Source organism: Streptomyces sp. NPDC091209 (assembly GCF_044757755.1).
Classification (GTDB): Bacteria; Actinomycetota; Actinomycetes; order Streptomycetales; family Streptomycetaceae; genus Streptomyces.
Window position 1 is genome coordinate 229,043 of sequence record NZ_JBIVVR010000002.1, and the last position, 225,772, is coordinate 454,814.

201 protein-coding genes, 5 tRNA genes and 6 pseudogenes (2 of these 212 cut by a window edge) are annotated in these 225,772 nt (G+C 71.1%); 91 read left to right on the plus strand and 121 right to left on the minus strand.

The window, feature by feature from the left end:
* The 5 genes and pseudogenes from ACIQRL_RS07975 to ACIQRL_RS07995 all read right to left on the minus strand — a co-directional run.
* Positions 1-339, minus strand: the 5' portion of a protein-coding gene (locus ACIQRL_RS07975) for a hypothetical protein (protein ID WP_401328605.1). Its footprint begins 234 nt before the window's first position; the window shows 339 of its 573 coding nt (coding positions 1-339); it begins with the start codon at positions 337-339; its stop codon lies off the left edge, out of view.
* A gap of 189 nt (positions 340-528) precedes the next feature.
* Positions 529-1,113, minus strand: coding sequence for a DUF2690 domain-containing protein (locus ACIQRL_RS07980; RefSeq protein ID WP_401329540.1), 585 nt, complete (start codon positions 1,111-1,113; stop codon positions 529-531).
* 55 nt (positions 1,114-1,168) lie between these two features.
* Positions 1,169-1,381: a hypothetical protein gene (locus ACIQRL_RS07985; RefSeq protein WP_401329597.1), complete on the minus strand. Its 213-nt coding sequence runs from the start codon at positions 1,379-1,381 to the stop codon at positions 1,169-1,171.
* Between the two features lie 29 nt (positions 1,382-1,410).
* Positions 1,411-1,602 (minus strand): annotated as a pseudogene (locus ACIQRL_RS07990) (helix-turn-helix domain-containing protein); the annotation flags it as partial.
* Positions 1,599-2,441: a peptidoglycan-binding protein gene (locus tag ACIQRL_RS07995; protein ID WP_401328607.1), complete on the minus strand. Its 843-nt coding sequence runs from the start codon at positions 2,439-2,441 to the stop codon at positions 1,599-1,601. The pseudogene ACIQRL_RS07990 and the gene ACIQRL_RS07995, both read right to left, overlap by 4 nt.
* A gap of 241 nt (positions 2,442-2,682) precedes the next feature.
* Here ACIQRL_RS07995 and ACIQRL_RS08000 point away from each other — a divergent pair, with 241 nt between their 5' ends.
* The 3 genes from ACIQRL_RS08000 (at position 2,683) to ACIQRL_RS08010 (ending at position 6,390) form a co-directional block, all read left to right on the plus strand.
* On the plus strand, positions 2,683-3,126 hold the full coding sequence (locus ACIQRL_RS08000) for a peptidoglycan-binding protein (protein WP_401328609.1): 444 nt from the start codon (positions 2,683-2,685) through the stop codon (positions 3,124-3,126).
* A 317-nt stretch (positions 3,127-3,443) separates the two neighbouring features.
* On the plus strand, positions 3,444-4,658 hold the full coding sequence (locus ACIQRL_RS08005; RefSeq protein ID WP_401328611.1) for a pyridoxal phosphate-dependent aminotransferase: 1,215 nt from the start codon (positions 3,444-3,446) through the stop codon (positions 4,656-4,658).
* Positions 4,659-5,190: 532 nt separating this feature from the next.
* A complete protein-coding gene (locus tag ACIQRL_RS08010) occupies positions 5,191-6,390 on the plus strand; it encodes a hypothetical protein (protein ID WP_401328613.1) in 1,200 nt (399 codons plus the stop codon).
* Positions 6,391-6,451: 61 nt separating this feature from the next.
* Here ACIQRL_RS08010 and ACIQRL_RS08015 read toward each other — a convergent pair whose 3' ends face one another.
* Both ACIQRL_RS08015 and clpB read right to left on the minus strand, forming a co-directional pair.
* The gene (locus ACIQRL_RS08015) at positions 6,452-6,997 is read right to left on the minus strand and encodes a YbjN domain-containing protein (RefSeq protein ID WP_401328614.1); all 546 of its coding nucleotides are present in this window, start codon (positions 6,995-6,997) and stop codon (positions 6,452-6,454) included.
* 316 nt (positions 6,998-7,313) lie between these two features.
* Positions 7,314-9,926: an ATP-dependent chaperone ClpB gene (gene clpB / locus ACIQRL_RS08020; protein ID WP_401329543.1), complete on the minus strand. Its 2,613-nt coding sequence runs from the start codon at positions 9,924-9,926 to the stop codon at positions 7,314-7,316.
* Positions 9,927-10,057: 131 nt separating this feature from the next.
* Here clpB and ACIQRL_RS08025 point away from each other — a divergent pair, with 131 nt between their 5' ends.
* Positions 10,058-10,471 (plus strand): pyridoxamine 5'-phosphate oxidase family protein, encoded by a 414-nt coding sequence (locus ACIQRL_RS08025; RefSeq protein ID WP_401328616.1) that lies wholly within the window; start codon positions 10,058-10,060, stop codon positions 10,469-10,471.
* A 161-nt stretch (positions 10,472-10,632) separates the two neighbouring features.
* Here ACIQRL_RS08025 and ACIQRL_RS08030 read toward each other — a convergent pair whose 3' ends face one another.
* Both ACIQRL_RS08030 and ACIQRL_RS08035 read right to left on the minus strand, forming a co-directional pair.
* On the minus strand, positions 10,633-10,968 hold the full coding sequence (locus ACIQRL_RS08030) for a hypothetical protein (protein WP_355982012.1): 336 nt from the start codon (positions 10,966-10,968) through the stop codon (positions 10,633-10,635).
* Positions 10,965-11,180 (minus strand): hypothetical protein, encoded by a 216-nt coding sequence (locus tag ACIQRL_RS08035; RefSeq protein ID WP_401328619.1) that lies wholly within the window; start codon positions 11,178-11,180, stop codon positions 10,965-10,967. The genes ACIQRL_RS08030 and ACIQRL_RS08035 overlap by 4 nt, the downstream gene beginning before the upstream one ends.
* A gap of 266 nt (positions 11,181-11,446) precedes the next feature.
* Between ACIQRL_RS08035 and ACIQRL_RS08040 the strand changes: the two genes are divergently transcribed.
* Entirely contained in the window at positions 11,447-12,439 is a 993-nt protein-coding gene (locus ACIQRL_RS08040; RefSeq protein WP_401328622.1) for a helix-turn-helix transcriptional regulator, read from the plus strand.
* Between the two features lie 71 nt (positions 12,440-12,510).
* On the opposite strand, the gene ACIQRL_RS08045 is transcribed toward ACIQRL_RS08040, so the two are convergent.
* The 3 genes from ACIQRL_RS08045 to ACIQRL_RS08055 form a co-directional block, all read right to left on the minus strand.
* Positions 12,511-13,575 carry a LuxR C-terminal-related transcriptional regulator gene (locus tag ACIQRL_RS08045; RefSeq protein ID WP_401328625.1) on the minus strand — a complete coding sequence of 355 codons (1,065 nt, stop codon included), beginning with the start codon at positions 13,573-13,575 and terminating at the stop codon, positions 12,511-12,513.
* 355 nt (positions 13,576-13,930) lie between these two features.
* On the minus strand, positions 13,931-14,605 hold the full coding sequence (locus tag ACIQRL_RS08050) for a M15 family metallopeptidase (protein WP_401328628.1): 675 nt from the start codon (positions 14,603-14,605) through the stop codon (positions 13,931-13,933).
* Positions 14,606-14,972: 367 nt separating this feature from the next.
* Complete coding sequence (locus tag ACIQRL_RS08055; protein WP_401328630.1) at positions 14,973-16,097, minus strand: sugar ABC transporter substrate-binding protein; 1,125 nt, start codon at positions 16,095-16,097, stop codon at positions 14,973-14,975.
* A gap of 282 nt (positions 16,098-16,379) precedes the next feature.
* Between ACIQRL_RS08055 and ACIQRL_RS08060 the strand changes: the two genes are divergently transcribed.
* Positions 16,380-18,803, plus strand: a complete 2,424-nt coding sequence (locus tag ACIQRL_RS08060) for a PA14 domain-containing protein (protein WP_401328632.1) — start codon at positions 16,380-16,382, stop codon at positions 18,801-18,803.
* A 75-nt stretch (positions 18,804-18,878) separates the two neighbouring features.
* Here the strand turns inward: ACIQRL_RS08060 and ACIQRL_RS08065 are convergent, their stop codons facing one another.
* From ACIQRL_RS08065 to ACIQRL_RS08085, 5 genes are all read right to left on the minus strand, one after another.
* Positions 18,879-19,331, minus strand: a complete 453-nt coding sequence (locus ACIQRL_RS08065; RefSeq protein WP_401328634.1) for a heat shock protein transcriptional repressor HspR — start codon at positions 19,329-19,331, stop codon at positions 18,879-18,881.
* 7 nt (positions 19,332-19,338) lie between these two features.
* Entirely contained in the window at positions 19,339-20,526 is a 1,188-nt protein-coding gene (dnaJ, locus tag ACIQRL_RS08070) for a molecular chaperone DnaJ (protein ID WP_401328637.1), read from the minus strand.
* Positions 20,527-20,559: 33 nt separating this feature from the next.
* Positions 20,560-21,219 (minus strand): nucleotide exchange factor GrpE, encoded by a 660-nt coding sequence (gene grpE, locus ACIQRL_RS08075; protein ID WP_401328640.1) that lies wholly within the window; start codon positions 21,217-21,219, stop codon positions 20,560-20,562.
* Positions 21,216-23,060, minus strand: coding sequence for a molecular chaperone DnaK (gene dnaK / locus ACIQRL_RS08080; RefSeq protein WP_401328643.1), 1,845 nt, complete (start codon positions 23,058-23,060; stop codon positions 21,216-21,218). Before dnaK ends, grpE begins: the two co-directional genes overlap by 4 nt.
* Positions 23,061-23,207: 147 nt before the next feature.
* Positions 23,208-24,323 carry an MraY family glycosyltransferase gene (locus tag ACIQRL_RS08085; protein WP_401328645.1) on the minus strand — a complete coding sequence of 372 codons (1,116 nt, stop codon included), beginning with the start codon at positions 24,321-24,323 and terminating at the stop codon, positions 23,208-23,210.
* 265 nt (positions 24,324-24,588) lie between these two features.
* On the opposite strand from ACIQRL_RS08085, the gene ACIQRL_RS08090 reads away from it, so the two are divergent.
* On the plus strand, positions 24,589-26,865 hold the full coding sequence (locus tag ACIQRL_RS08090; protein WP_401328648.1) for a (Fe-S)-binding protein: 2,277 nt from the start codon (positions 24,589-24,591) through the stop codon (positions 26,863-26,865).
* Positions 26,866-27,206: 341 nt separating this feature from the next.
* Complete coding sequence (locus tag ACIQRL_RS08095) at positions 27,207-28,256, plus strand: Yip1 family protein (protein WP_401328651.1); 1,050 nt, start codon at positions 27,207-27,209, stop codon at positions 28,254-28,256.
* Between the two features lie 350 nt (positions 28,257-28,606).
* On the opposite strand, the gene ACIQRL_RS08100 is transcribed toward ACIQRL_RS08095, so the two are convergent.
* Positions 28,607-28,888 (minus strand): hypothetical protein, encoded by a 282-nt coding sequence (locus ACIQRL_RS08100; RefSeq protein WP_401328654.1) that lies wholly within the window; start codon positions 28,886-28,888, stop codon positions 28,607-28,609.
* Between the two features lie 127 nt (positions 28,889-29,015).
* Positions 29,016-29,106 (minus strand) — tRNA-Ser (locus ACIQRL_RS08105).
* A 546-nt stretch (positions 29,107-29,652) separates the two neighbouring features.
* On the opposite strand from ACIQRL_RS08105, the gene ACIQRL_RS08110 reads away from it, so the two are divergent.
* On the plus strand, positions 29,653-30,078 hold the full coding sequence (locus ACIQRL_RS08110) for a GNAT family N-acetyltransferase (RefSeq protein WP_401328657.1): 426 nt from the start codon (positions 29,653-29,655) through the stop codon (positions 30,076-30,078).
* A gap of 84 nt (positions 30,079-30,162) precedes the next feature.
* Here ACIQRL_RS08110 and ACIQRL_RS08115 read toward each other — a convergent pair whose 3' ends face one another.
* Complete coding sequence (locus ACIQRL_RS08115; RefSeq protein WP_401329546.1) at positions 30,163-30,672, minus strand: phosphoribosyltransferase; 510 nt, start codon at positions 30,670-30,672, stop codon at positions 30,163-30,165.
* Between the two features lie 10 nt (positions 30,673-30,682).
* Positions 30,683-31,258, minus strand: coding sequence for a dCTP deaminase (dcd, locus tag ACIQRL_RS08120; RefSeq protein WP_328554396.1), 576 nt, complete (start codon positions 31,256-31,258; stop codon positions 30,683-30,685).
* Between the two features lie 552 nt (positions 31,259-31,810).
* Here dcd and ACIQRL_RS08125 point away from each other — a divergent pair.
* Positions 31,811-31,884 (plus strand) — tRNA-Gly (locus ACIQRL_RS08125).
* A gap of 301 nt (positions 31,885-32,185) precedes the next feature.
* On the opposite strand, the gene ACIQRL_RS08130 is transcribed toward ACIQRL_RS08125, so the two are convergent.
* The 4 genes and pseudogenes from ACIQRL_RS08130 to ACIQRL_RS08145 form a co-directional block, all read right to left on the minus strand.
* A tRNA-OTHER gene (locus ACIQRL_RS08130) sits at positions 32,186-32,259 on the minus strand.
* 460 nt (positions 32,260-32,719) lie between these two features.
* Positions 32,720-32,803, minus strand: a pseudogene (locus tag ACIQRL_RS08135) (IS5/IS1182 family transposase); the annotation flags it as partial.
* A 199-nt stretch (positions 32,804-33,002) separates the two neighbouring features.
* On the minus strand, positions 33,003-33,257 hold the full coding sequence (locus tag ACIQRL_RS08140) for a hypothetical protein (protein WP_401328660.1): 255 nt from the start codon (positions 33,255-33,257) through the stop codon (positions 33,003-33,005).
* Between the two features lie 301 nt (positions 33,258-33,558).
* The gene (locus tag ACIQRL_RS08145; RefSeq protein ID WP_401328663.1) at positions 33,559-33,873 is read right to left on the minus strand and encodes a hypothetical protein; all 315 of its coding nucleotides are present in this window, start codon (positions 33,871-33,873) and stop codon (positions 33,559-33,561) included.
* 51 nt (positions 33,874-33,924) lie between these two features.
* On the opposite strand from ACIQRL_RS08145, the gene ACIQRL_RS08150 reads away from it, so the two are divergent.
* The gene (locus ACIQRL_RS08150) at positions 33,925-34,113 is read left to right on the plus strand and encodes a hypothetical protein (protein ID WP_401328665.1); all 189 of its coding nucleotides are present in this window, start codon (positions 33,925-33,927) and stop codon (positions 34,111-34,113) included.
* A 310-nt stretch (positions 34,114-34,423) separates the two neighbouring features.
* Here ACIQRL_RS08150 and ACIQRL_RS08155 read toward each other — a convergent pair whose 3' ends face one another.
* The 13 genes from ACIQRL_RS08155 to ACIQRL_RS08215 all read right to left on the minus strand — a co-directional run bounded on the left by ACIQRL_RS08155 (position 34,424) and on the right by ACIQRL_RS08215 (position 48,254).
* Positions 34,424-34,957, minus strand: a complete 534-nt coding sequence (locus ACIQRL_RS08155) for an NADase-type glycan-binding domain-containing protein (protein ID WP_401328668.1) — start codon at positions 34,955-34,957, stop codon at positions 34,424-34,426.
* 1,075 nt (positions 34,958-36,032) lie between these two features.
* On the minus strand, positions 36,033-36,596 hold the full coding sequence (locus tag ACIQRL_RS08160; protein ID WP_401328671.1) for a phage tail protein: 564 nt from the start codon (positions 36,594-36,596) through the stop codon (positions 36,033-36,035).
* Positions 36,593-38,566 carry a putative baseplate assembly protein gene (locus ACIQRL_RS08165; RefSeq protein WP_401328674.1) on the minus strand — a complete coding sequence of 658 codons (1,974 nt, stop codon included), beginning with the start codon at positions 38,564-38,566 and terminating at the stop codon, positions 36,593-36,595. The genes ACIQRL_RS08160 and ACIQRL_RS08165 overlap by 4 nt, the downstream gene beginning before the upstream one ends.
* Positions 38,566-38,988: a GPW/gp25 family protein gene (locus ACIQRL_RS08170; protein WP_401328676.1), complete on the minus strand. Its 423-nt coding sequence runs from the start codon at positions 38,986-38,988 to the stop codon at positions 38,566-38,568. Before ACIQRL_RS08170 ends, ACIQRL_RS08165 begins: the two co-directional genes overlap by 1 nt.
* A 139-nt stretch (positions 38,989-39,127) precedes the next feature.
* Positions 39,128-39,445 carry a PAAR domain-containing protein gene (locus ACIQRL_RS08175; protein WP_328450225.1) on the minus strand — a complete coding sequence of 106 codons (318 nt, stop codon included), beginning with the start codon at positions 39,443-39,445 and terminating at the stop codon, positions 39,128-39,130.
* 60 nt (positions 39,446-39,505) lie between these two features.
* Positions 39,506-41,329, minus strand: a complete 1,824-nt coding sequence (locus ACIQRL_RS08180; RefSeq protein ID WP_401328679.1) for a VgrG-related protein — start codon at positions 41,327-41,329, stop codon at positions 39,506-39,508.
* Positions 41,326-42,045 carry a LysM peptidoglycan-binding domain-containing protein gene (locus ACIQRL_RS08185; RefSeq protein WP_401328682.1) on the minus strand — a complete coding sequence of 240 codons (720 nt, stop codon included), beginning with the start codon at positions 42,043-42,045 and terminating at the stop codon, positions 41,326-41,328. Before ACIQRL_RS08185 ends, ACIQRL_RS08180 begins: the two co-directional genes overlap by 4 nt.
* 58 nt (positions 42,046-42,103) lie before the next feature.
* A complete protein-coding gene (locus ACIQRL_RS08190) occupies positions 42,104-42,529 on the minus strand; it encodes a phage tail protein (protein WP_261704786.1) in 426 nt (141 codons plus the stop codon).
* A gap of 23 nt (positions 42,530-42,552) precedes the next feature.
* Positions 42,553-45,549, minus strand: a complete 2,997-nt coding sequence (locus tag ACIQRL_RS08195) for a hypothetical protein (RefSeq protein ID WP_401328685.1) — start codon at positions 45,547-45,549, stop codon at positions 42,553-42,555.
* Positions 45,550-45,553: 4 nt separating this feature from the next.
* Positions 45,554-45,712 (minus strand): DUF6760 family protein, encoded by a 159-nt coding sequence (locus tag ACIQRL_RS08200; RefSeq protein ID WP_328670483.1) that lies wholly within the window; start codon positions 45,710-45,712, stop codon positions 45,554-45,556.
* A complete protein-coding gene (locus ACIQRL_RS08205) occupies positions 45,709-46,203 on the minus strand; it encodes a hypothetical protein (protein ID WP_328670482.1) in 495 nt (164 codons plus the stop codon). The genes ACIQRL_RS08200 and ACIQRL_RS08205 overlap by 4 nt, the downstream gene beginning before the upstream one ends.
* On the minus strand, positions 46,200-46,640 hold the full coding sequence (locus tag ACIQRL_RS08210) for a phage tail protein (RefSeq protein WP_189151609.1): 441 nt from the start codon (positions 46,638-46,640) through the stop codon (positions 46,200-46,202). Before ACIQRL_RS08210 ends, ACIQRL_RS08205 begins: the two co-directional genes overlap by 4 nt.
* A 57-nt stretch (positions 46,641-46,697) precedes the next feature.
* Entirely contained in the window at positions 46,698-48,254 is a 1,557-nt protein-coding gene (locus tag ACIQRL_RS08215) for a phage tail sheath family protein (RefSeq protein WP_401328689.1), read from the minus strand.
* Between the two features lie 248 nt (positions 48,255-48,502).
* On the opposite strand from ACIQRL_RS08215, the gene ACIQRL_RS08220 reads away from it, so the two are divergent.
* Positions 48,503-50,536 (plus strand): DUF4157 domain-containing protein, encoded by a 2,034-nt coding sequence (locus tag ACIQRL_RS08220; protein WP_401328691.1) that lies wholly within the window; start codon positions 48,503-48,505, stop codon positions 50,534-50,536.
* Between the two features lie 24 nt (positions 50,537-50,560).
* Here the strand turns inward: ACIQRL_RS08220 and ACIQRL_RS08225 are convergent, their stop codons facing one another.
* From ACIQRL_RS08225 to ACIQRL_RS08240, 4 genes are all read right to left on the minus strand, one after another.
* Positions 50,561-52,672 (minus strand): AAA family ATPase, encoded by a 2,112-nt coding sequence (locus tag ACIQRL_RS08225; protein ID WP_401328694.1) that lies wholly within the window; start codon positions 52,670-52,672, stop codon positions 50,561-50,563.
* Positions 52,669-53,376: a DUF4255 domain-containing protein gene (locus tag ACIQRL_RS08230; protein WP_401328696.1), complete on the minus strand. Its 708-nt coding sequence runs from the start codon at positions 53,374-53,376 to the stop codon at positions 52,669-52,671. The genes ACIQRL_RS08225 and ACIQRL_RS08230 overlap by 4 nt, the downstream gene beginning before the upstream one ends.
* Positions 53,373-56,573: a hypothetical protein gene (locus ACIQRL_RS08235; RefSeq protein WP_401328699.1), complete on the minus strand. Its 3,201-nt coding sequence runs from the start codon at positions 56,571-56,573 to the stop codon at positions 53,373-53,375. Before ACIQRL_RS08235 ends, ACIQRL_RS08230 begins: the two co-directional genes overlap by 4 nt.
* A 192-nt stretch (positions 56,574-56,765) precedes the next feature.
* Entirely contained in the window at positions 56,766-57,488 is a 723-nt protein-coding gene (locus ACIQRL_RS08240; protein ID WP_401328701.1) for a LuxR C-terminal-related transcriptional regulator, read from the minus strand.
* A gap of 220 nt (positions 57,489-57,708) precedes the next feature.
* On the opposite strand from ACIQRL_RS08240, the gene ACIQRL_RS08245 reads away from it, so the two are divergent.
* The 3 genes from ACIQRL_RS08245 (at position 57,709) to ACIQRL_RS08255 (ending at position 61,353) form a co-directional block, all read left to right on the plus strand.
* Complete coding sequence (locus ACIQRL_RS08245) at positions 57,709-59,046, plus strand: hydrolytic protein (RefSeq protein WP_401328703.1); 1,338 nt, start codon at positions 57,709-57,711, stop codon at positions 59,044-59,046.
* Positions 59,047-59,521: 475 nt separating this feature from the next.
* Positions 59,522-59,761: a DUF2283 domain-containing protein gene (locus tag ACIQRL_RS08250; RefSeq protein WP_401328705.1), complete on the plus strand. Its 240-nt coding sequence runs from the start codon at positions 59,522-59,524 to the stop codon at positions 59,759-59,761.
* A gap of 647 nt (positions 59,762-60,408) precedes the next feature.
* A complete protein-coding gene (locus ACIQRL_RS08255; protein WP_401328708.1) occupies positions 60,409-61,353 on the plus strand; it encodes a hypothetical protein in 945 nt (314 codons plus the stop codon).
* Between the two features lie 201 nt (positions 61,354-61,554).
* On the opposite strand, the gene ACIQRL_RS08260 is transcribed toward ACIQRL_RS08255, so the two are convergent.
* Together ACIQRL_RS08260 and ACIQRL_RS08265 are read right to left on the minus strand one after the other, a co-directional pair.
* The gene (locus tag ACIQRL_RS08260) at positions 61,555-62,838 is read right to left on the minus strand and encodes a helix-turn-helix domain-containing protein (protein ID WP_401328711.1); all 1,284 of its coding nucleotides are present in this window, start codon (positions 62,836-62,838) and stop codon (positions 61,555-61,557) included.
* A 317-nt stretch (positions 62,839-63,155) separates the two neighbouring features.
* On the minus strand, positions 63,156-65,660 hold the full coding sequence (locus tag ACIQRL_RS08265) for a hypothetical protein (RefSeq protein WP_401328714.1): 2,505 nt from the start codon (positions 65,658-65,660) through the stop codon (positions 63,156-63,158).
* Positions 65,661-66,035: 375 nt separating this feature from the next.
* Here ACIQRL_RS08265 and ACIQRL_RS08270 point away from each other — a divergent pair, with 375 nt between their 5' ends.
* The 3 genes from ACIQRL_RS08270 to ACIQRL_RS08280 all read left to right on the plus strand — a co-directional run bounded on the left by ACIQRL_RS08270 (position 66,036) and on the right by ACIQRL_RS08280 (position 68,420).
* Positions 66,036-66,527 (plus strand): hypothetical protein, encoded by a 492-nt coding sequence (locus tag ACIQRL_RS08270; protein ID WP_401328716.1) that lies wholly within the window; start codon positions 66,036-66,038, stop codon positions 66,525-66,527.
* A 231-nt stretch (positions 66,528-66,758) separates the two neighbouring features.
* Positions 66,759-67,118, plus strand: coding sequence for a hypothetical protein (locus ACIQRL_RS08275; protein ID WP_401328717.1), 360 nt, complete (start codon positions 66,759-66,761; stop codon positions 67,116-67,118).
* Between the two features lie 447 nt (positions 67,119-67,565).
* Complete coding sequence (locus tag ACIQRL_RS08280) at positions 67,566-68,420, plus strand: hypothetical protein (RefSeq protein WP_401328720.1); 855 nt, start codon at positions 67,566-67,568, stop codon at positions 68,418-68,420.
* A 54-nt stretch (positions 68,421-68,474) separates the two neighbouring features.
* Here the strand turns inward: ACIQRL_RS08280 and ACIQRL_RS08285 are convergent, their stop codons facing one another.
* The 3 genes from ACIQRL_RS08285 to ctaD all read right to left on the minus strand — a co-directional run bounded on the left by ACIQRL_RS08285 (position 68,475) and on the right by ctaD (position 73,441).
* Positions 68,475-70,787 (minus strand): hypothetical protein, encoded by a 2,313-nt coding sequence (locus ACIQRL_RS08285; RefSeq protein WP_401328722.1) that lies wholly within the window; start codon positions 70,785-70,787, stop codon positions 68,475-68,477.
* Positions 70,788-71,023: 236 nt separating this feature from the next.
* Complete coding sequence (locus tag ACIQRL_RS08290; protein ID WP_401328724.1) at positions 71,024-71,665, minus strand: hypothetical protein; 642 nt, start codon at positions 71,663-71,665, stop codon at positions 71,024-71,026.
* A 3-nt stretch (positions 71,666-71,668) separates the two neighbouring features.
* Positions 71,669-73,441 carry a cytochrome c oxidase subunit I gene (gene ctaD, locus ACIQRL_RS08295; RefSeq protein ID WP_401328727.1) on the minus strand — a complete coding sequence of 591 codons (1,773 nt, stop codon included), beginning with the start codon at positions 73,439-73,441 and terminating at the stop codon, positions 71,669-71,671.
* 603 nt (positions 73,442-74,044) lie between these two features.
* Here ctaD and ACIQRL_RS08300 point away from each other — a divergent pair.
* Entirely contained in the window at positions 74,045-74,701 is a 657-nt protein-coding gene (locus ACIQRL_RS08300) for a DUF4142 domain-containing protein (RefSeq protein WP_401328730.1), read from the plus strand.
* Between the two features lie 313 nt (positions 74,702-75,014).
* Here the strand turns inward: ACIQRL_RS08300 and ACIQRL_RS08305 are convergent, their stop codons facing one another.
* Positions 75,015-75,623: a hypothetical protein gene (locus tag ACIQRL_RS08305; protein WP_401328733.1), complete on the minus strand. Its 609-nt coding sequence runs from the start codon at positions 75,621-75,623 to the stop codon at positions 75,015-75,017.
* A 643-nt stretch (positions 75,624-76,266) separates the two neighbouring features.
* Here ACIQRL_RS08305 and ACIQRL_RS08310 point away from each other — a divergent pair.
* From ACIQRL_RS08310 to ACIQRL_RS08325, 4 genes are all read left to right on the plus strand, one after another.
* The gene (locus tag ACIQRL_RS08310; protein WP_030224351.1) at positions 76,267-76,470 is read left to right on the plus strand and encodes a cold-shock protein; all 204 of its coding nucleotides are present in this window, start codon (positions 76,267-76,269) and stop codon (positions 76,468-76,470) included.
* Positions 76,471-77,184: 714 nt separating this feature from the next.
* Complete coding sequence (locus ACIQRL_RS08315; RefSeq protein ID WP_401328736.1) at positions 77,185-78,684, plus strand: DEAD/DEAH box helicase; 1,500 nt, start codon at positions 77,185-77,187, stop codon at positions 78,682-78,684.
* Between the two features lie 593 nt (positions 78,685-79,277).
* Entirely contained in the window at positions 79,278-79,628 is a 351-nt protein-coding gene (locus tag ACIQRL_RS08320) for a CBS domain-containing protein (protein WP_401328739.1), read from the plus strand.
* Positions 79,629-79,704: 76 nt separating this feature from the next.
* Entirely contained in the window at positions 79,705-80,019 is a 315-nt protein-coding gene (locus tag ACIQRL_RS08325) for an SCO5918 family protein (protein WP_401328742.1), read from the plus strand.
* A gap of 71 nt (positions 80,020-80,090) precedes the next feature.
* On the opposite strand, the gene ACIQRL_RS08330 is transcribed toward ACIQRL_RS08325, so the two are convergent.
* Positions 80,091-80,465: a hypothetical protein gene (locus ACIQRL_RS08330; RefSeq protein WP_401328744.1), complete on the minus strand. Its 375-nt coding sequence runs from the start codon at positions 80,463-80,465 to the stop codon at positions 80,091-80,093.
* 452 nt (positions 80,466-80,917) lie between these two features.
* Between ACIQRL_RS08330 and ACIQRL_RS08335 the strand changes: the two genes are divergently transcribed.
* From ACIQRL_RS08335 to ACIQRL_RS08345, 3 genes are all read left to right on the plus strand, one after another.
* Positions 80,918-81,262: a MerR family transcriptional regulator gene (locus ACIQRL_RS08335; protein WP_401328747.1), complete on the plus strand. Its 345-nt coding sequence runs from the start codon at positions 80,918-80,920 to the stop codon at positions 81,260-81,262.
* Between the two features lie 438 nt (positions 81,263-81,700).
* Entirely contained in the window at positions 81,701-82,045 is a 345-nt protein-coding gene (locus ACIQRL_RS08340; protein WP_401329548.1) for a hypothetical protein, read from the plus strand.
* 148 nt (positions 82,046-82,193) lie between these two features.
* Positions 82,194-83,189 (plus strand): NAD-dependent epimerase/dehydratase family protein, encoded by a 996-nt coding sequence (locus ACIQRL_RS08345; RefSeq protein ID WP_401328749.1) that lies wholly within the window; start codon positions 82,194-82,196, stop codon positions 83,187-83,189.
* Between the two features lie 249 nt (positions 83,190-83,438).
* On the opposite strand, the gene ACIQRL_RS08350 is transcribed toward ACIQRL_RS08345, so the two are convergent.
* Together ACIQRL_RS08350 and ACIQRL_RS08355 are read right to left on the minus strand one after the other, a co-directional pair.
* On the minus strand, positions 83,439-84,533 hold the full coding sequence (locus ACIQRL_RS08350) for a sensor histidine kinase (protein WP_401329551.1): 1,095 nt from the start codon (positions 84,531-84,533) through the stop codon (positions 83,439-83,441).
* A gap of 14 nt (positions 84,534-84,547) precedes the next feature.
* Complete coding sequence (locus ACIQRL_RS08355) at positions 84,548-85,339, minus strand: response regulator transcription factor (protein ID WP_401328752.1); 792 nt, start codon at positions 85,337-85,339, stop codon at positions 84,548-84,550.
* Positions 85,340-85,679: 340 nt separating this feature from the next.
* Between ACIQRL_RS08355 and ACIQRL_RS08360 the strand changes: the two genes are divergently transcribed.
* The 3 genes and pseudogenes from ACIQRL_RS08360 (at position 85,680) to ACIQRL_RS08370 (ending at position 88,887) form a co-directional block, all read left to right on the plus strand.
* Positions 85,680-86,522 (plus strand): glycosyltransferase family 2 protein, encoded by an 843-nt coding sequence (locus ACIQRL_RS08360; protein WP_401328754.1) that lies wholly within the window; start codon positions 85,680-85,682, stop codon positions 86,520-86,522.
* Positions 86,519-87,130: pseudogene (locus ACIQRL_RS08365) on the plus strand (DUF2064 domain-containing protein); the annotation flags it as partial. The gene ACIQRL_RS08360 and the pseudogene ACIQRL_RS08365, both read left to right, overlap by 4 nt.
* Positions 87,131-87,840: 710 nt before the next feature.
* On the plus strand, positions 87,841-88,887 hold the full coding sequence (locus tag ACIQRL_RS08370; protein WP_401328757.1) for a class I SAM-dependent methyltransferase: 1,047 nt from the start codon (positions 87,841-87,843) through the stop codon (positions 88,885-88,887).
* Positions 88,888-89,302: 415 nt separating this feature from the next.
* Here the strand turns inward: ACIQRL_RS08370 and ACIQRL_RS08375 are convergent, their stop codons facing one another.
* Positions 89,303-90,646, minus strand: coding sequence for a molybdopterin-dependent oxidoreductase (locus tag ACIQRL_RS08375; RefSeq protein WP_401328760.1), 1,344 nt, complete (start codon positions 90,644-90,646; stop codon positions 89,303-89,305).
* A 329-nt stretch (positions 90,647-90,975) separates the two neighbouring features.
* Between ACIQRL_RS08375 and ACIQRL_RS08380 the strand changes: the two are divergent.
* Positions 90,976-92,091, plus strand: a pseudogene (locus ACIQRL_RS08380) (hypothetical protein); the annotation flags it as partial.
* Between the two features lie 721 nt (positions 92,092-92,812).
* On the opposite strand, the gene ACIQRL_RS08385 reads toward ACIQRL_RS08380, so the two are convergent.
* The gene (locus ACIQRL_RS08385) at positions 92,813-93,601 is read right to left on the minus strand and encodes a hypothetical protein (RefSeq protein ID WP_401328763.1); all 789 of its coding nucleotides are present in this window, start codon (positions 93,599-93,601) and stop codon (positions 92,813-92,815) included.
* Between the two features lie 363 nt (positions 93,602-93,964).
* Between ACIQRL_RS08385 and ACIQRL_RS08390 the strand changes: the two genes are divergently transcribed.
* The 3 genes from ACIQRL_RS08390 to ACIQRL_RS08400 are packed head-to-tail and all read left to right on the plus strand — an operon-like array spanning position 93,965 to position 97,229.
* Positions 93,965-95,434, plus strand: a complete 1,470-nt coding sequence (locus tag ACIQRL_RS08390) for an APC family permease (protein ID WP_401328765.1) — start codon at positions 93,965-93,967, stop codon at positions 95,432-95,434.
* Positions 95,431-95,868 carry a hypothetical protein gene (locus ACIQRL_RS08395; protein WP_401328768.1) on the plus strand — a complete coding sequence of 146 codons (438 nt, stop codon included), beginning with the start codon at positions 95,431-95,433 and terminating at the stop codon, positions 95,866-95,868. The genes ACIQRL_RS08390 and ACIQRL_RS08395 overlap by 4 nt, the downstream gene beginning before the upstream one ends.
* Positions 95,865-97,229 carry a dipeptidase gene (locus tag ACIQRL_RS08400; protein WP_401328771.1) on the plus strand — a complete coding sequence of 455 codons (1,365 nt, stop codon included), beginning with the start codon at positions 95,865-95,867 and terminating at the stop codon, positions 97,227-97,229. Before ACIQRL_RS08395 ends, ACIQRL_RS08400 begins: the two co-directional genes overlap by 4 nt.
* A gap of 81 nt (positions 97,230-97,310) precedes the next feature.
* Here the strand turns inward: ACIQRL_RS08400 and ACIQRL_RS08405 are convergent, their stop codons facing one another.
* On the minus strand, positions 97,311-97,769 hold the full coding sequence (locus ACIQRL_RS08405; RefSeq protein ID WP_401328773.1) for a (2Fe-2S)-binding protein: 459 nt from the start codon (positions 97,767-97,769) through the stop codon (positions 97,311-97,313).
* Positions 97,770-97,894: 125 nt separating this feature from the next.
* Complete coding sequence (locus tag ACIQRL_RS08410) at positions 97,895-100,009, minus strand: molybdopterin cofactor-binding domain-containing protein (protein WP_401328776.1); 2,115 nt, start codon at positions 100,007-100,009, stop codon at positions 97,895-97,897.
* Positions 100,010-100,141: 132 nt separating this feature from the next.
* Between ACIQRL_RS08410 and ACIQRL_RS08415 the strand changes: the two genes are divergently transcribed.
* Entirely contained in the window at positions 100,142-100,750 is a 609-nt protein-coding gene (locus ACIQRL_RS08415) for a hypothetical protein (RefSeq protein WP_401328779.1), read from the plus strand.
* 149 nt (positions 100,751-100,899) lie between these two features.
* Complete coding sequence (locus tag ACIQRL_RS08420; RefSeq protein ID WP_401328782.1) at positions 100,900-101,295, plus strand: molybdopterin-binding protein; 396 nt, start codon at positions 100,900-100,902, stop codon at positions 101,293-101,295.
* A 56-nt stretch (positions 101,296-101,351) separates the two neighbouring features.
* On the opposite strand, the gene ACIQRL_RS08425 is transcribed toward ACIQRL_RS08420, so the two are convergent.
* From ACIQRL_RS08425 to ACIQRL_RS08435, 3 genes are all read right to left on the minus strand, one after another.
* The gene (locus ACIQRL_RS08425) at positions 101,352-102,515 is read right to left on the minus strand and encodes an NAD-dependent formate dehydrogenase (protein ID WP_401328784.1); all 1,164 of its coding nucleotides are present in this window, start codon (positions 102,513-102,515) and stop codon (positions 101,352-101,354) included.
* 103 nt (positions 102,516-102,618) lie between these two features.
* Positions 102,619-103,554: a LysR substrate-binding domain-containing protein gene (locus ACIQRL_RS08430; RefSeq protein ID WP_401328785.1), complete on the minus strand. Its 936-nt coding sequence runs from the start codon at positions 103,552-103,554 to the stop codon at positions 102,619-102,621.
* Between the two features lie 311 nt (positions 103,555-103,865).
* Positions 103,866-104,363, minus strand: coding sequence for a molybdopterin-dependent oxidoreductase (locus tag ACIQRL_RS08435; RefSeq protein ID WP_401328788.1), 498 nt, complete (start codon positions 104,361-104,363; stop codon positions 103,866-103,868).
* 220 nt (positions 104,364-104,583) lie between these two features.
* On the opposite strand from ACIQRL_RS08435, the gene modA reads away from it, so the two are divergent.
* From modA to ACIQRL_RS08450, 3 genes are all read left to right on the plus strand, one after another.
* Positions 104,584-105,432, plus strand: a complete 849-nt coding sequence (modA, locus tag ACIQRL_RS08440; RefSeq protein WP_401328791.1) for a molybdate ABC transporter substrate-binding protein — start codon at positions 104,584-104,586, stop codon at positions 105,430-105,432.
* Between the two features lie 62 nt (positions 105,433-105,494).
* Complete coding sequence (gene modB, locus ACIQRL_RS08445) at positions 105,495-106,379, plus strand: molybdate ABC transporter permease subunit (RefSeq protein WP_401328793.1); 885 nt, start codon at positions 105,495-105,497, stop codon at positions 106,377-106,379.
* Positions 106,376-107,455 (plus strand): ABC transporter ATP-binding protein, encoded by a 1,080-nt coding sequence (locus ACIQRL_RS08450; protein ID WP_401328796.1) that lies wholly within the window; start codon positions 106,376-106,378, stop codon positions 107,453-107,455. The genes modB and ACIQRL_RS08450 overlap by 4 nt, the downstream gene beginning before the upstream one ends.
* 58 nt (positions 107,456-107,513) lie before the next feature.
* On the opposite strand, the gene ACIQRL_RS08455 is transcribed toward ACIQRL_RS08450, so the two are convergent.
* Positions 107,514-108,446 carry an FkbM family methyltransferase gene (locus ACIQRL_RS08455; RefSeq protein WP_401328799.1) on the minus strand — a complete coding sequence of 311 codons (933 nt, stop codon included), beginning with the start codon at positions 108,444-108,446 and terminating at the stop codon, positions 107,514-107,516.
* An 81-nt stretch (positions 108,447-108,527) separates the two neighbouring features.
* Between ACIQRL_RS08455 and ACIQRL_RS08460 the strand changes: the two genes are divergently transcribed.
* Both ACIQRL_RS08460 and ACIQRL_RS08465 read left to right on the plus strand, forming a co-directional pair.
* Positions 108,528-108,986, plus strand: coding sequence for a cupin domain-containing protein (locus tag ACIQRL_RS08460; protein ID WP_401328802.1), 459 nt, complete (start codon positions 108,528-108,530; stop codon positions 108,984-108,986).
* A 204-nt stretch (positions 108,987-109,190) separates the two neighbouring features.
* Entirely contained in the window at positions 109,191-109,610 is a 420-nt protein-coding gene (locus tag ACIQRL_RS08465) for an ATP-binding protein (RefSeq protein WP_401328805.1), read from the plus strand.
* Positions 109,611-109,798: 188 nt separating this feature from the next.
* Here ACIQRL_RS08465 and ACIQRL_RS08470 read toward each other — a convergent pair whose 3' ends face one another.
* Together ACIQRL_RS08470 and ACIQRL_RS08475 are read right to left on the minus strand one after the other, a co-directional pair.
* Positions 109,799-110,002: a cold-shock protein gene (locus tag ACIQRL_RS08470; RefSeq protein ID WP_020871138.1), complete on the minus strand. Its 204-nt coding sequence runs from the start codon at positions 110,000-110,002 to the stop codon at positions 109,799-109,801.
* Between the two features lie 280 nt (positions 110,003-110,282).
* Complete coding sequence (locus tag ACIQRL_RS08475; protein ID WP_389072283.1) at positions 110,283-110,621, minus strand: MerR family transcriptional regulator; 339 nt, start codon at positions 110,619-110,621, stop codon at positions 110,283-110,285.
* Between the two features lie 176 nt (positions 110,622-110,797).
* On the opposite strand from ACIQRL_RS08475, the gene ACIQRL_RS08480 reads away from it, so the two are divergent.
* Positions 110,798-111,652, plus strand: a complete 855-nt coding sequence (locus ACIQRL_RS08480; RefSeq protein ID WP_401328810.1) for a hypothetical protein — start codon at positions 110,798-110,800, stop codon at positions 111,650-111,652.
* A gap of 370 nt (positions 111,653-112,022) precedes the next feature.
* Here the strand turns inward: ACIQRL_RS08480 and ACIQRL_RS08485 are convergent, their stop codons facing one another.
* From ACIQRL_RS08485 to ACIQRL_RS08515, 7 genes are all read right to left on the minus strand, one after another.
* Entirely contained in the window at positions 112,023-112,244 is a 222-nt protein-coding gene (locus ACIQRL_RS08485) for a hypothetical protein (protein WP_329300745.1), read from the minus strand.
* 353 nt (positions 112,245-112,597) lie between these two features.
* Positions 112,598-113,674 (minus strand): tyrosine-protein phosphatase, encoded by a 1,077-nt coding sequence (locus ACIQRL_RS08490; protein WP_401328813.1) that lies wholly within the window; start codon positions 113,672-113,674, stop codon positions 112,598-112,600.
* A gap of 56 nt (positions 113,675-113,730) precedes the next feature.
* Positions 113,731-115,434 carry a transglycosylase domain-containing protein gene (locus tag ACIQRL_RS08495; RefSeq protein WP_401328816.1) on the minus strand — a complete coding sequence of 568 codons (1,704 nt, stop codon included), beginning with the start codon at positions 115,432-115,434 and terminating at the stop codon, positions 113,731-113,733.
* A 248-nt stretch (positions 115,435-115,682) separates the two neighbouring features.
* The gene (locus ACIQRL_RS08500; RefSeq protein WP_401328819.1) at positions 115,683-116,420 is read right to left on the minus strand and encodes a hypothetical protein; all 738 of its coding nucleotides are present in this window, start codon (positions 116,418-116,420) and stop codon (positions 115,683-115,685) included.
* Positions 116,417-116,968 (minus strand): SigE family RNA polymerase sigma factor, encoded by a 552-nt coding sequence (locus ACIQRL_RS08505; RefSeq protein WP_401328822.1) that lies wholly within the window; start codon positions 116,966-116,968, stop codon positions 116,417-116,419. Before ACIQRL_RS08505 ends, ACIQRL_RS08500 begins: the two co-directional genes overlap by 4 nt.
* A gap of 91 nt (positions 116,969-117,059) precedes the next feature.
* Positions 117,060-117,662: a hypothetical protein gene (locus ACIQRL_RS08510; RefSeq protein WP_401328824.1), complete on the minus strand. Its 603-nt coding sequence runs from the start codon at positions 117,660-117,662 to the stop codon at positions 117,060-117,062.
* A 152-nt stretch (positions 117,663-117,814) separates the two neighbouring features.
* A complete protein-coding gene (locus ACIQRL_RS08515; RefSeq protein WP_401328827.1) occupies positions 117,815-118,771 on the minus strand; it encodes a L,D-transpeptidase in 957 nt (318 codons plus the stop codon).
* 111 nt (positions 118,772-118,882) lie between these two features.
* Here ACIQRL_RS08515 and ACIQRL_RS08520 point away from each other — a divergent pair, with 111 nt between their 5' ends.
* Together ACIQRL_RS08520 and ACIQRL_RS08525 are read left to right on the plus strand one after the other, a co-directional pair.
* Entirely contained in the window at positions 118,883-119,440 is a 558-nt protein-coding gene (locus tag ACIQRL_RS08520) for a SigE family RNA polymerase sigma factor (protein WP_401328828.1), read from the plus strand.
* Positions 119,430-120,161 (plus strand): L,D-transpeptidase family protein, encoded by a 732-nt coding sequence (locus tag ACIQRL_RS08525; protein WP_401328831.1) that lies wholly within the window; start codon positions 119,430-119,432, stop codon positions 120,159-120,161. The genes ACIQRL_RS08520 and ACIQRL_RS08525 overlap by 11 nt, the downstream gene beginning before the upstream one ends.
* Here ACIQRL_RS08525 and ACIQRL_RS08530 read toward each other — a convergent pair.
* Positions 120,158-120,988: an alpha/beta fold hydrolase gene (locus ACIQRL_RS08530; RefSeq protein ID WP_401328832.1), complete on the minus strand. Its 831-nt coding sequence runs from the start codon at positions 120,986-120,988 to the stop codon at positions 120,158-120,160. The genes ACIQRL_RS08525 and ACIQRL_RS08530 overlap by 4 nt on opposite strands.
* Positions 120,989-121,051: 63 nt before the next feature.
* Between ACIQRL_RS08530 and ACIQRL_RS08535 the strand changes: the two genes are divergently transcribed.
* Together ACIQRL_RS08535 and ACIQRL_RS08540 are read left to right on the plus strand one after the other, a co-directional pair.
* Positions 121,052-121,534 carry a MarR family winged helix-turn-helix transcriptional regulator gene (locus ACIQRL_RS08535; RefSeq protein WP_401328833.1) on the plus strand — a complete coding sequence of 161 codons (483 nt, stop codon included), beginning with the start codon at positions 121,052-121,054 and terminating at the stop codon, positions 121,532-121,534.
* A gap of 11 nt (positions 121,535-121,545) precedes the next feature.
* Positions 121,546-121,824 (plus strand): ribosomal protein L7/L12, encoded by a 279-nt coding sequence (locus ACIQRL_RS08540; protein ID WP_401328836.1) that lies wholly within the window; start codon positions 121,546-121,548, stop codon positions 121,822-121,824.
* Between the two features lie 376 nt (positions 121,825-122,200).
* Here ACIQRL_RS08540 and ACIQRL_RS08545 read toward each other — a convergent pair whose 3' ends face one another.
* Positions 122,201-123,544 carry a helix-turn-helix domain-containing protein gene (locus ACIQRL_RS08545; protein WP_401328839.1) on the minus strand — a complete coding sequence of 448 codons (1,344 nt, stop codon included), beginning with the start codon at positions 123,542-123,544 and terminating at the stop codon, positions 122,201-122,203.
* 152 nt (positions 123,545-123,696) lie between these two features.
* On the opposite strand from ACIQRL_RS08545, the gene ACIQRL_RS08550 reads away from it, so the two are divergent.
* On the plus strand, positions 123,697-123,846 hold the full coding sequence (locus ACIQRL_RS08550; RefSeq protein WP_401328841.1) for a hypothetical protein: 150 nt from the start codon (positions 123,697-123,699) through the stop codon (positions 123,844-123,846).
* A gap of 53 nt (positions 123,847-123,899) precedes the next feature.
* On the opposite strand, the gene ACIQRL_RS08555 is transcribed toward ACIQRL_RS08550, so the two are convergent.
* Genes ACIQRL_RS08555 through ACIQRL_RS08565 form a run of 3 tightly spaced genes read right to left on the minus strand, consistent with a single transcriptional unit; the run spans position 123,900 to position 125,133 of the window.
* The gene (locus ACIQRL_RS08555) at positions 123,900-124,103 is read right to left on the minus strand and encodes a DUF397 domain-containing protein (RefSeq protein WP_401328843.1); all 204 of its coding nucleotides are present in this window, start codon (positions 124,101-124,103) and stop codon (positions 123,900-123,902) included.
* A 12-nt stretch (positions 124,104-124,115) separates the two neighbouring features.
* A complete protein-coding gene (locus ACIQRL_RS08560; RefSeq protein WP_401328846.1) occupies positions 124,116-124,325 on the minus strand; it encodes a DUF397 domain-containing protein in 210 nt (69 codons plus the stop codon).
* Entirely contained in the window at positions 124,285-125,133 is an 849-nt protein-coding gene (locus tag ACIQRL_RS08565) for a Scr1 family TA system antitoxin-like transcriptional regulator (protein WP_401328848.1), read from the minus strand. Before ACIQRL_RS08565 ends, ACIQRL_RS08560 begins: the two co-directional genes overlap by 41 nt.
* Before the next feature lie 85 nt (positions 125,134-125,218).
* On the opposite strand from ACIQRL_RS08565, the gene ACIQRL_RS08570 reads away from it, so the two are divergent.
* Together ACIQRL_RS08570 and ACIQRL_RS08575 are read left to right on the plus strand one after the other, a co-directional pair.
* Entirely contained in the window at positions 125,219-125,668 is a 450-nt protein-coding gene (locus ACIQRL_RS08570) for an ATP-binding protein (protein WP_401328850.1), read from the plus strand.
* A gap of 133 nt (positions 125,669-125,801) precedes the next feature.
* Positions 125,802-127,049: an amidohydrolase gene (locus ACIQRL_RS08575; RefSeq protein ID WP_401328853.1), complete on the plus strand. Its 1,248-nt coding sequence runs from the start codon at positions 125,802-125,804 to the stop codon at positions 127,047-127,049.
* Between the two features lie 22 nt (positions 127,050-127,071).
* Here the strand turns inward: ACIQRL_RS08575 and ACIQRL_RS08580 are convergent, their stop codons facing one another.
* The 3 genes from ACIQRL_RS08580 to ACIQRL_RS08590 all read right to left on the minus strand — a co-directional run bounded on the left by ACIQRL_RS08580 (position 127,072) and on the right by ACIQRL_RS08590 (position 130,297).
* The gene (locus ACIQRL_RS08580; protein WP_401328855.1) at positions 127,072-128,316 is read right to left on the minus strand and encodes a hypothetical protein; all 1,245 of its coding nucleotides are present in this window, start codon (positions 128,314-128,316) and stop codon (positions 127,072-127,074) included.
* Positions 128,317-128,450: 134 nt separating this feature from the next.
* Entirely contained in the window at positions 128,451-129,629 is a 1,179-nt protein-coding gene (locus ACIQRL_RS08585) for a PP2C family protein-serine/threonine phosphatase (protein ID WP_401328857.1), read from the minus strand.
* Positions 129,630-129,658: 29 nt separating this feature from the next.
* Positions 129,659-130,297 carry an NAD(P)-dependent oxidoreductase gene (locus ACIQRL_RS08590; protein ID WP_401328860.1) on the minus strand — a complete coding sequence of 213 codons (639 nt, stop codon included), beginning with the start codon at positions 130,295-130,297 and terminating at the stop codon, positions 129,659-129,661.
* A gap of 156 nt (positions 130,298-130,453) precedes the next feature.
* Here ACIQRL_RS08590 and ACIQRL_RS08595 point away from each other — a divergent pair, with 156 nt between their 5' ends.
* Positions 130,454-130,888: a hypothetical protein gene (locus ACIQRL_RS08595; protein WP_401328862.1), complete on the plus strand. Its 435-nt coding sequence runs from the start codon at positions 130,454-130,456 to the stop codon at positions 130,886-130,888.
* 111 nt (positions 130,889-130,999) lie between these two features.
* Here the strand turns inward: ACIQRL_RS08595 and ACIQRL_RS08600 are convergent, their stop codons facing one another.
* Positions 131,000-131,560, minus strand: coding sequence for an SH3 domain-containing protein (locus tag ACIQRL_RS08600; RefSeq protein ID WP_401328865.1), 561 nt, complete (start codon positions 131,558-131,560; stop codon positions 131,000-131,002).
* A gap of 237 nt (positions 131,561-131,797) precedes the next feature.
* On the opposite strand from ACIQRL_RS08600, the gene ACIQRL_RS08605 reads away from it, so the two are divergent.
* From ACIQRL_RS08605 to ACIQRL_RS08625, 5 genes are all read left to right on the plus strand, one after another.
* Positions 131,798-132,694 (plus strand): hypothetical protein, encoded by an 897-nt coding sequence (locus tag ACIQRL_RS08605; protein ID WP_401328867.1) that lies wholly within the window; start codon positions 131,798-131,800, stop codon positions 132,692-132,694.
* A gap of 320 nt (positions 132,695-133,014) precedes the next feature.
* Positions 133,015-134,967, plus strand: coding sequence for an FUSC family protein (locus ACIQRL_RS08610; protein ID WP_401328869.1), 1,953 nt, complete (start codon positions 133,015-133,017; stop codon positions 134,965-134,967).
* A gap of 268 nt (positions 134,968-135,235) precedes the next feature.
* Positions 135,236-137,203 carry a VWA domain-containing protein gene (locus tag ACIQRL_RS08615; protein ID WP_401328871.1) on the plus strand — a complete coding sequence of 656 codons (1,968 nt, stop codon included), beginning with the start codon at positions 135,236-135,238 and terminating at the stop codon, positions 137,201-137,203.
* Between the two features lie 163 nt (positions 137,204-137,366).
* On the plus strand, positions 137,367-139,091 hold the full coding sequence (metG, locus tag ACIQRL_RS08620) for a methionine--tRNA ligase (protein WP_401328873.1): 1,725 nt from the start codon (positions 137,367-137,369) through the stop codon (positions 139,089-139,091).
* A gap of 349 nt (positions 139,092-139,440) precedes the next feature.
* On the plus strand, positions 139,441-139,917 hold the full coding sequence (locus tag ACIQRL_RS08625; protein WP_401328875.1) for a hypothetical protein: 477 nt from the start codon (positions 139,441-139,443) through the stop codon (positions 139,915-139,917).
* A 93-nt stretch (positions 139,918-140,010) separates the two neighbouring features.
* Here the strand turns inward: ACIQRL_RS08625 and ACIQRL_RS08630 are convergent, their stop codons facing one another.
* Positions 140,011-140,193, minus strand: a complete 183-nt coding sequence (locus ACIQRL_RS08630) for a DUF397 domain-containing protein (protein WP_401328878.1) — start codon at positions 140,191-140,193, stop codon at positions 140,011-140,013.
* Positions 140,194-140,196: 3 nt separating this feature from the next.
* Positions 140,197-140,418: pseudogene (locus ACIQRL_RS08635) on the minus strand (Scr1 family TA system antitoxin-like transcriptional regulator); the annotation flags it as partial.
* Positions 140,419-140,427: 9 nt separating this feature from the next.
* Between ACIQRL_RS08635 and ACIQRL_RS08640 the strand changes: the two are divergent.
* Entirely contained in the window at positions 140,428-141,330 is a 903-nt protein-coding gene (locus ACIQRL_RS08640) for a hypothetical protein (RefSeq protein WP_401329553.1), read from the plus strand.
* A gap of 112 nt (positions 141,331-141,442) precedes the next feature.
* Here ACIQRL_RS08640 and ACIQRL_RS08645 read toward each other — a convergent pair whose 3' ends face one another.
* The 3 genes from ACIQRL_RS08645 to aspS all read right to left on the minus strand — a co-directional run bounded on the left by ACIQRL_RS08645 (position 141,443) and on the right by aspS (position 145,704).
* On the minus strand, positions 141,443-142,432 hold the full coding sequence (locus ACIQRL_RS08645) for an intradiol ring-cleavage dioxygenase (RefSeq protein WP_401328880.1): 990 nt from the start codon (positions 142,430-142,432) through the stop codon (positions 141,443-141,445).
* A 366-nt stretch (positions 142,433-142,798) separates the two neighbouring features.
* On the minus strand, positions 142,799-143,761 hold the full coding sequence (locus ACIQRL_RS08650; RefSeq protein WP_401328883.1) for an intradiol ring-cleavage dioxygenase: 963 nt from the start codon (positions 143,759-143,761) through the stop codon (positions 142,799-142,801).
* Between the two features lie 179 nt (positions 143,762-143,940).
* Positions 143,941-145,704, minus strand: coding sequence for an aspartate--tRNA ligase (gene aspS, locus ACIQRL_RS08655; RefSeq protein ID WP_401328886.1), 1,764 nt, complete (start codon positions 145,702-145,704; stop codon positions 143,941-143,943).
* A gap of 167 nt (positions 145,705-145,871) precedes the next feature.
* On the opposite strand from aspS, the gene ACIQRL_RS08660 reads away from it, so the two are divergent.
* Positions 145,872-148,298 carry a SpoIIE family protein phosphatase gene (locus ACIQRL_RS08660; RefSeq protein WP_401328888.1) on the plus strand — a complete coding sequence of 809 codons (2,427 nt, stop codon included), beginning with the start codon at positions 145,872-145,874 and terminating at the stop codon, positions 148,296-148,298.
* Here the strand turns inward: ACIQRL_RS08660 and ACIQRL_RS08665 are convergent.
* From ACIQRL_RS08665 to ACIQRL_RS08675, 3 genes are all read right to left on the minus strand, one after another.
* Entirely contained in the window at positions 148,211-149,314 is a 1,104-nt protein-coding gene (locus ACIQRL_RS08665; RefSeq protein WP_401328891.1) for an AI-2E family transporter, read from the minus strand. The two genes, ACIQRL_RS08660 and ACIQRL_RS08665, sit on opposite strands and share 88 nt — an antisense overlap.
* Positions 149,315-149,486: 172 nt before the next feature.
* The gene (locus ACIQRL_RS08670; protein WP_401328893.1) at positions 149,487-150,458 is read right to left on the minus strand and encodes a pirin family protein; all 972 of its coding nucleotides are present in this window, start codon (positions 150,456-150,458) and stop codon (positions 149,487-149,489) included.
* Positions 150,459-150,662: 204 nt separating this feature from the next.
* Positions 150,663-151,154 (minus strand): SseB family protein, encoded by a 492-nt coding sequence (locus tag ACIQRL_RS08675; RefSeq protein ID WP_266760725.1) that lies wholly within the window; start codon positions 151,152-151,154, stop codon positions 150,663-150,665.
* Between the two features lie 143 nt (positions 151,155-151,297).
* On the opposite strand from ACIQRL_RS08675, the gene ACIQRL_RS08680 reads away from it, so the two are divergent.
* From ACIQRL_RS08680 to ACIQRL_RS08700, 5 genes are all read left to right on the plus strand, one after another.
* On the plus strand, positions 151,298-153,124 hold the full coding sequence (locus ACIQRL_RS08680; RefSeq protein ID WP_401328895.1) for an acyl-CoA dehydrogenase: 1,827 nt from the start codon (positions 151,298-151,300) through the stop codon (positions 153,122-153,124).
* Between the two features lie 154 nt (positions 153,125-153,278).
* Positions 153,279-154,571 carry a M18 family aminopeptidase gene (locus ACIQRL_RS08685; RefSeq protein ID WP_401328898.1) on the plus strand — a complete coding sequence of 431 codons (1,293 nt, stop codon included), beginning with the start codon at positions 153,279-153,281 and terminating at the stop codon, positions 154,569-154,571.
* A 150-nt stretch (positions 154,572-154,721) separates the two neighbouring features.
* Positions 154,722-154,967 (plus strand): DUF6458 family protein, encoded by a 246-nt coding sequence (locus ACIQRL_RS08690; protein ID WP_401328900.1) that lies wholly within the window; start codon positions 154,722-154,724, stop codon positions 154,965-154,967.
* Between the two features lie 216 nt (positions 154,968-155,183).
* Complete coding sequence (locus tag ACIQRL_RS08695; RefSeq protein WP_401329556.1) at positions 155,184-156,281, plus strand: glycosyltransferase; 1,098 nt, start codon at positions 155,184-155,186, stop codon at positions 156,279-156,281.
* A gap of 64 nt (positions 156,282-156,345) precedes the next feature.
* Positions 156,346-156,498 carry a hypothetical protein gene (locus tag ACIQRL_RS08700; protein WP_401328903.1) on the plus strand — a complete coding sequence of 51 codons (153 nt, stop codon included), beginning with the start codon at positions 156,346-156,348 and terminating at the stop codon, positions 156,496-156,498.
* A 78-nt stretch (positions 156,499-156,576) separates the two neighbouring features.
* On the opposite strand, the gene ACIQRL_RS08705 is transcribed toward ACIQRL_RS08700, so the two are convergent.
* Positions 156,577-158,439 carry a thioredoxin-like domain-containing protein gene (locus ACIQRL_RS08705; RefSeq protein ID WP_401328904.1) on the minus strand — a complete coding sequence of 621 codons (1,863 nt, stop codon included), beginning with the start codon at positions 158,437-158,439 and terminating at the stop codon, positions 156,577-156,579.
* Positions 158,440-158,512: 73 nt separating this feature from the next.
* Positions 158,513-158,923: a cupin domain-containing protein gene (locus ACIQRL_RS08710; RefSeq protein ID WP_401328906.1), complete on the minus strand. Its 411-nt coding sequence runs from the start codon at positions 158,921-158,923 to the stop codon at positions 158,513-158,515.
* A gap of 51 nt (positions 158,924-158,974) precedes the next feature.
* Between ACIQRL_RS08710 and ACIQRL_RS08715 the strand changes: the two genes are divergently transcribed.
* Positions 158,975-160,030: a helix-turn-helix domain-containing protein gene (locus ACIQRL_RS08715; protein WP_401328908.1), complete on the plus strand. Its 1,056-nt coding sequence runs from the start codon at positions 158,975-158,977 to the stop codon at positions 160,028-160,030.
* Positions 160,027-160,521 (plus strand): LURP-one-related/scramblase family protein, encoded by a 495-nt coding sequence (locus ACIQRL_RS08720; RefSeq protein ID WP_401328910.1) that lies wholly within the window; start codon positions 160,027-160,029, stop codon positions 160,519-160,521. The genes ACIQRL_RS08715 and ACIQRL_RS08720 overlap by 4 nt, the downstream gene beginning before the upstream one ends.
* A 118-nt stretch (positions 160,522-160,639) precedes the next feature.
* Here the strand turns inward: ACIQRL_RS08720 and ACIQRL_RS08725 are convergent, their stop codons facing one another.
* Positions 160,640-161,455 carry a carbon-nitrogen family hydrolase gene (locus ACIQRL_RS08725; protein ID WP_401328913.1) on the minus strand — a complete coding sequence of 272 codons (816 nt, stop codon included), beginning with the start codon at positions 161,453-161,455 and terminating at the stop codon, positions 160,640-160,642.
* 154 nt (positions 161,456-161,609) lie between these two features.
* Between ACIQRL_RS08725 and ACIQRL_RS08730 the strand changes: the two genes are divergently transcribed.
* Positions 161,610-162,434, plus strand: a complete 825-nt coding sequence (locus ACIQRL_RS08730; protein ID WP_401328915.1) for a maleylpyruvate isomerase family mycothiol-dependent enzyme — start codon at positions 161,610-161,612, stop codon at positions 162,432-162,434.
* A gap of 691 nt (positions 162,435-163,125) precedes the next feature.
* On the opposite strand, the gene ACIQRL_RS08735 is transcribed toward ACIQRL_RS08730, so the two are convergent.
* Both ACIQRL_RS08735 and ACIQRL_RS08740 read right to left on the minus strand, forming a co-directional pair.
* Positions 163,126-164,424: a nitrate/nitrite transporter gene (locus ACIQRL_RS08735; RefSeq protein ID WP_401328918.1), complete on the minus strand. Its 1,299-nt coding sequence runs from the start codon at positions 164,422-164,424 to the stop codon at positions 163,126-163,128.
* Entirely contained in the window at positions 164,421-165,095 is a 675-nt protein-coding gene (locus tag ACIQRL_RS08740; protein WP_401328921.1) for a GntR family transcriptional regulator, read from the minus strand. Before ACIQRL_RS08740 ends, ACIQRL_RS08735 begins: the two co-directional genes overlap by 4 nt.
* A gap of 202 nt (positions 165,096-165,297) precedes the next feature.
* Here ACIQRL_RS08740 and ACIQRL_RS08745 point away from each other — a divergent pair, with 202 nt between their 5' ends.
* Positions 165,298-166,194: a D-alanyl-D-alanine carboxypeptidase family protein gene (locus tag ACIQRL_RS08745; protein WP_401328924.1), complete on the plus strand. Its 897-nt coding sequence runs from the start codon at positions 165,298-165,300 to the stop codon at positions 166,192-166,194.
* A gap of 211 nt (positions 166,195-166,405) precedes the next feature.
* Here ACIQRL_RS08745 and ACIQRL_RS08750 read toward each other — a convergent pair whose 3' ends face one another.
* Genes ACIQRL_RS08750 through pdhA (ACIQRL_RS08760) form a run of 3 tightly spaced genes read right to left on the minus strand, consistent with a single transcriptional unit; the run spans position 166,406 to position 170,107 of the window.
* Positions 166,406-167,884: a dihydrolipoamide acetyltransferase family protein gene (locus ACIQRL_RS08750; protein WP_401328927.1), complete on the minus strand. Its 1,479-nt coding sequence runs from the start codon at positions 167,882-167,884 to the stop codon at positions 166,406-166,408.
* Positions 167,885-167,894: 10 nt separating this feature from the next.
* Positions 167,895-168,875 carry an alpha-ketoacid dehydrogenase subunit beta gene (locus ACIQRL_RS08755; protein WP_401328930.1) on the minus strand — a complete coding sequence of 327 codons (981 nt, stop codon included), beginning with the start codon at positions 168,873-168,875 and terminating at the stop codon, positions 167,895-167,897.
* 2 nt (positions 168,876-168,877) lie between these two features.
* A complete protein-coding gene (pdhA, locus tag ACIQRL_RS08760) occupies positions 168,878-170,107 on the minus strand; it encodes a pyruvate dehydrogenase (acetyl-transferring) E1 component subunit alpha (protein ID WP_401328933.1) in 1,230 nt (409 codons plus the stop codon).
* Positions 170,108-170,520: 413 nt separating this feature from the next.
* Here pdhA (ACIQRL_RS08760) and ACIQRL_RS08765 point away from each other — a divergent pair, with 413 nt between their 5' ends.
* Positions 170,521-171,186 (plus strand): response regulator, encoded by a 666-nt coding sequence (locus tag ACIQRL_RS08765; protein WP_401328935.1) that lies wholly within the window; start codon positions 170,521-170,523, stop codon positions 171,184-171,186.
* Between the two features lie 129 nt (positions 171,187-171,315).
* Here the strand turns inward: ACIQRL_RS08765 and ACIQRL_RS08770 are convergent, their stop codons facing one another.
* Complete coding sequence (locus ACIQRL_RS08770; RefSeq protein ID WP_401328938.1) at positions 171,316-172,881, minus strand: protein kinase; 1,566 nt, start codon at positions 172,879-172,881, stop codon at positions 171,316-171,318.
* A 303-nt stretch (positions 172,882-173,184) separates the two neighbouring features.
* Between ACIQRL_RS08770 and ACIQRL_RS08775 the strand changes: the two genes are divergently transcribed.
* Positions 173,185-174,798, plus strand: coding sequence for a protein kinase (locus ACIQRL_RS08775; protein ID WP_401328941.1), 1,614 nt, complete (start codon positions 173,185-173,187; stop codon positions 174,796-174,798).
* 276 nt (positions 174,799-175,074) lie between these two features.
* Here ACIQRL_RS08775 and ACIQRL_RS08780 read toward each other — a convergent pair whose 3' ends face one another.
* On the minus strand, positions 175,075-175,617 hold the full coding sequence (locus tag ACIQRL_RS08780) for a bacterial proteasome activator family protein (protein WP_037614800.1): 543 nt from the start codon (positions 175,615-175,617) through the stop codon (positions 175,075-175,077).
* A gap of 228 nt (positions 175,618-175,845) precedes the next feature.
* Here ACIQRL_RS08780 and ACIQRL_RS08785 point away from each other — a divergent pair, with 228 nt between their 5' ends.
* Complete coding sequence (locus ACIQRL_RS08785) at positions 175,846-176,481, plus strand: hypothetical protein (protein ID WP_401328944.1); 636 nt, start codon at positions 175,846-175,848, stop codon at positions 176,479-176,481.
* Between the two features lie 55 nt (positions 176,482-176,536).
* Here ACIQRL_RS08785 and ACIQRL_RS08790 read toward each other — a convergent pair whose 3' ends face one another.
* Positions 176,537-177,517, minus strand: coding sequence for an NAD(P)H-quinone oxidoreductase (locus ACIQRL_RS08790; protein WP_401328947.1), 981 nt, complete (start codon positions 177,515-177,517; stop codon positions 176,537-176,539).
* 30 nt (positions 177,518-177,547) lie between these two features.
* A pseudogene (locus ACIQRL_RS08795) lies at positions 177,548-178,243 on the minus strand (potassium channel family protein); the annotation flags it as partial.
* 199 nt (positions 178,244-178,442) lie between these two features.
* Here ACIQRL_RS08795 and ACIQRL_RS08800 point away from each other — a divergent pair.
* Positions 178,443-179,003, plus strand: coding sequence for a YceI family protein (locus tag ACIQRL_RS08800; RefSeq protein ID WP_401328949.1), 561 nt, complete (start codon positions 178,443-178,445; stop codon positions 179,001-179,003).
* A gap of 141 nt (positions 179,004-179,144) precedes the next feature.
* A complete protein-coding gene (locus tag ACIQRL_RS08805; RefSeq protein ID WP_401329559.1) occupies positions 179,145-180,254 on the plus strand; it encodes a potassium channel family protein in 1,110 nt (369 codons plus the stop codon).
* A 74-nt stretch (positions 180,255-180,328) separates the two neighbouring features.
* On the opposite strand, the gene ACIQRL_RS08810 is transcribed toward ACIQRL_RS08805, so the two are convergent.
* The 5 genes from ACIQRL_RS08810 to pdhA (ACIQRL_RS08830) all read right to left on the minus strand — a co-directional run bounded on the left by ACIQRL_RS08810 (position 180,329) and on the right by pdhA (ACIQRL_RS08830) (position 186,738).
* Complete coding sequence (locus ACIQRL_RS08810; RefSeq protein ID WP_401328952.1) at positions 180,329-181,795, minus strand: molybdopterin molybdotransferase MoeA; 1,467 nt, start codon at positions 181,793-181,795, stop codon at positions 180,329-180,331.
* Entirely contained in the window at positions 181,792-182,856 is a 1,065-nt protein-coding gene (locus ACIQRL_RS08815; RefSeq protein WP_401328955.1) for a DUF6457 domain-containing protein, read from the minus strand. The genes ACIQRL_RS08810 and ACIQRL_RS08815 overlap by 4 nt, the downstream gene beginning before the upstream one ends.
* 80 nt (positions 182,857-182,936) lie before the next feature.
* Entirely contained in the window at positions 182,937-184,568 is a 1,632-nt protein-coding gene (locus ACIQRL_RS08820; RefSeq protein ID WP_401329562.1) for a dihydrolipoamide acetyltransferase family protein, read from the minus strand.
* The gene (locus tag ACIQRL_RS08825; RefSeq protein ID WP_401328958.1) at positions 184,568-185,572 is read right to left on the minus strand and encodes an alpha-ketoacid dehydrogenase subunit beta; all 1,005 of its coding nucleotides are present in this window, start codon (positions 185,570-185,572) and stop codon (positions 184,568-184,570) included. The genes ACIQRL_RS08820 and ACIQRL_RS08825 overlap by 1 nt, the downstream gene beginning before the upstream one ends.
* Positions 185,569-186,738 carry a pyruvate dehydrogenase (acetyl-transferring) E1 component subunit alpha gene (pdhA, locus tag ACIQRL_RS08830; RefSeq protein WP_401328960.1) on the minus strand — a complete coding sequence of 390 codons (1,170 nt, stop codon included), beginning with the start codon at positions 186,736-186,738 and terminating at the stop codon, positions 185,569-185,571. Before pdhA (ACIQRL_RS08830) ends, ACIQRL_RS08825 begins: the two co-directional genes overlap by 4 nt.
* A gap of 174 nt (positions 186,739-186,912) precedes the next feature.
* On the opposite strand from pdhA (ACIQRL_RS08830), the gene ACIQRL_RS08835 reads away from it, so the two are divergent.
* A complete protein-coding gene (locus tag ACIQRL_RS08835; RefSeq protein ID WP_401328962.1) occupies positions 186,913-187,413 on the plus strand; it encodes an Lrp/AsnC family transcriptional regulator in 501 nt (166 codons plus the stop codon).
* A 152-nt stretch (positions 187,414-187,565) separates the two neighbouring features.
* Here ACIQRL_RS08835 and ACIQRL_RS08840 read toward each other — a convergent pair whose 3' ends face one another.
* Together ACIQRL_RS08840 and ACIQRL_RS08845 are read right to left on the minus strand one after the other, a co-directional pair.
* Positions 187,566-188,156 (minus strand): TetR/AcrR family transcriptional regulator, encoded by a 591-nt coding sequence (locus ACIQRL_RS08840; RefSeq protein WP_401328965.1) that lies wholly within the window; start codon positions 188,154-188,156, stop codon positions 187,566-187,568.
* Positions 188,153-189,667 (minus strand): 3-hydroxyacyl-CoA dehydrogenase, encoded by a 1,515-nt coding sequence (locus ACIQRL_RS08845; protein WP_401328968.1) that lies wholly within the window; start codon positions 189,665-189,667, stop codon positions 188,153-188,155. Before ACIQRL_RS08845 ends, ACIQRL_RS08840 begins: the two co-directional genes overlap by 4 nt.
* Before the next feature lie 148 nt (positions 189,668-189,815).
* Between ACIQRL_RS08845 and paaN the strand changes: the two genes are divergently transcribed.
* The gene (gene paaN / locus ACIQRL_RS08850; protein WP_401328971.1) at positions 189,816-191,531 is read left to right on the plus strand and encodes a phenylacetic acid degradation protein PaaN; all 1,716 of its coding nucleotides are present in this window, start codon (positions 189,816-189,818) and stop codon (positions 191,529-191,531) included.
* 4 nt (positions 191,532-191,535) lie between these two features.
* Here paaN and ACIQRL_RS08855 read toward each other — a convergent pair whose 3' ends face one another.
* Genes ACIQRL_RS08855 through ACIQRL_RS08865 form a run of 3 tightly spaced genes read right to left on the minus strand, consistent with a single transcriptional unit; the run spans position 191,536 to position 194,458 of the window.
* The gene (locus ACIQRL_RS08855; RefSeq protein ID WP_401328973.1) at positions 191,536-192,285 is read right to left on the minus strand and encodes a TrmH family RNA methyltransferase; all 750 of its coding nucleotides are present in this window, start codon (positions 192,283-192,285) and stop codon (positions 191,536-191,538) included.
* The gene (locus tag ACIQRL_RS08860; RefSeq protein ID WP_401328976.1) at positions 192,282-193,514 is read right to left on the minus strand and encodes an HTTM domain-containing protein; all 1,233 of its coding nucleotides are present in this window, start codon (positions 193,512-193,514) and stop codon (positions 192,282-192,284) included. The genes ACIQRL_RS08855 and ACIQRL_RS08860 overlap by 4 nt, the downstream gene beginning before the upstream one ends.
* Positions 193,511-194,458 carry a DUF5819 family protein gene (locus ACIQRL_RS08865; RefSeq protein WP_401328978.1) on the minus strand — a complete coding sequence of 316 codons (948 nt, stop codon included), beginning with the start codon at positions 194,456-194,458 and terminating at the stop codon, positions 193,511-193,513. The genes ACIQRL_RS08860 and ACIQRL_RS08865 overlap by 4 nt, the downstream gene beginning before the upstream one ends.
* 261 nt (positions 194,459-194,719) lie before the next feature.
* Between ACIQRL_RS08865 and paaA the strand changes: the two genes are divergently transcribed.
* The 6 genes from paaA to ACIQRL_RS08895 all read left to right on the plus strand — a co-directional run bounded on the left by paaA (position 194,720) and on the right by ACIQRL_RS08895 (position 199,636).
* On the plus strand, positions 194,720-195,760 hold the full coding sequence (gene paaA, locus ACIQRL_RS08870) for a 1,2-phenylacetyl-CoA epoxidase subunit PaaA (RefSeq protein WP_401328981.1): 1,041 nt from the start codon (positions 194,720-194,722) through the stop codon (positions 195,758-195,760).
* Complete coding sequence (gene paaB, locus ACIQRL_RS08875) at positions 195,757-196,044, plus strand: 1,2-phenylacetyl-CoA epoxidase subunit PaaB (RefSeq protein ID WP_103554257.1); 288 nt, start codon at positions 195,757-195,759, stop codon at positions 196,042-196,044. The genes paaA and paaB overlap by 4 nt, the downstream gene beginning before the upstream one ends.
* The gene (gene paaC / locus ACIQRL_RS08880; RefSeq protein ID WP_401328985.1) at positions 196,041-196,760 is read left to right on the plus strand and encodes a 1,2-phenylacetyl-CoA epoxidase subunit PaaC; all 720 of its coding nucleotides are present in this window, start codon (positions 196,041-196,043) and stop codon (positions 196,758-196,760) included. The genes paaB and paaC overlap by 4 nt, the downstream gene beginning before the upstream one ends.
* Positions 196,754-197,287 carry a 1,2-phenylacetyl-CoA epoxidase subunit PaaD gene (gene paaD / locus ACIQRL_RS08885; protein ID WP_401328987.1) on the plus strand — a complete coding sequence of 178 codons (534 nt, stop codon included), beginning with the start codon at positions 196,754-196,756 and terminating at the stop codon, positions 197,285-197,287. Before paaC ends, paaD begins: the two co-directional genes overlap by 7 nt.
* A complete protein-coding gene (gene paaE / locus ACIQRL_RS08890; protein ID WP_401328990.1) occupies positions 197,287-198,351 on the plus strand; it encodes a 1,2-phenylacetyl-CoA epoxidase subunit PaaE in 1,065 nt (354 codons plus the stop codon). The genes paaD and paaE overlap by 1 nt, the downstream gene beginning before the upstream one ends.
* Positions 198,352-198,502: 151 nt before the next feature.
* Positions 198,503-199,636, plus strand: coding sequence for an acyl-CoA dehydrogenase family protein (locus ACIQRL_RS08895; RefSeq protein WP_401328993.1), 1,134 nt, complete (start codon positions 198,503-198,505; stop codon positions 199,634-199,636).
* A gap of 34 nt (positions 199,637-199,670) precedes the next feature.
* Here ACIQRL_RS08895 and ACIQRL_RS08900 read toward each other — a convergent pair whose 3' ends face one another.
* From ACIQRL_RS08900 to ACIQRL_RS08915, 4 genes are all read right to left on the minus strand, one after another.
* Positions 199,671-200,018, minus strand: a complete 348-nt coding sequence (locus ACIQRL_RS08900) for a rhodanese-like domain-containing protein (protein WP_401328996.1) — start codon at positions 200,016-200,018, stop codon at positions 199,671-199,673.
* A gap of 42 nt (positions 200,019-200,060) precedes the next feature.
* A complete protein-coding gene (locus tag ACIQRL_RS08905; RefSeq protein WP_401329564.1) occupies positions 200,061-201,041 on the minus strand; it encodes a hypothetical protein in 981 nt (326 codons plus the stop codon).
* Between the two features lie 407 nt (positions 201,042-201,448).
* Positions 201,449-203,005, minus strand: a complete 1,557-nt coding sequence (locus ACIQRL_RS08910; protein WP_401328998.1) for a DUF2252 domain-containing protein — start codon at positions 203,003-203,005, stop codon at positions 201,449-201,451.
* Positions 203,006-203,213: 208 nt separating this feature from the next.
* Positions 203,214-203,582, minus strand: a complete 369-nt coding sequence (locus tag ACIQRL_RS08915; RefSeq protein WP_401329000.1) for a winged helix-turn-helix transcriptional regulator — start codon at positions 203,580-203,582, stop codon at positions 203,214-203,216.
* Between the two features lie 225 nt (positions 203,583-203,807).
* Between ACIQRL_RS08915 and ACIQRL_RS08920 the strand changes: the two genes are divergently transcribed.
* Positions 203,808-204,461, plus strand: a complete 654-nt coding sequence (locus ACIQRL_RS08920) for an FMN-dependent NADH-azoreductase (RefSeq protein ID WP_401329003.1) — start codon at positions 203,808-203,810, stop codon at positions 204,459-204,461.
* Positions 204,462-204,959: 498 nt separating this feature from the next.
* On the opposite strand, the gene ACIQRL_RS08925 is transcribed toward ACIQRL_RS08920, so the two are convergent.
* A tRNA-Leu gene (locus tag ACIQRL_RS08925) sits at positions 204,960-205,046 on the minus strand.
* Between the two features lie 579 nt (positions 205,047-205,625).
* Between ACIQRL_RS08925 and ACIQRL_RS08930 the strand changes: the two genes are divergently transcribed.
* The 8 genes from ACIQRL_RS08930 (at position 205,626) to ACIQRL_RS08965 (ending at position 215,025) form a co-directional block, all read left to right on the plus strand.
* A complete protein-coding gene (locus ACIQRL_RS08930) occupies positions 205,626-206,468 on the plus strand; it encodes an FhaA domain-containing protein (RefSeq protein ID WP_401329005.1) in 843 nt (280 codons plus the stop codon).
* Positions 206,469-206,478: 10 nt separating this feature from the next.
* Positions 206,479-207,003, plus strand: a complete 525-nt coding sequence (locus ACIQRL_RS08935) for an FHA domain-containing protein (RefSeq protein ID WP_401329008.1) — start codon at positions 206,479-206,481, stop codon at positions 207,001-207,003.
* Between the two features lie 120 nt (positions 207,004-207,123).
* Complete coding sequence (locus tag ACIQRL_RS08940) at positions 207,124-208,665, plus strand: Stp1/IreP family PP2C-type Ser/Thr phosphatase (protein WP_401329010.1); 1,542 nt, start codon at positions 207,124-207,126, stop codon at positions 208,663-208,665.
* 26 nt (positions 208,666-208,691) lie between these two features.
* The gene (locus ACIQRL_RS08945) at positions 208,692-210,128 is read left to right on the plus strand and encodes an FtsW/RodA/SpoVE family cell cycle protein (protein WP_401329012.1); all 1,437 of its coding nucleotides are present in this window, start codon (positions 208,692-208,694) and stop codon (positions 210,126-210,128) included.
* On the plus strand, positions 210,125-211,606 hold the full coding sequence (locus ACIQRL_RS08950) for a penicillin-binding transpeptidase domain-containing protein (RefSeq protein WP_401329015.1): 1,482 nt from the start codon (positions 210,125-210,127) through the stop codon (positions 211,604-211,606). Before ACIQRL_RS08945 ends, ACIQRL_RS08950 begins: the two co-directional genes overlap by 4 nt.
* Positions 211,607-211,776: 170 nt before the next feature.
* Positions 211,777-213,771, plus strand: coding sequence for a Stk1 family PASTA domain-containing Ser/Thr kinase (gene pknB, locus ACIQRL_RS08955; protein ID WP_401329018.1), 1,995 nt, complete (start codon positions 211,777-211,779; stop codon positions 213,769-213,771).
* Positions 213,772-213,991: 220 nt separating this feature from the next.
* Complete coding sequence (locus tag ACIQRL_RS08960) at positions 213,992-214,663, plus strand: restriction endonuclease (protein WP_401329021.1); 672 nt, start codon at positions 213,992-213,994, stop codon at positions 214,661-214,663.
* Positions 214,642-215,025 carry a restriction endonuclease gene (locus tag ACIQRL_RS08965; protein WP_401329024.1) on the plus strand — a complete coding sequence of 128 codons (384 nt, stop codon included), beginning with the start codon at positions 214,642-214,644 and terminating at the stop codon, positions 215,023-215,025. The genes ACIQRL_RS08960 and ACIQRL_RS08965 overlap by 22 nt, the downstream gene beginning before the upstream one ends.
* Before the next feature lie 120 nt (positions 215,026-215,145).
* On the opposite strand, the gene ACIQRL_RS08970 is transcribed toward ACIQRL_RS08965, so the two are convergent.
* The 6 genes from ACIQRL_RS08970 to ACIQRL_RS08995 all read right to left on the minus strand — a co-directional run bounded on the left by ACIQRL_RS08970 (position 215,146) and on the right by ACIQRL_RS08995 (position 219,882).
* On the minus strand, positions 215,146-215,907 hold the full coding sequence (locus ACIQRL_RS08970; RefSeq protein WP_401329027.1) for a class E sortase: 762 nt from the start codon (positions 215,905-215,907) through the stop codon (positions 215,146-215,148).
* 95 nt (positions 215,908-216,002) lie between these two features.
* Complete coding sequence (locus ACIQRL_RS08975) at positions 216,003-217,439, minus strand: class E sortase (RefSeq protein WP_401329030.1); 1,437 nt, start codon at positions 217,437-217,439, stop codon at positions 216,003-216,005.
* Positions 217,436-218,074 (minus strand): aminodeoxychorismate/anthranilate synthase component II, encoded by a 639-nt coding sequence (locus ACIQRL_RS08980; protein ID WP_261703708.1) that lies wholly within the window; start codon positions 218,072-218,074, stop codon positions 217,436-217,438. Before ACIQRL_RS08980 ends, ACIQRL_RS08975 begins: the two co-directional genes overlap by 4 nt.
* A complete protein-coding gene (locus ACIQRL_RS08985) occupies positions 218,071-218,232 on the minus strand; it encodes a hypothetical protein (protein ID WP_328554516.1) in 162 nt (53 codons plus the stop codon). The genes ACIQRL_RS08980 and ACIQRL_RS08985 overlap by 4 nt, the downstream gene beginning before the upstream one ends.
* Before the next feature lie 31 nt (positions 218,233-218,263).
* Entirely contained in the window at positions 218,264-219,034 is a 771-nt protein-coding gene (locus tag ACIQRL_RS08990; protein WP_401329034.1) for a class E sortase, read from the minus strand.
* Positions 219,035-219,102: 68 nt separating this feature from the next.
* Entirely contained in the window at positions 219,103-219,882 is a 780-nt protein-coding gene (locus tag ACIQRL_RS08995) for a DUF881 domain-containing protein (protein WP_401329037.1), read from the minus strand.
* Between the two features lie 142 nt (positions 219,883-220,024).
* Between ACIQRL_RS08995 and crgA the strand changes: the two genes are divergently transcribed.
* On the plus strand, positions 220,025-220,279 hold the full coding sequence (crgA, locus tag ACIQRL_RS09000; RefSeq protein ID WP_355851582.1) for a cell division protein CrgA: 255 nt from the start codon (positions 220,025-220,027) through the stop codon (positions 220,277-220,279).
* Between the two features lie 290 nt (positions 220,280-220,569).
* Here crgA and ACIQRL_RS09005 read toward each other — a convergent pair whose 3' ends face one another.
* Both ACIQRL_RS09005 and ACIQRL_RS09010 read right to left on the minus strand, forming a co-directional pair.
* A complete protein-coding gene (locus ACIQRL_RS09005; protein ID WP_401329039.1) occupies positions 220,570-221,475 on the minus strand; it encodes a rhomboid family intramembrane serine protease in 906 nt (301 codons plus the stop codon).
* Positions 221,476-221,626: 151 nt separating this feature from the next.
* The gene (locus ACIQRL_RS09010; RefSeq protein ID WP_401329042.1) at positions 221,627-222,160 is read right to left on the minus strand and encodes a peptidylprolyl isomerase; all 534 of its coding nucleotides are present in this window, start codon (positions 222,158-222,160) and stop codon (positions 221,627-221,629) included.
* Positions 222,161-222,553: 393 nt separating this feature from the next.
* Here ACIQRL_RS09010 and ACIQRL_RS09015 point away from each other — a divergent pair, with 393 nt between their 5' ends.
* On the plus strand, positions 222,554-223,255 hold the full coding sequence (locus ACIQRL_RS09015) for a DUF5324 family protein (RefSeq protein WP_401329044.1): 702 nt from the start codon (positions 222,554-222,556) through the stop codon (positions 223,253-223,255).
* 487 nt (positions 223,256-223,742) lie between these two features.
* On the opposite strand, the gene ACIQRL_RS09020 is transcribed toward ACIQRL_RS09015, so the two are convergent.
* Positions 223,743-223,815: transfer RNA gene (locus tag ACIQRL_RS09020), tRNA-Ala, on the minus strand.
* Between the two features lie 181 nt (positions 223,816-223,996).
* On the opposite strand from ACIQRL_RS09020, the gene ACIQRL_RS09025 reads away from it, so the two are divergent.
* Together ACIQRL_RS09025 and ACIQRL_RS09030 are read left to right on the plus strand one after the other, a co-directional pair.
* Positions 223,997-224,545 carry a transcriptional regulator gene (locus tag ACIQRL_RS09025; protein ID WP_037614940.1) on the plus strand — a complete coding sequence of 183 codons (549 nt, stop codon included), beginning with the start codon at positions 223,997-223,999 and terminating at the stop codon, positions 224,543-224,545.
* A gap of 126 nt (positions 224,546-224,671) precedes the next feature.
* Positions 224,672-225,772 carry the 5' portion of a protein kinase gene (locus tag ACIQRL_RS09030; protein ID WP_401329047.1) on the plus strand. The gene runs 843 nt beyond the window's last position, so 1,101 of the gene's 1,944 nt are visible here — the first part of the coding sequence; it begins with the start codon at positions 224,672-224,674; its stop codon lies beyond the right edge, outside the window.

A 225,772-nucleotide genomic window follows, 5' to 3' on the forward strand; every position in this document is an offset into this window, starting at 1 on the left:
GTACAGCGCTATGACCCAGCCGCCCGTGACCCGCTCGACGCAGACGTTCTGTACGGACGCCCACGGGATGGTGCGGCGGCGGAGGCGGTGCACCCGGGCGGCCGACGGGGTCAACGTGATCCCGACAGGGGAAACCACCGCCACCACCACCACGATCCACAGGGCAAGGAACCGTATATCGAACAACATCGGCCGCCCGACAGAGGTGACCGCCCACAGGAAGGTGTCCAACCCCAGGACCACGGCCGAGAAGAGCACGGCCGCCACACGCTGCCGGACGGCGAGCCGGAAGCGGATCTCCTCCGGGACCGGGGCCCCGCTCACCTGGGATTCCGCCATGTCCGTCCCGCCTCCCCCGGCCGTACGCGGCCGGTCCGCGCGTGATTGCCCGCGCAGCATGGCAGACGGTCGCGGCACGGCCGGAGGCACCCCGCCGTCCACCGGCCCTGTGGGCGGCTGAAGCCCTTGGCCGAAGGTGAGTTGAGGAGCTCCTGAGCATCTGTACGTGGGGATGGCCCCGACCTGTGCTCAGCGGACGAGGAGCGTGGCCAGGAGGGGCGTCCCTGAAGCGGAGAGCCCCAGGGAACGGCCGCTCGGGTCGGTCGTGGGTGTGGGCAGCGGCCGGAGAGGAGTCGCCATGCCGGTGACGGCGGGGGCAGGAACTGACGGCGGACGCCCGTCCACCGCGCTCTCGAAGCATTCCCTCCCGCCGCCCGTCGCGGGCAGGAAGCATGCCTGGACCACGGTTCCCGGGCGGGTCGCCGTCATGGGGGTGTGGACGTAGGTGTCCGCCTCGGCACGGTTGTTCACCCGGGCGACGCGGCCCCTCAGTTCGACCCCGTCGCCGATCCGCGTGCCCCACATCCGTGCCCAACTGGTCCCGCACACCCTGCTGTACCGCAGTTGCACCGAGGCGCCCGTGGAGGTGAGGTGCTCGGTCAGGGTCTCGGGCGCGTCGCCGCACTTCGTGACCGCCGGATCCCTGCCCTCGCAGTCGGTGTCCCGGCAGCTCGGGCCGGTGGCGGACGGGAACGCCGACGGCCGTGCCGGCTCGCTCCGGTGGGGGACGAGGAGAAGGCTGAGCAGAACCGCCCCGAACACCAGGGCGGACACCGACGCGAGGGCCGCCGCGGCCGTCGCCCCCCGTTGGCCGGAGGACGGGGATGCTTCAGGCGAAGGCGAAGGCGAAGGTGAAGGCGCACGCGTAAGCGTGAGCGTGGGCGTGGACGCAGGCATGGCCGTGGGCGTGGACGCAGGCATGGCCGTGGGCGTGGCCATGGGCGTGGGCGCAGGCGTGGGACCAGGAGTCGGGGCCGGGGCGGTGGGCCGCGGCCGTGCCGGCTCCTTCGGCCCGATGCTCTCCGACCTCGCGATCTCCCACAGCGCCAGACACCGGCCGTCCGGTTCCCCGGCGAGGCGGCACAGCTCCTGTATCGCCGGGCGCGGTGGCAGCGTCCTGCCGTTGAGGTAACGCTCCCAGGACGACTTGCTGAACGTGGTCTTCGCCGCGAGCCCCGCCATGCTCAGGCCGGTGCGGTCCTTCAACTCCCTGAGTCCGGCGGCCAGTCTGGCGCTCTCCGGTGAGGGCTCGGGCCTGGTCATCCGCGCAGGGCCTGCCAGGTGCGTGGTCCGACCATGCCGTCCGCGTCCAGACCGGCGCGCTTCTGCATGGCCTTGACCGCTCGCTGTGTCAGGGGACCGAACATCCCGTCGATGCCGCCGGGTGAGATGCCCGCCCGGCGCAGCAGGCACTGCGCCTCGGCCACGCCGGAACCGGCGCTGCCGTAGCCGAGTTCGGCGTCCCGGGTGCGGCTGATGCCCGCGTACCAGAGACCGTCGATCTGCTGGAGCCTGCACGTGTACACGCGCGGTGCGGACGCCGAGGCGGCCGGAACCGGGGAAGTCACCGTCGCTCCGTTCTCGCGGGCGTCGAGACGCAGGACGAGCAGGACGGTCGAGGTGACGGCCAGCACCAGGGCGACCGCTCCCGCCACGAGCGTGATGCGCAGCGAACGACCGAGGGAAGGCCTGGGTCCGGCTCCCGTCGCCACCGTGTCCGACACCACCGGAAGCCCGGGTTGCACCGGCTCCTCCGGCGAAGGCGAAGGCGAAGGCACTGGAGTCGGCGCTGGAGTCGGCGTGGGTGCACGGCCGCCGTTCCAGGTGTCGGCGGCGACCTCGTGGAGCGCGAGCAGCCGGACCGGATCGACGCCACCGACCCGGGCGAGCGCCTCCACGGCTTCCCGGGGCGGGAGCGACCTGCCGCCCAGATACCGCTCCCACGACTTCTGGCTGTACCCCGTCTTCACCGCCAGTTGGGACATGCTCAGCTCGCTCTGATCCTTCAGCAGACGTAACTGCGTCACCAACTGCCGCACACGCGAGTCCAGTTCGGCGGGCAGCGCTTTGCGGCGCGGCATGTTCCCCCCAGGTGTGGTCATGACCATGATCAGCGGCCCCCCGCTGCGTCGCATTCTGCATGAGCGGCACGGCGTCTGCCACGGCCGTCCCGCCGAACCGTCCCCCTGGACGGCGTTCACGCAGGTCAGCGGGTGCCGCGTCCCACGTCGCCGTCACTTGGGCAGAGGCTGTGGCGGCCGTCGCCGACCGCCCCGCACCATCGAGTCGCCACCTGCTCCTGCGACGGGCCAGGTGCTCACCCACGATCCGAAAGAGGAACGCATGCGATCGCACGTCCTGGCCAGGACCATCGTCAGCCTCACCGCCATCGCCGGCATCGCGGCCGGGAGCCTGGCCGCCGCGGGCACCAGCTACGCGGCTCCCGCGTCGGCCGCCAAGACGTCGGTGGCCGCCCCCGCCTCCGCGCTCGCGACGGAGAACTTCGGCCTGACCACCGCCGAGGCCAAGAACGTCCAGACGTTCCTGGCGGGCGACTGGGCCTACACCGGCAAGATCGACGGACAGCTGGGCACCGAGAGCTGGAAGGCGTTCCAGCGCTGCCTCAAGAAGTACTGGGGCTACACCGGCGCCATCGACGGCGACCCCGGCAGCAACACGATCATGGCGCTCCAGCGGCTCCTCGCGGACTCCTACGGCTACACCGGCGACATCGACGGCATCGCCGGGTCCGGGACCCGGGCGGCGTTCAAGCGGTTCGCCGCCTGACCTACGCCGACCCGGCCGCGGCCCGCTCTCCCCGGAAGCCGGGAGGAGAGCGGGCCGCGGCACGTCGATCGGCGCCGCGCCACCTCCCGCTGGTCCGCTCAGAGCTTTCCGGGGTCCGGATGCCCAGCGGGGCCATGCCCCGGTGGTGAGTGCGGGCGGTGAGGTCCACCAGGAACAGGCCGTCCGAGGGTCGTCGGCGTCGGCCGATGACGACGGTCGGCGGCGGAGTCGCTCCCGCACATGGGCGGCGCACGGTTCACTGGCGCAGGTGCCCTTCGGCGAAGGCGAGTTGAGGAAGACCACGGCGTGGGCGCAGGATGACCGGTATGACCTCCAGCGCGCGCCCCTTTCTGAATCGCCGGCTCGCCGAGTTCGGGACGACGATCTTCGCCGAGATGTCCGCCCTCGCGATGAGCACCGGCTCGATCAACCTCGGACAGGGCTTCCCGGACACGGACGGTCCCGAGGAGATCCGGGAGGCGGCCGTACGCGCGCTGCGGGACGGACGCGGCAACCAGTACCCGCCGGGACCCGGCGTCCCCGAGCTGCGTACCGCGATCGCCGCGCATCAGAAGCGCCACTACGGCCTGTCGTACGACCCCGACACCGAGGTCCTGGTGACGGCGGGCGCCACCGAGGCCATCGCCGCCGCCCTGCTCGCGCTCCTGGAGCCCGGCGACGAGGTGATCGCCCTGGAGCCGTACTACGACTCCTACGCGGCCTCCATCGCCATGGCGGGCGGGACGCGCGTGCCCGTGACACTGCGCCCGGACGAGAGCACCCACGACGGGGTCACCGACCGGCGCTTCCGGCTCGACCTCGACGAACTGCGCGACGCGGTCACCGAGCGGACCCGGCTGCTGCTGATCAACACCCCGCACAATCCGACCGGCACCGTCCTCACCCGCGCCGAGCTGACGGAGATCGCGCGGATCGCCGTCGAGCGGGATCTGCTCGTGGTGACGGACGAGGTGTACGAGCACCTGGTCTTCGACGACGCCGAGCACGTACCGCTGGCCGGCCTGCCGGGGATGCGCGAGCGGACGGTCACCATCGGCAGCGCGGGCAAGACGTTCTCGTTCACCGGCTGGAAGGTGGGCTGGGTGACCGCGCCGCCGGCCCTGGTCAGCGCCGTACGGTCGGCGAAGCAGTTCCTGACGTACGTGGCGTCGGGGCCCTTCCAGTACGCCGTCGCCGAGGCGCTCGCGCTGCCGGACGCGTACTTCGAGACCTTCCGCGCGGACATGCTGCGCAAGCGGGACCTGCTGGCGGCGGGACTCACGGAGGCGGGCTTCGCGGTCTTCCGGCCGCAGGGCACGTACTTCATCACCACCGACATCCGCCCGCTCGGCGAGACGGACGGCTTCGCCTTCTGCCGCGCCCTGCCCGAACGCGCCGGGGTCGTGGCCATCCCGAACGCCGTCTTCTACGACCATCGCGAGCAGGGCGCGCCTTTCGTTCGGTTCGCCTTCTGCAAGCAAACGCGTGTTCTGGAAGACGCGGTCTCCCGGCTCAGGACACTGGTCGAATGACACCCACCACGCGTGACGACCAGGGAACGGCCTCTCGGCCTCGGGCCCTCCCAGCCGCCACGCATCCGCACCGCTGCACCGGCGGAGTCGCGTAAGCACCACCACGAGGAGCGGCCCCGCCCGATGGTGGTGAAGAGCGCGGGCCAGGAGGGCCCAGGCGGGATTTCCGGAGCCCTCGGGGGCCGTCCCAACGGCCGAAGGCGGCCTGACAGGCTCGCGGCCTGACGGACTCGGCGGGCTCGGCGGGCTCGGCGGGCTCGGCGGGCTCGGCGGGCTCGGCGGGCTCGGCGGGCTCGGCGGGCTGACCATCGGGGGGGCCGGGCGGTCTTCGGCGAGCCGACGGCCGGGCCGGACGCGCCGGGCCGGGGCAGGACCCGTCGGGCGGCCGGAAGAGTGAGAGGAACCCGCCGTGCGGGGCCGTTTAGCACCGGTCGCGCCCCGCGTGCGGGCGGCGCGCCGGGGCCCCCGGAACGGAACCCGCACGGACGATCAAAGCTCGCAAATACCCCGCGGGGAACGCACAGTTCGGGGTGTGACCCACCCGAGTACCCTCGCTCGCCCCGCTCTCACGGAGCCCGGCGACCGTGCCGTCCGACCGTCCCGCGCCGCGCGCAGCCTGCCGTACGGCGCGATCACGGCGCTCGGACTGTTCGCCGCCGCGCGCCTGGCCGGCCTCCTCGTGCTCGCCGGGACCGCCTGGGCCACCGGCGGACACCCGGTCGCCCTGCTCGCGCGGTCCTGGGACTCGGCCTGGTACCTGGGGATCGCCGCGCACGGTTACGGGCGGACGCTCCACTTCCACCCCACGGTCGTCCACAGCGACCTCGCGTTCTTCCCGCTCTACCCGGCCCTCGTCCGGGCGGTCACCACGCTGACCCCGCTGACCGGGGGCTCGGCGGGCCTGCTGGTCGCCTGGACCGCGGCGGCGGCCGCCGTGTGCGGGGTGTACGCGATCGGGGCACGGCTGCACGGCCGGGCGGTCGGCACCGCGCTGGTGCTGCTGTGGGGTCTGCTGCCGCACTCGGTGGTGCTGACGATGGCGTACACCGAGCCCGTGCTGACCGCGTTCGCCGCCTGGTCGCTGTACGCGGTGCTCGACCGGCGCTGGCTGTGGGCCGGCTCGCTGGCCGCGCTGGCTGGACTGGCCAGGCCGAACGGCTTCACGGTGGCCGCGGCGGTCCTCGTGGCGGCGGCGCACGAGGTCTGGCGGCGCCGCGGAAAAGTTACCCACAGGCTGTGGACGGGCGCCGCGCTCGCGCCGCTGGGCTGGGGCGGTTATGTCCTGTGGGTGGGGCACCGCGAGGGCGACTGGCTCGGCGGCTACTTCCAGGTGCAGCGGCTGTGGGGCTCGCGCTTCGACCTCGGCGCGGGGTCGCTCCACTTCGTCAAGCACCTGCTGCTGCGCGGGGACCGGTTCGTGTTCCCCATGACGATGGTGATCGTCGCCGCGGCCGTACTGCTGTACGCGCTGCTGATCGCGGACCGGGCGCCCCTGCCGCTGCTGGTCTACAGCGGAGTCCTGCTGCTGATCGCGCTGGGCGGCTCGGGGTTCTTCGAGTCCAAGCCACGGTTCCTGCTGCCGGCCTTCCCGCTGCTGCTGCCACTGGCCCGCGCGCTGGTGCGAACGGCGAGAGCCCGCCCCTGGCACGCGACCCTGGTGGTCGGTGCCCTGGCCGGGCTCTCGTTCGCCTACGGCGCGTATCTGGTCGTGATCGCGCACACCCCGCTCTAGGACCTGTCCCAGGTCCCGGGGGCCGGTGCGCGCGGTACGGATCGCCGCCGCGAGGACGGGCCTACTCGTCTTCGGCTTCGGTGCCGTCGTCCTCGGGCTTCTCCGCCTCGTTGATCTCCTGCTCCAGGCCGAGCTGCTCGACGAGCCACTTGTCGAACTCGATGGCTGCCCGCACCCAGCTCACCGTGGAGGACACGAAGTGCTCCAGGCTGACGCCGGTGCCGATCAGCATCTGCGCCTCACCGATCAGACGGACGGTGCCGTCGTCGTGGGTGTGGCTGTAGACCTTGGGCCACAGGGTGCGGCGGTTCCAGTCGTCGATCGACTCGAGGAGCGCGTGCTTCTCGTCGAGCTGGTGGGGCCGGTCGTAGAACGTCCGCACCGAGAAGACCTGCTGGTCACCCTCGCCGCGGAACATGAAGTACGTACGGAACTCCTCCCACGGCGCCGCGAGGTCACCCTCGTCGTCGACGACGTACTTCAGCTCCATCTGGTCAAGGAGCTGCTTAACGAGGTCCTGATCCGGGACCACGGGGCCCGCGGGGCCGCCGGACTGCGGCTCGGGCTGGCCCCCGAAGTTCGGAATCGAGGACGGGTCGATGCTCACCGTGTATTTCCCTTCGTACGGATGCTGCCATCCTCCCTCATGCGGCACCTGGAGTGGCAACCCCTGGCAGTGCCTGTCCGCCGGCGGCTGACAAGATCCGGTCACCCACGGGCATCGGGCCGGGCGGGAAGTGTCCGCGGGAGCACGCCGGGAGTCGCCCGTACAGCGTCGGCGTGAACATGCGAAGAACCCGCGGCTGGTGTGCCACGGGTCCTTCGCCCGCCTGGTTCCGGCGCATCCAGTACCGGTACGGGGTTCCGGTTACGAGTACGGGTTCCGGCGCCGGTACGGGCCACGGCCGGAGCCGGAGCCGGAGCTACAGCGTCTTGCCCGTCGCCGGGCCCACGATCAGGCCGTCGCCGAAGGCGTCCACGCGGACCGTGTCGCCGTCCTTGACCTCGCCCGCCAGGATCTCCTTGGCCAGCCGGTCGCCGATGGCGGTCTGGACGAGGCGCCGCAGCGGGCGCGCTCCGTACGCCGGATCGTTGCCCTCCTCGGCCAGCCAGGCCAGTGCCGCGTCGGTGACCTCCAGGGTGAGCCGGCGCTCGGCGAGCCGCTTCGCCAGGCGGTCGATCTGGAGCCGGGCGATGCGCTCCAGCTCCGACCGGTCGAGCGCGGAGAAGACGACGAGGTCGTCCAGCCGGTTCAGGAACTCCGGCTTGAAGGAGGCGCGGACGACGTCCAGAACCTGTCGCTTCCTGTCCTCCTCGGAGGACAGCGGATCGGCGAGGCTCTGCCCGCCGAGGAACTGGCTGCCCAGGTTCGAGGTGAGGATCAGGATGGTGTTGCGGAAGTCGACCGTCCGGCCCTGACCGTCCGTCAGCCGCCCGTCGTCCAGCACCTGGAGCAGGATGTCGAAGACCTCGGGGTGCGCCTTCTCGACCTCGTCGAGCAGGATCACGCTGTACGGGCGACGGCGTACGGCCTCGGTGAGCTGGCCGCCCTCCTCGTAGCCGATGTACCCGGGCGGCGCGCCGACCAGCCGGGCCACGCTGTGCTTCTCGCCGTACTCCGACATGTCGATGCGGATCATCGCCCGCTCGTCGTCGAAGAGGAAGTCGGCGAGCGCCTTGGCCAGTTCGGTCTTGCCGACGCCCGTCGGGCCGAGGAAGAGGAAGGAGCCGGTGGGCCGGTCCGGGTCGGCGATACCGGCCCGGGTGCGCCGCACGGCGTCGGACACCGCCCCCACGGCCTCGGTCTGGCCGATCAGACGACGGCCCAACTCCGCCTCCATGCGCAGCAGTTTCTGCGTCTCGCCCTCCAGGAGGCGGCCCGCGGGGATGCCGGTCCAGGCGCCGACGACGTCCGCGATGTCGTCCGGTCCGACCTCCTCCTTGACCATGGTGTCCTTGCCGGCCTCCTCCTCGGCCTGCGAGGCTTCCTCCAAGTCCCTTTCCAGGGTGGGGATCTCGCCGTAGAGCAGCTTGGAGGCGGTGTCGAAGTCGCCGTCGCGCTGCGCGCGTTCGGCCTGGCCGCGCAGCTCGTCGAGCTTCTCCTTCAGCTCACCGACGCGGTTGAGGGACTGCTTCTCCTTCTCCCAGCGGGCGGTGAGACCGCGCAGCTCCTCCTCCTTGTCGGCGAGGTCGCGGCGCAGCTTGTCCAGGCGCTCCCGGCTGGCGGCGTCGGTCTCCTTGCCGATCGCCAGCTCCTCCATCTTCAGCCGGTCGACGACCCGCTGGAGTTCGTCGATCTCGACCGGGGAGGAGTCGATCTCCATGCGCAGCCGTGAGGCCGCCTCGTCGACGAGGTCGATGGCCTTGTCGGGAAGGAAGCGGGAGGTGATGTAGCGGTCGGACAGGGTCGCGGCGGCCACCAGGGCCCTGTCGGCGATCTGGACCTTGTGGTGGGCCTCGTAGCGGCCCTTGAGCCCGCGCAGGATGGCGATGGTGTCCTCGACGGTCGGCTCGGCGACCAGCACCTGCTGGAAGCGCCGCTCCAGCGCCGGGTCCTTCTCGATCCGCTCGCGGTACTCGTCGAGGGTGGTCGCGCCGACCATGCGCAGCTCACCGCGGGCGAGCATGGGCTTGAGCATGTTGCCGGCGTCCATGGCGGAGTCGCCGCCCGCGCCGGCGCCCACGACGGTGTGCAGCTCGTCGATGAAGGTGATGACCTGCCCGTCGGAGTCCTTGATCTCCGCGAGCACGGTCTTCAGGCGCTCCTCGAACTCGCCCCGGTACTTCGCCCCGGCGACCATCGCGCCGAGGTCGAGCGAGACGAGCCGCTTGTTCTTGAGCGACTCGGGCACGTCGCCCTTCACGATCCGCTGGGCGAGCCCCTCGACGACGGCGGTCTTGCCGACGCCGGGCTCGCCGATGAGGACGGGGTTGTTCTTCGTGCGGCGGGACAGGACCTGCACCACCCGGCGGATCTCGTGGTCCCGGCCGATGACGGGGTCGAGCTTGCCCTCACGCGCCGCGGCGGTGAAGTCCGTGCCGAACTTTTCGAGCGCCTTGTACTGGCCCTCGGGATCCGGGGTCGTCACCCGGCGCCCTCCCCTGGTCTTCTGGAACGCCTCGAGAAGCTTTTTCGCACTGGCGCCCTGCTGGGAGAGTACGTCGGCGATCGCACCGCCCTTCGCGGCGATCCCGATGAGCAGGTGCTCGGTGGAGATGAACTCGTCGCCGAGCTCCTTGGCGCGCTCGGCGGCGTCGGCGATGACGGCGAGCACCTCGCGGTTGGGCTGCGGGGGCGCGACGGTCGAGCCGGTCACGCTGGGCAGTGCGGCGAGCACGCGTTCGGCGCCGGCCCGCACGGAGGCCTGATCGGCGTCCACGGCCGCCAGCAGATCGATGATGTTCTCGTTGTCCTGCCCCTCCAGCAGAGCGAGCAGCAGGTGGGCGGGGGTGAGGTCCGGGTGCCCCTCCTTCACGGCGCGGTTGCTGGCCGCGTTGATCGCGTCCCGGCTCCTGTTGGTCAGCTCGGCGTCCACGTTCGCGTTCTCCTCCTCCTGGCATTCCTGACCGTTTCCTGACCCGGTCAACGTACACAAAGTTGAGTCTATTCCACTCAAGGCTGGAAGGGGAGGGAAATGGACGCCCGTCAGGCGTAGATTCGGGCCTCATGGCTTCCTATCCGGTGGATCCGCGGCAGCCCGACGCCGCCTACCTGAGCTTCTGGCGCGAGCGCCATCTGTGCACCCTGACCACCCTGCGGGCCGACGGCGGCCCGCACGTGGTGCCCGTCGGCGTTACATACGACCCCGAGGCCGGTCTCGCTCGGGTCATCACCAACAAGTCCAGCGCGAAGGTGGGCCACGTGCTCGCGGCGGGCCCGGACGGGGCACGCGTGGCGGTCTGCCAGGTGGACGGCCCGCGCTGGGCGACGCTGGAGGGGCGGGCGCGGGTCTCCACGGACCCGGAGCGCGTCGCGGAGGCGGTACGGCGCTACGCGGAGCGGTACGAGCGCACGCCGTCGCCGAACCCGGCCCGGGTGGTGATCGAGATCGAGCTCACGGCGGCGATGGGCCGCGGATGAGACCGCCACCCGGCGTCCTACGGCCGGTTCCAGCCCTTGCCGGGATCGGTCGAAACCCGGAGGTTTCCCCGGAAACTGCAGCGGCGTCACCGTGTTCAGGTCACGGTGACGCCGCTGCGGGGGGAAGTACCTGCGCGATCTACTACGACGGGGGAATCGCGTCAGGCACTGCGGGGGGTGGCTGCGATGGTCTCGACGTCCGGGACGTCAGGTCCGGTGAGCTGGTGGTCGCGCTGGTCGAGGTTCACGAAGATCATGCCGTACCGGATGGCGCACCGGACGGGCTGCGGCGCCCCCCGAGGCCGCCGCAGACACCGGTAGGCCCGTACGTCCTCGTCGTCGTCGCGGGTGACGACGACGGGCTCCCCGAAGACGGTCACCATCAGCGAGTCGCCGCTGTAGGGGATGGCGGTGACCAGGTCGATGAAGTGCCAGCCGGACCGGTAGGCGGTGGCCATTTCCCGGCGGAAGGAGCGGTCGTCGGGGGGAATGGTCATGCTTCTGCGCTCGCGGAGATGACGGTCCAGCCACTGTCCCCGGGGAGGGCCGCGGCCTCGACGTCGGTCCAGCCGCTGTCCGCGGGGACCGCCACGACGCGGGTCCAGCCACTGTCACCCAGGGCGGACGCCTCGACAGCGGTCCAGCCACTGTCACCCAGGGTCGACGCCTCGACAGCGGTCCAGCCGCTGTCCGCCGCGGTCGCCTTCACGCTGGTCCAACCGCTGTCCGGGCCGGCCCACGTCCGGGCACCCCCGGCATCAAGACCCGAGCCCCCCGAGGCGCCGAATGCCACAGCGACAGAGAAGACTGCGGCAAGCACTGAACCAAGCAATCTCGCTCGCATAGTCGGCTTCGTCCTCACTTGATGGAATCTTCTCCCCCGTCGTCACAAGACGATGGCTCATTCAGGCACGTCAATGCCACAGGAGCGATGCATCATGTTCCTGCACGTTCAGGACCCTGGGGGGTGGAGATTTGACCACAAAGAACTCACAACCGACACATCCCCACGCTGTCACCACGTTGTGTGACGAAGGAGCACGCCTTTACGCCAGCGCGCTGCACTCCGGCCGCATCACTCGGGTCGAAGTGGAAACAGCCCCTTGCCTCTTGGAGTTCGCACTGCTTCATCCCGATCCCGACGACGAGAAGTGGCTGCGCCCCGTTCCGCCGTCCGTCGCGCTCGCCCAGCGTCTGCAGCCCCTGGAACGGGAGATCCAGGAACGCCGGCGGCTGGCGATCGAACTGACCGATTCCTTCGATCCGTTCATCGCGATCAGCACGCAGAGCGCGGCGAGCATCCACGCGATCACCGTCCTGGAGGGATTCGACCGGATCAACGCGGCGCTCAATTCGGCCACCGCCGAGTGTCACACGGAGATGCTGACGATCCAGCCGGGCGGCGGCCGCCCCGCCGACGCCCTCATGCAGGCGCTGGAGCGCGACAGGCCGCTCACCGACCGCGGGGTGCGCATCCGCACGCTGTACCAGCACACCGCCCGGCACAGCCAGGGGACGCTCGCCTACGTGGAGCGCATATCCGGCGGCCGGATCCAGGTCCGCACCCTGGAGGAACTCATCGAGCGGCTGATCGTCTTCGACCGGACCGTCGCGTTCATCCCGGCCAGCGACGACCGGCGGGTCGCCCTCGAACTCCGGCACCCCGGCCTGGTGCTGTACCTGAGCAAGGTCTTCGAGCAGCTCTGGCAGCGCGCGGTCCCGCTCACCGAGGACGTCCCGAACGACGTCGGCCCCAACGGCATCACCGGCGTGCAGCGTTCCATCGCCAAACTGCTCATCGAGGGCCACGTGGACGAGGCCATCGCGCGCCGCCTGGGCATGAACGTCCGCACCTGCCGGGCGCACATCGCCAAGCTGGCCTCCGCCCTCGGCAGCGGAAGCCGGGCTCAACTCGGCTTCCTGATAGCGCAGTCGGGGCTCCTGGACCAGCCCGAGGGAGGGGAGTGACCCCGGCCGCCGCCGCCCGGTCGCCCGACCCGCCCGCCCGGGCGGCACACGGCGGGCCCGGCCCGCCCCGCTCAGCGGCCGGTCGGGGATCCGCGGTCGGGGACGGCGGGGGCTCCCGAGACCGCCTCCGCGACGGTGATCGCGTCGAGTCCGGGGGAACGCTGCGGCCCGTCGAGACCCGCCTGAGCGATCCGCACGCCCAACTGCGTCCGGCTCGCCGCGCCCAGCGTCTCCGACAGCCGGGCGATGTGCGCCCGGCACGTCCGCACGCTGATGCCCAGGCGTTCCGCGACGACCGCGTCCTGGTGGCCCTCGGCCAGCAGCGCCGCGATGGACCGCTCCCGGTGGGTGATGCCCTCGATGCCCGTCGAGGGCATCGGCGAGGTCAGCGGGATTCCCAGCCGCCACAGCCGCTCGAAGACCGTCACCAAGTAGTCGACCAGAGCCGGGTGACGCAGCTCCAGCGCGATCGTGCGGTCCGCGTTCGCGGGGATGAAGGCGACCGTGCGGTCGAAGAGGATGAGCCGTTCGACGACCTCGTCGAGGGTACGGGCCTCCGCCGCGTCGCCCATCAACTCCATGTAGTTCAGGAGGCCTTGGCCGTGCCGGGCCACGTGGGTGTACAGGTCGCGCATGCGCACCCCGCGCCGCCGCATCTCCATTGCCCGGTGCAGACCCTCGACGAGTTCGTCCTCGCGCCGGATACCGCCCGGCTGCACCGTCAGGACCTCGCGGGTGCACTCCTCGGTCGCCTTGTCCATGGCGGCGTGGATCCGCGGCAGCCCGTCGAGGACACGGATCGCCACTCCTTCGGCCGGTGCCCGCACCCGGCCGCCGAGGCCCGCGTACCACTCGAAGGCCGACACCGCGTCGCCCACCCGCGCCTGGCTCGCGCTGACTTCCTCGTACACGCCCCGCAGGAGCCGGGTCATGACCTCCTGGGGCGAGGTCGGCACCAGCCAGCCCATGTCGTCCGGATCGGGGTGCAGCAGCGCGAGTTCCAGCAGGCAGGGCACCGCCTCGGCGTCCTTGCGGGGCACCCGGCCACGCCGCACGGCCCGGGAGTACACCCGGTCGCCCGCATCGCACAGTCGGTCAGCGCCGTGCGGATGCCTGTCCGTCCCGTGCCCGGCCATCTCCCACCCCTGGCTCCAGCTCCAACCCCTGGCGTGAGCCCCCGCGTCAGGGCGTCCTCCGCAGCGCAACTATGCGCGGACGCGTCCGGCATCGCAACAAGGCTGTGTCGCCCAGCGGCGTCCGTTCGCCCGGCCTCATCCGCATAAAGCATGACCTTCACCGCACGCGGTGCAACAAGCTGAAGGGGGTGCCACCCGGACGTCCGGCCCCTCGCGGAACGGCCCCGGCGAGCACCCCGGCCCACGGCCCGGCCCCGGCGCCGAAGACACAACTACCGTAGCTTTCACGGAACTTGGGACGGCAGGGACGGCGTCCCGGGAGACGAGGGCCACGCCCCGGACGGGGAAGCGGAGGCTACGAGGGACCGTCGGCCGTGACGGAAAGTTCACGGGGACCGTAGATCGCGTGAGCGGCGCCCGTGGCGAGCGCCCAGTAACGGTCGCCGTAGGACCAGTGCCACCACTCGGTCGGGTAGTTGACGAGGCCCGCGGCGCTCAGCGCGTCGGCCAGGAGCCGGCGGTGGGCGCGCGCGGTCCCGGCGATGCCGTCCGCGGCGGTGTAACAGGCGCCGTCGCTGTCCTCGGGGCTCGCGTTCACGCGCGTGCCCATGTCCAGTTCCCGGCCGTCGCCGTCCACGAGGGTCAGGTCGACGGCGGCACCCGCGCTGTGCGGGGCGATCTCCGGCGGGGACACATAGCGGCTCGCCGCCTCGCGCAGGCGCCCGGCGTCCCACCCGGGGTGGTCCGCGCGCAGTCCGGCGGCGTACCGGTCGAAGTAGAGCCGCTGCAACGAGGGCGGGCGGTAGCCCTCGACGAACAGCAGCCGCACACCGTCCGGCAGCAGGTCCCCCGCCGCCACGAGCCGGTTCAGCACCCCTTCGCGCAGATGCGCGTACGCCCCGGTGTCATCGCTTCTGCGGGCGTCGACGGGGAACGGGTCCCCCGTCCGTACGTCGATGAGCGGCTCGCCGCAGTCCACGACGGGGATCGCGGCGATCTTCGGGTCGGACATCAGCACGATCGAAGGCATGGGGCGATCATGCCGGACCGGCGCGTACGGCCCCAGGGGGCGCCGGTGAGGCGCTGTGCGCGCCGGGCCGGGGCGCACGGGTGCCGTGCGGTCAGACGGCCGCACAGCTCCTCTGAGGGGCCCACGGGCGCTTACCGCCCGTCCGGACGCCGGGCCCGTCCCGGTCGCGGGGGGCGCGCGGGGCGGGTCCGTCGCGCGGGGTGCCGGTCGGGGTGCCGGCCGAGACGCCCGCGGAGGTGGCGGCCGGGGCGGACACGGAGCGGCCCCGGGTGCGGGTGCGCGCTCAGGGCGTGCACCCGCAGCCGGGGCCGGAAACCGTGCCGGTCCGTGCCCGCCGCCTCGGTCACGAGACAGCCGGCCGGACGTCCTACTTGATACCGAGCGTGTTGCAGGCCACCCTGTAGGGCTCCGTGCAGATCTCCTTGACGGTGTAGATGCCGTCCTGGATGACCGTCTTCCGGATGTTGTCCGTGGTGAGGTCCACCACGGGCACGAGCTGGGACGGGATGTCCTTGTTGCTGGGGCTGCTGACCTTGTCGCGGGTGAGCGCGTCGAACTCGATCGAGCGGCCCTGGACCCGGGCGACCGCCATCTCGGCGGCGGCGCTGGCCTCCTGCGGGTACGACTTGTACACGCTCATGAACTGGTCGCCCTTGATGATCCGCTGCACGGCGACGAGCTCGGAGTCCTGGCCGGTGACCGGCGGCACCTTGCTGACGCCCGCGTTCTTGAAGACGTCGATGACCGCGCCCGCGATGCCGTCGTTGGCGGCGTAGACACCGGCGATGTTGCTCAGGCCGACGTTCTGGATGGCCTTCTCCATGTTGACCTTGGCGTTCTCCGGCTTCCAGTCCTTGGTGTCGTACGAGCTGGCGATGATCACCTTGTCCTGGAGCTCGGACTGGGCGCCGGCCTTGAACTGCGCCGCGTTCGGGTCGGTGGGCGAGCCGTTCATCATGATGATCTTCTTCGAGGCCGAGTTGGTACCCAGCGCGCCGACCAGGGCCTTGCCCTGGACCTCGCCGACCAGCTCGTTGTCGAAGGAGATGTACGCGTCGATCGGACCCTGCGCCAGGCGGTCGTAGGCGATGACCGGGATACCGGCCTCCTTGGCCTTGCGCACGCCCTTCGCGATGGACACCGAGTCCACCGCGTCGACCAGGATGACGTCGACCTTGTCGTCGACCATCTGCTGGAGCTGGCGAAGCTGCTTGGCGGCGTCCGCCTCGGCGTTCTCGTAGACGACGGTGCCCTTTTTGTCCGTCAGCTTCTGGACCTGATCCCGGATGATCGGGTAGTCGAACTTGTCGTAACGAGAGTTCTCCTTCTCCGGAAGGAGCAGGCCCACCTTGATGTCGTCGCCCTTCGTGGGGCTTGCCGAGGTGCCGCTCCCACCAATGCCCATGCCGCACCCGGCGAGGGTGACGGCCATGACGGACGACGCCAGGGTGGGTACGACGGTACGGCGGAGGCCGGTGTTACGAGTGTTCACATCAGGTGCCTTCCGGGCGAGGTTGCAGCATTGCGACCCAGGTGGCTGAAAGCCAACGCGGCGATCACCTCAGCGTCAAGGAGTAATCACTTAACGAGATGGCAACGGCGTTTCGTGTTCCACAAGTGAACACGACGGGAAAAGACTACGCCCTTCCTTCCACCAATCCCCTCAGCTTCACCTTCTGTCATTCACCGGTACAACCAACTCCCCTGTACGGGAGTCGTGATCATCAACGGATTTTTAACCACCGTTGACGATCGGGCAGACCAGAAGGAACGCATGAACAGAGCCACCGGCACGAAGGGCGCCCTCTCCGCGGCCCTCGTGCTCGCCACCGCGGGCGGACTGCTCACCGCAGCCGGCACGGCCGCCTCCGCAGTGACCAACTGCACATCGCCCCTGTATAAGCGGCAGTTCTACGCGAACACCACATTCTCGGGCACACCGAAAAAGACGGACTGCGACTCCGCGATCGACCAGAACTGGGGCTCCGGCGCGCCCGCGTCGGGCCTGCCCGCCGACAACTTCGGCGTCCGCTGGACGGTGACCCGCGATTTCGGCTCGGGCGGCCCCTTCACGCTCCCCCTCTCGTTCCAGGACGGAATTCGGGTCTATCTGGACGGAACGCGCAAAGTAGACGCCTGGAAGAACATTTCGGCCACTCAGTCAAAAACGGTCAACCTCACCATTCCGTCCGGCCGGCACACGCTGCGCGTCGATTTCGCCAACTGGACAGGAAAGGCAAACGTCGCTTTCGTCTACAAACCCACCACTTCTCCCGGTGCCGACAAGACCAGGCCCCTGGTGCCCACGGGTTCCTCGGCGACGTACGACACCGCCACCGGCCGGGCCAAGGTCTCCTGGTCCAGGAACCGGGAGATGGACCTCGCGGGATACCGCGTCTTCCGCCGCCTCAAGGGCAGCACGACCTGGACGTCGCGGACCACGACGACCACCACCTCGTACACCGACACGTCCCTCCCGCTGACCGGCGACACCTACTACTACGAGGTCCGCGCCTACGACAGAGCGGGCAACCAGTCGGCGGGGACGGCCGCCCGAGGCGTCACCACCGTCGACAGGACCCCGCCCGCCGCACCGTTCGTCGAGATGGACAGCTGCCCCGGCGACCAGCCCTACGCGGCACCGGAGCTCGTCACCACCGCGGCGAACGCGGCCGACATCGCGCTGTACTCGATGCAGCGGCTGAACCCGACGACCGGCGCGTGGATCACCGTGTACACCGGTGCCAAGGGCGCGATCTGCGACACCGGGTACCGGGCCGACGGCAGCAAGGTCACCTACCGGGGCAGAGCCCGCGACGCCGCCGGGAACTGGTCCGCCTACTCGGCCGCCGGCACGTTCACCACCTCCGACCTGACGCCTCCGGCACCCGTCTCCGGCCTCGGCGTCACGTACCGGTCGGGCGTTCCTCATCTGGTGTGGCCCCCGGTCACCGGCGCCTCCTCATATCAGGTCCTCCAGTACGACCCGTCGAACGGCGGCTGGTCCGACGCCCTGTCCGGCGGCGGCACCACCACGCGGACCGACGTCGTGCCGCGCCAGTTGGCCACGGTCGCCGACAGCTACCGGTACGCGGTGCGCTCGGTGGACACCAGGGGCAACGCCGCCGCCCCGGCGGAGATCACCCTGGCGATGGCCGACCGGCCCGAGGCCGTCCCCGCGTACGAGACCACCGCGCACCGGTTCGACGAGGGGGTGATGATCGAGTGGACGAGTGCCGACCCGTGGACCTTCGACGAGGGCCCGCTCCTCACGTACAGGATCGTCCGTACCGACCCGGCGACCGGGCAGAGCACCACCGTGGAGCTCTGCAAGCCGAACATCCTGTTCGACGACACGCTGCGGCCCCCGTCGACGTCCTGGACATGGGCCGATGACCGCACCCCGTCCTACGCGGGCCGCAAGGTGGTCCACGGCACCTGCTGGGACATCTCCGGTGCCTCGGAGACGACGTACGAGTACCGGATCGTCACCATCGACCCCTACGGGCACGAGTCGCAGCCCGGCGCGGCCGCCACGGCCACCACGCCGGACACCGAGCGCCCGGCCCCCGTCGGGAACCTGACGGCGCAGCAGCTCCCGCTCGGCGTCCGCCTGACGTGGACACCGCCCGCCGACGACGACGTCACCGGATACAAGGTCTGGCAGGGGGTCACCGACCCGGAGACCGGCGAGACGCGGTGGAAGGGCAACTGCTGGAGGGCGTCCTCGCTCGCCCCCACCGAGATCCTCTGCCCGACCGTCCCCGACGGCGCCACGCACATCTACAAGGTGGCCGCCTCGGACGGGTCCGGCCTGGTGGACGACGACGCCGGCCCGGAGGCCTACCACCCCGCCGAGGTCTCCGTCACCCTGCCGGACACCCGCCCGCCCGGCTGGACCGGAACCGACGTCCGCGAGAGCCAGTACCCGAGCCTCTTTGTCCGCTGCGGCCAGACCATCTACGACATGCCGTGCGGTGACTACACGGACTACCGCTGGGAGAAGTGGGACGCGGCCGCCGGCGCCTGGACCACGTTCGCCACGGGCAAGGTGACCGCCCCGAAGTCCCACATGGACACCACCGTGCACGAGGACCGGCTGGGGCTGTACTACTACCGCGCCGTCTACGTCGACCCGTCGGGCAAGGAAGAGGTGGTCGAGCAGCAGGCCTACGGCATCTGGGACGACTGGCTCTGACCCCCGCCCGACACGAAGGGGCCCACCGGTTCGGACGAACCGGTGGGCCCCTTCGGACGAGAACCAGGACCTGTCCTAGTCGGCCGCCCGCTTGGGACGCCACACCACCAGCGCGCTGGTCTGCTGGACCTCCTGGTACGGGACCAGGTCCCGGCGGTAGGAGGCGTGCACGGCGGCCTCGCGCTGCCGCATGGTGGCCGCGGCGCCGTCGAGTGCCGACTCCAGCTCCGCGACCCGGGACTGGAGCGCGGCCACCTGGTTCTCCAGCTCGATGATGCGCTTGATGCCGGCCAGGTTGATGCCCTCGTCCTGCGACAACTGCTGGACGGTGCGCAGCAGTTCGATGTCGCGGGCCGAGTAACGGCGGCCACGGCCCGCCGTGCGGTCGGGAGAGACCAGACCGAGCCGGTCGTACTGACGCAGTGTCTGCGGGTGCAGTCCGGAGAGCTGGGCCGCCACCGAGATGACGTAGACCGGAGTCTCCTCGGTCAGTTCGTACGGGTTGCGTCGACGACCGGTCGTGTCCATGGCTCCGTCATGCTCCCTTCGCGGCCTGGAACAGCTCCGCCCGCGGATCCTCACCCGCGGTCGCCTCGCGATACGCCTCCAGAGCGTCACGAGCCTTGCCGGACAGCTCCTGGGGGACCGCCACTTCGACGGTGACCAGGAGGTCGCCCCGCGTGCCGTCCTTGCGGACCGCGCCCCTGCCCCGGGCGCGCATGGTGCGTCCGTTGGGGGTGCCCGGCGGCAGCTTCAGGGTCACCGGGGGGCCGCCCAGGGTCGGCACCTTCACCTCGCCGCCGAGTGCCGCCTCCGCGAAGGTGACGGGCACGGTGACGGTGAGGTTGTCGTCCTTGCGGCCGAAGACCGGGTGGGCGTCGACATGGACGGTGACGTACAGGTCGCCGGCCGGTCCTCCCCGCTCGCCGGGGGCGCCCTTGCCGCGCAGCCGGATCCGCTGGTTGTCGCTGACACCCGCCGGGATCCGGACCTGCATCGTGCGGGACGACTTGGCCCGGCCGCTGCCCGAGCACTCCATGCAGGGGTGCTCGGCGATCAGACCGCGGCCCTTGCAGTCAGGGCAGGGGTCCGTCAGCGAGAAACCGCCGCCCGAGCCCCGCGCCACCTGGCCGGTGCCGACACAGGTCGGGCACACGCGCGGTGTGCCGTTCTTGTCGCCGGTGCCCGAACAGGCCTTGCAGGGCGCCTGCGAGGTCATCCGCAGCGGAACGGTCGCGCCGTCCACCGCCTCCGTGAAGGAGAGCGTGACCTCGGTGTCGATGTCCTGGCCGCGCCGGGGCTGCGTCCGCGTGCCCGTGGTGGCGCCGCCGCGGTTGAACAGGCCCCCGAAGACGTCACCTATACCGCCGCCGAAGCCGCCGGCTCCTCCCGCTCCCTGACCCTGGGGGCCGCCTCCGAAGAGGTCGCCCAGGTCGAAGTTGAAGTTGCCGCCGCCCGCGCCGGGACCCGGCCGGAAGCCGCCGTTGCCGAAGAGGGCGCGTGCCTCGTCGTACTCCTTGCGCTTCTTGGGGTCGCCGAGCACGTCGTTCGCCTCGGAGATCTCCTTGAAGCGCTCCTCGGCCTTGGCGTTGCCCTTGTTGGCGTCCGGGTGGAACTCGCGGGCGAGCTTCCGGTACGCCTTCTTGATCTCGGCCTCGGTGGCGTCCTTGGGGACGCCGAGGACCTTGTAGAAGTCCTTCTCGATGAAGTCCTTGGTGCTCATCCCCGACGTCCCTCCTTCCTCGTCCGCTCAAGCTCAGCCCTCGTCCGGGCCACCGCTCTCCTTGTCATCGGCCGCCTCGGCCGAGTCCTCGGCCTTGACCGTCTGCGCCCCGGGCTGCGGCTCGGCGACGGCCACCCGCGCGGGGCGGATGGTTCGCTCGCCGAAGCGATACCCCGGCTGCAGAATCGCCACGCACGTCGTCTCGGTGACGTCCGGCGCGTACGAGTGCATCAAGGCTTCGTGGATCGTCGGGTCGAAGGGCTCGCCCTCCTTGCCGAACTGCTGGAGCCCCATCTTCGCCGCGACGGTCTCCAGCGATTCGGCGACGGACTTGAATCCGCCGACGAGCTCGCCGTGATCCCGCGCGCGGCCGATGTCGTCGAGTACGGGAAGGAGCTCGGTCAGGAGGCTCGCGACGGCGACCTCCCTGACCGCGATCCGGTCGCGCTCGACACGGCGGCGGTAGTTCTGGAACTCGGCCTGGAGCCGCTGGAGGTCCGCGGTGCGCTCGGTGAGCGCCATGCGGGCCTGGTCCAGCTGGGCCGTCAGACCGACCAACTGTGCTGCTGCGTCCCCGTCCGGGGCCGCCGCCCCCTCCGCAGAGGGGGTGGCGGACTGCGGCTCGGCGTCGTCAGAGGTGGCGCCGGAAGGGACGTCGGGCTGCTCTTCGTAGCCCGGGGTCTCCTCCGTCACGCGGCACCGTCCCGGCGGTCCTCGTCGACGATCTCGGCGTCGACGACATCGTCGTCGGCCTTCGGGGCCTCGGCACCGTGGGCGTCGCCGCCCGCGGCCTGCGCGGCCTGGGCGTCGGCGTACATGGCCTGGCCGAGCTTCTGCGAGACCGCGGCGACCTTCTCGGTGGCGGTGCGGATCTCGGCGGTGTCCTCGCCCTTGAGCGCGGCCTTCAGCTCCTCGACGGACGCCTCGACCTCGGTCTTGATCTCGCCGGGGACCTTGTCCTCGTTGTCCTTGAGGAACTTCTCCGTCTGGTAGACGAGCTGCTCGCCCTGGTTGCGGGTCTCGGCGGCCTCGCGGCGGGCGTGGTCCTCGTCCGCGTACTTCTCGGCCTCCTGGCGCATGCGGTCGACCTCGTCCCGCGGCAGCGAGGAGCCGCCGGTGACGGTCATCTTCTGCTCCTTGCCCGTGCCGAGGTCCTTCGCGGTCACGTGCATGATGCCGTTGGCGTCGATGTCGAAGGCGACCTCGATCTGCGGGACACCACGCGGGGCCGGCGGCAGACCGGTCAGCTCGAACATCCCGAGCTTCTTGTTGTACGCCGCGATCTCGCGCTCGCCCTGGTAGACCTGGATCTGCACGGACGGCTGGTTGTCCTCGGCCGTCGTGAAGATCTCCGAGCGCTTGGTCGGGATCGTGGTGTTGCGCTCGATGAGCTTGGTCATGATCCCTCCCTTGGTCTCGATACCGAGGGACAGCGGGGTCACGTCGAGGAGCAGGACGTCCTTGACCTCACCCTTGAGGACACCGGCCTGGAGGGCCGCGCCGATGGCGACGACCTCGTCCGGGTTCACGCCCTTGTTGGCCTCGTTGCCACCGGTCAGCTCCTTGACGAGCTCGGCGACGGCGGGCATACGGGTGGAGCCACCGACGAGAACGACGTGGTCGATCTCGGAGAGCTGGATGCCGGCGTCCTTGATGACGTTGTGGAACGGCGTCTTGCAGCGCTCCAGAAGGTCGGCCGTCAGCTGCTGGAACTGGGCGCGCGTGAGCTTCTCGTCCAGGTGCAGCGGGCCCTCGGCGGAGGCCGTGATGTAGGGCAGGTTGATCGAGGTCTCGGTGGACGAGGACAGCTCGATCTTGGCCTTCTCGGCGGCCTCGCGCAGACGCTGGAGCGCCATCTTGTCCTTGGCGAGGTCCACGCCGTGACCGGAGCGGAACTGCTGCACCAGGTAGTCGACGACGCGCTGGTCCCAGTCGTCACCACCGAGGTGGTTGTCACCGTTGGTGGCCTTCACCTCGACGACGCCGTCACCGATCTCCAGGAGGGACACGTCGAAGGTGCCGCCACCGAGGTCGAAGACGAGGATCGTCTGGTCGTCCTTGTCGAGGCCGTACGCGAGCGCGGCCGCGGTCGGCTCGTTGACGATACGAAGGACGTTGAGACCGGCGATCTCACCGGCTTCCTTCGTCGCCTGACGCTCGGAGTCGTTGAAGTACGCCGGGACGGTGATGACCGCGTCGGCCACCTTCTCGCCCAGGTACGCCTCCGCGTCGCGCTTCAGCTTCTGCAGGATGAAGGCGCTCATCTGCTGCGGGTTGAAGCTCTTGCCGTCGAGCTCGATCTTCCAGTCCGTGCCCATGTGACGCTTCACCGAACGGATGGTCCGGTCCACGTTCGTGACCGCCTGGCGCTTGGCGACCTCGCCGACGAGCACCTCACCGTTCTTCGCGAAGGCGACGACGGACGGCGTGGTCCTGGCGCCCTCGGCGTTGGTGATGACGGTGGGCTCGCCGCCCTCCAGAACGCTGACGACCGAGTTCGTCGTGCCCAGGTCGATGCCGACCGCACGTGCCATTTCAATTCCTCCAACAATGACTTGAGTGGAACGGACTCAAGTGTGCACGACGTCCGCCTCTCGGTCAACAGACCTGAGTCGCAGGGGCTCAACTCTTATCCGCTCCTTACACGCATGAAGGCCCTGACCTGCGGCTTTCTCGTAGAGTCAGTGCACCTTTACCGCACCCGGAGCCGCCGGACGAGGCCGTCCCGGCCGGTCCAGCGATCGCGGGACGGGTCCCCCGGGCGCGGGGATCGCATGCGGAGGAGACCGGCGCGGGCGGGGTCCCGGACGTACGGCCCCCGCGACCGCGACCACCGCCACGGCGCCGGCCGGCCACCAGGCCGCCCCCGCCCCCAGCCACCCGAGATCGATGAGCAGCCCCACCGACGCACCCGCGAACGCGGCCAGCCCCGTCACGACCATGACCCCCTGCCGGGTGAGCCCGGCCCGCCGCAGCCGGTGCACCAGATGGTCCGGCGCAGGGCGCAGCAGCGGCCGCCCCGCCCGCCGCCGGGACACCAGGACGAGGACGGCGTCGGCACTGGCCACGGCCGTCAGCGCGAACCCGGCGCCGAACCCGGGTCCGGCGGGCCGCTCCGCGTGCACCTGCACGACCGCCGCGGCCAGCACGAACCCGGCGAACAGCGAGCCGCACCGCCCCGGCGCGATCCGGGCCGGCGGCCAGCCGTGCATCAGGAAGCCGGTGAGGGCGGCGGCGAGCACGCTGAGCAGCGCCGCGAGCCCGTCCATGACCTCGGCGGCCGCGCACCCGCTGAGCGCGAAGGCGGTGATGACGGCGACCGTCCCCATCACCCCGTCGGCGTGGTCGAGCGAGCGGAAGGCCTGCGTGACGAAGACGATCCAGGCCACGGCCAGCGCTCCGGCGGGCACGCCGAGTTCGTCGTAGGGGACGGTCAGCGCGGCGGCGGCGACGACGCCGGCCACACACACCACCGGGGGCACCGGCAGCAGGTCGGCGGCCAGGCCGAGCAGGGCGACCACGATCGCGGCGACCAGCAGCCGTCCGGCCTCCGGCCCGAGCGGGGCGGCGCCGGTCCAGTCCCCGGCCCAGCCGACGAGCGCCGTCCCGCCCACCACGGCCACCCCGCCGAGCAGCGGAACCGGCCGCGCTCTCCCGGGTGCCCGCGGTTTCGCCCGGCGCGCGGGAAACCCCGTCCCGTCGACCACGCCGAAGCGCAGGGAGAACGACCGCAGCAGCGCGGCGAGCGCGGCGGTCAGGAGCAGAGCGGCGGTGGCGGCCGTGATTCCGTACAGCACCTCGCCAATTTAGGGGTAATTGTCACAGTATTGGGTGAATAACACGATCGGGTTTACGTGTCCTGCCGTCACGGGCGAACCGGACCTCCTGCCCGGCCCCCGCACGGCCACTCAGGCTTCCCTCAGCGACGCAGATCACCGCACCTCTGGCTACAGTGCGGCGGAGGAAGTGGGTAGTCTCAGACGGACTGCATAAGTTACCGCTTAGTAATCACCTTCGAGGTCACGCTCGAAGCAACACCTCGCAGGCCCGAGGAGCCCCCGAATGCAACTCGCCGCGATCATTGTGTCGCTGGTCCTGACCGTGGTCGGCGTAGCGCTGATCGCGCGGGCCGTCGCGCAGATCTACCGGTTCATCAAGCTCGGCCAGGCCGTACCCGCCGGCAGCCGCACCGACGACTGGAAGGCCCGCAGCGTCACGCTGGCCAAGGAATTCGTCGGCCACACCCGTATGAACCGGTGGGGGATCATCGGCGTCGCGCACTGGTTCGTGGCCGTCGGCTTCCTGACCCTGGGCCTGACGATCGTCACGGCCTACGGCCAGCTCTTCAAGGCCGACTGGACGCTGCCGGTGCTCGGCGGCTGGCTGCCGTACGAGCTGTACACCGAGTTCATCGCGCTGTTCACGACGCTCGGCATCATCGTGCTGATCGCGGTCCGGCAGCTCAACCGGCCGTCCAAGCCGGGCCGCAAGTCGCGCTTCGCCGGCTCCAAGACGGGCCAGGCGTACTTCGTCGAGGCCGTGATCCTCGTCATCGGCTTCGCCATCATGACCCTGCGCGGCCTGGAGGGCGCGATCCACGGTGTCGACCACTACGAGGCCGCGTACTGGGCCTCGTACCCCCTGGTCGCCGCCTTCAAGGGCCTGAGCTACGGAACGCTGCAGAACCTGGTCTACCTGACCGCCATGATCAAGCTCGGCGTCACCATGGGCTGGGCGATCACGGTCGGCCTGAACACCAACATGGGTGTCGCCTGGCACCGCTTCCTCGCCTTCCCCAACATCTGGTTCAAGCGCGACGCCAAGGGCGCGACCGCCCTCGGCGAGCTGCTCCCGATGACCAGCGGCGGCAAGGCCATCGACTTCACCGACCCCGGTGAGGACGACGTCTTCGGCGTCTCCCAGGTCGAGCAGTTCTCCTGGAAGGGCCTGCTCGACTTCTCCACCTGCACCGAGTGCGGCCGCTGCCAGTCGCAGTGCCCCGCCTGGAACACCGGCAAGCCGCTCTCCCCCAAGCTCCTCATCATGTCGCTGCGCGACCACGCGCACGCCAAGGCCCCGTACCTGCTGGCCGGCGGCGGCAAGAACATGGAGGGCGAGGAGAAGGCGTCCGAGGAGCAGCTCAAGGACGTTCCCGCGGCGGCCCTCGCCGAGGCCGAGCGCCCCCTCATCGGCACCGCCGAGGAGAACGGCGTCATCGACCCGGACGTCCTGTGGTCCTGCACCACCTGCGGCGCCTGCGTCGAGCAGTGCCCGGTCGACATCGAGCACATCGACCACATCGTCGACATGCGCCGCTACCAGGTGATGATCGAGAGCGCGTTCCCGTCCGAGGCGGGCACGATGCTCAAGAACCTGGAGAAGAAGGGCAACCCCTGGGGGCTGGCCAAGAAGCAGCGCCTGGAGTGGACCAAGGAGGTCGACTTCGAGATCCCCGTCGTCGGCCGCGACATCGAGGACCTCAGCGAGATCGAGTACCTCTACTGGGTCGGCTGCGCCGGCGCCCTGGAGGACCGGGCGAAGAAGACCACGAAGGCCTTCGCCGAACTGCTGCACATGGCGGGCGTCAAGTTCGCGATCATGGGCGGCGACGAGAAGTGCACCGGTGACTCCGCCCGCCGCCTCGGCAACGAGCCCCTGTTCCAGGAGCTCGGCATGGAGAACGTCGCGGCGCTGAACATGGCGTTCGGCGAGGACGACGAGGACGAGTCGACCAAGAAGCCGAAGTCGGCGAAGAAGATCGTCGCCACCTGCCCGCACTGCCTCAACACGATCGGCAACGAGTACCCGCAGCTCGGCGGCGACTACGAGGTCATCCACCACACCCAGCTGCTCCAGCACCTCATCGACGAGGGCAAGCTGCTCCCGGTGACCCCGGTCGAGGGCCTCATCACCTACCACGACCCGTGCTACCTGGGCCGCCACAACAAGATCTACACGCCCCCGCGCGAGATCATGTCCGCCGTCCCGGGCCTGCGCCAGCAGGAGATGCACCGCCACAAGGAACGCGGCTTCTGCTGCGGCGCCGGTGGCGCGCGGATGTGGATGGAGGAGCGGATCGGCAAGCGCATCAACAACGAGCGTGTCGACGAGGCTCTGTCGCTGAACCCCGACATCGTCTCCACCGCCTGCCCGTTCTGCCTCGTCATGCTGACCGACTCGGTCAACGGCAAGAAGAACGACGGCCAGGCCAAGGAGTCCGTCCAGGTCGTCGACGTCGCCCAGCTCCTCCTCGACTCCGTCAGGACCCCGGTCGAGGAAGAGCCCCCGGCGGGCGCGGCCGAGTCCGAGAGCGAGCCGGAGCCCGAGCCGGTGAAGTAGCCGGCCCCGGCCGGCCCGGCAGACCCAGCCGCCCGACCCAGCCGTCCGACCGGCCTGACCCGATCGGTACGACCGACACCCCCGCGCTCTCCGGAGCGCGGGGGTGTCGCCGTATCCCGGAACGCGTGCGTCCTGCCCGGCCGTGGCTCGGTGGCATCGACGGGGGATGTGCGCCCGGGCATCCCCGCATGCCGCAGGGGAATCCCACATGCAGATGCGTCACCCTCGCCACGTGCGACTCGCCCCGGCGTGCCCCCTCCCCTGCTGGTCCGGGTCCCGTCGCCCCTCGTTCGGTCGTACATTCGCTCCCCGTAGGGGCCGCCCGGAGTGCCCCTTAGGGGATGTCACAGCTCGGACCCAATGCCCGGCCCGTTGCCCCGGGCCCGGCACGTCACTCTTCGGGACCAGGTACGTTCGATAACGTGGCTGGATTCAGGATCGGACGCGGCGGCCGGGACAACCGTGCCCCGCAAGCGCGACCGCAACAACAACCGCCGTACGGGCAGGCACCCCAGGGACGCGGACAGCGGTCCCCCCAGGGAGGCGGGCAACAGCCGTACGGCTATCCGCCCGCGCCGCCGCAGCCGCAGTACGGGGGACAGCCGCCGTACGGCGGCCAGCAGGGCGGTCAGCCCTACCGCGGCGGACAGCAGGGCGGCTGGCCCCAGGGCGGCGGACACGGCGGCGGACACGGCGAGCCGGAGTACTTCGGCGACGGTCACCCGCAGCAGGGCCCGGACCCGTACGCCGCGAACAGCCCTGGTCACACCCAGGCCTTCTCGATCGGCGAGGACCCGTACAACCAGGGCGAGACCTACCGGGCGGGCCAGGCGGCCGCGCCGCCGGTCGGTCCGCGGCTGCACTGGAAGGACCTGCTCAAGGGCATCGTGACGGCCCCCAACCGGACCTTCCTCCAGATGCGCGACTACACGATGTGGGCCCCGGCTCTGATCGTGACGTTCCTCTACGGCCTGCTGGCGGTCTTCGGCTTCGACGGCGCCCGCCAGGACGCCATCAGCGCGACGCTCTCCAACGCCGTCCCGATCGTCCTGACGACCGCCGTCGCCCTCGTCCTCAGCACGTTCGTCCTGGGCGTGGTCACCCACACCCTGGCCCGCCAGCTCGGCGGCGACGGCGCCTGGCAGCCCACGGTCGGCCTCTCCATGCTGATCATGTCCATCACGGACACCCCGCGGCTGCTCGTCGCCATGTTCTTCGGCGGCGACGCGTCCTTCGTCAGGCTCCTGGGCTGGCTCACCTGGGTCGCCGCGGGCGCCCTGCTGACCCTGATGGTCGGCAAGTCCCACGACCTCCCGTGGCCCAAGGCACTCGCCGCGTCATCCATTCAGCTGATCGCCATCCTGTCGATCATCAAACTGGGCACGTTCTAACGCCCTCGGCGCCTCCCGTACACAGGGGCCCGCACACACGGGCCCGCACACAGGCGCCCGCACACAGGCGCCCGCACACAAAAGAGGGGCTTCTCGGCACTGAGCCGGGAAGCCCCTCTCACGTTCTCCCGACCGGTCAGGATCGGTCAGGTCGAGGGGAGGTGATCAGCGAATCAGGTGGCGGTCAGCGCCGTACGGGTTCGATCAAGCCCCGGCTGCGCTCCGCTCCGCCGGGCGGAGAGGGTTGGCCGGCGGCATGAGGTCAGAACACGTCGTGGCTGGGGCGGTCGGCTCCACCGGTACAGATGGACGACCCACCCGGCGGAGAGGGAGAAGACCGGTGGCCTAGCTCAGGGCACCAGGAAGCCTCCGAGCCGCTCCACCGTGTTGATGAGGGCACCGTTCGACGGGTCGACGATGTTGTTGGCGACAGAGTTGCCGTTGCCGCTGCTGTGGTGGCTGAAAAACCCATCGTTTCCGCTGTCGGCACCTTCGTTGCCGCTGGCAGTCTGGCTGATTCTGATGTCGTCCCCGCTGGGGTTGGGGTCGGCCGACGCGGGTGCGGCAGCGGCAAGGGCGAAGGCGCCGACGACGGCCGCGACTCCGAGGGTTCGACTGAAGATCTTGGTCATGCCCAGGGAACGACTGTTGCGCGCGGATGGACACGGGACCGCGGGACGGATCAGGCGGTCGTAACCTGCTTGGCTCCGTACAAACTGGGACTGTGCCCGTGCCCCTCCTGTGCCCGTTCGGTCGGGAAGCAGCAGTGGGATTTGAACCCACAGTGACACCGCTGCCACGACGGTTTTCAAGACCGTGCCCCACATGGTGAGGTAGACGAGACATCTGCGCGGCACTGCGTCGTAGGCTGCGCGCAAGGAGACGAGAGGGAAACGCGTGCCCCGCTGGCTGTTCAGAGTCGCCGGCGTCGTTGCTGGGATCAACATGCTGGTTCAAGCCGCGACTGCCTCCAACGTATTCGTGCGAGTCACCGCGATCTTTCTCCTCATCGTCGCAGGATTCTTTGCAGGCACCTTGTTCCACCTCATGAGGAAACGCCGGGAGCCCAGCGCCGCAGCCCCCGAGGCCTAGCCCACCCCCGTGCTGGACGATGCGGTCGCCATCCTGTCGTAGCCCCATCCGGCAGTTGACATCGGCGACTGACACCAAAAGCGGCGGACGGGCACGAAATCGTGGATGACCATGCGTCATCGGGTGTGACGCGGTCGCGACAACGGTCCGGCATAAAATGCCTGATCACCTGGGGTGTGCGAGTGTTATCGTCGCCCGCGTGCCTGAACTGGTCCCACCCACCGGTCGACTTCAGCCCTCATGGCTCGCGGCGCGTGACGAGTGGTCTCCAGGCGCTCACCAAGCCGGTACGGGCTTGGGCCTCATGCCCGAGGCTGACCTCGACGACCCCGCCGTCTTCTCGGCGTGGGTAGAGCGACTGCGGCAGCAGTCGGACAGGTCGGTTGCCCTGAGGGACGGGTGGATCCACGCCACCCACTGGTGGATCGTCGAGGGCGACAGCTATCTGGGAGCCATCGATCTGCGGCACCGCCTGAATGCCTTTCTGCTCCATAGCGGCGGGCACATCGGATATAGCATCCGGCCCTCCGCCCGAAGGCGCGGCCTGGCCACGTGGGCTCTCGGGGCTGTTCTCCCCGAAGCCCGTGCGCTCGGTCTGGACCGCGTCCTCATCACATGCGACGACGACAATGTCGCATCGGCGCGCACCATCGAGCGCAATGGCGGCGTTCTGGAGGACGTCCGCACCACCGACGAGGGCATCAAGCGCCGCTACTGGATCACACTGTAGGCAGCCGTAACGCAACAGGACCCCCGGCTCACACCGAGGGCCCTGATCTTCGTCAGCGAGACGCTGCTGCACCATGTCCGCAGCTCAGAGGGCTTCCGTGTTCTCCTTTGCCGCCTCGCCGGACTTATGTACCGGAGGCAAAACACTCCAGGGGAAGTTGATCCACTCGTCGGTCCGCTTCCAGACGTACTCGCACTTCACGAGCGACTGGGTCTTCTCGTAGATCACGGCGCTGCGGACCTCGGCGACGGCGTCGACGCAGAAGTCGTGCACGAGCTTGAGCGTCTTGCCCGTGTCGGCGACGTCGTCGGTGATCAGGACCTTCTTGTCGGAGAAGTCGATCGCGTTGGGGACGGGGGCGAGCATGACCGGCATCTCCAGCGTCGTCCCCACCCCCGTGTAGAACTCGACGTTCACCAGATGGATGTTCTTGCAGTCGAGGGCGTAGGCGAGCCCGCCCGCGACGAAGACGCCGCCCCGGGCGATGGAGAGCACGATGTCGGGCTCGTACCCGTCGTCGGCGATGGTCTGAGCGAGTTCGCGTACGGCGACGCCGAACCCTTCGTAGCTGAGGTTCTCGCGCGCGGGAGACATGCTCATCGCCTCAGACCTGGGTGCGGTGGAAGTTCAGGAAGGACCGCGAGGCGGTCGGCCCGCGCTGGCCCTGGTACCGGGAGCCGTAGCGGTCGCTGCCGTACGGGAACTCGGCGGGCGAGCTGAGCCGGAACATGCAGAGCTGCCCGATCTTCATCCCCGGCCACAGCTTGATCGGCAGGGTCGCGAGGTTGGACAGCTCAAGGGTGACGTGCCCGGAGAACCCGGGGTCGATGAACCCCGCCGTGGAGTGGGTGACCAGCCCCAGCCGTCCCAGGGAACTCTTGCCCTCGAGCCGCGACGCGAGGTCGTCGGGCAGCGAGATGACCTCGTACGTACTGGCGAGGACGAACTCTCCGGGGTGCAGGATGAACGGCTCGTCCCCCTCGGGCTCGACGAGCCGCGTGAGATCCGACTGCTCGACCGCGGGGTCGATGTGGGGGTAGCGGTGGTTCTCGAACACCCGGAAGTAGCGGTCGAGGCGCACGTCGATGCTCGACGGCTGCACCATGGATTCGTCGTAGGGATCGATCCGGACCCGCCCGGCGTCGATCTCGGCCCGGATGTCCTTGTCTGAGAGAAGCACGCCCTGAGGATACGCAAGGCGCGCGGAGCCACCACAATCGTGACGACACCGCGCGCCCGTACCGCTCCGCCGCTACGACGCCTTTTACCTCCGCGCCCGTTGCCGCGGCGCCACTACTGCTCCGTCACTGCCTTCTCCAAGGCCACCGGCACCACACTGCGGAGCCGGGCACACCGTGGACACCGGAGCAGCCGACCGGGGCCGAGCCGCTCGGCCTGCTGCATCGGGAACGAAGCGGTGCTGAACACGTGCCCCTCGGCACAACGGACGACGGTGCGCTCCATCAAGTCCCAGAGTCCCTTCCCCAAGAGCTGCGTCAGGCTGATGCCCTGACCGCGAAAGCCACATTACGGGATGAAAGGGATGGCTCTCCAGGCGGCACTCCGACCCCGCCCGGACCCACTTCAACGCCCCCACCGTACGCCCCAACTCCGGCCCCCCGCAGCCGCGTCCACCCTCCGAAACGCGAGCGGGCTCCGCGGCTTCGACGTCGGAAGCCGGGCATGAGGTAGAGTGAGCGAGCATTCGACACCGGCCCAACCGGCGTCTTACGCGGGTGTAGTTTAGTGGTAGAACATCAGCTTCCCAAGCTGAGAGTGCGAGTTCGATTCTCGTCACCCGCTCCATGTGAAACCCCCGGTCGACAACCCGGGGGTTCTTTGTTGTCCAAACCAATGAGCAGTGCGCGCACCACAACCGAGCTTGTGACCCTCGATTCACCCAGTCAGCTCGTGATCCACTCCCGGAAGACCATGTGGACAGCGGTCAGAGCTGCGGCACCGGGATCCTGAGGAGCGCGTGGGAGTGACCTGCTCGTGCCCCTTCCATGCCCGTTCGGTCGGGAAACAGCGGGGAGCCACAGTCGCCGGCGGACAACGCTCACGAGAACAGCCCCTGACCGATGCACCTGGTCAGGGGCCGTCCATCTGCGGTGGGTGTGGGATTTGAACCCACGGTGACTCGCGCAACGACGGTTTTCAAGACCGCGTACCAGACACCGCCTGGCGACGTAGTCCCCACGCCCGGAACCGGCCGCTCACGAAGACGCCGACGCCGAGGGCCAGTGCGATCAGCCAACCCGAAGCCCCGCCTTCCAGGACTACGTGGCGGCCCCGGGCTACCGATGACGTCAGAAAGGCGATCACAGCGAAAGTCGCGGCTGCCACGGCAAGGCCGATCGCCATTTCAGCCCACCACATCGCCTGTGTCGGTCGAGTCGTCATGGCGTTGTTGTACATCGCGCACCTGACTGCCGTACAGCCGCGAGGTACAGCAACCATCGCGACCGGAGCAAACCGTCAGCGGTCCTGACTGACCGTCTGACCAGGCGGGGCAGACCTCAGTGACCGTCGCCCGCCCGTAGTTCGCATCGAGGGGCAGGGAGCCGTAAGGACTTTGAGCGGTGGCGGCTTGAGACGGACGGGGCGCGGTTCGCGAGTGCCGGCCAGAGCGTGGGTGGAACAGCGAGGCAAGGCACAGTCCGGCCTGGTAGCGGTCCGCGAGCTTGTCGAACCGGGTCGCTACCGCGCGGAACCGCTTGAGACGTTGGAGTGTGGACGCCAGCGTCACGACCGGCGAATCCCCGGACCGTTCTTGAGGCGGGGAGTCAAGCCCGATGATTCTCCTGACAAAGCGTTGACCTTGTACGGGCTCCGTCCTCACTGCGGGCCGGCGCCCGTCGCCTTAACTCGACCATGGAGACTCCGCTGATCATGTGGGACAGCTCGGCCCGTCTCGTGGCCGCTCATTGCTGACGGGCACTCCGCCGTACAAGCTCCTGGGCCACCAAGCCCAAGAACATCAGGGCGAAGCCCCATCCCTTACTCATGACCATGACCATGCCGCCCACACCCACCACGGCTGTCGCAGCGGACTCCCAGCGCACCGCGCCGCCTACGCGTCGGCTCCGGGACCGCCCGACCAGTTGACGTCCTACAACCACCTGTATCAAGTTGACCAGGGCGATCACACCAAAGAGCGCGCTGACGAATATCTGCACGCACGGACAATAAGCCGTCCTGCGTGATCCGAGCCCATCATGCGACTCCGCCGATCATGCGGGTGGGCCCACGGCCCCACAAACCATGCCATCTGTCGGCCGTTCGAGGGCGATCAGCGACCACGATGGACCAGGCCGGGCCCAGGCTCGTCCGTGCCACTCTCGTGCCAGAACAGGCGGGGACTCACGGGGAACTGGAGGGCCGAAGGGAACGTTGGCAGGCGGTCAGCTCACGGCAAGGAACGCCAGGTCACACGTGCGGTCACCCAACCTCGCTCCTAAAAGTGGTTGTCCAACCCCTTCACTCAGTCCAGACTCGCTGGAACTCTTCGGCCGGGATGGCTTCCAGCGGGTCCTCTTCAGGGTCGAGCGCCTGGTCTGTCAGGAAGCCATGCTCGTCCTCCAGGTGCTCCCAGCTGTACCGGTGAAGTCGGCCGGCCGGAGTCACCTCGGCCTGCTTGATGGCGATCAACTCACCGCGGTCGGGTACGGCCTCGAAGTACCACAAGCCGCCGTCCTCGTCACCGTGGCGGAAGTGGTGCCGCAGGGCGGCCCCCTCATCAAGAGATCGGAAGTACGCCACGCTCTCCGCTTTGATGCGCTCCAGGTCAACCACAGAAGCATCGTGCCAGCGAGCGCATGCGGAAGCACGGCGGGAAGGGGGACTGTGAGCAGGAGACGCTACGTAGCCCGGGGTGTGCCCGGTGGATACCGGATCTGGGACAACCGAGGACGTCGATGGTGGGGGGATCTCTACGAATTGTGCCCTGACGATCTGGTAGCCAAGATAAACGGTCAGGCGGACCACACACGGATTACTGCGCTGATGAGGCGTTACAGGGCGCAGAAGCGGTAGGTGCCGCCAAGGCGGGGATGACGAGGGTGCGCACCACTGCCGCACCAGATCGAGCGGGGAACAGCGCGGAGTTACGGCGAAGGCGACCGAGCACGGGTAGGCCACGCCCTGGCCTTCGCCCAGGTCAGCACGGAACAGCCGTGGTCGTCGGCTCGGCGAGCAGGCTGATGCGGCGCAGGGGCGACTGGACCCCGAGGCGGTCTTCCGGGATCCGGTGGTCGGGGGCACATAGCCCATGAGCCCCCATGGCGCGGCCCGTCAAGCGTTCGACGGCAGCCCGGTGATGGAGCTGGTGCGGTCCGGCGTCGAGTCAGCTTCGCTGGAAGAACTCCACCTCCGCGAGGGCCAGTCGGCGGCCCGAAGTCAGGCCGACGGGTGAGCGCAGGGTCAGGCGCACCGTCTTCACGTCGCTGATCCCGGTGGGGATCGTCTGGGCGCCTGGTTTGTCGCTGAGGGTGAGCTGCTTGTTCTGCCGATCGCCGTCCGACGTCGTCACCTCCAGGTCCACCTGGAGTGCGCGTGCCTGGCTGTGGTAGTCCTCCGGGTTCGTGGACGGGCCGTTGGTGATGAGGAGGTCGACCATCCGGAACGGCTTGCCGAAGGTGTAGGTCACCGAGGCGCCGGGCGCGGGCGCGCCCCAGTAGCTGTTGTTCAGTCCGTCCGTGGTGTTCCTCGCCGGGTGCCCGGGGACCTCGGCACTCGCCCTGATGCCCACCGGGGTCACGGGCGCGGGCTTGCCCAGTTTGTCCCGGGTGTCCTCGAACAGGGCACGTCCGGCCGGGAGCAGCAGGAGAGCGCCGACGCACAGCGCCACCACCACGGCCAGGATCACCAGGAGCCGCACCGCCCTGCCCGAACCCGCCCGCACCCGACGGCGGAACGGCCACACCGTCCGCCACCACGGCAGCGGTTCGGGCTTCGCGGCGGGGTTCAGCGCGGTCGCGCAACGTCGGCAGAACCGACGGCCGGGCGGGTTGGGGGTGCCGCAAGAAGGGCAGGGGGCGCCTACCACTTCGTCGGGGACCCCTGCGGGGCGTACGACCGGGCGGGGGGCCACCGGCTTCGCGGGGCGTACGGGCTGGATGGGCGCGGGAGTCGGCGTGTCGGGGGTGGAGGCGGCCCGGGGCCGGGGAACCGGCGAGTTCCGAGGGACCGCAGCAGGTGGAGTGGCCGGAACGGGGTCGGTGACAGGTGCCGCGGACGCCGCGCTCGTGGGGGCGGCATCGCCGGTGTGGGAGGCGCCGCGGGTGGTCGGGCGAGGGACGGGAGCGGAGGGCTCGGCACCGGCATCGGCCGGGCCGGGCCGGGGGGCGGGGCTTCCCGTCTCCCCGTACTGGCCGGAGGTGGTCCCGGAGTCCGCGCCCTCACCCGCGCCGTCGCGGGCGCGTGAGACCTCGCCGTCGCGGGCGCGTGAGCCCTCGCCGTCGCGGGCGCGGGCGCGTGAGCCCGCGGCCGACGCCGTGCTCGCCCCCCGCTGCTCACCGCGGCCTCGACCCGTCAGCCGGGTGCGCAACGACGAACCCCGGGCGGGCGCGGCGGACGCCGGCTCCTCGGCCGGGGGCGACGAAGGCGCCGGAGTGGCGGCCGGCGGCTCGGGCCGGGTGGCACCCGGTGCGGCCGAGGGTTCGGCAGGTGTGCTCGATGCCTGCGGCTCCGAAGCCGTGGGCCGGGGCACACGCGTGACCGGCGGCTCCGCAGGCGTAGCCGATGCCTGCGGCTCCGCAGGCGTAGCCGATGCCGGCGACTCCGCTGGCGTACCCGATGCCGGCGGCTCCGCGGGCGTACCCGATGCCGGCGGCTCCTCAGGCGTACGCGAAGGCGACGTACTGTCCGACCACCCCAGGTACGACCCGCAGTTGCCGCAGAAGTCGTCCGTGGAGCCGTTGGACGCCCCGCACACGGGACAGGCGCGCATGACGTCACCTCCCTTCGTCGGTGGGCGGGCCGGGCAGGATCTCCACCCGGCAGACGGTGTGCACCGGGCACATGGCCCGGACGACCTCGTGGACCCGGCGCTCGTCCACCCGTGGCTCGCGGCCCGGCCACACCCGGACCAGGGTCTCGGCGGGGGGCTCGGGCGGCAGGTCGGTACCGGCGGTGCTCGACCACGCCGCGCCGCCGTCCCCGCTCACCTCGGCGTGCACGCCGAGCGCGAGCCGCAGTCCCTCGACCAGGCCGCGCCTGGTGCCGCGCCACCGGTGCAGCTCCACCGCGCGGACGACCGCCTCGCGGCGCAGCTCCACCGGCCACTGCGGGTGGTCGGCGGCGCCCACCCACGACGCCAGCCAGGCCAGGAAGTCGCTCGGAGCCACCCGGGGGTCGAGGTAGGCGGGCAGGTTGTCGAGGGTCGCGAACACCGGGGCGAGGACGGTGTCGAGGCCGGCCGTGAACCGCTGCGCGAAGTCGTCGTCGGCGTACAGGGCGGGCAGTTGCCCGCCGATCGGGTACTGGCTGGGCAGGCCGGGTACGGCGGCGCGGCTCATCCCCGACTCCCCGTCCCCGCGTCAGGCTCGATCGCCGTGACGACCACCTGGTGCTGGTAGGAGAAGACCAGCGCGCCCGCGGCCACGTCGACGCGGTCCGTCGGTGCTCCGCGCCGCCCGGTGATCGGGTCGGCGGCGAACAGCAGGATCTCCTCCACCAGCGCGTTGCCGGTGGCGCGTTGCAGCACGCCGAACACATCGCCGTACTGCACCGGCCGTCCGAAGGGCCACCCCGTGCCGTCCGGACCACCGTGCAGCGGGTTGATGTGCCGGAACAGCGCGGCGAGCGCCGCGTCGCGCACCCGGTCGGTGTCGCCGGGCGCCGCCGCGAGCCGGGCCACCACGGTGACGCCCTGGTAGGCCGGCGGCTCCACGACGAGGCGGGTGCCGATCAGGCGCCGTTCGTCGAGGCTCGCGGTGATCGCTCGGAGCACCTGGTCGGAGGGGATCAACTGCTCGAAGCGGAGCCGGTCGTCGCCCTCGTCGGCCACCGCGTCCGGCACCACCAGGACCCGTACCGCGCCTGCGCCGTCCGCGGCGGGCAGACAGCGGACCCGGCGCACCGAGGGTGCCGCCTGGCGGCTGATGATCTCGTAGTCCTCGGCGGTCACCGCGCGTTCCTGCATGCGCAGCGCGTCCGGTGCCCGCAGCTTGGCGTTGTCGATGGTCTCGCCGGCGACGCCGCCGCGCGCCGCCTCCCGGTTGACGACCCGGGCGACGTAGGGAACGGAGCTGCGCAGCACGGAGATCGCGCCGCGGGCGACGTTGCCGGCCGGTCCGCCGCCGGTGCGGTAGCGGGCCACCCGTATCTGGGCGCCCTTGGGCGGCACGGCACCGCACTGCCGCAGCGTGCCGTCCGGCTCGCGCAGCACCGGCGGGAAGCCGAACTCGCCGGTGGTGGCGTCGACGCGGACGTGCCGGTCGGCGGGGCCGGAGCGGCCGAAGTGCTCCACCACCTCCCAGCGCTGCCAGCCCTCCTCCGAGGACACCTCCACCACGGGGGGCTCGCCGTCGAGGAGGACCGGCGGGCGGCCGAGCCGGAACGTCTGCCCGGAGACCCCCTCCGAGGTGCCGAGCGGTACGTCGGTCTCGGTCTCGGCGTGTTCGACGGACATGGTGCCGCCCACGGTGAACACCACCGCCTCGCGCACCGTCGGGGACTCCGAGTAGAACGGCTGGCCCGGTTCCGGCTCGGTGACGCGGCAGCGCAGCCAGCCGGCCCGGGTCCCGCCGATCACCGACGCCGTGTGCCCGGCCGGTACGTACACGATGACCTCGCCGGGCCGGTTCAGGCCGCCGGTGGTGTCCTCACCGGTCTCGCACACCTGCCAACCGCCGCCGGCCCACGCCTCCCACACCAGCGGGGGCTGGCGCGGGTCCACGCCGACGCCCTCCGTGCGGCTGTCCAGCTGTACGGCGACCACGCAGCGCGGTACGGCCGTCGGCAGGCCGAACAGCAGCGCGTCGCCCGGCTCCGGCGCGGGCTGGAAGCACGGTACGTCGCCGGCCTCGGCGAGCGTCCTGGTCCTGTCGGTCTGCTCACCGGTCCGGGGCGCGGTCACCAGCCGTATCAACTCGCTCGGCACGATGCGTAGTTCGTCAGCGGTCGTGAACACCACGGCCTCGTCGCCCTCGCCGCCCGCGGTGGTCACCTCGGTGCCCGGGGGCAGCGTCACCGTGTCGGGCTGTGGCGCCGACAGCCAGAAGTCGACCTCGGCCGCGGCCGCGGCCGGCGGGAACAGCCGGATGCCCAACAGGTCGAGGAACGCCGTGTAGTTCTTGTCCGGGACCCGGTTCAGCCGGTACAGCAACTGGTCCACGAGGTAGGCGAACGTCTCGATCAGGGTGACGCCCGGGTCGGAGACGTTGTGGTCGGTCCACTCCGGGGCGCGCTGCTGCACGTACCGCTTCGCCTCGTCGACGAGTTGCTGGAACCGCCGGTCGTCCAGGTTGGGGGAGGGCAGGGCCATCAGTCGGCAACCAATTCCTCGGCCCCCTCCTCGGAGGGGATCGTGTAGAAGGGAAACACCAGGTTGCGCCGGTCGTTGGTGGAACGCATGGTGTAGTGCACGTCGATGTAGAGGGTTCCGGCCTCGACGGCGTCGTAGGCGACCACCACGTCGTCCACCGCGATGCGCGGCTCCCACCGCTCCAGGGCCTCGCGGACCTGCTGTGCGATGAGTCCGGCGGTGGCTCCGTCGCCGGGGGCGAAGACGTACTCGTGGATGCCGCAGCCGAACTCGGGGCGCATGGGGCGCTCGCCGGGTGCGGTGCCGAGCACCAGGCGGATCGCCTCCTCGATCTCCCGCTCCCGTTCGACCATGCCGATCCCGCCGGTCGGCCCGACCCGCAGCGGGAACGCCCAGCCTCGGCCGATGAACCGGTCGCTCATGACACGCTCCCGGTCCGGACGCCCGGAGCGCCGGGCAGGACCACGCCACCGCAGGTGGGCAGGACCACGCCACCGCGGGCGGGGCGCCCGGCGCGCGACGGGAGCGGACAGCTACGCCGGCTGCTGAACCGCTCACTCATCACAGGCCCCCGATCAGGACGTTGAGAGCGCCGGTCACGATCATCGCGCCGCATGTCGTCTTGTCGCGCGCCCGCGCGGCCGGCAGCCCGCCGATGAGGACCTGGCCCGAGGCGAGCCCGGCCAGGTCGGGCATGATCACGTTGCCCGGTCCCAGGAGCGCGTGCGGGGGAATGACGCAGGCGTGCAGGCTGCCCACGACGGCGGCGGGACGGCCGCCGATCAGCACCCGGGCCACCGCCGCGGCGGCGCCGGGCGGCGGGGTGGCGATCACACCGCCGTGGTTGGTGGGGTCACCGGTACGGGCTGCGGCCGGCATGCGGTGCTCCTTTCGCTGGTCACGGTGTCGATCCTCATTCGCTGTTCACGGTGTCGAGCCTCAGTTGATCCGGATGAGCTTGGCCTTGAGGACGCCGAGCAGACCGCCGTCGACGGTGACGTCCGCGCTGCCGGTGACGCTCACCGTGCGGCCGCCGATCTTCACCCCGACCCGGCCCTGGATGTCCACGTTCCCGCCCGAGATGCTCACGTCGCCCCGTCCCGCGTCCAGGGTGATGCCCTTCTTGTCGAGCAGGACGGAGGTGAGGGGCTGCCCGCCCTTCCCGGCGTACACCGTCAGCTCGATCCGGCCCCGCCGTTGGTCGAGGCTCACTTCGAGTCGCTCGTCACCGCTCACGAGCCTGAGACCGGACTGGCCAGGAGCCCTCGCGTCCAGGAGCTCCATCCGGTGCCCCGAACGCGACACGATGGAGCGGCGGTTGACCTTCCCGGTGGCCTTGTCGATCAGCGGGACCTTGTGGGGCGACGGCTTGTCGACGCCGTTGTAGAGCCCGCCGATGACGTACGGGCTGTCCAGCAGGCCCTGTTCGAACCCGACCAGGACCTCGTCGTTGACCTCGGGGCTGAACACACCTCCGCCGCCCTTGCCACCCCACTGCACGGTGCGCACCCAGTCGGTGGTGTAAGTGTCGTCCAGCCACGGGAACTTCAGCTTCACCGAGCCGCTCTCGGCGCCGCCGATCTCGCGTACGTCCGTCACCACGCCGATCGCCAGACCCGGCAGGCGCGAGCCGCGGCCGGGCGCGTCGGCGCCGGTCACCAGGCCGGTCAGGGAGCGGTCCGGGCTGGCGCTCACCCACACCGTCGTCCGGTACCCGCCGTGCGGTTCGAGGACGTGCCGCACCGCCGTCGCCGTGTACTTGCCGGAGAACGCCTGCCCGACGTTGCCGAGCGCCACGGGCTTGCCGGCCCGCAGCTGCGGGTTGCCCTCGGCCACCGCCTCCAACTCAGCGAAACCAGCGCTGACTTGACCGGACACCGCGTCCGCGACCGCGGTCGTCTCGGCCAGGGTGCGGTACGGGGTGTCCGTGACGGTCAGCTTCGCCGACTTGCCGAACCGGCCGGCCGCGAGCGCCGGGCTCAGGCCCGGGACCACCGTGTCGCTGGTCACCGACGGCTGCCGGGACACCAGCGGCTTCTTGGTGGTGACGTCCCAGCCGCGCACCTCCACCTGCGACGCCCCGTCCGCCGCCGACAGCGAGGCCCGCAGCGCGAGCAGGTTCGCCCCGTACTCCAGCACCATCGGGTTGCGGGACGAGGAGGTCGACGGCGCGGGCGCGCCGGACGCCTTGACCGGCTTGGTGAACTGGAGCAGCCCCTTGTCGTCGACGCGCACCAGCGCGCCGCTCTCCCCCGCCAGGAACTGCAGGAAGTCCCAGTCGGACACGTTCGCCTGGGAGAGCTGCTTGTAGGTGACCGAGCCGGCCTGCACGGTGCCGCAGGCCAGCCCGGCCCCGGCGGCCACCTTGCGGACGATCGCCGACGCCGTCATGTTCCGGTACGCCACCACCTTCCGGCCCCGCTGGAGGCGGTGCGCCTTGGAGTAGGCGCGCACCACGGTGAACGAGCCCGTGCTGTCCCTGTCCAGTTCGAGGGCCGTCACCTCGCCGCTGAACAGCAGCTCGCGCGCCTGCCCGGACACGGTCACCACCGACACCTTCAGCGGGGTGCCGATGGTGATGCCCGTCGCCTGCAGGAACTCGTGGTCGGGGTCGCGGAAGGTGAGCTGTGCCGCGTCGGGAAGGCCCACGTTCTCGTCCACCACGCAGCTCACCAGCTGGGCGGCCCAGATCTGCGGGAGTTCGGCGGGCGTCTCCACCACGGGGTCCGCCGTGAACAGCCGGCCCCTTGCCTCGGCGGTCATCGCTCCTCCTCACCGCCCGCGTCCTGCAGCCCCGGCACCACCAGTTCGGTGCCGGGCGCGAGCGCCATCGGGTCGTCGATTCCGTTCGCCTCCGCGATGACCCGCCAGGCCGTCGCGTCGCCGTATTCCCGCCAGGCCAGCATGGCCAGGCTGTCGCCCGCCACCACGGTGTGCGTACTGCGGGCGGTGCGCGAGCCGGACGTCGGGTTCTGGCCCGGCGGGTCGACGCTCGCCTCCTCGATCGACAGCGCGCAGGTGGCCCGCAGCGGCCTGCCGTCGACGTCGAACAGCGTGTACGACACGGACAGGCTGGAGAGCACCCCGTCGAACGACGTCGTCCGGGCGGTGCCCCAGGTGAACCGGACCCACGGGCTGGCCGGCTTCTTGCGGCCCAGGCTGGCCGGGGTCGGCACGCACGCCTTCATCAGCTTCTCCACCGCCTGCTCCACGGAGTTGTCGTGTTTGGCTGTGGCGTCCAGGAACACCTCCAGGCTCAGCGTGCGCGGGCCGCTGCCGACGAACTCGGGCAGCGCCGACTGCCCCGCCATCCGGGACGGGGAGCGCCGCCACTCGGTGGTCTTGCTCAGCTGCAGGGTGGATGGGTTGAACTGGAGGTCGAGCTGTGCGACGGTCCCGCCGGGCTTCGCGCCGACCGAGGCCGGGGGCTCCTTCAGGGTCAGCTTGGCCCTGGCCCGGCTGGCGCGCGCTGATGACATGGCGGGACCTCCTTTCCGGGGGCCGATACGTGGTGGGGCGCTGGTTGATGAGGGCGTGTCAGGACGGGCGCAGCCCCTCGTGGGCGATCTCCAGGGTCTCCACCGCGGCCTGCGAACTGGCGGGGTCGAAGGACGGCCCCTGCCACCGCACCGGGACGATCCCGAACACCTGCCAGCTGATGATCTTCGTCAGGTCCGGTTTCAGGGCCACGATCTCGCCGTCCTTGGGCTCCACCCGCTTCAGCGTCTCGTCGAGCCAGCGGGCGATCTTCGCCGTGTCGGCGGTGACCGGCCGGGTGAGCGTGATGTTCGACCAGGTCACGCGTCCGGGCAGTTGCCAGGTGAAGCCGTTGTTGCCGCCCTCGGCGTAGCTCTCCATCTCCACCTCGGCGCCCATGCCGGAGCAGGTGTGGAAGGCGCCCAGGTCGTTGCCGCCGATCGCGAGCCGGAAGAACACGCTCGTCGCGAAGATGTTGTCCGTCATTCGTCCGTCATCCGTTCCGGCTCTCAGCGTCGTCCGTCGTAGGGGCGGCCCGTGCGGTCCCGGCCGCGGCGCAGCTCGGTGCGCAGCAGCCGGGCCATCGGGTCGAGCAGGCGGCGCGCCAGGTCGTCCAGGTCCAGGCCGGGGTCGTCCTGGGGTGTCTCGGTGCGGCGGGCCGCGTTCTTGCCGGAGGCGGCGGACGACGTGGCCGACGCGGTGGCTGCGGGGGCCGCGGAGGACACGGACGACGACCGCTTCCGGCCGGGTGCCGGAACCTCCTTGGCCGGTGCGCCTGTCGGCGGTGTGGGGGGCGCGGAGGACGACCGCGGGCGGCCGCGTGCGTCGCGCTGCACCGGGAGTGCCGCCTCGCCGGTCCTACCGGTCCCACCGGTCCCACTGGTCCCGCCGGCCGCCGTAACGGTCCTCGGCCGGACCACGGGGACGGCTCCCCCCGGTGCCGAGCCGGCCGGCGGACGGTCCGCGAGCGGCGGCGCCTGCGGGGCGGTCACCGGCAGGGGCCTCGCCGGTACGGCGGCGACCGGGGCGGCCGTCGCCCGGCGGGGCGGCGCGGGCCGGACGACCGGGACGCGCTGGACCGGGACCGGGGAGCGGGTCGTCGGTACGCCCGAACCCTCCGGTCCGGAGTACGGAGCTGCTGCCCGCTGGACCTGCGGCGTGGCCGGGGCGAGGGCGGACGGGCCGGGCGCCGGGCGCGCGGGGGTCCCGGGGCCGCCCGGCGAGGGCGCCGAGATGCCGGACCGGCGCGCGGGCGGCTCGGCGGTCGGCGTGGAGTCGTTCCGGGGCGCGGCCGGTGCGCCGGGCCAGCGCGCCGCCACCACGGGGCGGCCGCCGGAGCGGGAGACGGCGGGCTGTGCCACCCCTTCCGGAGCACGGGTGTTCAGGGTGAGCCGACGCTCGGCGAGCAGCGAGAGAGTGCGGGGTGCCGACAGGGCGGAGTGCGCTGTGGAGCGGGTCACGGGGAGCCCGTGCGGGTCTGCCGGGCCGGAGGGCCGCGCGCCTCCGATGCCTCGGGCCACGGCACGGGCGACGACGACCGGACTCGGGGCGGCGGGGCCCTGGGACCGGTGCCTGCCGGAACCGGAACTGGAACCGGCTCCCGTGCCTTCGGCCGTCGCCCGCGCGACGACCGCCGGGCCCTGGGCGGCACGGCCCTGGACGGCGGCGTCCCGGGGCCGTCGCCCGTCGATGCCCGACCCGCCGGGAGTCCGGCCGCCCCCGGTGCCGTCGGCCACGGTCCGGGCGACGACGACCGGGCCCGGAACGGAGGGTCCTTGGGGCTGCTGCCCGCCGGACGTCGTGCCGGGTCGTGGCACGTTCCCGGCCGGGCCCACGGCGTCTGCCGGACCGTGGGCCGGGGCGGCTGCGGACGGCGTCACCAGCGGTGTGGCGGGCCCGTTTGCGTGGTCCGCGGGGCCGGGCGACATGGTGCCCCCGGTGGCGGACGGGTTCGCCAGGCGGCGTTGGACGTCGCCCGTCCCCAGCAGCGGCGCGCCCGGCGTGCGGGGTGCGGCCTCGGTGGGTGTCCGGTCGCGGTCGGGCGTGGGCGGCGCCGGAGCGGCGCCGGACCCCGGGTCCTGACGGGTCGTGGCGCGCTGGACGTCCGGGCGAAAGGCGCGGGCACCGGACGCGGCGGTACCGGGCACCTCGGCGCTCGGCGGCAGCGCGGACAGCGGCGCGCCGAGGCCGCCACGCGCGCGTGCCCCGCCGTTGCCGGGGTCGGGGGTCCGGCGCGGCGCGGTGGGCGCCGTTCCCCTCGTACCGCCGTCGTACGGTCCCGGAGTGCCGCCCCCGCCTTCCGCATGGCGCTGGACGACGGGCAGCGCCGGACCGGTCGCGGATCCGGTGCCGGGCGCGGTGATGCCCCGCGGCAACGGTGTCGCCGTGGAGGGCAGTTCACTCAGCGGGGCGCCGAGGGGCCCGCGGCCGGCCTCGCGCGTGGCGGCGCGCCGCACCGGGGCGGAGGCCGGGCCGGGCGGGTCAGGGGTGGTGGCGCTGTCGGGCGCCGGTACGGCGGTGGGACGCAGGGCGGGGACGCGGCGCGCGGGTCCGGCGGGGCGCCGGGCGACGGTCAGCGCGGCCCCCACCGGGCGGACCCGGACGGCCGGGTGGGACACGTCGGAGTCGGCGGCACGGGATGCCTCCGACTGCCCGGCTCCCCCGGCTGACTGTGGCCCCGTCGCGGTGCGTTGGACGGCCGGTCCGGAAGGTGTACGGCCCCCGGAACCGGCCGGCGGACGGGACGGCTCGGCCGGGGCGGGCCGCGTCCTGGCGGCGGGCCGGGCCATGGATCCGTCAGCGGCCGCGGGCGGGACCACGGCCACACGTCGTACCAGCGGGGTCGCGGGAGCAGCCGGCGTCACAACCGGGCCGGCGTCCGGCCGCCCGGCCCGTGGGGCAGCGGAAGGAGACGAGGAGAGCACGGCGGGAGAGTGCGCGGACGTGAGACCGCGGGCCCGCCCGGCGTCGCCCGAACGGCCCTTCCCCACAGTTCCGTTGTCACCGGAACGCTCCCCCAGGGGTGCCGGGCCGGATGACCGCGCGCCTGGACGTGTCCGGCGTGAGACCTGGGTGGTCGGCGTGTCCGCCCTGCCCTCGCTCTCCCCCGGCCCGTCCGCCCCCTCCGGACGCAGTGCCCGGAGCAGCAGCGGACCCCCGGCGCTTTGAGTGTGCCGCGGGGTGGCGGCCGGGCGCGTGACGCCGCTCACCAGGCCGGTCGGGGCGGTGGGCAGCAGGGCGTGGCCGAGGCCGGCGTCGAAGGACGGGTTCTGCCAGGCGGCGAGGCCCGCGCGGAAGGCGAGGCCGTCGCTGACGCCCAACGGGGCCCGGGACACGGTGAGTTCCGGCGCGGCGGTACGGCGCCAGCCGCCGTCCCAGTCGCCGGGCACGGCGGAACCCGGGGTGCCGCCCGCGGACGGCCCCGGGGTGCCGGTCACGCCCGGCGACCGGGGTCCCGCGACGTCCGGCGCGGCGGCCCGGCGGCGCAGCCTGTCCCGCCATGCCATGTGCTCAACCGCCTTCGTTCACACGGGTGTTGATTCGGGCGATCTCCGCCACCCACTGCCGGCGCTCGTCATGGGTCAGGTCGAGGATCTCCTCGCGCCGCCAGTGGAAGTGGTAGGCGACGTACGCGATCTCCTCCCGGAGCCGGGGAAGGGCGTACGTCACGATTCCCCCAGGCGCCCACCCGAGAGGTCGACCTCGAAGCCGCCCTCGCAGTGCGGACAGGTCACCGCGGCGCGGGTGTGACCCTCGCTGTTGACCCGGCGGTAGAAGTCCTGGAGGAAGGCCACGTCGGTGGCGTACATCCGCTCCACGATCCCGGCGTGGACATCGCTGATCGAGCCGATCCGGGTGATCACCTGGCTCAGCAGCACCACGCTCAGGTACGCCGGATTCTCCTTGACCCGCAGGTCGATCTGGGGCCGCAGTTCGTCGCGGGCCGTGGCTAGGCGCATCGAGCCGTGGCGGTGCACCGTGCCCGCCTCGTCGACGTACCCGCGCGGCAGCTCGAACTCGAACTCGGTGCGCAGCCCGTGGTCCTCGCGGCGCGGCGGGGCGGCGGCCGGAGGTGCCGCCGCCCGCTCCGGCGCCTGGGCGGGCTCCGTCGCCTGGAGGATCTCCTCCAGGTTGCCCGCCGTCACCGTACGACGCCTCATTCGACGATGATCTCCTCGAACACGATCGTGACCGACTCGGTGGCCGGAGACGACTCGCCCGCCTTCAGGGACGGGCCCTCCCACTTGGAGGCCCAGCCCTGCATCAGCTGGATGCGGCGCACCGTGTTGCCCTCGGTGTCCTTGATCTCGATGGTGAGGTTCTGCCGCGCGGAGTTCACGGCGCCGTTGTTCAGGGTCTCCTTGATCCACTTGGTGAACTCGCTGCTCTGGTCGAGTCCCCGGGTGATCGTGATCTCACCTGCCTGCCGGGCGCCGGGCTGCTTGCGGATGATCTGCTTGCCCTCCGCGCTGACCTGCTTGACCTCGACGACCTCCTCCTCGACGGTCAGTCCGCTGATCTCCTGGATCGACTCGACCAGATAGCCGCCGAGCTGCACGCCGAAGACGTGGGTGGAAAGAGCATCGCCCGTTGCCATGACTGTCTGTCACCTTTCCTTACGGGTCTTCTTCTCTGCTTCTCTACTGACCCGCGGTCACTCGTCGATGAGGCTGGTGCTGTCGGAGAACTGGGCCAGCCGGAACACCACGAACTCCGCGGGCTTGACCGGCGAGACGCCGATCTCACAGATGACCCGGCCCTGGTCGATGGACTCCTGCGGGTTGTTGTCCCGGTCGCACTTCACGTAGAACGCCTCTTCGGCGGTGCGGCCGAACAGCGCGCCCCGGCGCCATTCCTCGGTGAGGAAGGAGGTGACGTTGCGCCGGATGCTGGACCACAGCCGGTCGTCGTTCGGCTCGAAGACCACCCACTGGGTGCCCAGCAGGATGGACTCTTCGAGGTAGTTGAAGAGGCGGCGCACGTTCAGGTAGCGCCAGGCCGGGTCGGAGGAGAGGGTGCGGGCGCCCCAGATCCGGATGCCCCGGCCGGGGAAGGCCCGTACGCAGTTCACGCCGATCGGGTTCAGCAGGTCCTGCTCGCCCTTGCTGAGCCGGAGCTCCAGGTCGACAGCGCCGCGGATGACCTCATTGGCGGGCGCCTTGTGCACACCGCGCTCGGCGTCGCTGCGCGCCCACACACCCGCGATGTGGCCGCTCGGCGGCACGGTGGTGTTGCGTCCGGCGGCCGGGTCGAAGACCCGCACCCACGGGTAGTAGAGGCTGGCGTACCGGGAGTCGTAGCCCGCTTCGTCGTTGCGCCAGGTGCGCACCTGCTGGGCGGAGAGGCCGGGCGGGGTGTCCAGGACGGCGACGCGGTCGCCCATCTGCTCGCAGTGCGAGATCACCGCGAGCTGCACGGTGCGCACGCCCTCGGCGTCGATGTCGCCGCGCTGGTAGGCGCTCATCAGGTCCGGCACGGCGACCATGGTGATCTCGTCGATGGTCTCCAGGCCGCCGAACCCGGTACGGGCGGCGGCGTCACCGACGTACTCGGCCGGGTTGAGGCGGGACACCTCGCCGGAGCCGTTCGCGGCGGGCGCGGCCGGGCCGTCCGGCACAGCCAGGGTCTGGCCGGCGGGCCTGGCCTGACTGGCGCCCTGCTGCTCGGTGACCTCGATCAGCTTGGAGGCGCGGGCCTGGTTGACCAGGTACCCCTTGACGTTCTTGCGGGTGGAGGCCTCGTACGTCTCCGCGACCTGGTCGCCCTGGCGGACCAGGACCTTGAAGCGGTCCTCCGGCGTGTTCTCGCCGTCCGCGTCGGCGACCTCGACCGACACCCCGGTGACACCCGGCCTGGCCGCGACGAGGAAGCCGCCGAGGGCCACCGGCACCGCGGCCTTGGTGCCGCGCCGGCCGCCGTCGACCGACGGGGCGGAGGCGTCCTCGGCCCGGCCGCCGATCCGCACGATGTACGCGGCGCCGCCGCCGTTGGCGAAGTAGCCGTGGACCGAGAGGGGCAGGTAGGCGCCCTCGGTGAAGCCGCCGAACTGCTGGGTGTACTGGTCCCAGCTGGTGACCAGCGTGGGCGCGTGGAACGGGCCGTGCTCGGCGAACCCGACGAACGCGGCGACGGCCGTGCCGACCCCTTCGATCGGTCGGGCACCGGACTGCACCTCCTCCACGTACACGCCCGGGGTGAGGTACGTCGGCATGCTTGCTCCTTCGCGTCCTACGGGTCGGTCACCTGTGTCCAGGCCGAGTCTGCTCGGGGATCCGCCGGGACGACAGGGCCGCGGGGACCTGGTGAGGGGCAGGATCACTGCCTTCCGCTGCCTGTGTGAACCGACCGACTGCCGCCCGGACTTGCCCTCGTTCTGCCCGTACGGACCTGGACGTCCCGTTCGCCCGGGGGGTCCACTGGGGGCCGCAGCAGGGGTGCGGCCGACGAGGAGGCAGCGAAGTGCGGACGTCCGGGGCGCACACCGAGCAGAACGAGCAGGCAGAGACCCGGCAGGCCGCACGCGGCCCGGCCGCCGCCCGTCGGGAAACGTCCCCGGGCGGCGCCGCCATGCCGCCGCCGCTCACCCCCGACGCGCTCCAGGTGGCGCAGCGCGGCGCGGGCAACGCCGCGGTGACCGCGATGATCGCCCGCCGCGCCCACCCCGCACCCGTGGTGGAGCAGCCCGACCACGGGGTGGACGGGGTCCTGGGCTCCGCCGGCAAACCCCTCGCCGCGCCGGTGCGCCAGGACATGGAGTCCCGGTTCGGCACCGACTTCTCCGACGTACGGCTGCACACCGGCACCGCCGCCGCCCGCTCGGCCCACGCCATCGGGGCCCGCGCCTACACCTCCGGCAGCCATGTCGTCCTCGGCGCCGGGGGCGGCGACAAGCACACCCTCGCCCACGAGCTCACCCACGTCGTGCAGCAGCGGCAGGGTCCGGTCGCGGGCACGGACCACGGCAACGGCCTGCGCGTGTCCGACCCTTCCGACCGCTTCGAACGGGAGGCGGAGGCGAACGCGCACCGGATCATGACGGGGCCCGCGCCCGTGCAACGGGCCGAGGCGGACACCGCGGCGCCCGCGTCCTCCGGTGCGGCGGTGATCCAGCGCAAGGGCATGGAGGAACTCTCGGGCAACCTGCCGGCCGTCGGGGCCGGCGGCAACTCCCTGTCGTCCTTCCTCAAGTCCTTCTCTCGAGCTCCCGCGCAGGAGTCCGAGGAGCTGGCGGAGATTCGCCAGGACATCGCGGAGTACGACCGGGATCCCAAGCGTGACCCCATGCACTGTGCGCAGCAGGTGATCGGGCTGCTGTTGGCCGTCAGCAGCGCCGAGGACAACCTCCAAGGAAAGCCCGACCGGGAGACCGCGTCCGCCAGGCACTTCCTGACCGCGGCCCGCACGGCCCTCAAGGCCGAGAACGACCGGGTGACCGAACAGATCGGCCGGGACGCCGACTTCCCGGCGGAGGCCCGCGGCCCCTTCGAGGCGATGACCGCGAACGGCCTGCTCTGGAACGAGGAGACCTGGGCCGACAGCGCCGTGGCGTTCGCCATGAGCGGGCCGAGCTACTTCCGCGAGCTCTCCGAGATGAACCGGGCCGGAATGGCCAACGAGATCACGAGCCGCGGGCGCAAGGACTGGGTGAGCGGCGTCGAGCAGGCGCTGGGCACCGCCCTGCGGCAGAGCGTGCTGATCCACTACACCAAGGACGCGGAACGCGCACAGCAGTTGCAGCAGGCAGGCCAGATCAAGTCGAAGACGGAGCTGCTGAAGGCGGACCCCGCCGCGCCCAACAACTCCGAGGGCTACGACAAGCACGTCCTCGCGAACGAGGGTTTCGTCTTCTTCTTCCTGGAGGCGCCCGGCAGCGAGTTCCGTGACACCCGGTTCGGAAAGGCCCGTTTCGAGATTCCGCTCGCGGACTCACCCCTGGAGTCCCAGGGCTGGCTGATGCTCAGCGACTTCGCCCAGCGGGAGTATCCGACGATCAACGCCAAGCCCACCGACCCCTCGGCCACCAAGAGCGAGCTGGCCACTCGCCAGGAGAAGATGCCCGCCGAATTCTCCCTGCCCGTGCGGAACTTCGACCTCGGAGCCGGCAAGGCGGACGTGGACCTCATGAAGATCATGGAGCTGTCCCAGCAGGAGCGGGACCCGGAGCGCGGAGCCCAGATCTCGTACGCGAAGATCCAGGCCGGGGCGGACGAGCACAGCACGATGACCTACGGCTCCGGCGAAGGGAAGAAGGAGTACAAGGAGCGGCTCCGCTCCAACACCCTGAAGGGCAGGGACATCGTGCCCGGCCTGGTGGACCGCGCGGTGCTGGAGATCATGCGGCTGGAGGAGGTCAACCCCGCGTTGGCGGAACGGCTGAAGAACATGTCCGGTACGGAACTGATGAGGTTCCTCCTCAAGGACCTCCTGCGTCCGCAGGCGATGCTGCCCAACAGCGTGGATCTCAGCAACGCCACGCTCCAGGTCAAGTCCTGACGGGGCGGCAGGACGCCACCGGCCTCAGGCGCCGGTGGCCTCCGCGAGGTACGGCCCGAACTCGCTCTCCAGGACCAGCCGTCCGAGCTTGCGGTACTCCTGGGCGATCGCGGTGACCGTCTGCCGCATGGTGAGCGGCTCGCCGGACTCGGCCGCGAGGTAGGCCGCGGTCACCGCGCAGGCGCGGATGGAGCCGCCGGCGAGTTCGAAGCGGTCCGCGCAGAAGGCGAGGTCCAGGTCGCCGGCCCGGGGCAGCCGCTCGCCCAGGCAGCGTTCCCACAGGGCGAGGCGCTGGCCGGGGTCGGGCACCGGGAAGTCCGCCACCACGTCGATGCGGCGGGTGAACGCCTCGTCCAGGTTGGCCCGCAGGTTGGTGGTCAGCACCGCGATGCCGTCGAACGACTCCATGCGCTGGAGCAGGTACGCCGACTCGATGTTGGCGTGCCGGTCGTGCGCGTCCTTCACCTCCGAGCGCTTGCCGAAGATCGCGTCGGCCTCGTCGAAGAGCAGCACCGCGTTGACCGCCGACGCCTCGGTGAAGATCCGCTCCAGGTTCTTCTCGGTCTCCCCGATGTACTTGTCCACAACTGTGGACAGGTCCACCACGTACAGGTCCATGCCCAGGTCCGCCGCGACGACCTCGGCGGACATGGTCTTGCCGGTACCCGACTCGCCGGCGAACAGCGCGATGACGCCGCGCCCCCGGCCGCCGCCGGGCCGCATCCCCCACTGCCCGAGCACCTGCTCGCGGTGGCGGGCCCGCAGCGCGAGTTCGCGCAGCCGCCGGTGGGTGGTCGGCGGCAGCACCAGATCGTTCCAGCCGACGCCCGGCTCCACCCGGCGGGCGAGCCGGTCGAGCCCCGCGCCGTTCTGGGCCCGTACGGCGGTGCGCAGGTCGTCGGCGCGGACCGGGCGGCCCGCGAGGGCGGCCGTACGCGTCGCCACGTCGGCGGCGCGGCGCAACTGCCCGGAGTCCAGGCGGTGCGCGGCGACGGCCTCGGCGAGCGCTTCTACGTCGCCGGTCGCACAGCCGTCACCCGCGGCATGGTCGAGGGCGTGCCGCCACCGCTCGGCCTGCCGTTCGGGCGACGGCGCCGGCACGTCCAGGACGACGGGGGTGTCGGCCGCCCACAGCGGGTCCCAGGTGCCGGTGCCGTGCGTGAACAGGGGAATCCCGCGCAGCGCCGCGCACAGCGCCCCCAACGTCCGGGCTCGTTCGCCCGGTTCCGCGGGCAGCGACTCCAGCGGGCCGAGAACGACCCCGGCACCGGTCAGACGGGCTTCGAGGGCGGCGATCCGGGCGAGCTCCGGTACGTCGCCGGGGCGCCGGGCGAGGGCCACCGCGTCGAGGACGAGCGGGCGCAGCCCGGCCGCGTGCAAGGCGGCGGTGGCCAGCCCCTCGGCGTCGCCGCCCCGGCTGCGCAGATGGACGAGGCCCATGCCGGTCCCGGCCGCGGCCGCCGTCCGGTGGACCTCCGCCGCCTCGGCGGTCGGGTCCTCGCGGGCCTCGCCGAGCACCCCGGCGAGCCGGGCGTCGGGCCGCGCGCTGCCCAGCAGGTGCGCGGTGACCCGGTCGGGGACGGCCAACACCCGTGACAGCGGCGGCCGTTCCGGCTCGGTGACCTCCAGCAGACCGCTCGCGACGAGCGGCGCCCCGGGGGCGAGCCGGAACCGGGCGGCTGCCGCGCCGGCGAGCCCGCACAGCTCCAGGGCGAGCCCGACCGTGGGCCGACGGCGCGTCAGGTCGTCGTTGAGATAGCCGTAGAGCCGCTCGAACCGGGCGTCCAGGTCGGGCGCCACCGCGACCAGCAGCAGGTCCAGCTCCAGCGGGGACAGCCCGAACCGCCGGGCGAGGCCGTCGAGAACGGACCCGGCCGGCGGGCGCCACGGCTCCTGGGCGGGTACGTCGAGACCACCCGGCTCGTCCAGGATGCGAGCCACCGCCTCGGGGCTGAGGTACTGCCCCCGATACGGGTCGTCGGGATCGGGATCGCCGGCACGACGGACGGCCACGGCGTGCCGCACCCGCTCCTCGACCGCGCGAAGCCGCGCCCACAGGTGGTCCGCGTCGGCGGCTACGGGTTCGGTGACGGATACGGGTTCGGTGACGGATACGGGTTCGGCGGTGTGGGTCACGGCTGACGGTCTCCCCGGTGGCGCCGCCTGGCCGGGGCGGGGCCCCGCTCACGCGGGCCGGCGAAGCCGTCCGCGCCCGGGTCCGTCGTCTCCCTGTAGCGCAGCCGACGTCCCGGCGCCGCTTCGCCGTCCTCTCCGCGGGCGGCGGAGCGCACGACGAGCCCTTCGGTGACCGGCGGCGCGACGGCCGTGCTCACCCCGGCGAGCGGCGCCCGTACCCGTACCCCGAGCGACACCTTCAGCTCTCCGCCGAGCGCCGACCACACATCGGAGGCGGCCGGCGCGTCGAGCCCGGCCCCTCCGGCGTCCAGGCTCACGGTCAGGCCGAGTTCGGCGAGCGTGCCGGTGAGCAGCCGCGCGGGCAGCGTGTCGGTGGCCACCAGCGTGGCGAGCACCTGCGAGAGCAGCCGGTGCTCGTCCTGCGGGCGGCTCGCCCACGCCGTGACCAGGTACGTCAGCTCGAACCAGCGGGGCGGGGTGCGCCGCGCCACCAGGTGCCCGTCCGCGTCGTACACCTCCCCGGCGCCGCTGCCGCGCCGGACGGCGTCCTCGCGGATGTCGTACAGGAAGACGCAGACCGTCGGGGCGCTGCGGCGCGCCGCCCAGTCCCGGGTGGGGGCGTCGAACACCACGTCGATGCCCGACGCCTGCAGGCCCGACTCGCCGAGCAGCCGGCGCAACCCCTCGTCGACCTCGTGGATCACCGGCGGGTCACCTCGTCGGGCGGCTGCACGCTGCCGCTGACCACCAGGAAGTCGGTCTTCACCGGTGAGAACCCGGGGCCCTTGGCGGTGATGGTGCGCGGTCCGGTCTGGTCCTTGGCGAGGATGAGCAACTGGCCGATGAAGGTGCCGTCCGACTTCGGCACGGTCGGCGCCGCCGCCGCGGTGATCCCCGGATTCCAGGTGAACCGCACCGGCACTCCCGGCGGGAAGTCCTTGCCGCGCACCGAGGTGACGAAGCCGGGCCTGCCGATCGCCGGCACCGCGACGATGCGGGGCTGGAGGATGCGCAGCCGCTGCCGGGCGGTGTTGTCGTTCTTGTCGGCGTCCGTCCCGGTGGTGGTGAGGACTCCGGTGACACGGCCGGTCAGCGCCTTGTCGGGGCTGAGCACGACGCGTACGACCGTGCTCGCGCCCGGCGTCAGGTCCGGCAGCGCGCACACCCAGGAGCGGTCGCAGCCCTCCGGCGGGCCGCTGTTCGGGATGCCCTTGGGCAGGCCGATGCGCAGCCGCAGCCCGGTCGCCAGCGCGTTGCGGCCGTTGCGCACGGTGTACGTCACCACGACACGGCCGCCGACATAGCCGGGGTTGGGCCGGGCCGAAACACTCACCCCGGGCCCGGCGTCGGGCTCGGGCGCCTTGGGGGGCACGGTGGGTGTCGGAGTCGGAGTCCGCGTCGGAGTGGGCGTCGGGGTCGGGGTGGGCGTCGGGGGCGGCGTGGCCTCGCGCACCGGCACCACGGTCCGGCCGGCGTTGTCGCTGGGTTCCGGGTCCAGGACCGTACCGCTGACCGACCAGTCGACCGGCTGGTCGCCGGCGGTGACCCCGGTGAGGGTGACGGTCACCGGGACGGTGCCGCCCGGCTCCACCACGCCGACGTTGCACTGGAGCGAGGCGGCGTCACAGGTGTGCCCGGGCCAGGTCACCTTCGTGACCTGCACACCGGCGGGCGGGGCGATGGTGAGCGTGGTGCCGGGGGAGGCGGCGGGTCCGTTGTTCACCACGCCGACCTGGACCGTGGTGGAGTCGCCGACCGTGACCTCCGGGGCGGTGCCGGGCGCCTGGACCGCGAGGTCCACGGACTGCTGGACGCTGGGTTCCTTCTGCCGGCCCGCGAGCTCGGTCGTGAGCTTCGTGAGCTTGCCGGACGCGATGTCCAGGAGCTTGAGCTTCTCGGGGGTGTTGACCGGACGACTGGGGCGGGCGCTGATCACCAGCCCCTTGCCGTCGGCCGTCCAGGCGGCGTCCCGGGGCTGGAACGGGCCGGTGTTCTCCGGCAGTTCCCGGCCGCAGGCGCCGGGCAGGTCACGGGCGGCGGTGGGCAGCAGCACCTGGCAGCCGGCGCCCGTCAGCGACGTCAGGAGGATGCCGTTCTGCTCGTCGATCCGGCCGGCGCCGTTCTTGCGGTTGAAGGCGATACGCAGACCGTCCGGGGAGAACGCCGGGCTGTCGTCGATGACCTCGCAGTCACCCGGGCAGATCTTGGCGCTCAGGTCGTCCTGCCGGGACAGGTCGTTCACGGGCACGGTCCAGATGTGCTTGTTGCCGCCGCCCCCGTTGATCTCGAAGTTGCGGGTGAAGGCCAGGGTGGTGCCGTCGGAGGACCAGGTGGGCTGGGCGTCCTGGCCCTGGAGCTGTCCGGCCGGCGGGGTGACCTTGCCGGTGATCGCCCCGGTGGTCGCGTCCGCGATGAGGATGCTGCTGGGACCCGCGGCCTCACCGACGCCGCCCGGCGAAGTCCGGGTGAAGGCGAGGTACTTGCCGTCCGGGGAGAACGTCGGGTCGGTGTCCCAGTCCGTCGCGGCGCGGTCCTTGAGCGGCATGGGCGCCGCGTTGGAACCGTCGGCGTCCACCATCCAGATCCGCTCGATCCGCCGGCCGTCGGCGTCGGTCTCGAAACGGGTGACGACGATCCGGCGTCCGTCCGGCGTGTAGTTCTGCCGCTCGGTCCACGGGTCGAACCCGGACGCCGGCCGGAACAGCGGGTCCTTGGCGGGATCGGTGTTGGTGTCGGCCGCCGGGTCCTCGTTCAGGATCGTCAGCCCCAGGTCACGGGGGTCGGCCCCGTCCGCCCGGATGTCCTGCAGCGTCACCACGTGGGCGCCGGGGTGGTTCTTGTCAGGGGCTGCCGCCGAGGTGCGCTCCACCACCACGCCGCCGCCGTCGAGCGGGCCGAGCCAGGTGGGCGAGAGGACCTCCCGGTCCTCGTTGAGCACCAGCGCGGGTTCCTGGTCGGAGTGCGCGAGCGAACCGAACACATGGTCGTAGTCGCCCTCGCACGTACAGGTGGTCTCGGGGCTCAGGAACACCACCCCGTCCCCGTCGGGCTTCCACGCCGCCCCGTGGGCACGCCAGGTCGCGTACGCACCCCCGAACAGCGGCTCGTCGCCGGTCCCGGCCGCGTTCGCCACCCGCAGCCGGGGCACGCTCTTCCCGTCGACGGTGGTCGTGGCGGTGTACGCGATCCAGTCCCGGTTCTCGTCGTCGTTCACCGGGTTCCAGGCCGGCTCGGACGCCGTGCCGTTCGCGGGACCCGTGATCCGGGTGGGGGTGCCGCCCGCCAGCGGCCGTACGTAGATCTGCCGTCCCACCGACACGTCGCCGTCACTGGAGTACGCCAGCTGCTTCCCGTCGGGGGAGACCGTCGGGCCCTCCTCGTCGGCGGGCGTGTCGGTGAGCCGCGTCAGACGACCTGTGCCGTCGGTGCGTACGAGCCACAGGTCGCGCTGCGTCCCGCCGTCCGGACCCCCGGACCCGGCCGCGTCGAACACCACGGACTGCCCGTCCGGTGTCAGCCGGGGGTGCGCCGCGTCCATGCCGAAGGTGAGACGTCGTACGGAACCGTCGGCGGCTCGCAGGTAGATCTGCGGGGTCTTCTCGTCGCGCCGGCTCGCGAAGACCATCTGGTCACCGAGGGCGGACGGCTGGACGTCGTAGTGGGCCGGGCCCGTACCGAACAGCGGGGTGCTGGAGGTGGTGGTGGCGACCGTGCCGAGGCTGCGGTGCCCGGTACCGGCGTAGGCGACCCGGGTGCCGGTGGTGTCGGCAGCCGCCTGCGGCCGGGGTTGGGCGCTGCCCTGTCCGGAGGCCGCCGTCACCGCGAGCAGCGGGATCAGCAGCAGCAACGACGCCCCGAGTCTCCCCGGGCGGTACCGCCCACCGGGGCCGGCGGTGCGCATCACGGTCCACCTCGCAGTCTGGTGCAGCATCTGGACGTACCCCTGCCACTGTGCGACGGCCGCACGCGACGCGGCAGGGCGGCGGGGCCGTACCCGGGGGAAGCGCGGGGTGCGCTTTCGGGCAGTGCGGTGGGCCCCCGGGCAGTGCCGGGGTGCCCGGGCGTCGTCGGACCGGCCCGTCGCGGGCCGTTGTCAGATCAATCCGTTGCGCAGTGCGTAGCCGACCGCGTGGGCCCGGTTGCGCAGTTGCAGCCGGGTGATGATCTCGTGCAGGACGTTCTTGACGGTCCGTTCGGAATACGCGGTCTTGCGGGCGATCTCCGCGGTGTCCAGGCCCTCCGAGACCAGGCGCAGCATGTCCGCCTCTCGGGTGGTCAGCGTGGACAGGGACAGGCCCCGCGGGTCGAGCGCCGAGCGCTGGAGGCTTCCCACGTGGCTGAGCAGTTTGCCGAGCAGGTCGCCGGGCAGCACGCCCTCCCCGTTGGCGATCGCCAGGACCAGGTGGAGGAGCCGGTCCTGGTCGGCCTCGGCGCGCCGCAGCACCGCCGACACGCCGCACTCGATGACGCGTTGCAGTGCGCCGGACCCGAGGGTGCCGACCACGAGGCCCGTACGGCTGCCGGTGTTGTGCCGCAGCCGCTGCAGCAGGGCGGCCACATCGTCGTCGACGTGGTCCACGACCACCAGCGACGCCTGGGCCCGCTCCACGTCGGCGTCGTCGAGCAGGTCGATCTCGGGGCGCTGACGCAACTGCTGGACGACGCCGACGCGCAGGACCGGGTCGGCGGCGTAGACGGCCAGGGTCACCCGGACCGGACGATCGGAGTGGGAGGACTGGTGCGTGGCCCGGTCCTGGGCGGCCACAGGTGCCGTGGCGGCCGGTATGGCCGGGTTGTTCTCGTCCGAACGGAACATGGCCGGGTTACCACCTGATTCATGAGTGCGTGGGGGTGCGGGAACGCGGGAGGCGCGGCGATCGCCGCAGAGGCCGGAAAGCGGAGTGGGCACGACGGCGGGCCACATCAACGACTTACAAGCGTAAGGGAGTTGACTTGGGCCTCAGAGGCATCGCGACTGCCCGCGTGTTGCCCTCGTATCCCTCGTGGCGGCCAGGGCGCGCTCCTACCGTGGTCGCGTGACGCCTTCTGCAGCCTCTTCCGGCCCCGGTGCGCCCAGCCTCGACATCCCGGCCGTGACGGTGGCGCCCGGCAGCACCGCCACGACCAGTCTGACCGTCCGCAACGACAGCGACATCGTCGAGGCGTACAGCCTGGAGGTCGTCGGGGACTGTGCCTCCTGGGCCACCGTGGAACCCCCGCGGGTCTCCCTCTACCCCGGCGCCTCCGAGACGGTGACGATCCGTCTGGAGCCGCCACGCTCCCCGGAGATACGCGCCGGCGAGCTGCCCCTGGGCGTACGGGTCCTGCCGACCGAGCATCCCGACGCGGTGACGGTCCCCGAGACCACCGTGCACATCGAGGAGTTCCACGAGCTGCGGACCGAGCTGGCCCCGCGCCGCCGGCGCGGCTGGCTGCGCGGCCGCTACCGGCTCGCGGTGCGCAACCAGGGCAACACCCCGGTCCAGGTGGGCTTCACCCCCGGCCAGGCGGGCGAGGAGCTGTCGTTCGCCTTCAACCCGGCCGAGCCGAAGCTGGAGCCCGGCGAGTCGGTCGAGGTCGGGCTGCGGGTCCGTACGGGCAAGCCCGTGTGGTTCGGCTCCCCGGTGGTGTGGCCGTTCACCCTGGCCACCGCGGAGACCGGTGACCCGGACGGGACCCGGCCGGACGAGACCGCCGACCGGCCGCCGCTGGACGCGGAGTTCGTCCAGATCCCCATCTTCCCGAAGTGGCTGCTCGCCGTGCTCGCGGCCCTGCTCGCGCTGCTGCTCGCCTGGTTCACACTGGTCCGCCCGGCGGTGCGCAGCGCCGCGAAGGAGGCGGCCAACGAGGTGGTCCAGCCGCGCCCCACGCCCGCGGGAGAACAGGGCGGCAACGGGCAGACACCCGGCAGCGGTTCCGGCGGTGCGAGCGCCTCGCCCGGCGGTCAGGGCAAGGCCAACGGTTCCGGAGCGGGCGGCGACGGCACCTCGACCGGGAACGGCACCGCTGTCGGCGACGGTCAGCAGAGCTCGGCGACCATCGACCTGAAGACCTCCGGCGGGAAGACCGATACCGGCACCTACAAGGTGCCCGAGAAGAGCGTCTTCGGTGTGACGGACATCGTCGTCGCCAACTTCCAGGGTGATGAAGGGGTGATGACGATCAACTTCGGCGACCGCAAGATCACCACGATCGCCCTGGAAACCTTCCGCAACCAGGACTACCACTGGGTCACCCCCATCAAGATCCCCGCGAACAACACCGTGACCATCGAAGTCACCTGCGCGAAGCCGGGCACTCCGGCCACCGGCCGCCAGGCGCAGGGATGTCACGAGGTCCTGAACGTGAGCGGTGTGGTCAGCCGCACCGAGTGAACCGCACCTCAAGCTTCCGATCATTTTTGATTAGTGCCGACTACATCTGTAAAGAGCGGCCATCGATTCTGTCCAGAATCAGATAACGCTGGTCTCAAAAGCGGCATCCAGCCGCAGACGGCACACATACGGCACGCATACGGCAGTCAAACCACCGGCATCATCACGATCACCGGCACCTCCAGTACCACGTACATCCACGCCGGCGACCGCCCGAACACCTCCGCCCTCGGCGCGTCCGAGCTCACCAGCCGTCACCCCGTTTCACGCGGCCCGCATCGCGGAGCTCGCCCTTCGGACGGCAAGGGCCCGCCCCCTCACCGGTCCGCGAGGCTTCAGCGGCAGGCAGCGCCGGGACCTCGGAGCCCTCCCCCTCAGGCAGCCGTCCGGAACAGCACGCCGCTCCCCTGTGGCGCATCCCAGCCGAGGCGTCCAGGGTCAGTTGACGTTCGCGGAGGGTGCTCAGGGTGCCCCCATGGCAGACGTCAGAGTTACCTACGACCGTCAGGCGAACGCGGCGTACCTGTACCTCACCGATCCAGCAACACCCGCCGCGCGCTGCTACCCCCGCGATCCCGTCTCGGTGGACGGAATGATCAACCTCGACTTCGACGATCGCGGGCGCCTCATCGGCATCGAGGTGCCGGCCGCCGACTCGAAGCTGCCCGAGCAATTGCTCGACGCCGCAGAACGACTCGACGTCGAACACCCCTGAGTCGCGACGGCATCAAGCATCAGCCGAGACAAGACACGTCCCGGCAGGCCGTGTCGACTCTCGGTCGGTGGTCACCGGAGTCCGCAGGGGTGAGCACGGCCGGAGTCTGCGTGGGCTGCGGTGTCTCACGTACGGCGGTGGTCCGCGGACGTTCGCGCTTGTCCGCCGCTGTTCGCCTGCGCTGTCACACGGCCAGACCCTCACCCGGGACGGCGACGGGTCGTCTCCGCATCCCAGGACGGCGTCTCAGGCAGTGCGTGTTTGCGCAGGTCAGGGTGGGTGGGATGGTTGCGTCGTCGCGGGTTGGGCGGTGGTGGTTGCGGTGGGTCCTCGGTGTCTTCGAAGCTGTGGGTGTCGCACCGGACGGGGTGGATCGAGACCCCGGTAGCAGCCTGGTGACGACTCCCGCCTTGTGCCTGCGTACCGGGCATCTCTGTGCCCTGGTGCCCGACGTGCGGCGCCCGGCGCCCCGCGACCTCGGGGCGGGGACATCCGGCCGGCTCCCGCCCCCTCGGGCGATCGGGCCGTCATGTCCTCGGATCGGACGCGGACGGGTGGCGGGACGTCAGCGGGCGCGTTCGGCGGGAGAGCCGGCGCGGGCCGGGAGCGACACCCTACGGACCACCAACCAAGAAGGAAGACACGACATGAGCAGGAACACCCACACACCTCGTCGTCCGGGCCGCCGTGCGGTCTTCGCCGCCGGTCTCGTCCTGGCCGTCGGGCTCGGTGTGTCGACGCAGGCGGCGGCGCAGGCCGCCGTCCGCGCCCCCGCCAAGGCATCCGCGAAGGCGTCGGCCGCGCCGCGGTCGGTCAGTGGCTTCAACGGTGACGTGGTGACCCAGGTCGCCGACTTCTACGGCGCGTACATCTACGCGAAGGACGACCCCGCGGGCCCGGACACCGCACTGGCCAAGACGCTGCGCGCCCACTACCTCACGCCCGCCTTCGCCAAGCAGCTGGAGGCCTGGGAGAAGAAGAACAAGGTGGACGGTCTCCTGCGGGCCCAGAACGTCCCGGCACAGTGGACGGTGAGCGAGGGCGCCAACGGCCTCGAGGTCGTCGTCACCCTGACCTACGGCGGCGGGGAGTCGCCGACGACGACGACCGACCTCGTCGTGCAGCAGGAGCCGACCGGCCACATCACCGACATCCGCACCACGAGCATCACCCCGGCGAAGGCATCCACGAAGGCGTCCGCGAAGGCGTCCGCCGCGGTGCGGTCGGTCAGTGGCACGACCGGTGACTCGGTGACCCGAATCGCCGACTTCTACGGCGCGTACGTCGACGCGAAGGACGACCCCGCGGGCCCGGACACCGCACTGGCCAAGACGCTGCGCGCCCACTACCTCACGCCCGCCTTCGCCAAGCAGCTGGAGGCCTGGGAGAAGAAGAACAAGGTGGACGGCGTCCTGCGGGCCCAGAACGTCCCGGTGCAGTGGACGGTGAGCGAGGGCGGCAACAGCCGTGAGATCGTCGTCACCCACACCTTCGGCGGCGGGGAGTCACCGACGGTGACGACCAACCTCGTCGTGGAGCTGGAGCCGGTGTTCGGCGATGTCACCGACATCCGCACCACGAGCGCCCGCTGACGGCGCAGCCACTCCGCCCGGTCCGCTTCCGGCTTCGGCCGGAGGTGGGACCGGCAGCGCTGATGGCCCGCACCGGCCCGAAACCCTGGCGACCGTCTTGTGCCCCTCCCCCGATCCTGGGAGTGGGGCCGGGCCTGTAACTGGGTACAACCCCGCTCCCCCGGTTGTGCTGCCGGGCGGGCCGCGTGACCTGTCGCTTCGTCAGTCGCCGGTTGCGGCCATGTTGGCGGCGGGGATCGGTACCCAGCGGCCGGGGTCGTAGTCGATGCGGTCGTACCGGTAGCCGGGCAGTCCTTTGGTGCTGGTGGTGCGGAAGGGGCGACCGTGGTCGTCGACGCGGACGGTGCCCGTGCGGCCCTGTGAGGACCAGTCGAGGTCGAGGTACCAGTCGCAGGTGCAGGACTCGTTGAGCGCGGAGACCACCAGGACCTCGGGCTCCTGCAGGGACACCCGGTAGGGGAAGTCGATCGCGGGGATCGGCGTGCCCGCCCCGTTGTCCCCGGGCGTCGAACGGGCCAGGGGCTGGTGCGCGTCGAGGTTCACGGAGAAGAAGCGGGGGACGAGGCCGGCGCCGCAGCCGTCGCTCAAGGAGTAGACGACGCCCCGGTCGGCGGCGGGGGTGGCGCGGTTGACCACGCGCACGTGCATGGCCTCCAGGACGACGGCGGCGGCGCCGCGTCCCTGGACCGTGATCCGCACACCGGTGGTGCCCCCGTGCACCGCCCGCTGGGAGGCGGCCCACGCCGCGATGTCCTCCGGGTGCGGGGGTGGCGGGACCTGCCGCGATGGCTTGGCGACGACGTAGTCCTCGCCGCAACCGGTGAGTCCGAGTGTGTGCGAGTTGGCGGTCCAGGTGAGCGGGGCCACCGGTGGGGCCGTGCCGGCGCCTGCCCGGTTCGGCTTGGGGTTGCCGTTGGGTGTGGCCGACGCGGCGGGGGGTCCGGCGGCGGATGCGGTGAGGCCGAGGAGCGCGGCGACGAGCGAGGCCGCCAGTGCCATCGACCGTACGGGGCGTCGTCGGGGGCGCCCGCCGTGAGGCCGCGGCCTGGGCGGTGAGGCCGGCCCGGGGCGCCGGCCGGCCGGTGAGATCGGCCCGGGCGCCTCCACGGCCGGGCCGCTGCCGCTCGCGGAGACGGCCGATGCGGCATCCCTCACGGGGGCGATCGATGCCGCCGCACTCGTGGTGGTGTGGGGCGCTGGTGCCTGCCGGGTGTCGGACGGGCGTGTTCGTCGCCGCGCGGCGGCGGCCATGATCCACCGGCGGTGCAGCTCCATGCGTTCTTCGGGGGAGGCGCCGCAGAGTACGGCGAACCGCTCGACTCCGGCGAAGTCCTGCGGGACCGCTTCTCCGGAGCAGTAGCGGTGCAGGGTGGAGGCGTGCACGTCCAGTCGCCGGGCCAGTGCCGCGTAGCTGCGGTCGGTGCGCTCCTTCAGCCGTGTCAGCAGTAACGCGAACTCCGCTACGTCGTCGTGGATCGAATCCATGCAGTCCGTACTCGTATCCCTTTGTCGGCCCGTGCGGGCCTGTCCCGACGGGGCGCGGCATCCCAGGCGCTCCCCCGTATCTGCACGCCCGTACGCCTGGGATGGTTCCAGGGTCGCGAAGGGTGATCCTTTTCACGACCGGCCCGCAGAACGCTGAACGTCACCGTCCGGCCCGCTCCGTCCTCGGTCGCCATGTGGTGTACGGCGATCCCGGCGGCCGCACCGCCTTCGCGGGACCGAGGCGGTAGGCGGTCGGGCCCCCGGATCGATCCGGGGTCCCGACAAATCGATCCGGGGGCCCGACAAGGTGAGCGAGGTCAGCGGACGTCGACGAAGTCGCCGGAAGAGGTGGCGGCCGCGGTGGTGGATGTGGCGGTGAAGGTGTACCGCCAATAGCCGTCCGTCGACGCCTTCACCGTGGTCTTCAGGGCTCCCGTGCTACTGGTGGAGACCGTCTTCACCGTCGTGTACCCGGACGTCGCCTTCTTGCTGAACTGGAGCGTCACCTTCTGTCCGGCGTATCCGTGATACCCGCCGAGCGTCTCCCAGTCCGCGCGGGAGAGCTTGCCCGTGATGGTGAGCGTCTTGCCCTTGGCCACCGGCTCGGGGGAAGCGTTGGCCGTCACCGTCGCGTCGCGCACCACGGACGGCGACTTGGCGGCGGGCAGATCGACGTGCCCCGTGCCGTCCGCGGACTCGGCCCAGGCGGCGGCCTTCCAGACACCGGCGAGGGAGTTGCGGCCGAGGGTCCAGCGCGGCTGGATGTAGGCGAACTGCGCCTCGCAGGTGGACGTGGTCGCGTCGACCTTGGTGCAGGTCGCCGGCCACGTGCCGTAGAGGACGGCGTCGGGAGTGCCGTACGACCCGCGGTAGAGGTACATGTCGCCGCTCGCGATCCCCGACGGGTCGGTCGCGGTGAACTTCGCCGTGAACTCCTGCAGCGGCGCGTCGGTCAGCTCGACCGGCTTCCCGCCGTTCACCACGACGTTCGAGATGCGGGTCGCGCCCACCGTCTCGGCGCTCTGCGGGGCCGGGCCCGCGAACGCCCGCACGATGGTGCGGCGGAGGCTGCCGCCCTGGTCGTCGACGGCGGTGACGCGCAGGGTGACGAAGGAGGCGGTGGCGGGTACGTCCAGTGTGGCGGAGCCGTCGGCCGCGACGGGCAGGTCGGTCCAACTCGTGCCGTCGTCCGTGGAGTACGCGAGGCCCGTGACCCTGGTGTTCGCCTCCGCGGCCGCCGTGTTGCGGGTGCTCGCGCTCGCGTCGATCCGTACCGCTCCGGCAGCCGCGCGCCCCAGGCCGTCCAGCCCCGAGACCTTCAACCGGGCGTCGATCAGCGGGAGTTCCTTGCCTTCCGCATAGCCCGAGCGGAACGTCCACTCGTTGTGTACGTCCGTGGACAACCGGGCGTACGGGACGCGGCGGTGCACGGTCTCGTCGAGCGCGTACGTCCTCTCGAACGACGGCAGGCTCGACGACATCAGCCCGTGGGAGCTGTCGAGGCCCGAGGCCTGGGCGTAGGTGACACCGTCGGACGTCAGCTTGTACGCATAGGTCGCGCGGAAGTCGTTGCCCGTGTGGCCCGCGGTGTCGCCGAAGACGCTCGGCTCGGACAGCGAGATCTTCCCGAAGTACCGCTGCGAGCCCATCGCCTGGCCGCGCACCGGCTGGAGCGGGGCCGCACCCAGGACCTCGCCCGTACTGGTACCGGCGGGCAGGGTGCGATCCGGGAGGTTCAGGTTGAGCTCACCGGTGCCGTAGGTCAGAAGGCGGCTGTAGGTGATGCCCGGGGTGGCGTACTCGGTGACGGAACCGGCGACCGGCACCGCGGCGCCGATGAACACGCCCGTCCACTCGCCGAGGGAGGGGGCGCTCTCCAGGTACGCGGTGGTGCGGGTGCCCGGGGCGTTGACCTTCGTGACGCTCTTCGCCAGGGCGGCGGTACGGACCGTCGTGACGGGCGAGGCGGGCACCGTGGTGGTGAAGCTGCGCGTCAGGTCGTAACGGTAGGGGCTCGGGACGCTCGCGGACGCGCCCTTCTTGCCGAGCACCTCGTGCAGGCGCAGCGAGACGCCGGGCACCGAGAACGGGGTGACGTACACCTTGTCGGGCCCGCCACCGGCGAAGCCCGCCAGGTCCCCGCCCGGGACGCTGATCCACGCGGCGGAGGAGTCCCGGGTGGCGGTGGTGTCGTCGGTACGGATCGCGGTCTCCTTCGCCGCGCTCTGGTCGAAGGTGACCGTGGTGGCGGCCGAACCGACGGTGAACGTACGGGTGAGCAGGTAGCTCGGCTCCAGCCAGTCGTTGTGCATCGCCACCGAGAAGTAGTCGCCCGGCGGCAGCTTCACGCTCGCCGTGCCGCCCGCGGTGTCGCTGTTGACGGCGTACGACGTCCAGGTCTTGCGGTTCCAGACGTAGAAGAGCTTGGACCTGACGTCGGCGTGCGTGATGCTCAGTTTCACCGTGTACGTCGACGCGGAGGCGGTCGCCGTCTTGAGAGCGCCGCGCACCGTGCCCGTGCCCGTCGCCGCCAGGGGAAGCTTCGCGGCCGTGCGGTCCGCCGCGGACTTCCCCGTCGGCCGTACGGAGAGCGTGCCGTTCACGGCGGCGACCGTGTAGCGGGCCCGGCGTCCCCCGGAGCCTGCCGGGTCCTCCGTGACCCGGACGTTCCGTCCGCCGACGAGTTCGACGCGAGCGCCGTCCCCCAACTCGGCACTCGGCGCGCCGTGGTGTGCCGGGTCGTGTGCGAAGACCACGCCCACCGTGGCGGGTTCGCCCTCCACGGCACTCGCGACGGGCGCGAGCAGCACCGAGGCCGTCACCAACGCCCCACTCACTCCGAACGCAGCGGGTCTTCGGAACCGCCCACCCAAAAAGCCGGACATCGCTTGCCCCCTGTCTCTTCCCCTTGAGGATCAACTCCCGGCTCATCCACCGCAGGAGTCGACCAGCTCACTCTAAGGTGACGAGCCAAAACGCGCGTTCGATTACCGCCGCCCACTCGCTCGGGGGACAGGCGTTCAAGCCACAGCGGTTTTCGGACGTCCCCGGCGGCCGAGACGGCACCCGTGCTGGGGATACAAGGTCAACTGGAAGAATCGCCGACGTGTTGGGGCCCGCGGAGTCGAGGAACTCGGTCACGGGAACACGACACTGCCGACATCAGTGGCTGGCTGGACGTACCTGGAGACCTCGTCATGACCCGTTCGAACCCCCGCACCCGGCTGGCCGCGTGGGCCGTGGTGGCGTCGGCGTTCCTGCTCGCCTCGTGCACGTCCGGCAGCGGTGAGGGGACGGCCGTCAGCGCTCCGCCGTCGCCGTCCGCGCCGAGCGGGTCCCGGACGGCCATCGGGTCGTCCGAGAAGAAGCTCGCCGAGCAGGCCCGGGCGGTCCTGGCCGCCGTCCCCGGTGGACAGATGATCGAGGCCGGAGCGGAGCGGGTGGACGACGGAGTCCACACCGAGCCCACCCTGAGCGAGGGCAAGACCTACCGGCTCGACCTGGTCTGCCTCGGCAGCGGAAGCGCCCGGTTGACATTCGTACCGGCTGACACGGGCACAGAGACCAAGGTGCCGTGCGATCGGTCAGTGGTCCAGCAGCGGATCACGGTGCACAAGCCGGTACACATCGATGTCGACGGGGCCGAGGGATCGACCGGTGTGATCGCCTGGCGGATAGACACCGTCTGATCCGGGCCCAGGGGTGCCGGCCGGCATCGCTGCCGTGCGGCAGACAGGGTGGACTTTCCGCAAGAGCATGTGATCCTTGCCTTCATGTGGGGGTTGGAGGGTCGTCCGGCGTACCGCGTTGCGTCTGCCGCCGTGGTCGCGACAGTCATGGCACTGGCCGGATGCGGCGGGGCTCCGTCGCCGGTCGGGGACCCTGATCCCGGGCATCGACGGCTCGAGGCGATCCACCCGGTGCTGTCCGTGGTACCGCCGGGCGCACACGTCACGCAGAAGCAGAGCGTCAAGCCGCAATGGGACTCGTGCGACGGAATCAGGTCGACCTACGGTTGGGATCCGGCGACCGTCGTTGTCGACTTCACCGACGGCGGTTCCGCGCCTCGGGTGGTCGCCTACGTGCAACGGGCCATGCGCGGTCTGGGGTGGACGTTCGAGCAGGCCTCGATCGGCCAGGGCACCTGGGCGTGGCACAGGAAGGTGGCCAGCGGTGGCCGGGCCTCGGCCCTACTGATCGGTGGACCCGGTTCCGAGCCGCCCGGTTGGACCCTGCAGGCGACAGCACCGCCCGCTTCTCACCCCTCCAACGGCTGCTGAACGCGACCGCTCGCTGAATCGACCCCCCGGGAGCCGCCGCCGTCCGTCGTGCCGGGTCCGGCAACGGGGCATGGGCGGAACGGTGTTGCCCAACGCGCGGAGAGTCGCCTGGTCAGGAAGGTGAGCCGGGGGAAAGCGACTCCGGTGCGGGAGGTGCCGTGCCGTGGCCTGTGAACACGCTGTGGGCGGGCTCCGTAGATCGTAGAACCGGAAGTCATCCGGTGTGCCGACGACTCCTCGGCGCTCCGCCGTTTCCCGCGCGGGCGTTCGAGTCGGACCGGCAGGTCCCGCTAGGCGAGGTGCAGACGATGCGAAGACTCTCGGCGAGAGCACCGCGGCCGCAGTACGTCAATACTCATGCCGCCCGTGTTCAGGACGCGTTCAGGTCGGACTTGTCAGGGTTCGACGGAGATCGGATCCCCCACACACCGCAGGAGCACGCTCTTGATGTCGACGAAATCCGTGATGAAGAAGCTGCCCGAGGTCACTCTGGCGTTCTGGATCATGAAGATCGCCGCGACGACCCTGGGTGAGACGGCGGGCGATCTGTTCGCCCAGACCCTGAAACTCGGCTACTTCGTCACCACGATCGCCCTGTTCCTGCTGTTCGTGGTGACGTTGGTGATCCAGCTCAGGTCCCGTCGGTACAACCCGTTCTTCTACTGGACCGTGATCCTGTCGACCAGCATGGCCGGCACCACGATGTCCGACTTCATGAACCGCGACGCCAGCACCAAGTACCTCTCGGGCGGCGCCACATCGCTCGGCTGGGGACCGCAGGGCCTCGGTCTGGGCTACCCCGAGGGTGCCGCCATCCTGATCTCGGTCCTTCTCGCGATCTTCCTCGCCTGGAAACTGAGCGGGATGACGTTCGAGATCCGCGACATCGTCACCTTCCGCGGTGAGTCCCTGTTCTGGTCGGCGATCCTCGTCTCCAACACCCTCGGCACCTCGATGGGCGACTTCCTCTCCGACAGCTCCGGACTCGGCTACCTGGGCGGGGCGCTGCTCATCACCGGGCTGCTGGCGGTGCTCATCGCGCTGATGGGGGTTCCGGCGGTGCCGAACGTCCTGCTGTTCTGGATCGCCTTCGTCCTGACCCGCCCGCTGGGCGCCACCGCCGGCGACTTCCTCACCAAGCCGCTCGCCAAGGGCGGACTCGACCTCGGCACCGCCGGCTCGTCTGCCGTCCTGCTCGTCGCCCTGTTCGGACTCATGGCCTACGCCCAGGTCCAGGAACGCCGCGCGGCCGGAACCGGCCCGGAGGCCGAAGCGATCCGGCAGGAAGCCGGCCGTAGCTGAGCCTGCCCCTGCGCGGGCCCGCTCCGCCCGGGCGCCCGCTCGAAGACTTCGGCCTTACGAGGGGCTGCCCGGGCGGACCGTGAGGTAGGTCCACTGGGTCCACACGCCGCTGGCCTGCGCGCCCTTGGCCGGCGGCGTGTAGTGGCCGCGGATGCGGAAGCGGTCATTGCTCGTGAAGAGCTTCAGAGCCCGGGCGTAGCCGTACCAGCCGTCGGAGTACAGGGGCACGCAGCTCTCCGAGGTGCTCTGGTGCCAGGCCCCCGAGTAGTAGTGCTCGACGTACACCGTCATGCAGCCGCCGGACTGATGGGGATTCACCTGGACGTTGAAGCCCATGTTGATCTCGGACTTGTAGAAGACCTGGTAGGTGGTGGAGCCGACGCGGGTGGTCGAGATCGGGTACTGCGTCTGCGTCCGTACCGTCGGAGTCAGGGTCGTTCCGGTGGTCACCGTGCGCGGTGCGTAGCGGTAGTCACCGGTGAAGGCCGCGCTGAAGACGGTGTTGCGGGAGACCTTGTAGGACGCGACGAGGTTCCCGTGCGCGTCGACCCTGCCGCTCTTGAGCCGCACCCGCGACGCGCCCGCGGGCTGGTCGTACAGCGTCACGGAGCGGGAGTTGTACGTGGTTCCCAGATGCGCGGTGACCTTCACGGTCGCGCCGGGACGGTACGCCTTCGCGTCGGTCGCCACGCTCAGGCTCGGAGTGGCGCGGGACACGTCCACCGTCGCCCACGTGCTGACCGGGAGGTACGACGTGCCACCGTCGTAGCTGAAGGCGTACGTGTTCGCGCCGCCGGTCTGCGGGACGTCGTGGAAGGTGAAACCGCCGTCGGCGGTGAAGGGCACGGTGCCCATCGAGTAGCCGGAGGGGTGCGCCGGGTCGGTCTTGACGACGTGGACGGCTCCGGTCGTCACATGCGCGTGCGGCCAGGCGAGTTTCCCCGTGATGGTCAGCGGTGCGGCACGGCCGCCGCCGGTCACGTACGGCAGGGCGATGGTGGGCGCGTACTTCGCGACGGGGACGTCGAAGGTCTGGCCGGCCGGGGCGTAGTGGCCGCTTCCGGAGTAGTCGACGTGGAAGCTCAGCGGACCGCTGAGGGGAGCGGTGCCGGCGACGTGATAGGAACCGAAGAAGTCGGCCACGTTGGCCCGCGTGGTGGTCGCGTCCTGGACGAGCACGCCGTCCGGATCCGCGTCGTCGTAGCGCGTGATCCGTACGGTGCCCGGAATGATGGACACCCCGGCACCGAGGTCGAGAGGCGAATTGAAGCTGGTCCGGAACGCATAGGCCTCGCCGGGGGCGAGCGGAGTGGTGGTCGAAACTCCCTTGAGAAGGACCCAGGCGGTTTCCGGATCACGGGCGACGCGGAGCGTCGGGGTTCCCCCGGAGTCGTCCACGCCCATGATGTAGAGCCGGGTCTCGTCCGGTGACCAGGCGAGGCCGTGAGCGGGCAGGCTCAACCCGTAGCCGTATCCGTAGTCGTAGTCGTTGTAGAAGCCCTCGCCCGTTTCCGGAAAAGGCCGGACTTCGTAGTTGCAGCCGCAGCCGGCCAGCGTGCCGTCCGGGGCCACGGCGACGGCTTTCGAGGCCACCATCTCGGTGAATCGCCCGTCCACCGCCAGATCCGAGGTGCGGTACCGGTCGGCGCTCGCGTGCACCCAGGACGAGACGGCCAGGTGCCGGCCGTCCGCCGTGACCGCGAAGTCGCTCAGGTCGGGGACGGGCAGTGCCTTCGCGGCCTGCCGGGTCAGCGCGTCGCCCTCGGCCCGGTACGTGACGACGGCGGAGGTGTCGCCCGTCTGCGCGGCGGCCGCGAGCACGCCGGAGGGCGTCGGGGTCGTCGTCAGCATCGGCGGCGCCGGCCAACTGCCGGAATCCTGCCGCAAGGTGACCGTGCCGGCCGTGTCGACGGATCCGATGCCGCCGTCGCCCGCCGTGCCGTAGCCGAACCAGAGGGTGCCCCCGGCGACGGCCAACGAGTCGGGACGGGTTCCCGTGCCCGTGTCGTAACGGGCGGACTCGGTCAGGGTGTTCGTGCTGATCGCCGCGATGGCGTCCTGGCCCGGCAGAGCCGCGTACAGCGCGGATCCGTCGTCGGACAGGGCGAGACCGGTGGCACCCGGCTCTCCGCCGATCGTCGTCGGGTTCCCGCCGTCGAGGTCGGTGACGAGGATGCCGTCGGTACCCGCGCCGCCACTGATGAACAGGTGCCCGTGCGGAGCGTCCACGACCATGTGCGCGAAGTGCGCGATCGGCAGCGGTATGCCTGACGCCGCGTACGAGTCCACGGCGCCGGGTCCGACGACCGTCGTGAGCCCCAGGAGCAGCGCCGCGGCGGTCGACGACGAGAAGCGCGCCAGTTTCATGAAAGGCCCCCACATCACCTTCACGATCAAGAGGCCGCAACGTAGCACGAGGTGGGCCGGATCCTGACAGCGGGTCAGGCGCAGCAGCCCGAGTCCAACTCGGCCCGAGTGACGGACGGTTGGGCACTCCGACGCCTTGCCTGACGGATGGCGACGTTGGTGCCGTTGGTGCCGTTTGGTCCGCCATGACGAGGGCCCGGGTCGTCGACCCGGGCCCCTTCCGCCGTTCCCCTGAGTCACTCACCGCGTACCGGGTGCCTGCCCGGACGTATCCGGGCGCCCCCGTCGCGCAGGGGCCGTGCGGGGTCCGTGGCGGTACGGCCAGGGGCCGGGCGCGGCTGTGCGGGCGCGTGGGTGTGCGTCACCGTGACCGCGATCAGGAGGAACAGGCCGACCAGTGCGGCGGGAACGGCGGCCGTCAGCCAGTACGGGCCGTTGTCGGGGCCGACGGTCAGCAGGAGGGTCGCCGTGGCCACGGCCGTGGCCAGTCCGGCGCCGACCAGGGCGGTGAACGCGGTGCGGTTCCTTCGGGAGCGGTCCGCGGCGGCCGGGGGCAGGCTCCACCGCAGTTGCGCCCATCGGTGGGCCGCCTCCTCGGCCTCGCCCCGGCGTCGCAGCGCCGCACCCGCCCAGAAGCCGGAGGCGACGGCCGCACCCGCCGCCGCGGTGACGCCGGGGATCCACCACACCCCGGTCACCATGAACAGCACGGCGACGATCCCGGTCGTGCTCCAGGCGCTCACACAGGCCGCGGCCGCGCGACGGCGGGACAGCGGCCGGTCGGCTCCCGCGCGCAGATCGGTCAGGGCCGGGACGTACCAGACACTGCCGGCCACCGTCAGCAGCGCGGCGCCCAGCGCCAGAACGGGCTGCGCCATGTCTCAGCTCACCGCCTCGGCCGCGGCGATCTCCGGGTGGTGCAGGTCGAACGCCGGCGACTCGGACCGGATCCGCGGCAGCGAGGTGAAGTTGTGCCGCGGCGGCGGGCAGGAGGTCGCCCACTCCAGCGAACGGCCGTACCCCCACGGGTCGTCGACCTCGACCTTCTTGCCGTACTTGGCCGTCTTCCACACGTTGTAGAGGAACGGCAGGACCGACAGGCCCAGCAGGAACGAACCGATCGTGGAAAGGGTGTTGAGGGCCGTGAAGCCGTCGGAGGCGAGGTAGTCGGCGTAGCGGCGCGGCATGCCCTCGACGCCCAGCCAGTGCTGGACGAGGAAGGTGAGGTGGAAGCCGACGGTGAGGGTCCAGAAGGTGATCTTGCCGAGGCGCTCGTCGAGCATCTTGCCGGTCATCTTCGGCCACCAGAAGTGGAACCCGGCGAACATCGCGTACACGACCGTGCCGAAGACCGTGTAGTGGAAGTGCGCCACGACGAAGTACGAGTCGGAGACATGGAAGTCGAGCGGCGGCGAGGCCAGGATGACCCCGGTCAGTCCGCCGAAGACGAACGTGACCAGGAAGCCCGTGGTCCACAGCATCGGTGTCTCGAAGGACAGCGAGCCCTTCCACATCGTTCCGATCCAGTTGAAGAACTTCACCCCCGTCGGTACCGCGATCAGCATGGTCATGAAGGAGAAGAAGGGCAGCAGAACACCGCCGGTCACGTACATGTGGTGCGCCCACACCGTCACCGACAGGCCCGCGATGGCGATGGTGGCGCCGATCAGGCCCATGTAGCCGAACATCGGCTTGCGGGAGAAGACCGGGATCACCTCGGAGACGATGCCGAAGAACGGCAGCGCCAGGATGTAGACCTCGGGATGGCCGAAGAACCAGAACAGGTGCTGCCAGAGCAGCGCGCCGCCGTTCGCCGGGTCGAAGACATGGCTGCCGAACTTGCGGTCGCACTCCAGCGCGAACAGGGCCGCGGCCAGCACCGGGAAGACGATCAGGACCAGCAAGGCGGTGAGCAGCACGTTCCACACGAAGATCGGCATGCGGAACATGGTCAGGCCCGGGGCGCGCATGCACACGATGGTGGTGATGAAGTTGACCGCGCCGAGGATGCTGCCGAAGCCCGACAGCGCGACGCCCATGATCCACATGTCGGCGCCGAGCCCCGGCGAGTGGACGGCGTCGGACAGCGGCGCGTACAGGAACCACCCGAAGTCGGCGGCACCGCCCGGGGTGAGGAAGCCGAAGGCCGCGATCGACGAGCCGAACAGGAACAGCCAGTAGGCCAGCATGTTCAGCCGGGGAAAGGCCACGTCGGGCGCGCCGATCTGGAGCGGCATGATCCAGTTGGCGAAGCCGGTGAACAGCGGCATCGCGAACATCAGCAGCATGATCGAGCCGTGCATCGTGAACGCCTGGTTGAACTGCTCGTTCGACATGATCTGCAGTCCGGGCCGGGCCAGTTCCGCGCGCATCAGCAGCGCCATCACACCGCCGACGCCGAAGAACACGAACGCGGTGACGAGGTACATCGTCCCGATCTTCTTGTGATCGGTGGTCGTCAGCCACTCCACCCACGACGGACGGGCGGGTGTCCGTCCGGTCCGCCCCGCCGCCTCGCCGGCCGTGGACGCCTCGCCGGCCGCGGACATCTCGCCGGCCGCGTGTACCTCCTCGGCCGCGTGCGTCTCCTCGGCCACGGAGACCGCGGCGCGCGGTCGCACGCCGTCCACCTGGTGTGTCTGTGCCTCGTCCACCGGACGACTCCCTCCCCTTCTCCTTGTGTCCCGCCCATGACGCGTGTCCCACCAGGGCGTCGACGAGCCGGGAAATGCCCGCGTACGAGGGGGAACACGGCGGCGCTTCCCGGCCGCGCCTCATGATCAATGCCGGGGTACGGGGGCCCGGTAGGGCCGAACAGCCCTCGCGAAGGCCCTGCTTGGAGGGTCCATCGGCCCCCTCCGTCCCACGTGCCCCTCGCGGAGGGGAGTGCGCCGCATCCCGCAGGTGGGCATCGCCGACGAGGATCGACGACAGCTTCCGCCGCCGCCGGGTCAGGCAACGGCCGAGCGGCAGGGGAGGGGCGGCCCGGCCGGCCGGAGCGAGGGTGTGCCGGTGCGGCAGGACCCCGCGGTGTCCGTCCGGCCCTGGCTTCAGGGGCCGTTCGGCCCTATCGGTCCCGGGCCGCGAAGTGATCTTCTGGCGCGGCGGCCGGGTGCCCCAGCCACCACAACTCCCGTTCCCCCGTGCGGGGCAGGGGCCGGAGCACTCGGTACGCGCCAAATGAGGCTCCGGCCGGTACGGACCGCACCAGCCGGCGTACAGGTTCCGCGAACCAGTCGGTCCCCAGGGAGGCTCAGGTGCGACGCAGCTTCGTCTCGATCTTCATGGTGCTGGCGATCGGCGCCACGATCGGCTCACTCGCGTACCCGGTGTTCTATTCGTACCCTCATCGTTTCGACGCGCTGAAGGCCGCCGTGGCCGACCCCGGCCCCGTGGTGAGCACACCGTGGGGACCACTGAGCGCCGCTGATCGCGACCTCGTGGTGCAGGTGGAGCTGGACGGGCTGTGGGAGATACCCGCGGGCCGGGAGGCGGTCAAGCGGGCCCCCACGAAGGCGATCAAGGACGCTGGCGGCCATCTGGTGGCCGGCCACACCGACCTCGACAAGCGCGTCCGCACGGTCGCGGCCGACCTCGCCATCGTGCTGCCGACCCAGCCGACCGCGGAACAGCAGGGCTGGCTCGCCGAGTTGTCGGCGGCCCAGGGCGAGGACTACCGGCAGAAGTTCGCGAACCTGCTGCGTGACGAGCACGGCAGGATCTTCCAGGCGCTCGCGCAGGTGCGCAGCAGCACCCGCAACACGCTGGTGCGAGAGCTGGCCACGGACACCAACCAGGCCGAGCTCGACCACATCTCGGTACTGGAGAAGACCGGATACGTCGACTTCGCCGCCGTCGCGCGCGAGGCGACGGCCGCTCCGTCCGCGATCCCGACGGTGGTGCCGTCGCCGTGAGCACCGGCGGCCCCGGCGCCTCCCGCACGGCGGGCCGGGGACCTCGGGCACTGGTGGGCCCGGGCCGACGAGCCCTGCTCGACCGGGCCCGCCGAAGCGGCCGACACATACCCCGGACCGTGGAACAAGCCCACCGCGCATCCGGTCCTCGTGGTCAGGACGACGGCTACGACGCCGACGACCGCCACGCCGAGCCGGAGCACCGCCACCGCGGCGCGGCCGGGGGCCTCTAGCGGAGGCGGCGGCCGCACGGGCGGCTCACGCCACCGATCAGTGCACGCCTGTCAGTGCGCGATCGATCAATGCGCGCCTGTCAGTGCGCGATCGAGCAGTCTCCCCAGGCGGTGGCCAGGGCGTGCGGGATCGCCGGGATGTCCGCGCAGCCGTGCGGCCCGGCGGGGAAGCCGTCGCTCGCGATGTAGGCCCAGCCACCGCCGGAGCTGCGGAAGTATTTGACGGCACTGCCCTCGTCCTGCATGCCCACGAGTTCCGCCTGCGTGGCCCCGGCGGTGAGCCCGAACCGGGTGGCGGCGTAATGGACGGTGCCGCACCGGCCGTAGAAGAACACGTGCGGCACCGGCTCGATGTGCGTGAAGTGGGTGACGTCGTGCCGGTACACCCGGGTCACGGCGGCCTTCACCTCGTCGCTCACGGCCAGGTTGCGACAGCCGGCGACGGCCGTGGGCGGGTGGCTGGTCGCAGCGGCGGAGGCGGTGACCGAGCCGGGCGACGGCGTGGACGCGCCGGCGGGACTCGACGAGGGTGACGTGGCCGGGGCGTCCGCGCGTACGGCTGCTCCGGCCGAGGCCGCCGCGGAGGAACCGGGGGCACCCGCGGCGGAACCCGTGCCCGCCTGGCACCCCGTCAGCAGCATGACTCCGCCCGCCAGCGCCATCGCCGACGTCACTCTGAGACCGGGCATGACCCATCCTTTTCTCGACGGCTTCTCCCGGGCCGGCTTCGCCCGGCCATGGGTTCTGCCCCACAGGACAGCGCGGGACCGCCCGGGAGTTGCGGGGAGAAGCACGCGGGATGGTCTCGATTCCGCATACGGGCCGTCCCGACGGTGACGAACCCATCCGTACGGGCCCGTCCCGCGGCGGCCTTTCCCTTCGTACGGCCGGTCCCGACGGGTGACCGTCACCGTCGCGCGATGCGGAGTAGGGTGCCGTCACCGTGACGCGCGACGCGCTCATGGCCGGGCGGTGACGGCGAGGGTCGATTGTCGTCACATTCTCCGAACTCCACCGCATGATCCCGGGACAGAAACGCTACGACCGGGGCGAGCCAATATCTGTGGCGGCGACGTAAGAAATCGACGGCGGACGCGATGAGAATTTCTTGATCGACAGGCGGGGCGAAGTTATCCGCCGCGCACAATCGATCGTGCCGTGCTACTGTCGATAGCAGTTGCAGTTGTGGTTCCCAAAAAACTTGTGAACATCCACCCGCTTCGTGCAGGGTGGAGTTCTTTTGTATCCGGTCATTTCCGGCGGGGTAATCATCACGGCGACACGGAGTCGGCACTGTGCGGACTCCGAGCACCGTCCCAAAGGAGAATTGACATGGCTACTGGCACCGTGAAGTGGTTCAACGCGGAAAAGGGCTTCGGCTTCATCGAGCAGGACGGCGGCGGCGCCGACGTCTTCGCCCACTACTCGAACATCGCCGCGCAGGGCTTCCGTGAGCTCCAGGAAGGCCAGAAGGTCTCCTTCGACATCGCGCAGGGCCAGAAGGGCCCGACGGCGGAGAACATCGTTCCCGCCTGACACCCTCACGCATGACGCAGCTGGGACCCGCACCTTGGGGTGCGGGTCCCAGCTCGCGCGTTTCCGGTGCAGACGTCCCGGCGGTCCGCGGTGAGTTCGACCCGCGACCACGCTTCCGGGAGTTCAGGATCGGACCAGGTCCACGACGGCCCGCCCTTCCGGGCGACGGCCCTCGGTGTGGGAATCCCCGCCCACCGCTCGGGAAGCGAGCGCGTGGGAGCGGCGCCCGCGCCCGGACCTTTCGGCTCTTTTCCCGATCCTCTACCGCCACCGGTCCCGCGCCCGGGCCGTATCCGGTCCACTCCTCGTCCGCTCTCGGTCCGCTCCCGAACCGCGTCGGCACCTGTTCCCGCTCCTGGCCCACTCCGGGCCTACGTAAGGGCCGCGTAAGGTCTGCGTAGGGGTCGCGTAAGGGCCGTGTCCGGTCCACGTGTGTTCTGTCGCACGTCGTCCGGCGCTTCACTCCCGCTCCCCGTCCGTTTCCCTTCGGTCCCTTTCGATCTCCTTCGCTTTTCTTCACCCTGCTCCACTCCGTTTCACCCTCTCCATTCCTCTTTTTCCGGGATAGCGCCGCCTGTCCGGCAGCACATCCCGTGAGAGATCTCACCGATCCGATTCGGTGTTGAATTTCATTCGGCTCGTTCTCGCGATTCTCTGCGCTGCTCATTCGCTGCGGGAATTCCTTGATACGCGCCCGGTCAAGGAAGGTTCCGCATGAACCGCACGCGCACCAACGATCGCTACTCCCGCACCCGCACCGAGGGTGCCGGCTCCAAGAGGAGCGGCGGCAGTCGATTCGGCGCCCCGTCCTCGGGCCGTTCCAGCGGCCCCAGCCGGTCGAAGGGCTACGGACGCCAACAGGCTTCCCCGCAGGGAGAGTTCGCGGTGCCGGTGACGATCACGCCCGCGCTGCCCCCGGTGGAGTCGTTCGCCGACCTCGCCCTGCCGGAGCAGCTGCTCGCGGCGCTCGGCCACGAAGGCGTCAGCGTCCCGTTCCCGATCCAGGGCGCGACCCTGCCGAACTCCCTCGCGGGCCGTGACGTACTCGGCCGCGGCCGCACCGGCTCGGGCAAGACCCTGGCCTTCGGCCTCGCACTGCTGGCCCGTACCGCCGGTCAGCGCGCCGAGCCCAGGCAGCCGCTGGCCCTGATCCTGGTGCCCACCCGAGAGCTCGCCCAGCAGGTCACCGACGCGCTCACCCCGTACGCCCGTTCCCTGCGCCTGCGGATGGCCACCGTCGTGGGCGGGATGTCGATCGGCCGCCAGGCCGGTGCCCTGCGCGGCGGGGCCGAGGTCGTCGTCGCGACGCCGGGCCGGCTCAAGGACCTCATCGAGCGGGGCGACTGCCGGCTGAACCAGGTCGCCATCACCGTCCTCGACGAGGCCGACCAGATGGCCGACATGGGCTTCATGCCGCAGGTCACGGCGCTGCTCGACCAGGTGCGCCCGGAGGGGCAGCGGATGCTCTTCTCCGCCACCCTGGACCGCAACGTCGATCTGCTGGTCCGCCGCTACCTCTCCGACCCGGTGGTCCACTCCGTCGACCCGTCCGCGGGCGCGGTCACGACGATGGAACATCACGTCCTGCACGTGCAGGCCTCGGACAAGAACCGGACGACCACCGAGATCGCCGCGCGCGACGGCCGGGTGATCATGTTCCTGGACACCAAGCACGCGGTGGACCGGCTGACCGAGCACCTGCTGAGCAACGGTGTCCGCGCCGCCGCCCTGCACGGCGGCAAGTCCCAGCCGCAGCGCACCCGGACTCTGTCCCAGTTCAAGACGGGGCACGTGACGGTCCTGGTGGCGACCAATGTCGCGGCGCGTGGCATCCACGTCGACAACCTCGACCTCGTCGTCAACGTCGACCCGCCGACGGACCACAAGGACTACCTGCACCGTGGCGGCCGTACGGCCCGTGCCGGCGAGTCCGGCAGTGTGGTGACGCTGGTGATGCCCAACCAGCGCCGCGAGATGAGCCGGTTGATGGTCGCCGCCGGTATCACCCCGCAGACCAGCCAAGTGCGTTCGGGTGAGGCGGAGTTGAGCCGTATCACCGGCGCCCAGGCGCCCTCGGGCGTGCCGGTCGTCATCCGTGCGCCGGTCACGGAACGCCCCCGCCGCAGCGCCTCGCCCTCCTCCCGGGGCCGGCGCGGCCGCTCCGGCCAGGGCCGATCCACCGGCACCGTCACGCATCGCACCCCCCAGCAGTAGTCCGGGCCGACGGCCAAGGCCGGACGCCGGACGGCTAACGGCTAACGGCTAACGGCTAACGGCTAACGGCTAACGGTCGTCTGGCCAGACGGCCCGACGGCCAAGGCCAGACGACCGAGGCCCGAGGACCCGACGGCTGAAGCCAGACGGCTGAGGGCTGACGGTCGGAGGCCAGACGGCCCGACGCCCGGCGGCCCGATGCCAGACAGCCCGGCGGCCCGACGCCACACGGTCGGACGGCCAGACGGCCAGACGGCTGACGGTCGAGGGCCCGACGGTCGGACGGCTGACGGCCAGACGGCTGACAGCCGACGCCAGACGGCTGACCGCTGACCGCTGGCGGTCGAGGCCCGACGGTCGGACGGCTGACGGCCAGACAGCTGACAGCTGACGCCCGACGGCCGGCCCCCGCCCGACAGCACCGCACCCCACCCAATGGCCGACGGCCGACACCTGACGCCGGACGGCAGACAGCCGGCGGCCCAGGACCGCGACATGCCGGTCGCCGGTGACTGATCACCGGCGACCGGCCACCGGTCGCTCACCGTCGCCCGTCGTCGCTTGCCCGCACTCGCCCCGCAGGAGGCACCCCCTTGGCGCTCGTTCAGACGCAGCCGCGTTCCGCGGGACCCGCATGGGTCGTAAAGGTCACCCCGGCCGCACCGGCCGTCACCCCTGCCGTGTCGACCGTCGTCGTCGACCCGGGGGACGCCTCCGGGCCGCGGGTGCGGGGCGACATGACCGTCGAGGTGGCGCTGTCCGTCATGGCGGGCGCCCGTGTCGGGTATCTCCTCGTCTGCGACGAGGACGACCAGTGCACGGGCTCGGTCACCGAGGCCCAGCTCGCCCTGGTCCGCGACGGCTCCGCGTACACGGACCGCGTCCGCGTACGCGACGTCCTCGTCCCCCGCCGCACCCCGGCCCCTCTCGTCCCCTCCCCCTGAGCGTCCTGCCGTCCCCGGCCGGCCCGCTCGGCCCGGCTCGCCGCTCGGGCCTATTTCCCGCTATCTGTGAGGCATCATGCGCTGTGTCATCGCCCGCTTCCCGTTCGACCTCACCAAGAGTGGTGTGCTGGAGTCGATGAAGGGGATCAAGCCCGAGCCGATCACGGGTGAGTCCGTGATCATCGGCCGCTGCCACTACCCCGTCAAGCAGGTGGGCGAGGTCATCACCCGCCAGGACCGCCGCGACTTCACGAGCGGCGAAGTGACCCGGGCCATGGCCCGTCTCGGTTTCACCTGCCGTACCCCTGAGGTGGCCCCGCCCGCGCCCGTCCTCAGCCCGCTCCAGAACGCCTCGGCGCTGCTCGGCAGCCCCGAGCCGCTCGAGCTCTGAGGACGTCCGCGCCTGCATCAGGACAGCCATGAGGGCCCCGCCGACACGGTCGGCGGGGCCCTCATCGCGTTTCACTGGTCGGAGTAGCTGAAGTCGCCCACGGTCCAGGCGCTGACGTCCTCGATCGCGACGCGGTACATCCCGCCGGTGTCGGGAATCCCGACGCTGCCCTGCAGGATGCGGGCGAGATGGAAGTGCAGATGGGTCGGCGCGGCGGCGCGGTCGCCCCGGCCCGCCGTCCGGTCGGGGGCGAACACGTCGGCGAACGGGCCGAGGCGGTCCGAGTCCTTCAGGACCTCCGACACCCGCTCCCGCCACACGGCCTCGGGAGCCAGCCGGCCGGTGATGACAGCACCGCCGACGACCACGGTCAACGACATCTGCGTGCTGTGCCCGGACTCCACCATGGCGGAGATGTCAACGAGGAGCTCGTCAGGGTTCGACATGGAAGTCGATTCTATTCAGCGACCCCCCGACCGCCGCGCCGGTCACTGCGTGACACAGAATATCTTGACCCCGAGCATCTTGAAATCTGTCTTTGCCACGGTAGACATCGGCCGGTGGCGTGATTAGGGTTTCTTGTGCAGACATCGTCGGGCCGGAGGAGTTCGCTGCCGGTCCGGCCGGTGACCGACACAGCGGAAGGACGGAGGAAGCAGACGCCATCAGGATCGCCCGGCCCGAGAGCATCCCGGTCCGGGTACCGCAAGAACCCGGAATGGACGGTGGTTCCCGGTCACGCCTACACGATCCCCGCTGACCCGCCCCTCACCCGGGCCCGGTAGCGGAAACAGACGGTCGGCTCCGCAGTAGAGCCGGCAGATGGTGTTCAATTTCCTTCGGGGCCCTGGTGCCGTACGGCGGCGGGGCCCCTCGACGCGTGCCACAAAGAGGTGAAATGACAACGGACACTCCACTCAGTGGTCGTCTCGACGACGACGACTACCCCGCGTACACGATGGGCAGGGCGGCCGAGATGCTCGGCACCACACCGGGCTTCCTCCGAGCCATCGGTGAGGCCCGCCTGATCACTCCGCTCCGCTCGGAGGGCGGCCACCGTCGCTACTCCCGCTATCAGCTGAGGATCGCCGCCCGAGCGCGGGAACTCGTCGACGGGGGGACCCCGATCGAGGCCGCTTGTCGCATCGTCATTCTTGAGGACCAGCTCGAAGAGGCTCAGCGCATCAACGCCGAGTACCGGCGCGCCGCGCAGGCGGCACCGGAGGGATCCAGCGCGGGCTGAACACGCCCGCGGACGGGCCGGCCGACGCGACCGCGCGGAGCCGTCCCCCGACCGACACCCCCGACCGACACCCCCGGCCGACACCCTTGATCGGCGCCCCCGGGTGAAGTGTCCGCGACCGGGAACGGGATCGCGTTGACACAGAGGGTCGCCCGGCGTTGACTGACAACCCGGTGTGCGGCCCGTGCCCCTCGGGTGACCGTGGCGGCTCTGAGCACCGCGGTGATGCCCCTTCCGGAACGTCCGAACCGATCGTCACCACCCGATCGTCACCATCCGATCATCGCGACATGGCCGTCACGACATGACCGTCGCGACACGATCGTCACGACACGACGTCACACCCGATCGGCACGACACGCTCGTTGCGACATGATCGTCGCCACCCGATCCCCCTACGCGCCCCGCCGGTACGACGTACAGGAAGTGGCCCACGATATGTACGACCAGACACGCGCCCAGCAGCCCCCGGACAGGCAACCCGGCTCGGCCGGACGTCGCACGCCGGGCCCGGAACCGCTGCTCGGGGCGGAGGAACGTACCGAACTCACCCAGCGGCTCCACCACGCCCTCAACACCTTCGCGCACAGCCCCCGCGAGGCACTGGAGGAGGCCGAGACCGCGTTCGACGAGGCCGCGGCCCAGCTCATGAGCGCCCTCACGGAACGGCGGCGCGCGCTTCACGAGGGCTGGCACGGCCAGGACCCCGAGACCCAGTCCGACGAACTCCGGCACGCGCTGCGGCAGTACCGCGAGATCACCCAACGGCTGCTCCGCCTCTGAGCACCCGCCGCCGCGCCCCGGGCCGGAACCCGCCGGTGCCGGGCATGCCGTCGGCACGGATCCCGCCGCCGGTCCAGGTCTTACGGAGCGGTGACGTGGTGGGCGTGGTGGGGACGCCGGACGGGGTGGCGGTTCTAGCGTTCGTTCCATGCGTGTACTGGTTACCGGCGGGGCCGGGTTCATCGGAGGTCAGGTCGTCGCGGCGCTGCGCGCGCGGGGGCACGAGGCGGTGGTGTTCGACCTGCGGGACGGACACGACGTGCGCGACGCCGGGGCCGTCGCGGGAGCGCTGAACGGCGTGGACGCGGTGTGCCATCAGGCCGCGATGGTCGGCCTGGGCGTCGGGTTCGGCGACGCGGTCGAGTACGTGTCGCGCAACGACCTCGGTACGGCCGTACTGCTCGCCGGGATGGCGGACGCCGGGGTACGGCGGCTCGTGCTCGCCGGGTCGATGGTCGTGTACGGCGAGGGACGCTACGCCTGCGAGTGGCACGGGGTGGTGCGGCCGGGGCCGCGGGCCGTCGCCGATCTGGACGCGGGGCACTTCGAGCCGCGCTGCCCGCGCTGCGGCGAGGAACTGACACCGGGTCTGGTGGACGAGGACGCTCCCGCCGACCCGCGCAATGTGTACGCGACGACCAAGCTGGCGCAGGAGCATCTGGCGGCGGCTTGGGCCCGTTCGACGGACGGCACCGCGGTGTCGCTCCGCTATCACAACGTCTACGGCCCCGGGATGCCCCGCGACACCCCGTACGCGGGGGTCGCCTCCTTCTTCCGGTCCGCGCTCGCCCGCGGTGAGGCCCCGCGTGTCTTCGAGGACGGCGGACAGCGGCGGGACTTCGTCCACGTGTCGGACGTGGCCGCCGCCAACGTGGCCGCCCTGGAAGCGAGTTCACGGGACGGCGCCCTCACCGTCTACAACACCGGCAGCGGCGAGCCGCGCACGGTCGGCGAGATGGCCCGGGCCCTGGCGGACGCGTACGGCGGGCCCCAGCCGGTCGTCACCGGGGAGTACCGGCTCGGGGACGTACGGCACATCACCGCGGACTCGGCCCGACTGCGGGCCGAGCTGGGGTGGAAGGCGGAGATCGGATTCACCGAGGGAATGCGGGAGTTCGCGACGGCGCCGCTGCGCGCGGCGTAACACCTCGGAACGCGGACGCCCGCCAGGACCGCGGGGGACGCGGACGCCCGCCAGGACCACGGGGGACGCGGACGCCCGGCAGGACCGCTCGGAACGCGGACGCCCGGCAGGACCGGACGCTCGCCAGGACCGCGGGGACCGGACGCCCGGCAGGACCGGGCGGACCGGACGCCCGCCAGGACCGGGCGGACCGGACGCTCGCCAGGACCTCTCGGAAGCGACGCCCCGGCCCGCGGGCCGGGGCGTCGCTCAGACCCCCGCCATCGGGAGGGTGACCTCGAAGCGGCACCCGCCGGGGACGTTGTGGACGGCGGCCATGCCCCGGTGGGCCTCGACGATGCCTCGGACGATGGCGAGGCCCAGACCCGCTCCGGCGGGCGGCGTACGGGCGTGGGTCCCGCGCCAGCCGGTGTCGAAGACGCGCGGAAGGTCCTCCTCGGGGATGCCCCCGCAGCCGTCGGTGACGGACAGGACGACGCCCACGTCGGAACGTTCGGCGGCGACCGCGACCGTGCCGTCGGCGGGCGTACGGCGGATCGCGTTGACGAGGAGGTTGCCGAGCACGCGGCTCATCTCCTTGCCGTCCACCTCGACCGGCACCTGCTCGATGCGGTTCCCGACCAGACGTACGCCGTGTTCGCGGGCCAGCGGGTCCGCTCCCGCGAGGGCGTCACCGATGAGGTCGTACACGGAGACGCGGGACGGCGAGAGGGCGAGGGCGCCCGCGTGGATCCGGGAGAGTTCGAAGAGGTCGCCGACCATGTCGTTGAGGCGTTCGACCTCCGTACGGATCTGGCGCAGATAGCGGTGCGGGTCCGCCGCCACACCGTCCTCCAGGGCCTCGGACATCGCGCGCAGCCCGGCGAGCGGAGTGCGCAGGTCGTGCGAGATCCAGGCGACGAGCTCGCGGCGCGAGGTCTCCAGGGCGCGTTCGCGGTCCCGGGACTCGGCCAGCTTGCGGCTGGTGGCCGCCAACTCACGGCTGAGCGCGGAGAGTTCGGCGGTCGCCGGACCTTCGGGGGCCGCGAAGTCGCCACCGTCGCCGAAGGAGCGGGCGGCGAGCGTCAGCGCCCTGCTGCGGGCGACGACCCAGCGGCCCAGCAGGAGCGCGGTGGCCAGCGAGACGACGGCCGCCATGGTGATGACCGTCGTGACCACGCTCAGGTCGTGCGGGGACAGGAACATCGCCCACGCCACCGCCAGCGTTCCCGCGAGCATCGCGCAGACGGCCACCGCGGCGACCACCGCGACGGAGGCGGTCAGCGAGCGGCGCCGCAGCAGCCGGAGCGCGCCCACGCCGAGCAGACCGGCCGCGGCGGCGCCCAGGAAGGCGAACAGGGCCATGACGAGTATGTCGTTCACGAGCGGGCCTCTTCCTCGGGCGCGGGGTGGGGCGGTCCGGGGGTGGCGGTCCCGGCCGCCGCCTCCGTGTCGTCGAAGCGGTAGCCCACGCCCCACACCGTCTGGATCAGGCGGGGCCGTGCGGGATCGTCCTCGACCTTGCCGCGCAGCCGGCGCACGTGGACGGTGACCGTCGACAGGTCGCCGAAGTCCCACCCCCACACCTCGCGCATCAGGTCCTCGCGGGCGTACGCCCGTCCGGGGTGCCGGAGGAAGAAGGCCAGGAGGTCGAACTCCCGCAGGGTGAGAGCGAGTTCGGTGCCGTGCTTGGTGGCGCGGCGGGCCGACGGGTCGATGGCGAGACCGGCGGCGCGCAGCGGGCGCGCGGCGGCCCCCGGCCGGGTCCTGCGCAGCACGGACTCGACCCGCAGGACCAGCTCCCGCGGGCTGAACGGCTTGGTGACGTAGTCGTCGGCACCGACCTCCAGGCCGAGGATCCGGTCGTCCTCGTCGCCGCGCGCGGTGAGCATGATGACCGGCACGGGCCCCTCGGCGCGCAGCCGACGGCACACCTCCAGGCCGTCCATGCCCGGCAGCATCAGGTCGAGCACCACCAGGTCGGGCCGGTGCGCGGCGGCCCGGGCGAGCGCGGCGGGGCCGTCCGCGGCACCGTCCACGAGATAGCCGGCGCGGTCGAGGTACCCGGAGACGACCTCGGCCACGGTCGGGTCGTCGTCCACGACGAGGACCCGGGTGGCCGCCGCGCGAGAGGCGGCGGCGGGCGCGGCGGACTCTCCCGGAGAACTCACGGCGGGCCCGGTGCGGTTGCTCGACGCGTACCCCGGGGGAGGGCTCGACGCGTACCCCGAGGGGGCGTTCGGCCCGGACTCCCGGTGGGGAGCCACGGTGGGCCCCGGGTGAGGACTCGCGGTGGGCCCCGGGTGAGTGTCCGGAACGGTCCCCGGGTGAGTGTCCGGAACCGGTCCCGGGTCCCCGTTCACGCTCGGGGCGGGTCCGGCACCTGGGGATTCGTGCGGTCGATGCATGCATCCAGCGTCCCACCCGGCCGGGTCCGGTGCGGCTCGCCGAGGCCGACGTCCGAGTTTCGTAAGGACATGAAGTCCGGTATATCCCTTTCACGTTCGTAAGGTGAAGCCCGTGACGACCTTTCCCGTACCGGACCCGGACGTCGACCTGGTCCTTCCCTGTCTGAACGAGGCCGGCGCCCTGCCCTGGGTGCTCTCCCGGATCCCGGCCGGCTGGCGCGCGCTGGTCGTGGACAACGGTTCCACGGACGGCTCCGCGGAACTGGCCCGCGCGCTCGGCGCCACCGTCGTACGCGAGGAGCGCCGCGGGTTCGGCGCCGCCTGCCACGCCGGGCTGACCGCCGCCACCGCGGACATCGTCTGCTTCTGCGACTGCGACGGTTCCCTCGACCCGGCCCTGCTCCTGCCGTTCGTCGCCGAGGTCCGGGCCGGCGAGGCCGACCTCGTGCTCGGTCGGCGCCGGCCGAGCGGGCGCGGCGCCTGGCCCGCGCACGCCCGTGCCGGCAACCTCGCGCTGGCCCGGATGCTCCGGCGCCGCACCGGCCTGCGTCTGCACGACCTCGGTCCGCTGCGCGCGGCCCGCCGCGAGGCGCTGCTCGGCCTCGGACTCACCGACCGGCGCAGCGGCTATCCGCTCCAGATGGTCGTCCGCGCCGCCGACGCCGGGTGGCGCGTCGCCGAGCACGACGTGCCGTATCTGGCCCGCACCGGCGTCTCCAAGGTCACCGGCACCTGGCGCGGCACCTGGCAGGCGGTACGGGACATGAGCCGCGTACTGGCCGAACCGCCCGTACCCGTCCCGGTCGACACCGAGGCCCCGTCCCTCGACCGGGCCCAGACCGCGGCCCGGACCGGAGCGCGGGCCGGAGCCCAAGTACTGGCCCCGGCCCCGGCGCCGTCTCCGGCGTCGGCCCTCGCACCCTCCCGAGGAGGAACCGCCCAGTGAGCGTCACCCTGCTCGTCATCGCCAAGGAACCACGTCCTGGACGGGTGAAGACCCGGCTCACACCGCCGTTCACTCCCCGGGAAGCCGCGACGCTCGCCGAGGCGGCCCTCGTGGACACCCTGCGCGCGGTGGCGGCGACGCCCGCGAGCCGCCGGGTCCTCGTGCTCGACGGAGCGCCCGGCCCCTGGCTTCCGGACGGCTTCGATGTCGTACGACAGTGCGCGGGCACGCTGGACGAGCGGCTGGCCGCGGCGTTCGCGGGCTGCGAGGGGCCCGCGCTGCTCATCGGCATGGACACACCTCAGGTGACGCCCGCCCTGCTCACGGTGGACTTCGCGGACTGCGACGCCTACTTCGGGCCGGCCGAGGACGGCGGCTTCTGGGCGCTGGGCCTCGCCGAGCCGGACCCCGAGTTGCTTCGGGGCGTGCCGATGTCGACACACACCACGGGTGCCGTGCAGCGGGAACGGCTCGTCGGAGCCGGGCTGCGGGTACGGGATCTGCCCCGCCTGCGGGACGTCGACACGGCGGCGGACGCGACGGCGGTCGCGGCGGAGGCGCCCGAAGGGGGCTTCGCCGCGGAGCTGGGCCGGCTCGGGACGGTGTCCGCACCGGCTGCCGGACACGTTCCCCGCCCGCCCGCGAGCAAGCCGACCGAGCCACTCCCGGGACCGATCCCGGACCAGGCCCCGGGCCAGGTCTCAGGCCAGGTCCCGGGGCAGCTCCCGGGCCAGGCCTCAGGCCAGGTCCCAGGGCAGCTCCCGGGGCAGGTCCCGGGCCAGGTCCCGGGGCAGGTCTCAGGCCAGGTCCCGGGGCAGGTCCCGGGCCAGGTCCCGGGGCAGGTCCCGGGCCAGGCCTCAGGCCAGGTCCCGGGGCAGGTCCCGGGCCAGGTCCCGGGGCAGGTCTCAGGCCAGGTCCCGGGGCAGCTCCCGGGCCAGGTCCCGGGGCAGCTCCCGGGGCAGCTCCCGGGGCAGCTCCCGGGCCAGGCCTCAGGCCAGGTCCCGGGGCAGGTCTCAGGCCAGGTCCCGGGGCAGCTCCCGGGCCAGGTCCCGGGGCAGACCTCGCCGCAGACTTCAGCTCAGGCCTCAACTCAGACCCCAGCTCAGGCCTCAACTCAGACCTCAGCTCAGGCCTCGGGAGCAACGGCCGACGAGGCCCCGGGGTTCATCGCCGGGCTCAAGGCCGTGCGGGCCGCCGGACTCCCGGCCGGAGTCGGCACCGGCCGGGAGATCGACCCGGTAGCCGGACAGCGGGGTACCGGACGATGAGCGGCGCACGCGGGACGACCGCGCGGGGTGCGGGCGGTACACGGAACTCCGTGCCGCTCCCGGCCACCGCGAGCGGACCGGGGACCAGAACCAGGACCGAGGTCGGAACCGAGACCGAGTCCGGGACCGGTGGTCGCGCCGGGAGCGGGAACGGGGCCGGGGCCGGGACCCAGGCGCGCGGAAGTCGTGGCGGGGGCGAGGGTGGAGTCGGGGGTCGGGATCTGGGCGGGCCCGCCGCGCGGTCGTGGGCCGGCGATCCCTATGCCGACGCGCTGGGTGCCGGCCGCGGGCCGCTGTTCCTGCGGCGGACGGACGGCTGGCTGCTTCCCCTGGAGGTGGAGCGCTGGTGCGCCCGCGCCGACGCGGTGGACCTGCAGCTACTGGCGTACTGCGAGGGCGCCGTGCTCGACGTGGGGTGCGGGCCGGGACGGCTGGTCGCGGAACTCGCCGCGCGGGGACGCCCCGCCCTCGGCATCGACGTCAGCGAGGCCGCCGTGGCCCGCACGGTACGGCTCGGTGGCCAGGCGCTGCACCGGTCGGTCTTCGAACCGCTCCCCGGCGAGGGCCGCTGGGGCACCGCCCTGCTCGTCGACGGCAACATCGGCATCGGCGGCGACCCGGCCGCCCTCCTGCGCCGCACGGCCGAACTCCTCGCCCCCGGCGGCCTGCTGATCGCCGAGACCGTGGCGGGCGCGGACGTCGACGAACGCGTCGACGTCCGTATCGTCCGCGCCGCGCACGCCGAGGACGAGACCGAGGACGGGAGCGAGGACGACCGTGCGGCCGAGAGCGGGAGCGAGGGCGTGGGCGGTGGCCAGGGCGCGTCGGGAGGTGCGTCGGGCGACCGGGGCGCCTTCCCGTGGGCCCGGCTCGGCACCCCGGCCCTGCTCCGGCACGCGGCCCGCGCCGGATGGCGCACGGACGCTCAGTGGGCGGCGGGCGGACGGTCCTTCGTGGCCCTGCGCAACGGGCCGCGGCGGGACGCCCGGAAGGACCGCAGGACGAGCAACAGCGCGGACCCAGCGAACAGCACCGCCGTGATCAGCAGCCAGTGGGCCAGGAAGCCGTCGGCCGGCAGGGTGGTCGCCGACCGGTAGTGGTCGGCGATCTGCCCGCTGATCAGCGGGAACCACACCAGCAGCAGAAGACCGGAGAGGGCCGCCGGTACACGGACGTACATCGTCCGGTCCCGGTGTCCGGTCGTGTCCAGCGTCTCCGAGAGGGCCCGGTCCGCAACGGCGTACAACGGCACCAGCACCACGTCGTGCAGCACCGCCGCGCCCACGAACCAGAGCGCCACCCGGGACCAGTCGGCCGCGAGCAGCCGCACCCCGGCGTAGCCGGCTAGGGCGAACGAGCAAGCCAGCAGAAGGAGTTGGAAGGGACTGCCGATCAGCTCCCGGCTGAGCCGTGGACGCGTCGCCGGGCGCAGCCCCCCAAGTCGTCGTCGCAGCTCAAGGCGTCGCAGCTCAAGGCGTCGCAGCTCAAGGCGTCGCGGGTCAAGGCGTCGCATCACAGGTCTCCGAACGTCATCCGGGCCACCCACTTGGTGTTCAGCACACCGGGCGCGGCCGGAACGATGATCCGCGCCGGGTAGCCGTGATCGGGGGTCAGGTCCTCGCCGTTGACGAACAGGGCGAGCAGGGAAAGCGGATCGCGCACCTGGTTGTCGCGCAGGGCCGCCACCCGGAACGCCCCGCGCCGCTGCAACGACTCCACGAGTACGTCGGGGGCCGCGTCCCTGTCGTAGCCGACGAGCCCGGCCAGGTCCCGCAGCCGCACGCCCCGCCACCACTGATCGGACGTCGACCAGCCCTCGACGCAGGCGATGGGCAACGCGGCGCTGTGCAGGGGGAGCCTCTGGAGTTCGGCGCGGCTCAGCCGGACGGTCCGGCCCTTTCCCGCGACGACCAGACGCCAGGCCTCTTCGCTGGTCTCCGTGGCGGTGATACCGCGTGACGCGGCCGTCTTGTTGATCTGGAAGCCATTGGGTCCTGAGCCCGGTTCGGCGCCGCCGTGCGGAGCCAGCAGCGCCGTTTCGCGCAGCGGCCCGTCGAAGCCGTGGCCCGCCGTGGTGGCGACCAGGAGCAGGGACCCGCCTCCGACGAACCCGAGGGCCCCGCGCCGCGAGACGGTGGGCGGCAGAGGATCGGGGGCCACCAACTCGTCCTCGGGCCGCGCCGGTTCACCCGCGTCGGCCAACGGGCCAGCCCCCGGTCGCGGATCTGCCTGCCCCGGATGCGGATCTTCCGGCCCGGGCCGCGGGCCTACCCGCTCCGGCCGCGGCCTCGGACGGCGGACCTGGCGCAGGTTGCGGAAGGCCGTCGGCACGCGCAGGACCGCGTGCGTCACGAACGCCGCGATGAACACCCAGGCTCCGTAGAAGTGCAGCGTGTAGAAGGAGCCGGGAAAGACGTAGTCGAGCTGGATGTTCAGGACGCCGGTGGTGAACTCGAAGAGCGCGCCCCCGACCAGGAGCAGCAGCGAGAGCCGTTCCAGGGCGTGCGCGAGCGAGCGGGCCGGCGGCAGCGCGAACAACTTCGGTACGACCGACCACAGTTTGGCCAGCAGGACGGGGATCAGGGCGACGCCGAGTGTGACGTGCACGCCCTGCGTGAGCCGGTACAGCCAGACCGGGCCGGTCGGCCAGGAGAAGAGGTAGAACCCGAGGATCCCCTTGTCGGGGGTCTTGTCGTTCACCGCCGAGAGGTTCGGGTTGTAGGCCGCGTACGAGAGGAGCCCGGTCACGAACAGCACCGTGATCCCGACGAGCAGCACCACGCCGAGCACAGAGGTGAACCAGGGGCCGCGCAGCGGGCTGCGCCAGAACGCGGGGGACGAGGGAGACCGTGGCATGCCCCGACCGTAGGCCGGGGGCACCCCCCGAACGGGTTCTCAAACCATGACGAAACTCTGACGTCCACCTCAGTGGCCCCGCCCGGGGGAGTCTCCCGGCCTAGCGTGCGAGTGTGAACCGCGACCTCCCCCGCGATCAGCCTCGCGACCGCCCCGAAGCCCCTTCCCGGGCTCTTCCGCCGGGTCCTCCGCCGGGTCCTCCGCCGGCTCCTCCCCGGGCCGTTCCCCGAGCACTTCCCCGGGGCCTGTCACGGACCCTGTCCCGGGCCGGAGCCCGAGCCGGTGACCGGGCCCGGTCCCAGGCCCGGTCACCCGGCCTTTCCCGCGCGCTGCTCGGCGACCGGCCCCGGGACGTCCTGCGCGACCTGGCCGCCGCGCTGGCCGCCGCGCTGCTCGTCCTGACGGCGGTGGTCGTCGGCTATGTCATCGAGCACAGCGACGGCACGCTGTTCGTCAGCGCGGCGCCGCTGTACGGGCACTGGGGGCCGCATGTCGGACCGGGCACCGCGCCCGCCGTCGCCGTGGCCGTCGCGGTCGTGGCGTACGGACCCCTCCTCGCCGCCCGGCTGCCCTGGCGGAGGCTGCTCCTCGCCGTGTGGGCCACGACGACGGCGTGGACGTTCTCCCTCGCGCTGATCGACGGCTGGGAGCGGGGCGTGGCCCGGCGTCTCACCACGCGGTACGAATATCTCCAGGTCATCTCGCCGGTCAACCGCTTCCACGACATCCCGGCCGCCCTGCGGGACTTCACCCACCACATCCTGCTGCACTCCCCCGACCACTGGCCCGCGCACATCGCCGGGCATCCGCCGGCCGCCACCCTCACCTTCGTCCTCCTCGACCGGATCGGGCTCGGCGGCGGGGCCTGGGCGGGCGTCTGGTGCGTCACGGTCGGCGCGACGGCCGGAGTGGCGGTGCTCGTCACCGTGCGCGTCCTGGCCGGGGAGGCTCTCGCCCGGCGCGCCGCACCCTTCCTCGCCCTCGCCCCGGCGGCCGTGTGGATGGGCACCTCGGCGGACGGCTACTTCGCGGCCGTCGCCGCCTGGGCCCTCGCCCTGCTCGCCCTCGCGGTCACGGGACACCGGCCGCGCACGACCGGCCTCGCCTGCGGACTCCTCCTCGGCCTCACCGCGTATCTCTCGTACGGGCTGACGTTGATCTCCGTGATCGCCTGCGCCGTCCTGCTGCTCGGCCGCCGCTCCAGGCTCCGCCCGCTCCCGTACACCCTGGCCGGACTCACCGTCGTACCGCTGGTGTTCACCCTGCTCGGCTTCAACTGGTGGGAGGCGTACCGCCTGTTGGTCACCCGCTACTACGAAGGGGCGGGCGGTATCCGGCCGTACGGCTACTGGGTCTGGGCGAATCTCGCCTGCACGGTGCTGATCGCGGGACCGGCGACCGTGGCGGGTCTGCGCAGGGCGGGGGCGGCGGTCGTACGGATCGGGGCGGCGCCGGTAAGCGTCCGGGCGCACTCCGCATCGCCGGTCCGGTCGTCCGCACTCCGGCCGACAGCCCCGGCGCCCGAGGGATCCGCGGTCCCCGCACACGACACCGCGACAGCCACCCACGGGACCCCGACTCCCGTCGGCGCGACCCCGGGCACGGGCCGAGGCGCGGTCACGGATGCCGTTCCTGGCGCGGGCGCCGGAACGGTGACGGACACGGGACCAGGCGCGGGCGCGGATCGAGGTTCCCCTGCCGGCCCGACCGCCGCGGGCCTCGCCCCCCGGCCCGGCGCAGCGCGGGAACACCGCCCCGGCACCGGGCCGGGCACGGGCCCGAACAGGGGATCCGGCAGTGCTGCCGGCATGGTCGCCGACACCGGCGCTCACCCGGCCGTCGACGCTCGCCCTGACGTCGCCGCCCACCCCGCCGTCGACGCTCGCGCTGACGTCGGCGGTGCCCCGCGGCTCGCGGTCCTCGTCGTCGGGGCGCTGCTCGCCCTTCTCATCGCCGATCTCTCCGGGATGAGCAAGGCGGAGACCGAGCGCATCTGGCTGCCGTTCGTGATGTGGATGCTCCCGGCGGGGGCGTTCCTCCCCCGGCCCCGCGCCTGGCTCGTCGCGCAGGCGACGCTGGCCCTGCTCCTCAACCACCTGGTGTTGACGGGCTGGTGACCGTCCGGGCCGGCCCCGGGTGCTCCGGGGCCGGCCCGAAGGCGGTTCGTCAGGTCACGTCGACGAAGTCGCCCGCGGCCGTGGCCGCGCCCGTCGTGGACGTGCCGCCGAAGGTCCAGCGCCAGTAGCCGTCGGTGGTCGCCGTGACGGTGGTCTTCAGCGCCCCGGTGGAACCGGACGTCACCGTCTTCACGGTGGAGTACGTGGAACCGCCCTTCGGGCGGAACTGGAGCTTCGCCGACTGCCCGGCGAAGCCCGTGTACGTGTGCTTCACCCAGTCGGCACGGGTGAGACTGCCCGTGACCGTGAGCGTCCTGCCCTTGGCCACCGGTTCCGGCGAGGCGTTCGCCGTGACCTTCGCCCACCGCCTGACCGAGACGCTGCCGGGAGCCGTCTTGTACTCCTCGGCCTTCAGCGACCCGCTGGACTTGAACAGGCGCAAGGCCAGCCCGATCTTCCAGGTGGTGGCGTCACCGTTGGAGTCGAGGCGGTAGCGCGGTTCGATGTACAGCTCGCCCTCGCAGCGCGCCGTGCGCGCGCTCTTCTCGAAACAGGTGTAACCCGCCACGTAGATGCCCCCGCCATCGGCGCCCGCCGCGGCGGTGGTGCCGTGATAGAGGTAGGGATCGGTCGCCCAGCCCAAGGGGCCCTCCACCGTGTAACCGGAGGGCAGGGCGATGTCGAACGTGACCGGAGGTCTCTTCACCTCCGAGGTGCCCACCACGATCGGCAGCCCGTTGTTCACGACCACGTTCGACATGGTGATGCCGGTGCTCGCGGCCTGCGCCTGCGGGGCCGTCAGCGCGGTGAGCGCCAGCGCCCCCACGAGTGCTGCCACGGCACCGGTTCGTCTGCCAGGGTTCATTCCCACCTCTTCGCTGCGCGTACGCGATACGGAACCGCCCCGGACGGACAGGTGTTCGGGGAGGGGGAGGCTATCAAGCGCGTGATCATGGTCGGGCGAGGAGGCGGAACGATTCAGCGCTCGGCGTCCGCCGATTGGGCGAGGGTCGCTCCGAACACCAGGCCCACCCGAACGGGCGAGGACGACCGCCACCGGCCAGAAACACTGCCCACCCGAGCGGGTGAGAAAAACCGGGAGAGCCGCCGCTCACTCGGACGGCTCACCCGGCGCGCGGCGCCACTCATCCGCGCGAAGGCTGGCCCCATCGCTTTCGACCCATGAACAGGGAGGGGTCCGATGAGCTCGATGGACATGCCCGCGGACGCGCCACGGCAGTCGGCGCGGGCCGCGCACGCCACGATCCCGGATGCGCCCCGACTCACCTGGCTGACGCTGGCGCTGATGACGACGGCGTCGGTGGCGAGTCTGCGGGCCGCTCCCACCATGGCGGTCTACGGGCTGGCCTGCGTGTTCCTCTACCTGGTCCCGGCGATCGTGTTCCTGCTGCCGACCGCCCTGGTCTCCGCCGAGCTCGCCTCGGGCTGGAACGGCGGTGTCTACCGCTGGGTGAGCGAGGGGCTGTCCAAGCCGCTCGGCTTCCTCGCCGTGTGGTGCCAGTTCGCGATGACGATCTTCTACTACCCGAGCCTGCTGGCCTTCGTGGCGAGCACCCTCGCGTACGTCATCGATCCGGCCCTCGCCTCCAGCGGCCTGTACACCGCGATCGTCATCATGGTCCTGTACTGGACCGGCGTCTGGATCTCCTCACGCGGCACCAAGGCCCTCGCGGGGCTGTCCAGTTGGGGCCTGGTCATCGGCACCCTGATCCCCGGCACGATCCTCGTCGTGCTCGGCATGGTCTTCCTGGCCCAGGGCAATCCCTCGGCCGCGCCCATGACGGCCAGCCATCTGCTGCCGGAGTGGACGGGCCTCGCCAGCCTCGTGCTGATCGTCAACAACTTCCTCTCGTACTCCGGCATGGAGATGAACGCCGTCCACGTGTCGTCGCTGAAGAACCCGGCGAAGGAATACCCGAAGTCGATGTTCCTGGCGATGGGCCTGGTGCTGCTGATCTTCATCCTGCCCGCGCTGGCCATCAGCTGGGTGGTGCCCGCCGACCAGACCAGCCTCACCGCCGGTGTCATGCAGGCCTTCGACGCGTTCTTCTCGTACTTCGACATCGGCTGGATGACCCCGATCGCGGCGGTGATGCTGATCTCCGCTTCGCTGGCCGGCATGCTGACCTGGCTCGCCGGACCGTCCAAGGGCCTGCTGCAGATCTCCCGCGCCGAGGGCTATCTGCCGCCGTTCCTGCAACAGTTGAACCGGTTCGGCGTCCAGCAGAACATCCTGGTGACCCAGGGTGCCGTGACCACGGTGATCGCCCTCGGCTACGCGTTCATCCCGAACGTCTCCAACGTGTACTGGATCTTCTCGACGATCACCACGCAGGTGTATCTCATCGTCTATCTGCTGATGTTCGTCGCCGCGATGAACCTGCGGAAGAACCAGCCCGACCACCCGCGCGGCTACCGCGTCCCCGCCCTCAGGCTGACGTGCGTCGTGGGGCTGCTGTCCTCGGCCGCGGCCATGGTCATCGGTTTCGTACCGCCCTCGCAGTTCGGCGGCGGCAGCGTGCTGGTGTACGTCGTCATCATCGGCAGCGGTCTGGGCCTCCTCGGCCTGGTGATCCCGTGGGCCTTCCTGAAGTTCCGCAAGCCGAGCTGGCAGACGGAGGCCGCGCGCGAGGCGGAGGCGGGGTCATGAGTCCCACCCGGTTCGCGTCCGAGCACAGGTGGATCTACCTCGGCGCGATCGTCGTGCTGCTCACGCTCGTCGTGATCGGACTCGTGCGCTACGCGGCCATCACGACGAACAGCAAGGCCGCGAGCAAGGCCAACGAACTCGCCGACGCCGCCGTGGCGGCCGGCCTCCCCCGCCCCGACACCGAACTGATCGCAAGTGTCCTGGGCACCGACGGCGGCCTGGTCTGCGACGACCCCGCCAGCGCCCTCAAGTCGGCCCTGTGGAAGATCAACGTGTCGAACGGCGCCGCGTTCGTCGGCCAGCGGCCCGTCATCGGCGACGGCAGTGCGCTCAAGGCCGAGGCCGCGATCCTGAAGATCTACTGCCCGGACAAGCTGGACACGTTCCAGGACAGGCTCGACACCCTGAAGACCGACAACACGGTGAGGCGGTGACCGTGTCCGAACTCGCCGAGAAGGTGGCCGGGCTGATGGGCCGGGCCAGGACGGACCTGGCCGAGCTGGTCGCCATCCCGTCCGTCGCCGACCCGCGCCAGTACCCGCCCGAGGAGTGCCACCGGGCCGCGCGATGGGTGGCCGACGCCTTCACCGAGGCGGGCCTGCGGGACGTCCACCTCGCCGAGACGCCCGACGGCAGCCACGCCGTCATCGGCCACCGCCCGCCGCCGCCCGGCGCGCCCACCGTCCTGCTGTACTGCCACTACGACGTGCAGCCGCCGTTGGACGACGACGCCTGGACCACCCCGCCCTTCACCCTCACCGAACGCGACGGCCGCTGGTACGGGCGCGGCACCGCGGACTGCAAGGGCAACATCGTGATGCACCTGACCGCCCTGCGGGCGCTCGGCGACGACATCCCGGTGGGCCTGAAGTTCGTCGCCGAGGGGTCGGAGGAGCAGGGCACGGGCGGTCTGGAGCAGTACGTGGTCCAGCACCCGGAGCAGTTCCTCGCCGACGCGCTGCTGGTGTGCGACACCGGCAACGCGGAGGTCGGCACGGGCACCGCCACCGTCACCCTGCGCGGCCTCGCCAACGTCGTCGTCACCGTCGACACGCTGGCCGGAGAGGTGCACTCGGGCATGTTCGGCGGCCCCGCCCCGGACGCGCTCGCCGCGCTGATCCAGTTGCTCGCCGCCCTGCGCGACCCGACCACCGGTGCGACCCGTATCAACGACCTGGACTGCGAGGGCAGTTGGGAGGGGGTCGGCTACGACGAGGCGCAGTTCCGCGCGGACGCCGGAGTGCTGGACGGCGTCCGTCTCACCGGGACCGGCACGGTCGCCGACCGGCTGTGGGCCCGCCCCGCCGTCACCGTCCTCGGCATCGACTGCCCCCCGGTGGTCGGCTCCGCCGCCGCCGTACCGGCGACCGCACGGGCCCGGGTGAGCCTGCGCGTCCCGCCCGGTACGAACCCGCTGGCGGCCCGCGCGGCCCTCACCCGGCACCTCACCGAGGCCGCGCCCTGGGGAGCCCGGGTCACCGTCGAGGACGAGAGCGCCGGCGCCCCCTTCCGGGCGGCCACCGACGGCCCCGCCTACACCGCGCTCGGCCGCGCCATGCACGAGGTCTACGGCAAGCCCATGGCCTTCCTCGGCCAGGGCGGCTCCATCCCGCTGTGCAACGTCCTCGCCGAGACCTACCCGCGCGCCGAGATCATCCTCATGGGCGTCGAGGAACCCCGCTGTCTCATCCACGCCCCCGACGAGAGCGTCGACCCGGCCGAGATCGAGCACATGGCCCAGGTCGAGGCCCTCTTCCTGCGCGCCTGCGCGACCGTGGGGGGCCGCGGCCGCTGATCCCGGCACGACCCCTCCCCACGGGATCGCGGCCGTCGCCGTACGGCCCTGATTCCGCCCTCAGGTCTGCACGCGACTCCCTCAACCGCCTTGCGCGGACGCCTTTTTGATCGCCTCGCGGATACGGAAGTACGTGCCGCAGCGGCACACGTTCTCGATGCGGTCGATGTCCGCGTCCGTGGGGTCCGCCGTCCTCGCGAGCAGGGCCGCGGCGGCCATGATCTGGCCCGGCTGGCAGAAGCCGCACTGGGAGACGTCGCAGTCGAGCCAGGCCTGCTGGACGGGGTGCAGAGTGTCGCCGTCGGCGAGGCCCTCGATGGTGGTGACCTCGCGGTTCACGCAGTCCGCGACCGGGACGACACAGGGCTGGATCTCCGCGCCGTCCAGATGGCTGGTGCAGGCCCGGCAGACACCGACACCGCAGCCGTACTTGGGCCCGGTCACGTCCAGCAGATCGCGCAGCACCCACAGCAGGGGCATGTCCGCCGGTGCCTCCACGGTGACCTGCTTCCCGTTGAGGACGAACGAGTAGGACGGCATCAGCACTCTCTCCGGAGCGGCATCGGTACCTGCACCTCTAACGGGTCTCGGAAGGGGGTCGGAAGGGGGTCGGACAGAGTTCTCGGAAGGGGCCGGAAGGGGTCGGAGGAGGTCGGAACGAGATCTCAGAAGTTGATCGGGAAGCGGCGGGGGCGGGTCCCCGTCGCACGGGCGTAGGCGTTGGCCACCGCGCCGGCCGCCGCCGGGACACCGAGTTCACCGGCCCCTCCGGGGTCTCCTCCGGAGGGCACGATGTGCGCCTCGAAGTGCAGCGGGGCGTGCCGCTGACGGGCCCAGTGGAAGTCGGCGAAGCTGCCCTCGCGGACGGCGCCCGCGTCGAGGTGCAGGCCGGCCGTGAGCACCGTGGAGATGCCGTCGATCGCGGTGCCCATGAGCTGGGCCTCGAGTCCGCGCGGATTGACGGCCGTTCCGACGTCGGCGGCCATCACGACCTTGGTGACCCGCGGATTCTTCGGGTCGACGGCGTCGATCTCGACCAGGCAGGCCACGCAGGAGCCGTACTCCTCGTGCACGGCCACGCCCTGCGCGTGCCCGTCCGGCATGGTCCGGCCCCAGTGTCCGGCCTCCGCCGCCCGGTCGAGCACGGCCCTGACCGCCTTGCCGCGCAGTGTGGTCCGCCGGAACGCCACCGGGTCCCGGCCGAGGCTCCGGGCGATGTCGTCGACGACGATCTCCTCCGCGGTGCGCACGGTCCCGGAGTCCACGGAACGCCAGGCGCCCAGCGGCATGGCGAGACCCACCGATCCCGAATCGCCGGACACACGGCCGAAGTTGTAGAGCCCGCTGTCGCTGGGCAGCGGTCCGCCGGCCCGGGCGCCCATGGTGGTGACACCGCCCTGCGCGGTGACGCCCGGCTTCTCGTACGACTCGCTCACCGACGCCGTCATGTGCCTGAACGCCACCACCCGGCCGCCCGCGTGGCTGGCCCGGATGCGGTGGTGGCTGGCCGGGCGCATCCGGCCGTGCCGCATGTCGTCGTTACGGCTCCACATCAGCTTCACCGGACGGCGGGCCGCCTTGGAGACGAGGGCCGCCTCGACGGCGGCGTCGTAGGTGAGCCGGCGCCCGAACGACCCTCCGCCGCGCAGGACATGGACCCGGACCTTCGAGGCGGGCAGCCCGGTCACCGAGGCGATCGTGTCGCGGGCGTCCATCGGCGTCTGGGAGGAGAACCAGATCTCGGCACTGTGCGCCCGTACGTCCGCGACCGCGGTCAGCACCTCCATCGGGGCGTGCCCGACGAACGCGAACTCGAACTCGCCGCCCACCTGCAGGGTGCCGAGCGGCGGAGGGCCGAGCGGCGGGACCGCGGCCCGCAGCCGGGCTCGTACCGCCGCGTCGGACAGGGCCGCGAGCGGGCCCGGCGACCAGGTGATCCGCAGGGCGTCCCGGGCCTTGAAGGCGTGGTGGAAGGTGTCCGCCACGACGGCGACCCCTCCCTCGATCCTGACGACGGCGTGGACGCCGGGCAGCGCGCGGGCCGCCCGGTCGTCGAGCGAGCGGACCTTCCCGCCGAGCGTCGGCGGCCGGGCCACCACGGTCGGCTTCGCCCCGTCCACCGCCAGGTCGCCGGTGTACTTCGCCCGGCCGGTGACGATGTCCCGCGCGTCGATGCGGGAGGTCGGCCGCCCGATCACCCGGTGCCGGGAGGCCGGCTTGGGATCGGTGGACACGGCGGGCCGGTGGATCCGGGCGGCTGCCGCGGTCAGCGATCCGAACGTCGCGGTACGGCCGTCGGGCGCGACGACCATGGTGTCCCGCGTGCGCAGCGTCTTCGGGGGGAGGTGCCAGCGACGGGAGGCGGCGGTCACCAGCCTGGCGCGCGCGGTGGCGGCCAGCGCGCGGGCGGGCCCGTACAGCGAACCGACCGAGTTCGAGCCGCCGGTGAACTGGTTGCCGCTCCTCCGGGCCTCGGCGAGCGGGATCTCGACATCGGCGAGCCGGGCGTCCAGCTCCTCGGCGATCATCATGGCGACCGCGGTGGTGATGCCCTGGCCGACCTCCACCCTCGGCAGCCGGACGACGACCTTGTTGGCCGCGGTGACCTCCAGGACCAGCATCTCGTCGTCGGTGCCGGTCACCAGCACGTCGGAGGGGCCCGCGGCGGGCTCGGCACCCTCCGCGGGGGAGGCGTCGCAGCCGAGCGGCGCGGCGACGGTCAAGGTGGACGCCGCCAGCGTGGTGACGATGAATCTGCGGCGGGACAGCTGACGGGCCAACGAAGGCTCCTCTCCGAGCCACCCGGGGCGTACGACTGATAGGAGGGGCGGACCGGCCTTGCGGTTCCCGCTGAACGGATGCGGCCCCTGCCACGTCCCCGTACCGACCGGATGGCGGACGGGGAGGACCACATGAACAAGCGAAGCAGGATCAGGGCGAGCGGCGGCGTCGTGGCGGCAACTGCCGTGGCACTCGTGACGGTTCAGGGGTCGGGCGCCGACGCGGGAAGCGATCGGACGCCCGTCGCGGAGCACACGACCGTGTGCGTCGGCACCCGGCCGGCGCACGGCCTGCCCGGCAGGGAGTCCTTCCCGCTCCGGGTGACGATCTACGCCGACAAGAGGGGCACGACACGCTACAAGAACGTCTTCACCGGGGTGTCGGTCGACGAGCGCGGGAACGCCGTGAACGTGTACCGCATCCCGTCCAAGGCGTCCAAGGCGTCCAAGGCGTTCGACGCGGACGTCTGCGGCCACGCGATCAAGGGGGTGAAGGTGCGGATCCACGACACGGACGTCACCCAGCGGCAGACCTACGCCCTGGTCGACCGGGTCGGCCACGCCAAGCACCGCTGGGACGGCCGGTTCAAGCTGTACACGGTGGGCCCCGACGTCGACGGCTACGTGATCTTCGGCGTCGACCGCCCGGCGAAGGCCGAGCCCGTCATCAAGAAGGCCTTCGGCGAGTTCTGGGCGAGGCACATCAAGGTGGAGCATTCGGGAGTGCCGACGCTCGACTGACGGCAGCGACGTTCCGGGCAGGGCCCTTCGCCCTGACCGGAACGGCCGCCGCCCTGACCGGAACCCGCTGCCGCCCTGTTCAGAACGGCTCGCGCCCCTCCCGGGGTTCGGCTTGCAGGTGCGAGGACCGCCTGCCTATCGTCGCGCGTATGCAGTCCTACACGATCGGCCAGGCCGCCCGGCTCCTCGGGGTGAGCCCCGACACCGCCCGGCGCTGGGCGGACGCCGGGCGGGTGACCACGCACCGGGACGACAGCGGACGGCGCCTCATCGAGGGACGCGACCTCGCCGCGTTCTCGGTGGAGCTGGCCGGAGCCGGTGGTGAGGAGGGCGTCACCTCCTACACGTCCGTCCGCAACGCCTTCCCCGGCATCGTCACCGCCGTCAAACTCGGCGACGTGGCGGCCCAGGTGGAGATCCAGGCGGGACCGCACCGGCTGGTCTCCCTGCTGACCCGGGAGGCCGTCGAGGAACTGGGCCTGGAGGTCGGCGTGGAGGCCACCGCCCGGGTCAAGTCGACGAACGTGCACATCGACCGCGCCTGAGCGGCCGCCGGTTCAACGTCCGGAAGACCGTCGTCGAGTACGGGGTGCCGCCGGGTTCAGGACACCGTCGTCGAGTACGAGTGGGCTCCTGCCCCGGCCAGCGCGCCCCCGTCGACGATCAGGTACTCGTCGCGGATCGGGGTGCCGTCCAGCCAGCATTCCAGGATCTCCCGGGTGCCCGCCGCGTAGCGGGCCTGCGCGGAGAGCGAGGATCCCGAGATGTGCGGGGTCATCCCGTGGTGCGGCATCGTGCGCCAGGGATGGTCGGCGGGTGCCGGCTGCGGGTACCAGACGTCGCCCGCGTACCCCGCCAACTGGCCGCTGACCAGCGCTCGTTCGACCGCGTCCCGGTCCACGATCCGGGCCCGCGCCGTGTTGATGAGATACGCCCCGCGCTTCATCGTGGCGAGCAGCCCGTCGCCGAACAGGCCCTCGGTCTCCGGGTGCAGCGGCGCGTTGACGGTCACGACGTCGCAGTGCGGGACCATGTCGGCCGCGGTCGGGTGGAAGGTGAGCCCGAGCTCCCGCTCGACGGCCTCCGGCAGCCGGTGGCGGTCCGTGTAGTGGAGCTTCACGGCGAAGGGCGCGAGCCGCCGCAGCACCGCGAGCCCGATCCGTCCGGCGGCGACCGTACCGACGTGCATGCCCTCCAGGTCGTACGAACGGGCCACGCAGTCCGCGATGTTCCAGCCGCCGTCGAGCACGACCTGGTGCGCGGGCAGGTAGTTGCGGACGAGGGCGAGCGTCGTCATCACCACGTGTTCGGCGACGCTGATGCTGTTGCAGTACGTCACCTCGGCGACGGTCACCCCGTGCGCGATGGCCGCGTCGAGGTCGACGTGGTCGGAGCCGATCCCGGCCGTGACCGCCAGTTTCAGGTTCTTGGCGGCGGCGAGGCGCTCCGGGGTGAGGTACGCGGGCCAGAACGGCTGCGAGACGACGACGTCCGCGTCGGACAGCTCCCGGTCGAAGACCGATCCGGTGCCGTCCTTGTCGGAGGTGACGACCAGGGTGTGACCGCGCTCCTCCAGGAAGCGGCGCAGCCCGAGTTCGCCGGTCACGCTGCCGAGCAGCCGCCCCGGGACGAAGTCGGTCCCCTTCGGGGTGGGCGCGGTCTGACCGCCGGGATAGTGGTCGATGACGGGGAGGTCGTCCCGGGCGTACGTCGTCGGGTATCCGTCGGCCGGGTCGTCGTACAGCACGCAGAGCACCTTGGCCATGTCGCGGCTCTCCTCAACTCCGTTGTACGTAAGGTTCTTTCACCATCCTCGGAGTCGAATACGCTGGTCAAAGCGAACGTTGCTATGCGCTGATAGCCGCGGGCTATGAACCCGCCCCGCCCAGATGCGTCTTCAGCAGCGCGTCGAGCGCGTCGCGCACCCCCGCCTCCCGGGCCACCCTCAACAGCGCCTGCGCCAGCACCGATTCGGGCTCGTGCCGGGCGACCACGATGCCGACCCGGGGCCCGTGCGCGGGCCCCTCCAGCGGTACCACCCGCATCCCCTGCGGCACCCCGAACATATGCAGCCAGGCGTGCGAGATGACGCTCGACCAACGGCCCCCGGGCAGGTGCGCGTACAGCCCGGCGACCGTGTCCGACTCGATCGCCGGAGCCGCCCGCGCGCCGTCCGCGGCGAAGCACTCGTCGATGATCCGGCGGTTGCGCATCCGCGGGTTCAGCAGACACAGCGGGAGAGCGGCCGCCTGCGCCCAGCGGGCCCTCTTCGCGCCAGCCAGCGGACCGTCCACCGGGGTGAGCAGCACGTACCGCTCCTCGTACAGCGGGAAGCGCCGTACGTGCCGCAGGTCTTCGTCGTCGAGATACGTCATCGCCGCGTCGAGCTCGAACGCGTCGAGCCCGTGCGTGATCTGCGCCGACGACAGCGACTCCAGGCTGACCCGGGCCCGTGTGTGGCGCTCGCAGAACGGGGTGGTGAGCAGGGAGGCGGCGGGCAGCGCGGTGGGCACGATGCCGAGGCGCAGGGTGCCGGTCAGACCGCCGCGCAGCGCCGACAGCTCCTGGCGCAGGGCGTCCCGCTCGGCCAGGATCCGGTGCGCCCAGGCGAGGACGACCTCGCCCTCCGGGGTCAGCCCCTCGTACCGTCGGCCGCGGCGCACGATCGGCACGTCCAGCTCGTGTTCGAGCCGGCGGATCGCGGCGGACAGCGACGGCTGCGACACGAAGCAGGCCGCCGCAGCCCGTGCGAAGTGCCGCTCCCGGGCGAGCGCGACCAGATACTCCAGCTGACGCAGCAGCACGCGCCACCTCCCGTAGGCGGGCCAGGCTCGCAGACGCGGGGCGGCCTGTCACGCCCCGGCCGGCCTCCCGACCCAGGCGCCCACCCGGCCCCGCGCCGGGCGTACGACCCCGGCTGACGGCTCGCGCACCGGGCCTCCAGGCTCGCCGCCCCGACCGCCAGCCTCCAGGCTCGCGACCCCGACCGCCCGGCTCACGACCCCGGCCGCCGGACTCTCGGCCCGGACCCTCCGGTCACGGACCCGGATCCACCCGGCCCCGCGCCGGGCGGGCGGCGGCGAGGCCGGACCGGCGGTGCGGTCAGGCGGTGCGGTCAGGCGGGGGTCTCGTCGGACCAGGACGGGTAACGGCCGTCCACCCGGATGACGTTGATGCCGCTGATGTGCCGGGCCCCGCAGCGGTCCTGAGGCAGGACCAGTTGCGGGCCCGCCCGGTCCAGCGGGTTGCCGTCGACGCCGACCGCGAGCAGCACCGGAGCGGCCGCGAAGTCGGGGTCGATCTCGGCCCAGGTGAGCAGCGCGTGGTGGCCGTCCGCGCCCGCCACCGCGATGAGGAAGCGCAGCCGGTCCTTGCGGCGGGCCGGATCGAAGCGGGGCCGGGCGTCCCGCAGCACGTCGTGCAGCAGCGGGCCCTCGAAGCCGTGGTGCCGCACTCCGCTGGTGGCGCACTCGAAGCTGACCCGGACCCGGCGCTGGGGCCACATGAGCAGGTCGGGCACGGTCAGCCGGACCGGGCGGGCGAGGTCGCCGGTCAGCGCGAGCTCCGCGAGCGGGGGAGCCGGCGGCGTCGGCTGTGTCAGGGACTGGCTCACTGGGCAGCACCTCCCGCAAGACCGTACCCGGCGAACGGTCCGGCACAAACGCACATGCGTACATCCGAAGCCCGTACGCACAGCTCATGCGATGCGACAGGAGACTTACAGCTCGCATATGCGGAAGTATGATCGGCACATAACAGAACGTGAGCTCATGACTGAAGATCACGACGGAGGCTTCAGCGAGCCTCAGAGTTTCCGAGGGAGTAGACCCGTGATGACCCGATCCGCGCGCCGGACCCGCCGCACCACCCGGACCCTGCAGGTGGCCGGTGTCGGTGCCGCCGCGCTGCTGGCCCTGAGCGCCTGCTCCTCCTCCGACAGCACGTCCGGCTCCTCCGACACGGCGAAGTCGTCGGCCTCGGCGTCCTCCTCGACGAAGCTCTCCGGCACGGTGACCGTGTTCGCCGCCGCCTCCCTGAAGGAGAGCTTCACGGCCCTCGGCCAGGAGTTCGAGAAGGCACATCCGGGCACCAAGGTCACCTTCAACTTCGGCGGCAGCGACACCCTCGCGGCGAGCATCACGGGCGGTGCCCCGGCGGACGTCTTCGCCGCCGCCAGCCCGAAGACGATGGCGATCGTCACCGACAAGAACGACGCGGCGGCCACCCCGGCCACCTTCGTACGCAACCAGCTGGAGATCGCGACCCTGCCCGGCAACCCGGACAAGGTCGCCTCCCTGAAGGACCTCACCAAGTCCGGCCTCAAGGTCGTCCTGTGCGACAAGACGGTGCCGTGCGGCGCCGCCGCGCAGAAGGCGCTGACCGCGAGCAAGCTGAAGCTCACCCCCGCCTCCTACGAGCAGGACGTCAAGAGCGCCCTGACCAAGGTGGAGCTGAAGGAGGCCGACGCGGCGGTCGTGTACAAGACCGATGTGAAGGCCGCGGGTGACAAGGTGGAGGGCGTGGAGTTCCCCGAGTCGGCCGACGCCATCAACGACTACCCGATCGTCCTGCTCAAGGACGCGCCGAACGCGGCCGCGGCCAAGGCGTTCATCGAGCTGGTGCGGTCCGCCGAGGGCCAGAAGGTGCTGACGGCCGCCGGCTTCCTGCAGCCCACGTCCTGACATCCGCCCCTGTCAGCCGCGTCCGGGCACCCGCCGACGCCCGAACCCCGTCTCCTGAAGCCATGAGTGATTCCGTGACCTCGCTCGACCAGTCCGACGCCGCGGCCGACACCCTCACCGGTGGGCCGCGGCGCGGGCGTGGCCGGACGCGGGGCCGGGTGCGGGGCGCGGCGCCGCTTCCCCTCCTGCTGCCGGCCCTCGTCGGGCTCGCGTTCCTGCTGCTCCCGCTCCTCGCGCTGCTCGTCCGGGCGCCCTGGCGCAGCCTGCCGCAGCAGCTGACCAAGCCCGAGGTCTGGCAGGCCCTCCGGCTGTCCCTGTTCTCCGCCACGGCGGCCACCGCGGTGTGCCTGCTGCTCGGGGTGCCGCTCGCCTGGCTGCTGGCGCGTACGGAGTTCCCCGGGCGCGGGCTCGTCCGGGCCCTGGTCACGCTGCCGCTCGTACTGCCCCCGGTGGTGGGCGGTGTCGCACTGCTGCTGGCCCTCGGCCGCAACGGCGTCGCCGGGAAGCTGCTCGACTCGTGGTTCGGGATCACGCTGCCCTTCACCACGGCCGGGGTGGTCGTGGCCGAGGCCTTCGTGGCGATGCCCTTCCTGGTGATCAGCGTGGAGGGCACCCTGCGGGCGGCCGACCCGCGCTACGAGGAGGCCGCCATGACCCTCGGCGCCTCCCGCTTCACCGCGTTCCGCCGGGTCACCCTGCCCCTCATCGCGCCGGGCATCGCCGCCGGTTCCGTCCTGGCCTGGGCCCGCGCGCTGGGCGAGTTCGGCGCGACGATCACCTTCGCGGGCAACTTCCCGGGCCGGACCCAGACCATGCCGCTGGCCGTCTATCTGGCCCTGCAGAGCGACCCCGACGCCGCGATCGCGCTGAGCCTCGTCCTGCTCGCGGTGTCGATCGCGGTTCTCGCCGGTCTGCGGGACCGCTGGATGACGGCGGGGACATCATGACGGACGTCCCGACGGGCGTGAACCCCACGACCGACAAGGGCCTCGACGCCCGTCTCGTCGTCCGGCGCGGCTCGTTCCGCCTCGACATCGACCTCTCCGTCGCCCCCGGTGACGTCGTCGCGCTGCTCGGCCCGAACGGCGCGGGCAAGACCACCGCGCTGCGCGCGCTGGCCGGGCTCACCCCGCTGTCCGAGGGCGGCCGGCTGCGGCTGGACGGCGTCTCCCTGGACCGTACGCCGCCCGAGTCCCGCCCCGTCGGTGTCGTCTTCCAGGACTATCTGCTCTTCCCGCACCTGTCCGCGCTCGACAACGTGGCCTTCGGGCCGCGCTGTCAGGGTGTGCCCAAGGCGGAGGCGCGGGCCCAGGCCGCCGCGTGGCTGGAGCGCATGGGTCTCGCCGACCACGCCGGGGCCAGACCGCGCCGGCTCTCCGGCGGGCAGGCGCAACGGGTCGCCGTCGCCCGCGCCCTCGCCACCCGCCCCCGGCTGCTGCTGCTGGACGAACCGCTCGCCGCGCTGGACGCCCGTACGCGCCTGGAGGTACGGGCGCAACTCCGGCACCATCTGGCCGACTTCGAGGCCGTCGCCGTCCTCGTGACGCACGATCCGCTGGACGCGATGGTGCTGGCCGACCGGCTCGTGGTCGTCGAGGACGGCCTCGTCGTCCAGGAGGGCAGCCCCTCCGACATCGCCCGCAGGCCGCGCACCGACTACATCGCCCAGCTCGTCGGCCTCAACCTCTACCGGGGCGAGGCCGGGGGCCACACCGTACGGCTGGCGGCGGGCCCGGCGATCACCACGACCGAGTCGCTCGACGGGCCCGTCTTCGTGGCGTTCCCGCCGAGCGCCGTCACGCTCCACCGCGACCGCCCCACCGGCTCCAGCGCCCGCAACCTGTGGCAGTGCCGAGTGGGTGGTCTGGAGACGCACGGCGACCAGATCCGCGCGGCACTCACCGGTGAACTCCCGCTCGCCGCCGACCTGACGACGGTCGCCGCGGCGGAACTCGACCTGCGTCCGGGCGCCGCCGTCTGGGCCACGGTGAAAGCGGCCCAGACACACGCCTATCCGGCCTGAGGGCTGTCCCGCCACGAGCACCGCCGGGCACCCGCCACCGCACCGCCCGTCCGGGGCGCTACTTCCCCGCCGGGACAGCCGTCGCGCGGACCATCACGCAGTCGAACTCCACCACCCGGCCGGTCGCCTCCTCCCGCGACACCGGGTACATGCCGGTGATCTCGAAGCCGCTCTCCTCGTAGACCGCGACGGCCTCGGCCATCCGGGGACTGCCCTCGTACAGCCTGAGCGTGGCGACCTCCGACTGCATCCCCACGAACTCCGCGGCGCGCTCTCCGGCGCCGGCGAACACCTCCAGGTCGTAGCCCTGGGTGTCCATCTTCAAGTAGGGGCGGGGGTCGGTGATCCCGGCGAGTGCCTTGTCCATCATCCCGTCGAGACGGCGGACCTCGATCTCCTCGGTACGGGTCCTGGCGAAGCGCTTGTAGCGGTCCTTGCCGTAATCGCTGGGCGGGAGAAGGGAGTTCATGGTGTTCCAGCCCACATGGATGGACTGGGTGGCGTCCTCCCGGCCGAGGCCGACCTGGTACACCTGCCAGTCGGGGTCCCCCTCGGCCGCTTCCCGGAGCTTGCCGAAGGCCTCCGCGGTCGGTTCGAAGGAGACGATCCGGCCGGTGTAGCCGAGGCGGCGCAACTGGCGCCCGTACTGGCCGGAGTTGGCGCCCACGTCGAAGACGCAGTTCACCTCGTACCGGTCGAGCAGGGCGGTCACGTGCTGCCCGCAGAGATAGGCCGCGGCCGAGAGCTGGAACTTGCGTTCGTCGGCCGCCGTCTCCTTCTCGTCGAGCAGGAGACGGGCGCCGGTGCCACCGAGCGGGACGTGCTTCCACGCCACGGTCCGCCCGCGCAGCACCAGATCGGCGCCCTTGCCCAGCGCGACGCGTCTGCGCACACCGCGCCGGTAGACCACCGCGGCTCCCGATCCGAGGTCCAGCACCTGCACCCCTACGCGGGGAAGCAGACCTAGCAGCTTTCTGTGAAGGGTCGCCATGACCCACACCCTGTCAGACATCCGCGTGTGTCCACCGGGAGTTGGTTGAACCCCCTTCCGACCGCGTGATAGAGGCAGGGGGTGACTTCTCCTGATACCGGGATTCCGGAACTGGCCGCCGCCCTGAACATGAAACCTCACCCGGAGGGCGGCTGGTTCGTCGAGACCTGGACCGCGCCGCAGGCCTTCCGGCCCGACGGCTACCCCGGCCCCCGCGCCGCGGCCTCCGCCATCTACTTCCTCCTCGCGCCCGGCGACACCTCCGCCTGGCACACCGTCCGCTCGGACGAACTGTGGCTGTGGCACCGCGGCGGCCCGCTGGACGTGCTGCTCGGCGGCGACGGGACAACTCCCCAGTCCACCCCGCAGGTTGTCCGCCTCGGCCCGCGTGTCGAGGCGGGCGAGCGCCCCCAGGCACTCGTTCCCGGCGGTGTCTGGCAGTCCGCCCGCCCGGCCGGCGACGAGGAGGTTCTGGTGAGCTGCGTGGTGGCGCCCGGCTTCGACTACGACGACTTCCACCTGCTGGACTCGGGACGCTGAACAGGCCCGCGCGAGACCCGTGCGCAGCCCGCGCGAAGCCCGTGGCGGCTTTGTGACGCGGGTCGTTGGTTGCGGATCGCCCGGGTGGGGCATCACCCGAGGGCAGGACCGGCCGCGCATCGTCTCGCGCGGGGTCCCGGTCGACGGGGAGGAGCCGTCGGCCGGGTGCTGGTTGTCCTGAGAGGGGGAAGAGAGGTGTCAGTCATGCGTGCGCACCAGCGCACCGTCCGGCCGACCGCCCGCGTGGAGTACACACTGCCGCGTACGGCCGTCTCGGCGGGCAGGGCCCGCAAGCTGACGACGGCTTTTCTGACCCGGCCGCGGCCGCGGCTCGCGTCGCCGACCGCGGACCAGGTGGACGATGCCACGCTGATCGCCTCCGAGCTCGTCGCCAACGCGGTGCGCTACGGCCGCAGCGGCTGCAGGCTGCGTCTGCAACTGGGGCACGGGCGGGTGACGGTCGAGGTCCACGACGACAGTCCCGGACGGCCGCAGGTGGGCGTGCTGGACGCGGAATCGGAAAGCGGCCGGGGCCTGGCGATGGTCCAGCAGCTCGCCCACAGCCTGGAGGTCGTCAGCACGGGCCCGGGCGGCAAGACCGTCCGCGCGGTCCTGGCGGTGTAGCGACGGGGCTTACGCCATCGGCGGGCGGGGCCGATTCGTTCGGCGCGGTCGAACCGATGAGCGGAGTTCGGCGCCGCCGAAAAGGGGCAGAAGACGCCGAAAATTCATCGCCATTTCAATGACCGCAAAAAACAGATGGCCGGAGCCCACACCTTGCGGTGCGGACGCCGGCCATCCGGTGTCCCGGACTAGGCGGGGACGATGTTCTCCGCCTGCGGGCCCTTCTGGCCCTGCGTGACGTCGAAGGTCACCTTCTGGCCTTCCTGGAGCTCACGGAAGCCGGAGGTGGCGATGTTCGAGTAGTGAGCGAAGACGTCGGCGCCGCCGCCATCCTGCTCGATGAAGCCGAAGCCCTTTTCCGCGTTGAACCACTTCACGGTGCCAGTAGCCATGTCAAATCTCCTTCGGGGCAAAGCTCGAAGGTCCACACTGTGTGGACCTGCGTCGCCGTGATGATTACCCCAACCGGAATGCACCGGAAAAACTTTGGGAACCACAACTGCAACTGAAATCGACAGTAGCACGCTACGGGCCTCGAAGGGGGCGCACTATCTCACCCGGGCGTGGGGAATATCAAAACCTCGCGGGCCCGTGCACCAAATTCTGTATTGGCCGAAGCAGATATCCCGGAACCGGCCGAGAAACGGCCTCCGAGGGCCTCTGACGTCCCGCTCAGGCGTCCTGCGGTGTCGACCCGCGCAGCTCCGCGTTGATCCGCAGAGCCTCGTCGAGACAGTCCTCCAGCGTCACGATCCGGCAGGCCGCCTCGACAGGCGTGCCCTGGTCGACGAGATCCCGGGCGCGGGCCGCGACCCGTAGCTGATTGCGGGAGTAACGGCGGTGGCCGCCCTCGGAGCGCAGCGGCGTGATCAGTCCGGCCTCCCCGACGGCCCGCAGGAACGCGGGGGTGGCGCCGATCAGCTCGGCGGCGCGGCCCATCGTGTAGGCGGGGTAGTCGTCGTCGTCGAACCGGTCGGTGGGGCTCATGGTGCTTCCCTGGGGCGCGTGCATCACCTTCCACTTTGGCAGATCCCGTCCGGTACCGGCCGGGGGCACCCGGCATCGGCCCGGTGACATCGGCGCGCCGCCCTCACCCGGACGGCCCGGTGCGCTGGTGGGAGACCCCGGCCGGTGATGGCGTGGAGGGACACAGCCCGACCTCGGGACCGTCCTCGGGAGGCCTCCGTATGAACCGTCCGTCCTGTCTCCTCGCGTCCGCCCTGACCGCGGGGATGCTGTTCTCGACGGCCGCCTGCTCGAACGGCGGGGGCGACGGCTCGGTCTCCGGCCCTACGGACGCCCCCGCGTCCCCCGCGACCGCGTCCACCGTCCCGGCCTCCCCCGTCGTCGAGGAGTCCGGCGCCGCTTCGCCCTCGCCCTCCGCCTCCGTCCGTGAGCTCACCAAGACCGAGGCCCAGTCCGCGCTGATCACCAACTCCGACCTCGGTGCGCAGTGGGAGGAGTCGAAGGGCGTGGCGGCCTGGAACGACGCGCTGCTCAAGAGCAAGGTCGACGAGGCGGACTTCATCACCGACAAGGCGAACGCCAAGCAGTGCCAGAAGCTGCTGGACGGTCTGCACGCCGAGAACCTGCTCGGCAAGCCGCAGGGCGCCAGTGCCGTCACCGGCTTCGACGACAGCGACAACGACGCCCAGATGCGCTACGAGGTCGCCTCGTACGGGAAGAGCTCGCTGGACGCGCAACTGAAGTGGCTGAGCACGCTGCCGGACATCTGTGACCAGTTCACGGCCGTCAACGGCACGGGCGACCGGCAGACCGTCCAGGTCGTCTCGACCGTGCTTCCGGATGTGGGCGACGCCCGCCAGGGGCTCCGGGTGACGATGAGCGGTGAGCTGGAGGGCGACCCCGAGACCCTGACGCTCGACTTCGCCGCCGTGCAGGTCGGCGACAGCGCGCTGTCCCTCACCAACGGCGGCCTCTCCGGTACCGAACACCAGTCCACCGATCAGGCGGTCAAGGCGGGCACGAACCGTCTGACGGACGTCCTCGCGGGGAAGTCGCCCGCCCCGACACAGGGCTGAGGGCCGAAGCGACACGGAGCAGCCTCGAGGTGTGGTGGACCGGCAGGGCGCGGTGGGTGAGAGCGCCGTTGTACGTCTACCGCACCGGGGGTCTGGAACCGCGCGAGGGGTGACGACGTCGTCGAACGGCAGCTCGTCACGCGCGGCAGAGGTCATCGGACCTGGCCTCGGCCGGGGCCCGGCGGGAGGCATGCGGTGTGGGCCGTTCGGAGTTCGGAGTACAGGGGGTGGGGAGGAACGGTGGTGCCGGGCGGCCATGGGTGACGCACGTGGCCGGCCTCTACGGCCGCGCACCGCGGCCCCGGCAACCTGTGGTGGGGCTGCCGCGGGCTGAGGTGGCGGGCCGGGGTGTCACATCACTGCGGGTGCGTCAGAGCCGGTCCATCCGGGAGTAGGGGCTCAGGACGCGGACCTGGCGGGCGCCGAAGTCGACGAGCATCGCGATGCCCTCTTCGACGCCGACGATCGTGCCCAGGCCGTACTGGTCGTGGGAGACGCGGTCTCCGAGGCTGAACTCCTTGGCCACGGGGACGACGGGTGCGGCGAAGGGGCTGGTGGGCAGGTGGCGCCGGGGCGCGGAGGATTTACTCATCGTGATTCCAGTATGGGCCCTATTCCGGCGGGCGGTAGGGCTTGATGGTCTCGATCCCGCTCCGACTCGCCGTCCCGGACCGCTCCGCGACACGGTCGGCGGGGACCCCGGTGCGCGGTCCCCGCCCGGCAGGCCCCGCGTTCCATGAGGTCAGCCGTCGGGGCGGCGGTTCCGCGATCTTTCCGCCGCGCGGGGCCGTTCACCGGGCGAGCCTGTGGTGCACCGGACAGGCCGCGACGGCGGGTCCGTGACGGGCGGGACCCGCCGTCGCGGGGCGGTGCCACGAACGGTTCCCCGGGGGGCGTGCGCCGGCACACACCCCGGTCACCACCCCCGGAACGGGGGATGCCGGATCAGCCCACCAGGAGTTCGCGCTTCAGGTCGCGCAGTTCCCCGGAGTCGATGCGCAGGCCCTTCCTCAGGTACCCGGAGAAGTCTCCGTACCGGGCGTGGACCTCGTCGAAGCCGGAGTTGAGGTACTCGGGGCGGACGTCGAGCAGGGGCTTGTAGACGGCCGCCTGGGCCGGGGGCATCATCGCGAGCGTGGCCGCGTTGGCGGCGGCGCGGTAGGTGTTGCTGGCGAGGTAGTCGTTCATCACCGTGGAGCGCGGGACGCCGAGGGCGGTGAGCAGCGCCGCGCTGGACCAGCCGGTGCGGTCCTTGCCGGCGGTGCAGTGGTAGAGCACCCCGTCGCCTGCGGCCACGCCCGCGTAGACGGTCGTGTAGGCGGCCCGCGCGGTGTCGCCGCTGACCATGAACTTCTCGCCGTCCACCATCATCTTGACGGCGTCGGCCTCGGTGGCCGGCAGGGAGGTGAACGTCGGGGACCCGGCGAGCACGTCGGCGACGGTGTAGGAGGCGCCGGCCGGCACACGGTCGGGGCCGGAGGCACGTTCCGACTCCATCCGCAGGTCGTACACCGCGTGGATGCCGAGACGCTTCAGCTTCGCGAGGTCGGCGTCGCCGAGCTTGTTCAGGGCGTCCGAGCGGTAGATCTCGCCCATCTTGACCCAGTGGCCGTCGGTGGTGCGGTAGCCGCCCGCGTCACGGAAGTTGACCGCGCCGTCGAGCTTGATCAGCCGGTCGGCGAGGCGCAGGGAGCCGCCGCGCTCCGGGACCAGGTCGAACCACTGCCGGTCGGCGGCGGGCAGCCCGCGCACGGTGACGTCGCCCGTGGCGCCGCCCCGCGCGACGACCCGCCCGGCGGCGCGCACGACCACCTGGCGCACCCCGGGGGCCCGCCACACAATGCGGTACGAACCGTCGTCACCGGCGGTGACGGTCGCGGAGGTGAAGGGGATGCGCTGGGAGGCGGCGTGGGCCGGGGCGTGGGACGGTCCGCGGTGGTCGGGGGCGGCGGAGGCGGCGGGGGCGGTCACGGAGACGGCGGTGAGCGCGAGGACGACTCCGGCGAGGGATGCGATCTTCATGAAGCGGACAGTTGGCTGTTGAACCTAATTCTCGGTGTACGCGGCCTGTCCTCCCGTCAGCCCCCGGATGTCGCCCTGGCGCCCTGATTCGGCCACACGATGACGGGATCCAGCCGGTTCATGACGCCCGCCACGACATTGGCGGCCGTGTTCGTCGCCGTCGACGGGAGCTGGGCGATACGGGCCGGGTGCCGGCCGTGGGCGGGATGCTGGGCGAAGAGGGCGACCGTGGTGGACAGCTTCGCGTCGTACATGGTCTGCCACAGGGTGCGGGTTCCGGCGCCGCCGGTGAACACGCCCCAGGACCCGCCGGCGGAGTGCAGGAGCTTCGCGACGAGCCGCGCGGAGAACGGGTCCATCGCGGTGCGGGTGTGCGGGCGGGCGGTGTAGAGGGTGCGGCCGTCCCGGGTGATCCGCTGGACGGTGTACGGCTCGGCGTACGTGCCACCGGACGCCGCCGCGGCGTACGCGGCGGCCAGCGAGAGCGGAGTGGGCGCGGCGCGCTTCACGAGCGCGGTCAGCGGCGGGCGGAGCTTCACCCGGGTGAACGGCTCCAGCGCCGTGCCCGCCTCCACCGCTCCGGCCAGCGCGTCGTTGAACGGCTGCCGGGCGTAGTCCGCGCCCCCGTACAGCACCCGGACCGCGCCGTCGCCCGGCACCAGGGCGACGATCGCGGAGTGCAGGACGACGCCCTTGGCGCCCGTCGGGTCGGCGACCGGTTCCGCCGCCGCGTCCTGGGCGGCGAGGTCGAAGGTGGTGCGGACGGTGTAACCGCCGCGGGCCAGTTCGTCCCGGGTGATGCCGAGCCGGTCGGCGGCCTCCGCGGAGGCGGCGTCGATCAGATACTGGCGCTGGCCGTCCGTGGCCCCGGGCGGATAGAAGCGGAACGCGGGGAGGCGGGCCGCGGCGCGCTGGGCCGGCGTGATCGCCCCGCTGTCGGCCATCGCGTCCAGCACCCACTCCCAGCGGCGCGTCAGTTTCGCCGTCACCGCGGCGTCCGAGCCCGCCTTCTCGTAGTACGAGGGGATGTTGATGACGGCGGCGAGGGCGGCGCCCTGACTGACCGACAGCGCGGACGCGTCCACGCCGAAGTAGTTGCGCGCGGCGGCCTGGATGCCCGCGGCACCGCGGCCGAAGTAGACCGTGTTGAGGTAGCCCGCCAGGATCTCGTTCTTCGACACGGTGCGGTCCAGCTTGATCGCGATCAAAGCCTCGCGCGCCTTGCGGGACAGCGACTGCTCGGGACTGAGCAGGGCGTTCTTCACGTACTGCTGGGTGATCGTGGAGCCGCCCTGCCGGCCGCCGCCGCTCACCGTCGACCAGGCCGCCCGGGCGATCGCGGTCGGCGAGATCCCGGTGTCCGTACGGAAGGAACGATTCTCCGCGGCGATCACCGCCTCCTGTACATAGCGCGGCACCTGGGAGAGCGGGACCTCCTGCCGGTCCACCGGGCCGCGCCGCCCCAGATAGTCGCCCCGGGTGTCGGTGAAGACCGTGCTCTGCATCGCCGTCTCCGGGTGCGGCTTGGGAATCCCGGTGAGCCGGTACGCCACCAGCCCCGCGCCGACGAGCGTGAGCACGAGGACGAGCAGGGCGGTCAGCGTGTGGCGCAGCCGGCGGCCGCGGGTGCGGCGGGCCTTCACGCGCCGGGCGCGGACGATGCGGCCGAGGCCGGACCGGACGCGGGCGCCCGGACGCCCGCCGTGCCCGGGAGCGGCGCTCTCGGCCCGCGTCCCCCTCCAGGACGGCGTCCCCGGCACGGCTCGCGGACCCCTCGTACCTCGTGTGCCCCGCACACCGCGCAGACCCGTCACACCTTGTGAGCCCCCTACACCTCGCAGACCCGTCACACCTTGTGAGCCCCGTACACCTCGCAGACCCGTCACATCTCGCGAGCCCCGCTCACCACGCAAGCCCGTCACACCTTGTGAGCCCCCTACACCTCGCACGCCCGTCACATCTCGCGAGCCCCGCACACCATGCGGGCCCCTGCCGCCTCGCAGCCCCCTCACGGTCGGTACCCCTGGCTCGCCAGGACCGCGCCCGAGCTGTCGTACACCGTGACTCTCAGGGGATCCACGGACGGCGCGTTGTCCGGCGCCGGAGTGGGCGGCGCCGAGGTCACCGCGTACCAGGCGCCCCAGCCGGGCCTGCCCGCGAGGGTCAGGGCGGTGGCGTGGACGACTCCCGCGGCGGTCGTGACCTCGACGTGGGCCACTTCGCCCGAGCCGCGGAAGACCCCGGAGAAGAGCGTGCGGCCGTCGTTCCAGTAGGACGCCTGGAGCGAGACGCGGGGGGTGCTCGGATCGGGGTAGGCGCTCGTGATGCCGTGCGACTGGACGGGCATGCCCGGTTCCGTCCAGTGCGAGCCTTCCTTCGTCAGCCAGATCTCGGTGCCGGAGGCCACCCGCACCCGCTCGCCGGATGCCACGACCCGCACCCGCCCGGCGGTCTCCGCGGGGGAGGGGGTCGCGCTGTGGCCCTGGGCGGCGGGCGAGCTCGCCGACTCGCCGAACCCGAGGCCGGCGCCGTCGTGGAGTCCCACCACGGCGAGCGGCACGAGCAGCGCGCCGCAGGCGGCCCCCAGCACGACGGTCCTGCGGCGGCGCCGGCGCCGGCGGCCCTCGCGTTCGATGGCGACGAGCGGCACGGCGGAGGGTGTGATGTCGTACGCGGCGTCGGCGAACACCTCGCGCAGCCGCTCGGCCTCGGCGGACATGCGCGCGGAACGGGACGAGAGGTTCATGAGCGTGCTCCGGAGACGGGGTGGCGGCCGGCGAACACCGGGTGGGTGCGCAGCGCCTGAAGGCCGCGCCGGGCATGGGTCTTGACGGTGCCGACCGAGCAGCCGAGCAGCTGAGCCGTCTCGGCCTCGCCCAGGTCCTCCCAGTAGCGCAGCACCAGGACCGCGCGCTGCCGTGCCGACAGCGCGGCCAACGCGGTGTCCAGAGCGGCCCGTTGGGTGACGGTCTCCGCGTGTCCGGGATCGCGCTGGTGCGCCCGCTCGGGCACGAACGGCATCAGGAGCTGCGCGACCCGTCTCTTGCGGGTCCGGCTGATGTTGTTGTTGACCAGCGAGCGGCGTACGTAGAAGTCGACGTCGTCGCTCGGGATGCGCCGCCAGCGGGCGTAGACCTTGGCCAGCGTGGTCTGGACGAGATCCTCGGCGTCGTGGAAGTCGCCGGTGAGCAGGTGCGCGGTGCGCACCAGGCGGGGCCAGGCAGCACCGGCGTACGCGGCGAAGTCACCACTGTCGGCGTGGACTGGGGAGGTGGCAGTGAGGTTGTGCGGCACGACCTGCGGTCCCTCGGGTCGGGTGCGTGGGGGGTGGTGCGGTGGGCAGGGGAGCCGGAGCCTGCGCGGCCCGGCTCCCCTGCCCGCGTGCTCAGCTCAGGTCCAGCCGGGAGTAGACCTCTCCCTCGGTGTCGCGGACGACGATGTGGCGGACCTCGAAGCCGTCGACGCTGCCGGCCGGCAGGTCGGCGCTGACGTACCAGACGCCCCAGCCGGGATGGCCCGCGAGTTCCAGGAGCTTGCCGTGCAGGGTCCCGGCGGTGGTCCGCACCGTGACGCGCGAGGCGGTGCCCGTGCCGCCGTAGTACACGCCGGAGAGAGTGGCGTGGCCGTCGGCGGAGACCTCGGTGTACGCCGAGACACCGGGCGTGTGGAGGTCGATGTTGCCGTCGACCACGCTCGTGAAAAGGGGATCGGGGTCGCCGGGCATCGTCCAGTGCTTGCCCTCCGCCGTGAGCCAGAACTCGGCGCCTCCGGGCGCCACGACGTGCTCGCCGGGGGCGACGATCCGGGCGGTGGGAGCGGTCTTCGCCACCGAGAGAGGGGTGGCGTGCGCCGACCGGACGATGACCGGCGCCGACGGGGCGGAGGCGTGCGCCGCCTTCCCGGGTGAGACGCCGTACGCGGCCGTGGGCGCGCCGATCAGCGCGGCGGCGACCGCGGCGGCCACGACATACTTCTGAATCCCTGCCATGAACGGACAACTCCTCGTGATGTGACTGGTGTTCGGACGGTGCAAGGGCGCCTCTCCCCTCCTACAAACTCCCGGCGCCCACCGGCCGGATGACACCGGCCGGAGATTTTTCGCACGGATGTGCCTCTGTGCGTCATCCGCGCGGAAGGGGGTCAGTCGAGCGCGCTCGACGCCCGCCACTGGTCCCAGCTCAGGTTCCAGTCGCCGTAGCCGTTGCCGACCGCGACCGTGTCCCGCGAGCCGACGACCTTGACGACGTCGCCGGGGATGACCTCGTCGTAGAACCGCTTCGCGGGGCCGCCGGTGGCGAGTCCGACGCAGCCGTGCGTGACGTTCCGGACCCCGCCGTAGGTGTTCGCCTTCGGGTTCTGGTGGAGGTAGGTGCCCGAGGCGGTGAGGTGCACGGCGTAGTAGTAATAGCCCGCGTACGCGTCGCCGTAGCCGACGGACCGCGAGTTCATGAAGACCCTGGGCGCCTTGTCGGAGACGACCATCGTGCCGTTCCAGGTGTCCATGCCCGGCGCGCCCGCGGTGACCGGGACACGGCGCGACGAACCGGCCGTATCAAGCGTCATGAAGTGTGTACGGACATCCACTGTGGCGACGAGGGAGCGGTCCACCGTGAAATGCCGAGTGATTCCGGCGCCGGCCCGGACGGTGACCGCCGTGCCGGGTTTCCAGTACGCGGGGGGCCGGAAGTCGACGCGCTGTCCGTCGGCGAGGTTACGGTCCCTGACCCGGCCCCAGGATCCCCCGACATCGGCGGTCACCTTCAACTGCCTTTCCACATCCGCCCGTTCGGCGACCGGAATCGGGTGGTCGAAGGTCACCGAGATCGGCATGCCGACGCCCACGGTCTGCCCGTCGGCGATGTTGACGTGCGCGCCCGTCAGGGACGTGGGCGGTGTGGCGGAGGGCTTCGGACGGGCCTCGCCCGTGGGGCCGGCGGTCCCGGTGGCGGCCGGCCCGCCGCCCGGCCCGACTCCGGTGCCCCCGCTGCCGTCGGCCGCCGCCTGCGCCGTGCATCCGGTGAGCGCGAGCGCGCACACGGCCGCCGCGCTCCAGGCGCGGCCGAACCGGCCGCGGCCGCCTCTCGGTCCCGTGGTCATGGTGATCCCCCTGCGGTGTGTTTCGATGTGCGAGGTACGGGACCTGTACGCACGAGGGGGTCGGCCGGGTTGCACACGGCCGTCGAAACTGCGGAAATTCCGGCGGGGGTCATGACCGAGGAAGAGTTCGACGCGTTCTACACGACCGCGTTTCCCCGGCTGACCGGCCAGTTGTACGCGTTCACGGGGGACCACGGCGAAGCGCAGGACGTCGTCCAGGAGGCGTTCGTCCGCGCCTGGGACCGACGGCGGGAGTTCCTCGCCGACGGGGCACCCGAGGCGTGGATACGGACCGTGGCGACGCGGCTCGCGGTGAGCCGCTGGCGTCGTGCGCGCCGCTGGCTGGAGCTGGTGCGGCGCACAGCGCCTGCCGACCACACCCCGGGCCCCGGCCCCGAGCGCACCGCGCTCATAGCCGCGCTGCGTACGCTGCCCGAAGCACAGCGGATGGCGATCGTTCTGCACCATCTGTGCGACTTGAGTGTCGAGCAGGTAGCCTCCGAAACCGGTGCCCCCGTCGGCACGGTCAAGGCCCGGCTCTCCCGCGGCCGGGCCGCGCTGGCACGGGTGCTCACGGACGATTCGGCGGACTCGGCCGGCTCCGCGCGTTCGCTGGACTCCGCGGGTACGCCGGACAAGGGGAAGAGGGAGGACGACCGTGTCCCGTGAACTCGCCTCTGACCTGCGGGAGTTGGCGGCCGATGGCGAGAGGCCGCCGACGCTGACCGGTGCGGAGATCCGCGGCCGGGCCGTACGCCGCCGGCGCCGCCGCCGTACGGCACTGGCCGCGGCCGGCGTCTCCGTGGCCGGAGCGCTCGCCCTGGTCCTCTCGCTGAGCCCGGGCGGCGGCACGCGTCACGATCCGCCCCCGGCCGCGAGCCCCACCGTCACCCCGAGCCCGTCGTCGTCGGCGGCCCCGGACGCCACGATCGACCTGGGCCGGCGGGTGATCTCGGTCGCCGGCCGCGAACTGACGCTCACCTCCGACAACCTGACGGGTTATGTGCCGGACTTCCGGTCGACGGTCGCCGGCAAGGAACCGTCCATGATGTTCTCGGGCAAGACCGTCGGCCTCGGCGGCACGTACAGCTTCAAGGCCTCCTGGGCGATCGAACTCGTCGACCCCGACGGCAGGACGAACTTCGTCGGCGCCATGACGAACGACGGCCAGGGCCGCTTCCAGGTGTCCCACGGCTGGATCGGCCTGCGCGAGGCCGACGCCAAGTGGCTGTACGAGCGTCTCGCGCCGGGCTCGGTCGTCGAGATCAGGCCGTCGAGCGGCGGGCCTTCCTCGCCGAACCCGACAGCGGTTCACGGGGGCTCGGTGACGGCGGGCGCCGGCACGGCCACCGGCTCGGCGGCGCCGGGCTCCGGAACCCCGGGCGGCTAGGCGGTCGCGCTCCCGGCACCGACAGGGACATCCATGCGCCCGTCGAGGTACGCGTCGAGGGCGGCGAACGTCGCCTCGGGCCGCTCGATGTGCGGCAGGTGACCGGCCTCGGCGATCGCCTCGAACCGTCCTCGCGCGAACGCCCGCGCGTAGGCCTGCCCGTACGCGGGCGTGACGACACGGTCGCTCTCGCCCCACAGGACGAGGGCCGGGATCCGCACCCGGCCGAGCCGGTTCAGGAGCTTCGGGTCGTGCATGTACGGGTCTCCGGCCAGCACCCGCATGGTCGCCATGTTGGCCTGCTGGGCCGCGATCCGCTCCGGGGTGAGGGTGGCGGGGTCCACGGCGAACCGGGCCGGATCGTGGAACGAGTACGCGGCGATCTCGTCCGGCCGGAGCCCGAAGATCTCACGGACCGGCTCTCCGGGAACGGCCACGCCCGCCGCGTTGACCAGCACCAGCGAGCTGATCACCGCGCCCTCGTCACGGAAGGCCATCTCGGCCCCGGTCCAGCCGCCGAGCGAGGAGCCCACGACGAGGACGTCACGGTGACCCTCGTCCCTGAGCCAGTGCAGATAGGCGATCGCCAGGTCGTCGACGCCGGTGAACCAGTCGGGACGTTCGGTCCCGTTCCAGCCCGGGTGCGTCGGAACCACGGCGCGCATGCCGTGCCGGCCGGCCAGATGGGCGGCGATGCCCTGGACGGTGGCGGGCCCGCCACCGCCGTGCAGGACGAGCGCGAGCCGGCCGTCGGCGGGGCCGGTCTCGGTGAGGGTGAGGGGGAGGTCGGGGCGCGGGTGGACGGTACGGGTACGTGTCTCGGTCATGCGCCCCACGGTATCTACGCATACGTATATACGCAACCTTAGATTCCGGATTAGGATGCGCCCATGACCGCGAACCAGGAGAACCCCGGGCCCGGGGACACCGCCGAGGCGGCCGGGACCCCCGCTCCCGTCGACCTCGAAGAGCTGGGGCGTGCCGTGAAGGAGGCGCAGTACCGGCATCACCGCACGCTCGACACCCGCCTCGCGGCGGTGGGCACGACGCTGGCGCAGTGGGACGCGTTGCGGGCGATCGCCCGCACTCCCGGCGCGTCCGCGCACGAGCTGGCGGTCGCGACCTTCCAGGGCGACCAGTCCTTCGGCACTCTCGCCTCCCGGCTCGCGGCCCAGCACCTCATCGAGCGGCGGCCCGGTCGCGGCCGGCGCATCGAGCACCACCTGACGGAGGCCGGCGAGCACATCCTCGCGGCGGGCCGCGCCGTCGCGCACGAGGTCCTCACGACGTCCTTCGGCCCGCTCGAAGAAGTCGAACGGGTCACACTGCTCGGCCTGTTGCGCCGCATCGGTTCTCCGGGCGAGGCGCTCTAGGATCGGCGTTCATGGAATTAACAGCTCTTATCGCACTTGCCGGGCTCATCGTCGCGAGCTTCGCCGCTCTCGAAGGCAAGCTCGCCCGCACCGACCGCAGGATCGCCCACGTCGAGCACCAGCTCGACCTGATACTCGACCGGCTCAGCATCCGCGAGGAGCCCCCGCACCTGCCCGAGGTCATCGCCCTCGTCCGCGAAGGCAAGAAGATCCAGGCGATCAAGGCCTACCGGGAGGCCACGGGGGCGGGCCTGAAGGAAGCGAAGGACGCGGTGGACGACATGGCCTGACGCCCCCGCCGGGTCCATGGCGTCCGACGTGGAGCGGCCGGCCGACCTCGCCCGACGCCCGGTGCGGGCCGCCAACCCAGTCCGGGGGCGGAGGGGTCCGCGCAGGCATCGGACGCCAGCGGGTGTCGGCCGCCCCGTCAGGGGCCAGCGGAGTCGGCCACCGCGCCCGAGGCCAGGACGGCCGCCTACGCCCACGCCCACGCCAAGACGGTCCACCCCCGGCGTCCGCCGCCGAGGCAGCGCGCCGACCGTCCCGCCTGACGCCAAGAGGGTCGGCCCGCCACGCCCGCCGCCACGGCGGTTCGCCCACGGCATCTGTCGGCAGAGGGAGGCCACCCCGTCCCAGGCCAGAGGGGGTCGGCCACGACGGTCGGGGTCAGAGCGGGGGCTGGGCCGGGGCCGGGCCGAGGGTGGTCGTGCCGGGGGCGGTGCGGTGGCCGAGGCCGGTGCGGTAGGCGTCCAGAGCCGCTTCCACCCGGCCGGTGCGCCGCAGCAGGTCGCCCAGCAGCCGGCACAGGTCCGCCAGGTCGCCCGCCGCGCCCGCCCGCTCCAGCAGGCTCATCGCCCGCACATAGTGTTCCTCCGCCGCCTCGGTGTCCCGGGCGTCCTCCGCGATGATGCCGAGCAGGCGGTGCGCGGCGGCCGAGTGAATGGCACCCCGCTCGGAATGCAGATCACCGAGCACCTGGCGCAGCAGCTCACCGGCCTCGTCGGACTTGCCGCGCCGGTGCAGCACGTCGGCCAGTTCCACCGCGACCTGGCTGGTGTAGAGCGCGGCCCGCTTGGCGGAGAGCATCGCCTGCGCCTCGCGCAACTCTCCCTCGGCACGCTCCAGTTCGCCGTTCTGCGCGTAGAGGTATCCGCGCATCCAGTGGCAGTTGGCGAGTTCGGTACGGATCTGGAGCTGCCGGTAGAGCTCGGCGGCCTTGGCGAGGGAGGCGTCCGCCTCGACGATCCGCCCCTCGGCGATCATCGTCCGCGCCACCGACCGGTGCATCCGCGCCACCAGGGCCGGGTCCCCGACCTGCGGCGCGAGGGCGAGCGCGAACTCGGCCGCCTGGGCGGCACGAGCATGCGCGCCCATGTCCATGTAGGGCGCGATCACGCCCGTATAGAGGAGGAGCAGCGCTTCGGGGTCGTGCAGGCCCGTCCGGTTGAGCTCGTCGAGGGTGGACTCGAACAGGTAGCAGGCGTAACGGAGTTCACCGGCGAGGTAGTGGGAGACAGCCCGGCCGCGCACGGCGGGCACCCGCTGCGGCAGCGGCGCGTCCCCGAGCCGCTGCTCGGACTCCTCGAAGCGCCGTTGCGCCGTCTCCAAGTCGCCTGTGTCCAGGGCGCATTCGCCGAGCCCCAGAAGCGCCGCGGCCTGCTCGGCAACCAGCCCGAGGGCCTCCGCCTCCGCGAGCAGCGCGGCGTAGACCTCGGCGGCCGGCTCGGCCTCTCCGGTGGCGAGCGTGCGCTGCGCGTCGGTGAGCCGCAGCCGCAGGTCGGTGGCGAGGTGGGCGGGCCGCCCGGTCGCCAGTTCCTCGTACGCGACCCCGAGCCGGCCCGCGATGTGCCGGAGCGCGGGTTCGGAGGCCCGGACCCGGCCTGCCTCCAGCGTGGAGATGTACGCGGGCGTGTACGCGGGCTCCGCGAGCTGTTTCTGCGTCAAACCACGTTCCGTACGCAGCTGTTGCACCCTGCGCCCGATGATCTCAGGGTCGTCCCGCTCCGCCATGGGTCAAGCATGCCATTAAGCCGAGTTAAGCCAGTCCAGCTTTTGACTACTGTCCAACCTCAGGTGCCCTCTTGCGACGGGAGCCCGGGAGCCTCTACGTTAAGCGGCGGATTAAGCATGCTTAATACGCCGCTGTTGTTGCGAGGTCCCCCATGCTCCGACGTATTTCCGCGCGCTACTCCAGAGGGCTTCTGGCCGCTGTCATCGCGGTCGCCGCGCTGGTCACGGCGGCGAACATCGGCCCGGCGAGAGCGGCCGAACCGGCGCCCGCCGCGCACACCGCCTCACGCATCGCCCCGTAGACGGCGACCGGGGCACGCCGACGTCCACCTGACCTGCCCCGGGCCCACACCTGTCAGAGGGCACCGTCCACCGCTGCCCCGACGAACACGGCGAAGGCACCGGCCCCGACCGTGAAGGCCCCTTGGGCAGGGTTCTTCGAGTCGCGGAGCGCTACGCGGGTGGCCAGGGAGGCCACCTCGACGCACTCGCCGCCGCTGCTTCCGCTGTACGTCGACTTACGCCACCGCGCACGCGTCAGATCCGGGCTGCTCCCCATGGCGTTCCTCCATCAGCCGAGCAGGGTGCCGTCCACCGCTGCCCCGATAAACGCGGCGAAGGCAACGGCCCCGACCGTGAAGACGCCGAGGGCGGGGTCCTTCGAGTCGCGGAGGGCTACGCGGGTGGCCAGGGAGGCCACCTCGATGCAATCACCGCCGCTGCTTCCGCTGTACGTCGACTTACGCCACCGCGCACGCGTCAGATCCGGGCTGTTCCCCATGGCGTTCCTCCATCAGCCGAGCGATCAGTGAAGCCGACTCCCTCGGAGAGAGGGCCTCGGCCTGCAATCGAGCGTAGCCGAGCGAACGCTCCCTGATCACTTGCGGGTTGGCCGTCATTTGGCCGCCGTCGTAGCTCTCGCTGTAGTGGATGTCCGGGTCGTCGCCGAAGCGCAGCAGATTGAACGAGCCCATCATTCCGGCGTGCTCCCCCGCCGAGAACGGCAGCACCTGGAGCTGGGTCCACGGACGGCCCAAGAGACCCAACAGGTGGGCGAGTTGTTCTCGCATGACCTCCCGGCCGCCGATCTGCCGGTGCAGCACCGCCTCGTCCAGCACCGCGTACAGAACGGGCGGCTGCTCGCGCTTCAGGATCCGCTGGCGCTCCGTCCGCGCCGCCACCATCTCGTCGAGCCTGTCCGTGTGGTCGACGCCCAGCACGGCGCGTGCGTACGCCTCCGTCTGGAGAAGGCCGTGCACCAACTGACACTGGTACGTGGAGATATAGGCGGCCCTCGCCTCCATCTCCGCATAGGCCTGGAACCACGTCGGCAACTGGCTTCGCAGGACCAGCCCCACGAGACGGGAGAACGCCCCGCCCGTCAGCAGGGCCGCGTCGACGCGCTCGGCGAAATCCCGGGTCGGCACCTTGTGGGCGGTCTCGACCTGACCGATCAGGGAGCCTGTGCAGAAGATGATGTCGCCCAGCTCGCCCTGCTTCAGCCTCGCGGCCTCCCTCAGCCGGCGCAGCTCCGAGCCGAAGTAGTCCAACGGGGAAGCGCTGGGGTCCAGTTCGCGGATGTTGGGCATGGGCGGTCACCCCCGGGTCCGAACGCCGGGCGGCGTTCCATTCGCCTTGTAGCCAAGCGTAATCGTCCGGCTCCACGCTGGAGTCGTGAATCATGCAACTGACCTGCCGAACGGGACGATCGACGCGAGGTACGGCATCCGCTTCACCGTGGGTGAGCACTCGGCGCGGCAGCTGCGCCGGATCCTGAAGGCGTATCTGGTCGCCTGGGAGATGCCGGAGCTGACCGAGGCGGCGACGCTGGCGCTGACCGAGCTGGTCACGAACGTCGTACGTCATGTGCCCGACCGGCGCGCCGCACTGCTGATGCTGCGGCGAGCGGACGGCGTACGGGTGGAGGTGACCGACACCTGTCCGCGGCCACCCCGGACGCATCGGCCATCTCTGTCCACAGCTGTGGACGGCGAACCCGCGGACGGCGGGCGCGGGCTGCTGATCGTGGACGCGGTGACCGACCGGTGGGGATGGCATCCGCTGCCGGGACGCGGCAAGACCGTCTGGTTCGAGTGCCACAGCGCGGTCCGCACCCCGGGGTGACCCGCCCCGCGGGCGTCCTCCCGACCGGGTAGGCAGTCGCGCCGCGGTCTGGTCGGCAGTCGCACCGCGGTCGGGTCGTACGACAGCGGCGAATCCCCCCTTACGAGGGACACGCGGCGCCTACGCTGGCCCCGTGACCTCTGCAGCCGCACGTACCGCGCTGGACCTCACCGCCGACCTCCCGGTCCTCGCCCTGGAGGACTTCTACCGGGACCTGCACCGGCATCCCGAACTGTCGCTGCGCGAACACCGTACGGCCGCCGCCCTCGCGGAGCGGCTGCGCAAGGCCGGGTACGACACGACCGAGGGCGTCGGCGGCACGGGCGTCGTGGGCGTCCTGCGGAACGGGGACGGGCCCACCGTCCTGCTGCGCGCCGACATGGACGCGCTGCCCGTCACCGAGGAGACCGGGCTGCCGTACGCCTCCGGGACCGACGGGGTCATGCACGCCTGCGGTCACGATCTGCACGTCACCTGGCTGACTGGTGCGGCGGAGGCGCTCGCGGCCGGGCGCGACACCTGGTCCGGCACGCTGGTGCTGGTCGGCCAGCCCGCCGAGGAGACAGGCGAGGGCGCGGCGCGCATGGTCGCGGACGGGCTCCACGAACGTTTCCCGCGGCCCGACGTCCTGTTCGGCCAGCACGTGGCGCCCGGCCCCGCCGGGCTGTACGCGCATTCCCCGGGCCTGATCATGTCCGCCTCGACCGACATCGACATCGTCGTGCACGGGCGGGGCGGACACGGTTCGCGGCCCGAGGCGACCGTCGACCCGGTGGTGACGGCGGCGTACATCGTGACGCGGCTCCAGACGGTCGTCAGCCGGGAGATCGCGGCCCGGGAGTCCGCCGTGCTCACGGTGGGACGGATCGAGGCCGGCACCCGGCACAACATCATCCCGTCCGAGGCCCGGATCGCCCTGAACCTGCGGACCCAGTCGCAGGACGTGCGGGAGCAAATGATCGCCGCCGTGCGGCGCGTCGCGGCGGGCGAGTGCGCGGCGGCGGGCTGCCCGAGCGAGCCCGGGATCACCGTCGGCAGCGATTTCCCGATGACGGTCAACGACGCCGACACCGACCGGCGGATCGCCGCCGTGCACGGCGAGGTCTTCGGGGCCGGGACGGTTCTCGACCCCGGTCCGGCCATGGGCAGCGAGGACTTCCCACGGCTCGCGGCCGGTGGAATCCCCTACTCCTACTGGTTCGTGACCAGCACTCCGGCCGACGTCTGGAACGCGGCTCCCGGCGGCGACGACCTCATGACCCGGCTCGCGGCCGTGCCCAGCAACCACAGTCCGCACTTCGCCCCCGACCTCAGCACGGTCGCGCCGGGCGTACGGACCCTGGTGTCGGGGGCGCTGGCCTCGCTGTCGGCCGGCGGCTGAACTCCCCCGGGAGCCTGCGGGCTCACGCTTGCGGGGTAAGGGCCTGCGGCTGCAACTGGCGGAGCTGTTGCCTCACGTGGTCGAGCGCGCCTTCCCGGCGGCCGGGCACGCGCAGCCTCAACCGGGCCAGTTCCGCGCCGAGTTCACGGGCCCGCGCCGGATCGTCGATACGGCCCCACTGGTGGTGGGCGCGGTCCACGGCCGACTCCACCTCCGGGGCGTCCGGCGCCTGCCCCGCGTCCAGCCGGGTCCCCGCGAGAGCCAGCCAGCCACGACAACTGCGCTCCGGGTCCCCCGCGAACATCGCCAGGTCGGCCCGTACCTCCATCCAGTGCAGCACCTGCTCGGAACCGTGCCCGTGCGCGCGCAGCGCCTCCCGCTCCCGCCGCCCCGCCAGATCGAGAGCCTCCTCGTGCCGGCCGTCCCGCACGGCGGCGGTGATCTCCTCGTGGGGATCGGACGGCGGTGAGCCCACCGGCTGAACCGCTTGGCCGGGGAGATCCACGGGTGGCGCGGTCGGCGCGGGCTGCGCGGTCGGGGGAAGCGGCGGGGGCGGCGGGACGCGCGGCACGGAGGTCACGGTCGTGAACCCCGGTGTCGGGGGCCATGGCTGCCCGGCCCACCGCTGCCCGGGCGCGAACACCAGGTCCGCCGTCGCCCGCCGGTCGGTCTCCTCGCCGGACGTCCTCGTCAGGGCCTGCTCGTGGAGCTGGAGGAGGGGAGGCCGGTGGCCGCTGCGGAGAAGGGTGGCGACGGCTCTCATGTACGTCGGCTGCGCCACCCTGCGGCGGGGCGGCGGCGGGGCGACGCGGCCGTACAGCTCGGTCGACGGGCCCGCCGTGAGAGGGCGCCCGGCGAGGAGCGTCCAGGTGTCCGCGTCCGCGTGCAGATCGATGAACACGGTCGTCGAACCCGGTGGGCGCAGCCGGAGTTCCTCGGTGACCCAGTGCCAGGGGAAGGCCGTGTAACGGACCGTCGCCGGGGTGGTGCGGGCCAGCGCGAGGTGCGGACGCCGTTGTCTGCGGTCCAGTTGGAGCTGTCCGGTCACGAACATCGTCAGCGGTCCCGGCGCCGTCGCCGCCGCGCGCAGCCGGGTCAGCACGGCCTGCGGCTCCAACGGGTCGGCCAGTTCGACGACGTTCGCGGTGTCGGTGCCCGACAGCACCGACGGAGCGACGGCCGCGAGCACCGGGAGCACGGAGGCCGCGTCCACCAGACACCCCTTGCCCACCGGCGAAGCGGCGAGAAGCAGCACGGTTCCGGGCATAGGTTCCCTCCCCCATCGAACAGGTACCTCAGCACCGTAACGGCTGCGCATGCAAAGAGGGGACGCGAAGAGAGCGAACGCCCGGCCCGCCCAGGTCCGCGAAGCCCCCGTCCGCCGCTCCGGCCGGACAGGTCCTAGATCCGCCGCTCGCCGCGCGCCCGGCGCCGTACGGCGAAGATCGTCGTGTCGTCGGCGAGCCGGCCGCCACAGTGCTCCAGGGTGCCGTCGCGCACGAACCCCACGAGGAGCTGCGGGTCGGCGGTGCGCGGGTCCCGCGCGAGCGCCCGCGCGAGGAAGGCGCGGAGCGGGAAGAAGTCGCCCGCCGCGTCACGGGCCTCCGTCACCCCGTCCGTGACCAGGAGCAGTGTCTCGCCGGGTGCCAGCGGGACACGGAGCACCGGCGGCGGCGCGAGCGTCAACTCGCTGAGGCCGAGCGGGAGTCCGTCCCCTGGCGGCAGGCTCCGTAGGCCGCCGGGGGTGACCACGAGCGGAGGTTCGTGGCCGAAGTTGATGACCTCGACGGTGTCCGGCGTGTCCTCGGGGAAGGCGACCAGGACCCCGGTCGCGAAACGGTCGCCCTCGTCACGGCCGAGCGCCGCGCGGTAGCGGACGTGCCGCAGCATCCGGATCTCCAGCCGTCCGGCGACCGTGTCGAGGACCCGCTCGTGGTACGCCGCCTCGCGGAACGTGCCGAGCAGCGCGGCCGCCGCCTCCACCGCCCCGAGTCCCTTGCCCTGGACGTCGCCGAGCAGCAGACGGGTGCCGTGCAGACCGGGCTGGATGTCGTAGAAGTCGCCGCCGACCCGGGCGTCACTGTCGGCGGTGAGGTAGACGGCCGCGTGGTCCAGGCCACCGAAGCCCGGCGGCATCGGGCGCAGCACGGTGCGCCGGGTCGTCTCGGCGACGTCCCGCATGTGCAGCATGCGCCGCTCGCCCCGCATCCGCAGGGAGCAGGCGAGGGTCGCGAGGACGCCACCCACCAGGACGAGGATGAAATCCGGCAGACCCGTCTGGTACTGGTGCGGCCACGACGTGTCCACGACGCTGTAGGTGAACAGCGAGAACAGGGCGAGGGCCACGGTGCCCAGCACCCCGCAGATCGCCGAGGCCACGGCCGGTACCAGCACGACCCAGGAGATGATCCGGAATCTGCCGGAGGTGTTCGCGTCGAGCAGCGCGATGCCGAGGAGCAGCAGCAGCGGCGGTGCCCAGGCGACGCTGCGCCCGCGCACCCGCAGCGGTCTCTGCCGCTGGACGGCGTCCAGCGGCCCGGCGTGCGGGAGTGGGCCGAGTACGGATCTCCGGTCGGCCACCTCGCTGTACCGCCTCCTTGTTCGTGCTCTCAGTAGGCGACGGACATGCGGCCGTGCGGGTGAACGGGCATCTCCAGCTGGTCGACGAAGGCCATCGCGTAGTCCTCGGCGCTGATCCGGCTGTGGCCTTCCGCGTCGGTCAGCATGCGGTCGCCGCCGATCCTGAATTCGCCCGTGCGTTCGCCGGGTCCGATCTCGGCGGCGGGTGAGATGTAGGTCCAGTCGAGGTCGTCGACGTCGGTCCGCAGGTAGGCGAGGGCGTCGCGGTGGGCCAGCGCCTCGGGCAGGTATTCCTCGGGGAAGTCGGGCTGGTCGCAGGCGGCCTCACCGGGCGCGACCTCCAGGGTGCCCGCGCCGCCGACGATCACGAGCCGCTGCACCCCGGCCGACCGGACGCCCTCCACCAGGGAGTGGTTGAGCGCGAGGAAGGGTTCGCGGGGATCCGAGCCGTCCCGGGGCGGGACGCAGGCCGACCCCACCGCGTCAGCGTCGGCCACCAGTTCGGCGACCTTCGCCGCGTCCGAGGCGTCGGCCGACGTGGCGGCGACCCCGGCCACCGGGGACTGTCCGGACCGGCTGACGGCGACGACCTGGTGTCCGCGCGCCGAGGCCTCCGTGGCGATACGGCTGCCGACCATGCCGGTGGCACCAAAAAGTACGAGCTTCATGCACCTCAGCGAAGCACGCGACCATGATCACCGCATCCCGGCGACAGGACGGGAGGGCGTTCGGCGGGGGGTCCCGTGGGGGTCTCGTCCCGACTTGCCAGGGGCTCCGGCGAGGTGTGACCTGGAAGGCGGGGGCGAGCAGAGAGGAGTCCTTCCATGGCTCAAGCCGCACCCGTGTCAGGGACACCACGTACATCCGGATCGACCGACGTCTTCGGGGAACCGACCCACACGATCGCGAAGTGGGGCGTGCCCGTCGCCGGCGGACTCGTCTACGGCTTCTGGGCCGCTGCCATCAACCGGGACGCCGGTGCCATCACGGGCTGGAACGTGCTGTTCGGCTTCGTGTGCGCCATCGCGTTCGCGGCGGCCTACATCGGCGCCCGCACGCTGGCTCCGCTGATGCGCCGCGAGATGCACGCGCTGGTCTGGGCCGTGTTCGCGGGCTGCGCGTTCGGCTTCCTGTACAGCCAGACCGACGCGACCGTCCTGCGGTCCGTGTTCATGTCACTGCCGGTGGCGGTGGGCGTGTACGCGGTGGCCTTCTACCGCTACTACACGCACGAGGACGCGGAGGGAAAGACGGGCTGACGTCGTCCGTGTGCCGTTCCGGCGTCCCGGGAAGGACGCCGGAACGGCACACGAGGTGCATGAGGCCCCGGCGGATCGCCGGGGCCTCATGCGTCTCCCTCACTCACCTACTCACCTGCCACCTGGGACCCAGTCCCAGGAGTTCGAGGAGGAGCCGGACACGGTCCAGCTCCACGCGCTGGAGACGGTGAAGCTCCAGGAACCGGAGGCCGTCACACTCCAGCCGGGGTCGTTCGCCGGGTTCCGGCCGCTGTCGTCCCAGTGCGCGTTGTGCCACGTCCCGTCCTTCTGGTCGGGACACGGGTCCGAGCAACTCGGCACCCACCGGCCGCCGGTGTCGACGAAGGCCGCGCTGGCCCAGGCATGGGCACCGACGAGCCAGTACCAACTCGTGTTCCCTGACACGCTCTGCCCGCTCACCGCGCACTGGACGCGGTCCTGGCTGCCCGGTGAGAGCGAGCCGACGACGGGCGCCCTGGTGCTGGGCTGAAGCCGCACGTTCAGTTCTCCACGCGAGACGACGGTGCCCCAGACAGGACTGCCGGAGCCGCCACCGTCACCGGTGTGCGCCGACGGAACCGCCGCCATGGAGGTGCCGGCGGCCGCGACGGTCAGTACACCGCCGCTGAGCAGGGCCGCGGCAAGAGTCCGCAGGGCCGGGGTGGTGCGCATATCGGCCTCCTTTTCCCCAGATCCAGGAAACACCCGTTCGGGTGAGGGCTCCACCGGAGCGGCCAAACCCCTTGGGGCCACTGGGATGCGGAGGGGTGAGCGACACCCCCGAAGGGCCGTCGGCCGGGTTCGGGGCATCGTTTCGCGGGTGGGCCGGCTCCCCGTACGGCTGGTCGGCTGCGCCCATTTACAGTCACCCGGGTCGCGAACGGCCGCCCGGGGGCTTGTCCTGAAGACGTGTCCCCTCGTGTCCGGAGCGCTCTGTCGGCCGTGCTGATCGTGCTCGCCTGCCTCCTCGCGCCGCTCGGCGCGCTGTCGACGTGGGCGACGTACGGGCTCGGCGACTCCGAGCGGTACGAGGCCACCATGGCGCCGCTCGCCGCCGACGACGACGTCCGGGACGCCATCGCGGCCGGCGTCACCGACGACATCCTGCGCGAAGTCCACGTACGGCCGAGGCTCCAGGGGCCGGTGAACCACTTCGTGCGGGACGCCGTGCGCTCGTTCACGGAGACGGAGGCGTACCGCACGGCGTGGGAGGCCGCCAACATGGCCGCGCACGACGCCGTGATGCGGGCGCTGCGCGAGGACCGCGAGGGTGCGGTGACCGTCGACCTCGCGCCCGTCACCGAGCGGGTCAAGCGCCGACTCGCCGACGACCACATGCCGTTGGCCGACCGGATCCCCGTCGAGCACACCGAGGTCACCGTGCTGGAGGCCGAGGACCTGGCCCAGCTCCGGAAGGGGTTCCACGTGCTCGAAGTCGCCGGTTTCTGGCTGCCGTTGGCGTCGGTCGTCTTCGCGGCGGCCGGGATCGTCATCGCCGTGCGCCGCCGCCGCGCGGTCCTCGCGACGGGCCTCGGTACCGCGCTGGGCGCCGCGCTGCTCGGTGTCGCGATCACCGTCGGCCGCAGGCTCACCCTCGACGACCTGCCGCCCGATGTGTCCCGCACGGCCGCGGGCGCGGTGTACGACGCCCTCACCGACACCCTCCGGTTCGTGAGCTGGCTGCTGCTGGCCGTGGGTCTGGCGGTGGCACTGACCGCCGCACTGGCCGCGTACGCGCGCTACCGGCGGGCGGCCGAGGCGCCCCTGCAGACTCCGGCCGAGCAGTCGACCAGCGTGGGGGCCTGACCCGGCAGCCTTCGCGACTCTCCACCGCCGCACCCGTCTCCAGGGGAGAATTCGGACACCCCACGCGGACGAGCGGAAGGCCGGGAGGTGGACGCTGCGGCGGCTGAGCGGGCGGACGCGGAACAGCCCGCGTACCGGGAGATCGACCACGTCCTCGTCTCCCCCGACTTCTCCCCCGACTTCTCCGCCGACTTCTCCGCCGGGCGAGCCGCCTTCCTGCGGATCGGCGGCAGCGACCACCGTGCCCTCGTCATCGGCCTCACCCTCCACCAGCGGGACCGAGCCCGGTCCGCCCCCGGGAAAACCGCCATACTCGGTACATGTCCCGCGAGTTCCCCATCGGCCTCACCCCTCCCGACTGGCTGGTCAGGAACCTCAAACCGCAGCGGGTGCCCGTCAACCGGGCCGCCGTCGCCCGCGCCGCCGTCGCCCTGTCGCTCCCCCTCGCCATCGGCCTCGCCTACGGACAGCCCGCGTACGGCGCCCTGGCCTCCATGGGCGCGCTGTCCGGAGTCATCAGCGACACCGCGGACGCGTACCGCATGCGGATCTTCAACATCGCCTTCCCGCAGTTCTTCGGCGCGATCGGCGTCACGATCGGCGCCGCGGTCTTCGGGCACGGCTGGGTCGCGGTCGCCACCCTGACCGGGGTCGCCCTGGTCTCCGGGATGATCTCGTCGATCGGCGCCGTCGCGTCCGTCACCGGACTGCTGCTGCTCCTCAACTGCGTGATCGGCGCCGGGCTTCCGCTGCCCGGCGCCTGGTGGCTCGCCCCGCTGCTGATGTCCGGCGGCGGGCTCCTCGTCCTCGCGCTGACCCTGCTCGCCTGGCCGCTGCGCTCGGGGGTGCCGGAGCGGTCCGCCGTCGCGAGCACCTACCGCACGGTCGCCGACCTGCTCGCCGCGAGCGGCACCGACGACTACGAACGCCTGCGCACCGCCGTCACCCAGTCCCTGAACGAGTCGTACGACATCGTCCTCGCCCGGCGCGCGTTCCATCACGGCCGCAGCCCCGACCTCGTCCGGCTGCTCGCCCAGCTCAACGCCGTCACCCCCGTCGTCGAGGCCGCCCCCGCCGCCCACCAGCGGGGCGAGCCGCTGCCCGCCGCGATCCCCGCCGCCGTACGCCGACTCGCCGAGACCGTCGAGACGGGCGGGACGGGTGAGACCGGCGGAACCGACCCTCTGGAACTGCGGCTGCCCGCCCCGGCCGACGAGACCGCGCGCGCCGTCGACCACGCGCTGCGGCACGCCGCCTCGGTCGTGACGGACCGGTCCCCCGGCCGGCACACCCTCGACGACCGTCTCGGCCGGCCCGCCGCGCTCCGCGTCCGCGCCGCCCGCGTCACCCGCAACGTCCTGCTGTCGGCGGCCTCCTGGCGCTACGGCACCCGCCTCGCCCTGTGCATCGGCCTCGGCCAGGTGCTGATCTCGACCGTCGCGGTGCCGCGCTCGTACTGGGTGGCGCTCACCATCACCTTCGTCATGAAGCCCGACTACGGCTCGGTCTTCTCCCGGGCCCTGCTGCGCGCGCTCGGCACGGTCGCGGGCCTCGTGGTCGCGGCGGCCGTGCTGACGGTGGTGCCGCGCGGCTGGTGGGACGTGCCCGTGCTGATGGTGCTCGCCGCGCTCATCCCGGCCCTGACCCCCCGCGGTTACGGCTATCAGACCGCCGCCATCACCCCGGTGATCCTGCTGCTGTCCGACATCCTCAACCACCAGGGCACCGGGCTCATCGTCCCCCGACTCGTCGACTCCCTCATCGGCTGCGCGATCGCCCTGGTGGCCGGTTACCTCCTCTGGCCGGAGAGCTGGCACGCCCGGGTCGGCGACCGGCTGGCGGACGCGGTCGCCGACACCGCCGGCTATGTCGAGCTGGCCTTCGGGGACGCGGCCGAGCCCGCGGCGCGCGCCCGCAGCAGACGCCGTCTGTACCGCGACCTGTCCTCCATCCGTACGGAGTTCCAGCGCGCGCTGACCGAACCGCCCCCGAGCGGGCGCCGAGCCGCCGCCTGGATGCCGCTCGTCGTCGCCGTCGAACGGATCGTGGACGCGACGACCGCCGCCCGGGTCCGCGTGAAACAGGGCGCGGCCGAGCCGTCCGCCGCCGAGATCTCCACCATCGCGCACCAGCTCCGGGAACTGTCCGAGGGGCTGCGCGAGACGGACGTGCTCGTCGCCGTGCGCACCGAACTCACCGGGCCCTCGGGCAGCGTGCTCGAACCGGTGCGGCAGGAGGTCGCGGCGGCCAGATCGATCGCCTCGCCGCACTGACCGAAGCCGTGGCGGAGTCCGGAGCCGCTTTACCCTCCCCTTGCGATCCGTTAATACAAGCGTGACACCGGGAAGGGTGCGCGACGGAATGCCGAATTCCGACAAATCCCCGTGGTAGGAAAGTGAACCAGTGCGCGCTGCAAGGGGGTTGACGTGACGGTCGTCCGGTGTGCCGCCCCTGCCGAAGATCACCATCTATGGCCGCTAACCTTACGTGTCCGTCCTGGCCAGGGATTGACGGGATCAACTCACGCGAAGGGTTGCGCACATGGGCATTCTCACTCTCCTGCGGAATGCGATCGGCCGCTCACGCAAGGGTCGTGACGCCGACGCGGAGACCTCGCGAGAGGCCACGTCGACCGCGACGGTCCCGGCTCCCGCCGCGGAGCCGACGCTTTCTCCGGAGGCCGAGCCGGCCTCCACCCACGCGCCGGAGGCCGAGCCGAAGATTCCGGCTCCCGCGTCCGAGCCCAAGCCCTCCGTGGTCGACGAACTGGTGTCGGCCGCCTTCGACAACGTCACGGTGCCGAAGCAGACCCCGTCTCCTTCCGCTTCCGCTGAAGAGACGCCCGCGGAAGAAACCCCTGCGGCAGAGCACCCGACCGAGGAAACCCCGGAACCACCCGCAGAGGCCGAGCCGCCCGCCGCCGAGGCGGAGCCGGTCGTCGAGCCCGAGGCCGAGGTCGAGCCGGTCGCTGAGGCCGAGGTCGAGGTCGAGCCCGTCGCGGTGGCGGAGCCGGTCGCCGAAACCAAGGTCGAGGTCGAGCCCGTCGCTGAGGCCGAACCTGCCGCCGAGGTCGAGGTCGAGCCGGTCGCCGAAGCCGAGGCGGAGCCGGTCACCGAGGTCGAGGCCGTCGCCGAGCCCGAGGCAGAGCCGGTCACCGAGCCCGAGGCCGTCGTCGAGCCCGAGGCGGAGCCGGTCACCGAGCCCGAACCTGCCGACGAGCCCGAGGTCGAGGCCGTCGTCGAGCCCGAGATCGAAGCCGAGACCGCCGTCGAGTCCGAGGCGGAGCCGGTCGCAGAGGCCGAACCCAGAGTCGAGGCCGAGGCGGAAGCCGCTGCCGAGCCGGTCGCCGAGGCCGAGCCCGTCGCAGAGGAAGAGCCTGTCGCCGAGGCGGAAGCCGAGGCGGAGCCGGTCGTCGAGACCGAGCCCGTTGCCGAGGTTGCGGCTCCGGTCGAGGCCGAGCCGGTCGTCGAGACCGAGCCCGTTGCCGAGGTTGCGGCTCCGGTCGAGGCCGAGCCGGTCGTCGAGACCGAGCCCGTGGCCGAGGCCGAGCCGGTCGTCGAGGTCGAGCCGGTCGTCGCCGAGGAGGTCACCCCGGTGGCCGCGCAGGTGGACGAGCCCGCGGTCGCCGACGGCGGCGAGGTCCCACAGGTGGCACCCGCAGCCGACGACGAGAGCCGCACGGGTGGTGCGGGTGGGAACGAGGACGCCGAAGGCGAAGCCGAGGCGGAAGCCGACGCCGCCGAGGCGGAAGCCGACGCCGCCGAGGCGGAGCCGGTCGCGGCCGAGGGCGAAGCCGAGGCGGAAGCCGACGTGACCGAGGGCGGAGCCGGGGCGGCGACGCCGGGTACCCCCGCCGTCACGGCGGCCCACGTCAAGGAGGAAGCCCCGGCCCTGGTCACGGCGTACCAGGAAGCGGGTACCGCCCTCCAGAAGCGGGACCTCACCGGCAAGCGCGCCAAGGTCTACCTCGTGCTGGACCGCTCGTCGTCCATGCGCGCCTACTACAAGGACGGCTCGGCCCAGGCCCTCGGCGAGCAGGCCCTCGCGCTCGCCGCCCACCTGGACCCGGAGGCGACCGTCCACGTCGTCTTCTTCTCCACCGAGCTGGACGGCACCGGCGCTCTCACGCTCGCCGAGCACGAGAACAAGGTCGACGACCTGCACGCCGGCCTCGGCCGCATGGGCCGTACGAGCTACCACGCCGCCGTGGAGGAGGTCCTCACCCACTACCAGGGGTCGGGCACCACCGACCCGGCGCTGGTGATCTTCCAGACGGACGGCGCCCCGGACGCCAAGACCCCCGCCACCCAGTCCCTCACGGACGCGGCGAAGGACCACCCGGGCGTCTTCTTCTCCTTCGTGGCCTTCGGCGAGCACGACAACAAGGCCTTCGACTACCTCCGCAAGCTGAAGACCGGGAACACGGCCTTCTTCCACGCCGGCCCGACCCCGCGCGAGCTGACGGACGTCGAGGTCTACGACGGCGTGCTGGAGAACTGGCGCCCGTAACCTCCGTACACCGCATCACCGGGCCGCCCCTTCCCACGCCTTAAAGCGGGAAGCGGGCGGCCCACCCATGTCGGATACGATTTCAAGGTTCACCGGCGACGACCCGCCCACCGGAAATCCGACGCGATCGTCGCCCCACGCAGCGACCTGGGAGCAGCCCGCGATGGCTCGACACCTCATCACCAGCGCCCTTCCGTACATCAACGGGATCAAGCACCTGGGCAACATGGTGGGGTCCATGCTCCCGGCGGACGTGTACTCCCGGTACCTCCGCCAGCGCGGCCACGACGTCCTGTACATCTGCGCGACGGACGAGCACGGCACCCCCGCCGAGCTGGCGGCCAAGGAGCGCGGCCTGCCGGTCGACGAGTTCTGCGCCCAGGCGCACGACGCGCAGAAGGCCGTGTACGACGGCTTCGAGCTGGCCTTCGACTACTTCGGCCGCAGCTCCAGCCCGGAGAACCGCGACATCACCCAGCACTTCGCGCGCCGCCTGAACGAGAACGGCTTCATCGAGGAGCGCGCGATCCGCCAGGTGTACTCGCCCGCCGACGGCCGCTTCCTCCCGGACCGCTATGTCGAGGGCACCTGCCCGCACTGCGGTTACGACAAGGCCCGCGGCGACCAGTGCGAGAACTGCACGCGCGTCCTGGACCCCACGGACCTGATCAACCCGCGTTCGGCGATCTCCGGCTCGACGGACCTGGAGGTCCGCGAGACGAAGCACCTCTTCCTCCTCCAGTCGAAGCTCCAGCACGAGGTCGAGGAGTGGGTGGCCCGCCACGAGTCCGAGTGGCCGCAGCTCGCCTCCTCCATCGCCCGCAAGTGGCTGACCGAGGGCCTGCACGACCGCGCGATCACCCGTGACCTGGACTGGGGCGTCCCGGTCCCGTCCGACACCTGGCCCGAGCTGGCGGCCGAGGGCAAGGTCTTCTACGTCTGGTTCGACGCCCCGATCGAGTACATCGGCGCGACGAAGGAGTGGTCCGACCAGGACACGGAGAACCGCGACTGGAAGTCCTGGTGGTACGACGCGGACTCCGGCGAGAACCCGGTCCGCTACACGCAGTTCATGGCGAAGGACAACGTGCCCTTCCACACCGTCATGTTCCCGGCCACCGAGCTGGGCGTGCGCGAGCCGTGGAAGAAGGTCGACTACGTCAAGGCCTTCAACTGGCTGACGTACTACGGCGGGAAGTTCTCCACGTCCCAGAAGCGCGGCGTCTTCACGGACCACGCCCTGGACATCCTGCCGGCCGACTACTGGCGCTACTTCCTCATCGCCAACGCCCCCGAGTCGGACGACTCGTCGTTCACCTGGGAGCACTTCACGGCCACGGTCAACAAAGACCTGGCCGACACCCTCGGCAACTTCGTCAACCGCGTCCTGTCCTTCTCCAAGAAGCGCTTCGGCGAGGAGGTCCCGGCGGGTTCGGAGGCCGGCGAGGCCGAGGCGAAGCTGGGCGTGGAGATCGCGGGCCTGCTCGCGGAGTACGAGACCCAGATGGAGGCCCTCCAGTACCGCAAGGCGGCCGCCGCGCTGCGCGCCCTGTGGTCGGCGGGCAACTCCTACCTGGAGGAGAAGGCCCCCTGGCTGGAGATCAAGACCAGCCCCGAGGGCGCGGCGCTGACGCTCCGTACGGCGATGAACCTGATCCACCTCTACTCGGTGGTCTCGGAACCCTTCATCCCGGCGTCCGCCCGCGCGATGCGCTCGGCCTTCGCCCTCGCGGAGGACACGGCGACCTGGGTGACGCCGGACGAGGCCCGCGCCCTGGCCTTCCTCCCCGCCGGCACCCCCTTCACCGTTCCCCCGGTCCTCTTCGCCAAGATCACGGACGAGGACCTGGTGTCGTACAAGGAGCGCTTCGGCGGCGTGCCGGAGTAACGGCGCCCGCTCGACAGGAGCCCGGGAACGAACAGTTTCCGGGCTCTTCGCTTGCCGGAGACGATGCCGTGCGGCCGCCCGGAGCAGGCACCGGCCCTCGCCCCGAGGCTCCCGACCTGCAAAGGAGCCCAGGAGTGGCCTTGGAGGACGCATCCGGCCCCTCTCCTCACCCGAACCCGGGCCGCGCCCTCCGAGGCCGCTGCCAGGCCGTCGGAAACCTGCTGGAGGCCTTGCCGCCGCATGGTGAAGACCCGGCAAAGAGCCGGGAAAGCCACCCTCTGTCCGATGCCGCCGATCCGTAACGGACCCCGGCGCCACAAGGCCCTCGACCACCCGTATGGTTTCCGCCATGGCAGTCCCCGAGGTCATTCCGATCGCCTACGAACCGAAGCACCGCACCGAGACAATCGGCCGGTACGCGGACGGTCAGTTCTTGGCGTCGATCACGTACGCCTTCCCCGAAGGATTCCGTCCCGATGACGGCTGGGAAGAGCACAAACGTCTGTACGTGGTGCTCCACACCTTCGACGCCGAGGGCCGCTACCGCGACTCGGAAGTCTGGTGCGCAGGCACGTGGGCCGAACAGCAACGGGCCGCCCAGGGCGAATACTCGGTGCTGTCGCGCGCCCGCGTCCACCTGGCGAAACTGCTGCGCAGCCTGCCCCGGCGCTCGTACACGGACATCGCGATACGACCGTTCCAGCTCACCGTCGACGGCGTGCTGTTCGGCCTGCTGACCGGCGTGGACGAGGGCGAGGCCTGGGCCGAGCTGTACCCCGACCGCCTCGGCTTCGCCGAACCGTGGGACGGCACGTACGACGTCTGAGCAACTTCCCGTTCCCGGCCCTGCCGCACGTCCCTGACCTTCACCGTCGGGGCCCTTGATCCGCGCGAGGCCGGGAACCACGGACGCGGATGATCACCAGGTACGGTTCACGCGAAGCCGAGCCAGAAGCGTGGCCAGCCCCTGTCGGCTGACGGAAAGCATTCGGTCCGGATCGTCGCCCTCGCGGAGCAGCAGCGTGCCCTCCACGCAGGCGAGCTCCACGCACTCGTTGCCATCGCCGGGTCCGGAGAACGAGGACTTCTGCCACTGGGTCACAACTCAGATCTCCTTCGCCAGGCGGTGCATGAAGTCCCGCGACCTGGCGGGCTCCAGAGAGGCCGACTCCACCTTACGGAAGAGTGTTCGCATGACCAGGAGCTGAGCAGAGGCATCCAGGAAGACCGAACCGTAGGGCGCGTCCCGCTGCGCGGTGTCCAAAGCCGTCACCCGACCGCCCGCGTACAGCATCATCGAACTGGCCCCGGCGAATCCGTCGACGTCCGGCCCGAGATCCTCGCCCCCGTCTTCGGGGCACTGGGTATCGCGTTACCCGAGAAGGCGACGGTGGACGCGGTCACCCCCGACGCGACGGAGACCAAGCCGGTCGAGCGCCGCATCGACACCGTGTTGCGCGTCGGCCCTTCCGACGGGGACGACTTCCTGCTGGCCGTCGAGGCGCAGGAGCGACGAGACCCGAAGAAGGCGTCGAGTTGGGCCTACTACGTCGCCTGTCTCCAGGCCAAGTACGGCCTGCCGGTGCTGCTTCTCGTCATCTGCCGCGATCGGGCCACGACCAAGTGGGCGACCGGCCCCTTCGACTGCGGTGCCCGCGGCTGGACCGCCCAGCGGACGTACCCCATGGTCATCGGACCCGACAACCTCCCGGTGATCACGGACGAGAGAACCGCTGCACGAAAGCCAGCGATGGCTGCGTTTTCCGCCCTCGCTCACGCCCACAGCCACGACATCGACGCCATACTGGAAGCGCTGGGCCGCGCCCTGCAAGGGATGGACCGGCAAGCCTCCGACTACTTCTACGAGTTCCTCGACGTCAATCTGGGGAATACCCCCGCCGGCAATAAATGGAGGGAAATCTTGAGTTTCGTCACCTACTTCCCCGGCAGGGGAACCGTCCGCGAGACGGCCTATCTCGAGGGCAAGGCGGAAGGCAAGGCTGAAGGCAAGGCGGAAGGCATGATCCAAGGCGTGGCCGAGGGGGAGGCGAAGGGGGTCCTTCGGGTGCTGGAGGTACGCGGGCTGACCGTCTCCGACGACGTCCGTACGCGGATCACCACCTGCACCGACCTCGACCGTCTCGGCGACTGGCTCGACCGGGCCGGCACGGTCGCGCATGCCGAAGAACTGTTCGGCGAAGCCCCGCGCGGCCCGGAGAGCACTTCGGAGCAGAGCTGATCAAGCCCCGCACGGGGAGGGCCCGGAACCAGGGCGCTCCGGGCCCCCGCCTGTCAGGGAGTCAAGGGGCCCGGAACCCGTGGTGTTCCGGGCCCCTGTGTATCGGGAGGGGTCAGGACGCCGAGGCCGACGCGCTCGGCTGGGTGTCCGTGCTGTCGTGGGTCTCGTCCGGGGCGACACCCATCGTCAGGTCGGCGTGGACGCCCTTGGCCATGTTCTTCTTGTCGTACTTGAGGTACAGCAAGCCACCCTCATGGCCGTTCTGGGGGTAGATCATGTCCTCGGTGAGGGTGGTGCGGGTGGCGGTGTTCGTGGAGTACGGGGACACCTCGGCCGACGCCAGGACCGACTTCTCGTCGAAGAAGAACTGGCCGGTGTGGCAGGTGTGGCCGCCCTCGTAGCCCGCGTCGGTCCAGGTGCCGTCGACGTGGACCTTCGTGTGGATGTGGACGGCGCGGCCCTGGTACCAGCCCGGGAAGACCGTCTTGAAGGTGACGTAGCCGTGCTTGTCGGTCTTCCAGGTGCCCCGGAGGTAGCGCTCGTCGTCGGTCGGCTCCGAGTGGCCGCCGCCGGTGCCGCCGGAGGGAGCGCCCGACGGGGGCTCACCTGTGGGCGTGCCCGAGGGGGCGTCGGAGGGGGATCCGGAGGGGGATCCGGAGGGCGGGGTGCCACCGCCACCGCCACTGCCCATCGCCTCGTAACCGGAGTAGATGCCCAGCGCGGTGCAGTGCCAGATGTCGACCGCCGCGTTCTTCACCGGCTTGCAGGTGTCCGCGTCGATCACCTTGAGCTTGAGGGTCAGGGGGATGCCCTCTTCGTCCTCGGTGATGTCCTGGCGGATCTTGTCCGCGTCGATGTAGTAAGGGCCCTCGGTGGTCTCGGAGGTGAGCTTGTAGCAGAGCTCGGAGGCGCTGGCGCTCGCCGAGGCGGTCGCACCCTTCCCCTTCGTCTCCCCGGCGAAGGCGCCGGCGGCGACCGTCCCGCCCACACCGACAGCGGCGACCGCACCGGCACCGGCGACGACGACCTTACGACGCGTCACATCGCGTTTGTGCTTGGGTCCTTGCTCGTTCTCATGGCTGTTCTCGGCGTTTCCCGTCATGGGCAGGGACGCTAGGAGGCGGGCCTGTCAGGGGCGTGAGAAAGGCCTATGGAATCCCATGCGCACGCAAAAGAGCATAGCGGGAAAGCTGTTTCCAGGCCTTTCCAGTAAACATAAAGCAAGGCTTGCCTTGCTTTATTTATAGATCAGCGCGGAGGATCAGCAAACCTGTCCGCGAGCGAGCTCGATGCACGAGTTGCCGTCAGCGCCGCCGGAGACGACCCAGAGCCTGCGGGCGGACCTGCGGGGCGGCCCCTCTGGATTCCTATGGGGCTCCGGTGAGGTTTCCAGGAGGGTCCGGTCCCCGGCCGTGACGGGCGGGGACCGGAGACCGCCGGTCCGTCAGTCCGTCAGTCCGTCAGTCCGTCAGCTCGCCGAAGCCGATGGTGACGCCGACGCACTCGCCTGGGGCGGCGCGCCCTGGCCGTCCTCCGTCGCGCCCGGGTCGACGCCGACCGTGAGCGACGCATGGACGCCCTTGGTGATGTCCCGCTTGTCGTAGTGCAGCCTGAGCAGGCCGCCCTGGGCACCGCTCTGGTCGTAGATCGTGTCCTCGGTGAGCGTGGTGCGCTCGGCGGCGTTGGCGGAGTACGGCTCCACCACCGCCGAGGCCAGGACGGACTCCTCGTCGAAGAAGAACTGGCCGGTGTGGCAGGTGTGGCCGCCCTCGTAGCCCGCGTCGGTCCAGGTGCCGTCGACGTGGACCTTCGTGTGGATGTGGACGGCGCGGCCCCGGTACCAGCCCGGGAAGACCGTCTTGAAGGAGACATGGCCGTGCCGGTCCGTACGCCAGGTGCCGCGCAGGTAGCGTGTGTCGTCCGTCGGCTCCTGGTGGCCGCCGCCCGGCATACCGGTCGGGGGCGCACCCGTGGGCGCACCGGTCGGCGGCTCGCCGGTGGGAGCGGGGCCGCCACCGCCGCCGTTGCCCTGGTTCTCGTAGCCGGAGTAGACGCCTGCGGCGTCGCAGTGCCAGATGTCGACGGCCGCGTTCCGGATCGGCCTGCAGGTCTCGGAGTCGATCACCCTGAGGCTGAGGAGCAGGGGGATGCCTTCGCGGTCCTCTCTGACGTCCCGGCGGATCTTGTCGGCGTCGATGTAGTACGGGCCCTCGACGGCCTCCGACGTCAATCGGTAGCAGGCCTCGGCGCTCTCCCCGGCCGCCGGTTCTCTGTCCTGCGCGACCGCGTTCGCCGCGAAGGCGCTGCCGCCGAGGCCGACCAACGCGAGCGCACCCGCGCCGACGACCACGACCTTGCGGCGCGTCAGTTCACCGCTTTCCTGGGGTACTTGGGGGACCTGGGGTTCCTGGTGCTGTCCATTCACTGTCATGCGCCCGGAAGTTAGGCAAGAAGGCTGTCAGCAGGCTGAGAAAACAGCGGTCTTTGCTGCGGGCACGCGAAAGGGACCTGAAATCGACGTCGACTTCAAGCCCCTTTGCGATCAGGCCAGTTGAAAAGCTTGCCTTACCTCGGCCGCGGCCACTTCGGCCGTGACCACCTCGGTAGCGGCTACTTCGGCTGCGGCTTGCGCACCGTGAGGTGCAGTTCGCGCAGGCGGGTCTCGTCCAGCTCCGTGGGCGCGCCCATCATCAGGTCCTGCGCGTTGCCGTTGAGCGGGAACGCGATCGTCTCGCGGATGTTCGGCTCGTCCGCGAGCAGCATGACGATGCGGTCGACACCCGGGGCGATCCCGCCGTGCGGCGGGGCGCCGAAGCGGAAGGCGCGCAGCATGCCCGCGAACTGCTCCTCGACGGTCTCCCGGTCGTAACCCGCGATCTCGAAGGCCTTGAGCATGATCTCGGGCTCGTGGTTCCGGATCGCGCCGGAGGACAGCTCGACGCCGTTGCAGACGATGTCGTACTGCCAGCCGAGGATGTCCAGCGGGTCCTGGGTCTCCAGGGCCTCCAGACCGCCCTGCGGCATCGAGAACGGGTTGTGCGAGAAGTCGATCTTGCCGGTGTCCTCGTCCTTCTCGTACATCGGGAAGTCGACGATCCAGCAGAAGCGGAAGACGTTCTCCTCGAAGTTGCCCGAGCGCTTCGCGGCCTCGACCCGCACCGCGCCCATGATCTTCGAGACTTCTTCGAACTCGCCCGCGCCGAAGAACACCGCGTGGCCGGCGGCCAGGGAGAGGCGCTTGGTCAGCTCGGCGACGTTGTCCTCGGTGAGGAACTTGGCGATCGGGCCGGTCAGCGAGCCGTCCTCGCCCACGCGTACCCAGGCCAGGCCCTTGGCGCCCTGCTCGACCGCGTAGTCACCGAGGCCGTCGAAGAACTTCCGCGACTGACCGGCGACGTCCGGCACCGCGAGGGCGCGCACGTGCTTGCCCGCGAAGGCCTTGAACTCGGAGCCCTCGAAGATGTCGGTGATGTCGGTGAGCTCGAGCTGGGCCCGCAGGTCCGGCTTGTCGGAGCCGTACTTCAGCATCGACTCGCGGAACGGGATGCGCGGGAAGGGCGAGGTGACGTGACGGTCACCGCCGAACTCCTCGAACAGCTCCGTCATGAGCTTCTCGATGGGCTGGAACACGTCCTCCTGCTCGACGAAGGACATCTCCACGTCGAGCTGGTAGAACTCGCCCGGCGAACGGTCCGCGCGGGCGTCCTCGTCGCGGAAGCAGGGCGCGATCTGGAAGTACCGGTCGAAGCCGGAGATCATCAGGAGCTGCTTGAACTGCTGCGGCGCCTGCGGGAGCGCGTAGAACTTGCCGGGGTTCAGCCGGGAGGGGACCACGAAGTCGCGCGCGCCCTCGGGGGAGGTGGCGCTGAGGATCGGGGTCGCCATCTCGTTGAAGCCCAGCGCCGTCATCTTGTGACGGATCGCGGAGATCACGGCCGTACGCAGCAGGATGTTGCGGTGCATGCGCTCGCGGCGCAGATCGAGGAAGCGGTACTCCAGGCGCCGCTCCTCGTTGACCCCGTCCTCGGCGTTGATCGTGAACGGCAGCGGGGCGGCGGCACCGAGCAGCTCGACCTCGCTCACCTCGACCTCGACCTCACCGGTCGGCAGGTCGGGGTTCACGTTCTCCGTACCGCGCGAGACGACCTTGCCGTCGATGCGGACCGTCGACTCCTTGGAGACCTTGTCGAGGGCCTCGTAGGCGGGCGTGCCCGGGCGGGCGACGAGCTGCGTGATGCCGTAGTGGTCGCGCAGATCGATGAAGAGGATGCCACCCAGGTCTCGGCGATTGTGCAGCCAGCCGCTCAGCCGGACGTCGCTGCCGACGTCAGAGGCGCGGAGCTCGCCGCAGGTGTGGGACCTGTACCGATGCATCGTCGTTTCATCCAGTCTTCGCGGATTGAGGGCGTGTTTCACGTGAAACACCCCCAGGGTACCGGGCAGCCCAGGATCACCTCCCCATCATTGACCGCTCGGCCACGGGTCGGCGCCCCGGACGGTATGGGTGGCAGGCACGGATCACCTGTTCCTACAGTGGGCGCATGCGCACTGGTGAGCCCCTGCCCGCCGTGGGGGACGTCCTGGCCACCCTGGCGACCGGCGTGTGGCGCTGGGACAACGCCGCGGGTCTCGTCACCTTCGACGCGGAGGCCGCGCGGCTCATCGGTATGCCCGCGGAGCGGACGACCCTCTCCGAGGCGGGCGTACGCTCCCATGTCCATCCCGTCGACTGGAACGAGATGGACGGGGTGGTGCAGCTCGCGGCGGCCGAGGACACGCTCGCCGAGGCCCTGGTGCGGATCATGGACGAACACGGCCGGGTGCTCCGCACGGTCCGCAGCCGCGCCAAGCCCCTCGTCGACCCCGAGACCGGACAGTACGAGCTGATCGGCACCCTCCAGGAGGTCAGCACACAGCCTCCGGGAGCCGCCGCGCGCACCCCGGTCACCGGGGACTGGCGCCGCTCGCGGGAGGCGTTCCTGCTGGACGCGGGACGGGCGCTGGCCGAGGCCCGGTCCACGGCGGAGGTACTGAGGGTGGCCGCGGGGCTGTCCATGCCCGGCTTCTCACCGGACGGACTCGCCGTGTTCGGCGCGGAGGGCGACCGGCTGACGATCATCGGCCATCACGGGCACCAGCCGGGCGACGAGGGACCCTTCTCGCACATGTCGCTGGCCACGGACTATCCGGCCGCGGAGGTCGTCCGTACGGGCCGTGCGGTCTACCTCTCCTCCCCCGACGACTACAAGGAGCGCTACCCGGCGTCCTGGCCGCTCGCCCAGCGCTTCGGGCGGCAGTCGTGGGCGTTCCTGCCGCTCACTGTCGCCGGCAGCACCATGGGCGCGTGGATGGCCGCCTTCACGTATCCCGTCTCCTTCACGCCCGACGAGCGCTCGGTCCTCACGACCGTCGCCCGCATGCTCGCGCAGGCCCTCTCGCGCGCCGGGGCCGCCGAGACCGAGCGGGAGCTGACCGACGGCCTGCAGCGCTCGATGATGCCGACGCTCGGCCCGCGGATGCCGGGCATGAGCGTCGCCGCGCGCTACGTCCCGACCGGCGGCGGCCTCCAGGTCGGCGGCGACTGGTACGACGTGATTCCGCTGCCCGCCGGCCGCTATGCCCTGGTCATCGGCGATGTCCAGGGCCACGACGTCCGCGCGGCGGGCCTGATGGGTCAGCTCCGGATAGCCCTGCGCGCGTACGCCTCCGAGGGCCACCGCCCCGACGCGGTGCTGTCCCGGGCCTCGCGTTTTCTCTACGGGGTCACCGACTCGGTGACCTACGGGTCCAGCGGCGGCACCGACGAGGGCGAGGGCCCGGCGGATCCCGCCGATGTGCGCTTCGCGACCTGTCTGTACGTCGAGGTCGACCCGGCGACCGGGACGCTCGACATCGCCCGCGCCGGGCATCCCGACCCCGCGATACGCATGGCGGACAGGACGGTGCTGACGCGGCCCACGGCGGGCGGACTGCCGCTCGGCATCGACCCGGACGCCGACTACCCGACCACCCGGCTCGTCCTGGAGCCGGGCGAGACCATGCTGATCTGCACCGACGGGCTCATCGAGACCGGCGGCCACGACCTCGACACCGGCTGGCGCCGTATCCGCCGGACGCTCGAATCCCACGACGGCGATATAGAGGCGCTCGCCGACGCGCTCGTGCAGGCCGTACACGGGCCCTCCTCCCACCACACCACCGGTCCGCTGGCCGACCGGCGCGAGGACGACATAGCGGTGCTGCTGCTGTCCCGGCTGGGTGTGGAGGGCGCCTACGGCGACACGGCCCCGACCGTACGGCCGACGGTGCGCCGCACGATGCTGACCGTCGCACAGGCCGAGCCCGAGCGGATCGCGGACGCCCGTCAGCAGCTTCGGGAGCTCCTGCACGACTGGGCCTCCGCCGACCAGCTCGACTCGGCGGTCCTGCTCGTCTCCGAGATGGTCACCAACGTCCTCGTGCACACCGACGCCGACGCGCTGCTGGTCGCCGAGGTGACGGGCGAGCCGGCCAAGCGGCGGATGCGCGTCGAGGTCACCGACGGCAGCGACGACCTGCCGCACCGGCGCCATCCGGGGGAGCTGGCCTCGTCCGGACGCGGGCTGGTGCTCGTCGAAATGCTCGCGGACGCGTGGGGGGTGGACCCACGGGGCGAGGGCAAGAGCATCTGGTTCGAGTTCTCCGAGGCCCCGGACACGGATTCCGGTGAACCCGGGACCTCGGACGACTCCGCGCTGCTCAACGCGTGGGAGGAGCTCGGGGAGGACACGGACTTCGGCGGACCGCCGGCCGCGGGCCCCGCGGCCGGCTCGCCCTCCGAGAACGGCTCACCCTCCGAGAACGGCTCCGTCGTCGCGGACGGCCGGGTGGCCTTTGACGGCTACGAGTCCTCGGACGGTCCCGGTGCCCCCGGCACCCCGGGGAATCCCGGCGCCCCCGGTCCTTCCGGTTCCTCCGGCGGCTCGTAGAGCACACGGAGTTCGTGCAGCACGCCGAAGGCCGCCGCCGTCAGCGGTACGGCGAGCAGCATGCCGAGGACACCCGCGACGGACGCGCCCGCCGTGATCGCGAGCAGCACCACCGCCGGGTGCATCTGCACCTGCCGGCTCTGGATCATCGGCTGGAGGCCGTATCCCTCCAGCATCTGGATCGCGAGCACGAGCCCGAGCGTCCACAGGGCGATGACGAACCCCCGGTCGGCCAGCGCGACCAGGACGGCCACCGCGCCGGAGAGGAACGCGCCGAGATACGGGATGTACGCCCCCACGAAGACCAGCGCGCCGAGCCCGACGGCGCCGGGGACGCGCAGGACCAGGAGTCCGACGGTGATGCAGAGGGCGTCGATGAGCGCGATGATCGTCGTCCCGCGCATGAAGCCCTCGACGGCCGCGTAGGCGCGCCGGGCCATGGCCTCGACGACGTCGGCGGTCCCCCGGGGCGCGAGCGACCGCAGTGATCCGGCCACCCGGTGCGAGTCGCGCAGGAAGAAGAACACGAGCAGCAGGGCGAGGAAACCCATCGCGAGGGTCTCGGCCACGACGCTGACGCCGCTGACGACGTTGGACGCGGCCGTGCCGCCGAACTTGGCCAGGAGGTCCTTGGAGTTGGCGGCGAGGTCGTCGAGCGAGGTGCCCGCCGCGCCGAAGTGCTGGGCGACGGACCGCGAGGCCTGCCGGAGCGAGGACACGATCTGCCCGCCGGTGTGGATGAGCGCGGCGACGACGACGTAGACGGCGCCGCCGACCACGACAGCCACCGCGACGCAGGTCAGAGCGGCGGCGAGCGAGCGGTTGATCCGTGCCTTGACCATCCGCCGATACAGCGGCCCGAGCAGGGCGGTCCCGAGCAGCGCGAGCAGCACCGGCACCACCGCCGTACGGAACTCACCGCACAGCAGGATCCCCACCCAGCCCACCCCGGCGGCCAGCAGGATCACGACGCACCAGGCCGCCAACCGCCGGGCACCCTCGGGGAGTAGCTGCACCCTGCCAGCTGACCATGCGTCAGCCGAACCGGCGCCCGGGAGAGCCCGAACGGGGGAGCGGGCCCGCGGAGGCACCGCTCCCGCGGGGCACGGGGAAGCCCCGTCCGATACGGCGGACGGGGCTTCCCGTGCTCAATCCCTCACGAGGACCTCGGAAGGCCTCGGGCCGGGCCTACAGCCCGCCCTCCGACATTCCGTGCACCGCCGGGATCGTCCCCAGGCGGCCCTTCTGGAAGTCCTCGAAGGCCTGCTGGAGCTCGTCGCGGGTGTTCATCACGAACGGGCCGTAGTGGGCCATCGGCTCACGGATCGGCCGGCCTCCGAGGAGGACGACCTCCAGCTCCGGCGTGTTGGAGTCCTGCTTCTCGTCCGCGCGGACGGTCAGCGAGGAACCCGCGCCGAAGACGGCGGTCTGGCCGGTGTGGACCGGGCGGCGGTCCGCGCCCACGCTGCCGCGTCCGGCGAGGACGTACGCGAGGCCGTTGAAGTCCTCGCGCCACGGCAGAGTGATCTCGGCGCCGGGCCGCAGGGTGGCGTGCACCATGGTGATCGGTGTGTGCGTGATGCCCGGCCCCTGGTGGCCGTCGAGCTCACCGGCGATGACGCGCAGGAGCGCGCCGCCGTCCGGGGTGCTGAGCAGCTGCACCGTGCCGCCCCGGATGTCCTGGTACCGCGGGGCCATCATCTTGTCCTTGGCCGGCAGGTTCACCCAGAGCTGGAGCCCGTGGAAGAGCCCGCCCGACATCACGAGGTGCTCCGGCGGCGCCTCGATGTGGAGCAGACCGGAACCGGCCGTCATCCACTGCGTGTCACCGTTGGTGATCGTGCCGCCGCCACCGTTGGAGTCCTGGTGGTCGAAGATGCCGTCGATGATGTACGTCACGGTCTCGAAGCCGCGGTGCGGGTGCCACGGGGTGCCCTTCGGCTCGCCCGGCGCGTACTCCACCTCACCCATCTGGTCCATCATGATGAACGGGTCGAGATGCTTGTAGTTGATCCCGGCGAACGCGCGGCGGACCGGGAAACCCTCACCCTCGAAGCCACTGGGCGCGGTCGTCACGGCCAGCACGGGACGCTCCACGGCCTCGGCGGGCGCGGCCACTCGGGGCAGGGCCAGCGGGTTCTCGACAGTCACTGCGGGCATGTCGGTACCTCCTTGTGCTTCGAGTTTAGTTGAGGATTGAACTTTCTGCTACCCGTAACGACGCGCGCCCGGAGGGCATTCCCTCCGGGCGTCACGTGTTTCGTGAGGCTTCGCGGCCGCGCGGACGGCGGGCCACCGGCCCTCCGCGCGGCGGGCCGGCGAGCGTGCGGACCGTGGCCCACCGGCCCGGCCCGCGGCGGCCCGTCAGCCGTACATACGGCGCATCGCGAAGTCCACCATCTGCTCCACGGCCTTCGCGTCGAAGACCATCCGGTGCTCGCCCTCCATGTCGATCACGAAGCCGTAGCCCGTGGGCAGGAGGTCGATCACCTCGGCTCCGGTGATCACGAAGTACTTGGACTCCTTGCCCGCGTACCGGCGCAGTTCCTTGAGCGAGGTGAACATCGGGATGACAGGCTGCTGGGTGTTGTGCAGCGCCAGGAATCCGGGGTTGTCCCCGCGCGGGCAGTACACCTTCGACGTGGCGAAGACCTGCTGGAAGTCCTCGGCGGCCATGGACCCCGTGGTGAACGCGCGAACCGCGTCCGGAAGGGACGGCGGGGACGGCTCGGGATACAGGGGCGGCTGCTGGCCGTACCCGCCGGGCATCTGTCCGCCAGGCATCTGGCCGGGCATCTGCTGCTGCGGCGGGACGTACCCCTGCTGGGCGCCCGCGTTCTGCTCGTAGCCGTACATGCGTCAAAGAGTAGTGGGCCACATATGGCCCACCCGGGGTTGCTTCTTATTACTGACGGGTAGCATCATCGAAGCTACTTGTTGGTACGTGAACCAGATGCGAGGAGTCAGTGCCTCGCCGATCCCTTAACGGAGCCGTCGCCATGGGGCATTACAAGTCGAATCTCCGCGACATCGAGTTCAACCTCTTCGAGGTGCTCGGGCGCGACAAGCTGTACGGCACCGGCCCGTTCGCGGAGATGGACACGGACACCGCCAAGAGCATCCTGGAGGAGCTGACCCGCCTCTCGGAGAACGAGCTGGCCGAGTCCTTCGTGGACGCCGACCGCAACCCGCCGGTCTTCGACCCCGAGACCAACACGGCGCCGGTCCCGGCTTCCTTCAAGAAGTCGTACAAGGCGTTCATGGACTCCGAGTACTGGCGTCTCGGCGTGCCCGAGGAGATCGGCGGCTCCACCGCTCCCCGCTCCCTGATCTGGGCGTACGCGGAGCTGATCCTCGGCGCGAATCCGGCGGTCTGGATGTACTCCAGCGGCCCCGCGTTCGCCGGCATCCTCTTCGAGGAGGGCAACGAGGTCCAGAAGCACATCGCGACGATGGCCGTGGAGAAGCGGTGGGGCTCCACCATGGTGCTCACCGAGCCGGACGCCGGCTCCGACGTGGGCGCGGGCCGTACCAAGGCGATCCAGCAGGAGGACGGCTCCTGGCACATCGAGGGCGTGAAGCGCTTCATCACCTCGGGTGAGCACGACATGGAGGAGAACATCCTCCACTACGTCCTCGCCCGCCCCGAGGGCGCCGGCCCCGGCACCAAGGGCCTGTCCCTCTTCCTCGTCCCGAAGTACGAGTTCGACTTCGAGACCGGCGAGCTGGGCGAGCGCAACGGCGTGTACGCGACGAACGTCGAGCACAAGATGGGCCTCAAGGCGTCCAACACCTGCGAGATGACCTTCGGCGACCGCCACCCCGCCAAGGGCTGGCTGATCGGCGACAAGCACGACGGCATCCGTCAGATGTTCCGCATCATCGAGTTCGCCCGCATGATGGTCGGCACGAAGGCGATCTCCACGCTGTCGACCGGCTACCTGAACGCGCTGGAGTACGCCAAGGAGCGCGTCCAGGGTCCCGACCTCGCGGAGTTCATGGACAAGGCCGCGCCCAAGGTCACCATCACGCACCACCCGGACGTGCGCCGCTCGCTGATGACGCAGAAGGCGTACGCCGAGGGCATGCGCGCCCTGGTGCTGCACACCGCCGCGGTCCAGGACGAGATCCAGGTCCTGGAGGCCGCCGGTGAGGACACCGCCGCCGCCGAGGCCCTGAACGACCTCCTCCTGCCGATCGTGAAGGGCTACGGCTCCGAGAAGGGCTACGCGCTGCTCGCCCAGTCGCTCCAGATCTTCGGCGGCTCCGGCTTCCTGCAGGAGTACCCGATCGAGCAGTACATCCGCGACGCCAAGATCGACACGCTGTACGAGGGCACCACCGCGATCCAGGGCCAGGACTTCTTCTTCCGGAAGATCGTCCGCAACCAGGGCGCGGCCCTGAACACCCTCGCCGAGGACATCAAGAAGTTCCTGGCGCTCGGCACGGGCGGCGAGGAGCTGTCCGCCGCCCGCGAGCAGCTCGCCAAGGCGGCCGTCGAGCTGGAGGCCATCGTCGGCCTGATGCTCACCGACCTCGCGGCCACCGAGCAGGACGTCAAGAACATCTACAAGGTGGGCCTCAACACCACCCGCCTCCTGATGGCCTCCGGCGACGTGGTCGTCGGTTACCTGCTGCTGCGGGGTGCCGCCGTCGCCGCCGAGAAGCTGGAGACCGCCTCCGCCAAGGACAAGGCGTTCTACACCGGCAAGATCGCGGCCGCGAGGTTCTTCGCCGCCAACGTCCTGCCGGGCGTCACCGGCGCCCGCAAGCTCGCCGAGGTCGTCGACCTGGACCTGATGGAGCTGGACGAGGCCGCCTTCTAAGCCTCTCCGCCGGCTCCCGGGAGACCGGGCGGGCGCCGACACGACACCTGTCCGGCCCGTCACGTGTCCCAAGGTGTCCGCCCTTCACATCCCCCTTACGAGGGCCCGCTCCCAACCCCGGGAGCGGGCCCTCGTGCGTCGTTAAGGTGAACCCATGAGTGCACCCACCCGGTTCGACCGCGGCCACACCGACGACCTCATGTCCTTTCTCGCGGCGAGCCCGACGCCGTACCACGCCGTGGCGACCGCCGCCGAGCGGCTGGAGAAGGCCGGATTCCGTCAGGTCGCCGAGACCGACGCGTGGGAAGGGACCAGCGGCGGGAAGTACGTGCTGCGCGGAGGGGCGATCATCGCCTGGTACGTGCCGGAGGGCGCCGAGCCGCACACCCCGTTCCGCATCATCGGCGCGCACACCGACTCCCCGAACCTGCGGGTCAAGCCGCTGCCGGACACCGGGGCGCACGGCTGGCGCCAGGTGGCCGTGGAGATCTACGGCGGCCCGCTGCTGAACTCCTGGCTCGACCGGGACCTGGGCCTGGCCGGACGCCTGACGCTGCGGGACGGCTCGACCCGTCTGGTCAACATCGACCGCGCCCTGCTGCGCGTACCCCAGCTCGCCATCCACCTGGACCGTTCCGTCAACGACGGGCTCAAGCTCGACAAGCAGCGGCACCTCCAGCCCGTCTGGGGACTCGGCGACACCGGCGAGGGCGATCTGATCGGCTTCCTGGAGGAGGAGTCGGGGCTGCCCGCGGGCGAGGTCACCGGCTGGGACCTGATGACCCACTCCATCGAGCCCCCCTCCTACCTGGGCCGCGACGAGGAACTGCTCGCGGGACCGCGCATGGACAACCTGCTGTCCGTGCACGCGTCCACGGCCGCACTGGCCGCGGTCGCGACGGCCGACGCCGGACTCTCGTACATCCCGGTCCTCGCCGCCTTCGACCATGAGGAGAACGGCTCGCAGAGCGACACCGGCGCCGACGGACCGCTGCTCGGCAGTGTGCTGGAACGTTCTGTCTTCGCACGCGGCGGTTCCTACGAGGACCGGGCGCGCGCGTTCGCCGGCACCGTCTGTCTCTCCTGCGACACCGGTCACGCCGTGCACCCCAACTACGCCGAGCGCCACGACCCGACCCACCACCCGCGTGCCAACGGCGGCCCCATCCTCAAGGTGAACGTCAACAACCGCTACGCCACCGACGGTTCGGGCCGCGCGGTCTTCGCCGCTGCCTGCGAGAAGGCCGGAGTGCCGTTCCAGTCCTTCGTCTCCAACAACTCCATGCCCTGCGGCACCACCATCGGCCCCATCACGGCGGCCCGGCACGGCATCAGGACGGTCGACATCGGCGTGGCCATCCTCTCCATGCACAGCGCCCGCGAACTCTGCGGCGCCGACGACCCGTTCCTGCTGACCAACGCGCTGGTGGCGTTCCTGGAGGGATAGTCCTCCGCGGCGCAGAGGGGGTTCGGCACGCCGTCGTGAGGGACGGCGTGCCGTGACGTGAGGGATCGCCTCCGCATGTCTCTCGGGGTCCCGGGTACCCGGAACGGGTCCGGAACGACTACGAGTTGCTTATTCAAGGAGGCGACACCCATGGGCCTGGGCGGATGCATCATCCTGATCGCCGCAGGGGCGATCCTCACCTTCGCGACCGACTGGCACATGCAGGGGGTCGACCTTCACGTGGTCGGCGTGATCCTCATGATCGCCGGATTGATCGGTGTGGCGAGCTTCGGCAGCATCGCCAGGCGCAGGCGAGTGGTCGTACCGCCGACGACGACCGTCGTGGAGGACGAGCGCCACCACCGGAACGGCTATTCCGACGGATACGGCATATGAGGCGTATCACGACCTAAGTGCATTTCAGGGATGGATACGGACAAGGCGTGACAGAGCGCACCCCTCCATTGCCTGTCAAAACATGCACATATCGTGAAGAATTGAAGCTCTTGGGGCCATAAGGCCACACAATCCTTCGCGATAGGGGAGTCCGCCGTGCACGGTCCGACACTGTCCGGCGGTCTCTCCACCGACGCAGGCGCGAGTGGCTCGCGGATCCCCCTTCCGCGGCGCCACGCCGCCGGCGAGGAACCGGCCGACGGCCCCCGCCTCGCGGTACTGATCCCGGCCCACAACGAGCAGGACCGCATAGCCGCCGCCATCGACGGCCTGTGGCAGCAGACCCGGCGCCCCGACCTGATCGTGGTGGTGGCCGACAACTGCACCGACGACACCGCCACCGTGGCCGCCGCCCACGGCGCCCAGGTCTTCCACACCGCGGGCAACACCCACAAGAAGGCCGGAGCCCTCAACCAGGCCATCGCCTCGACGCTGCCCCGGCTCGACGACCACGACCTGTTGCTGGTCCAGGACGCGGACACCGTCCTGAACCCCAGGTTCGTCGAGACCGCCCTCGCCACCTTCAGCCGCGAGGTCGGCGCCGTCGGCGGCGTCTTCTACGGCGAGGCGGGCGGCGGATTCCTCGGCCAGCTCCAGCGCATGGAGTTCCACCGTTACGCCTGGGAGCTGGAACGCACCGGCGGCAAGGCCCAGGTACTCACCGGCACCGGAACGGTGTTCCGGGCCCAGGTGCTGCGCGAGGTGCGCGCCGCCCGCCTCTCCGGCCGGATCGGCGGCGGCAGCAGCTACTACAGCCTGGCCTCGCTCACCGAGGACGACGAGATGACCAAGGCCGTCAAGACCCTCGGCTACCGGGCCATGTCCCCGGCCGGCTGCGCGGTCACCACCGAGGTCATGACCACCCTGCCCAAGCTGTGGCACCAGCGGCTGCGCTGGCAGCGGGGCGCCCTGGAGAACCTCCGCGACTACGGCTGGACCCGGGTCACCGCCCGCTACTTCCTGCAGCAGTTCCTGATGGGATTCGGCGCGCTGGCCTTGTTCGTCTACCTCACCTACATGGTCGCGTACACGGTGTTGTACGGCTGGCCCGGCCTCTCGCCGTTCTGGACGGCGATCGGCCTGATCTTCTTCGTCGAGAAGACCGTCTCCGTACGCCGCGCCGGACCCCGGGCCGTTCTGGTGGCCGCGCTGCTGATCCCGGAGATGCTCTACGACATGTTCCAGCACGCCGTCTACTTCTTCTCACTGTGGGGTCTGATGCGCCGCAGCGAGGAGAAGTGGGTGGCCACGTGAGCCGCCCTCCCCTTCGTCCCACCGCAAGAGCACTCCCAGGAGAACGACCGTGTACATGAAATTGATGAGTGCCAGCACCGCCGGAGCGGGCGGGGCCGCGGTGGCCTCCACCGGGGGGACGTGGATGAACGGCATGGCGCTGGTCGTGGCGGCCACCACGCTGGTGGCGGCCACGATGGCCATGTACAAACTGGCACGGTGGACGCGCCGCCACTGAGCCGCAGGGCACGCCGGGCCATCACGTGCCCTGCGCCCGTAAGGAACCCCGAACCCACGCACCCACGCGCGCTGACCGTCAGGCCCCCTGCCCCGTCTCCTGGTCGTCCATGCCCGCGAGGACCAGGGGCAGCCGGTCCGCACCGCCTTCGATGAGGCGGACCGGCACCCCCCAGTCCTGCTGGTGGACATGGCAGGCCGGGTACGGGTTGTCCGGATCGTCGTCGCAGGACGCGGCCATCGCCGACACGTGCAGCACGCCCTCCGGGACAGCCGGGTTCAGCTCGACGGACCGCGAGAGATCGGTGCCGGCGCCCTCGCCCGCGAGCAGCAGCCCGGGCGGGGTGGCGGAGACGAGCAACCGGGTGGAGGGGCCGTACCTGGTGTCCAGCTTCTGTCCGGCCGGGGCCTGGAAGATCACGTCCAACCGGACGGTTCCCGGGGCGACATCGGTGGCCGCGCGCCGGGTCCGATGGGCGACCGACGCCACCCGCACAGCCTCCTCGGGCAGCCGCAGCCGGGTCAGCCGGTGCCGGGCCGACTCCACCACCACGATGTCGTCCCCGACGAGCACGGCGTCGCTCGGCTCCCGCAAGTCCGTTGCCAGCGTGGTCACTTCACCCGTCGCCGGATCGTAGCGGCGCAGCGCGTGGTTGTACGTGTCGCTGACGGCGACCGAGCCGTCGGGCAGCGCGGTGACTCCCAACGGATGCTGGAGCAGCGCCTGTTCGGCGGCCCCGTCACGGTGCCCGAAGTCGAAGAGCCCGGTGCCGACGGCGGTGTGCACGGCACCGTCCAGGTCCACCCAGCGCAAGGCGCTCGTCTCCGAATCGGCCAGCCAGAGCCGGTCCTCGGTGGCGGCGAGCCCCGAAGGCTGCGCGAACCAGGCCTCGGGCCCCGGCCCGTCGACCAGCCCCTCGTTCGTCGTGCCCGCGGCGACCGCGACGGTCTCCGCCGCCGGGTCGTACGTCCACAGCTGGTGCACACCGGCCATGGCGATCCAGACCTTCCCGCCGAACAGGGCCACGTCCCACGGCGAGGACAGATCGACCTCGCGCGCCGGTCCGGACGTCGGCGAGCCCTGCCACCACTGGCGGCCCGTGCCCGCGAGGGTGCTGACCGCGCCGGTCGCGAGATCGACCCGGCGCAGCGCGTGGTTCACGGTGTCCGCGACGACGACCGCGCCCTCGTCGAGCAGCGCGAGCCCCTGCGGCTCGCTGAACCCCGCCTCCTCGGCACCGCCGTCCGCGAAGCCCCGCACGCCGGACCCGATACGCCGTACGACGGTCTCGGCGTCCTCCGCCAGCTCCACGAGCTGATGCCGGGTCGTGTCGCTGACCAGCAGATTTCCGCTCGGCAGGGCGAGCGCCTTGCCGGGGAAGCGCAGCACGGTCGGCTCGGGTTCGGGCGCCACGTACGGCCCGTCACCGCGCCGCAGGGTGCCCTTCGCCTCGTGCTCGGCCTCCAGTTCCTCCACCAGGCGCTCGATGGCGTGCGCATGCCCCTCACCGGCGTGCTGGGCGACGACGTACCCCTCGGGATCGATCACCACGAGCGTCGGCCAGGCCCGCACGGCGTACTGCTTCCAGGTCGCGAGCTCCGGGTCGTCGAGAACCGGGTGCTCCACCCCGTACCGCTCCACGGCGTCGACGACCGCCTGGTGCTCCGCCTCATGAACGAACTTCGGCGAGTGCACCCCGATGATCACCACGGTGTCCCGGTGCTTCTCCTCCAACTCCCGCAACTCGTCCAGGACGTGCAGACAGTTGATGCAGCAGAACGTCCAGAAATCGAGCAGAACAATGCGCCCTCGCAGGTCGGCGAGGGTGTACTGCTGGTCTCCCGTGTTCAGCCAGCCCCCCTTGCCGATCAGCTCGGGGGCGCGGACGCGGGCACGACGGCGGGCGGGGGTCGAGGCGGCTGCCTGGGCGGAGTCGTTCATGGATCAAGGGTGCCACCCGGCGCCGACAACCGGTCGGGCGGTGGCCGCCACGGTCCGGCCGAAGGCGTCGTCGTCAGTCCAGCGCGTGCCCCGTCGTGGCGTCCACGTGAGCGGGGATCTCGTCGTGGCGGTCGCCGACGGTGAGGGTGCCGGTGGGTTCGAAGAGGAGGATCGCCGCGCCGCCGGGGGCGGACGGCTTGTGCTCGGTTCCGCGCGGGACGGTGCAGACGGAACCCCTCGGGAGGACGACGGTCCGCTCGCCGCCCGGTTCCCGGAGCGCGATGGTCAGCTCGCCCTCCAGGACCAGGAAGAACTCGTCCGTGTGATCGTGCACGTGCCAGACGTGCTCGCCCTCGACCTTCGCGACGCGCACGTCGTAGTCGTTGACGGTGGTGACGATGCGGGGACTCCACAGGTCGGTGAAGGAGGCGAGGGCGGCGGAGAGGGAGACGGGGTCGCCGCGTCGGGCGGGTTCGCTGGTCATGCGCTCATCCTCGACACTCCACCGCGCACCCGCGAGTGCTAGAAATCGCGTATGCCGCAAGGATCCTCGCAGCCTCCGTCCGCTCGGGAGTTCCCTTCCGGGAGCGGACGGGGAGAACCGCCCGCGCGTCGTCCCCATCGCGTCGCCGTGATCGTCGACGAGGGGACGAACCCCTTCGAAGTCGGCGTCGCGACGGAGCTGTTCGGGCTTCCCCGGCCCGAGCTGGGCCGCCCGGAGCCGCTCTACGAACTGACCCTGTGCACCCCCACGCCCGGTGTCCGGATGAACCACGGGTTCTTCACCCTGAGCGGAGTACCCGGCCTCGACGCTGTGGACGACGCCGACACCCTCGTCGTCCCCGGCCGGCCCGACAACGTCGTACCGCGCCGGGCCGTCGTCCTGGACGCCGTCCGGCGAAGCCACGCGCGCGGGGCGCGGGTCGTGAGTTTCTGCACCGGGACGTTCGCGCTCGCCGAGGCGGGGCTGCTCGACGGGCGGCGGGCCACCACCCACTGGCGCTGGACAGACGTCTTCCGGGACCTGCATCCGAAGGTGCTGCTCGATCCGGACGTGCTCTTCGTGGACGAGGGTGACCTGCTCACGGCGGCGGGCAGCGCGGCCGCCCTCGATCTGGGCCTGCACCTCGTGCGGCGCGACCACGGCGCGGAGATCGCCAACGCGGTGTCGCGCCGGCTGGTCTTCGCCGCGCACCGCGACGGGGGCCAGCGCCAGTTCGTCCAGCGGCCGCTGCCCGACGTGCCCGACGAGTCGCTGGCACCCCTGCTGGCCTGGGCGCAGGAGCGGCTCGGTGAGCCACTGACGGTCGGCGACCTGGCGGCGCGCGCCGCCGTCAGTCCGGCGACGCTGCACCGCCGCTTCCGCGCCCAGCTCGGCACGACACCGCTGGCCTGGCTGACGGCGGAGCGGGTCGCCCTCGCCTGCCGGCTCATCGAGCGGGGCGAGGTCCGGCTCGGCGTGGTGGCGGACCGCAGCGGGCTCGGGACCGCCGCCAACCTGCGCGAGCGGGTGCGCCGGGCGACCGGACTCAGCCCGTCGGCCTACCGCCGGCGTTTCGGACCGCCCACCGGGGAACCGGTCATTGCATGAGATACCTCGTACGCGACCGGCTGCTCGGCTTCGGTGACGACTACTGGATCGAGGACGACCACGGGAACAAGGTCTTCCTCGTCGACGGCAAGGCCATGCGGCTGCGGGACACCTTCCAGCTGAAGGACACCCGCGGACGCGTCCTGATCGACATCCACCAGAAGATGTTCGCGCTGCGCGACACGATGATCATCGAGCGGGACGGCGACCCGCTCGCGACCATCAAGCGCAAGCGCCTGTCCCTCCTCCGCAATCACTATCGGGTGTCCCTGGTCGACGGCACCGAACTCGACGTCAGCGGCAAGATCCTCGACCGGGAGTTCGCCGTCGACTACGACAACGAACTCCTCGCCCAGATCTCCCGCCGCTGGCTCCACCTCCGCGACACCTACGGCGTCGACGTCGTACGGGAGGACGCCGACGCGGCGCTGCTGATCGCCGTGGCGGTGTGCGTGATCCACCTCGCGGAGAAGGAACGGGGGGACGACTGATCGCGGCCTCGGCCGAACGCGCCGGAGAGCGGGACCGCCGACGAACGGCAGCGCGGGCGGACGACGGCGCCCGCGAACGACAGTGCCGACGAACGGGAGCGCGGGCGAACGGCTCCCGTCAGCGGGCGGGGATGTCCAGGCCCAGCAGGCGGTCCTTCAGGGCCGGGAACTGGTCGCGTGTCGTCGCGACCTTCGCCGGGTCGAAGTCCACGGTGAGGATCTCCTCGTCCGAGCCCGCCTCGGCGAGGACCTCGCCCCACGGGTCGACCACGATCGAGTGACCGGCCTGCGGAACTCCCGCGTGCGTACCGGCCGTTCCACAGGCGAGGACGTACGCCTGGTTCTCGACGGCGCGCGCCTGCGCGAGCAGGGTCCAGTGGGAGCGGCGCCGCTCGGGCCAGCCGGCCGACAGGACGAAGGTCTGCGCCCCCGCGTCGACGAGCCCGCGGAAGAGCTCGGGGAACCGGAGGTCGTAGCAGGTGGCCAGGCCGAGGACGGTCTCCGGCAGCCGAACGGTCACCAGTTCCGTGCCCGCTCCCATCAGCACGGCCTCGCCCTCGTCGAAGCCGAAGCGGTGGATCTTGCGGTAGGCGGCGACGAGTTCGCCCGAGGGGGAGTAGACGAGGGAGGTGTTGTAGAGGGGGGCCTCGGACGCGGAGCCGGCCTCGGACGCGGCGCGTTCGGGGATCGAGCCCGCGTGGAGCCACACGCCGGCGTCGCTCGCCGCCTTGCTCATCGCCTCGTGGGTCGGCCCGTCGAGCGGTTCGGCCTGCGCCCCGAACTCCTCGTAGGCGAAGGCGCCGGTGGTCCACAGCTCGGGGAGCACGACGAGATCGACTCCGGCTTGATCCCGTACCAGATCAGCCACTCGGAGTCTGCGGGCGGCGACCGATTCGTGGTCGTTTACGTCGATCTGGAGGAGCGAGGCGCGCACACTACCACCGTCCTGGCATTCGAGCCGTCCATACGGGCCTACGATCGTCACACGAAAGCACTGCCGGGGTGCCTCACAGCAGCGTAACTTAGCGTCCCAAGACACCCGCTGCCTGTGCACTGCCCGCGTCCAACCGCCCGAGGGGTCCCGTTCCGTGAGTCTGCATCCGAGTCTTCAGTCCTACGCCGACGCCTGGGCCCACTCGATCGAAGCGATATCCGAGCTGGTGCAGCCGCTTGTGGAGGGCGAGTGGAACCGGCGGACTCCGTGTCCCGGCTGGTCGGTCCGCGACATCGTCTCGCATGTCATCGGCCTGGACTGCGAGATGCTCGGCGATCCCCGCCCGATCCACACACTTCCCCGCGATCTCTACCACGTGACGAACGAGCACCAGCGGTACATGGAGATGCAGGTCGACGTGCGCCGCCACCACACGGCGCCGGAGATGACCTCCGAGCTGGAGTACACGGTCATCCGGCGCAACCGGCAGCTGCGGAACGAGTCGCGGCAGCCCGACGCCAAGGTGCGCGGTCCTCTCGGCACCGAGGTCACCCTCGAACAGGCGATGCGCAATCGCGCGTTCGACGTCTGGGTGCACGAGCAGGACCTGCGGTACACGCTGGGCCGGCCGGGGAACCTCGACTCCCCCGGTTCGCAGATCGTGCGCGACGAGCTGCTGTCCGCGCTGCCGAAGGTCGTCGCCAAGGAAGCGGGGGCGCCGGCGAACTCCGCGGTCGTCTTCGACGTGCACGGTCCCGTCGAGTTCCTCCGTACCGTCCGTATCGACGCCGACGGTCGCGGATCGATAGACGGTTCGCCCTCCCTCGGTCCCGCGGCGAGCCTCGCCCTCGACTGGGAGACCTTCGTCCGGCTCGCCTGTGGCCGCGTCCACGCCGACGCCGTGTCCGACCGCGTCAAGACCGAGGGCGACCCGGAACTGACCGCCGCGATCCTGCGCAACTTCACCGTCACGCCGTAACGGGGCCGGGCGGGGCGGTCCACGCCCCTCCACCTCGCTCCACCGTTCCCGTGTCCGGGAACGTTTCCGGTGTCCGGAAGCGCTTCCGGTGCCCCGGGGGCCTTCCAGAATCCGGGACCGTACCCATATCCGGGGACCTTCGGCGTACGGGGCCCGTCCTGTGCGCGGCCCCGTCCCACATGGCCCGGTCCTCTCCCGTGTCCGGGTCCCCTCCCGTGTCCGGGGACCTTCCGTGTACGGGGCCCGTCCTGAGCGCGGCCCCGTCCCGCATAGCCCGGTCCTCTCCCGTCTCCGGGTCCCCTCCCGTGTCCGGGGCCCGTCCTGTGCGCGGCCCCGTCCCACATGGCCCGGTCCTCTCCCGTGTCCGGGTCCCCTCCCGTGTCCGGGTCCCCTCCCGTGTCCGGGTCCCCTCCCGTGTCCGGGTCCGTCCCGAATTCGGAGCCGTCCCGAATCCGGGGCGCCGTACCGGGACCTCCCGCGTCACGCCGACCTGCTCGTCCGCGCTCTCCGGACGGACCCGGGCCCTCCGGCGCGCCCGGACGGCAGGGGTGGGTTCGGCCCCTCCGGCGTTCGGGGCGCGCGGGCTCCGTACGGACGGCGAACACCCAGGTCGGGACAACCGGCGGCGGGCGGTCGTAGCGGGCGGCATGCCCGGCAGCGGTCACGTGACAGCGGGCGGCATGCCCGGCCGTCACGCCGGTACGTGCACCGTCTCCACCCGGCTGGCCACCAGCCGCTCCCGCTCCCGGCGGGCCGCCTGCTTCCGCAGCCGGAAGATCTGGCTCAGCCCGGCCGCCTGCAGCACGAACACGGCGGCGAAGGCGATCCGGTAGTTGTCGTCGGTGGCGTCGAGCAGGACACCGATGGCCAGCAACGTCGTCATCGAGGCGACGAAACCACCCATGTTGGTGATTCCCGACGCGGTCCCCTGACGCTCCGGCGGATTCGCCGGCCGCGCGAAGTCGAAGCCGAGCATCGAGGCAGGACCGCAGGCGCCGAGCACACTGCACAGCACGACCAGCACCCACATCGGCGCGTGCTCGCCGGGGTACACCAGCACCCCCGCCCACACGACGGCCGTCGCCGCGACCGTGCCCAGTGCCAGCGGCAGCCGCGCGGTGTGGTGCCGGGCGACGATCTGCCCGTACACCAGCCCGACGACCATGTTGGACAGGACGACGAGCGTCAGCAGTTCTCCGGCCGTGGCCCGCGAGAGGCCCTGCGCCTGGACCAGGAACGGCATCCCCCACAGCAACAGGAACACCATCGCCGGGAACTGCGTGGTGAAGTGCACCCACAGACCGAGCCGGGTGCCGGGTTCGCGCCAGGACGCGACGATCTGCCGGCGGACGTACGCGGCACCCCGGTGCGGGAACGGCTCCGGCTCGTGACCCTCGGGATGGTCCTTCAGGAACAGCAGCAGGAGGACGAGGACGAGCACACCGGCGGCGGCGCTGCCGGCGAACGCGGCCGTCCAGCCCAGCCCGTGCAGCAGCCGGGCGATCACGAGCGTCGAGACGAGGTTGCCGGCCATGCCGACCAGACCCGCGAACTGCGCGACGAGCGGTCCGCGCCGGGCGGGGAACCACCGCGTGCCGAGCCGCAGCACGCTGATGAACGTCATCGCGTCACCGCAGCCCAGCAGGGCGCGCGAGGCGAGCGCCATGCCGTACGACGAGGAGAACGCGAAGCCGAGCTGCCCCGCCGTGAACAGCACCACGCCGATGGTCAGCACCTTCTTGGTGCCGAGCCGGTCGACCAGCAGCCCGACCGGTATCTGCATGCCCGCGTACACGAGGAGCTGGAGGATGGAGAAGGTGGACAGGGCGGAGGCGCCCACGTGGAAACGGTCCGCGGCGTCGAGTCCGGCCACCCCCAGTGACGTACGGAAGATGACCGCGACGAAGTAGACCGAGACGCCGATGCCCCAGACGGCGATCGCGCGCCGGCCGCCGGGCGGATCGCCGGGCAGCGTGGCCGCGGAGCTCATCGGACCTCGCCCCGCGCCAGGTTGGAGAACCAGCTCACGTGTCCGTGGATGAGGCCGACGACCGCGTCGGCGTCGCCTGCGCGCAGCGCCCGGAGGATCTGCTCGTGCTCGACGAGCGTCTTGGTGATCCGGTCGGGGTGCGCGTGCATGACGGCGACTCCCATCCTCAACTGCCGGTCGCGGAGCTGGTCGTAGAGCCGGGAGAGGATCTCGTTGCCGCCGCTGCGGACGATCTCGGCGTGGAAGCAGCGGTCGGTGACGGCGGCGGCGGCCAGGTCCCCGGCGGCGGCCTGCTCCTTCTGCCGGGCGAGCAGTTCCTCCAGGCGGGCCAAGAGCTGCGGCGACGCCGGTACGGCCTTGCGCGCGGCGTGCTCCTCGACGAGTTGGCGGGTCTCGACCACGTCCGCGATCTCCTGGGCGGAGACCGGCAGGACGAGCGCGCCCTTCTTCGGGTAGAGCCTGATCAGTCCCTCGGCTTCGAGGCGGAGCAGCGCCTCACGGACCGGGGTGCGCGAAACACCGACGGCTTCGGCGAGTTCGCCCTCGGTCAGCAGGGCTCCGCCCTCGTAACGGCGCTCCAGGACACCCTGTTTGACGTGTGCGTAGACGCGGTCGGCCGCGGGCGGCTGCTTCATGGGAGGCCGTGTCGGCGCGGGTGGGGCTGAAGGCATGCGCACATCATAGATACAACACGTACGCATCCCCGGAGGCATTTCAGCATGCGGACCCCAACTGCCCCTGGCTGTAACTCAGGTCACATGAATCCCACCCGTTTGCCATACATCCCTTTGCGCGCCCCGCGAGTCCGAACGTGAGACGGCACTGCCATGTGCCGCTCTCTCAGGGGCATTTCGCGCATACGGAGCGTTTATTTTGATTACCGGCATTAAGGGCACGCGTTTCCGCAGGGCCGCCGCTGTGACCCTCACGACCGGCGCCGTGCTGGCGGCCGGAGCCTTCGGCGCCGCGCCCGCGGGCGCGGTCGCCACGCCCACGATCGTCGCCAAGGGCGGCTACGTCATGAACGACGGCACCGCCACGACCCTCTACACGAAGGCGGCGGACACCCCGCTGTCCACCGGCTCCACCACGAAGATCATGACGGCCAAGGTGGTTCTGGCCCAGCCGAACCTGAACCTGGACGCCAAGGTCACGATCCTGAAGACGTACAGCGACTACGTGGTCGCCAAGAACGCCTCGCAGGCCCACCTGATCGTCGGTGACAAGGTCACCGTCCGTCAGCTCCTCTACGGTCTGATGCTGCCGTCGGGCTGCGACGCCGCCTACGCGCTCGCCGACAAGTTCGGCACGGGCACGAGCACCGCCGCCCGCGTGAAGTCGTTCATCGGCAAGATGAACGCGGCCGCGACGAGCCTGCACCTGGCGCACACGCACTTCGACTCGTTCGACGGCATCGGCAACGGCAACAACTGGTCGACACCGCGCGACCTGACGAAGATCGCCAGCAGCGCCATGAAGAACTCCACGTTCAGGACCGTCGTCAAGACGAAGTCGTACACGGCGAAGACGGTGACGAAGGTCAACACCACGCGCACCATGGCGCCGTGGGTCAACACCAACGGACTGCTCAGCAGCTACAGCGGCGCCATCGGCGTGAAGACCGGCTCCGGCCCCGAGGCCCACTACTGCCTCGTCTTCGCCGCCACCCGCAACGGCAAGACGGTCATCGGGACGGTCCTCGCCTCGACGTCCATCCCGGCCCGCGAGTCGGACGCCACCAAGCTGATGAACTACAGCTTCGCCAAGTAAGGCACGCGGACAGCGAGAAGCGCACGGACAAAGAGCGAAAAGAGGGGCCTGCCGGACTGTGCGCGGCGGGCCCCTCTCGTGTCGCGGGCCGGCCGGAAACCGGCTCGGCCATGCCGAGGGCGCCTCTTCCCCTACGGGAGGAGGCGCCCTCGGCGGTTACGGAATCACTTCCGGGCGGCCGGCGGGACCCACGTCCTGCCGGCCGGTCGGCTCACGCCCAGGTGATCAGCCGCTTGGGCTGCTCCAGGACGGCCGCGGTGTCGGCGAGCACCCGGGAGCCGAGCTCGCCGTCGACCAGGCGGTGGTCGAAGGACAACGCCAGCGTGGTGACCTGACGGGGCTTGACCTTGCCCTTGTGGACCCAGGGCTGGAGCTTGATCGCGCCCACCGCGAGGATCGCGGACTCGCCGGGGTTGAGGATCGGCGTGCCCGTGTCGACGCCGAAGACGCCGACGTTGGTGATCGTCACCGTGCCGCCCTGCATCGCGGCCGGTGAGGTCTTGCCCTCACGGGCCGTGGCCACCAACTCGCCCAGCGACTCGGCCAGTTGCGGCAGGGTCTTGGTGTGGGCGTCCTTGATGTTCGGCACGATCAGACCGCGGGGGGTGGCGGCGGCGATGCCCAGATTCACATAGTGCTTCTGGACGATCTCCTGGTTGGCCTCGTCCCAGGACGCGTTGACGCCGGGGTTGCGCTTGATCGCGACCAGCAGGGCCTTCGCGACGAGCAGCAGCGGATTGACCCGCAGCCCCTGCATGTCCTTGTCCTGCTTGAGCTCCTCGACCAGCCGCATCGTGCGCGTCACGTCGAGCGTCACGAACTCGGTGACGTGCGGCGCGGTGAACGCCGAGCCCACCATCGCGGTGGCGATCGCCTTGCGGACACCCTTGACCGGGATCCGGGTCTCCCGCGCGCCGTCGTAGGACGCGGCCGGGGCCGGAACCTGCGGCTGGACGGGAGCCGGGGCCTGCGGAGCCGGGGCCGGGGCGGCGACCGGAGCGGGAGCGGGTGCCTGCGCCGGGGCTGCCGCCGCGTGCACGTCCTCCCGCGTGATGATGCCGTCCGGGCCCGACGGGGTGACCGTCGCCAGGTCGACCCCGAGGTCCTTGGCGAGCTTGCGGACGGGCGGCTTGGCGAGCGGCCGCTGCTGGGTCGCGGGCCCGTGGCCGTTGAGCTCGCCCTGGATGGCGGTGGCCGCGTAGAGCGTCTCGCTCCCCTGGGCCGGGGTCTCGGCTCCCTTGCGGGGGCGCCGCTTGGTGGAGGACTCCGCCACGCCGTACCCGACGAGGACCGGCGTGCGGCCCTCGGGCTTGGCCTCCTCCGCGGGGGCCGCCTCCGCCGCCGGAGCGGCGGCAGCAGCGGGAACGGCAGGAACGGCGGGTGCCTGCCCGACGGCCGGGGCCGCCTGCGCGGGCGCCGTGCCACCGGACACGTCCACCGCGATGATCACCTGGCCGACGTCCACCGTCGTGCCCTCGGGGAAGTGGAGCGCGGCCACCACACCGGTGAACGGGATCGGCAGTTCGACCGCGGCCTTGGCGGTCTCGACCTCGCAGACCACCTGCCCGTCGGTGACCGTGTCACCGGGCTGGACGTACCACTTGAGGATCTCCGCCTCGGTGAGTCCCTCGCCCACGTCGGGCATCTTGAACTCGCGGAGTCCCGACGCGTTCTCAGTCATCGTCGTCACGACTCTCTCCTCAGTACGCCAGCGAGCGGTCGACGGCGTCGAGCACGCGGTCCAGGCCCGGAAGGTACTCGTCCTCCAGGCGGGCCGGCGGATACGGGGCGTGATAGCCGCCGACCCGCAGGACGGGCGCCTCCAGGTGGTAGAAGCACCGCTCGGTGATACGGGCCGCGATCTCCGCGCCCGTCCCGAGGAACACCGGGGCCTCGTGCACCACGACCAGGCGGCGGGTCTTCTCGACCGAGGCCTGGATGGAGTCGAAGTCGATCGGCGACATCGAGCGCAGGTCCAGGACCTCGATCGACTTGCCCTCCTCCTGGGCGGCCGCGGCGGCCTCCAGGCAGACCTTCACCATCGGGCCGTACGCGACCAGGGTGAGGTCGGCGCCCTCGCGGGCCACCCGCGCCTTGTGCAGCGGACCGGGGATGGCGTCCTTGTTGACCTCGGCCTTGTCCCAGTAGCGCCGCTTCGGCTCGAAGAAGATCACCGGGTCGTCGCTCTGGATGGCCTGCTGCATCATCCAGTAGGCGTCGCCGGCGTTCGAGGGGGAGACCACCTTCAGGCCCGCCACGTGCGCGAAGAGCGCCTCGGGGGACTCCGAGTGGTGCTCGACGGCGCCGATGCCGCCGCCGTACGGGATGCGGATGACGACGGGGAGCTTGATCTTGCCCAGCGCCCGCGCGTGCATCTTCGCGAGCTGGGTGACGATCTGGTCGTACGCAGGGAAGACGAACCCGTCGAACTGGATCTCCACGACCGGGCGGTAGCCGCGCAGGGCCAGGCCGATCGCGGTGCCGACGATGCCCGACTCGGCGAGCGGGGTGTCGATGACCCGCTCCTCGCCGAAGTCCTTCTGGAGCCCGTCGGTGACCCGGAAGACACCGCCGAGCTTGCCGACGTCCTCGCCCATGATGAGGACCTTGGGGTCGGCGTCGAGGGCCGTGCGCAGCGATTCGTTGATCGCCTTGGCCAGCGCCATCTTTTCGGTCGCCATGGCTACTTGCCCTCCCCTGCGTCCGCGAACGACGCCTGGTAGGCGGCGAACTGGGCGCGCTCCTCGTCGACGAGCGCGTGCCCGTCCGCGTACACGTTCTCGAAGATGGCGAACTTGTCCGGGTCAGGCATGGCCCGTACGACTTCGCGCACCCGCTTGCCCAACGCTTCGCTCTCGGTCTCGAGTTCCGCGAAGAACGCCTCGTCGGCGTGGCCCGCGGCCTCCAGGTAGGCGCGCAGGCGCAGGATCGGGTCCTTCGCCTCCCACGCCTCGCGCTCCTCGTCGGCCCGGTACTTCGTCGGGTCGTCGGAGGTGGTGTGCGCGCCCATGCGGTAGGTGTACGCCTCCACCAGGGTGGGGCCCTCGCCGTTGCGGGCCCGCTCCAGCGCCCAGCGGGTCACCGCGAGGCTGGCGAGGACGTCGTTGCCGTCCACGCGCACGCCGGGGAAGCCGAAGCCCTGCGCGCGCTGGTACAGCGGCACGCGCATCTGGCGCTCGGTCGGCTCGGAGATCGCCCACTGGTTGTTCTGGCAGAAGAACACCACGGGAGCGTTGTAGACCGCCCCGAAGTTGAAGGCTTCGAGGACGTCGCCCTGGCTGGAGGCGCCGTCACCGAAGTACGCGATCACGGCCGAGTCGGCGCCGTCCTTGGCGATGCCCATGGCATAGCCGGTGGCGTGCAGCGTCTGCGAGCCGATGACGATCGTGTACAGGTGGAAGTTGTTGCCGTTCGGGTCCCAGCCGCCGTTGTTCACACCCCGGAACATGCCGAGCAGGTTGGTCGGGTCGACCCCGCGGCACCAGGCGACGCCGTGCTCGCGGTAGGTCGGGAAGACGTAGTCGTCGTCGCGGGTGGCCCGGCCCGAACCGATCTGGGCGGCCTCCTGGCCGAGCATCGAGGCCCACAGGCCCAGCTCGCCCTGGCGCTGCAGGGAGGTGGCCTCCGCGTCGAAGCGGCGGCTCAGGACCATGTCCCGGTACAGGCCCCGCAGCTCCTCGGGGGTGATGTCGGCGACGTACGGGTCGTACGTGGCGTCCTTGACCCGCTTGCCTTCCGGGGTCAGCAGCTGAACGAGCTCCGGCTCGCCGCCCGTCGCGCCCGGCGACTTCTTGGCGGCCGCGCCTGCGCTCCTGCTCGCGGCGCTCTTGGTACCGGTCGTACTGGCGCTCGCAGCGCTCTTCGTACCGGCGCTGCGTCGCGGCTTGCGCGCGGCAGTGCTCTCCACGGTCACGTGTGCTCCTCCGTCGGTCCGGCCCCCGGGGTTGCCGGAAGGCTGGGGTCCCCCTCGCTCGCGGTTTGAGCTCGGGGGAGCGGCTCGCCTGTTCCGGCACCCGTGCACGGGGTGGGTGCCACTCGGCCGGGAACAGACGTGACAGGTGCCCCGGCGAGCGCCCTGCAACAGTCACGTTACCCAGTGCTTCACAATTCTGTGAAACCCCTCCTGACCTGCGATTTTGCTAGGAAATCCAAGTACTTGGATACGTGGATTTCCTACTAGATCGAGCAGATCGGGAACAGTCGCTGGTCACAGCACTGGTTACAGCCTTGCAGGGGGCCGGAACACCGGCACGTTATCCCGGCCACCCCGGACTCGGGAAGAGTTCACCTGGGGCAATGCCCATGATCGTGTGTGAGACTGACAGCGTGCGTGAAATCGGGAAAATCACCGTATTCCTCCTCGATGACCACGAAGTGGTCCGCCGCGGGGTCCACGAACTGCTCTCGGTCGAGGACGACATCGAAGTGGTGGGTGAGGCCGGTACGGCGGCCGACGCACTGGTCCGGATCCCGGCCACCCGCCCGGACGTGGCCGTCCTGGACGTGCGCCTCCCGGACGGCAGCGGCGTGGAGGTCTGCCGCGAGATCCTCTCCGCGAACGAGGACATCAAATGCCTGATGCTGACCTCGTACGCCGACGACGAGGCCCTGTTCGACGCGATCATGGCGGGCGCGTCGGGCTATGTCCTCAAGGCCATCCGCGGCAATGAGCTGCTCGCGGCCGTACGGGATGTCGCGGCCGGAAAATCCCTGCTCGACCCGGCGGCCACCGCGCGTGTCCTGGAGCGGCTGCGGGACGGCGGCGGCACCAGGGGCGACGACCGGCTCGCCCGCCTCACCGACCAGGAACGCAAGATCCTCGACCTGATCGGAGAAGGGCTCACCAATCGTCTGATCGGAGAGCGATTGCACCTCGCCGAGAAAACGATCAAGAATTATGTGTCGAGCCTGCTCTCCAAACTGGGAATGCAGCGCCGGTCGCAAGCGGCGGCCTATGTGGCGCGCATACAGGCGGAACAGCAGCACCACTGAACAATGCGGCGCCGGTGAACGATGCGGCGCCGGACGCCCGGACAGCGCCGCGCGCGGGGAGCCCGTCGTGGGCTCCCCGCGCGCGGAGAGCGTGCTCTTCCCGGATCCGTCCGGACCCGCCGGGTCAGGTCAGCCCACGGTCCCCGCGGCGGGGGACTCGGTGCCGCCGCCCGCCGGATCGCTGGACGCCGGATCCGTCGTCGGAGCGGTCGGTTCGGTCGTCGGGGCCGTCGTGGTCGGCGCCGGCTTCGTCGGCTCGTCGGTCGGCTGGTACGACGGCGGCTGGCTGGTGGTTCGCTGGGTCGGCTCGTACGACGGGGTGTAGTCCGTGCCGCCGCCGGTGTTGGTCGAGTCGTCCGAGGTGTCGTCCGTGGACTGGTCCGTGGCCGCGTCGGTCGGCTGCTTGGTGGAGTCGTCGCTCTTGCTGGAGTGCGTGGCCGCCGGCGGCTGCGAGGTGCCGGTCCCCGCGCCCCCGCCGTTGCCGGTGTTGTTGAGCGCCAGCGCGACACCCGCCGCGATGGCGATCACGGCGAAGACCGCGAGGATCCACAGCTTGCCGCGGCCACCGCCCTGGTTGCCGCGCCCCTCGAAGCCGCCGTCGTCACCGCCGCCCCGGTAGGGCGGGATGAGCGGCGCCGGGATCTGCGTGGTCCCGGAGTCCCCGGGGTGCGGAAGCGCGGCCGTACCGGTGAAACCGGACGCCGCGGCGTGCAGCCCGTCGTGCACGGTGACCGGGCCCGTGTTCCAGGTGCCGGTGTGACTGCCCTGGTCGTACAGCATCTGCAGCGCGTACTGGACGAGTCCGCGCATCTCCTCGGCGGTCTGGAACCGGTCGTCCGGGTCCTTCGCGAGGGCGCGCATGACGAGCCCGTCGAGCTCCGGCGGTACCTCGCCCGAGACCTCCGAGGGAGGCATCGGGATGTCCTGGACGTGCTGGTAGACGACCGAGAGCGGCGTCTCCCCGGTGAACGGGGGCCGCAGCGCGAGGAGTTCGTAGAGCAGACAGCCGGTCGCGTACAGGTCGGACCGGTGGTCGACGGCCTTGCCGAGCGCTTGCTCCGGGGAGAGGTACTGCGGGGTGCCCATGACCATGCCGGTCTGCGTCATCGTCGACTGCGCGCCGTGCAGGGCGCGCGCGATGCCGAAGTCCATCACCTTGACCGCGCCGGTCTCCGTGATGATCACGTTCGCCGGCTTGATGTCGCGGTGCACGATGCCGTGCTGGTGCGAGTAGGCGAGCGCCTCCAGGACACCGGAGACGATGATCAGCGCCTGCTCGGGCCCGGGGGCCTCGGCGTTGATCAGCAGATCGCGGATCGTGTGACCCTCGACGATCTCCATCACGATGTACGGGACGACACCGTGCCCGACCACGTCCTCGCCGGAGTCGTACACGGCGACGACCGCATGGTGGTTGAGCCCCGCGACCGACTGTGCCTCGCGTGTGAAACGCGCCTTGGACACGGGGTCCTCGGCCAGGTCGGAACGGAGCAGCTTGACCGCCACCGTCCGCCCCAGGCGCACGTCCTCGGCGGCGAACACCTCGGCCATACCGCCCCGGCCGAGTCTGTGCGTGAGCCGATACCGGCCATCGCCGACCAACCCGCCGTTACCCCACATCTCCGGCGCATCTGACATACCGCCGCCAGTCGCCTCGGGGTCGGACGGGCCCTGAGCGCGCTGCTGCTGTGCCATCAGTCCTCGCCGTCGTTTCTGCCCGCGGTCTGCGCGGTGGTTGTTACGGTCTCCGTCGGGCCACGCTACAGGTTCCGCGCATGACACCGGTCCGAGATGAACGTGAGATGGACCGGCCGGCCAACCCTTCGAAGGTCCGTCGGTGTCCATTCCGTGTACCGGCCGTACGCCACCTGTAACGCTTCCGCGACGCTTCTTTCTCAGACGGTCACGGAACGGGCACCGAGCTTGACGTGTCCGTGCCCTCGGGCAGACTTGGCCCGGAATAAGCCTATCGATCACCGATGCCGGGGGACGCAGAACATGAGCCAGGACGGCGCACAGGGCCGGTACGCGGGGCGCGCGGTCGCCGGCGGCCGCTACCAGCTGCGCGATCTGCTCGGCGAGGGCGGTATGGCCTCGGTGCATCTCGCCTACGACTCGGTGCTCGACCGCCAGGTCGCGATCAAGACGCTGCACACCGAACTCGGCCGGGAACAGGCCTTCCGCGAGCGCTTCCGCCGCGAGGCACAGGCGGTGGCCAAGCTCACGCACACGAACATCGTCTCGGTCTTCGACACCGGCGAGGACGACCTCGACGGCATGACGACGCCGTACATCGTCATGGAGTACATCGAGGGCAAGCCGCTCGGCTCGGTCCTCGACGCGGACATCCAGCAGTACGGCGCGATGCCCGCCGACAAGGCCCTGAAGATCACCGCCGATGTGCTGGCGGCCCTGGAGATCAGCCACGAGATGGGCCTGGTCCACCGGGACATCAAGCCGGGCAACGTCATGATGACCAAGCGCAACGTCGTCAAGGTCATGGACTTCGGCATCGCCCGCGCCATGCAGTCCGGCGTCACCTCCATGACGCAGACCGGCATGGTCGTCGGCACCCCGCAGTACCTCTCCCCGGAGCAGGCCCTCGGCCGGGGCGTCGACGCCCGGTCCGACCTGTACTCGGTCGGCATCATGCTGTTCCAACTGGTCACCGGGCGGCTGCCGTTCGAGGCGGACTCGCCGCTGGCCATCGCCTACGCGCACGTCCAGGAGCAGCCGGTCGCGCCCTCCTCGGTCAACCGCTCGCTGCCCCCGGCGGTGGACGCGCTGATCGCCCGCGCGCTGAAGAAGAACCCGAACGAACGCTTCCCCAGCGCCGAGATCATGCGGGACGAGTGCCTGCGCGTCGCCCAGTCGTTCCAGGCCGCCGCGCCGAACATCGTGCCGGGCGCCCAGACGCCGAGCGGCTCGGGCGTCGGCTCCGCCGTCTTCCCGCCGGTCGACCAGGGCACCCCGGCACCCGGCCCCGTGCAGATGCCGTACCAGCCGGGCCCGTACGGCGCGCCGACACCCGCCCCCGCGTACGGCTACCCGCAGCAGGGCGGCTACCCGACTCCGCCGCAGACGTCCGCGTACTCCGGGCAGCACGGCACGTCGACCCCGCCGCCCTACAACCTCTCGCCCCAGCACGCCCCCGGTGGGCCGGGCGACGGCGGGAGCAACAGGGCGGTCGTGATCGGCGCGGTCGTGGTCGCGCTCATCGCGATCGGCGGCCTGATCACCGCGCTCACCATGAACGCCGGAACCGGCGACGACAACAAGGGCGGCGGCACCCCCAGCCAGTCGTCCACCGCGGTCGCGGGGCACAAGGGTCCGGACACCTCGAAGACGATCGACACCGAGAAGTGCACGGCTCCGCAGGAAGCGTACGACGACCCGGCCAAGATCCAGGTCCCGGACTTCCACTTCAAGAACCTCACCTCGGTGAAGTCCTGCTTCCAGGCCGCCGGTTGGCAGATGAAGATCACGCGGGTGGACGAGAACACGTACGGCGAGGACACGGTCATGGACCAGTTCCCCTCCGCCGGAGACAACGTCGACCCCAAGAACATGCCCGAGATCGAGCTCAAGGTGTCCTCGGGCAACCCCTCTTGAGGAATCCCTGAACGCGCGCCAAGCGGTTCGGGCGTGCGGGCGGCGGCCCGTCAGGTCCGAGCGGGACGAAGGTGCTTCACCAGCGGATTCGGGAACGGGCCCGGCACTTCGGTGCCGGGCCCGTTTCGGTCGGGGTGACCTTGTTCGCTGGGGTGGCCTTGTCGGCCGGGACGGCCAGGTGACCGGGACGGCCAGGTGACCGGGACGGCCAGGTGACCTGGATGGCTCGGTGACCTGGGTGGCTCGGTGACCTGGGTGGCTCGGTGACCTGGGTGGTTACAGGTACGGTCCGCCCGAGCGGCCTCCCGTACGGGGGTCCTCGTCGCCCTCCAGACCGCCGACACCCGGCGGCAGGGCACGGCGCATCTGCTCAAGCTGCGCCCTGGCCGCCATCTGCTGCGCGAACAGGGTCGTCTGGATCCCGTGGAAGAGCCCTTCGAGCCAGCCCACCAACTGAGCCTGCGCGATCCGCAGTTCCGCGTCGCTGGGGGTCCCCTCGTCCGTGAAGGGCAGGGAGAGCCGCTCCAGTTCCTCCACGAGCTCCGGGGCCAGACCGTCCTCCAGCTCCTTGACGGAACTCGCGTGGATCTCCTTGAGCCGGACCCGGCTGGCCTCGTCCAGAGGTGCGGCGCGCACCTCCTCCAGCAGCTGCTTGATCATGCTGCCGATGCGCATCACCTTGGCGGGCTGTTCCACCATCTCCGTCACCGGGATCTCGCGGGAGTCCTCGTCCCCGGTGCCGCCGAGAGCCATCCCGTCCTGGCCGACAACCAGGATCTGAGGGTTCTCCGGCGACCGTTCGTTCCTCGGCATCTCCATGCCGCCATTCTCTCGCACCCACGTACTCCATCACGGTGGTGCCCCCCGTACACGGTGATCCACCACGTACGAGGGCCCAGTTCGCCAGGAGTCGCGGTGCCAGGGCCCCTGAAGTGCGCGAATGAGGTCACTTTCTGTCGAGATGCCGGGATCACGGGGTCATGTGAGGCTGGTTCCGTCGATCACGGCACCCGTCTTGGCGAACCGTACCGGGAGGGGGTCACCGACGTGACTCCATGGCTCCGCACCCTGCCCACGGCCGGACTGCTGGCGGCCGCCCTGCTGAACGGCGCCGGCCCCCTCACGAACGCCGCCCCCGCAAGCGCCGGGACCCCCTCGTACAGCGCCACCCCGGTCCCCTCCGCCGACGGGACCGCCACCTCGGGCACCGCCGGCCCCACCGCCTCCGGGCCGTCCGCAAGCTCCGGGGCCCCCTCCTACAGCGCCGGCCCGGTTCCGTCCGCCGACGGGACCGCCGCCTCGGAGGCGGCCGGGCCCGCCGCTTCCGAACCCGCCCGGCCCACTCCTACGGCGGACCCCTCCCGTGCGGGGAGCTTCGCGGGCGAGGGGCGCGTCCGGCCCGGCCGCTCGGAGCCGGACACGCCGGACAGCCAGGACAGCCCGAACACCCCGGACCTCCAGGACACGGCACCCGCCGCCGACACCGACCCGGGGCTCACGGATCCGAGCCTGGCCCCCGAGTCCTCCAGCAGCAGCGAAGCGGCCCCCGTCCAGCAGAGCGTCGTGGGCCCCGGCACCACGCCCGACCCGGCCCTGGAGATACTGCCGCTGGGCAGCGGCCTGATCCTCATAGGCCTGGGCCTGGGGCTGGCCTTCCTGGCCCTGCGGGCGCGCCGCGCCTGAGGTGTGCGGGCACGCCCGCCCCGAAGCACACAGATACGGCACGCCTGGGCGTGCGCTAGGGGGCGACGAGCAGCACCTTTCCGATGTGGCTGCTCTCCTCCAGCACCCGGTGCGCCCCCGCGGCGTCGCTCATCGGCAGCTCGCGGTCGATGACCGGACGGACATGGCCGGAGTCGATCAGCGGCCACACGTGCTCGCGTACCGCCGCCACGATCGCCGCCTTCTCGCTCAGCGGCCTGGCGCGCAGCGAGGTCGCGCTGACGGCGGCCCGCTTAGTCAGGAGGGCGGCGATGTTCAGCTCCGCCTTGATGCCGCCCTGCATGCCGATGATGGCGAGCCGTCCGTTGACGGCGAGGGCGCGCACGTTCGGGTCGAGGTACTTGGCGCCCATGTTGTCGAGGATGACGTCGGCCCCCGCCCCGCCGGTGGCCCGCTCGATCTCCTCGACGAAGTCCTGCTCGCGGTAGTTGATCAGGATGTCCGCGCCCAGCTCCGCGCAGAAGTCGAGCTTCTCCTTGGTGCCCGCCGTGACCGCGACCTTCGCGCCGACGGCCTTCGCCAGTTGGATCGCCATGGTGCCGATGCCGCTGGAGCCGCCGTGCACGAGCAGGGTCTCGCCGGGACGCAGGTGGGAGACCATGAAGACGTTCGACCAGACGGTGCACGTCACCTCGGGCAGCGCCGCGGCCTGCCGGACGTCAAGTCCCGCGGGTACGGGCAGCAGCTGCCCGGCCGGGACGGCGACCTTCTGGGCGTATCCGCCGCCCGAGAGCAGCGCGCACACCTCGTCGCCGACCGCCCAGCCCAGGACGCCCGTGCCGACCGCCGCGACACGTCCCGAGCATTCGAGTCCGGGGTAGGGGGAGGCCCCGGGCGGCGGGTTGTACAGGCCCTGCCGCTGCAGCAGATCGGCTCGGTTGACGGCGCTGGCCACCACCTCGACCAGCACTTCGCCCTCGGCCGGTACCGGATCGGGGACCTCGTCCCACACCAGCGCCTCGGGCCCACCAGGTTCAGGAATCGTGATCGCGTACATAGGAGGGACGCTACTCCTGAGAGGTGCCGCCTATTCCTGCGGCAGGGGCCGGATGCCCGGCGTCCTCCGGGTGCTCCGGGTGACCCGCGTGATCGTGATCAGCCGGTCCGTCGGCTGCAGCGCGCCGACGTCCGGATCGTCGTAGCCAAGGACGCGATGCCCCCGTACGACACTGACCACCAGGTCGGCGGTCTCCCGGACGCCCTTGCCCACCTCGGCCTTCGTCACGGGCCGCTCGACGATGTCGAGCCCGCTGCCCTGATGGATGAGGTCCTCCATCACCATGCCCGCGGCGGGGCTGAGCACGGAGAGCCCGAGCAGCCGGCCGGCCGCGCTGGCGCTGGTGATGACCGCGTCGGCGCCGGACTGCCGGAGCAGTGGCGCGTTCTCCTCCTCGCGGACGGCGGCGACGATCTTCGCTCCGCGATTGAGCTGCCGGGCCGTCAGAGTGACCAGGACCGCGGTGTCGTCCCGCTGCGTGGCGATGATGATCTGCCGTGCCTTGTGGACCTCGGCGCGCATCAGCACATCGCTGCGCGTGGCGTCCCCGATCACTCCCGCGTACCCGTCGGCCGTCGCCGCGTCGACCGCTCTCGGACTCGGGTCGACGACCACGACCTGTTCCTTCTTGAGCCCGGTCGCACAGACGGTCTCAACGGCCGACCGCCCCTTGGTCCCGAACCCGACAACAACGGTGTGATCCCTCAAGGCCGCCCTCCAGCGGTTTCGTGAAAGCACCTTCAGAACGTGGACAACGACCTTGTGCGGTGAGCGCGTCGGGGCGGCTTGCGGGGACAGCCCTGGACCGGCCCGCAGCACTGCCATATGACCCTCACCGACCGGATATCACCCACCACGTCATAGGCAATTAATGACTGCTACGTTTGAATATGTCGCTAATGTTCCATCTCTCCCGGGAGGTCCCGTGACTACGTCTCCGACCGACCTGACCGCCCTGACCGGGCACTACACCCTCGACGCCTCGCACAGCCGGATCGGATTCGTGGCCCGGCACGCGATGGTGACCAAGGTTCGTGGCGCGTTCAACGAGTTCGACGGCACCGCGTACTTCGACGGTGCGGACCCGGCCAAGTCGACCGGGAAAGTGACCATCAAGGCCACCAGCGTCGACACCCGCAACGCCCAGCGCGATGAGCACCTGCGCAGCAACGACTTCCTCAACATGGACGAGTTCCCGGAGATCACCTTCGTCTCCACTTCCGTCGAGCGCAGCGACGACACCAGCTTCGCCGTCACCGGCGACCTCACCGTCAAGGGCGTCACCCATCCGGTGACCATCCCGTTCACCTACGAGGGCACCGCCACCGACCCGTTCGGCAACCTGCGTGTGGGACTCGAAGGTTCGGTCACCATCAACCGCAAGGACTACGGCGTTATCTGGAACGCCGCGCTCGAAACCGGCGGTGTCCTGGTCAGCGAAAAGATCGTGCTCGAGTTCGAGATCTCCGCGATCAAGAACTCCTGAACCGCCGCACTCTCCGTCGTCGACCGACGGTTGCCCCCTTCAGGCACAACCGGCATGCCGGCGATTGCCCTTGCGCCGCTTATGCGGCTTGATCCGGAATCATGGTGCCGGCTCGGTGGATCGCCGTCGCAGGGGCAGGCAATGAACGACGAGGAGCAACCTCCCTCCAGGACCGGAAAGTTCTCGATTCTCCGGTCTCTCTGGTACCGGTCACGGGCCGAGGCTCTGGACGATGCCGAGGCCGGACGTTCCATCACGATGCCCATCGAGAGCAGCGTGCCGCCTCTCCAGCAGGTTCTACGGCGCCTGGCCATGGCCTTGGTGGTCCTCTTCGTCACGACGCTCATCGTCTGGCTCGACCGCGACGGCTACAACGACAACGCGGACGGCAGCATCGACTTCCTCGATGCCGCCTACTACGCGACCGTCACCCTCTCCACCACCGGGTACGGGGACATCACCCCGGTCAGCGACACCGCCCGGCTCATCAACATCTTCGTCATCACGCCGCTGCGCGTCCTCTTCCTGATCATCCTGGTCGGCACCACGCTCGAAGTGCTGACCGAGCGCACCCGCCAGCAGGTACGTGTCCATCGGTGGCGCTCCCGCATGCGGGATCACGTGGTCGTCGTCGGCTACGGGACCAAGGGCCGGCAGGCCATCGAGACGCTTCTGGGGCAGGGCATCCGCAAAGACAAGATCGTTGTTGTCGATCCGGAACGAAAGGCCGTGGAGGCCGCCGGAAGTGACGGGCTGGTGTCCGTACTCGGAGACGCCACCCGGTCCGAGACCCTTCGAAAGGCCGAGTTGCAGAGTGCCGCCCAGGTGATCGTTGCCCCGCAGCGCGACGACACCGCTGCGTTGGTCACGCTTACCGCGCGCCAGCTCAACAAGCGCGCGACCATCGTCGCCGCGGTGCGCGAAGACGAGAACGTTCCGCTGTTGAAGCAGAGCGGAGCCGACACAGTCGTCACCAGTTCCAGTTCCGCGGGACGCCTCCTCGGCGCGTCCATGGTCAACCCCCATGTGGCAGACACCCTGGAGAATCTGATGACCTACGGGAGTGGACTCGATATCGTGGAACGTCCCGTGGCAGTGGACGAGGTCGGTCGGTCAGCCCGAGAGTCCACGGATCTGGTCGTGGCCGTCGTACGCGGGAAGACCCTCTATGACTACGCCGAGCCGCAAGCCGCACGTCTCCAGGCCGGAGACCGCGTGATCTCGATCAGGCAGGCAGCACCCACCCGTTGACCGGCAGCGCCATCGGAGGTTTCACGTGAAACACTCCCGGCTCGGACTCATGCCCGCTCCCGCCGTCGGCCGGCTCAGTCGAAGCACGCCTCGATCCCCGCGGTGGCCCACGGCAGATCGATGAGTTCCAACTCCTGCCCGGCCCGCGCGCCGCCCGGCGGTACGACGGCGAGCGCATCGGAGGCGGCGATGCCCCGCAGCATCGCCGGGCCGTTGTAGTGCAGGGGCGCGGCCCGGTCGCCACGCAGCGAGACGGGGACGATCCGGGTGTCGTACGGGTGACCCTGCACGGCTTCCTTGAGGGGGAGCGTGTACGGCTCCGGGGCCGCGCGTCCGGCCAGGGTGCGCAGCAGCGGCTCAGCGAGCGTGAGCAGTCCGGAGACGGCGGCGAGGGGGTTGCCGGGCAGGCCGACGAGGTACTGGTCCTCCCGGGTGCGGGCCAGCAGCATGGGATGTCCCGGCCGTACTTTGACGCCGTCCACCAACAGTTCCGCGCCGATCCTGCGCAGCGTGGGGTGGACGTGGTCGACGGGGCCACCGGCTGTACCGCCGGTGGTGACGATCAGGTCGGCCCGGGAGCCGGTGATCGCCTTGTGCAGCGCCTTGGCGTCGTCGCCGAGCCGGCGTACCGCGACGACCTCGGCGCCGAGCGCCCGCAGCCACGGCGGCAGCATGGGACCGAGCGCGTCCCGGATGAATCCCTCCCGGGGCAGTCCCTCGGTCAGCAACTCATCACCGAGGACGAGAACTTCGGCACGCGGGCGGGGCACGACGGCGAGCGTGTCGTACCCGGCAGCCGCCGCGAGGCCCAGTACGGCGGGGGTGACCAGCACTCCGAGCGGCAGCAACTGGTCGCCGCTGCGGCACTCCTGACCCCGCGGGCGGATGTCCTGCCCGTGGGCGATCGCCGGGATTCCCCGGGAGCGGGCGGAGCCGGAGGCGTGCGTGCCGCCCGCGTGCAACCGGCCCTTGTCGTCGAGACGGCCGTGTTCGCTGCGCAGGACGGCGGTCGCGTCCCGCGGGACGCGTGCCCCGGTGGCGATCCGGACCGCCTCGCCGTCGCCGAGCCGCTCCGGCTCCGCGTGCCCGGCGAGTACGCCGTCCTCCCGCACCTCCCAGGGTCCGGGTCCGGCGACGGCCCAGCCGTCCATGGCGGAGGTGTCGAAGGAGGGCAGGTCCGTGAGCGCGGTCAGGGGGGCTGCGAGGACGAGGCCGAGGGAGGCGTCGAGGGGGACCGGGACGGGGGTACGGCCCGGCAGGGACCGGGCGGCACGCTCGGCGACGGTTCGGGCCTCGGGCCACGGGATGGCCCGGTGGTGGGTCTGCTCGCTCTTGCCGCTGTTCCGCGCGTCGGGCGCGGGGACCGCTGCGCCGTCGGTTCCCCGAGGGCCGAGGACGGCGCTGTCCGCTCGGCCGGCATCGCCGGGCGCACGGCTGCCGGTCCCCTTGACCAGGGCGAGCGCCTCCTCGACGTCGAAGTCGTCGGCATCCTGGCTGTCTTGACTGCCGTGGCTGTCCCGGGTGGAGCGGGCGGCGGTCATCCGGCGTCCGGCTCGGTGGCGGGGGCCGTCGGGGTGGCTCCGGCGGGGGTGGTGGGGGTGCCGGGAGACGCGGTGTCCGCCTCCGGTTTGGCGTCGGGGGTGTCCTCGTCGGTCCAGCGGAGCGCGAGTGCGACGGCCTTGCGGGCGGCCTCGGCGACCGCTTCCGGTCCTCCGCCGGCCCGCGCGGCCGCGTATCCGACGAGGAACGTGGTCAGCGGGGCGGCCGGCCTGGCCACTCCGTGGGCGGCGTCGCGGGCCAGGTCGAGCAGAACGCCGGTGTCGACGTCCAGGTCGATGCCCAGCTCGTCCTTGACTGCGGAAATCCATTCATCCAGCACGTGCCCATGCTCCCTGATGCGTGCTCGAGCGGCGGCGATGTCGTCCCAGGTGTCGCAGTCGAAGGACGCGACGGGGTCGGGGACACGGGTGAGGTCGAGGGCTGCGACGAGCCGTCGTAGCGGCAGGCCGCCGAGTCCCCCGTGCGCGGCGGCGAGCACGGCCAGCTCACGGCGCAGCGCCTGCGCGCGGTATACGGCCACGAGCGGCTGATCCCGTCCGTCGGGGTCGGTGAGGAGAACACCGTCAGGGTGGGTGCCGAGCCCATCGGGGTCGGGGCGGCCTTCCGCGGAGGCCGGCTGGGTCCTCTGGGTCCCGTCAGCGCGAAGGGTGTCCAGCAAGCGCCGTACCGTCCCCTCCTCCAGGAACGGCAGGTCGGCCGAGAGCACGACGACGCGGGAGGCCGTGGTGTGCCGCAGGCCGGCGTCCAGCGCCGCCACCGGTCCCCCGCCGGGCGGGTCCTCGCGGGCCCACTCCACGGGGCGTGCGGTGGACCTGGGTTCGGCCACGACCACCGTGCGGGTGGCACCGGCGCAAGCGGCCAGCACCCGGTCCAGCAGCGCCCGGCCGCCCACCCGGACGCCTGGCTTGTCCGCACCGCCGAGCCGACGGGCCGCACCCCCCGCGAGCACGACGGCGTCGTACCCGGCATCGGCACCGGGGGCGCCCCGCTGGCCGGAGCCGCCAGATCGCCCGGTCGCGCCCTCGGGCTCGTAAGCGGTCATGCCCCGAGTATGGGTGTCCGAAGGGCGGGTGCCACCCCCCGGGGCACGGCCTGGGGACGGGGGTGACGGGATCCCCGGGACTACAGGGTGCGCAACAGCACCGCCGGCTGTTCCACGCAGTCCGCCACATAGCGCAGGAAACCGCCCGCCGTACCGCCGTCGCACACCCGGTGGTCGAAGGCGAGCGAGAGCTGGACGACCTGGCGCACCGCCAACTCGCCCTGGTGCACCCAGGGCTTGGGGATGATGCGGCCGACGCCGAGCATGGCCGCCTCGGGGTGGTTGATGATCGGCGTGGAGCCGTCGACGCCGAACACGCCGTAGTTGTTCAGCGTGAAGGTGCCGCCGGTGAGGTCCGCGGGCGTCAGCGTCCCGGTCCGGGCCGCCTCGGTCAGCCGGCCGAACTCCGTGCTCAGCCCCTCGGCGTCCCGTGTGTGCGCGTCCCGTACGACGGGGACCACGAGCCCCCGTTCGGTCTGGGCCGCGAAGCCCAGGTTCACCTGGTCGAGGCGGATGATCTCGCGGGCATCCATGTCGACCGTCGAGTTGAGCTCGGGGAACCGGGCCAGTGCCGCGGTGCAGATCCGGGCCAGCAGGGCGAGCAGGGAGATCTTCGGGCCGCCCGCGGCGTTCATCGCCCCGCGTGCCCGCATGAGCTCCGTCGCGTCGGCGTCCACCCAGCAGGTCGCGTCGGGTATCTCGCGCCGGCTGCGCGAGAGCTTGTCGGCGACGGCACCCCGGACACCCCGGAGGGGGATCCGGACACCCTGCGGGGCGGTGCCCCGGGAGACACCGGCCGCACCGGGCACGACCGACGCGATGTCCGCGTACGAGGTCACGGAAGCCGATGCCGAAGCCGGCGCGCGGTCGTACGAGGGCGCCGCGGCGGGCGCGTCGAGGCCGGGTCCGGCCCCCGGAGCATGGTGCTCCGCGGTGGCGGACGATCGCAGCCGGCCGGCCGCGGCCGCACGCAGCGCGTACTCGACGTCGGCCCGCAGGATGAGTCCTTCGGGGCCGGAACCCTCCAGCTCCCGCAGATCCACGCCGTTCTCCCGGGCGAGCCGTCGCACGAGGGGCGAGATGACCGGCACGGGGCCGTCACCGCGGGTCGCGGCGACGCCGTTCCGGGCGGTGGGTGTCCGGCCTGCCGCATCCGGTCGCGGCGCCTCGACGGGCTCGGGGCGGGCTGGTTCGGGGCGCGCCGACTCAAGAAGGGCGGGCTCGGGGCGGACAGGCTCGGGCCGGGCGGGCTCGGCCGGGGCGGGCGAAGCGCCCAGGCCCGTCGGGGACGGTACCCCCGTCGGCTCACCGGCCGCGCGTGGGCCACCGGCCGTGACCCCACCCGAGGGGCGTACTCTCCGGCGCCGCGCCGGGGGCGCCGCGGTGCCGTAACCCACCAGCACGTTCCCGGAGCCCTCGTCGCTCCGGTCGTCCGTGTGGGGCTCGCCGCCGTCGCCCCCGGCCGGGGCGCCCACGGCGACGGTCAGCAGCGGTGCCCCCACGGGCAGTTCCGTGCCCTCCTCGCCGAAGCGGGCGGTGACCACGCCGCCGTAGGGACAGGGGACCTCCACCATCGCCTTGGCCGTCTCGACCTCGACGACGAGCTGGTCGACGGCGACGACATCGCCGACCTCCACCAGCCAGCGGACGATCTCCGCCTCGGTGAGGCCCTCCCCGAGGTCGGGGAGCTTGAACTCCAGCACCTGTGCCATCAGCTCTGCGCCTCCCATTGCAGACGCCCCACGGCGTCCAGGATCCGGTCGACGCCGGGCAGGTGGTGCCGCTCCAGCATCGGCGGCGGATACGGGATGTCGAACCCCGCGACGCGCAGCACCGGCGCCTCCAGGTGGTGGAAGCAGCGCTCCGTGACGCGGGCCGCGATCTCCCCGCCCGGTCCTCCGAACCCGCCCGACTCGTGCACGACGACCGCTCGCCCGGTCCGCCGCACCGACGCCGCGACCGTCTCGTCGTCGAACGGCACCAGGGAGCGCAGGTCGACGACTTCGAGGTCCCAGCCCTCGGCCCGCGCCGCCTCGGCGGCTTCGAGGCAGACGGGCACGGACGGCCCGTACGTGATGAGTGTGGCGCTCCGGCCCGGGCGCCGCACCACCGCGCGGCCTATCGGCTCAACGGCCGGCGGCTCGTCCGGGTTCCAGGAATCCTTCGACCAGTACAGCCTCTTGGGCTCCAGGAAGACGACCGGGTCGTCCGAGGCGATGGCCTCACGCAGCAGCCCGTAGGCGTCGGAGACGGTCGCGGGCATGACGACATGGAGGCCCGGGGTCGCCATGTAGTACGCCTCGGAGGAGTCGCTGTGGTGCTCGACCCCGCCGATGCCGCCGCCGTAAGGGACGCGGATGGTGATGGGCAGGGGCATGGCGCCCCGCGTGCGGTTGCGCATCTTCGCCACGTGCGAGATCAGCTGCTCGAACGCCGGGTAGGCGAACGCGTCGAACTGCATCTCCACGACGGGCCGCAGACCGTACATGGCCATGCCGACCGCCGCGCCGAGGATGCCCGCCTCGGCGAGCGGGGTGTCCGTGCAGCGGTCGTCGCCGAACTCCTTGGCGAGCCCGTCGGTGACCCGGAAGACACCGCCGAGGGTGCCGACGTCCTCGCCCATGACATGGACGGCCGGGTCGGCGGCCATGGCGTCGCGCAGAGCGCGCCCGAGCGCCTGCGCCATGGTGGCCGGTTTGAGGGCAACGGTGGTCATCGCCCGGCTCCTTCCGGGCCGTGCGGGCCCGCTCCGAGGGTGCCGTCCGCCTCGGCGTCCAGCTCCGCTCTCAGCTGGCTCTCCTGCTCAAGCAGTTGAGGAGTGGGTTGGGCATACACATGGGCGAACAGATCCATGGGGTCGAGCACCGGGTCCTGGTTCATGCGCTCGCGCAGGTCGGCGGCCATCGCCTCGGCGGCGTCGCGCACCGCCTTCAGGGCGGACTCGTCGAGCAGACCGCGCTCGGTCAGCTCGCGCTCGACCAGCGCGATGGGGTCGTGCGCGCGCCAGGTCTCGACCTCGGAGTCACCGCGGTAGCGGGTGGCGTCGTCGGCGTTCGTATGGGCGTCGATGCGGTACGTCACGGCCTCGACGAGCGTGGGACCGCCGCCCGCGCGCGCGTGGGCGATGGCCTCGCTCAGGACCTGGTGCACGGCCACCGCGTCGTTGCCGTCGACCAGGCGGCCCGGCATCCCGTAGCCGACGGCCTTGTGGGCCAGTGACGGGGCGGCGGTCTGCTTGGCGAGCGGGACGGAGATGGCGAAACCGTTGTTCTGCACGAGGAAGACGACCGGCGCCTGCCACACGGCGGCGAAGTTCAGCGCCTCGTGGAAGTCGCCCTCGCTGGTGCCGCCGTCGCCGACCAGGGCGAGCGCGACCACGTCGTCGCCCTTGAGGCGGGCTGCGTGCGCGAGGCCCACGGCGTGCGGGAGCTGGGTCGCGAGAGGGGTGCTCAGGGGCGCGACGCGGTGCTCGTGCGGGTCGTAGCCGGTGTGCCAGTCGCCGCGCAGAAGGGTGAGGGCCTGGACGGGGTCGAGGCCGCGGGCGACGGCGGCGAGGGTGTCCCGGTAGCTGGGGAAGAGCCAGTCGCGCTCCTCCAGCACGAGCGCGGCGGCGACCTCGCAGGCCTCCTGACCGGTGCTGGAGGGGTACACCGCGAGACGGCCCTGCTTGGTGAGGGCGGTGGCCTGGACGTTGTACCGGCGGCCACGCACCAGTTCCGCGTGCAGACGGCGCAGCAGGACCGGGTCGACCTGCGCGGCCGCGTCGGTGCCGAGGACGCGGTGGGGCAGCGCGTCGGGCAGCAGCGGCGCGGGGTCGGTGCGGGGCTGCCAGGCGGGCGGCGGCGTGGGCCGGTAGGCCCCTCGCTGCTCCATGACCGTCATGACGGCACCTCCTCGTGGGAGCGGCTTCGGACGCGTCACGGATGTGACCCGCCTCACCTACCGATTGTTCGGTCGTCGGCACATTTTGGCTACAGGCACCACCAGGCTGTGGACAAACGGTTCTGCGCAGCCTGAGATGGACGCAGTACGTCCATGGTAGGGAGGCGGGGGGACATGGCACCTGAACAAATGGCCGAGCCGTCGGAGGCAGGCCCCGTCGCTCCGCCCGCCCGTCCGCTCGACGCGATCGACCAGGACATCCTGCACATACTGCAGGCGGACGGCCGTGCCTCCATACGCTCGGTGGCCGAACGGGTCCATGTGTCACGGGCCAACGCCTACGCGCGGATCAACCGCCTCATCGAGGACGGTGTGATCCGCGGCTTCGGGGCACGCGTCGACCACGAACGCGCCGGGCAGGGCACGTCGGCGTACATCACCCTCAAGATCGTGCAGAACTCCTGGCGCACGGTGCGGGAGCGGCTGAGGGTGCTCCCCGGGGCCTCGCACATCGCTCTGGTGGGCGGTGACTTCGACGTGCTTCTTCTGGTGCACACGCCGGACAACCGGGCGCTGCGCGAACTGGTGCTCACCCGTCTCCAGGCCATCCCGGAGGTGCTCAGCAGCCGGACCCTGCTGGTCTTCGAGGAGGAGGACCTGGAGCCGGAGGGCTGAGGCCGCCGGGGCCCAGGGCCCCCCACAGCGGCTGCACGCGCCCGGCACGGCCGGACTCCGGGACCCCAGGGCTCCCGCACGAGCCCGGCACCGCCGGGCTCCCGGGCCTCACGGCTCCTGCCCGAACCCGAGACTGCCCGACTCGTGGGGCCTCACGACTCCTGCCGGAGCCCTCCGAAGACCAGCACCACCACGGCGTCGGCCACTTCCCGCGCGCCCATGCCCCGCGCGTCGGGGCGGTACCACTCCACGAGCGAGTTGATCATTCCGAAGACCAGCCGCGTCGCGAGCCGGACCTCGACGTCACCGCGTACGTCCCCGTCGGCGGCCGCGGCCTTCAGCAGCTCGGCGACCCGGTGGTCGAAGTCGCGGCGCCGCTCCAGGGCCCACCGCTCGGTGCCCGTGTTGCCGCGCACGCGCAGGAGCAGGGTCACGTAGGGCAGCTCGGACGTGAGCACCTCGACCATGCGCCGTACGACGTACTCCAGGCGCTCGACCGCACGCCCCACGCGCGCGTGCTCCTCGTCGAGGATCTCGAAGAGGCCGTCCAGCGCCCGGCTCACCGCGCGCCGCAGCAGTTCCTCTTTGCCCGCGACGTGGTGGTAGATGGACGACTTGGAGATGCCGGCCGCCTTGGAGAGGTGCTCCATGGAGGTGCCGTCGTAGCCGCGCTCGTTGAAGACCTGGACGGCGACGGAGAGCAGCGTCTCGGGGGTGTAGGTGTCCCGCTTGGCGGTGGTCACTGGGTGCCCTCCCGCTTCTCGTTGGCGTACGCGTGGCGGTAGAGCGCCAGCGACGGGGCGTAGCGCCCGGAGGGGTCGCGTACGTGCAGTTCGTCCAGGACGTCGTACGACCAGTTCGTGCCGAGCCTGCGGCTCCACTCGAAGGGGCCCAGGGGGTAGTTGACGCCGAGGCGCATCGCGGTGTCGATGTCCTCCTCGGTGGCCACGCCCTTGGCGACCGCGTCGTGCGCGAGGTCGACGATCCGGGCCACCGTGCGGGCGACGATCATGCCGGGGCAGTCCCCGATGACGCTGACGTCCTTGCCCAGCGCCTGGAAGAGGCCGATGGCCTCGGAGAGCGTCTGGGGAGCGGTGTCCTGGGACGCCGACAGGGCGATCCGGGTGGCCTTGCGGTAGTCGAGCGCGAGGTCGAAGTAGACGACGTCACGGAACTCGACCGAGGTCTGGCCGTCGGCGAGGACCAGCTGGCCGCCGCTCGGCAGCACCAGGCGGGTGCCGTGGTCCTCCTCGTCCTCCCGGACCTGGATGCCCGCCTCGCGGATCAGGCCGAGGACCTCGGCGGCGGGGCCCAGGTCGCCCTCGGCGACGACGTAGGCGGGCGGCTGCGCCTTCTCCGCGGTGTGCGGCTCGGACCGCTCGGCGTCGTCCCCGTAGTCGTACCAGCCGTGGCCCGTCTTGCGGCCCAGCCGGCCCGACTCGACGAGCCGCCGCTGGGCGAGCGAGGGAGTGAAGCGCACGTCCTGGAAGAAGGACTGCCACACGGAGTGCGTGACGGACTCGTTGACGTCCTGGCCGATCAGGTCCGTGAGCTCGAAGGCGCCCATCCGGAAACCACCGGACTCGCGCAGGACCGCGTCGATGGTGGCGGGGTCGGCGGCCTGGGACTCGTGGACCGCGAAGGCCTCGGCGTAGAAGGGCCGCGCGATGCGGTTGACGATGAAACCGGGTGTGTCCGCGCAGGCGACGGGCGTCTTGCCCCAGGCGCGGGCCGTCTCGTACGCGCGCGTGGCGGAGGTGACGTCGGTGGCGAACCCGGAGACGACCTCCACGAGAGGCAGAAGTGGCGCCGGGTTGAAGAAGTGGAGCCCGACGAGGCGTCCCGGGTTGCGCAGCGCGCCGCCGATGGCCGTGACGGACAGCGAGGAGGTGTTGGTGGCGAGCAGGCAGTCGTCCCCGACGATGTCTTCGAGATCGCTGAACAGCCGCTGCTTGACGTCGAGTTGTTCCAGTACCGCCTCGACGACGAGCACACAGTCCGCGAGGTCGGTGAGGCTCGCGGCCGGCTGGAGCCGGGCGCGCGCGGCGTCCCGGTCGGCGCCGGTGAGCCGGTCCTTCGCGACGAGCCGGTCGAGACGGGCGCCGATCGCTTCGGCCGCCGCCGCGGCATGACCGGGAACCGCGTCGTAGAGCCGCACCGGGTGGCCCGCCACCAGCGCGACCTGGGCGATGCCCTGGCCCATGGTGCCGGTGCCGACGACTGCCACGGGGCTGCTGAGGTCGAGTGCTGTCATGTGCGCGATCCTCCCGCACGCCGTTTTCCACAGATGCGGCGGACCCCCTTGTCCCGACCGATCGTTCGGTTACTCTAACTCTGACTGTCCATTCCTGCCCAGCTCGCGAGCTCGACGAGGAGCTCTTGAGACGAGGAGTTGGTCCTTGATGGCCGCCGAACTCACCGCGCACCAGCTGATCGCCCAGCACCGGCCCACCCTGGATCAGGCGCTGGAAGTGATCCGCACACGCGCGTACTGGTCCCCGCATCCCGAGCATCCCAAGGCGTACGGCGAGAACGGGAGCCTGGGCATGGCCGAGGGCAAAGCCGCCTTCGACGCCCTCCTGGGCACCCGCCTCGACCTGGGCCAGCCCGGCACGGACGACTGGGTCGGCGGCGAGGTGTCGCCGTACGGCATCGAACTGGGCGTCACCTACCCGCACGCGGACATCGACGCCCTGCTGCCCGCCATGCGCGCGGGAATGCGCGCCTGGCGCGACGCGGGTGCGGAGATCCGCGCCGTGGTCTGTCTGGAGATCCTCAAGCGGATCAGCGACCGCACCCACGAATTCGCGCACGCGGTCATGCACACCAGCGGCCAGGCCTTCATGATGGCGTTCCAGGCGGGCGGCCCGCACGCGCAGGACCGCGGCCTGGAAGCGGTGGCGTACGCGTACGTGGAGCAGGTCCGCACCCCCGACACCGCGGAGTGGAGCAAGCCCCAGGGCAAGCGCGACCCGCTCGCGCTGACCAAGCAGTTCACCCCGGTCCCGCGCGGCATCGCGCTCATGATCGGCTGCAACACCTTCCCGACGTGGAACGGCTATCCGGGCCTGTTCGCCTCCCTGGCCACCGGCAACGCGGTCCTGGTGAAGCCCCACCCGCGCGCGGTGCTGCCGCTCGCGCTGACCGTGCAGGTCGCGCGCGAGGTGCTCGCCGAGGCGGGCTTCGACCCGAACCTGGTGGCGCTGGCCGCCGAGCGACCCGGCGAGGGCATCGCGAAGACGCTGGCCACCCGCCCCGAGATCCGGATCATCGACTACACCGGCTCCACCGCCTTCGGCGACTGGCTGGAGAGCAACGCCCGCCAGGCGCAGGTCTACACGGAGAAGGCCGGCGTCAACACGGTGATCGTGGAGTCGACCGGTGACTACAAGGGGATGCTGTCCAACCTGGCGTTCTCCCTGTCGCTCTACAGCGGCCAGATGTGCACCACCCCGCAGAACCTGCTGATCCCCCGCGACGGCATCCGTACGGACGAGGGCGACAAGTCGTACGACGAGGTGGTCGCCGACCTCGCGAAGTCCGTCGGCGGACTCCTCGGCGACGACGCCCGCGCGAACGCGCTGCTCGGCGCCATCGTGAACCCGGACGTAAAGGCCCGTCTGGAGGCCGCCGCCGAACTCGGCGAAGTCGCCCTGCCCTCACGGCGGATCGACAACCCGGAGTTCCCGGACGCCGTCGTGCGCTCGCCCGTCATGGTGAAGCTCGACGGCGCGCGCAAGTACTGGGAGAACGCCGAGGGCGCCACGGACGAGGCCGCCTACATGAACGAGTGCTTCGGGCCGGTCTCCTTCGCCGTCGCGGTCGACTCGGCGGCGGACGCGGTGGAGCTGCTGCGCCGCACCATCAGGGACAAGGGCGCGATGACCGTCGGCGCGTACACCACCGACGAGACGTTCGAGCGCGAGGTGCAGGAGGCCTGTCTGGAGGAGTGCGCCCAGCTCTCCCTGAACCTCACGGGCGGGGTCTACGTCAACCAGACGGCCGCCTTCTCGGACTTCCACGGCTCGGGCGGCAACGGCGCGGCCAACGCCGCGCTGTGCGACGGGGCGTTCGTGGCGAACCGCTTCCGGGTGGTCGAGGTGCGCCGGGAGGTGTAGGTCCTTACGCCGGTGCGCCCCCGGTGGCACTCCAGTGGAACAGCGTCATGGCCACACTGGTCGCGAGGTTGTAGCTGGAGACCTGGGGGCGCATCGGCAGGGAGACCAGGTGGTCGGCCCGGTCCCGCAGTTCGGCGGACAGACCGCTGCGTTCCGAGCCGAAGGCCAGCAGGGCGTCGTCGGGGAGCTTGGACCCGCGGATGTCCTCGCCCTCCGGGTCGAGCGCGAACACCGGGCCGGGCGGCAGCTCGTCCACCGCGAGACGCTCCACGGCGGTCGCGAAGTGCAGACCGGCCCCGCCCCGGACGACGGTGGGGTGCCAGGGGTCGAGCGTGCCCGTCGTGACCACCCCGGTCGCGCCGAAGCCCGCGGCGAGCCGGATCACGGCGCCCGCGTTGCCCAGGTTGCGCGGATTGTCGAGGACGACCACGGGCGCGGTGCGGGGTGTGCGGGCCAGCGTCTCCAGGCTGGCGTCGCGTGAGGGACGTACGGCGAGAGCCGCCACCGAGGTGGGGTGCGGACGCGGCACGAGGGCCGTGAACGCCGCTTCCGGGACCTCGGTCAGGAGCTCGTCGAGAACGGCGCGTACGTCGGGAGCGAGCTCGTCGGCCAGGTCGAGGACCGCCCGCCGGTCGGTCGTGACGGCGACCGGGACCCGCGCCCCGAAACGCACCGCGTGCTTGAGGGCGTGGAAGCCGTCGAGCAGGACGGAATCGTCGCGGAGCTGCCGCCAGACACGTACCGGATCGTTCATGCCGTGAAGCCTACGTGCGTGTGCTCGGGCTCCTCCGGAACGCCCGGCTCGGACTCCCGGGGCCCCGGCACCGTACGGGCGCCGCCGGGAAACAGCCGACCGCGCGCGCGTGCCGCCCGTCCGCCCAGGCGCCGCAGGAAGGACGTCGGCAGGAACACGGAGTCCGCGGCGATCATCGCGAGCGAGAAGAACGGCAGCCCGAGGACCACGGCGATCACGGCGTGCTCGGTCATCATGGCCGCCAGCAGGACGTTCTTGACCCGCCGGTTGAACAGGGTGAAGGGGAAGGCGACCTGGACGGCGACCGTCCCGTACGTCACCAGCATCACGATCGTGCCGTGCGCGGACAGCAGGTCGGACAGAGCCGGCCACGGCGAGAAGGACCGCAGGTGGAGCGGGTAGTAGACGGCGGTGCCGTCCTGCCAGCGCGAGCCCTGGATCTTGTACCAGCCGGCGGTCGCGTAGATCAGGCAGGCCTCCACCATGATGATCATCAGGGCCGCGTTGTGCACGAGGTTGGCGACGACGTCCAGCAGGACGCGCGGCTCCGCGGTACGGGCGACCCGGCCGGCGGTCCACCACAGGGCCTGCACCGCCCACAGTCCCCACAGGACCGTGAGCCAGCCGCCCAGGACACCCCCGTCGATCCGTCCCGCGCCCGTCGCCACCGCCAGTACGACCCCGAGCGCCGCCCACAGCGCGGGGCCGGCCAGGTCGGGCCCGGCCCGCTCGCCACGCGCGCGTGCCTCGCGGGCGAGACGGTCGCGCCGCGCGTCCAGGGACCACACCTGGCCGCAGCGGGTGAACACCAGGTAGATCGCCATCAGGTGGAGGACGTTGTCCCCACCGTCCCCTTCGAAGACACTGCGGTTCTGCAGGGACAGCACGCCGATCATGAAGAGCACCGACATGGCGCGGGTCCGCCGGCCCACCAGCAGCAGGACACTGGAGAGGACGGCGACGGCGTAGACCATCTCGAACCACACCTGGCTGTCGGACCACATCAGAACCGTGAAGGCGTGGTTGCTCGCGACGAGCTGTTGCGCGAGGTCCCAGCTCCACGGCGCGTTCGGCCCGTACAGCTCCTGGCGGTGGGGGTACTCGCGCAGCAGGAACAGCAGCCAGGTGGCGGCGAAGCCGATACGGATCACTGCGCTCTGGTACGGGCCGAGCGCGGACTCCGTGACGCGGGCGATGCCGCGCGCGATCGTCGGAGCGATTCGGTTCATCGGGCGCTCGCCTCCGTCAGGCCGTCCACGCGGTCGCTCTCGGGAACGGCCCACCAGGGCAGCTCACGGACGACGGGCCGGTCGGACACCTTCTCTTCGCTCCACGGGGGAGGCGGCACGTCGGTGGTGAGCGAGCGGAACTGGACCCGTTCGATGACGGCGCCCTCGCCGCCTGCGTGCTCGCGGTCGAGACGCAGCACGCCGATGCGTCGCAGATAGCGCTCGGAGAGGTCGCCGCGCAGGCCCGCGGGGCGGTTCTCGCTGTCGTGCGTACCGGCGTAGAAGTCCCAGGCACGGCGCAGTTCGTTCTGCTCGGTGTGGCTCGGCAGCGGATTCCCGTCGATGGCGAGTCCGTCGAGCGCGGACAGGTCGTACCAGCCGGTCTCGCGAGCGGTGCCGTCCGGAGTGCGGATCAGGGCGCGGACCTGGACCGTGATGTCCTGCTGCAACGGGTTGGGGGCGAAGAGCTTCCAGTTCTGCTCGAACTCGGGGTAGATCCACTCGTCGATCGCGCGGCCGTGCTGCTTGGTCACGGTGTTGGAGGGCGCGACATGCAGGAACACCATGCCGAGGTGCACACCGGAGACGACGGCCACGAGGGCCAGCGCGAGTGCGGCGACGATCTGATAGCGCAGGGAGAGGGCCGCCAGGCCCGTGGGGGCCGCGGACCCCACCCACGGGGCCGCTTCGGACTCCGTCTCGTCCGAGGACGGTTCGTCGGACGCCGGAGCGCCTGACGCCGGTTCGTCGACCGCCGGAGCGCCGGACGCCGGCTCACCCGAGGACGACATAGCGCCGATGCCCTCGGCGGGCGCGGCACTCTCGGACGCGGCTCTAGCGAACGCCGCATTCTCGGACTCGGCACCGCCGGGCGCGGCCGCCTCGGGCGCGCCCGGACCAGGCTCAGGCATCGAGGGCGTCGAGCCCTCGTCGTTCGCGTCCATCCCGCCCCGATTCACGATCCCGAATCCGACGGTCGGCCGCCGGACTGCGGGCACCGTACCGCCGCGTCGGCACGCGCCACGACGTTCGCAAGCGAACCGTACTCAGAGCCGACCGTGCGGCACAGCCCCCTGTGTCACAACGGCCACGCCACGCGCACGAGGTTATCCACAGCGGTTGACACCATACGACGCTCGACCGACCATTGATGCGAGCGGACCGAACGATCGGTCGGTCGGGAGTGAGAGGTCGAGGGGGACCGCATGGCGACAGCATCAGCGCACCACACGGCCCGCACACAGGCGGACGAAGCCGCCGACGAGGCGGCGCGCACAGCGGCATACGAGACCGTCTTCGACGCCGCGGTGGCGGCCGACGAACGCATCGAGCCCCGTGACTGGATGCCCGACGCCTACCGCTCCACCCTGGTCCGCCAGATCGCGCAGCACGCCCACTCCGAGATCATCGGCATGCAGCCGGAGGCCAACTGGATCACGCGCGCGCCCTCACTGCGCCGCAAGGCGATCCTGATGGCGAAGGTCCAGGACGAAGCCGGCCACGGGCTGTACCTGTACAGCGCGGCCGAGACCCTCGGCGTCGGCCGCGACGAGCTGCTGGACAAGCTGCACTCCGGCCGCCAGAAGTACTCGTCGATCTTCAACTACCCGACGCTGACGTGGGCGGACGTCGGTGCCATCGGCTGGCTCGTGGACGGCGCGGCGATCACCAACCAGGTCCCCCTGTGCCGCTGCTCGTACGGCCCGTACGCGCGCGCCATGGTCCGCGTGTGCAAGGAGGAGTCCTTCCACCAGCGCCAGGGGTACGAACTGCTGCTGGCCCTGAGCCAGGGCACCCCCGAGCAGCACGCGATGGCACAGGACGCGGTCGACCGCTGGTGGTGGCCCTCCCTGATGATGTTCGGCCCGCCCGACGACGAGTCCTCGCACTCCGCCCAGTCGACGGCGTGGAAGATCAAGCGCCATTCGAACGACGAGCTGCGTCAGCGCTTCGTCGACATAGCCGCACCCCAGGCCGAGTCCCTCGGCCTGACCCTGCCCGACCCCGACCTGGTGTGGAACGAGGAGCGGGGACACCACGACTTCGGCGCCATCGACTGGACGGAGTTCTGGGAGGTCCTCAAGGGGAACGGCCCGTGCAACGAGCAGCGGATCACCCAGCGCCGGCGCGCCCACGAAGAGGGCGCGTGGGTACGGGAGGCGGCCGCGGCGTACGCGGACAAGCACACGAGCGGGACCGGCGGCTCCGCGAGGACGACCGGTGAGACAGGAGCGACCCGAGCATGACGAACACCGACTGGCCGCTGTGGGAGGTCTTCGTGCGCTCGCGCCGCGGGCTCTCGCACACCCACGCCGGCAGCCTGCACGCGCCGGACGCCGAGCTGGCACTGCGCAACGCCCGCGACCTGTACACCCGCCGGGGCGAGGGCGTCTCGATCTGGGTCGTCCCGTCCGCCGCCATTACCGCCTCCTCGCCCGACGAGAAGGACCCGTTCTTCGAGCCGTCCGCGGACAAGCCCTACCGGCACCCGACGTTCTACGAGATCCCGGAAGGGGTGAAGCACCTGTGACGCTCACCGTGAACACCGCGGCCGCCCTGGCCCTCGGCGACGACGCCCTGGTGCTCTCGCACCGCCTGGGGGAGTGGGCGGGCCACGCGCCGGTCCTCGAAGAGGAAGTCGCCCTGGCCAACATCGCGCTGGACCTGCTCGGCCAGGCCCGCGTGCTGCTGTCCCTGGCCGGCGACGAGGACGAGCTGGCGTATCTCCGCGAGGAGCGCGCCTTCCGCAACCTTCAGCTCGTCGAGCAGCCGAACGGCGACTTCGCGCACACCATCGCCCGCCAGCTCTACTTCTCCACCTACCAGCGACTTCTCTACTCGCGACTGGCCGCCGGGCAGAGCGAGTTCGCTCCCCTCGCCGCGAAGGCCGTCAAGGAAGTCGCCTACCACCAGGACCACGCCGAACAGTGGACGCTGCGCCTCGGCGACGGCACGGACGCCAGCCGCGAGCGGATGAGCCGGGCGTGCGAGGCGCTGTGGCGCTTCACCGGCGAGATGTTCCAGCCGATCGAGGGCCTCGACATCGACTGGGAGGGGATGCGGGCGGCCTGGCAGGAGTCCGTGGAGGCCACCCTGCGCCGTGCCACGCTGTCGGTCCCCGAGGGACCGCAGTCCGGGGCATGGGCGGCGGGCGCCGGACGCCAGGGTCTGCACACCGAGTCCTTCGGACGGATGATCGCCGAGATGCAGCATCTGCACCGCAGCCACCCGGGGGCGTCATGGTGACAACGACCGCCCTGGAGGAGGAGCTGCGCAGACTGGCCGGCTCCGTGCTCGACCCCGAGCTGCCCGTCCTCACCCTGGACGATCTCGGCGTGCTGCGCGCCGTGCATGTCCGCGGCGCGGACTCCGTCGAGGTCGAGCTGACCCCGACCTACACCGGCTGTCCCGCGGTCGAGGCGATGTCCGCGGACATCGAGCGGGTGCTGCACGAGCACGGCATACGCGATGTGTCCGTGCGCACGGTGCTCAGCCCCGCCTGGTCGACGGACGACATCTCGGACGAAGGCCGCCGCAAGCTAAGGGAGTTCGGGATAGCGCCGCCGCGCGGCGGCCGTCCCACGGGCCCGGTGACGCTCGATCTGGGGCCCACCCGGACGGTCACCGCCGAACCGGAACTGGAGCCCGTCCGCTGCCCGTCCTGCGGATCGGCCGACACCGAGCTGCTCAGCCGCTTCTCGTCCACCGCGTGCAAGGCGCTGCGCCGCTGCCTGTCCTGCCGCGAACCGTTCGACCACTTCAAGGAGTTGTGATGGCCCGCTTCCACCCGTTGACGGTGGCCGCGGTCGACCGGATCACCGACGACTCCGTGGCCCTGACCTTCGCGGTGCCCGCGAAGCTCCGCGAGGACTTCCGGCATGCCGCCGGCCAGCATCTGGCCCTGCGCCGCACGGTCGACGGCACGGAGATACGCCGTACGTACTCCATCTGCTCCCTGGCGCCCGCCTCCGACGGCGACGGACCGCGCACACTGCGGGTCGGTGTGCGCCTGGTGGACGGCGGCGCGTTCTCGACGTACGCGCTCAAGGAGATCACGGTCGGCGACGAGGTGGAGGTGATGGTTCCGGCTGGACGCTTCACCCTGGAGCCGTCGGCCGGCCTGTACGCGGCGGTGGTGGGCGGCAGCGGGATCACCCCGGTGCTGTCGATCGTCTCGACGCTGCTGGCGCGGGAGCCGGATGCGAGGTTCTGCCTGATACGCAGCGACCGTACGTCGGCCTCGACGATGTTCCTGGAGGAGGTCGCCGACCTCAAGGACCGCTATCCGCAGCGGTTCCAGCTCGTCACGGTCCTCTCCCGGGAGGAGCAGCAGGCCGGACTGCCGTCCGGGCGGCTCGACCAGGAGCGGCTGACCGGACTGCTCCCCGCGCTGCTGCCCGTGGACCGGGTGGCGGGATGGTTCCTGTGCGGGCCGATGGGGCTCGTCCAGGGCGCCGAGCGGGCGCTGCGCGGACTCGGGGTGTCCCGGACGCGCATCCACGAGGAGATCTTCCACGTGGACGCCGGCACCACGACCGCTTCCGCCGTACCAACTCCCGCGCACAGCACGGTGACCGCACGGCTCGACGGACGCGGTGGCACCTGGCCCGTCCAGGACGGCGAGTCGCTGCTGGACGCGGTGCTGCGCAACCGTCCGGACGCGCCCTACGCCTGCAAGGGCGGCGTGTGCGGCACCTGCCGGGCCTTCCTCGTCTCCGGCGAGGTGCGGATGGACCGCAACTTCGCGCTGGAACCGGAGGAGACGGAGGCCGGGTACGTACTGGCCTGCCAGTCCCACCCGGCCACGGAGAAGGTGGAGCTGGACTTCGACCGCTGAGCCCCGTCGCCGAGGCGGCCGACAGTTCGGCCGCAGGGCCCGGTGACCGGTCGCGGGCCGTTCCCTTCTCGTAGAACCTGTTCTATCTTGACGCACCGTCAGATCAGGCGTCCTGTCTGGTCGTTGGTCCGGCGTGCGGGAGGACGGGATCGTGGACTTCACCTTCACCGAGGAGCAGCAGGCGGCGGTCGAGGCGGCGAAGGCCGTGTTCGCCGGGGTCTCCCCGAACGCGGTGCCCAGTCCCGCGCTCACCGCGGGTGCCGTCGCGGAGGACTTCGACCGGGCTCTGTGGGCGAGGCTCGCCGACGCGGACCTGCTGAGCCTGCTGCTCGACGAGGAGTCCGGCGGGGCGGGCCTCGACGCGGTCGCGCTGTGTCTCGTACTGCGGGAATCGGCGAGGGTGCTGGCACGGGTGCCGTTGCTGGAGAACAGCGCGGCGAGCGCGGCCGTACAGCGCTACGGCGGCCAGGAGTTGAGGGCGGAACTGTCGGCGCGGGCCGGCCGGGGCGAGGTCGTGCTGACCGTCGCCGCCAACGGCAGGACCGGTCACGACCCGGCCGAACGCGCCGTGACCGCACGGCAGGACGGCACGGCGTGGGTGCTGGACGGTGTGCAGACGGCCGTCCCCTGGGCCCGCGACGCCGACTTCATCGCCGTGCCCGCGCAGACGGACGCCGACCGGACCGTCCTCGCCCTGGTTCCCCGCGGCCATGAAGGAGCCGAACTCGCCGAGCAGATCTCCACGACCGGTGAGCGGCTCGGTGAACTGCGGCTGGACTCCGCCCGGATCGCCTCCCGCGATGTCATCGACGCGGAGGGGGCGTGGGAGTGGCTGCGCGACCTGCTGGTCACCGGCACCTGTGCGCTGGCGCTCGGGCTCGGGGAGGAAGTGCTCCGGATGACGAGCGCGTACACGAGCAAGCGGGAACAGTTCGGATTTCCGGTCGCCACGTTCCAGGCGGTCGCCGTGCAGGCCGCCGACCGCTACATCGACCTGCGGGCGATGGAGGCGACGCTCTGGCAGGCCGCCTGGCGGATCGGCACGGGAGCCGGGGGTGCGCTGCCGGCCGGCGGTGACGTGGCCGTCGCCAAGATCTGGGCGTCCGAGGGAGTACGCCGGGTCGTGCAGACCGCCCAGCATCTGCACGGAGGGTTCGGCGCCGACACCGAGTACGCACTGCACCGGTACCACGCCTGGGCCAAGCATCTGGAACTGTCACTCGGCCCGGCGGCGGCACACGAAGAGGCCCTTGGCGATCTGCTGGCGGCGCACCCCCTGGGATGAGAGGCCCGTTCCCGGAGACGGGAGCGCCGGACGGCTACAGCACGAAGCCGGGCTCGCCCTTGTCGTTCACGACCGCGCGGCCCGCGGCCTCCCAGGTCTGCATACCGCCTTCGACGTTCGCGGCGTCGATGCCCTGCTGGACCAGGTACATCGTGACCTGGGCCGAACGGCCACCGGAGCGGCAGATCACGTTGACCCGGCCGTCCTGCGGGGCCGCCTCGGTCAGCTCGCCGTACCGGGCGACGAAATCGCTCATCGGGATGTGCAGCGCCCCTTGGGCGTGACCTGCCTCCCACTCGTCGTCCTCCCGGACGTCCAGCAGGAAGTCGTCGACCGTGAGATTGTCGACCCCGACCGTGGGCACACCAGCTCCGAAACTCATGCCTCCGACGCTACCCGACCCCGACCGCGCCGACGGCCAAGCTCAGGGAGCCTGGGCGATCAGCTCCGCCAGCTCGTTCTCGCGCTCGCCGACCTGCGTGAGCAGTTGTTCGGCGATCTCCTCCAGAAGACGGTCCGGGTCTTCCGGAGCCATTTTGAGCATGGCGCCGATGGCGCTCTCCTCCAGCTCGCGGGCGACGAAGGTGAGCATCTCCTTGCGCTGGGAGAGCCACTCGAGGCGGGCGTAGAGCTCCTCGCTGCGGCTCGGCTTCCACTCCGCGGGCGCGGGCCCGGCGGCCCACTCCTGGGCCAGCTCCCGCAGCAACGCCTCGTCGCCCCTGGCGTACGCGTTGTTCACGCGGGCGATGAACTCGTCACGCCGCTTGCGTTCGTCCTCGTCCTGCGCCAGGTCGGGGTGGGCCTTGCGGACCAGCTCGCGGAAGAGCTTGCGGGCCTCCTCGCTGGGACGCACCCGCTGCGGGGGCCGCACGGGCTGGTCCGTGAGCATCGCCACGGCCTCGGGGAACAGGCCGTCCGAGTCCATCCAGCCGTGGAACAGCTCCTCGACACCCGGCATGGGCATGACCCGCGCCCGCGCCTCGTGCGCCTTGAATATGTCCTCCGGGTCGCCGGTGCGCGCGGCACGCGCCTCGGCGATATCGGCGTCCAGTTCGTCGAGACGGGAGTACATCGGGCCGAGCTTCTGGTGATGCAGCCGGGAGAAGTTGTCGACCTCGACGCGGAAGGTCTCCACGGCGATCTCGAACTCGATCAACGCCTGCTCGGCCGCTCGCACGGCCCGCTCGAGCCGGGCCTCGGGCCGGGTGTCCTCACCTTGGGCCGGGCCCTGACCCTCATCGGTCCGCGCCTCGCTCCGCCCCGCGGACGAAGACTCGGGCTGTGCCTCTGGCCGGGCTCCGCCCGGGACCTCGCCCTCGGCCTCGTTCCGAGCCTCGGTGTGGACCTCGCTCCCGGCGGCATTCCCGGCACCGGAGGGGGCGTCCGCGCCCTCCGTGTCCGTGATGCCGCCGTCGTCGCCGGGGGAGGCTTGGGGCGTCTCGCCCTCCGGGGCACCGGAGAATTCCCGGCCCCCCTCGAAGGTGGGCTCGGACTGGCTCTGATCGGCTTCCGGGGTCGTCACCCGACCAGCGTAGGCCACACTCCCCCGCGGCTCACTGCGTTCCCGGCCTCTACAGCCACCTGACCGGCCACAACGACCACAATGACCCCAACCACCCCGATCATCCCGTCCCCGGGAACCGACACCCGGTGGACGCCCTGTCCGGTGGACCACCCCGATCATCCCGACCACCGGCTCCAGGCACCGGCCTCCGGTGAACGCCCCTGCCCGGTGGACCACCCCGTCCGGTGGGGCAGCCCGTCCTATCGGGCTGGCCGTCCTACCGGGCAGCCCGATGGCTCCCCCCGGGGTCACACCCCCGCTTCAGAAGCGAGCCGTCCGCTTCGGACCGCCGCCACCAGGGCCGCGTGGTCCGCCTCCGTGCGGTCCGCGTAGGCGACGGCGAAGGAGGCGATGGCCTCGTCCAGCTCCTCGTTCTTGCCGCAGTACCCGGCGATGAGGCGCGGGTCGGCACTGTGGCTGTGGGCGCGGGCCAGCAGGGCGCCGGTCATGCGGCCGTAGTCGTCGATGTGGTCGGCGGCCAGGGCGGCGGGGTCGACGCTGCCCTTGCGATTGCGGAACTGGCGTACCTGGTAGGGGAGACCGTCGACCGAGGTCCAGCCGAGAAGGATGTCGCTGACGACCTGCATGCGCTTCTGGCCGAGGACGACACGGCGGCCCTCGTGAGCCACCTCGGGCATCGGGTGGCCCGCGGTCGCGAGGTGCGGGAGCAACGCCGAGGGGCGGGCCTCCTTGACCTGGAGGACGAGGGCTTCGCCGCGGTGGTCCAGGAGCAGTACGACGTACGAGCGGGTGCCGACGCTGCCGGTGCCGACGACCCGGAAGGCGACGTCGTGCACCGCGTGACGGGCGAGCAGGGGCAGGCGGTCCTCGGAGAGCGTCGTCAGATAGTGGTCCAGGGACGCCGCGACCGCCGCCGCCTCCGCGTCGGGAACGCGGCGCAGCACGGGCGCCGCGTCCACGAACCGTCGGCCACCGCCCTCCACGGCCTCCGTCGACTTGGCGGCGAACCGCCCGCTGGTGTTCGCCCGCGCCTTCTGGGAGACCCGCTCCAGCGTGCCGAGCAGGTCGTGGGCGTCGGTGTGCGAGACGAGTTCCTCGTCGGCGATGGCGTTCCACGCGTCCAGCACCGGCAGCTTGGCCAGCAGGCGCATGGTGCGGCGGTACGCGCCCACGGTGTCGCGCGCGGCGGCCCGACAGGTGTCCTCGTCGGCACCGGCCTCCCGGCCCGCGAGCACGAGCGAGGTGGCGAGCCGCTTGAGGTCCCATTCCCAGGGCCCGTACACCGTCTCGTCGAAGTCGTTCAGGTCGATGACCAGGCCGCCGCGCGCGTCCCCGTAAAGACCGAAGTTCGCCGCGTGCGCGTCACCGCAGATCTGGGCGCTGATGCCGGTCATCGGGGTGCGGGCCAGGTCGTACGCCATGAGGCCCGCGGAACCGCGCAGGAACGCGAAGGGCGTGGCCGCCATCCTGCCGACCCGTATCGGGGTGAGCTCGCAGAGCCGCCCCCGGTTGGACTCCTCGACCGCGGTCACGGCGTCCGGCCGGTCGGCGTCCACCAGGAACTCGGCGTGCGCCGCGCGCGGCACCCGCCCGCGCAGGGTCTTCCCCTCGTCCTTGGGGGAGCCCTTCACCGGCCAGGCGGCGAACCCCGGAACAGCGAACCGCCGGGCCCCGAAAGCCTCCTCGACCCTCGGACCGCCCTCGGCCGCCGGCCGTCCCTCGGGCTCCGCCGCGGACCCGGCACCGGGCCGGCCGCCGCGGCCCCGCCGCTCCGGACCGGCCTGCTCGACCAGCCCGGCCTGCCCCGTCTGTCGTTCCGTACCCGCTGTACCGACCTCGGCCATCACGACCGCCTCCCCCGCACACGAACATCAACTCGTGCTGACCGTACAGCCGGTCGGGAAAACGCGTCAGACCCTGTGGACAACTCGACCGGCACCCGGGCGCGAAGCCGGGAACGCACCCGCGCACGCGGCTCGAACGGCGGCACCGACGCGGCAACCCCGCGCACATCTCAAGCGAGTCGGGTCACACCCCGGGGCGCTGTCGCGGCTAGCGCGTCCGCCCCGGGCAGGGTCCGCTCTCCGGCAGATACCTCTCCGCCCAGGAACCCAGCTCCTTCAGGGCCGGTTCCAGCGCCGCTCCCGCCTCCGTCAGACGGTACGAAACCCGCAGCGGGGGACCCTCGTTGACCTCGCGCACGACCAGGCCGGCCGCCCCGAGTTCGGTGAGCCGGTCCGAGAGCATCCGCTCGCTGATGCCCGGGATCGCCCGGCGCAGATCGGCGAAATGGACGGGGTGCTGCATCAGGACCGCGACGACGAGACCCGTCCAGCGCTTTCCGAGCAGCGTGAAGACACGGGTCATGCCGTCGTCGACCTTCTGACACGGCCCCGCGTCGTGGCTTCCCGGTTCTGCCATGGGCCCAGGGTACTGCGTCTCCACAAGGGGATGAAAAAAAGTAAGTAGCTGTGTTATTTCTAGTTAGGAACGAAAGAGAAGCCCTTTCGGCGACTCGGCTCCCTTCGACAGCCCTGCCCTGGACCCGGTTCAGCGACCCCGCCCGGGGGTCGGCGCCCTGACCTCGGTCCCGGGCCGCACCCGTCCCGATCCCACTCGATACATCACGTTTGTCTGGAGATCTCCATGGCCACCCTCCTGCACATCGACTCGTCCGTCTTCCCGGACGGCGCCTCCACCTCCCGTGCCGTGACGGACGCCTTCCGCACGGCCTGGGAGGAGCGGAACCCCGGCGGCACGGTCGTCTACCGCGACCTCGCCGCGCACCCTGTGCCGCACATCACGGCCGACGCCCACACCGCCGGTTTCGCGGCCCCGGACACGCACACCCCTGGCCAGGCAGAGGCCTTCGCCGCCCGCCTCAAGCTCATCGAGGAGCTGGAGAACGCGGACGCGGTGCTGATCGGCGCCCCCATGTACAACTTCGCCATCCCCTCGACCCTCAAGGCATGGCTGGACAACATCGTCCTCATCGGACGCACCGCCATGACCGAGGACTCGAAGATCAAGGGAACCCAGGTCACCATCGTCGCCAGCCGCGGCGGCTCGTACGCGCCGGGCACTCCGCGCGAGGGCTTCGAGTACGTGCGGAACTACCTGGAGGCCGTGCTGCGCGACATGCTCGCCTTCGACGTGGACTTCATCGTCCCGGAGCTCACCATGGCCCCGCACAACCCGGCGATGGCCGAGCTGGTCCCGCTCTTCGAGGCGTCCCGGAAGCAGGCCCTCGAGGACGCGGCCGCCCGGGCCAAGAAGGTCGCGGAACGCCTCGCCGCGTAACCCGGCACCCGACGACCGCCGTAGCTCCGCCCACCGGAGACCCCACGGCGGCACAATGCCCCAGCCCCGCAGGGCCGGACGACTCACCCTGCGGGGCTCCGCTCCACCCGGCTCCACTCCACCGGGCTCCCCTCACCGATTCCCCTGCGCCGGTCCGCCGGGGCTGCCGGTCGTTCACGCCTCGGCTGTCGCACCCGCCCCGGCTGTTACGCCCGTCACGGCTCTCGAACCGTCGCGACCGTCACCGTTCTCGAACCTCTCGCGCCGAAGCATCCGCGGGTTCAGTGGCGCCCGTTCACCGGGCCGCCGTCCGGACAACTCCCCACCACCCGCATGAGAGCATCGTCACACTTCACCGTGGCCCCGAGCCGTCCGCACCCCCGCCGCTGCCCCGCGCTCCCCCGCGCGCGACCTCGCGCCAGGTTCTCGGGAACGGCCGAGGAAGCGCCCCGGACAACGTGAAAGCCCCTCAGGTCGAGGACCTGAGGGGCTTTCAACTGGTGCGCGAGGGGGGAGTTGAACCCCCACGCCCTTTCGGGCACTGGAACCTGAATCCAGCGCGTCTGCCTATTCCGCCACCCGCGCATTGGGTGTGTCGTCCGTCTCCCACCGAGTGGTGCGAGCGCCTGCCGACATCCAGAAGATTAGCACGCTGTCAGGGGTGGAATCACATCCCTTTTCCCCACCCCTCGCACCCGGCATTCACCGCCCCCGCGCCCGGCATCCGCAGGCCCGGTGCCCTTGCGCCGCCCGGCCTCGCGGCACGGGCGGCTCCCGGGCTCCGGAGCGGACACCTCCCCACCGGCACTCCGGCGTACGTCACAGGTTTCAGACAGAACCGGTTCACGTATCAACCTCGTACCGGTCCAGCGCATCTCCCCAGGAGTCGGACGGGCTGCACAGCCCGGTGCGGGACACTGGTCGTGGGGCGCCTCTACGATCCATGGCAGAAGCAGTGCCGGGAAGAGTTCGAAGAGGGGCCTCTCAGGGAACTTCGGGAGGGGACTTCGGAAGGCGTCGACAACCCGTCGACCGGGCCGACAGGGGGAACCAGCCGATTTCCCGACGCGTGGATACGATCAGTAAGCAGTACCAGCAAGGCCAGCAGGACCAGGAAGACGACAGCAAGCTGTACCAGGGCGGCAACGAAGGAGGAGGTGCCCCATGGGAGTCCTGAAGAAGTTCGAGCAACGTCTCGAAGGTCTGGTCAACGGCACCTTCGCCAAGGTGTTCAAGTCCGAGGTCCAGCCCGTGGAGATCGCAGGAGCGCTCCAGCGCGAGTGCGACAACAACGCCACGATCTGGAACCGCGACCGGACCGTCGTCCCGAACGACTTCATCGTCGAGCTGAGCACGCCGGACTTCGAGCGGCTCAGCCCCTACTCCGGCCAGCTCGGCGACGAGCTCGCGGGCATGGTCCGCGACTACGCCAAGCAGCAGCGATACACGTTCATGGGCCCCATCAAGGTCCACCTGGAGAAGGCGGACGACCTCGACACCGGCCTGTACCGGGTCCGCAGCCGTACGCTCGCCTCCTCCGCCAATCAGCAGTCCCCCGAGCGCGCCCCCGCGGGCCCCGCCCCGGCGGCTCCCCGCGGAGCCCAGGGTGGCTACGGCTACCCTCCCTCGGCCGCTCCCCCCATGCCGTCCGCGCCGCCGCCCGGCGGCCGTCCGGGCGCGGCACCCATGGGTGCCCGACCCCCGGCCGGCCCGGCGGCGGGTGGCCGAACGCGGCACTGGGTCGAGATCAATGGCGCACGCCATCAGATCTCCCGCCCGACGCTCGTGCTGGGCCGCAGCACTGAAGCCGACGTGCGGATCGACGACCCCGGCGTATCCCGCCGGCACTGTGAGATCCGGACCGGAACGCCCTCGACGATCCAGGATCTCGGGTCCACCAACGGCATCGTGGTGGACGGGCAGCACACAACCCGCGCTACGCTCCGCGACGGCTCGCGGATCGTCGTGGGCAGCACCACCATCATTTACCGGCAAGCCGAAGGGTGAAGCGGGGGCAATGTCAGAGCTGACCCTCACGGTCATGCGGCTGGGTTTCCTAGCCGTACTGTGGCTGTTCGTGATCGTGGCCGTGCAGGTCATCCGCAGCGACCTGTTCGGAACGCGCGTCACACAGCGCGGCTCCCGCAGGGAGGCCGCAAGGCCTCAGCAGGCCGCGCGGCCTGCCGCGCCTCCGCAGCAGCGCCAGCAGCAGCAACCGCCCAGCGGTGGCGGCCGGCAGCGCCGCGGAGCACCGTCCAAGCTGGTCGTCTCCGAGGGAATTCTCACGGGCACGACAGTGGCGCTCCAGGGGCAGACCATCACCCTGGGCCGCGCACACGACAGCACCATCGTGCTGGACGACGACTACGCGTCCAGCAGGCATGCCAGGATCTACCCCGACCGGGACGGCCAGTGGATCGTCGAGGACCTCGGCTCCACGAACGGCACGTATCTCGACCGGCGCCGGCTGACGACTCCGACGCCCATTCCGCTGGGCGCGCCGATCCGCATCGGCAAGACCGTCATCGAGCTGCGGAAGTAGTACGACAATGAGCGAGCGGAGCGAGCACGCAGCGGCGGTCCACACAAGGGACCCCGGCGCGCTCCCGACCGGAGGGTGGGCACCGTGCGGATGTACCCGGAGCCGACGGGCGAGGTGCGCATGAGTCTGTCACTGCGCTTTGCCGCCGGATCGCACAAAGGCATGATCCGCGAGGGCAACGAGGACTCCGGCTACGCCGGTCCCCGTCTCCTCGCGATCGCCGACGGGATGGGCGGCCAGGCCGCCGGTGAGGTCGCCAGCTCCGAGGTGATCTCCACCATCGTCGCGCTCGACGACGACGTACCCGGATCCGACATCCTCACCTCGCTCGGCACCGCGGTGCAGCGCGCCAACGACCAGCTCCGGCTGATGGTCGAGGAGGACCCGCAGCTCGAGGGCATGGGCACCACGCTCACCGCCCTGCTGTGGACCGGCCAGCGCCTCGGCCTCGTCCACGTCGGCGACTCCCGCGCCTATCTGCTGCGGGACGGTGTCCTCACGCAGATCACGCAGGACCACACCTGGGTGCAGCGCCTCGTCGACGAGGGGCGCATCACCGAGGAGGAAGCCACCACCCACCCGCAGCGCTCCCTGCTGATGCGCGCGCTGGGCAGCGGCGACCATGTCGAGCCGGACCTCTCCATCCGCGAAGTCCGTGCCGGCGACCGCTACTTGATCTGCTCCGACGGCCTCAGCGGCGTCGTCTCCCACCAGACGATGGAAGACACCCTCGCCAGCTACCAGGGCCCGCAGGAGACCGTGCAGGAGCTCATCCAGCTCGCCCTGCGCGGAGGCGGCCCGGACAACATCACCGTCATCGTGGCCGACGTCCTCGACATCGACTCCGGCGACACCCTCGCCGCACAGCTCTCCGACACCCCGGTCGTGGTCGGCGCCGTCGCCGAGAACCAGCACCAACTGCACGACAACGGCGCCATGCAGACCCCCGCCGGCCGCGCCTCGGGCCTCGGCCGGCCCGTGCCCGGACAGGGCGGCGGCGGCGAGTTCGGCCCGCCCGGCAGCGGCGACACCACCGGCTACGTCTCCACGGGCGGCTTCGGCGACTACACCGACGAGGACTTCATCAAGCCGCGCACCGGACGCAGGTGGCTGAAGAGATCCTTCTACGTCGTCCTGACGCTCGCCGTCATCGGCGGCGGCCTGTACGGCGGCTACCGCTGGACGCAGACGCAGTACTACGTCGGCGCCCAGAACGAGCACGTCGCGCTGTACCGCGGCATCAGCCAGGACCTGGCCTGGGTCTCGCTCTCGAAGGTGGAGAAGGATCACCCCGAGATCGAACTCAAGTACCTGCCGCCGTACCAGCAGAAGCAGGTCAAGGCGACCATCGCCGAAGGCGGCCTCTCCGACGCGCAGTCGAAGATCGACGAACTGGCCGTGCAGGCCTCCGCCTGCCGCAAAGACGCACTGCGTCGCTCCGCCGAGAGCCAGAACAACGCGACGACCGGTCAGGGCAAGGCAGGTGGGACCACGGGAACCACAAAGACCTCTCTGACGTCCAAGGCCACGTCCACCCCGAGCCCGACCCCGTCGAGCCCGGCACCTTCGTCCTCCCAGTCCACGACCGCACCCACTCCCACACCCGGCCCCAGCCTCTCCACCGAGGAGCAGAAGCTGGTCTCGCTGTGCGGTAAGCAGTAAGAAGCCGTGAGGGGCCCTGTCACACCATGAGCAGCAGTACGAACACGCCGACGCACCACACATCGACCATCGGTTCGATCGGCACACCGAGCCGACGCAACACCGAACTGGCGTTGCTGGTGTTCGCCGTCGTCATCCCGGTGTTCGCCTACGCCAACGTGGGCCTCGCCATCGACGGCAAGGTGCCCGCCGGCCTCCTGAGCTACGGCCTGGGCCTCGGCCTGCTGGCCGGCGTGGCCCACATCGTCGTACGGAAGTTCGCCCCGTACGCGGACCCGTTGCTGCTGCCGCTGGCCACGCTGCTGAACGGCCTGGGGCTGGTGATGATCTGGCGCCTCGACCAGTCCAAGCTGCTGCAGTCGATCCAGCAGGCCGGCACCGCCGCACCCCGCCAGCTCATGTACACCGCGCTGGGCATCGCCCTGTTCGTCGCCGTGCTGATCTTCCTGAAGGACCACCGCGTCCTGCAGCGCTACACCTACATCTCCATGGTCGGCGCCCTGGTGCTGCTGCTCCTGCCGCTGGTCCCCGGCCTCGGCGCCAACATCTACGGCGCCAAGATCTGGATCCACGTCGGCAGCTTCTCCATCCAGCCCGGTGAGTTCGCCAAGATCGTCCTGGCGATCTTCTTCGCGGGCTACCTCATGGTCAAGCGGGACGCGCTGGCCCTCGCCAGCCGCCGCTTCATGGGTCTGTACCTGCCCCGCGGCCGCGACCTCGGCCCGATCCTCGTGGTCTGGTTCATCTCGATCCTGATCCTCGTGTTCGAGACCGACCTCGGTACGTCGCTGCTGTTCTTCGGAATGTTCATCATCATGCTGTACGTCGCCACCGAGCGCACCAGCTGGATCGTCTTCGGTCTGCTGATGTCCGCGGCCGGCGCGGTCGGTGTGGCGACCTTCGAGACGCACGTCCAGCAGCGCGTCCAGGCCTGGCTCGACCCCATGCACGAGTTCATGCTGAGCCGGCAGAACGTCGGCGGCCACACCGAGCAGTCCATGCAGGCGCTCTGGGCCTTCGGCTCCGGCGGCACGCTCGGCACCGGATGGGGACAGGGCCACTCCGAACTCATCCGGTTCGCCGCCAACTCCGACTTCATCCTCGCCAGCTTCGGCGAGGAACTGGGCCTGGCGGGCATCATGGCGATCCTGGTGCTCTACGGCCTGATCGTCGAGCGGGGCATCCGCACCGCCCTCGCGGCCCGCGACCCGTTCGGCAAGCTCCTCGCCGTGGGCCTCTCCGGAGGCTTCGCGCTCCAGGTCTTCGTCGTCGCCGGCGGCGTCATGGGCCTGATCCCGCTGACCGGTATGACCATGCCGTTCGTGGCCTACGGAGGCTCCTCCGTCATCGCCAACTGGGCACTGATGGGCCTCCTGATCAGGATCAGCGACACCGCCCGCCGCCCGGCGCCCGCACCCGCCCCCAGCCCCGACGCCGAGATGACCCAGGTGGTCCGCCCGTGAACAAGCCCCTGCGCCGGATCGCGATCTTCTGCGGACTGCTCGTCCTCGCCCTCCTGCTCCGCGACAACTACGTCCAGTACGTCCAGGCGGACGGCCTGCGGACCGACTCGAACAACCGCCGCGTCGCCATCGAGCGCTACGCCACCCCGCGCGGCGACATCATCGTCGACGGCAACCCCGTCACCGGGGCCACCAAGTCGAAGAAGAACGGCATCAACGACTTCGAGTACAAGCGCACCTACAAGGACGGCCCCATGTGGGCGCCGGTCACCGGGTACGCCTCGCAGGCCTTCGACGCCTCCCAGCTGGAGAAGCTCGACGACGGCATCCTCACCGGCAACGACGACCGGCTCTTCTTCCGCAACACCCTCGACATGGTCACGGGCAAGAAGAAGCAGGGCGGCAACGTCGTCACCACCCTCAACGGCGCCGCTCAGAAGGCCGCGTACGAGGGCCTGCTGAGCCGGGGCAAGGGCGCCGTCGCCGCGATCAACCCGCAGACCGGCGCGATCCTGGCACTGGCCTCGACCCCCTCCTACGACCCCTCGGCCTTCGCCGGGACCTCCGGGAGCGACGAGAAGGCCTGGAACAAGCTCCAGAAGAAGAACGACCCCGACGACCCGATGCTCAACCGGGCGCTGCGCGAGACCTACCCGCCGGGCTCCACCTTCAAGGTGGTCACCGCGGCGGCCGCACTGGAGAACGGCCTCTACACGTCCGCGGACCAGCACACCGACTCTCCGCTGCCGTACATCCTCCCGGGCACCACGACCGAGCTGAAGAACGAGGGGAACATCCCCTGCAAGAACGCGAGCATGCGGATCGCACTCCGCTTCTCGTGCAACACCGTCTTCGGCAAGATCGGCGCCGACCTCCGCAAGGAGAAGATGCTGGCCGAGGCCGAGAAGTTCGGCTTCAACTCCGAGCAGCTCACACCGGTGCGCTCCAACGCCTCCGTCTTCCCCAAGACGATGGACCGGCCGCAGACCGCGCTCAGCTCCATCGGCCAGTTCGAGACCGCGGCGACCCCGCTGCAGATGGCCATGGTGGCCTCCGCCGTCGCCGACAACGGCACGCTCATGAAGCCGTACATGGTCGACAAGCTGCAGGCGCCCAACCTGGACGTCATCTCGCAGACCGAACCGCAGAAGCTCAGCCAGCCGCTCTCCGAGGCCAACGCCCAGATCCTGCAGTCGATGATGGAGACGGTCGTCAAGGAGGGCACGGGCACGAAGGCCCAGATCTCCGGTGTCACCGTGGGCGGCAAGACCGGTACCGCCCAGCACGGTGTCGCCAACAGCGAGAAGCCGTACGCGTGGTTCATCTCGTACGCCAAGCTCCCCGACGGCAGCTCGCCGGTCGCCGTGGCCGTGGTCGTCGAGGACGGCAGCGCCAACCGCGACGACATCACGGGCGGCGGTCTCGCCGCCCCCATCGCGAGGGACGTGATGAAGGCGGTCATCGACAGCAGGAAGTGACCCCGCTCACGTCTCCATCACATCGGTGCACGTTGCGATACCGGTCCTGTCACAGGTGATGGTCTTGGCCAGGTCACACAAGGCGATCCGGGTACCGTATGCCCGGACAGCACACCGCCGGACCACACAAAGGTGCGGTCGGGACCGACGGAGAGGGCTGGTAGGTAGCTATGGAAGAGCCGCGTCGCCTCGGCGGCCGGTACGAGCTGAGCCACGTGCTCGGCCGTGGTGGCATGGCAGAGGTCTACCTCGCACATGACACCAGGCTCGGGCGCACGGTGGCGGTGAAGACGCTGCGAGCTGACCTCGCACGTGACCCGTCGTTCCAGGCTCGGTTCCGCCGGGAGGCCCAGTCGGCCGCCTCGCTCAACCATCCCGCGATCGTCGCCGTCTACGACACGGGTGAGGACTACATCGACAACACCTCCATCCCGTACATCGTGATGGAGTACGTCGACGGGTCCACGCTGCGCGAGTTGCTGCACTCGGGCCGCAGACTGCTCCCCGAGCGGTCCATGGAGATGACCATCGGCATCCTCCAGGCCCTGGAGTACTCGCACCGCGCCGGCATCGTCCACCGCGACATCAAGCCGGCGAACGTCATGCTGACGCGCAACGGCCAGGTCAAGGTCATGGACTTCGGCATCGCCCGCGCCATGGGCGACTCCGGCATGACCATGACGCAGACGGCCGCGGTCATCGGCACGGCGCAGTACCTCTCGCCGGAGCAGGCCAAGGGCGAGCAGGTCGACGCCCGCTCGGACCTCTACTCCACCGGCTGCCTGCTGTACGAGCTGCTGACGGTGCGCCCGCCCTTCGTGGGCGACTCCCCGGTCGCCGTCGCGTACCAGCACGTGCGCGAGGAGCCCCAGCCCCCGTCGGTCTTCGACCCCGAGATCACGCCCGAGATGGACGCGATCGTGCTGCGGGCCCTCGTCAAGGACCCGGACTACCGGTACCAGTCCGCCGACGAGATGCGCGCCGACATCGAGGCCTGCCTCGACGGCCAGCCCGTCGCGGCCAGCGCCGCCATGGGCTCGGTCGGCTACGGCTACGGCGACGACCAGCCGACGACGGCCCTGCGCTCCTCGGACGCCCAGGCCACGTCGATGCTGCCGCCCATGAACCCGGACGACGGCGGCTACGGCTACGACGACCGCCCGGACCGCCGCCGTCAGAAGAAGAACGGCGGCAACAACACCTCGACGATCCTCCTGGTCGTCGCGGGCGTTCTGGTGCTGATCGGCGCGATCCTGATCGGAAAGTACGCCTTCTCGGGCAAGGGAACGGGCAACGACTCGTTCGAGGTGCCCAACTTCGTGAGCCAGACGCTGCCGGACGCCAAGAAGATGGCGGACAACCGCGAGCTGAAGCTCTCCCCGACCCGCAAACCGTGCGACAACGAGCCCAAGGGCAACATCTGCTCGCAGGACCCGGCGGTCGGCTCGACGGTGAAGAAGGGCGACACGATCAGTGTGGTCGTGTCGACCGGAGCGCCGAAGGTGGCGGTGCCGAACGTCACGGGCAAGACCCTGGACGAGGCCAAGCAGATCCTCGGAGACGACAAGTACGGGTTCACCATCAAGACGAAGTCCGAGGACTCCACGGAGACCCCGAACACCGTTCTGGACCAGAACCCGAAGCTCGGTGAAGAGGTGGAGAAGGGGTCGGTCATCACCCTGACCATCGCCAAGGAGAAGAAGCAGTCGGTCGTCCCGGACGTCGCCGGCAAGAGCTGCGACGAGGCCAAGACACAGATGACGGCCAACAACCTCGTCGGCGTGTGCGTCGACACGGACACCGACGACCAGAACCTGGTCGGCAAGGTCATCCAGACGACCCCGACGAACGGCACCCAGGTGGACCCCAACTCCCAGGTGCAGATCCAGATCGGCAAGGCCAAGCAGCAGTCGACCGTGCCGAACGTGGTCGGCCAGACCGTGCAGCAGGCGAAGCAGACTCTGGCGCAGGCCGGCTTCAACAACGTCCAAATCGCCCAGGGCAGCGATGGAAGCGACAACGCGAGGGTGTTCCAGCAGAGCCCGAACGCCAACAGCCCGGTCGACAGCCCGGACAACACGACGGTCGTCCTGACGACGGTCAACCTGGGCAACAACAACGGCGGCAACAACAACGGCGGTGGCGGCTTCATCGGCGGCAACTGAGCCCCACCAAGGACCGTACTCGGGCAACCGACGGAAAGGGCCCCGGCACTCTTGAGTGCCGGGGCCCTTTCCGTCGGCCTGGTGACGTACAAGGCTGCGGCCCACTGGCGACCTGGTGTGCGAAATTCGACCGTTTCTTCATACTTCCCGACTCGTTGACGGGATGGGGCGGAATAGAAGCTCTGCCCCGGCCGAACGGCCACCACGAGAAGGGCAGAACGTGATCAACGAATCAGTGCTGCTGGAATCGGGCAGTCTGCGCAGCAGCGTGCGGAACCGGACGGAAGTCCTCGACAAGGTCAAAGCGCTGTCGCTCCTGCCGGACGGCATGCATGTGACGACGGCGATGGTGGCCGCGTACTTCGAGGTAGGCCTCGAAGCAATCAAGTCCCTCGTGAAAGACCACCGGGCCGAGTTGGAGACCAACGGCTACCGTCTGCTGGCTGGCGATGAACTGAGGTCCTTCAAGGACCTCAGTGGGATCCAGTCACGCACCCGGTCCTTTGCTCTCTTCTCTCGTCGAGCCGTCCTCAACGTCGCCATGCTGCTCCGGGACAGCGAAGTCGCACGTCAAGTGCGTACGTACCTCCTCGACATGGAGTACCTGGCGCGCACGCAGCATCCTGTGGATAACCCTCTCCCCAGGGATACCCGCTCACTCGACGACCGCATCGACCAGCGCATCACCCACATCCTCGGCAAAACCGTTGTCCCGATGTTCAATGCTCTGATCGAGACATCAGGCGAGCACCGCGGCGAACTGATCGCACTGCGAGCAGGGGTCCAAACCGTCGAGCGGCGGCTGCGCCACCATCACGCCCGGTTGCAGCGACTGGAAGGTCCTCGGGAGGACCGACCTCTCGCCGGAGTATGGCGGCCATCGACGCCATGAACGGCCGCGAGTTCGAGGAGTACGTCGCCGAACTGCTGCGCCGCGACGGCTGCTCCGCCGTCGTCGTACGAGGCCGCAACGGGGACCGGGGCGTCGACATCACCGGTCGCACGGCCGACGGGCGAACCCTCGCCGTCCAGTGCAAGAGATTCGCGCCCTACCTCTCCGTCACCAGCCCCGACGTCCAGAAGTTCGTCGGCGCGGCAAAGGTTCTGCACAGCTCGGAGGTGGCCCTCTTCGTTGCGACGTGCCCCTTCACTCGCGACGCCCTGGACGTCGCCACCGACGGCGGCATCCCGGCCGTACACCGAGGTCTGCTGGAGGAGTGGAGCGCAGGAGCGGCACTGGCGGTTCTGGAGTAACCGCACCGCAACGCGGAAAGGCCCGAAGCCGCAAGGATTGGTTGCGGCTTCGGGCCTTCGCCATGCTAGCGCCGTGCCAGGCAACTTTCCCCCGGACGTACCTCGACCGGTCCAGTCGCATCAGCGCAGTTCCTTCGGTGGCGTCCGCGCGCTGTCGACCTTGTCGACACGGACCAGTTCGCCCCACACCACATAGCGGTAGCGGGAGGTGTACACCGGAGTGCAGGTCGTCAGGGTGATGTAGTGGCCGGGCTTCGCCTTGCCCGACTCCTTCGGGACCGTCTGAAGCACCTTGACGTTGTACTTCGAGGTCTCCGGAAGGATGTCGAAGACCTTGTAGACGTACCACTTGTCCCGCGTCTCGAAGACGACCGCGTCGCCCTTGCTGATCTTGTCGATGTTGTGGAACTTGGCGCCGTGGCCGTCCCGGTGGGCGGCGAGCGTGAAGTTGCCGTTCTTGCCGGTCATCGGCAGGGACGCCTTGACGGGGTCCGTGTAGTAGCCGGCGACACCCTCGTTCAGGACCTTCGTCGACGTGCCCTTCTGGACGAGGACCTCGCCGTTCTTCATCGCCGGGACGTGCAGGAAGCCGATGCCGTCCTTGGTGTCCAGGGCGCCCGGACCGCTCGGGGCCTGCGCCCAGTGGTCGCGGACCTTGTCGCCCTGCTTGTGCGCCTGGGCGTCGGCCACGACGTTCGTCCACCACAGCGAGTAGACGACGAACAGGCCGAGCACCAGCCCCACGGTGATGAGGAGTTCACCGAAGACGCTGACCGTCATCGCGAACCATCCGATGCGCCGACGCCCCCCGGCTACGTCACCGGCGGCCGCGTACCCGGCTTCCGATCCGGCGCGTTCGTCGTGGTCGGTCCTCGCTGCCACTGTTCATCTGCCCCGTCTGGTGTGTCTCAGCTTGTCTCACGTGCGCGTGACGCCCGTACGCGTTCATCGGTTCGTGCGTGCGTCGACGGCTGTCCTCAGCCGACCAACGCGTCGGGCTTGCCCTTGCTGCGCGGCCGGTCCTCGACCATCTTGCCCCAGACGATCATCCGGTACTTACTGGTGAACTCCGGTGTGCAGGTGGTGAGTGTGATGTAGCGGCCCGGCGCGGTGAAGGTCGAACCCTTGGGAATCGGGTCGAGCACGCTCGTGTTGCTCGGACTCGTCACCGGAAGGATCGACGTCATCTTGTAGACGTAGTAGTCGTCCTGCGTCTCGACCACGATGTCGTCGCCCGGCTTGAGCCGGTTGATGTAGCGGAACGGTTCGCCGTGGGTGTTGCGGTGACCGGCGAGCGCGAAGTTGCCCGTCTTGGCATCGGGCATCGCCGTCTTGAGGGGTGCCTCGCCGTAGTGGCCGACCATTCCGCGGTCGAGCACGTCCGTCTTGCTGGTGCCCTCGGCGATCGGCGCGACCACGTCCAGCTTCGGAATGTGCAGGATGGCGAAGCCCTGGCCGGGCGAGAACGTCCCCGGATTCCGCTTGCCGTTCGCCCAGTCCTGCTGAAGGTGCTGCGTGGCACTGCCCGCCTGCTCGTGCGCCCGCACGTTCGACCACCACAGCTGGTAGGTCACGAACAGCAGCATCAGCACGCCGGTGGTGATGAACACCTCGCCGACCATCCGGCTCACGAGGACCCCCGCGCCGGGTTTCGACGCCCGTGCCGCCCGCCGGGCGTCCATCCGGCTCCGCGGGGCCCCAGCGGCCTCCTGGGCCGCCTCCTGGGGCTCGTGGGGCTCCTGCTCCCCTCCGTGCCGTCCGTGGCGTCTGGCGGCCTTACGGCGGGCCGCACGGCCTCCGGACGCGGGGACCGCCCCGCCGCCGGCCGCACGCACGCCTCCCCCCGCCCATCCGGGCATGCCGGGAAGGCGCAGGGCGACGGTCTCGTCGTCCAACGGCGGGTGCGGCGCGACCGGCTCCGCCCGGGGAGCGGTCACCGGTCCGCGGTGCTGGACCGCCGCGGGCTCCTGGTACTGCGGGGCGTAGGTCCGCTCGTACGTGTCCGCGTACGACGGTGCCGACGCCGGCCCCAAAGGCATGGCCTGCGTCCGAGCCGCCTGGGCCTGAGCGGCCTGCGCCTCAGCAGCCTGGGCCTGCGCGGCACGCGCTTGAGCGGCCTGCAGTTGAGCGGCCTGTGCGGCCTGCGCCTGGGCGGCCTGCAGTTGAGCGGCCTGCGCGGCCTGCAACTGAGCCGCCTGCGCCTGCTGCTGCGCCGCGTACCAGTCGGGTCCGTACCCTCCCGAGCCGTACGCCTGCTGCTGCGCGCCCTGTGCCGGGCCCTGACCCTGGCCGGGCAGCGGATCCGTCAGAGGGTCCGCGAGCCCTCCGACCGCCGCCTCGAACGCGCCGGCACCCCCGTACGCGGCCTCGCCGCCGTAGGGGGAGCTGTCGCGCTCGGGGCGCAGCGCGGTCACGCCGTGGCCCTGCCCACCACCGGGGCGAGCCCCGCCGACCTCGCCACGGCCACCTTGTCGCCACACTCGAGGAGCCAGTTGGCGAGCATCCGGTGGCCGTGCTCGGTCAGCACCGACTCCGGGTGGAACTGCACACCCTCGACCGGGAGTTCACGGTGTCTGAGGCCCATGATGATTCCGTCGTGCGTACGGGCCGTGACCTCCAGCTCGGCCGGGACCGTCTCCGGCTCGGCCGCGAGCGAGTGGTAGCGGGTCGCGGTGAAGGGCGACGGCAGACCGGCGAAGACCCCCTTGCCCTGGTGCTCCACGAGCGAGGTCTTTCCGTGCAGCAGCTCGGGCGCGCGGTCGACCACACCGCCGTACGCCACCTGCATCGACTGCATCCCGAGGCAGACACCGAAGACGGGCACCCCGGTCGCGGCGCAGTGCCGAACCATGTCGATGCAGACACCGGCCTGTTCCGGAGCGCCGGGCCCCGGGGACAGGAGCACACCGTCGAAGCCGTCCTGGGCGTGCGCGGTCGACACCTCGTCGTTGCGCAGCACCTCGCACTCCGCGCCCAACTGGTACAGGTACTGGACCAGGTTGAAGACGAAGCTGTCGTAGTTGTCCACAACGAGGATGCGCGTGCTCACTGGTTGTCCACCGTCACATCGTTGAAGGGCAGCAGCGGTTCGGCCCAGGGGAAGATGTACTGGAAGAGCACGTAGACCACTGCCAGGACGAGCACGAGTGCGACCAGCGCCTTCACCCATACGCTCCCCGGCAGATGCCGCCAGATCCAGCCGTACATGCCGTCCCTTCCGTCGCCGTACGCCAACAGACTAACGGCGCAGAGCCCCCGGTTTCCCTGCCTCCACAGGCTGTGTGGAATCAAGGTGTGCCCAGACGATCAACCGGTGACTGTGACCCCACTCCGGATCGCACGTGGTCAGCGTGAGATAGCGTCCCGGACGCGTATACCCGGACTTACGTGGCACAGGGTCGATCACCTCAATGTCGGAGGGCACCGTTTTGTAGGGGCCTTTGTCGATCCGATACGTGAACCAGGTCGACCCGTCCGTCAGCACCACCGCGTCACCCCGGCGGAGCTCGGGAAAGTCCTTGAAGGGATCGCCGTACGTACGCCGGTGACCGGCGACCGAGAAGTTGCCCTCCTGGCCGAGCTGGGCGGTGCCCCGGTAGTGGCCGAGCCCGTTCTTCAGGACCTGCGTGGCGGTGCCTTCGAGCACGGGCTTGTTCCACGTGAAACCGAGCCGCGGGATGTACATGACCGCGAACGGGCCGCCGTACTTGTAGGGGCCGGGTGCCTTCGGGCTCTCGCTGGCCGTGCCGCCGGACCCACCCGTGCCGCCCGAAGAGCCCGCGGAACCGGAGGAGCCCGAAGATCCGGAGGACCCCGAAGAGCCCGGCGGCGTCTTCGGTGCCGGGGTCACCGCGCCCTTCGACCACTGCTTCTGGAGCACATCGATCTGGTGGTTCATCGCGCTGTCCGCCTGGACCCCCGTCCAGAACAGCACGTAGACCACGAAGAGCACGATCAGGGTGCCGACGGTGAGGCACAACTCGCTGATCGTCCTGACGACCACTCGCACCGACACAAGGTCCCCCCGGCGACAGCTAGCTCAACAGGCTTCGCCCACTGCTCCGCGAGGTCCGGCACCTACTCCACGGGCTTCGCGTAGTGGAGATCCACTGTGCCCGAGTAGCCGGGAAGAGTCACCGTCCCGTCCTCCTCGACTTTCCAGCCGAGCCCGTAGACGTTGACGTACACCATGTAGTTCTGGATCGCCGGAGAGGCGGCGATCGACTTCTGGAGCTTCTGAGGGTCGCCGATGGCCGTGATCTTGTACGGGGGCGAGTAGACGCGGCCCTGGAGGATCAGGGTGTTGCCGACGCAGCGCACGGCGCTGGTGGAGATCAGCCGCTGGTCCATGACCTTGATGCCCCGGGCTCCGCCCTGCCAGAGGGCGTTCACCACCGCCTGGAGGTCCTGCTGGTGGATGACGAGGTAGTCGGGCTGCGGTTCGGGATAGCCGGGAAGTTTCGCCGTCGCGTTGGGCGGAGCGTCGTTGAGGGTGACCGTGACGGCCGGGCCCTTGAGCTTCTGGGTGCCCGCGTTCTTCTCCAGCGCCGCGAGCCTGGCGTCCCTGGCGCCGCTGCTGCCGTCCTCGCTGCCGGCGAGGGTGTCCACGTCGCGGCGCAGGGCGCCGTTGGACTCGTCCAGCGTCGCGTTCTTGCGGCTGCGCTCCTGGATCAGGTCGGAGAGCTTCAGCATGGACGCGTCCGTACGGATGTTCGTACCCTTGGCCGTATCGAAGCTTGTGAAGAAAATGAGGCCCGCGAGGGCGAAGACGGCCACCGTGAGGACACGTACGGGCCGGAAACGGTGCGTACCGCCAGGACTGGAATCCGTCCCGGGGGAGTCGGCAGAATTGCTCAACGTACCCTTATCTCCTTCGGCGCCGCGGAAGCACTACGCTAACGGACGCCCGGGGGAGCGCTCAGTGTCCCCTTGTACGCTGCCCCGGAGCCCGCCCAAGTTCCCTGCGCGGCCACGCAGCGCATCGACAGGAGAGACCCTCGTGCCGAAGTCACGTATCCGCAAGAAGGCCGACTACACGCCGCCCCCGGCGAAGCAGGCGACCAACATCAAGCTGACCAGCAATACCTGGGTGGCACCGGCCATGCTGGCCATGTTCCTCATCGGTCTCGCCTGGATCGTTGTCTTCTACGTGACGGACGGCTCCCTGCCGATCGACGCGCTCGACAACTGGAACATCGTGGTCGGCTTCGGCTTCATCGCGGCCGGATTCGGCGTCTCCACCCAGTGGAAGTGACCGTCTTCGCCCACATGGAGACGACCGGGGCGGCAGCTCTGCCCACGGCTATCCACTGAGTTATCCACAGCTGTTGTCCACAGGTGGAAAAGAAAGACGATCTGTGGATAACTCATCCGCGGTTGACGCCGATGTGACTGGTCCACCGGTATCCGCAAACCTGTTCGCCCCCTGTCCGACCTGGGAAAACCCGGGTCAGTGACAGGGGGCACAGTTGTTCCCGCACAGCGTGCACAAGATCCGCCACGGTCTGTGGACAACATCACTTCTCAGGTGAGCCGAAGCCCATCTCAGGTGAGCTGAGCGGTTCTGAGCAGCGTAGTGACGACCACCGCGACCAGCATCAGCCCGGCGACCCCGTACTGGACGAGGTTCCTCCGCTCACGCGGGGCGTGGACCATCGCGTAGCCGACGACCACTCCGCCGATCAGACCGCCGATGTGTGCCTGCCAGGCGATGTTGCTCCACCCGAAGGTGAAGATCAGGTTGATCACCAGCAGGGCGATGACCGGGCGCATGTCGTAGTTGAGCCGGCGCATCAGGACCGCGGTGGCGCCGAACAGGCCGAAGATCGCGCCGGAGGCGCCGAGCGACGGCTGGTTGGGGGCGGCGAGCAGATAGGTGAGCGCGCTGCCCGCGAGGCCCGAGACGAAGTAGAGGGTGATGTAGCGGGCGCGGCCGAGGGCCGCCTCCAGAGGGCCGCCGACCCACCACAGGCTGAGCATGTTGAAGATGATGTGCGTGGGGCTGCCGTGCAGGAACATCGACGTCAGCATTCGGTACCACTGGCCTTCGGCCACGCCCTGGACATCGCCGGAGAGCACGGCACGGCCGAAGAGGGTGTAGCTGTTGGTGAAGGCGTCGCCCACCGAGATCTGGATGAGGTAGATCGCCAGGTTGAGGCCGATCAGCACCTTGGTGACGAGCCGGGGGTCCGCCGCGACCGTGCCGCCCGCGAGCGTGCGGGGCCGGCTGGCCGCCGGGGCGTGGCCGGCGTCGGAGCCGCCGCGGACGCAGTCGGGGCACTGGAAGCCGACGGAGGCGCTGACCATGCACTCGGGGCAGATCGGGCGTTCGCAGCGGGTGCAGCGGACGCCGGTCTCGCGGTCCGGGTGCCGGTAGCAGCCGGGCGGGCTCCCGGCGTCCTGCGGTCCCTGGTCCCGCGGGCCCTGCGGGCTGCCGGGCAGCTGGTCCATGGCGTCCCCTCAATCTCCGTGCGGCGGCTCGCACGCGGTCACAACGGGTCCGGGTGCGCAACGCACCGCCCCGTCCATCCTTACGGATGAACGGGGCGTTTGGTTCCCTGCGGGAGCCTTCGGGCTCAAGGGCAGGAAGCCCGGCGGGGACTCAGCGCTCGCGGGTCTCGACGACGACCGACTCGATGACGACGTCGTTGAGCGGACGGTCGGTGCGCGGGTTGGTCTGGGCGCCGACGATGGCGTCCACGACCTTCTGGCTGGCCGCGTCCGTGATCTCGCCGAAGATGGTGTGCTTGCGGGTCAGCCAGGCCGTCGGGGAGACGGTGATGAAGAACTGCGAGCCGTTGGTGGCCGGGCCGGCGTTGGCCATGGCCAGCAGGTAGGGCTTGTCGAAGCGAAGGTCCGGGTGGAACTCGTCCTCGAACTGGTAGCCGGGGCCGCCGGTGCCGTTGCCCAGCGGGTCACCGCCCTGGATCATGAAGCCACTGATCACCCGGTGGAAGACCGTGCCGTCGTACAGCTTGTCCGTGGACTTCACACCCGTCTCCGGGTTGACCCACTCACGCTCACCCGTGGCGAGTTCGACGAAGTTCCGGACCGTTTTGGGCGCGTGGTTCGGCAGGAGCCGGATGTCGATGTCGCCTTGATTGGTCTTCAGGGTGGCGTAAAGCTGCTCGGCCACGATGTGCCTTCCGTTGCCTTCTCTTGACGGCCCGATCCTCGCACGGACCGGGCCGTCAGGCCCCCGACCGCCACCTCCGGACGCACGTACGGACGCCGGGCGGGCAGAAAACCGGTCGAGTCCCGCCGCGACGGGAGCGGGCCGAGGCGATCCGTGGCATTGTCGACGACAAGCTCCCGTTGCCCCGTATTGATCCGCTATCTCACTTGATCGACACCTGACCGGCTCCGTCCCGGGAGTCTCCGGGAGTCGGCACCCGTGACACGGATGCCCGCCCTCACATGCCCCCGACTCCTTGTGCGGGCATGATCCCCACAGGGGCGGAAAGGTGAACTGTGTGTCTTTGGGGGTACCCGGTACCCCCGACGTACGCCACCGAGGAGGAGGAAACCCGTGACCCGCATCGACAGCGTGCGCGCCGCGACCGGCTCGGCGAAGGACAGCGTGCTGCACGCCGCGGAAGTGGTGGCGCCTTACGCCGACACGGCCAAGGACAGGGCTTCGTACTACGCGAGCGAAGCGCGTGTACGGCTCGCGCCGAAGGTGTCGCAGGCCGCCGAACAGGCCCGCGTCCAGTACGACGCCCGTCTCGCGCCGCGCCTTGAGCAGGCCCGTACCCATGTGCCACCGAAGGTCGACCAGGCCGCCCAGGAAGCGGCCATCCGCACCCGCAGGGCGGCTCGTCAGGCCGCCGACTACTCCAAGCCGAAGTTCGAGCAGGCGGTGGCCGCGGCGCAGCCCGTCCGGGACGAGGCCGCGGCACGCGGCGTGGCGGCCATCGCCGCCCTGCGCGGCCAGGTCACTCCGCAGGAGATCCAGAAGCTGCTCCGCAAGCATGAGCGGCGGGCGAGGGCCGGCCGTCTCGTGAAGGGGCTGGCCGTGCTGGGGATTCTGGCGGGTGGCGCCTTCGCCGCCTGGAAGTGGTGGGACAAGCAGGCCAACCCCGACTGGCTCGTCGAACCGCCGGCCGCGACCGAGGTGCCCGAGCCCGGACGTCTCTCGTCGGTCGACGGCAGCGGCCAGTCCGACCTGGATCCCGAGGTCCAGGTCAAGGAAGCCGAGGAAGAGGCCGCGGAGCGCGACGACCGCCGCTGAACCCGACTCAACATCGCCGCGGGGCAGGAGACTTGACGGTCTCCTGCCCCGCGGCGATGTTTCACGTGGAACAGTGCCGCGAGGGACCGCGGGCGCCCCGCGGAGGATTTACCCGCACGGTCCGCGATGACGTTTGCAACGGTCCTCGTGTGCAGCATCCATGGAGATGTTGTTAACGGAATGCGCCGAACCCGTCACTCGGCAGCCCGCGCGGCAGCTCACACAAGGGTCCCGCCCGAGCGCTCGACGCCTGGGCGTCGGACCGGCGTCCCGCACAGCGGAGCCACAGACCTCGTCCCGGCCATTGTGTTTGCGCAAAGAAATGCAACGCCTGCAAAGCCGCACGTGTGACGCGCGTCACTGGTGCGGCTCATGTCGGTTCCGTCCCGTCCGAGAACCGCTTCGCCAAGGGCGCGGGCGCGGACCATAAGGGGACATACGAAAACCGGTCAGCCGCCGCTATGAGGCGTCTGACCGGTCCGGGGTGTGGAGCCTAGGGGAGTCGAACCCCTGACATCTGCCATGCAAAGACAGCGCTCTACCAACTGAGCTAAGGCCCCCTAAGAGGAGCGTCCGACCACGAGAACCATCCGTCGACGGGCGCCGCAGACCAGAGTACCGGGTCACCCAGGGGATCTCACAAAATATTGGGGGTCCCCGTGGACGACCACTCTCCGTAAGATGCTCGACGTGGTTCGCTGTCGCGAACCGCGGTACTTGGGGAAGCGATGGGGAGACGCAATGGACGCCGCACAGCAGGAAGCAACCGCGAGAGCCCGGGAGCTGCAGCGGAACTGGTACGGGGAGCCGTTGGGGGCGCTCTTCCGTAGGCTCATAGAGGACCTGGGTCTGAACCAGGCGCGTCTTGCCGGGGTGCTGGGGCTCTCCGCGCCCATGTTGTCGCAGCTGATGAGCGGTCAGCGGGCCAAGATCGGCAATCCCGCGGTGGTCCAGCGTGTCCAGCTCCTGCAGGACCTGGCGGGGCAGGTCGCCGACGGGAGCGTCAGCGCCGCCGAGGCGACCGAGCGGATGGACGAGATCAAGAAGTCCCAGGGGGGATCGGTGCTCAGCAACACCACACAGTCCACGACCAGTTCGGGAGCCCCGACGGTCAAGCGGGTGGTCCGGGAGATCCAGTCCTTGCTGCGGTCGGTGGCCGCCGCCGGGGACATCATCGACGCGGCGGACACCCTCGCCCCGACCCACCCGGAACTGGCAGAGTTCCTCCGGGTCTACGGTGCCGGCCGTACGTCCGACGCGGTCGCGCACTACCAGTCCCACCAGAGCTGAGCCGAGCCCGGCCGCCGACCGCCCGGCGCTGGAGGCCGTGACGCCTTCCAGCCGCCGCAGGTCACGCAGCCGGGCACCTCGGAAGAGGTCTCCGGACCGATCGCCGAAGGGGAGCGACGTACGACCATGGGTGAGGTCTTCGCAGGCCGGTACGAACTGGTCGACCCGATCGGGCGCGGGGGAGTCGGCGCCGTGTGGCGGGCCTGGGACCACCGGCGGCGCCGCTATGTCGCCGCCAAGGTGCTCCAGCAGAGCGACGCGCACGCGCTGTTGCGGTTCGTGCGGGAACAGGCGATGCGGATCGACCATCCTCATGTGCTGGCGCCCGCCAGCTGGGCCGCCGACGACGACAAGGTCCTGTTCACCATGGATCTGGTCGCCGGGGGCTCTCTGGTCCATCTGGTCAACGACTACGGCCCGCTGCCTCCCTCCTTCGTCTGCACCCTGATCGACCAGCTTCTCGCGGGTCTCGCCGCCGTCCACGCGGAAGGGGTTGTGCACCGCGACATCAAGCCCGCCAATGTGCTCCTCGAAGCGACCGGGACGGCCCGGCCGCGGTTGCGGCTGTCCGACTTCGGCATCGCCATGCGACTGGGCGAACCACGGCTCACCGAGACCAACTACGTGGTGGGAACGCCGGGTTACTTCGCACCCGAGCAGATGCTGGGCTCCGAACCCGATTTTCCAGCCGACCTGTTCGCCGTGGGCCTGGTCGCCCTGTACCTCCTGGAAGGCACCAAGCCCGATGCCAAGGCGCTGATCGAGTACTTCGCCGAGCACGGCACGCCATCCGCCCCACGGGGCATACCGGAACCGCTGTGGCAGGTCGTGGCGATGCTCATCCAGCCCGATCCGCACGCTCGCTTCCGCACCGCAACGGGGGCGCGCAAGGCCCTTGCCGCAGCCGTCGAGCTGCTGCCCGAGCCCGGACCCGACGACGAGCTGATCGAGGTCTTCGACCAACTCGGGCCCCTGCCCGAGAGGTTCGGCCCGGCGGGTCCCCTGGACCCGGGGAACATCTCGGAGGCGGGCCCGCGGACTCTGTCCTCCCGCGGCCTTCCGGACACCACAGCGGCTCACCCCGGACTCGACGACTCCGGCTCAAGTTCCGGATCGGACTTCGGTCTTGGCGCCGGCCTCGGCACTGATCTCGGCACTCACCCGGGCACTGACCTGGGCACTGACTTCGGTGTTGACCTTGAGGCCGGCTCCGGTCCCGACTTCGTC

What these genes read in the sequence shown, in the direction of transcription:
- ACIQRL_RS07995 (WP_401328607.1), bottom strand. Translation starts at nt 2,441, where the DNA reads ATGACCACACCTGGGGGGAACATGCCGCGCCGCAAAGCGCTGCCCGCC.
- ACIQRL_RS08000 (WP_401328609.1), top strand. Translation starts at nt 2,683, where the DNA reads ATGCGATCGCACGTCCTGGCCAGGACCATCGTCAGCCTCACCGCCATC.
- ACIQRL_RS08005 (WP_401328611.1), top strand. Translation starts at nt 3,444, where the DNA reads ATGACCGGTATGACCTCCAGCGCGCGCCCCTTTCTGAATCGCCGGCTC.
- ACIQRL_RS08025 (WP_401328616.1), top strand. Translation starts at nt 10,058, where the DNA reads ATGGCTTCCTATCCGGTGGATCCGCGGCAGCCCGACGCCGCCTACCTG.
- ACIQRL_RS08030 (WP_355982012.1), bottom strand. Translation starts at nt 10,968, where the DNA reads ATGACCATTCCCCCCGACGACCGCTCCTTCCGCCGGGAAATGGCCACC.
- ACIQRL_RS08045 (WP_401328625.1), bottom strand. Translation starts at nt 13,575, where the DNA reads ATGGCCGGGCACGGGACGGACAGGCATCCGCACGGCGCTGACCGACTG.
- ACIQRL_RS08050 (WP_401328628.1), bottom strand. Translation starts at nt 14,605, where the DNA reads ATGCCTTCGATCGTGCTGATGTCCGACCCGAAGATCGCCGCGATCCCC.
- ACIQRL_RS08060 (WP_401328632.1), top strand. Translation starts at nt 16,380, where the DNA reads ATGAACAGAGCCACCGGCACGAAGGGCGCCCTCTCCGCGGCCCTCGTG.
- ACIQRL_RS08065 (WP_401328634.1), bottom strand. Translation starts at nt 19,331, where the DNA reads ATGGACACGACCGGTCGTCGACGCAACCCGTACGAACTGACCGAGGAG.
- dnaJ (WP_401328637.1), bottom strand. Translation starts at nt 20,526, where the DNA reads ATGAGCACCAAGGACTTCATCGAGAAGGACTTCTACAAGGTCCTCGGC.
- dnaK (WP_401328643.1), bottom strand. Translation starts at nt 23,060, where the DNA reads ATGGCACGTGCGGTCGGCATCGACCTGGGCACGACGAACTCGGTCGTC.
- ACIQRL_RS08090 (WP_401328648.1), top strand. Translation starts at nt 24,589, where the DNA reads ATGCAACTCGCCGCGATCATTGTGTCGCTGGTCCTGACCGTGGTCGGC.
- ACIQRL_RS08095 (WP_401328651.1), top strand. Translation starts at nt 27,207, where the DNA reads ATGTCACAGCTCGGACCCAATGCCCGGCCCGTTGCCCCGGGCCCGGCA.
- ACIQRL_RS08100 (WP_401328654.1), bottom strand. Translation starts at nt 28,888, where the DNA reads ATGACCAAGATCTTCAGTCGAACCCTCGGAGTCGCGGCCGTCGTCGGC.
- ACIQRL_RS08110 (WP_401328657.1), top strand. Translation starts at nt 29,653, where the DNA reads ATGCCCGAGGCTGACCTCGACGACCCCGCCGTCTTCTCGGCGTGGGTA.
- ACIQRL_RS08115 (WP_401329546.1), bottom strand. Translation starts at nt 30,672, where the DNA reads ATGTCTCCCGCGCGCGAGAACCTCAGCTACGAAGGGTTCGGCGTCGCC.
- ACIQRL_RS08160 (WP_401328671.1), bottom strand. Translation starts at nt 36,596, where the DNA reads ATGAGCCGCGCCGCCGTACCCGGCCTGCCCAGCCAGTACCCGATCGGC.
- ACIQRL_RS08165 (WP_401328674.1), bottom strand. Translation starts at nt 38,566, where the DNA reads ATGGCCCTGCCCTCCCCCAACCTGGACGACCGGCGGTTCCAGCAACTC.
- ACIQRL_RS08170 (WP_401328676.1), bottom strand. Translation starts at nt 38,988, where the DNA reads ATGAGCGACCGGTTCATCGGCCGAGGCTGGGCGTTCCCGCTGCGGGTC.
- ACIQRL_RS08175 (WP_328450225.1), bottom strand. Translation starts at nt 39,445, where the DNA reads ATGCCGGCCGCAGCCCGTACCGGTGACCCCACCAACCACGGCGGTGTG.
- ACIQRL_RS08180 (WP_401328679.1), bottom strand. Translation starts at nt 41,329, where the DNA reads ATGACCGCCGAGGCAAGGGGCCGGCTGTTCACGGCGGACCCCGTGGTG.
- ACIQRL_RS08185 (WP_401328682.1), bottom strand. Translation starts at nt 42,045, where the DNA reads ATGTCATCAGCGCGCGCCAGCCGGGCCAGGGCCAAGCTGACCCTGAAG.
- ACIQRL_RS08190 (WP_261704786.1), bottom strand. Translation starts at nt 42,529, where the DNA reads ATGACGGACAACATCTTCGCGACGAGCGTGTTCTTCCGGCTCGCGATC.
- ACIQRL_RS08195 (WP_401328685.1), bottom strand. Translation starts at nt 45,549, where the DNA reads ATGGCATGGCGGGACAGGCTGCGCCGCCGGGCCGCCGCGCCGGACGTC.
- ACIQRL_RS08205 (WP_328670482.1), bottom strand. Translation starts at nt 46,203, where the DNA reads ATGAGGCGTCGTACGGTGACGGCGGGCAACCTGGAGGAGATCCTCCAG.
- ACIQRL_RS08210 (WP_189151609.1), bottom strand. Translation starts at nt 46,640, where the DNA reads ATGGCAACGGGCGATGCTCTTTCCACCCACGTCTTCGGCGTGCAGCTC.
- ACIQRL_RS08215 (WP_401328689.1), bottom strand. Translation starts at nt 48,254, where the DNA reads ATGCCGACGTACCTCACCCCGGGCGTGTACGTGGAGGAGGTGCAGTCC.
- ACIQRL_RS08235 (WP_401328699.1), bottom strand. Translation starts at nt 56,573, where the DNA reads ATGCGCACCGCCGGCCCCGGTGGGCGGTACCGCCCGGGGAGACTCGGG.
- ACIQRL_RS08240 (WP_401328701.1), bottom strand. Translation starts at nt 57,488, where the DNA reads ATGTTCCGTTCGGACGAGAACAACCCGGCCATACCGGCCGCCACGGCA.
- ACIQRL_RS08250 (WP_401328705.1), top strand. Translation starts at nt 59,522, where the DNA reads ATGGCAGACGTCAGAGTTACCTACGACCGTCAGGCGAACGCGGCGTAC.
- ACIQRL_RS08255 (WP_401328708.1), top strand. Translation starts at nt 60,409, where the DNA reads ATGAGCAGGAACACCCACACACCTCGTCGTCCGGGCCGCCGTGCGGTC.
- ACIQRL_RS08260 (WP_401328711.1), bottom strand. Translation starts at nt 62,838, where the DNA reads ATGGATTCGATCCACGACGACGTAGCGGAGTTCGCGTTACTGCTGACA.
- ACIQRL_RS08270 (WP_401328716.1), top strand. Translation starts at nt 66,036, where the DNA reads ATGACCCGTTCGAACCCCCGCACCCGGCTGGCCGCGTGGGCCGTGGTG.
- ACIQRL_RS08280 (WP_401328720.1), top strand. Translation starts at nt 67,566, where the DNA reads ATGTCGACGAAATCCGTGATGAAGAAGCTGCCCGAGGTCACTCTGGCG.
- ACIQRL_RS08285 (WP_401328722.1), bottom strand. Translation starts at nt 70,787, where the DNA reads ATGAAACTGGCGCGCTTCTCGTCGTCGACCGCCGCGGCGCTGCTCCTG.
- ACIQRL_RS08290 (WP_401328724.1), bottom strand. Translation starts at nt 71,665, where the DNA reads ATGGCGCAGCCCGTTCTGGCGCTGGGCGCCGCGCTGCTGACGGTGGCC.
- ACIQRL_RS08305 (WP_401328733.1), bottom strand. Translation starts at nt 75,623, where the DNA reads ATGCCCGGTCTCAGAGTGACGTCGGCGATGGCGCTGGCGGGCGGAGTC.
- ACIQRL_RS08310 (WP_030224351.1), top strand. Translation starts at nt 76,267, where the DNA reads ATGGCTACTGGCACCGTGAAGTGGTTCAACGCGGAAAAGGGCTTCGGC.
- ACIQRL_RS08315 (WP_401328736.1), top strand. Translation starts at nt 77,185, where the DNA reads ATGAACCGCACGCGCACCAACGATCGCTACTCCCGCACCCGCACCGAG.
- ACIQRL_RS08325 (WP_401328742.1), top strand. Translation starts at nt 79,705, where the DNA reads ATGCGCTGTGTCATCGCCCGCTTCCCGTTCGACCTCACCAAGAGTGGT.
- ACIQRL_RS08330 (WP_401328744.1), bottom strand. Translation starts at nt 80,465, where the DNA reads ATGTCGAACCCTGACGAGCTCCTCGTTGACATCTCCGCCATGGTGGAG.
- ACIQRL_RS08335 (WP_401328747.1), top strand. Translation starts at nt 80,918, where the DNA reads ATGACAACGGACACTCCACTCAGTGGTCGTCTCGACGACGACGACTAC.
- ACIQRL_RS08340 (WP_401329548.1), top strand. Translation starts at nt 81,701, where the DNA reads ATGTACGACCAGACACGCGCCCAGCAGCCCCCGGACAGGCAACCCGGC.
- ACIQRL_RS08345 (WP_401328749.1), top strand. Translation starts at nt 82,194, where the DNA reads ATGCGTGTACTGGTTACCGGCGGGGCCGGGTTCATCGGAGGTCAGGTC.
- ACIQRL_RS08350 (WP_401329551.1), bottom strand. Translation starts at nt 84,533, where the DNA reads ATGGCCCTGTTCGCCTTCCTGGGCGCCGCCGCGGCCGGTCTGCTCGGC.
- ACIQRL_RS08375 (WP_401328760.1), bottom strand. Translation starts at nt 90,646, where the DNA reads ATGCCACGGTCTCCCTCGTCCCCCGCGTTCTGGCGCAGCCCGCTGCGC.
- ACIQRL_RS08390 (WP_401328765.1), top strand. Translation starts at nt 93,965, where the DNA reads ATGAGCTCGATGGACATGCCCGCGGACGCGCCACGGCAGTCGGCGCGG.
- ACIQRL_RS08395 (WP_401328768.1), top strand. Translation starts at nt 95,431, where the DNA reads ATGAGTCCCACCCGGTTCGCGTCCGAGCACAGGTGGATCTACCTCGGC.
- ACIQRL_RS08405 (WP_401328773.1), bottom strand. Translation starts at nt 97,769, where the DNA reads ATGCCGTCCTACTCGTTCGTCCTCAACGGGAAGCAGGTCACCGTGGAG.
- ACIQRL_RS08415 (WP_401328779.1), top strand. Translation starts at nt 100,142, where the DNA reads ATGAACAAGCGAAGCAGGATCAGGGCGAGCGGCGGCGTCGTGGCGGCA.
- ACIQRL_RS08420 (WP_401328782.1), top strand. Translation starts at nt 100,900, where the DNA reads ATGCAGTCCTACACGATCGGCCAGGCCGCCCGGCTCCTCGGGGTGAGC.
- ACIQRL_RS08425 (WP_401328784.1), bottom strand. Translation starts at nt 102,515, where the DNA reads ATGGCCAAGGTGCTCTGCGTGCTGTACGACGACCCGGCCGACGGATAC.
- modA (WP_401328791.1), top strand. Translation starts at nt 104,584, where the DNA reads ATGACCCGATCCGCGCGCCGGACCCGCCGCACCACCCGGACCCTGCAG.
- modB (WP_401328793.1), top strand. Translation starts at nt 105,495, where the DNA reads ATGAGTGATTCCGTGACCTCGCTCGACCAGTCCGACGCCGCGGCCGAC.
- ACIQRL_RS08450 (WP_401328796.1), top strand. Translation starts at nt 106,376, where the DNA reads ATGACGGACGTCCCGACGGGCGTGAACCCCACGACCGACAAGGGCCTC.
- ACIQRL_RS08455 (WP_401328799.1), bottom strand. Translation starts at nt 108,446, where the DNA reads ATGGCGACCCTTCACAGAAAGCTGCTAGGTCTGCTTCCCCGCGTAGGG.
- ACIQRL_RS08465 (WP_401328805.1), top strand. Translation starts at nt 109,191, where the DNA reads ATGCGTGCGCACCAGCGCACCGTCCGGCCGACCGCCCGCGTGGAGTAC.
- ACIQRL_RS08470 (WP_020871138.1), bottom strand. Translation starts at nt 110,002, where the DNA reads ATGGCTACTGGCACCGTGAAGTGGTTCAACGCGGAAAAGGGCTTCGGC.
- ACIQRL_RS08475 (WP_389072283.1), bottom strand. Translation starts at nt 110,621, where the DNA reads ATGCACGCGCCCCAGGGAAGCACCATGAGCCCCACCGACCGGTTCGAC.
- ACIQRL_RS08480 (WP_401328810.1), top strand. Translation starts at nt 110,798, where the DNA reads ATGAACCGTCCGTCCTGTCTCCTCGCGTCCGCCCTGACCGCGGGGATG.
- ACIQRL_RS08485 (WP_329300745.1), bottom strand. Translation starts at nt 112,244, where the DNA reads ATGAGTAAATCCTCCGCGCCCCGGCGCCACCTGCCCACCAGCCCCTTC.
- ACIQRL_RS08490 (WP_401328813.1), bottom strand. Translation starts at nt 113,674, where the DNA reads ATGAAGATCGCATCCCTCGCCGGAGTCGTCCTCGCGCTCACCGCCGTC.
- ACIQRL_RS08500 (WP_401328819.1), bottom strand. Translation starts at nt 116,420, where the DNA reads ATGAACCTCTCGTCCCGTTCCGCGCGCATGTCCGCCGAGGCCGAGCGG.
- ACIQRL_RS08510 (WP_401328824.1), bottom strand. Translation starts at nt 117,662, where the DNA reads ATGGCAGGGATTCAGAAGTATGTCGTGGCCGCCGCGGTCGCCGCCGCG.
- ACIQRL_RS08515 (WP_401328827.1), bottom strand. Translation starts at nt 118,771, where the DNA reads ATGACCACGGGACCGAGAGGCGGCCGCGGCCGGTTCGGCCGCGCCTGG.
- ACIQRL_RS08520 (WP_401328828.1), top strand. Translation starts at nt 118,883, where the DNA reads ATGACCGAGGAAGAGTTCGACGCGTTCTACACGACCGCGTTTCCCCGG.
- ACIQRL_RS08530 (WP_401328832.1), bottom strand. Translation starts at nt 120,988, where the DNA reads ATGACCGAGACACGTACCCGTACCGTCCACCCGCGCCCCGACCTCCCC.
- ACIQRL_RS08535 (WP_401328833.1), top strand. Translation starts at nt 121,052, where the DNA reads ATGACCGCGAACCAGGAGAACCCCGGGCCCGGGGACACCGCCGAGGCG.
- ACIQRL_RS08540 (WP_401328836.1), top strand. Translation starts at nt 121,546, where the DNA reads ATGGAATTAACAGCTCTTATCGCACTTGCCGGGCTCATCGTCGCGAGC.
- ACIQRL_RS08545 (WP_401328839.1), bottom strand. Translation starts at nt 123,544, where the DNA reads ATGGCGGAGCGGGACGACCCTGAGATCATCGGGCGCAGGGTGCAACAG.
- ACIQRL_RS08550 (WP_401328841.1), top strand. Translation starts at nt 123,697, where the DNA reads ATGCTCCGACGTATTTCCGCGCGCTACTCCAGAGGGCTTCTGGCCGCT.
- ACIQRL_RS08555 (WP_401328843.1), bottom strand. Translation starts at nt 124,103, where the DNA reads ATGGGGAGCAGCCCGGATCTGACGCGTGCGCGGTGGCGTAAGTCGACG.
- ACIQRL_RS08560 (WP_401328846.1), bottom strand. Translation starts at nt 124,325, where the DNA reads ATGGGGAACAGCCCGGATCTGACGCGTGCGCGGTGGCGTAAGTCGACG.
- ACIQRL_RS08565 (WP_401328848.1), bottom strand. Translation starts at nt 125,133, where the DNA reads ATGCCCAACATCCGCGAACTGGACCCCAGCGCTTCCCCGTTGGACTAC.
- ACIQRL_RS08580 (WP_401328855.1), bottom strand. Translation starts at nt 128,316, where the DNA reads ATGCCCGGAACCGTGCTGCTTCTCGCCGCTTCGCCGGTGGGCAAGGGG.
- ACIQRL_RS08590 (WP_401328860.1), bottom strand. Translation starts at nt 130,297, where the DNA reads ATGAAGCTCGTACTTTTTGGTGCCACCGGCATGGTCGGCAGCCGTATC.
- ACIQRL_RS08595 (WP_401328862.1), top strand. Translation starts at nt 130,454, where the DNA reads ATGGCTCAAGCCGCACCCGTGTCAGGGACACCACGTACATCCGGATCG.
- ACIQRL_RS08600 (WP_401328865.1), bottom strand. Translation starts at nt 131,560, where the DNA reads ATGCGCACCACCCCGGCCCTGCGGACTCTTGCCGCGGCCCTGCTCAGC.
- ACIQRL_RS08610 (WP_401328869.1), top strand. Translation starts at nt 133,015, where the DNA reads ATGTCCCGCGAGTTCCCCATCGGCCTCACCCCTCCCGACTGGCTGGTC.
- ACIQRL_RS08615 (WP_401328871.1), top strand. Translation starts at nt 135,236, where the DNA reads ATGGGCATTCTCACTCTCCTGCGGAATGCGATCGGCCGCTCACGCAAG.
- metG (WP_401328873.1), top strand. Translation starts at nt 137,367, where the DNA reads ATGGCTCGACACCTCATCACCAGCGCCCTTCCGTACATCAACGGGATC.
- ACIQRL_RS08625 (WP_401328875.1), top strand. Translation starts at nt 139,441, where the DNA reads ATGGCAGTCCCCGAGGTCATTCCGATCGCCTACGAACCGAAGCACCGC.
- ACIQRL_RS08645 (WP_401328880.1), bottom strand. Translation starts at nt 142,432, where the DNA reads ATGACGGGAAACGCCGAGAACAGCCATGAGAACGAGCAAGGACCCAAG.
- ACIQRL_RS08650 (WP_401328883.1), bottom strand. Translation starts at nt 143,761, where the DNA reads ATGACAGTGAATGGACAGCACCAGGAACCCCAGGTCCCCCAAGTACCC.
- aspS (WP_401328886.1), bottom strand. Translation starts at nt 145,704, where the DNA reads ATGCATCGGTACAGGTCCCACACCTGCGGCGAGCTCCGCGCCTCTGAC.
- ACIQRL_RS08660 (WP_401328888.1), top strand. Translation starts at nt 145,872, where the DNA reads ATGCGCACTGGTGAGCCCCTGCCCGCCGTGGGGGACGTCCTGGCCACC.
- ACIQRL_RS08670 (WP_401328893.1), bottom strand. Translation starts at nt 150,458, where the DNA reads ATGCCCGCAGTGACTGTCGAGAACCCGCTGGCCCTGCCCCGAGTGGCC.
- ACIQRL_RS08675 (WP_266760725.1), bottom strand. Translation starts at nt 151,154, where the DNA reads ATGTACGGCTACGAGCAGAACGCGGGCGCCCAGCAGGGGTACGTCCCG.
- ACIQRL_RS08680 (WP_401328895.1), top strand. Translation starts at nt 151,298, where the DNA reads ATGGGGCATTACAAGTCGAATCTCCGCGACATCGAGTTCAACCTCTTC.
- ACIQRL_RS08685 (WP_401328898.1), top strand. Translation starts at nt 153,279, where the DNA reads ATGAGTGCACCCACCCGGTTCGACCGCGGCCACACCGACGACCTCATG.
- ACIQRL_RS08690 (WP_401328900.1), top strand. Translation starts at nt 154,722, where the DNA reads ATGGGCCTGGGCGGATGCATCATCCTGATCGCCGCAGGGGCGATCCTC.
- ACIQRL_RS08700 (WP_401328903.1), top strand. Translation starts at nt 156,346, where the DNA reads ATGAGTGCCAGCACCGCCGGAGCGGGCGGGGCCGCGGTGGCCTCCACC.
- ACIQRL_RS08705 (WP_401328904.1), bottom strand. Translation starts at nt 158,439, where the DNA reads ATGAACGACTCCGCCCAGGCAGCCGCCTCGACCCCCGCCCGCCGTCGT.
- ACIQRL_RS08710 (WP_401328906.1), bottom strand. Translation starts at nt 158,923, where the DNA reads ATGACCAGCGAACCCGCCCGACGCGGCGACCCCGTCTCCCTCTCCGCC.
- ACIQRL_RS08715 (WP_401328908.1), top strand. Translation starts at nt 158,975, where the DNA reads ATGCCGCAAGGATCCTCGCAGCCTCCGTCCGCTCGGGAGTTCCCTTCC.
- ACIQRL_RS08720 (WP_401328910.1), top strand. Translation starts at nt 160,027, where the DNA reads ATGAGATACCTCGTACGCGACCGGCTGCTCGGCTTCGGTGACGACTAC.
- ACIQRL_RS08735 (WP_401328918.1), bottom strand. Translation starts at nt 164,424, where the DNA reads ATGAGCTCCGCGGCCACGCTGCCCGGCGATCCGCCCGGCGGCCGGCGC.
- ACIQRL_RS08740 (WP_401328921.1), bottom strand. Translation starts at nt 165,095, where the DNA reads ATGCCTTCAGCCCCACCCGCGCCGACACGGCCTCCCATGAAGCAGCCG.
- ACIQRL_RS08755 (WP_401328930.1), bottom strand. Translation starts at nt 168,875, where the DNA reads ATGGCGACCGAAAAGATGGCGCTGGCCAAGGCGATCAACGAATCGCTG.
- ACIQRL_RS08770 (WP_401328938.1), bottom strand. Translation starts at nt 172,881, where the DNA reads ATGGCACAGCAGCAGCGCGCTCAGGGCCCGTCCGACCCCGAGGCGACT.
- ACIQRL_RS08775 (WP_401328941.1), top strand. Translation starts at nt 173,185, where the DNA reads ATGAGCCAGGACGGCGCACAGGGCCGGTACGCGGGGCGCGCGGTCGCC.
- ACIQRL_RS08780 (WP_037614800.1), bottom strand. Translation starts at nt 175,617, where the DNA reads ATGGAGATGCCGAGGAACGAACGGTCGCCGGAGAACCCTCAGATCCTG.
- ACIQRL_RS08790 (WP_401328947.1), bottom strand. Translation starts at nt 177,517, where the DNA reads ATGTACGCGATCACGATTCCTGAACCTGGTGGGCCCGAGGCGCTGGTG.
- ACIQRL_RS08805 (WP_401329559.1), top strand. Translation starts at nt 179,145, where the DNA reads ATGAACGACGAGGAGCAACCTCCCTCCAGGACCGGAAAGTTCTCGATT.
- ACIQRL_RS08810 (WP_401328952.1), bottom strand. Translation starts at nt 181,795, where the DNA reads ATGACCGCCGCCCGCTCCACCCGGGACAGCCACGGCAGTCAAGACAGC.
- ACIQRL_RS08815 (WP_401328955.1), bottom strand. Translation starts at nt 182,856, where the DNA reads ATGACCGCTTACGAGCCCGAGGGCGCGACCGGGCGATCTGGCGGCTCC.
- ACIQRL_RS08820 (WP_401329562.1), bottom strand. Translation starts at nt 184,568, where the DNA reads ATGGCACAGGTGCTGGAGTTCAAGCTCCCCGACCTCGGGGAGGGCCTC.
- ACIQRL_RS08825 (WP_401328958.1), bottom strand. Translation starts at nt 185,572, where the DNA reads ATGACCACCGTTGCCCTCAAACCGGCCACCATGGCGCAGGCGCTCGGG.
- pdhA (WP_401328960.1), bottom strand. Translation starts at nt 186,738, where the DNA reads ATGACGGTCATGGAGCAGCGAGGGGCCTACCGGCCCACGCCGCCGCCC.
- ACIQRL_RS08835 (WP_401328962.1), top strand. Translation starts at nt 186,913, where the DNA reads ATGGCACCTGAACAAATGGCCGAGCCGTCGGAGGCAGGCCCCGTCGCT.
- ACIQRL_RS08845 (WP_401328968.1), bottom strand. Translation starts at nt 189,667, where the DNA reads ATGACAGCACTCGACCTCAGCAGCCCCGTGGCAGTCGTCGGCACCGGC.
- paaN (WP_401328971.1), top strand. Translation starts at nt 189,816, where the DNA reads ATGGCCGCCGAACTCACCGCGCACCAGCTGATCGCCCAGCACCGGCCC.
- ACIQRL_RS08855 (WP_401328973.1), bottom strand. Translation starts at nt 192,285, where the DNA reads ATGAACGATCCGGTACGTGTCTGGCGGCAGCTCCGCGACGATTCCGTC.
- ACIQRL_RS08860 (WP_401328976.1), bottom strand. Translation starts at nt 193,514, where the DNA reads ATGAACCGAATCGCTCCGACGATCGCGCGCGGCATCGCCCGCGTCACG.
- ACIQRL_RS08865 (WP_401328978.1), bottom strand. Translation starts at nt 194,458, where the DNA reads ATGGACGCGAACGACGAGGGCTCGACGCCCTCGATGCCTGAGCCTGGT.
- paaA (WP_401328981.1), top strand. Translation starts at nt 194,720, where the DNA reads ATGGCGACAGCATCAGCGCACCACACGGCCCGCACACAGGCGGACGAA.
- paaB (WP_103554257.1), top strand. Translation starts at nt 195,757, where the DNA reads ATGACGAACACCGACTGGCCGCTGTGGGAGGTCTTCGTGCGCTCGCGC.
- paaD (WP_401328987.1), top strand. Translation starts at nt 196,754, where the DNA reads ATGGTGACAACGACCGCCCTGGAGGAGGAGCTGCGCAGACTGGCCGGC.
- paaE (WP_401328990.1), top strand. Translation starts at nt 197,287, where the DNA reads ATGGCCCGCTTCCACCCGTTGACGGTGGCCGCGGTCGACCGGATCACC.
- ACIQRL_RS08900 (WP_401328996.1), bottom strand. Translation starts at nt 200,018, where the DNA reads ATGAGTTTCGGAGCTGGTGTGCCCACGGTCGGGGTCGACAATCTCACG.
- ACIQRL_RS08910 (WP_401328998.1), bottom strand. Translation starts at nt 203,005, where the DNA reads ATGGCCGAGGTCGGTACAGCGGGTACGGAACGACAGACGGGGCAGGCC.
- ACIQRL_RS08915 (WP_401329000.1), bottom strand. Translation starts at nt 203,582, where the DNA reads ATGGCAGAACCGGGAAGCCACGACGCGGGGCCGTGTCAGAAGGTCGAC.
- ACIQRL_RS08920 (WP_401329003.1), top strand. Translation starts at nt 203,808, where the DNA reads ATGGCCACCCTCCTGCACATCGACTCGTCCGTCTTCCCGGACGGCGCC.
- ACIQRL_RS08930 (WP_401329005.1), top strand. Translation starts at nt 205,626, where the DNA reads ATGGGAGTCCTGAAGAAGTTCGAGCAACGTCTCGAAGGTCTGGTCAAC.
- ACIQRL_RS08935 (WP_401329008.1), top strand. Translation starts at nt 206,479, where the DNA reads ATGTCAGAGCTGACCCTCACGGTCATGCGGCTGGGTTTCCTAGCCGTA.
- ACIQRL_RS08940 (WP_401329010.1), top strand. Translation starts at nt 207,124, where the DNA reads ATGAGTCTGTCACTGCGCTTTGCCGCCGGATCGCACAAAGGCATGATC.
- ACIQRL_RS08945 (WP_401329012.1), top strand. Translation starts at nt 208,692, where the DNA reads ATGAGCAGCAGTACGAACACGCCGACGCACCACACATCGACCATCGGT.
- pknB (WP_401329018.1), top strand. Translation starts at nt 211,777, where the DNA reads ATGGAAGAGCCGCGTCGCCTCGGCGGCCGGTACGAGCTGAGCCACGTG.
- ACIQRL_RS08965 (WP_401329024.1), top strand. Translation starts at nt 214,642, where the DNA reads ATGGCGGCCATCGACGCCATGAACGGCCGCGAGTTCGAGGAGTACGTC.
- ACIQRL_RS08985 (WP_328554516.1), bottom strand. Translation starts at nt 218,232, where the DNA reads ATGTACGGCTGGATCTGGCGGCATCTGCCGGGGAGCGTATGGGTGAAG.
- ACIQRL_RS09005 (WP_401329039.1), bottom strand. Translation starts at nt 221,475, where the DNA reads ATGGACCAGCTGCCCGGCAGCCCGCAGGGCCCGCGGGACCAGGGACCG.
- ACIQRL_RS09025 (WP_037614940.1), top strand. Translation starts at nt 223,997, where the DNA reads ATGGACGCCGCACAGCAGGAAGCAACCGCGAGAGCCCGGGAGCTGCAG.